A 226,492-nucleotide genomic window follows, 5' to 3' on the forward strand; every position below is an offset into this window, starting at 1 on the left:
ATTGCCCAGCTGATGCGCAACCAGAACGAGCTGCTGAATGCCGTAGCCCATGAACTGCGCACGCCGCTGGCACGTACCCGCTTTGCCATCACCATGCAGGAAGAAGCAGCAGCCGAACGGCAGCCGCTGCTGCGCCAGAGCGCACTGGATGATCTGGATGAAATGGAAACACTCATCCGCGAGCTGCTGGGCTATGGCCGGCTGGATGCCCGCAGCGGCCCGCCGCAATGCAGCGCCATCCCCGCCGCGGTGTGGCTGACCGAACTGAGCAGCAGCCCGGATGACCGCCTGCCGGTCACGCTGGCACTGGCGGATGCACCGGCCACGCTCTTTGCCGACGCGGCACTGCTGGAGCATGCGCTGGTGAATATCCTGCGCAATGCCCAGCGCTATGCCTGCAGCCAGATTGTGCTGTCCTGCCGGAGACTGGCGAACGGACACTGCGAAATCGTGATCGAGGATGATGGCCCCGGCATCGCCGAAGCCGACCGCGAACGGGTCTTCGAACCCTTTGTGCGGCTGGATGACAGCCGCAGCCGCGACACCGGGGGCATCGGCCTGGGGTTGGCCATCGTGCGCCGCATCATCCAGCGGCACGGCGGCAGTGTGGCCGTCGCCGCCGCACTGGCTTTCCCCAGTGGTGCTCGCTTTGTCGTGCAGCTGCCGCCCTCGCCCTGATGCCATTGTTGCCGATAGACCACAGCCGGCATTCACACTTTTTCACAGTTCCACACGCTTTTACGATTATTCCACCCGCGCTTGCACCTAGAGTCAGCGACGTTGCCCACCAGGGCCAACGTACAACGACACACAGGGAGCATCATGCGCATGATCCGCAACGCCGGCCTGCTGCTGGCCATCAGCCTGCCGCTGGCACATGCCGCCGGCGACGATTCACAGAACAAGGACCAATGGCAGTACCGCGTCTGGAACAGCGCCATGGGCGCCTGGGATGATGCCACCGATGGCAAGAACTGGCTGGTGGTTGCCTCCGGCGGGGTGCTGGTCGTACCGGCCTACTCGGGCAGCCGCGAAAGCAAGGCCACTCCTCTGGCTGATGTGACCGTATCGCACCGTAGCGGCGTATTTTTCAGCAGCAGCCAGGGGTTGGGCTATCGCTACGATGGCCAGGGCTGGTATGCGAACGGCAGCATCAACTACAGCGCCGGACGTGAAGAAGACGACGCCAAGGATGAGCACCCCAACCCGCTCGCAGGCATGGGCAACATCAAGGGCGGCGCACAATGGGTTTCCGGAGCAGGCTATCAGCTTGGCGATCTGGGACTCTCGGTACTGTGGCAAAGCGGGCTGGCCGAACGCAATCGCGGCAACACCCTGAATCTTGGCGCCAGTTATCCGCTTTATAGCAGCGAGCAGCTGAGTGTGAATGTCTCGGGCAATCTGCTGCTGGCAGACAGCCAGTACCAGCAACGCTGGTATGGTGTCAGCCGAAGCCAGTCCGCCAGCAGTGGCCACCCGCAGTATGACGCCCGCGGCGGACTATCCGAATCCAGCCTTGGCTTGACTCTGAGCGTGCCACTGAGCGAGAACCTGAGCTGGCTGAGCAGCGTGCAATACACACGTCTGCTGGGCGATGCTGCCGATAGCCCGCTGACGCAGCGATCCGGCTATGTCAGCGGTGGCACCGGGCTGCAGTACAGCTGGTAGGCAGCGCTGATGAATACTGCCGCAAGCACATGGCCACTGGCCGGTATCACCCGCGAGCGCTTTGGCCGACGAATCGCCTGCGTATTGCGCAGGCTGTTCGATGAGCCCGAGCCCTGGCAGGTCGCAGCAGAACTGGCCAGCTTGCTGGAATTGCACCGGTGCCGAAGGGTGCTGCTGCTGTCTCCGCAAGCTGCGAGCCTGCACGGGCAATTACTGGCGTATTTCCGGCTGCGCGGTAGCGGTCCGGAACTCACCGCCGTCGGAGACATACCGGCTGCCCTCGCGCAGGGGCTGGCGGATTTCGACGGCATCATCCTGCACGATCTGGGGGAATTACCCGCGCTGGATTGCCTGCGGCCCTTGCTGGTCCCCAATGCGCTGCTGGGCTGGAGCCAGCAGCGGGCCGGCGGGCCGGACTACCTGCGCAGCTTGCTGCACTGGCTGGATCCGTACTGCCAGTCCCGCGAGCCGCGGCTACCCGAAACAGCAAGCGAGATCCGCTGGCACCCTACCCGCTGCGGCCATGGCCAGTTGCTGGCATGTCGTATATAGATTATTGGGTATATCAACCCAATCCATATAATTCATTAACTTGATTGCTATACCCCTGGCTTTTCACCCCAGAGGATCTTGTGCAGCTGCACCTGCATGCGCACCGGCAGGCGGTCTTCCAGCACCCAGGCGGCCAGATCCTGCGGCGGCAGCGTTTCCCACACTGGCGAGAACAGCACTGGCGCTTTTTCGTGCAGGCGTTTTTCCTGCAGCAACTCGCGTGCCCACTCGTAATCGGCCCGGTTGACCAGCACGAATTTGATCTCGTCCCGCTCGTTCAGATCATCAAGCGCCGGCCAGTGCATGTTCTGCATCTCGTTGGAAGCCGGCGTTTTGATATCGAAAATGCGCGAGACGCGCGGATCAACCCCGGCAATCGGTTCGCCACCACCGGTTTCGACACTGACCGAATAACCGGCATCGCACAGCCGCTTGAACAGCAGATGCACACCCTTCTGCACCAGCGGTTCGCCACCGGTCACACAGACGGTCTTGCAGTCGTAGCTGGCAATCTGCGCCATGATGTCGTCCAGATGGCGGGTTTCACCACCGGTAAAGGCATAGGCACTGTCGCAGTAGGTGCAGCGCATCGGACAGCCGGTGAGGCGCACGAACACCGTCGGCAGGCCCATGCGGCTGGTTTCGCCCTGCAGCGAATGGAAAATCTCGGTAATGCGCAAGGTTTCACGCATGGCAGACTCCTTGCCGGAAAACAGTCCGGGGGATGAAAAGAAAACGGCGCCGCACAGGCAGCGCCGTCACAAATTTTAAGCGAATCAGCAGCTTGCGTCGAGGCGCTAGCCATTGAAGCCTGTCAGTTGACCGCCGTCAGCGCCTTCTTGGCGGTGGCAGCGGCATTGCTGCTGGGGAAACGCTCGAGAATCTCGACCAGATATTTGCGCGAGGTTTTCTTGTCGCCCGTGGCCGCCGCAACCGACGCCAGCCCCAGCAGGGCATCCGGCGCATTGGGCGCATCGGCAGTATTGGCCACCACACCGAAGGCCGAGTTGGCGGCCTTGTAGTTCTTGGTTGCCGCATAGCTCACGCCCTGCCAGTACTGTGCGGTGCTCAGCTGCTTGCTTTCGGGGTAGTCCGCCAGAAATTTGTCGAACGTCGCCAGCGCTTCCTTGTGCTTGCCGGCCTTGACCTGCGCGACGCCATTATCGAACAGCTGCTGTTCGCTCAGCGGCGCAGCATCGCCGGTACCGGCAGCGGGCTTGGCGGTTTCGACGGTGCGCAGGCGGTTATCCAGATCGATGTAGAGGTCTTTCTGGCGCTTGGCGCTCTCATCCTGATTGAATTGCAGCACTTCCAGCTGACCGCGCAATTGCGCGATTTCTTCCTTCTGCTGGTCAAGCTGGCGCACCAGATCCAGCACCCGCTTGTTACCGGCTTCAAGCATCTGCAGCCGCTGCACGTTTTCCTGCTGCAGCTGGTTCACCTTCGCCGTCAGGTCGGCAACCTGCTGACGGGCAACATCATCATCGAACAGGCCGGCTTGCACCAGGCCGCTGGCAGCCAGCAAGGCAACGGAACACAACAGTTTGCGCATGGATTTCCCCGAATCGGACAAGCACAACGGGCCTCACGGCCCGTTGGCAACAGCAATGCACGATACCGAACTCGCCTGCCGGCAGGCAAGTTCGTCCCGGCTTATTTCGGCATTTCGCCCTGATAGACGATTTCGGCACGACGGTTGCGTGCCCAGGCTTCGTCGGTATCACCCAGTTCGATCGGCTTTTCTTCACCGAAGCTCACCGATTCGATCTGGGCATCCTGCACGCCCAGCGCGTTCATCATTTTCTTCACTGCGTCGGCGCGCTTCTGGCCCAGTGCCAGGTTGTATTCCGCGGTACCGCGGTTATCGGTATTGCCCTGCAGGATCACCTTGGCATCCTTGTTGCCCATCAGGTACTTGGCGTGGGCCTGGATGACTTCGTTGTACTCGGCGCTGACCACGTAGGAGTCGTAGTCGAAGTACACCCGACGGGTCGACAGAATGTTGTTCGGGTCGGTCAGCGGGCTGTAGCCCTTGCCGCTGGTGCCGGAGACATCGACCGGTTTCACGGTAGCACCGTCGGTCTGGCTGCCGCCATTGGCACCGGCATTCTTGTCGGTAACCGGGGCAGTGTTGCTGGCACACGCCGCGAGCAGCGCAGTAAGGATCAGGCTCAGGCCAATCTTTTTCATCGATTTCTCCTTGCAGAGTCGGATTACGGAAATACGGATTTCAAACCGGAGGTGAGCATGGCAGGGGCCGGAAAGTTCCCCTGACGGCAATAGTTACGGCAGCATCGGCCCCCAGGCTGGCTGGCGAACGTCGCCATTCTGCGCCTTCAGCCGCTGCTTCACGCGGCCGTCAACCGACACCACCGCCAGCGAACCACGAGCGCCGGTTTCGTACAGAATCATCTGGCCATTCGGAGCAAAGGTCGGCGAATCGTCCAGACCGGAATCGGTCAGCGTCATGCTCTGGCGGGTAGCCAGCTCCATGATCGCGACACGATAGCCCCCCTCGCGGCTAATGTAGGTCATCGTCTTGCCGTCCGGCGAGAATTTGGCGCCGGCATTGTAGGCGCCACCAAAGGTGACGCGCTCGACACCGCTGCCATCCCGGTTCATGCGGTAGATCTGCGGGCTGCCACCACGGTCAGAGGTGAAATAGATGCGGCCATCCGGGCCGAAAGCCGGTTCGGTGTTGATGTCACCGGTGGTGGTCAAGCGGCGCAGATTGCTGCCGTCCAGATCTACCAGATACACATGGCTGCCACCATCCTTGGTCAGTACCACGGCCAGCTGACGGCCATCGGGTGACCAGGCCGGAGCCGAATTGCTGCCCTTGAAATTGGCAGCCGCCCAGCGCTTGCCGGTTGCCAGCTCGTGCACATACACCGCTGGCTTCTGCGTTTCAAACGACACATATGCCAGGCGCCCGCCATCGGGCGACCATTTCGGCGACATGATCGGCAATTTGGAGCTCAGCACGCTTTGCGCGCCATAGCCATCGGCATCAGCCACCTGCAGCTCGTAGCGGTTCGGCGCCGTTTTCAGTACATAGGCAATCCGCGAGGCAAAAGCGCCCTTCTTGCCGGTGATCTTCTCGTAAATCATGTCGGCAATCTGGTGTGCCATGCGACGAGCCAGCGCCGGCGAACCGCGCTTCTCGAAGCTGATCAGTTCCTTCTTGCTGGCCAGATCGATCAGCCAGAAGCGGATCACCAGTTCGTTGCCCTGCATTTCGGTGCGGCCAACCAGCATGGTCTGCGCGCCGCGCTGCAGCAGTGCTGCCGCATTGATCTCGGCAGGCGAAAACGGCACTGGCGACACATCGCCGGCACCGATCACCTTGAACAGGCCTGAAAGCGTCAGGTCATTGCTGATGACCGGCGTCACAGGCTGCTTGAGACCGGCTTCGTTCTGGAACGGCGCAATCGCAATCGGGTATTGCTGGCTGCCGACACCAACCACTTCGACCACCATATCGGCGTGGGCACCACCTGCCAGCAGCAAGCTGGTCGTTAGCGACACCAGAAGCTGTTTCATCCAACGCATGAATCGGTTTCTCCTGTCAGGTTCTTATTTCGGACGGAATTTCCATTCCACCGAGCTGAAGTCGTTGTACGTGGCCCCGTTTTCCGGCTTGGGGAAAGGAGCCGAACGGCGGATTGCGGATTCGACCGCCTTGTCCCATTCCGGATCACCACTGGGCTTGAGCAGCTCGACATCACGCAGCTCGCCACTGGGCAGCAGCCGGATGCGGAATACCGCCTCCGGATTGCCCTTCTCGCTGCTGTAGTTGATTTTCGACTTGATCAGCGCACCGACCCGATCGGCATAACCCCGGCCCAGCCCAGCCCCGGAACCATTACCCGGCCCGGTATTGCCGGTAGCCTTGGGATTGGTGCCGGTTCCACCGGGTTTACCCCCAGAAGTGCTTTTCGGCGCATCTGCATTTTTAGCGACATCAGCCATCGCTCCAGCAAGAATATCCGCCGAAGATTCACTAGGCTTCTTGGCCGGTGTTGGCTTCGGCGCAGGCGTTGCCTTGACCACTGCTGTCGGCTTGACCGGCTTCGGAGTCGGTGCCGCCGTCGGTTTGGGTGTCGGCGTGGGAGCAGGAGTCGGCTTGGGCGTCGGTGTAGCCCTGGGCAGCGGGGTCGGCTTCACCTTTTCGGCAATATCCGCCGGTTTCTGGTCTTCCGGCTGCGGTTTTTCCACCGGCTTGATTTTGACCTTCTCCGGCTCGACCGGCTTGGGGGCGACCGGTGCCGGTGGCGGGCCACCCCACAGCTCGACTTCGACCGGCTTGGGATGCTGGGTTTTCCATTGCACCGACAGCAGCAGCCCCAGCGCCAGCAGCAGATGCATGGCCAGGGTCAGCGCAAAGGCCAGGCCCTTGCGCTCGTTGCGGTCGATCTGATCCTGCCAGCGCATTTACTTGGCCTGTACCTGCAGGGCAACACGCTCGATGTCGGCGGCTTTCAGCCCGTCCATCACGTTCATCACCTGTTCGTAGCGCACATTCTTGTCCGCTGAAATCACCACCGGCCGGGCATTATCGCCCTGGCCAGCCAGACTTTTCGCTGCAGCAACCAGCTGGGCGATGTCGGCATAGCCTTCACCCGGCTGTTCCGCCTTTTCTTTCAACTGCAGCGCGCCGTCCTTGTCGATCATGACGAACAGCGGCGGTTGCGGGTTTTGCTGCTTGCTGGTCTTGCCAACGCTGGGCAGCTCGATGGTGCCCTGCTGCATCATCGGTGCGGCAACCATGAAGATCACCAGCAGCACCAGCATCACGTCGATGTAGGGAACGACGTTGATTTCGCTCTTGGCGCGACGGGGTCGGCGGGTACGCATGCCAGCGGCTCCTTAGCGAACGCTCTGGCGTTGCAGGATGTTGCTGAATTCCTCGATGAACGTATCGAAGCGGTTGGCCAGACGGTCGGCGTCCGCGGCAAAGCGGTTGTAGGCCACCACGGCCGGAATCGCGGCAAACAGGCCGATGGCGGTTGCCACCAGCGCTTCGGCAATGTGCGGCGCAACCGTGGCCAGCGTGGCCGCCCCGACATTCCCCAGCCCCTTGAAGGCATACATGATGCCCCACACGGTACCGAACAGGCCGATATACGGCGAGACGGAACCAACCGATGCAAGGAAGGACGTGTGCTTGTCCAGATAATCGAGTTCACGCTGGCAGGCTGCCCGCATCGCGCGGCGGGTACCCTCCATCACGTCGGACAATTCCATGCCGGCTTTCTGGCGCAGCTTGAGGAATTCGGCAAAACCGGCCTGAAAGATGTTTTCCATGCCCACGCCGTGTTCGCGGCGCACCTGCTCATACAGGGCATTGATGTCCGAACCGCTCCAGAAGCGTTCTTCGAACTGGTCGGTTTTCTTTTTCGCGGTGGAAATCGTGAAATGCTTGCTGAAGATGTACCACCACGACAGGAAGGACAGGATCAGCAGAATGGCCATCACGGCCTGCACGACAAAGCTGGCCTGCAGTACCAGGGAAATGATGGACATGTCTTCAACGGGAGCGTTCATGACGCGCTGATCTCCTGAAAAACGGGTAAATGGCCGGCAAGCAGGCTGGCCAGAGATTATTCAGCCCGCATTTTGGCTGGTTTTCGGGACAATTGTCATTGTTTACATGTCACAAAACGTCAGCGGTTGCCATCGCTTGCCGGTGGCTGCAAACCGAAATGCTGGTAGGCCGACAGCGTCGCGATGCGTCCCCGTGGCGTGCGCTGCAACAGACCCTGCTGAATCAGGTAAGGTTCCAGCACATCTTCGATGGTGTCCGGCGATTCGCCGATGGCTGCGGCGACGTTATCCAGCCCGACCGGGCCTCCGCCAAATTTCTCGATCACGGCAGCAAGCAGCTTGCGGTCCATCACATCCAGCCCGGCATGATCGACATCCAGCATCTGCAAGGCCGCATCGGCCACGTCGCGTGTCACCAGCCCGTCGTGTTTTACTTCGGCAAAATCACGTACCCGCCGCAGCAGGCGGTTGGCAATCCGCGGGGTACCGCGAGAACGGCGAGCGACTTCATACGCCCCCTGGGTATCCATCTGAACATTCAGCAAATTCGCTGATCGCACGACGATACGTGACAGTTCTTCCGCAGTATAAAACTCCAGTCGTGCAACAATGCCAAAACGGTCGCGCAGCGGATTGGTCAGCATACCCGCGCGAGTGGTCGCCCCAACCAGGGTGAAGGGGGGCAGATCCAGCTTGACCGACCGTGCGGCCGGCCCCTCGCCAATCATGATGTCGAGCTGGAAATCTTCCAGCGCCGGGTAGAGGATTTCCTCGACGACCGGGCTAAGCCGGTGGATTTCATCGATGAACAACACATCGTGCGGCTCGAGATTGGTAAGAATGGCCGCCAGATCACCGGCCCGTTCCAGCACCGGGCCGGATGTCTGGCGCAGATTCACACCCAGTTCACGGGCAATGATGTGCGCCAGCGTGGTCTTGCCCAAGCCGGGAGGCCCAAACAACAGTACGTGGTCGAGTGCTTCGCCGCGTTTTTTCGCAGCCTCGATGAAAATTTCCAGCTGACCGCGTGCCTTCAGCTGTCCGACGTATTCGTCCAGCAGCTTGGGACGCAGCGCGCGTTCGAGCTGCTCTTCCTGCTGCGAGAGCGTTTTGGCTGTCACCATGCGCTCGGCAGGCAGGGCAGATAGGGAATCGGTTTCGATCATGCTCAGCCGATCTCAAGCGGAAAAAGAACGATCGTACACCATTTTGCCAGCCTAGCTCTGCGTGCAGCAGCCAGATGGCGTGGTTCTGCCCGAATACCAGCGCACTAGCAGACAGCACCAAACGCCAGCGAGCAGATAGGCCGCCAGAATATCGGTCAGATAATGCACTCCGAGAACCAGCCGCGCCATTCCCGACAGCAGCACCCAGATTGTCGCCAAAGTCAGCCAGAGTAGTTGCTGCCTTGGGTAATGCCGGATCAGTACGTTGGCGAGCAACACAGCCAGTGTCAGTGCTGCCATGGCATGCCCACTGGGAAACGAGCTGCTGTCGACCTGCATCAGGTGTTCCCAGTGTGGCCTCGGACGTGCAATCAGGCTCTTGGCCAGATAGTTCAGGCCCCAGCTGCCAAGCAATCCCGCGGGTATCAGCAAGGCAGCAAAGTAGTCCTGTCGGGTACGGGCGAACCAGCAGGCAAGCACCATGGCCAGCAAGAGCGTCACCGGGCCACTACCGATCAGGCCAATCTGCTGGCTGAGCGATACCAGCCAGTCATTGCGCGCATACCACCAGCTGCCTACAGACGTATCCAGACTAGCCAATGCAGGAAAAGCCAACAGCAACACCACGAATGCCAGCAGCAGGGTAAAGCTCAGAAACAGGCGCATGGATGTTCGGATTTGCGTTTTCGATACGCTCAAGACCGCGAAAGCGTAGCCAGGTTCAGGCCACTTGCTGGCAGTTTTGCAGTTGGCAAGATCCTGAATCAATGCCATCTGCCATGAAAATACCGTGCCCAGCTGTCTTCACAGCCGGTTCTTAGTTCTTTCAAGAAAGAAAGATAGGAATAATGGATAAGCTTGGCTGAAGGCTGTGGATAAGCCGGTTTTTCCCTTGTCAATCAATCTGCTGGCACACTTCTCAAGCTGGGTACAAACGAGCCTTTTGGCTGTTGGCAAACTGGCGAGAAAAAACGTCGGCCGGTGTTCTGGCGCCACTTATTCAAGCCAGCACGCCGTTTATCCCCAGCCGGGCTGTGAACAAACCCGCTTATCTGGCCAGTGCCTTGAGTGCCTGCCGGATACCACTGCTGACATCGCAATCGGCTGGCAAGGTTTTCATTGCTGCGGTGGCTTCTTTCTCGTTGTAACCCAGCGCCTGCAAGGCTTGCAGGATATCGTCACGGATCGGCTCGCCACCTTTGCTACCTTCGCTGGCAGCAAACAGCGGGCCGGCAGATACCAGTTTTCCGAGCTTGCCACGCAATTCCAGGATCAGACGCTCGGCGGTTTTCTTGCCGATGCCGGGGATTTTCGACAGGCGTATCGCGTCTTCACTGGCCAGCGCCTGTGCAAATTCGTCGCTATTCATGCCGGAAAGGATGGCCAGCCCGATTTTGGGTCCGATACCGGATACCTTGATCAGCTCCCGAAAGGTGTCGCGTTCCTGGCGAGTGGCAAATCCGTAGAGCTGATGCGCATCTTCACGGATTGCAAGGTGCGTATACAGCACGCAGCTTTCACCCAGATGCGGCAGCACATAGAAGGTACTCATCGGCACATCGAGCTCGTAGGCTACGCCAGCGACATCAAGCAGAACATGTGGCGGCTGTTTTTCAACGAGGTGTCCGGTAAGGCGGCCAATCATGAGTGAAGAGTCTCTTGCAGTCAGCTAAGCCGCGAGTATACGTCCAAGCTGGCAATGCTGGCCGAACAGCTGTCACTGATTCCTGGTCGCTGCCGATGGCGCAACATCTTCCCCTGCAAGCCGGCAGTGCGGGACGAGCCACAGGTACTTATTAGTACCTATGCGGGTATTTACTTATAAGCCTTATATTTCAATAGCTACAGAAAAATACCTGCCTAGTTTAAGTACGTAATGCCGCCTCGATTTTGGCTTTTAGCTCATTCATGTCCGGCGTACCGACGTACTTCTGCAAAATGGCGCCATCCTTGCCAATGAGAAACGTGGTCGGCGTCAGATTTACGCCACCGAATGCGGTAGCTGCCGTGTTTTCCGTGTCGTGACTGATCAGAAACGGCAGCTGCATCTTTTGCTGGTAGGTATCGATGTAGTTGCGCTGGTCATACTGCATGGCAATCGCGACAGTCTGGTAGCCCTGCTGACCGTATTGCTGCTGGATTTTCACCAGATCAGGCATTTCCGCCATGCAACCAGAGCAGCTGGTAGCCCAGAAATTGACCAGAACGACTTTACCGCGTAGCTCCGTCAAAGACAGGCTCTTCTGATCCAGTGTCTTGAATTGCAGTTCAGGAGCCATGTCCTTGCGGGGGATCAGCAGGAACGCTGCTGCAATCAGGATAACGACAATGATGGCTACAGGAATCAGACGTTGCTTCATGGATTGTTCAGTCGTTGAGCGTGGTTTGGTTCGCAGTTTACATCGACTGCGCAGCTAGAGACTGTGGTGGCTGATGAATGTTCCGTTTATCTACATAGTTTGATAAGAACAGGTAGGAAAAGATAATAGTGTTGGCTGTTTGCTGTGGATAAGTCATTTTTTCCTTTTTCATCAGCAACTTGGCTTCACATAAGGTGTGGGAGGAAATCGCATTGTGCCTGTGGATAGTTTGGCGATGAATTTTCAGCGCTGTTTTGCACCCCGGTTTCCCACAGGCAACATCCGTTTTTTCCACAAGCCAAGTGCTTGATTTGATTTGCGCTTTGTGAACAGCATGTATAATCCGCCGTTTTGATGGGGAAGCACGATGGCAATTCAGTGGTTTCCGGGGCATATGCATGCGGCCCGGAAGAAAGTGGCGGAAACCATGGCCAAGGTCGACATGGTGATCGAGGTGGTTGACGCCCGTTTGCCGGTCTCCAGCTGCAACCCCATGATCAATCAGCTGCGCCGATTCCGGCAGCGTCCTTCGCTGGTGATCATCAATAAAACCGACATGGCCGATCCGCAGCTCAATCAGGCCTGGCTGAACTGGTTCCGTCAGCAGCCTGATACCTTTGCCATGCTGCAGGGCGAAGATAACCGGGCACAGGCCGGCAGCCGCATCGGCGAGATGTGCCGCCAGATCGTGCCGCACCGCACCGGGCAGGAAAAGCCGGTTCGCGCGATGATTCTGGGTATCCCCAACGTCGGCAAATCGACGCTGATGAACGCGCTGATGAAACGCAAGATAGCCAATGTGGCCGACACACCGGGGGTGACCAAAAGCCAGCAGCGCGTCGAATTGCCCAATGGCACGATCCTGTATGACACCCCGGGTTTGCTCTGGCCAAAACTGGAAAGCGAGCTTACCGGCTACCGTCTGGCACTGGGTGGTTCGATCGGCCGTAATGCCTACGACGAAGTTGACGTGGCCTGGTTTGCCATCGAGACGCTGCGCGAGCGTTTCCCTGATGCATTGATCACGCGCTACAAGCTGAAGACACTCGAAGGTGAAGTCGAAACCATTTTCAACGCGATTGCCCGGCAGCGTGGCGCTGTGATGAGTGGTGGCCGCATCGACGAGCAGAAAGCCGCCGAGCTGATCATCACCGATTTCCGCAGTGGCAATCTGGGACGCCTGACACTGGAACGGCCGGAGGAATTTACCGGTCTGCCGACGTTCAACGCCAAGCTTGATGATCTGCCAGCTGACGAGGAAACCGATGAAGCGTGAGTGCGGCAGGTGATACAGCCTGCCTTGCAGAGATTGTCATGCCACGAAATGGGCATACAATCGTGAGTGGTGCCTAGCAAACGGAATACGTCATGGAAGCAGAACTCGCCGCTCTCGAGGACAAGGTTGTTCAGCTGGTGCGTCTGGCCAGCAGCCTGCGCAACGAAAACCGCAATCTGCGCCAGCAGGTGCTGTCCCTGCGCGAGGATAATGCGCGGCTGGCCGAAAAGGTCGAGGGCAGCAAGCACCGTGTTGCCGCCATTCTTGCCAAACTGCCGGAGCAAGGCGATGAGTGAACAGACGATCAAGCAGCTGGATGTGAGCATCATGGGCCGCGAATTCCGGGTAGCTTGTCCGGTAGAGGAAGAAGCCACCTTGCTGCAGGCTGTCCAATTGCTGGATCAGCGCATGCACGATATTCGTAATGCTGGAAAGGTAATCGGCATCGAGAAAATCGCGATCATGGCGGCACTGAATCTGACCCATGAATACCTGCATACCCGGGTCGGTGACGGTTTTGACATTGGCACGATTCAGCGTAGAATTGGTGACATGAATTCGACGATTGATGCAGTCCTAGCCGAACAGCAGCAGCTGTTCTGACTGCCGCGATCGCAGGGTTTGCTTTCCTGCGGTGTTTGAAAAGGCTCATATTCTTAGAACCGATTCACATACCCCGGTTGCCAGCCACTCAATGCCTGTTGTGAGCGTTCCCTAGCTGAACGCACCTGATGGCACAGGCCGGCGACCCCTTGAACCTCAGGGTTCAAGATGCGAGCCAGATCGGCACTTGCGGGAAAGCCCTCCTCATCTTCTCCCCGATCCCCCCATAGAGTGATGACCGCTGTCGCCGAGAAAGCCGAGCTGCGTCGTGAAGCGCGTCTGCGCAGGCAATCCTATGGTGCTGCCGAGCGGCATGCGGCCAGTCTCGCCATGCTGCGGCAGGCAAGACAGCTGCGTTTGTTCCGGCGGGGAGAGAAAATCGCCGCCTATGTCCCCCATGGCAGCGAGTTTCCGGTCTGGCCCCTTGTCCTGGCGGCATTACGTGCAGGATGCGAGCTGTACCTCCCGGTTGTGCCGCGCCGCGGCAGGCAACTGGCCTTCGTGCGGCTTGATCATGACACTTCCTGGCGTACCGGAGCATTCGGTATTGCCGAGCCGGTGCACTGGCAACACTGTGCGGTGAAACAGCTCGATCAGGTCTGGCTTCCGCTGCTGGCATTCGATGATCAGCTGTTCCGGCTTGGTCAGGGCGGTGGTTTCTACGATGCCACGCTGGCGTTCCGCCGCCAGCGTCGCTGGTGGCGGCGTCCCCTGCTCACCGGTATCGCGTTCTCGAAGCAGCAGTTGCCAAGGGTTCCTGCGGAGCGCTGGGATTTGCAGCTGGATCAGGTGCTTACCGAATCCGGGCTGATCCGAAAAATTAGTATTTGCTGATTATCCGCAAAATCAGCAGGCTATTACGCGGGCATACTTGCCCTAGCGTTAGGTAAAGGCCTGACTGACGCCGGCTGGTGCTTGCTGCACCATCACGGAAAATAGCACACTGAATTTCGAGGATATCGCCATGACCGCACTTTCTTCTCCGGTAGCCATCGTGAATGCAACCGGCCTGCATGCCCGTCCGGCAGCCAATCTGGTCAATGTGGCCAAGCAATACCAGTCCGATGTGAAGCTGGTATACAAGGGTACCGAAGCGAATGCGAAATCGGTGGTCGGCGTGATGGGTCTGGATGTCTCCAAGGGGGACCAGATTCAGGTCAAGGCCAGCGGCAGTGACGAAGATGCCGCGATGAAAGCGGTCGTCGCCTGCATTGCCAGCGGATGTGGCGAAAAATAAACCAGCAGCAAAATCGATATGCAAAGGGGTGACCATCTGGTCGCCCCTTTTTACTAGGACTGCCGAAATGTTGCGAAATCTTGCGTCCAGTTGGCGCCATAGCCTGATCCGCTGGCAGAACATGGTTGTCCGTTAACTATTACCATGACAAGGCAATAAAAAATTACTGCGTAGTAAGACCAGCCCCAACTACACTACTACACATACAAAAAACCAGATTCGCGCAGGGCATGCCACTGCGAGATCTTTTGATCAGATAGTCGATCCAGAAACGAATTCCAGAGCACGTTACGAGGTTAACCATGACCAGTTCATCTTCCCAGCTTCAGTTATTGGCCCCGATTTCCGGTGTGATGTTCCCCATCGAGCAAGTACCCGATCCGGTATTTGCCCAGAAAATGGTTGGTGACGGAATCTCCATCGATCCGACCAGCAATGTACTGTGCGCACCGCTGACCGGTAAGGTCACCCAGCTGCATTCTTCCAAGCACGCTGTCACCGTGACGGCTGCCAATGGTGTCGAAGTCCTGATGCACATCGGTCTGGATACCGTGATGATGAAGGGCAATGGGTTTACCGCCCTGGTGAAGGAAGGCGATATTGTCGATGCTGGCCAGCCCCTGATCGAATTCGAGATGGACAAGGTCGCCATGAAAGCGGTCAGCTTGCTGACCCAGATCGTCATTACCAATGGTGAACTGGTCAGCAGTTATCAGCCGGCGACTGGCCTGGTCATTGCCGGCAAGGATGTCGCCCTGACACTCACACTGGCTGAAGGGGTCGAGACTGTTGCAGCGGCCAGTATTGGTGGTGAAGCCTGGTCCGACCCGGTACGTATTCCGAACCCGACCGGTCTGCATGCCAGACCGGCGGCCGTGCTGTCCAATGCAGCAAAAACCTACAAATCCGATGTAAAACTGGTTCGCCAGGGCGAAGAAGCCAACGCCAAATCAGTGGTCGCCATCATGGGGCTGGAAGTAAAGAATGGCGATGAAATCCGGGTCCGTGCCCATGGCCCGGACGCCCAGGATGCCGTGAAGGCACTGGTTGATCTGCTGAATTCCGGTTGTGGGGAGGATGTTGGTGCCATTCCGGTACCGAAACACAAGCCCGCTCCGCTGGACACCATCAAGCCGGCCAAGGCCAAGCCGAAATCGGATAACCCGAACGTGCTGACCGGTGTGTCCGCTTCACCGGGTCTGGCTGTCGGCAATGTCTTCCAGATCAAACTGGAAGAAATCCAGGTCGCTGAACAGGGTGAAAACCAGCAGGTCGAGCGCCGTCGTCTGGATGAAGCACTCAAGGAAGCACACGTTGAACTTGAAGCCCTGAAAAGCGAAATTTCCGATGCTTCCAAGGCCGAGATCTTCGCTGCACACCAGGAATTGCTGCAGGATCCCGATTTGCTCGACATCGCGATTGCCGCAATCAGCAACGGCAAGAGTGCCGGATTTGCCTGGCGCGAAGCGTATACCAAACACGCCGAGCTGTTGTCCAAGCTGAAGAACGAAGTGTTGGCGGGTCGTGCCAATGACCTGCGCGATGTTGGCCGCCGTGTACTGCGCCTGATTACCGGTACCAAGGAAGCCGAACTCCAGGTGCCGAACAATGCCATCCTGATTGCCGAAGAACTCACACCGTCCGATACTGCCAGCATGGATCGCACCAAGGTGCTGGGCTTCTGCACGACCGGTGGCGGCGCCACCAGTCACGTTGCTATTTTGGCGCGCTCGCTGGGCATCCCGGCCATCTGCGGCATTGATGAGGATGTGCTGGCGCTGGCCAATGGCACCCCGGTGATTCTGGATGGCAGCAAGGGTACGCTGCGCAAGAACCCCAGCGATGCCGAAATTGCCGATATTGTTGAACGTCAGGCCAAGCTGGCCAGCAAGCGTGCACAGGAAATGGCGGCTGCTTTCGAAGATGCAGTGACCAAGGATGGCCATCAGGTGGAAGTTGTTGCCAATATCGGCGGTCTGGAAGACGCTCAGGAATCGGTCAAGCTCGGTGGCGAGGGGGTCGGTCTGCTGCGCAGCGAATTCCTCTACCTCGAGCGCACCGATGCGCCGACTGAAGACGAGCAGACCCAGATCTACGGCGATATTGCCCGTGCACTGGGTAACGACCGCACGCTGGTGGTGCGCACACTGGATGTCGGTGGTGACAAGCCGCTGCCCTATCTGCCGATGCCGGTTGAAGAAAACCCCTTCCTCGGGGTTCGCGGTGTGCGTCTGTGTCTGGAAGAACCGGAAATCCTGCATACCCAGGTTCGCGCCATCCTGCGTGCTGCCGGTGATGTGAAGCTGGCAATCATGTTCCCGATGATCACCAGTCTGGAAGAAGTCCGCGAAGTGAAGCGCATCGTCGCCGAAGAAAAGGCGGCTTTGGGTATCAGCAATGATGTGCAGGTCGGCATCATGGTCGAAGTGCCGGCTACGGCCGTTATGGCCGAGCAGTTTGCCCGCGAAGTCGACTTCTTCTCGATTGGTACCAATGATCTGACCCAGTACACGCTGGCCATGGATCGCGGCCATCCGAAACTGGCCAAGCAGGCCGATGCCATGCATCCCGGGGTGCTGAATCTGATCAACATGACCGTCAAGGGTGCGCATGCCCATGGCAAGTGGGTTGGTGTGTGCGGTGGCATTGCCTCCGATCCGATGGCTGTACCGCTGTTGCTGGGTATCGGTGTCGACGAGCTGTCGGTGTCCGTACCGACCATTCCGGCCATCAAGGCGCTGGTGCGCACCCTGTCGAAGGCCGAGTGTGAAAAGCTGGCTGCCGAAGTACTGCAACTGGGTACTGCAGCCGAAGTCCGCGAGCGACTGTCGCGGCTGATCGACTAAAGCCAGGGGCCGGCTCAGGCTGGCCCATGCTGATGCAAGTGCCCATGGCGTCAGCCACGGGCTGTACATCACCTGCCGTTGCAGGTGGCAAGGGAGTAGTCATAAATGTTTTCCTCATTATTCAAGAAACTCGGTGGTGGTGATGACACCGCTGCTGCCAGTTCTGCCCCGGTGGCGGCGCCTGCTGCAGTGCGCAGCGAGTTGCCGCTGGTCAAGGCCTTGGGCGGCAAGAGCAATATCCGCAGTGCCACCCACATTGCCTATACGCGTGTGCGTATCGAGCTGATTAACCCGGCTTTGCTGGATGTGATTGCGCTGCGCCAGACCGGTGTGAGCGGCTTCTGCACCATCGCACCGGGGGTGTATCACCTGATCATCGGTGTCGATGCCGGGTTACTGGCCAAGGAACTCGAATAAGCCAGACTGCCAAAAAACCCGTTGCTAGCAACGGGTTTTTTTCTGGTGAAGTCGATTCCCCTGTAGTGATTGATGAGCTTGGCTTGGGGAAATGCTTTAGGGGAAATGCCTTGGGGTGATTTCCGAATCGTTTTTTTTATTCAGAAGTGCAGAATGGGTTACACATAAATTCATAAATGGCCGTATGCAGCTGCAGTAATGGCATCGCACGGCATTCAGGAGTCGATAACCATGTTCAAACAGGCATTTGCAGTTCTGCAGAAGATCGGCAAGGCACTGATGCTGCCAGTGGCCGTATTGCCGGTAGCCGGGCTATTGCTCGGTATTGGTGCTTCCAATTTTTCCTTTATCCCGGCCGTGGTCTCGCAGATCATGGCCCAGGGCGGCGGGGCGATTTTCGGCCACCTGCCGCTGATTTTCGCCATCGGCGTGGCGCTGGGTCTGACTGAAAACGACGGCGTTGCGGGGATTGCCGCAACTGTCGGCTTTGTGGTGATGGTTGCCACCATGGGCGTGATGGCGGGGGCGCTGGGCGTCGAGCCTGCCACCGTCATGGGCATGAAGTCGATGGAAACTGGCGTGTTCGGCGGGATCATCATCGGTGCCGTGGCCGCGACGCTGTTCAACAAGTACTACCGCATCGAGCTGCCGCCGTATCTGGGCTTCTTTGCCGGCAAGCGCTTCGTGCCGATCGTGACCGGTATTGCGGCGATCTTTGTCGGCATCATCCTGTCCTTCATCTGGCCGCCGGTGCAAAACGTGATCAACAGTTTCTCGCACTGGGCGGCTGTTTCCGATCCGCGCACTGCCGCAACGGTTTATGGCTTTGTCGAGCGGATGCTGATTCCGTTTGGTCTGCACCACATCTGGAACGTACCGTTCTTCTTTGAAATGGGCAGCTTTACCGATGCTGCCGGCAAGGTCGTGCATGGCGACATTAACCGCTTCTTTGCTGGCGACGCGACTGCGGGCATTCTCTCGGGGGCCTTCCTGTTCAAGATGTTCGGTTTGCCGGCCGCTGCGATTGCTATCTGGCATTCGGCCAAGCCGGAAAACCGTGTGAAGGTCGGCGGCATGATGGTCTCGGCCGCGCTGACTTCCTTCCTGACCGGGATTACCGAGCCAATCGAATTTGCCTTCCTGTTTGTGGCCCCGGTGCTCTATGTCATCCACGCCGTGCTGGCAGCATCGACCCAGTTCATCGCCAACACGCTCGACATGCACATGGGCTTCACTTTCTCGCAAGGTGGCATCGACTTCCTGCTGTTCAATGCCTTCGGCGTGCATGCCAAGAACTGGATGTACGTACTTATTTTGGGTCCGATCTACGCTGCGATCTACTATTTCACCTTCCGTTTTGCGATTGCCAAGCTCAACCTGAAAACCCCGGGTCGTGAAGACGACGAGGTTGCTGCCAGCGGTACCGCCGTTGCCGGCAATGACAAGATGGGCAAGGCGCGCGAGCTGGTGATTGCATTCGGTGGCGCGGCCAACATCAAGAGCCTGGATGCCTGCATCACCCGTCTGCGCATCAGTGTGGCCGACATCAGCAAGGTAGATCAGCCGCGCCTGAAGGCTCTGGGCGCCGCCGGGGTCATGGTGGTTGGCAATAACGCGCAGGCGATTTTCGGGACACTTTCGGAAAACCTGAAAACCGATATGCAGGAATACCTGAAATCCGGTGGTGCAGGTACTGCCGCCGCACCGGTCAGCGCTACCGGCTTCGACAAGCTGGCGCTGCAGGCGGCACTGGGCGGCAAGGCCAATATCGTCAATGCCGAAACCGTTGCAGCAACCCGCGTTCGCGTCGAGCTGGCCGATGGTGGTGGTCTGGATGAGGCCGGGCTGCAGCAGCAGGGTGTTTCCGCTGTCGTGGCACAGGGCAATAATGTGTTCCACCTGCTGGTTGGTGCACAGGCCGAACGACTCACCCAGGCTTTGCATTAATACATTGCCATGTATATGCCATAATTCAGCACGATAATTGGTCTGCGGACTGATACCCATTCAGCAACGCCACTGCCCAGCAGTGGCGTTGCTTTTTCCAGCCCGGTTCCTGCCTGATCTGGCAAAAATACCAATGGCAAGTCGTAAAAGATCACAGGCTGTTGCGTGATGAGCAGCGATAATTCACGTCAATTCAACAACTTGACCCGACTGCCAGTCTGACTGCCATGCATGCAGCTGGATGGCTGCAGGTCGCAAGGCATGCTGATCCGATCCATTCTGACCCTGTTGCTGCTGGCCACCCTGATCGTGCTGATGACGGTGGCGAGTGCAGCCTACTCGCCCTCTCTCGCCATTAGCCTGCCCACGGCTAGCCAGATGGTTGCCCGCAGCGTGGCATCTGCTCCCTCTCCCGCGCCTGCCAGTGCGGTGGCCCAGCCCGAGGCCGACCCGCCGATCAGCAAGGCGGATCGCGATCTGCTGGTGCTCAATGTATTCAACGAGGCGCGTGGCGATACGCCAGAGGGCATGCGGGCCATTCTGGCCGTGACCATGGCGCGTACCGAATCACAGTGCTTTCCGGATACTATCCGCGAGGTGATCTACCAGCCCAGGCAGTTTTCGTGGACTCACCAGCGCGGCACTGCCCGCACGCTGGCAGCGGCCAAGGCCCGCGAACCCCTGGCACTGGCCAAAGTCTGTGCGGTTGTCGATGAGTTCATCGGCGATGGGGCACCGGCGGGTGATGAATTGCTGTATCACGCGCATAGCGTACGGCCGGTCTGGGCCGGCTCCAGCCAGCTCAAGCGCAGCCGGGTTCTGCGCCACCACGTGTTCTACCAGCACAAGAACTGCTGAGATCTGCCGGGTAACACCGTCGGCTTGCCCTTTTGCTTGCCGGCTGGCTTGGCTATAACCAAGGGGCATGATTGCGACGGAGCCCCCGATGTCCCCCGAACTGCAGCGCCTGATCCTGATCGCCCGGCGGCATCCGCGCCTGGCACTGCGCTGCTATCAGCGGTTGCAGCAGCAGGCCAGTGCGGCCGGCAATACCGCCTGCGCGCTGGATGTGCTGTACCAGCGTTACTTCACGCTGGAGCGGCTGGGCGAAGCCGGACAACTGCAGGAAGAACTCGAGCACGGCCTGCAACTGGCCCGGCAGCAATGCCTGGCCGTGCAGGCCGGCAAACTGCTCGAAGCGCTCGGGCGTGTCCACTTCACCCACAGCGAATATCGCGAGGCGATCGATTGCTGGACGCAATGCATCGACAACAGTCTGCTCAGCGGTGATCTGGCCAGTGGAGTCGAGGCACGCATTGGCCTGAGCCAGATCAGCAACGAGTTGGGCGACCCGGGGCAGGGGGCGCGGTATTTCATGGATGCTGCCGGCCTGATCGATCAACTCGATGATCACTATCTGGCAGCCAAGCTGGCGCTGAACCGCGGGGTCAATTACTTTCATTTCAACCGCATCGATGATGCCGAGCAGCAGTTCCGCCTTGGGCTGCAGCACGCTCAAGAGGGTGGCATCGGCGAATACGTTGCCGAGGCTTACTGGCATATCGGGCATGTGCTGTATGACCGGTGCGATTATGCCGCAGCCAGGCAGCATACCGAGCTGGCGTTGCAACTGGCACAAAAGCATGGCTATCTGTGGCTGCGCAGCGTGGCGTATGACACCTTGGCCAGTGTGTTGCAGGCACAGGGCGATGTGCCGGCAGCGATGGTGCTGTGCGAGCAGGCGCTGGAATTCGCCGAACTGACCGGTTCGCTGTATCAGCAGGCACGTCATCTGGGCACGCTTTCGGCCTTGGCCGAACAGCAACAGGATATTCCCCGAGCACTGGCCTGGGCGCGCCGTCAGCATGCGGTCGAGGCGGAAATGAACCGCCTGAGCGCACCGGAGCGCATGCAGGCCTTGCGGGATTACGATCTGCTGCAGAAACCGGTGGATGAGCAGCTGCTCGACCTGTCTGCCGATCCGCTGATCAACCATGGCACCCAGTCGGCCCTGCAGCTGCTGGCCGAACGGGCCGCTGGCATTTTGCGCATCGACTGGCTGGGGGTCTGGGTCTTCGAGAGGCCGGCACGGCAATGCCGCTGTGTTGCACAAAGCCCGCAGGGGCAATTGGCGCAGATCGTGCTGGGAGCATCACAGCAGCCGCAGCTGTGCCGGCATCTGCTGGCTACCGCAAGCCCGGTGGTTGCCCCCGATGCACGTCTGCATCCGGCGGCTGGCGATCTGCTGGCACTGTTCCCCGGGCTGACGGTGCAGTCGGCGCTGGAAATGCCCCTGCGTGTGCTCAATGCCACGGTCGGTGTCGTTTCCTTCGTGCAGACTGGATCCCCGCGCAAATGGAGCCGCGAAGATCAGCAGCGGGCAGCCCATGTCTGCCACCTGTTCGAACGTGTCTTCGTCAATCAGGAGCGCGAACGCCTGCAGGAAGAAATGCAGCTCAGTGAAAAAATGGCGTCCCTTGGCCGGCTGGTGGCGGGCGTTGCGCATGAAATCAACACCCCGGTCGGGATCAGCATCACGGCAATCAGCCATCTGCAGGGCGAGTTGAAGAGCCTTGGCCTGCAGCTTGCGGAAGGCCGGCTGGCCAAATCGGCACTGCAGGCCTTCATGCACACGGCCAATGACAGCGTTGGTCTTACCTTGCGCAATCTGGAGCGAGCCGCCGGGCTGATTACCAGCTTCAAGGAAGTCGCGGTTGATCAGGGCAGCGATGTCTTTCGGGCCATCAGCCTGCGGCATTATCTGGAAGAAATCTTTTCCAACCTCGGGCCGGTACTGCGCCGCAGCGGGCATGCCTGGGAGCTGGCATTTCCGGATGGCGACATCGAGTGCCAGACCTACCCCGGCGCCCTGGCGCAGATCATCACCAACCTGGTCAATAACAGCCTGCTGCATGGTTTCGAACAGCAGCAGCATGGGCGGATGACCGTGACCGTACGGCGGAGCGAGGGGCTGGATGTGCTGCTGGAATACCGCGATGACGGTGCCGGCATGGCGCCCGACATTCTGCGGCGGATGTTCGATCCTTTCTTTACCACCAAGCTGGGCCAGGGTGGTAGCGGGCTGGGGATGAACATTGTCTACAACCTGGTGACGGGGCGGCTGAAGGGCCGCATCAGCGCCGAAAGCCAGCCTGGCCAGGGTGTGCGTTTCCTGATCGGCTTGCCACAGCTTGAGCCCACTGCCGAGTGAGGACGCCCTGTCTGCTTGCCGGCAATTGATACAATGCCGGGTATGTAAATCAGCGTGCTGATTTTATTCAGTTACGGGCTTATACCCAAGATCATAATGAACAAAGCCCCGGCGATTAGCCGGGGCTTCTGAATTGGTGCAAGGCATTTCGGACTCAGCCCTGCTCAAGTCATCCGCGAGGGATGCGCGCACTATAAGGTCCAAGTGTTACAGGAACATGGCGGACATCCGCCATGGAAAGCGGGTGTTCTCTGACTATACTGGACAGAAATTCCATCGGGATGACCCACCATGTTCCGGCGTTACTGCATTGCGCTGCTGCTCACTCTGCTGACCGCCTGCTCACCGCCGCAAGAGCCGCTGCGCATCGGGCTGAATGCCTGGCCGGGCTATGAATTCCTGCATCTGGCCGAACAGCTTGGCTATTTCCGCGACGAGGGCGTCGCTGTCAGAATTGTCACGTTCAGTTCTTTGGCGGATAGCCTGCGTGCCTTTGAACGCGGTCAGCTCGACATGATGGGCTCGACGCTGATCGAGCCCTTGCTGGCACGTGATACGCCCGGCGTGCAGCCGGTATTCATTTACGTGGTGGATTACTCCAACGGTGGCGACATGCTGCTGGCCCGGCAGGATATTCCCGATATCGGCGGGCTGCGCGGCAAGACACTGGCGCTGGAGGGCCGTACGGTCGATGTGCTGACTGCCCACTATGCGCTGGCCAGCGCCGGCTTGCGTTTTGCCGATGTGCAGGTGCACAACTACCCGCAGGCCAATGGCGTGCAGGCCTTTCTCGATGGCAAGGTCGATGCCATCCAGACCTATCCGCCCTTTGCCTATCAGTTGCTCAATAGTGGCCGGGCACACCGGCTGTTCGATACCCGCCAGGTGCCGGGGAAGGTCATCGATGTGCTGGTGGCCAGCCATGCTGCCGTCGACGGGCGCAGCGCCGAACTGGCGGCGGTACTGCGCGCATTCAACCGGGCGCGCGAGTATTGGCGCCAGCATCCCGAGCAGGCCGATGCCATCATGGCAGAGCGTGAAGGTCTCAGTGTGGCCGATTTCCGCGCCGCAATGGCTGGCATCAAGCTGCTGGGGCTGAATGATCAGGAGATCTATCTGGAGCAGGGCGGCCTGCAGCAGGCATTGAACGAGACGCATCAGGTGCTGCAGCAGCTGGGGCAGGTGAAAAGCCCCCCCTGCATGACGGGGTGCATCAGCGCCGTGCCATTGCAAGGAGCGCGCCGATGAAGGCCTGGCGCGACAGCCTGCACTGGCGCCTGCTCGCGCCCACCTTGCTGCTGGCGGGGCTGTTGGGGCTGATCGTGGTGATCTTTGCCTGGTGGCATTCGACGCAACAGATGGAACGCAGCCTCGAGGAGCGTGCCCGCTTGCTGGCGAACGCCGTGCTGTTTGCCGCAGAGAGCAGCAGCCAGCAGGCCGATCTGCAACGTTTCGTCACGGCCATCGGCGCCGGCAATGATATCGAAAGCATTGTGCTGGCCGGTAGCGAGCCGCTAAAGGTGATTGCCGGAACCCAGCAGGAGTGGCTGAACCGGCCGCTGGACAAGCTGGATAATCCTGATCTGCGGGCAGACATGCAGCGCACGGTACAGGCCAGCCAATCACACTATGGCTATAGCGAACATGAAAGTGTGTATGAATACCTGTCACCAGTGGCTCTGACCGTTGATGATCCGGCCAGTGGCCTGCCGGTGATCCAGCGTGGCGCGCTGGTCATCCACCTGAGCGCGTCTTCCCTGCAGCAGCAGATTCTGCTCAATACACTCAAACTGTCGCTGATGCTGAGTCTGCTGGGCAGTCTGCTGCTTTTGGGCATTTATCTGTTGCTGCGCCGGCTGGTGCTGCAGCCGGCAGGCCGGATTGTGTCAGTGATCGAACGTCAGCAGCGCGGTGATCAGACCGCGCAGTGCGCCTTGCCGTTGCGGGACGAAATGGGGCGCATCGGGCTGGCGCTGGATACCCTGATGGCGTATCGCCTGTTGCGTGAGGAGGCCTTGGCACAGGCGCGTGACGAAGCCACGGCGGCCAATACGGCCAAGAGCGCGTTTCTGGCCAATATGAGCCATGAAATCCGTACCCCGATGAATGCCGTACTGGGTTACGCCAATCTGCTGCAGGATAGCGCGCTGGATGACAGCCAGCGCGAGTATGTCGATGCCATCAATGTGGCCGGCGAATCGCTGCTGGGGCTGATCAACGACATTCTCGACTATTCCAAGATCGAGGCCGGCAAGCTCGAACTGGAGCAGATCGTTTTCGATGCGCGGCTGCCCTTCGAGGATGCCGTGGAGCTACTGGCCGGCAAGGCCGCGGAAAAACAGCTGGAGCTGGCCGCCCTGATCGAGCCGGGTTTGCCACCCAGGCTGATCGGCGATCCCGGCCGGCTGCGCCAGATTGTGCTCAATCTGCTGAGCAACGCGGTCAAGTTCACAAGCGCCGGACAAGTGGTATTGCGGGTGAAGTCCCGGCAGAGCGATCCGGCGCAGGTGCAGTTGCAGTTCAGCATCAGCGATACCGGTATCGGCATGGATGAGGCAACGCTGGCCGGCTTGTTTGCACCTTTTACCCAAGCGGATAGCTCCACCACACGCCGCTTTGGCGGTACCGGGCTGGGGTTGTCGATCTGCAAGCGTCTGTGCGAGGCCATGGGCGGGCAGATCGGCGTCAGCAGCGAGCCCGGCAAGGGGACGACCTTTACCGTCGATCTGATTCTGCCGGTCGATCAGGAATCGGCGGTGCCGGAGCCGGCGGCTGTGGCCGTCACGTTGCGCGATGTCGAGGTGCTGGTTGTCGATGATCATCCGCTCAATGTCGAATTGCTGCGGCTGTATCTGGAAAGCTGGGGCATGCGCGTCACGGCAGTCGCCTCAGCCGCGGCCGCGCTGCAGCTCTGGCAGGAGCGGGCCACGCCGTTTCCGCTGCTGCTGCTGGACGAGCATCTGCCTGACATGGACGGACTGGCTCTGGCACAGCAGCTGCGCGAGGCGGCACCGGCCAGCCGCATGGTGCTGCTGACGTCGTTTGCCATGCGTGGTCAGGCGCAGCAATGTCGCGCGGCCGGTTTCAGCGCGTATCTGGCCAAACCCTATCGGGCCCGCCAGCTGCACGAACTGCTGCATGCGGTACTGGGCGAGCCGCAGCACCCGGTCCAGCTGATTACCCGCCATTCGGTGCGCGAGCAGCAGCAGCAACAGAAGCCGCATCTGCTGGTGGCCGAGGATAATCCGGTCAACCAGCGGGTCATCACGCTGCTGCTGGAAAAGCTGGGCTACCGCATCGACGTGGTCGACGATGGGGCCAAGGCCGTGGCCGCAGTGCAGATGGGCAGCTATCCGCTGGTGCTGATGGATTGCCAGATGCCGGAGATGGATGGGCTGACCGCAACGCGGACCTTGCGCGATCTGGGATCGGAAGTGGTGATCGTTGCCCTGACGGCCAATGCGTTTGACAGTGACCGCGAGGCCTGTCTGGCGGCGGGGATGAATGACTTCCTGGCCAAGCCGGTGAAAGCCGACGAGCTGGCAGGCATTCTGGGCAAATGGCTGAATACCGGCACGACGCTTTGATACCGGGACGATTAGTCCTGGATCCTGAGCTGTTCAACCCTTAGCTTGAGCAGAGGCCAGTATGGCGCGGTATAGCCGCGCAGCCAGGGGCGTCGCAGGCGGATGAGGATACGAAACCAAGGCGACTGGCGGCGTGCAGCGCAATGCTGGCAGCGCGCACAGAGCCAGTCGCGGTCAAATCCGGCCCATTCGCCCGCGATGCAGGCAAGATTGGCCGAGACAGCGGGGGCGACTTCGAAATCATGAATGGCCAGGATTTCAGGCCAGCTGTACGGCGAGGCGGCGAGAACCCGGGCGATGTGTGCCAGCCGAAAATCAGCCAGCTCGGTATCCAGCCAGAATTCGGCCAGAGCTTCCCAGACTGGCAACCTGGTTTGCAGATCTTCGCTGGATAAGGTCAAGGTGCACGCCTCTGCCTCACTGTTCTTCCGGCAGCTCCGGCAGCGCTTTCAGCAGTTCGGTATAACGCGCCAGATCAAACCCGCGATCCTCTTCCAGCATTGCATCCATTTCATTGACCAGCACCACGGCGATCAGCTCGATGGCATCGTCGCGTTCCAGCATACCCAGCAGCAGGCGGTTGAGTGTCTGGCGCACGATGGGCGGGTTGCTTGCCGCGATCTGGTTTTCCACCACGGCAAGGATTTCTTCGGGGGCGACTTCGTAGGCTTTCATAAGGGTATGTCTCTGTATGCTTTTATTTGAATGGCTTACATTGAAATAGATAGTCAGGTATTGGCCTGGTCCAGCCGCATCACCTTGTCTTTCAGCCGCCACAGCAGCAGCAAGCCGGGCAGGCCGACCAGCATGGAAATCTCGAAGAAATGCACCCAGCCCACTTGCTCGACCAGATAGCCGGAGCTGGGGCCGACGTAGATTCGTCCGACTGCCGCCAGCGCCGAGAGCATGGCGTAATGCGTGGCGCTGGCCTCGCCGCGCTTGCACAGCGCCATCAGGAAGGCGACCAGCGCCGCCGTGCCCATGCCGCCGGCGAAGTTGTCGATGCTCATCGCACCGGCCAGCAGAATATCGAAGCCACCATCCCAGGCGGTGATGGTCTTGCCATTCATGAAAACGCGCAACGTTTCCGGTGACAGCGGCAGATGCAGGCTGCCCAGCGCCCCCTTGCCAAATACCGCCAGCGCCCAGAAGCCGAGGTTGGAAATGACCTGCAGGATGCCGAAGAGCAAGAGTGACTTGTACAGTCGCAAGCGCAGCATCAGCACGCCACCGACAATGCCGCCCAGGATGGTCGCGATCATGCCGACCACTTTGTTCACCACGCCGATCTCGGCCATGCTGAACCCGATGCCTTTTTGCAGGAAGGTCACCGACAGCACCCCGGCAAACGCGTCGCACAGTTTGTAGAGAATGATGAGCAGCAGAAAGGCCCAGGCATTTTCCATGCGGAAATACTGCTGCATCGGGGCGAGCAGCAGCTCGAAACGTGCCAGCCGCGCGGCTTTCAGCGCGCAGGGGATGGCCAGTGCCAGCTCGCACATCACAAAGAGCAGCCCGACCCAGTTGTTCTTGCTGTCGGGGCTAAAGTCGCTCCAGCCAGCCAGATACCCCAGCAGCAGCAATGCCTGTTGCGCCAGCAGATAGCCCAGCCAGGCACCGGCCAGCATCGCGATAAAGCCGGCGAGCTGGCGCCATTCGCCAAACACACGTGCGGCGACCAGCCAGGTGCAAGCCACTGCGGCAAGCAGCGCCAGCGGAATCGCCCAGGCCTGGCCGAGCAGCGGCAGCAGCAGCCACAGGGTCAGCCCGACCGAACCGGCGATCAGCAGCAAGGCCAGCGCAAAGCGCAGGAATTCGCCGCTGCTGTGGCGCTCGTGAAAGGGCAGCTTCGGTGCGATCAGCTGGGTGAGTACGGCCACGCCGGCCATCAGGCCTCCCAGCAGTGCACAGGTCTGACCCCAGCCGATGATTTCGGCCAGTAGAAACGCCAGTCCGCCCGAAGTGAGCATCGCGATGCGGTAGCCCAGCACTCCGAGTGCCGCGGCAACACCCCGTTCGGCATCTTCGGTCACGTCGACCCGGTAGGCATCGACGACGACATCCTGCGACGCGGAGAAAAACGCCACACCAACCGCACAGAGCGCGAACAGGGCGATATTGCCGGCCGGGGAAACGCCGGCCATGAAGAACAGCAGCAGCGCCAGTGCACTCTGGGTAATCAGCAGCCAGCCCTTGCGCCGTCCCAGAAGTGGCGGCTCGAAACGGTCCATCAATGGGGCCCAGAGGAATTTGTAGGTGTAGGGCAGCCCGACCAGAGCCAGCAAGCCGATGGTCTTGATATCGATGTTGTCGGCAGTCAGCCACGATTGCATTGCCTGGCCAGTGAGAGCCAGCGGCAGGCCGGAAGCAAAGCCCAGCAGCAGGATGGCGGCCATGCGGCGGCTGGTGAACACGGACAGGTAGGTCTTGAAGCGGTCGGAAAAGCTCACTGCGGCAGTCCGGTAAGGGGAGGGGGCTGGCCGCGCCGAGGCGGCCGGGTAGTCAGATCGGGTAGTCGTAATCGGCAATCAACGGTGCGTGATCGGAGAATTTCACGTCCTTGTAGATGCTGGCGCTGACCGCGGTACTGGCCAGTGCCGGTGTGGCAATCTGGTAATCAATGCGCCAGCCCACGTCCTTGGCATACGCCTGCCCGCGATTGCTCCACCAGGTGTAGCCGGGGGCCTGCGGATAGAGCGAGCGCCAGACATCACGGAAACCCAGTTCGCCGAAGACGCGGCCGATCCAGGCGCGTTCTTCCGGCAGGAAGCCGGAATTTTTCAGATTGCCCTTCCAGTTTTTCAGGTCGATTTCGTTGTGGGCGATGTTCCAGTCGCCCATCAGCAGAATGTCACGGCCGGATTGTTCCAGCTGGGCCAGGTGTGGCGCGAAGACGTCGAGAAAGCGGAACTTGGCCTGCTGGCGCTCCTCCGAGCTGGAGCCGGAAGGGAGGTAGACCGAGATCACGCTCAGCTTGCCAAAGTGCAGTTCGATATACCGGCCTTCCAGATCGAATTCCTCGACACCCAGACCGATGATTACCTCGTCGGGCTGGCGGCGGCAGTACAGGCCGACGCCGCTGTAGCCTTTCTTTTCGGCATAGTGGAAGTAGCCGGTGTAGCCGTGCGGCGTGCGCATCAGTTCGCTCAGGTCCGCTTCCTGCGCTTTCAGTTCCTGCAGTGCGATTACATCGGCGTTCGTCGTCGCCAGCCAGTCGAAAAAGCCCTTGTTGGCGGCTGAACGGATACCGTTCAGGTTGGCGCTGATTGCCCGCACGCTAAAACCCCTTCCAGATAAATGCTATCCTGTAGCGCTTGAACCCGTTTTTGCTACAGGATTGTTTGCGATGTCCGATTTCCGCCGCGACTTTATCGAATTTGCCGTCGAGCAGAATGTGCTGTGTTTTGGCGAGTTTATCACCAAAGCCGGCCGCCCCTCGCCGTACTTCTTCAACGCGGGGCTGTTCAGCGATGGTGCCTCGGTGGGCGAACTGGCCCGCTTCTACGCGCAGGCGGCGCTGGCCTCACACGTACAGTTCGATGTGCTGTTCGGACCGGCCTACAAGGGCATCGTGCTGGCCGCGGCGACAGCTGTAAAGCTGGCCGAAGCGGGTACCAATGTTCCCTTTGTGTACAACCGCAAGGAAGCCAAGGATCACGGTGAAGGTGGTGTCCTAGTCGGTGCTCCGCTGAAGGGCCGTGTGCTGATCATCGACGATGTGATTTCTGCCGGCACCAGTGTGCGCGAATCGGTGAACCTGATCCGCAACGCCGGTGCCGAGCCGGCTGGCGTGCTGATCGCACTGGATCGCATGGAGCGCGGGCAGGGCGACTTGTCGGCGGTACAGGAAGTCGAGCAGCAATTTGGCATTCCGGTCATTCCGATTGCTACACTGAATGACTTGCTGGCTTATCTTGCAGCCAAAGACGGCATGGCTGAAAATCTGGCGAAAGTGGCGGCCTACCGCGCGCAATACGGTATCCGCTAGCCCTTGAATCGATTGGAGTGGCGCTGAATGTCCAGGCTTCTGCTTTCCCTGCTGTTGTGTTTCGTGGCCGGATCGGCCTTTGCCAAGATGTACCGCTGGGTCGACGAGAAAGGCCAGGTGCAGTACAGCGACAAGCCGCCCAGTGGTGTGCAGAAAGTCTCGGAAGTCGACCGGAACGGGCGGGTGCGCACCGGGCCGGACGGACAGATCATGACCGATGACGAGCGAGCCAAGGTTGATGCCGAGAAGCGCAAGCAGCTGGAGCTGGAGCGTCGCGACAAGGCGCTCCTGCAAACTTACAATAGCCTGGAAGAATTCGATGCCCGCCGCGATCTGCAGCTGGATGCGGTGAAGGCCGGGATCACCAGTAATGAAATGCGCCGCAAGACCGTCGCCGAGCGACTGCAGAAGCAGCAGGCGCAGGCCGATGGCTACCAGAAGCGCAAACGTGCCGTGCCGGATGATCTGAACAGCGAAATCGAGCTGACTCGCAAGGAAATCGCCGATATCGACCGCAATATCGCCAAGCAGAAGGAAGAAATGGATTTGGTGCAGCAGCGCACCGAAGCTGACAAGAAGCGCTGGAGCGAACTCAAGGCCAAGCAGAACCAGCCCCGCTGATGCGGACTTGATGCACCTTAAAGTGACTGTCACGGCTGGCGTGGCATGATCACCACATCAGGGAAAGACCCCTGTTGCCCAATCTGGACGCTCACGGCAGATTGGCTGTTTCGCAAATCTGTGCAGGGTAGGGAAAGGGATGAACAAGCAAGTCAGGGCGGTGCTGGGTATTGATATCGGTGGTACGGGCATCAAGGGTGCGCCGGTCAACATCGAAACCGGCGAGCTGCTGGCCGAACGCCATCGCATCGAAACGCCGCAGCCTGCCACACCCGAGGCGGTTGGCAAGGTGGTGAGCGAGCTGGTCGAGCATTTCGCATGGACCGGGCCGGTGGGCTGTACTTTCCCGGCCATTGTGCATAACGGCCAGACGCTGTCGGCCGCTAATGTCGACAAAAGCTGGATCAACGCCCAAGCCGAGCAGATCCTGGGCAAGGCCTGTGGCCTGCCGCTCAAGCTGGTCAATGATGCCGATGCCGCCGGCCTGGCCGAGGTAACTTTCGGTGCAGCGCATGGCAAGAAAGGCAAGATTCTGGTGCTGACGCTGGGTACCGGCATTGGCAGTGCACTGATTGTCGATGGCAAGCTCATCACCAATACCGAATTCGGCCACCTGATTTTCCCCAAGGATGGCATCGCCGAGCACTACTGCTCGGCCAGGGTCAAGGAAGAAGGCGGTTTGAAATGGAAGGAATTCAATCCGCGCCTGAATGCCTATCTGCTGCATCTGCAGCTGCTGTTCTCTCCCGATCTCTTCATCATCGGTGGCGGGATCAGCAAAAAGGCCGACAAATTCATCCCTGAAATGCAGGGTTTGCGCTGTGCGGTGGTGCCTGCCGAATTGAAGAATGAAGCAGGTATTGTGGGCGCTGCACTCGAGGCTGCTGCCTGCTTTGCGGCGTAAGCCAGCCCCCAGTCAAGGCATTCGTCAGGCCCGGCATTGCCGGGCCTGCGTTTTCTAGGTGGTTTTAAAGACGCTGACTGACTCGGAGAGATGTTCGGCGGCGTTCTGCATTGCCAGTGCATGTTGCGACATGGTTTCGCACAGCTGCAGATTTTTCTGTCCAGTACTATCCAGACTGCGCATGGCCGCGCTGATCTCGCCGACGCTGTTGCGCTGTTGCTCGGAAGATTGGGCAATCTCGGCCAGTGAGCTGGCCAGTTCGCCGATCTGGTGGTCAACCCGCTTGCTCTGTCCTGCTGCTGTTCCGACCAGTTGATCGCCTGCATGAATCTGGCTGACCGAGCCCTGCACCAGTTCCCGGATTTCGTGTGATGCGGACGCGCTTTTCTGGGCCAGCGAGCGAACCTCTGCGGCAACTACGGCAAAGCCCCGCCCGGCCTCACCGGCTCTGGCTGCTTCCACGGCAGCGTTGAGCGCCAGAATATTGGTCTGGAATGCAATGCCATCGATCAGACTGGTAATTTCGCTGATTTTCCCGGCACTTTGCGTGAGCGCTTTCATCGCTTGCTGTACTTCGCTCATTGCCTGCAGCCCAGCCACGGCCTCCTGGCGGGCTGCGTTGGCGCTGCCAGCTGCCAGCCTGGCCTGCTTGCTGTTCATGGCGACCATCTCGTTCAGGTTATTGCTGGTGGCGGCGGTTTCCTCGGTGGCGGCCGCCTGCTGGCTGGCCAGTGATTGTAGTCCTTGGGCGCCTTGCTTGAGCGCGGCGGATGTCGCCGCAACGGACTCGGCTGCCTCGCGGATGCTGCCGATAATGTGTTGCAACTGGCCGGCAGTGGTATTGGTGCTGCCAGCCAGTTCGGCAAAGGTGCCTTGATAGTGCCCGCGCATCCGGACAGTCAGATCACCCTCGGCAAGCAGTGCCAGTGCCTTGGTGAAGTCATCCAGGCTGAGCTGTACTGCATCGAGCAGCTGATTGACCTGTCCTGACATCTCGGCAAAGAACCCGCTTTTGTTATCCAGTGCTATCCGGTGTTGGAAATCGCCCCGCGCTGCAGCCGAGATGGCGCGACTGATTTCGCTGGCGGTCTGGGTGGCTTCGGTGTGATCGGTGAATTCCGCGACATGGCCGATCAGCTTGCCCTGCTCATCCTGAACCGGGGTCAGCACGATGCTGTAGAGCAAAGCGCCCAGCTGGGCTTCGCCACGTTGTAGCGTCTGGCCGGGATGGATGGTCGCGTTACTGCTGGCGAGCAGTCCGGTCAGGCGCTGCTGATTGCGCTGCAATTCTGCGGTAAAGCGCGAGGTTCCTGCGTGATTGCTGTAAATGACGATCCCGTCATCATTGGTGATCAGGATGGGGGTCGTCACCTGGTCAAGTGCTTCCTTGATGCGCCGGGTGAAGCTGGCCATTTCGGCCGCTTCGGCCATCCGCTCGCGGACTTTCTCGACCTCGCTGGAAATCAGTGCTTTCAGGCCCTGCATCGAATCAATCTGCAGCTCGAATTCGCCCTGGGTATACATGCTGGTCAGTGCGGCCATTTTCATCTCGATGGCTGTGTGTGAGCGCACCAGATCATTCACCTGATCGGCCATTTCCCGGTAGCCACCCACAAAACAGTCCAGCGGCATGGTGGCATGGATGTTGCCGTTTTCATGCTCTTTGGCCATGGAGAGCTGCTCGCGCATGAAGCGCTGCAGCATTTCGGACATCTGCTGCAGATCGGGCTGCACGGCAGCCAGTTCATCCATGCCATTCAACTGTTGGCTAAGACGGAATTGCCCCGCACTGATTTCACCAAGGCTGCTGCGCAGCACCGCCAGATTGCGGCGAGTACCGAAATAGAAGCCAGCCAGCAGCCAGGCGGCGAGCAGTACGGCTGCCATACTGATGGCCAGCACCAAGCCCAGTCGTTCCCAGCGCTGCTGGATACGTTTGGCCAGCAAGTCATCAAGGGTGCTCAGTCCCGGCGAAATCAGTTCGGCTGCACTTCGCATGGCAGCTTCTCTGGCGCTATTGAGTGCCGGGTCAGCCGGATTGGCTGCTGCACCCTGCTCCAGCGGTGTGCTGATCTGCTGTCGATAGTGTTCAAGCAGGGTTTTACTGGCGGACTGGAGCTGCGCGAGTTCCTTGCCAAGCGCGGCTACGCTGGCGTGTTCGGCACTGGCCTTGTCGAGCGCAAGCTGCATGCCAGCCAGTTGGGCAGTCAATCCATCGGGCAGACTCAAGCGCTCGGTCAGGCTGGCCTCCTTCCTGTTGCTGGCAGCCAGGAGAGCCAGCACGGCTGGCAAGCGCCCTACGATCATGTCCCCGGTGTAATAGCTGGCAATTTCCGGATCAAGAATGAGGTTGGAATGATCGTTTGCCACGCTGATCAGATTTTGCAGCGCGGCAAATTGCCCCTCGGGAGTACGCGCCTGCTGAACGGCCGCCATGACCTCTGTCGTGCCAAGCTCGTGATGAAGTTCGCCGGCTTTCTCCAGTGCATCGCTACTGGCCAGCCGTCCCTGAGCAGACTCGGCCAGAACGTCCATTGCCAGCCGGATTAGGCTCACACCAGCGCGTTCACGCTCGGCAAACTGGATATCGCTCATCGCCGCCTGCCAGACAAAGCTCAAACAGAGCAATAACGGCACCAGAAAAACGCCACTGACCAGCAGGAATTTTCGCGGATAGCTCAAGCGGTCTAAGAGACGGGTAGCTGGGTTAAACAGGGACATGCAATGTCTCCGGGGCGTGTATCAATCTCTTAAAAATAGACGAAATAGGTGAGTAAACCAGTCAACTAATCCCTGTTGCCATTCGGTGCTGTTCGGGGGTGTGAGGGCAAGTGGGCATTGAGCGACCAAAAAGGATAGAGAAATGGATCGGATTGCCTGTTCGCGCCGGACTGGTGTGTGGAGGTATACGCAAGCCCTTGTTTTAGCGTAGAATATCGCCCCTTTTGCTTCACATTCATTCAGGGCAGCGATTTCCATGCTTTATCCCACCCGATATGACGTCATTGTGGTCGGTGGCGGCCACGCCGGCACCGAGGCCGCGCTCGCCAGCGCGCGCATGGGGCGCAAGACGCTGCTACTGACGCACAACATTGAAACGCTGGGCCAGATGAGCTGCAACCCGTCGATTGGCGGCATCGGCAAGGGGCATCTGGTGCGCGAAGTCGATGCGCTTGGCGGCGCGATGGCGCTGGCGACCGACATGAGCGGCATCCAGTTCAAGACGCTGAACGCCAGCAAGGGCCCGGCGGTTCGCGCCACGCGGGCGCAGGCCGACCGCGTACGCTACAAGGCGGCGATCCGGCACATGCTGGAAAACCAGCCCAATCTCGACATTTTCCAGCAGGAAGTCAGCGATTTGCTGCTGATTGGTGACAAAGTGGCGGGTGCGGTCACGCAGATCGGAATTCGTTTTGAAGCGAGCGCCGTAGTGCTGACCGCTGGCACCTTCCTGGGTGGCAAGATTCACGTGGGCCTCGAAAACCACGTTGGCGGGCGCGCTGGCGACCCAGCCTCGCTGACCTTGTCGCAGAAACTGCGCGAGTTGCAGCTGCCGGTTGGGCGCCTGAAAACCGGTACCCCGCCGCGCATCGACGGCCGCACCATCAATTTTGAAGTACTGGAGCGTCAGCCCGGCGATACGCCCGAGCCGGTATTCTCCGCTCGTGGCACCCGCAGCATGCACCCGCAGCAGTTGCCATGCTGGATTGCGCACACCAACACGCAGACGCACGACATCCTGCGCAGCGGCTTTGACCGCAGCCCGATGTTCACCGGCAAGATCGAAGGCGTCGGCCCGCGCTACTGCCCGTCGGTCGAGGACAAGATCAACCGCTTTGCCGACAAGGACAGCCATCAGGTCTTCCTCGAACCGGAAGGGCTGGATACGCATGAATATTATCCGGGCGGCTTTTCCACCAGCTTGCCGTTCGATATCCAGCTCGCCGCGCTCCGCTCGATCCACGGGCTGGAGAATGCGCGCATCCTGCGCCCTGGCTACGCCATCGAATACGATTACTTCGATCCGCGTGCACTGAAAGCCAGCTTCGAAACCAAATCGATTGCCGGCCTGTTTTTTGCCGGTCAAATCAACGGCACCACGGGCTATGAAGAAGCCGCCGCACAGGGGCTGTTCGCCGGCATGAACGCCGCGCTGTTCGCGCGTGATGAAGCGTCATGGTGTCCGGGGCGTGACGAGGCGTATCTGGGGGTATTGGTCGATGACCTAACCACACTGGGGGTTACCGAGCCATACCGCATGTTCACCAGCCGTGCCGAGTTCCGCCTGCAACTGCGCGAGGACAATGCCGACCTGCGCCTGACTGAACACGGCCGGCGTTTGGGTCTGGTGGGAGACGAGCAATGGGAACTGTTCTGCCGCAAGCGCGATGCGGTGGAAAAAGAATTGCAGCGCCTGAAATCCACCTGGGTGAATCCGCGCATTTTGGAGGCTGCGGAAGCCGAGCGCGTGCTGGGCAAGGCGATCGAACGCGAGTACAACCTGGCTGATCTGCTGCGTCGGCCCGAAGTCAGCTACACCAGCCTGATGACGCTAGCCTGCGCGCAGCCCGGCGACGGCGATGCCGTGACTGACGAGCAGGTCGTCGAGCAGGTGGAAATCCAGGTCAAATACCAAGGCTATATTGACCGCCAGCAGAACGAAGTCGCCCAGCGCGAACAGCTCGACCAGTTCCGCCTGCCGGCTGATCTGGATTACACGCAGGTGGTGGGTTTGTCCAAGGAGGTGCAGCAGAAGCTCAACGCTCACCGTCCGGAAACCATCGGCCAGGCCGGGCGCATCTCGGGGATTACTCCGGCGGCAATTGCGCTGCTGGTGGTGCACCTGAAAAAGCGCCAGCTGGGGGCAGTGGCACAGCAATAATTTCTGCATGGGGTATATTCATGCAGTCATGAATTTTATTGGATTGCGCCTTGATACCAAGTTAAGTATTCAGGCGTTTTCCCTGCTAATTAGGCACCACACATGAGTAATCTTGCATCGCAACTGTCCTCCGGACTCGCCGACCTGTCCCTGCCGCTGACAGACGCCCAGCAGCAGAAGCTGCTTGACTACGTCGCCCTGCTGGGCAAATGGAACAAAACCTACAGCCTGACCGCCATCCGCGAGCCCGAGCGCATGGTCACCCATCATCTGCTCGATTCACTGGCGCCGCTGACGGTGCTGGGCGAGACGCCGCTGCGAATTCTCGATGTGGGCTCTGGCTTCGGCACGCCGGGGATCCCGTGGGCCATTGCGCGGCCGGATTGGCAGCTGACCCTGCTGGATTCGAACCACAAGAAAACGACCTTCCTGCGCCAGGCTGTCATGGAATTGCAATTGGACAATGTCACGGTGGTGACGGACCGGGTGGAGCAGTATCATCCGGAAGCGCCATTTGTCTGCATCACCTCGCGGGCCTTTGCCGAGCTGAAGGATTTCGTGCAGTGGACCGGCCATCTGCTGGCTGCAGGCGGGCAGTGGGCGGCGTTGAAAGGGGTCTACCCGCATGAGGAAATCGCGCATCTGCCAGCGGGGGTTACCGTTGCCAGGGTGGATGCGCTGGCGGTGCCCGGGCTGGATGCCGAGCGTCATCTGGTGAAACTGCAGCAACAGTAAGTACTACATACGGATTCAAGCAATGAAAATTCTGGCTATTGCCAATCAGAAGGGCGGGGTGGGCAAGACCACTACCACGGTCAATCTGGCCGCCAGCCTTGCCCATCTCGGCAAGCGGGTGCTGCTGGTCGACCTCGACCCGCAGGGCAATGCCACGATGGGCAGCGGCATCGACAAGAGCAAGCTCAAACACACCGTGTACACCTTGCTGATCGGTGAATCGAGCGTTGCAGAGGCCATTCAGAACTCGGAAACGGGCGGCTTCGATGTGCTACCGACCAATCGGGAACTGGCGGGGGCCGAGGTTGAGTTGGTCGATGCCGACGCACGTGAGTCGCGGTTGAAATCGGCGCTGGAAGCGCTGGCAGGGCAGTATGATTTCGTGATTCTGGATTGCCCGCCCGCGTTGAACCTGCTGACCCTGAACGCACTGGTGGCTGCTGATTCGGTGATGATTCCGATGCAGTGCGAATACTATGCGCTGGAAGGCCTGTCCGATCTGGTCGGGACCCTCAAGCGCATCAAGCAGAATTTGAATCGCAAGATTGAAATCGAAGGGTTGCTGCGCACCATGTTCGACCCGCGCTCGACGCTGGCGCAGCAAGTGTCCGATCAGCTGGTCAAGCATTTCACCAGCAAGCTCTATCACACTGTTATTCCGCGCAACATCCGCCTGGCCGAAGCACCCAGCTACGGTCGCCCGATTCTGGCCTACGACAAATCGTCCAAGGGGGCGCAGGCCTACCTGCAATTGGCCGAAGAGCTGCTGGCAAGGCATAATCCGCAGCATTCGGCACAAGCGGTTTAAGCAAAATGGTCAGCAAGAAATTCAAGGGTCTCGGGCGCGGTCTGGATGCGCTGATGGGCGATAGTGCGCCGGTAGAAACGCTGCAGACGCTATCGGTGATGGCGCTGACAGCCGGTAAGTATCAGCCGCGCAGCCAGTTTGACCCCGAAGCCTTGCAGGAGCTGGCCGATTCGATCCGGGCGCAGGGACTGATGCAGCCGGTGCTGGTGCGCCCGCTGGGTGACGAGCGCTATGAAATCATCGCGGGTGAGCGCCGCTGGCGCGCGGCCCAGTTGGCCGGGCTAACCGAAATCAGCGCCCTGGTGCGTGATATCCCGGATGAAGCCGCGCTGGCGATGGCCCTGATCGAAAATATCCAGCGCGAGAACCTTAATGCCCTGGAAGAGGCCACCGGCCTGCAGCGCCTGATCGACGAATTCGGCATGACCCACGAATCGGCCGCCGAGGCGGTGGGCAAGTCACGCGCCACGGTGACCAATCTGCTGCGTCTGTTGTCCTTGTCCGAGCCGGTGCGTGACATGCTGATGGACGGTCAACTCGATATGGGCCATGCCCGCGCCTTGCTGCCGCTGGATACCCTGCGCCAGCTTGAAGCGGCGCGGCTGGTTGCCGTGAAAGGCCTGTCGGTGCGCGAAACCGAGGCACTGGTCAAGCGTCTGCTGGATGGTCCGCAGCAGAAGCAGCAGAAAAAGCCGGATCCGGATGTGCTGCGCCTGTGCGAATCGCTTTCGGAGAAAATCGGCGCCAAAGTCACACTGACGCCGGGGCGCAAGGGCTGCGGCCGGCTCACCATCGAATATGGCAGCCTTGATCAGCTGGATGCGCTGATTTCCAAATTCTGACACTGGATCAATTGGTGTTTTACCTTACGCTTGCGTGTAATTTTCCGTAACGGGTGTGTTGCGCACTGTTTCAGTGCAATGGCATGGGGCAGCAAAAAAAAACCTGTTCCGTCAATGTGCAAAATTGACGGAACTCAAGCTAGCTCCGTATAATCGCCGGGTTTTGCTGATGGTGGCACATGGTCAAGAAGGCGCAAATTTTCGGCGTGATCCGCATGCAGGTCGGGATCACTGTGGCGCTGGTTCTTCTCCTTGCGCTGCTGGCAGGCAAGAGCGCGGCGCTGTCCGGGCTCTGTGGTGGCGCAATTTCGCTGCTGGGTAGCCTGCTGTATGCCCGCATTGCCTTTCGCACTGCGTATGCCCCACCAGCCGCGTTATTACGAATGCATTTTGCAGCAGAGATGGCCAAGCTGGCTTTGACCTTTGTCGCCTTTGCTGCATTGTTTGTTTTTTATCGGCAGGTTGCTGCGCTGTGGGTGTTTGTCGGATACCTGGCAGCTGCGAGCGCCTACTGGTTCGGGCTTTTGTTTAAATTCGACGGTAAGAAATAACATGTCAGCATCTTCGAACGGACCTACCGCAACCGAGTATATCCAGCACCACTTGACACACGCTGGTGCTCATTCGGGTTTCCACCTGGATACTTTCTGGGTTGCCCTGATTCTCGGTTTTGTTTTCCTCGCCATCTTCGGTTATGCCGCCCGCAAGGCAACTTCCGGTGTTCCGGGCAAACTGCAGAATTTCGTCGAGCTGATCGTCGAAATGGTCGACAGTCAGATCAAGGATGCCTTCCACGCCAAGAGCAAGGTTATCGGCCCGCTGTCGCTGACCATCTTCGTCTGGATTTTCCTGATGAACTCGATGGACTTCTTGCCGGTGGATCTGCTGCCCCTGATCGCTCAGCACATTGGCGGCGCGCTGGGTTATGACCCGCATCATGTCTATCTGCGCGTTGTTCCGACTGCGGATGCCAACCAGACGTTCGCCATGTCGCTGACCGTAGTGCTGTTCATCATCGGTTTCTCCATCAAGGCCAAGGGTCTGGGTGGCTGGATCAAGGAACTGTTCACTGCCCCGTTCCATGCTGACGGTTTTATGAAGATCATCCTGGCTCCGGTGAACTTTGCCTTCCAGTTGATCGAGCTGGCGGCCAAGCCGATTTCCCTGGCACTGCGTCTGTTCGGCAACATGTATGCCGGTGAGCTGATCTTCATCCTGATCGCGCTGCTGCCGTTCTGGATCCAGTGGGTGCTGGGTGCGCCGTGGGCCATCTTCCACATTCTGGTTGTTACCCTGCAGGCCTTCGTATTCATGATGCTGACCATCGTGTATCTGAGCCTGGCGGTAGAAGATCACTAAGCTGTACCGAATTCTGTAAAGAATCGAGCCGGGGCGGTACTGCCGGTCTGGCGCGTGTAATCCCAACCTTTGTTTTACTCAACCTCAACTATCCTCTTTAGGAGATTTTTAAATGGCTGTTGCTGAAATCGCTTCCGTACAAAGCTTCACCGTTATCGCTGCTGCGATCATCATCGGTCTGGCTGCTATCGGTACCGCTCTGGGCTTTGCTATCCTGGGTGGCAAGTTCCTCGAGTCCTCCGCTCGCCAGCCGGAAATGATCCCGGTTCTGCAAACCAAGCTGTTCATTATCGCTGGTCTGCTGGACGCGATCTCCATGATCGGTGTTGGTGTTGCCATGCTGTACACCTTCAACAACCCGTTCCTGAACGCTGTTGTAGCTGCTGCTGCTAACTAATCATCCGATCAGCCTTTAAAGGAGGATTTTCAGCGTGAATATCAATTTGTCTCTGCTTGGTCAGATGATCACCTTCGGGATCCTGATCTGGTTCACGATGAAATTTGTCTGGCCTCCGCTGACTCAGATGATGGAAGAGCGTGCCAAGCGCATCGCTGACGGTCTGGCTGCTGCCGACCGCGCCAAGCAGGATCTGGCCAATGCCGAAAAGGCGTCGGCCGACAAGCTGCGCGAAGCGAAGCAACAGGCCGCCGAGATTATTGCTTCGGCAGAAAAACGCGCTGCCCAGCTGGTTGAAGAAGCCAAGGTTGCGGCCAAGTCCGAGGGCGAACGCCTTCTGGCTGGTGCTCAATCCGAGGTTGACCAGCAGGTTCACCAGGCCAAGGAAGCCCTGCGTCAGCAGGTAGCCGAACTGGCTCTGGCCGGTGCTGAAAAGATTCTGCGTAGCGAAATCGACGCGAACAAGCACAGCCAATTGTTGGCATCTATCAAAGCGGAACTGTAAGAACAGTCATGGCAGAAAACATCACCGTCGCAAGACCCTATGCCGAGGCTGTCTTTCGTCTGGCGAAAGAAACCGGCACGCTGACCCAATGGTCCGACGTGCTGGGCTCGCTCGCGCTGGTAGCCCAGAACGAGCAAGCGCTGGACGTGGTGGCCAATCCCAAGTTTTCCGCTGCTCAGGCGCAGGCCCTGCTGACGGATATTCTGGGTGGCGCGGCAACTGACGAAGTGAAGAACTTCATTGCCGTACTGCTGGAAAACCGTCGCTTCGCCCTTTTGCCGGCGATCGCCGAGTTGTTTGAAACCTACAAGGCAGCCAATGCCGGCGAGGTGGAAGCCGATATCGAAACGGCTTACGCCCTGTCCGATAGCGAGCTCGGTGAGCTGACCGCTGCCCTGAAGCAACAACTCAATCGCTCGGTGACTGCACGCGTGAGCGTTAATCCGGAACTGATCGGCGGCGTAAAAGTCACGGTCGGCGATCTGGTGATTGACGCCTCGGTACGCGGCAAGCTGGCAGAATTGGCCACAAGCCTGAAGAGCTAGGAGATTTTTTAATGCAACTCAATCCGTCCGAAATCAGTGAACTGATTAAAGCTCGGATCCAGAATCTGTCGGAAGGCGCGCAGTCCAGCACCACTGGTACCGTTGTCTCCGTAACCGACGGTATCGTCCGCGTACACGGCCTGTCCGATGTAATGCAGGGCGAAATGCTGGAATTCCCGGGCAACACCTTTGGTCTGGCGCTCAACCTCGAGCGTGATTCCGTGGGTGCCGTAGTACTGGGTGAGTACAAGCACATCGTCGAAGGCGACGAAGTGAAGTGTACCGGCCGCATTCTGGAAGTTCCGGTTGGTCGTGAACTGGTTGGCCGCGTGGTGAACGCACTGGGTCAGCCGATCGACGGCAAGGGCCCGCTGGGTACCTCCAAGACCAGCCCGATCGAAAAGATCGCTCCGGGTGTAATTGCCCGTCAATCCGTATCCCAGCCGCTGCAAACCGGTATCAAGTCCATCGACACCATGGTGCCGATCGGTCGTGGCCAGCGTGAGCTGATCATTGGTGACCGTCAGACCGGCAAGACCGCCGTTGCGCTGGACGCGATCATCAACCAGAAGGGTACTGGTGTTACGTGTATCTACGTTGCGATCGGCCAGAAGGCTTCGTCGATTGCCAACGTCGTACGCAAGCTGGAAGAGCACGGCGCCATGGGTCACACCATCGTTGTTGCCGCTTCCGCGTCCGAATCTGCTGCACTGCAATACATCGCGGCTTACTCCGGTTGCACCATGGGCGAATTCTTCCGTGACAACGGTGAAGATGCCCTGATCGTGTACGATGACCTGTCCAAGCAAGCCGTTGCTTACCGCCAGATCTCCCTGCTGCTGCGCCGCCCGCCGGGCCGTGAAGCATTCCCGGGCGACGTATTCTATCTCCACTCCCGTCTGCTGGAACGCGCTGCGCGTATCAACGACGTGGAAGTCGAGAAGCTGACCAACGGTGCCGTGAAGGGCAAGACTGGCTCGCTGACCGCGCTGCCGATCATCGAAACCCAGGCTGGTGACGTTTCCGCCTTCGTTCCGACCAACGTAATCTCGATTACTGACGGTCAGATCTTCCTGGAAACCGACCTGTTCAATGCCGGTATCCGTCCGGCCATGAATGCCGGTATCTCGGTATCCCGTGTGGGCGGCGCCGCTCAGACCAAGGTGATCAAGAAGCTGGGTGGTGGTGTACGTCTGGCTCTGGCTCAGTATCGTGAACTGGCTGCGTTCGCGCAGTTTGCTTCCGATCTGGACGAGGCTACCCGCAAGCAGCTGGAACGCGGCAAGCTGGTTACCGAGCTGATGAAGCAAGCTCAGTACAGCCCGCTGAAGGTTTCCGAACTCGGCGTTACCCTGCTGCTGATCAACAAGGGTTCCTACGACGACGTATCGGTTGAGAAGGCTTTGGCTTTCGAAGCTGCCTTCCTGTCGCACCTCAAGGCTAACCATGCAGATCTGCTGGCTCGCGTTGATGCGAAGGGTGAACTGTCTGGTGAAGACGAAGCTGCCATCATGAAGGCAGTGGAAAGCTTCAAGTCCAGCGCTGCCTACTGATCGATATTGAGACGAGGATCAGAACATGGCAAGCGGTAAGGAAATTCGCACCAAGATCAAAAGCGTAAAAAATACGCAGAAGATCACCCGCGCCATGGAAATGGTTGCCACGTCGAAGATGCGCAAGGCTCAGGATCGCATGCGGGCGGCCCGCCCTTACGGTGAAAAAATCCGTAATGTGGCTGCCCACCTGAGCGCTGCGCTGGTCGACTATGCGCACCCCTTCCTTAGCAAGCGCGATACCGTCAAGAAAGTCGGTGTCATTGTGGTGTCGTCTGACAAAGGCCTGTGTGGTGGCTTGAACACCAACATGCTGCGTCTGGCGGTCAATCGCCTCAAGGACTATGAGCAAAAGGGCATCAGCTTCGCCGTCACTGCGATTGGTAGCAAGGGTCTGGGTTTCATGAACCGTAGCCGCGCGAATGTCATTTCGCGTGTGGTCGGTCTGGGCGATACCCCGCACCTCGAGCAACTGATCGGGCCGATCAAGGTCATGATTGATGCTTACATCGCCGGTGAAGTGGACGAAGTACATATCGTCTACACCAAGTTCATCAACACGATGAAACAGGAACCGGTATTCGAGCAGTTGCTGCCGCTGTCAGGCGAGTCATTTGGCCAGCCTGAGCACGGTTACAACTGGGAATACCTGTACGAGCCGGATGCCAAGACCGTTATTGACGACCTGATGAACCGCTATCTGGAAGCGCTGGTGTACCAGGCTGTAGCGGAAAATATGGCGTCGGAAATGGCTGCCCGTATGGTGGCGATGAAGGCTGCGACCGACAACGCTGACAAGGTGATCGGCAACCTGCAACTGCTGTACAACAAGACCCGTCAAGCTGCGATTACGAAGGAACTGTCCGAAATCGTCGCCGGTGCTGCAGCGGTTTAATGGTTAGCCAACCCGAATTGATGAGAATTTAGGAAACGACGATGAGCCAAGGTAAAATCGTGCAAATCATCGGCCCGGTAGTCGACGTGGAATTTCCGCGTGACTCCCTGCCCAAGGTGTATGACGCACTCAAGCTCGTTGACCAGGATCTGACGCTGGAAGTCCAGCAGCAGCTTGGCGACGGTGTTGTGCGCTCCATTGCCATGGGTACCACCGATGGTCTGAAGCGCGGCATGAGCGTAGGCAATACCGGTAACCCGATTTCGGTACCGGTTGGTAACGCTACACTCGGCCGTATTATGGACGTACTGGGTAACCCGATCGACGAAGCCGGTCCGGTTAACGCAGAAACTGTTCGTGCCATTCACCAACCCGCCCCGAAGTTCGACGAGCTGAACCAGACCGTTGATCTGCTGGAAACCGGCATCAAGGTAATTGACCTGATTTGTCCGTTTGCCAAGGGTGGTAAGGTTGGTTTGTTCGGTGGTGCCGGTGTAGGCAAGACCGTAAACATGATGGAGCTGATCAACAACATCGCGAAGGCACACTCCGGTCTGTCCGTATTCGCAGGTGTTGGTGAGCGTACCCGTGAAGGTAACGACTTCTACCACGAAATGAAGGACTCCAACGTTCTTGATAAAGTGGCGATGGTCTATGGCCAAATGAACGAGCCGCCGGGTAACCGTCTGCGCGTGGCCCTGACCGGTCTGTCGATCGCGGAACACTTCCGTGACGAAGGTCGTGACATCCTGTTCTTCGTGGACAACATCTACCGTTACACCCTGGCCGGTACCGAAGTATCCGCGCTGCTGGGTCGTATGCCGTCTGCCGTAGGCTATCAGCCGACGCTGGCGGAAGAAATGGGTGCCCTGCAAGAGCGTATTACTTCCACCAAGACTGGTTCGATTACGTCCATTCAGGCCGTATACGTACCGGCGGATGACTTGACTGACCCGTCCCCGGCGACCACCTTCGCCCACTTGGACGCGACCGTGGTACTGTCCCGTGACATCGCCGCGCTGGGTATCTACCCGGCCGTTGATCCGCTGGATTCCACTTCCCGTCAGCTGGATCCGCAAGTCGTTGGTGACGAGCACTACTACGTTGCCCGTGGCGTGCAGTCCACCCTGCAGAAGTACAAGGAACTCCAGGACATCATCGCGATTCTGGGTATGGACGAACTGTCGGCTGAAGACAAGCTGACCGTAGCCCGCGCTCGTAAGATTCAGCGTTTCCTGTCCCAGCCGTTCCACGTTGCTGAAGTTTTCACTGGTTCCCCGGGCAAGTATGTACCGCTCAAGGAAACCCTGAAGGGCTTCAAGGGCATTCTCAACGGCGATTACGACCACCTCCCCGAACAGGCCTTCTACATGGTTGGCTCGATCGAGGAAGCAATCGAAAAAGCCAAGACCTTGCAATAAGGGGGTAGGCCATGGCGATGACCATGCATGTGGACGTCGTGAGCGCCGAGGAACTGATCTTTTCCGGTACCGCCGAGTTTATCTCGGCGCCTGCCGACAAAGGCGAAATCGGTATCCTGCCGCGTCACGCGCCGTTGCTCACCCGCATCCGCCCCGGTGCACTGCGCATCAAGCGAGCCGACAACACCGGCGAAGAGGATGTGATCCTCTTCGTTTCCGGCGGCCTGCTGGAAGTGCAGCCGCACGTAGTGACCGTACTGGCCGACACCGCGATCCGCGGTGCCGACATTGACGAAGCCAAGGCGATCGAGGCCAAGAAGAAGGCCGAAGAAGCGCTGAAGAACCACTCCGGTTCGATGGAGTTCGCGATGGCTCAGGCCGAGCTGATCGAAGCAGTCGCCAAGCTGGGTGTACTGTCCAAGATGAAGCATCGCGGCGGTCGCTAAGCGGAACGCACGCAGTCTTAGCAGTAACAATAAAGGGCAGCCTCAGGGCTGCCCTTTATTGTTTATGGGTATTGCCTCGCTGTCATGGAGTTTTCTGAGTTTCAGGTGTATACCAAGGCAAGTATGTGAACTGGCTCGCGTCAGGAAGCCACCGCTTGCAGATAAGGAGATAAATTGGCAATGTTACCGGACCTGTCTCCTGTCACTTCCCTGCCCGTACAGGGGCAAATCAGGATATGATTCACCTTTTACATAGCATCGCCGGCCTGCGCCCTGTGTGAGCCGGAGCAAAGCAGACAGCTGAATGAAGTGTGTTGATGATTTTCGTCTGAAGTTTGGCGACAAGGAATACGTGCCGATCATGATCGGCGGCATGGGTGTCGATATCTCGACGGCCGATCTGGCGCTTGAGGCTGCACGCCTTGGCGGTATCGGTCATATCTCCGATGCGATGATCAAGACGGTGACCGACCGCCGCTACCAGACGAAGTACGTCAAGGAAAAGCTGGCCAAGTACAAGTTCAACGTAAATAACGCCGACAAGTCCGTCGTGCAGTTTGACCTTGACCAACTGGCTGAAGCTCAGCGCATGCACGTGACCAAGACCATGGAACGCAAGCAGGGCGCTGGCATGGTGTTCATCAACGTCATGGAAAAACTGACGATGAACGCGCCGAAGGACACGCTGCGCGTGCGTCTGCATGCGGCACTGGATGCCGGCATTGACGGCATTACCCTCGCCGCCGGCCTGCATCTTGGCTCGTTTGCATTGATGGAAGATCACCCGCGTTTCCGCGATGCCAAGCTGGGTATCATCGTTTCATCGGTGCGTGCGCTGCAGTTGTTCCTGAAAAAGTCGGCGCGTACCGGTCGTTTGCCTGATTATGTCGTGGTCGAAGGCCCGCTGGCAGGCGGGCACCTCGGCTTCGGGCTGGACTGGGCCGAGTACGATCTGGAATCCATCGTGAAGGATGTGCTTGCCTGGCTGCAGGCGGAAAATCTTGCAATTCCGGTGATTCCGGCCGGTGGCATTTTCACCGGCAGTGATGCGGTCAAGTATCTGGAAATGGGCTGTGGTGCCGTGCAGGTGGCGACCCGCTTTACCGTAACCCGCGAATGTGGCCTGCCCGACAAGGTCAAGCAGGAATACTTCAAGGCCACCGAAGACCAGATCGAGGTCAACGAGCTGTCTCCGACCGGTTATCCGATGCGGATGATCAAGAGCTGTCCGGCAATTGGTTCTGGCATCAAGCCGAATTGTGAAGCCTATGGCTATCTGCTGGATGCCAGCGGCAACTGCGCCTATGTGACTGCCTACAACAAGGTGCTCGAAGCCAATCCGACCGCGAAGAAAATCTCCGAGATTCATGTCTACGAGAAGACCTGTCTGTGTACGCACATGCGTAATTTCGACTGCTGGACCTGTGGGCATTACACGTATCGCCTGAAGGACACCACGAATGTGCTGGCTGATGGCAGCTATCAGCTGTTGAGCGCCGAGCATGTGTTCAAGGACTATCAGTTCAGCAAGGGCAACACAGTCGCTTTGCCCCCGCTCGAAGCTTGATCGCCCTTCCCGCCATGAACAACGCCCGCGTTTGCGGGCGTTGTGGTTTCTGCTGTTATGCGTGAATGGGTACGGGCGCTGCGTCAGATTCCCGCAGGCAGATTGCCTGGCCGCGCGTGATCCTGCAGCGCAGCGGGCAGGCTCCAGCGCACAACCCCAGTAACACCCAGCGCATAGAGATAGCGCCCGTCCGGTGAAAATGCCAGATCGCGCAAATCACTGGCTTCAAAGCCGGTCGGCAGCTGCAGAGCAAGCGGGCTGCGCGCCACAGGCACATCCCACAGGGCAATCCGGTTGCTGGCTTTGCCGTCCCGTTCCTGCGCAAGCGCCAGCAGGCGGCCATTGGCTGAGCGCGCCATCGCCGACATGGCACTGCCCGGCTGATCGATGCTGGCTGAAAACAGCACCTTGCCCTGCCGGATATCCACGACGTAGGCGCCGTTCAGCCGCCGCGTTTCTCCCGAGGCATCGGTGAAGGTGCGCAGCCAGGGGCGGGCAACCCAGCCCGCCATCGACGCTGCCAGGGCTTGAGGTCCGGGATTATAGTTTTTGCTGTCCGCAGGCAAGGCAATACTGCTTAGGGTTTTGCCGCTCTCCGGATCAATCGCCACCAGTCCCCAATCGTCAGCGGCCCATTCCACACCGGCAGATTGCCCATGCACGGCTTGCAGATTGCCTGCCACTCCGGATTTCGCGCGCGCCGTTGCCGCTAGGGTCGTCGTGAACGTCGCATCGGCTTGCATCTGGCGAATCGTGTAATCCGGAATGGGATCATAAAAACGCGGCAGCTGATTGCTGCCCAGCTGCCAGTTTTGCCAGTCCCCTGCATGGCCAGGCAGCGCCTGGCTGCTGGTTTCGCCGCTGCGCAGATCATGGCGCTGCAGATACATGGTCTTGATGGTGCGCAGGCTGGACCACAGTGTTTGCCCATCGTTCGCCAGCGCCAGCGTGATGCCATTACTATTCAGCGGACTTTGCCACAGCGTTTGCCGTTGCGGAACGGCGGATGTCCAGCGATAGCGGTGCACGGTGGTGAGATAGGGATTGGCGTCGTCACGGGTGTAATGCGTTTCGCCCAGCAGCAGATCGCCGTTCGGCAACACCAGCAAGGTTTTGGGATCTGGTCTGAGGCGGGGCAAGGTGTCGATGGCGAGCGCCTGCCAGTTGTATCCCTCGCCCGGCAAAGCAGGCTCGGAAGCTGCCCGAATCTCGTGAAACTCGGGCAGGGGTGCGGCAGGGGGGGGCGGTTCCCAGAACTGCGGGGTATCGGCAATCGCAGTTTTGGCGGGCAAAGCAGCCAGCACCCTGCTGAGCAGGGCCTGCGGAACAATGTCGTAGGAATTCCAGGCCGATTGGCCGCAGCTGCCCATGATGCAGATTTTGAATTCGAACGGTTTATAGTCCGGGTTGGGATAGCGGTCTTTGCGACTGAGGATTACCGCCGTAAAGGGGGCATCGAGAAATGCGCTGACATCGTACATCCGGATGGTATCGGTCTGGATGAATCCGCCGGTTCTGGAACGATTTTCGCGGCTTGCCAGCCACTGCGGCTGCTCTGTTCGCTGCGCTTCGTTCGCCATGGAAATGTCTTGCACTTCGAAGATGTCGTGAGTGCGATTGCGCCCCATGGCCCAGGCATTTAGCTGCTTGAGATCGGCGGGAACAATGGCGCCAGCGGCAATCAGTTTCTGCCAGTCTGGGGCATGATTCTGGTCGATATACGCCTGTCGGACTTCCGGATGGCGTGATAGATAGAGCTGCCACCAGAGTTCGCCTTCTTCGTAGCGGTTCGCACCAGACATCTGCGTTCTACTGTAAAGAAGCGTGCCCTTTGTTTCCTCCAGCCGGAAACCTTCGCGCTTGAGCAGTGCTCTGACGGGTTCCTGCACTTCCGCCATGCTTGAAGGAATCAGCAGCACCACTTGCCTGGCCACCGTCGCCGTCGACGACAAGCGCGAATTGGGCGGCTTGGTCCAGTGCACCAGCGACTCACTGGTCTGTCCGGCGACCGGATACCAGTCCGGTTCAGCATTCTGGCTTTCGAACGGTTTGCTGGCGAGTTGCTCAGCCAATGTCTGGCCGCTCAGGCCGAGCAATGCAATCAGGAGAAGGCTGGAGGCGCGCATGGCTGTATATCGTCTGACACGAGGCATACATGGTGGCATGCGCTAGTGACGCTGTCGCAGAAATTGTGCGCAGTGCAAATTCTGTGCGTTCTTGCGCCAGCGCGTGAGCTGTCTGCCTGAATCGCCTATTGCACGCCATTTCTTACTCTCTGAGCTGCTTCTTCGAGAAGGCAAGCTATGTAACTAGCTGTGCAATTCGATTGCTGGCACTGTGCGTCTTATCCCTCTCGGCTAATGGACTACTGTCCTTGTCGCGAGGATGGCAGGAGAGGGGCGATCAATCACTGCAGCAAAGGTAATTAGGATTACCTCGGCTCAACGTGCAACAGACACGTGAACCCCTAGGAAGCAAAGTACGGCGCACGCACCCACAGGCATTTTAGTTTACGGCATCGGGGCGTTAGCCGTCGTGCTGACATATAATCAAACTCTGTTCCAGTTTCCCTGTGCCACCCACCAGTGGCTTGCCCAAGCCCTGTGCCCATGTCCGAGCAAGACCATTCCCCTGAACTGCGCCACCTGCAGCCCCTGTATCAGCGTTACGCCGCCAAGCCCGAGTTGTTGTTCCAGCTTGAACAGCAATTCGGCCTGCGCCGTGTTGCTGCGAATGACCCGGCCAAGCTGCCGGCACAGGCCGCATTGCAACTGAGCGAATATCTCTACCAGCAGGGGGATCCGCATGCGATGGCCTGGATCGCCAGCCAGCTGGATATGGCCGCTGGCGACGGAATTGTCTATTACCTGCGCAGCGCCATGACCTTGCGTCAGGCGCTCGGCGAATTGCATCGTCTTGGCCCAACCCTGTTTCCAGATGGCAACCTGGCGCTGGAAATCGGGCGTGACCGTTTCCAGATCCGGGTGCAGGCTGGCGACGGTGATAGCGCGGGGCCTGTACGCTTGGGGCGTGCGTTGCGCTACGAGGCGGTATTGGTTTGGCTGCGGCGGGTGATCGGCTATATAACAGGCCAGCCGCAGGTGCCTCTATCGGCTGCGTTGCAGCAGCCCTTGCAGGCCGCTGGCAGTGAACTGGTTGAATGGCTTGGAGTTGTTCCCGAAACGGGCTCGCCGCACTTTGCCCTTGCCTACCCGCTGGCCTTGCTCGACAGTGCCCTGCCGGGGAGCAGTACGGCCTTGCACCTCGGGCTGCGCGCGGCACTGGATCAGCGACTGAGTGTGTTGCGCCGTTCCGCCAGCGTGATCAGTGAAGTACTGGGCTGGCTGGACAGTCTGCCAAACCTGCAAGAGGCCAGTCTGGCTGCTGCGGCGGCAGCCCAGCATGTGGCAAGCAGTACCTTGCGCCGGCAGCTTGCGCAGGAAGGCACCCATTTTACCCAGTTGCTGAACGCATACCGTAAGGCCTATGCAGTTCGGGCTATTGTTAATACTGACGAAAAACCGGATACCCTTGCATTTTATCTCGGATATGCTGAGCGTAGCGTATTCGAGCGGGCATTCCGCCAATGGTGCGGGCTGAGCCCGATGCGATGCCGGCGCATGGCTCGCGAGCTGGGTACAGCGGGTAGCTGGGATACGCTGAGTGCAGTCGCGACACTGGGAGGAACCTGGCAACAGTCGTCATTGCAAACGCTGCTGCAGGGGCAAGAACGTCCCGATCCCTCGTTATTGCTGGCGTTGCTGCGGCAGGATCCGGTTTTGCATCCTTACCTGCTGGGCATGCTGTGCCTGCCCCGTTTTGGCGGCCAGGAACCGGATGTGCTGGATGATGTCGCCATGACCCGGCTGGGGTTGCCCCTGCTGCGTGATGTGGTTCATGGTCGGCCATCGGTGCCTTCTTCTCCGCGGATGCTGGCCTTGCAGCAGGCTGGCCGTACCCTCGCGAGCTGGTATGGCACAGCACGTGATCGTGACGGTATGCTACTGGCTGCCGAATGGCAATGGCTTGGGCTGGCTCTGTGTGACGCCGGTGACATCGTCGCGCTACGCCGTGCCAGCCTGCTGCTGCTGGTGTATTGGGGCTTGCCTGCCGGTTTGCTGCAGCCGCTCAATGACGAGGGACGTTCGAGCGATGAGGCCCGTTTCTTGCGGGATTGTGGTGCTGCTCTGCTGCAATTGCAGCGCGAACCGGGGCAGCTTGCTGCAATCAGCCGCGCGCTGGCGATTCATTTTCCCGGGCTGGCGCAGCGGGTGCTGGAAGAGCGGCTGGCGCTGTTGCTGGACGAACTCGCCCCCTGAGTCTCGGCCTGCCGGTTCCGGTCTTTTCCCTGGCGTTGCAACGGTAGATTGATGCCTAGCGGGGGCCGAAGCGAGGCGAGTCCGGTCCGGGCTGCGCCTGAATGGAACAAGGCCCGGATCAGACCGGGCCTTGTTGTGTGGCACTATCGCCAGTTTCTAGAACGGGTAGGCAGGCGTGGTTGCTGACAGATCAAGCCACTGGCCTGTCGAAACCTGATTGAACTTGCTGCGTTCCAGGGCATAGAACTGCTCTGGGAGTACCGGTAGATTCAGGTCCGCCACGGAATCCAGCGCCGTCTGCGACAGGGTGATGCCGTACATGGCGAAGATATTGCGCAGATCCTTGCCGATGATCTTCGAGCTCAGCACAAACAGCAGATCCGGATTGCTGATCTTGTTGTCGGCAAAGCGCCCCATGCCGTACTGATTCCGGTTGTTCGCATCCCAGGCTTTGGCTACCAGCCGGTCGCCCTTGGTCAGCAGCGTGAAGTAATCCATGCTGGCTTCCATGCTGGGGACCGCCTCATTGGCACGATAGCGGCTGAACAGGAAGGCGAGCTGGAAGTGCACGGCACGCATCGGATCCTGGGCATTCATGGTCCACAGCCGGCGCTGCATATCCAGCACCTTGTCGTTGCCATTAAGGCCGCTGGCACGATTGGCCACGATGTACTGGAACAGCTTGGGATGATCGGTTACGTGCCCGTTATCCACACCAATCAGCTTGTATTGCCGCATCATGTGGGCACTGGCCAGAATGTTGTTGTCGCATTCAACGACACAGCCCTGGCCGTTGAATTCGATGTGCATGACGCGCTGGACAGTGTTGTGACCCAGTTCGTGCGACCAGCCCCAGCCGGTACCCCCGACGCCTGCCGAGCCATCCGATGGGTTGCCCGAGCAGAGGAAGCCGCAAGCGGCCAGCCAGCCGACAAAGTGCTGCACATTCGGCGCCCGATGCAGCGGGCCGTCACAAGTCCAGCCGAATGCGGAACAGACTGCGGCCACATTCGCGCTCATCGGCATATTGCTGTAGCCATTGGCAATGTGGTTCGAGTCGAACAGCATGCCTTTCAGCTCGGTCTGCACATACCGTTCAGGATCAGCATTGGCATTGATGAACTTGGCAACTTGCTGGACCTCGCCACCGACCAGTTTGATGGTTTGCCAGCCGAAGTCCTTGCGCTGTGCCGCCGCGCGCGCTTCGCTGATTTCCGTGGCGCTCATTGTTCGGGTGAAGTCAAAGTGGCTGTACTTGACCACGCCCTTGACGCGCAGTTTCACGACTGAACCGGCTTGCGCACCGTTGTAGTTCAGAAAGAGCGGGCCACCGAACGGCGTAGTAAAGATGCGGGTTCCGCTAGTAGGCAGCGGCACGACGCCGGAAGTCGGATAGCGGGGGCGCTCGTAGTTATCGCTCAGCGGATTGCCCTGCGTACGCAGATAATTGGTGCGAACGCCGAGTGAGCTCGCGCCGGCGGCATCGACAATTTCAATTTCCACCGGCTTGCCCGGAATCGCTCCGCGACCGATTGCCGTATTGCCCGATCCCTGTGCGATGGTGACTTCGATGATTTCAGCCGTGGTGCTGGGTGCCAGGGTTTGCGCGATTGCCGGCATGTAATCACCCTGATCCGCCGAGGTCTTGGTGTAACGGCGGGCAAAAGCAACCCATGAATCGGACGCCATTGCGCGCAGGAAATCGATCGCGGGGCCGGTTTTGTTCAGTGGGCCATAGCGTACATTCGGACGCCAGACGTCGGCCCACAGCAAGAGCAGGCGGTGCAATTCGGTGTTGGGCTGGCTAAAGATATCCAGACCGCGGCTATCGAAAATCCGCATTTCTGCGCGCAGATCATCGATCGGGCCAATCGGTGCGGTATTGCTCCAGTCATGCACCAGTTGATCGTTCTGCAGCATGGCCAGGGTGTCGGCAAGCGCACCCATCTGGTCGATGCGTTTCAGGTGATCGGCGAGGGTCAGCCCGGCGGCGATATTGACCCGATTACCTGCAAAATAGTTGCCAGGGTAGCCTCCAATAATCATGCCCATGCTGGTGAGCACATGTTGCCCGTTGCCCGCACTCCAACTGTTGTGGACATATAGTACCGGCTTGCCTGCAGAGAGATAGCGGCTGGTTAGTGTGCCTACTATCGGATTGTCGGGAACCCCACGGCCAAACACGATGAGATCGCTGTTTTGCCAGCAGGTATTTTCCTCGGCCACATTGCAACTGACTGCTTCGGCATTCCAACCCATGGCCTTAAGTGTGGTAACTACTGGGGTGGCTGAGTAACCTGATGCTGCAACCCGGATCGTAGACCCTATTGCTGTATTGGCTTTACCAGTCAATTGCCAGGCAAGAACTCGCTTTAGGATAGGCAAGTGCTGTTTAAGATAGGTGGCCGGCGCAGGGGCTGCGAGTGCCGAGAAAATATCATTTCCATAGGCTACAGCCCTCCCAGACCCTTGCTGCGACCAAGCAGCAAGCACCTCGCCGCCATCGCTGACAAGTAATGGCGAGGCTGATGTGCTGATAAAGGGTGTGACGGTCACACTGTGCTGGCCCGGCGCATAACTGAAATCCTGAATGCCATTAAAGATATCAGCGGTAATAGCTTGTTGTTGTTGCTTGTACTGCTGAGCCAGTAACTGAGCGCGTTGCAAAATTGACTTGTGATCAGTTAGTGCTGCCGGATTTCCGCTTTTAAGAGCTGAATCAAGCAGAGCGTTCCCTGTCAACGTAGGTGTTGGGGTGGGGACAGGGGTAGGGCTCGGCTTTGGGGGGGGGGTAACTACTGGTGTGGTCGAGGGGCGCGGAGTTGGGGTCGCTGTGGGTACCAAGCTAGGTTTAGGCGTAGTGGTACTAACCGGTGTAGGAGTAGGCCGCAGCGTAGGCGTTGCAGTGGGTGCCGAACTGGGCTTGGGCGTAGCAGTACTAACCGGTGTAGGAGTGGGCCGCAGCGTAGGCGTTGCAGTGGGTGCCGAGCTGGGCTTGGGCGTAGCGGTACTAACAGGTGTGGGGGTGGGCCGCAGCGTTGGGGTGACAGTTGGGGCCGAGCTTGGCTTGGGTGTAGCAGTAGTAACTGGCGTAGGAGTAGGCCGCAGCGTGGGAGTAACGGCTGGGGCCAAACTCGGCTTGGGCGTAGCGGTAATAATTGGTGTGGGAGTAGGCCGCGGCGTTGGGGTGACAGTTGGGGCCGAGCTTGGCTTGGGTGTAGCAGTAGTAACTGGCGTAGGAGTAGGCCGCAGCGTGGGAGTAACGGCTGGGGCCAAACTCGGCTTGGGCGTAGCGGTACTAACTGGCGTAGCAGTCGGCCGCAACGTTGGTGTTGCTGCGGGGGCGATACTTGGCTTGGGTGTCGGAGAGAGTGTCGCCGTAGTTGGCGTGTTGTCCTCTGCCCATACCATTACCGTATGAGGGCTATCCGGGGCATCCCCTTGGCTGTACCAGCGGTTAACGTAGATTTTGCCTTTATACAGGACGCGAGTACCCGCCCGATCGTAGACAGTATCTGGGGCCCATGCAGCGGGCAATGTAGTGTTCGCACTGGCATCTGCCAAATGGAGAAAGCCAATGGCAAGTAGTGTGAATGAGGCTAGAAAAGGAGGGCGGTGCATTGCGCGTGATTCCTCTAACGGGACTATCGAGCTGCCGAGGATATTGAATATAAGATTTTGTTGATACTGCGGATGAGCTCATGTTTATGACGTTCGGGTTCGCCCCGACGAGAGGGCTGCTTCCGATCTATGGGCAGTGAAAGTGCAGCCGCTTCTCACGCGGTATTCACTGAACTTTAGGTAGAATCTAATGCACTTCGTGGCGCGACGGATCGTTGAATAGCAGTACGGTCTTCTTTTAATACCGAGGATGGCAACATGCAATACTGGCTGATGAAGTCTGAACCCGACGATGTCAGCATTGACGATCTTGCCCACCGGGGCGAGGTCGGTTGGTATGGGGTGCGCAATTATCAGGCTCGCAATTTCATGCGGGATGCCATGCAGCTCGGTGATGGCGTGCTCTTCTATCACTCCAGCTGCTCAGAACCGGGCATCGCCGGTCTGGCTGCGGTGTCCCGGCTGGCCTATCCCGACCCGACCCAGTTCGATCCCGCCAGTCCGTATTTCGATGCCAAGTCCAGTCCCGGGCAACCCCGCTGGTTGCAGGTTGACGTGCGCTTTGTCGCCCGAACCCGTTTGCTGGGGCTGGACGAGCTGCGACGCTATTCCGAGTTGGCCGGCATGCAGGTGCTGCGGCGGGGCAACCGGCTTTCCATCACCCCCGTTACCGAATCGGAGTGGACGTTCATCACGTCCTTGCTGGCATGCTGAGCCTGATTCTTGCCTGTCTGCTGGTCGGTGCCATTGCTGGTTTGCTTGCAGGCATGTTCGGCGTTGGAGGTGGCACGGTGATCGTGCCGGGTCTGCTCCTGGTTTTGCCGCTGGTGGGGGTCGGGCCGGCGGATATCCAGCATGTGGCGCTGGGGACCTCGCTGGCCAGCATTGTGTTTACCGGCCTTTCCAGTGCCCGGGCACATCAGGCTCGCGGTGGTGTGCACTGGTCTGCCGTGCAGCGCCTGCTGCCGGGGATTGCTCTGGGTACGCTGGCTGGGGCACTGCTGGCCGGGCGGATGTCCGGCCTGGTGCTGCAATGGATATTTGTCATTTTCGTCTATGGCATGTCGTTGCAGATACTGCTGGATATGAAGCCGGCTCCCGGAGCTTCGTTGCCCGGCTATGCTGGTAATGGTGCGGTCGGGGCGGTAATCGGCTGCCTCTCGAGCTGGATCGGGATTGGTGGCGGGGCGCTGACTGTGCCCTGGTTATTGCGCTGCAATCTGCCGATGAAGGTGGCTGTTGGTACTTCCTCGGCCGTCGGGGTGCCACTGGCACTGGCCGGAACGCTTGGTTATGCCCTGTCCGGCTGGCAGCAGAGCGGGCTGCCCTCAGGCAGCACGGGGTATGTGTATTGGCCTGCCGTCCTGGCAATTGTCCTGGCCAGTTTCCCGCTCACCCGATATGGCGCGGCACTGGCGCACCGTTTGCCGGCAGCCAAGCTGAAGAAGGCCTTTGCGGTATTGCTGATCATCGTTGCCAGCCGGATGCTGTATGGTTTGCTCTAGGCTGAGCTTGGTGTCCATGCTACTGCTGGCCAGCCATGGACTGACGCTGGCAGCTCCTGTTGTCGAGCCTACTGAGGAATGTGCAGCTGCCATGCGGGAATACCACCGCTTCGTGCTGGCGCAGCAGGGTTATGTCACACGTGCCGTCATGGAGTCCTCTTCTGCGGCAGATCAGCTGAGGCTGGCCTGTGATGGTTCACCGCAGGCCTATGAGCGTTCACTGGCAAGTATTCTGGCGCAGTACCGTCCAGCCGAACAGGCCGATTCTGAATCGGCGAGGCAGGTACTTGGCGAAGATACGCTTGGCGCCCTGCTGTTTCTGCTCAGTATTGGCGCGGCAGTGTCGGGTCACCCTCTGGACTGGTCCGGCACGATTTCATTTCACTGAGCATGTGGTTCAGGGTATTGCTGTGTGGCTCTTTATTGGAAATGGATGTGCGGTTATACATTGCAGCGTATCGTGGCTGGTCGCGCCGCCTTTCCAATTATTGCTGCGCTGCAAGCTGACAAATTGCTCAAGACCTTACAAAATCTGCCGATACTAAGGTAAATACCTGATATCGAACGATTTTTACCATGAGGCTGACCAAACTATTTCGCCAGTATCGCGCTCCGGTAGCGAATGAGGTAAGAAATGTCGCTGCCAGCGACGATGGCGTATTTTCCATTGCCGAGCTGCTGCCAGAATTTCCCCGCGCCACGGCGGATCAGCCGGGCTGGAATGGTGTCGAGCGGCGCAGTGGCGAGGATCGCCGACAACTGCATCGTCGGCAGGATGATGTACCGGCGATGCTGAATACGCGTGCCGGCCGTGACCGGCGACAGCATGGGCGACGTGTAGATGATCGTCCGGCTCTCAGCGGCTTTGTACTCAAGGCCTGAGCGCACATCATTCCGGCTTGTCATGCGGATGTCACCATTGCTGCTCTAGCATGGCGTGATCCCGGAGTATTGCCATGCCACGCTTGCTATTCCTGTTGGTTCTTCTGTACTGCGGTGCCAATGCCGCTTCTTTGTCTCCGGTATCGGTGGATGTCCGCGAGGAAAGCGGGCGCTTGCTGATCGAGGGTCTGTATCAGCCCCCGGTAAGCGCCGAACTGGCGCATGCCGTGCTGACCGATTACGAAGCCATGCCTGCATTTGTGCCCGGGCTGTCAAGCAGTCGCATTCTCCAGCGCGAAGGCCCGGTGCTGAAAATCAGCCAGCACGGGCGTTACCGCTTCGGGCCGTTTACCGTTTCTGGCGACAGTGTGGCGCGGATCGAATTGCGCGGGCGTGAAGAAATCCTTTGCCAGTCGCTGTCGGGATCGCAAGGGGAATTTTCCAGTATCACGGTGTTGCAGCCGCTTAATGGCAGTACCCAGATCCGTTTTCGTGCCCTCTGGCAACCTGGTAATGCCCTGGTCGCCACGCTGGGAACTGGCACGGTACGCGAGCATGTACGCGAGCAGCTTGCCAGTCTGCAGCAGGAAATGTTGCGCCGCGCCGCATTGGCCGGTAAATAAGTCACGCGGGCTGCCTCGCACGGAACCGGCCACCGGATTGGCGGGTCAGTCAGGTTTTACCCCGGAGAGCTGGCCATGGCTGCATGCCTGAAATTGCGTCCGCTGGAGCGCGAAGACCTACGCTTTGTCCATGAACTCGACAATAACGAATCGGTGATGCATTACTGGTTCGAGGAGCCCTACGAGGCATTCGTCGAACTGTGCGATCTCTATGACAAGCACATCCATGATCAGAGCGAGCGCCGCTTCATCGTCGAGGATGCATCCGGTGAGCGTGTAGGCCTGGTCGAGCTGGTTGAGATCAACCATATCCACCGCCGCGCCGAATTCCAGATCATCATCGCACCAGCGCACCAGGGGCGCGGCTATGCGTCCGCCGCGACACGGCTGGCACAGCACTATGCCTTCACGACGCTGAACCTCTACAAGCTGTCGCTCATTGTCGATTGTGCCAATGCGCCGGCCATTCACGTCTACAGCAAGCTGGGTTTTCGCGAAGAGGGCATTTTGCGACACGAATTCTTCGTGAACGGCGAATATCGTGACGTGATCCGCATGGCAATTTTCCAGCCTGACTATCTGGCCGGATTGCCCGGGCGCTGATTGCTCGTCACGACGGCACGTTTCCTGTTGAGCTGTGAATCATTGTGCCGCCGTGTCAGGATCGCTGGCTCAGTGAAAGCCCATCGCCTCCCCCGGAGTTGCCGGTGGAATCTTGTTGGCCGCGACCATGTTGTAGTTCAGCATGAAGTTGGTTGAACGATCAGTGCTTACCGTATCGTTCATCCACCACATCGGGTTGATGAACAGGGAGTCGTCCTGCGGCAGTACGCCGATGGCATCGTTGTCTGCATCGCCATCCCAGACAACTCGTGCCCAGCGCCAGGCAAAGCCGCGCACATACTGCTGGCCCAGTAGAATGCCCAGTCCCAGAACATCATCTTCTTGCGGAACGTCACCACGGGTTTTCAGCTCGCGGACATATTCAGTGATGCTGCGGACAATCTGTTCGGGGGGCGAGTTTTCATCCACCCCGATAAGTTGCAGTCCATGGTGGGTGTAATGGGCGAGGTCGTCGAGAATGTCCTGGTCCAGGTTGCTTGTTTCGGCCATTGCAATTCCTGATGTGGGTTAAGAGTGCTGATTACGCCAGCAATGTGCCAATATCATGCGCGCGCCGCAAGAATGAAGTTTGATTTGGGAAAGCAATGCAACGGCTGCCTGGCTGAACCCCGCCGCAGACTGGAGAAATGATGGCTGAATACGATGATCTCGAGCGATTTGTGGTGGCGCAGGAGGCTTACTATGCCACGGCCCTGGCCGAATTGCGGGCAGGGAAAAAGCGCAGCCACTGGATGTGGTTTGTCTTCCCGCAACTGGCCGGGTTGGGGCGTAGCGAAACGGCGCGCTTTTATGCGCTTTCGGGGCGGGAGGAGGCGCAGGCCTTTCTGGCGCATCCCCTGCTTGGTACGCGCTTGCTGGAATGTACTGCCGCAGTGCTGGCGCTGCCCGCGCCGGATCTGCTGCAGCTGTTCGGCAGGCCGGACGACCTGAAATTCGTCTCTTCGATGACGCTGTTTGCAGCGCTCAGCCCGCCCGGCTCGGTGTTTGGGCAGGCTCTGCAGCATTGCCGAGCCTGCCCCGATGCGCGCACGCTGGCGCTGCTGGCTTAGGCGCGGAACTGGCTGATCAGCGCCTGCAGGCGGTCAGTCTGGCCGCGCAGCTGCTGGCTGAGTTGTTTGGCATTGGCTGCCGCTGCCGCATTGCTTTCCGAGGCCGCCGAGATACGGTCTACCTGCTCGGTGACCATCTGATTGGCCTGTGATTGCTCGTGCAGTGCCGAGGCAATGCTTTCGATCATGGCCATGGATTGTTGTGCCGACTGTTCGATGCCTTCAACAGCCTGACCACCATCGCGGGTAAGAGTAACCCCTTGCCCGACGCGGCTGACGGCTGTCTGCATGTGGTTCATCGACGCATCGGACTCCTGCTGAATCTGGCCAATCATGCCAGCGATTTCTGCCGTAGCCCGTGTCGTGCGTTCGGCCAGCTTGCGCACCTCGTCGGCCACTACGGCAAAGCCGCGCCCCTGTTCGCCGGCACGTGCCGCTTCAATCGCGGCATTCAATGCCAGCAGATTGGTCTGGTCTGCCACATCCTTGATGGTCTGCATGATGCTGGAAATGCTGGCGGTTTTGTTCACCAGGCTGTTGATGACGGTAGATGTATCTGCAACCGAGACGTTGATTTCTTCCATTTCCAGAACGGCTTTGCCCAGCAGGGTCCGCCCTGCCCGTGATTGCTCGGCAGACTGGCGTGAGTGCACATTGGCCGATTCGGCACTTGCGGCTATCTGATGCACGCTTTCGGTCAGCTCGGTGATGGCGGCAGCCATGGCCGCAGCGGCCTCATGCTGGCGGAAGGAGCCGGATTCAACCTGTTCGGCATCGCTGGCCAGCTGCTGGCTCATGCGGTTGACCCCGCCGGATACGGATCCCAGTTCGCTGACCAGTGTGCGCAATGAGGACTGCATCCGCGCCAGATCGTGCATCAGACTGCCATCGTAGTGGCGCGCAACCGGAATGGGGTTTTGCAGGTCACCATTGGCAATCGCGCGCATGGCGCCAGCGGCGGTCGCGGGTTCCCCGCCCAGCTGCCGGTAAAGCGAGCGGGTAATCTGCAGCGCGATGGCCAGCAGGATGGCGGTGATGACCGCGATCAGGAGCAATTCCTGCAGCAGGGTTTGCCAGAACTGGGCCTGAATGTCCTCGACATAGACCCCGGTACCAATAATCCAGCCCCAGGCGGCGAAGCCCTGGACATATGACAGCTTGGGCTGGGGTTTGTCGCTGCCCGGCTTGGGCCATTGATAGCTCACGAAGCCCTTGCTCTGCTGCGTGACGGTGGCAACCATCTCCATGAACAGCAGTTTGCCATCCGGATCCTTGATGCTGCTGAGGTCCTTGCCATCCAGTTCCGGTTTTGCCGCGTGCATCACCATGCGCGGCTGCATGTCGTTGATCCAGAAATATTCGCTGCCGTTGTAGCGTAGGGCCTTGATGGCGGCCTTGACCTCGGCCTGTGCCGCTTCGCGGCTCAATTGCCCGGCCAGTTCGCGGGCATGGGCCTGAGCAGCCAGCTGGACCGCGATTTCAACCAGATTGCGCAGCTTGTCCTCGCGGTCCGTCTGCATCTGGCTGCGCAGCATCAGACTGCCAACGAGGGCGACGATGCTCACGCCGATGAGCGCCAGGGCAATCAACCCGAGCAAACGATTGCGTACCGACATGCTGTTCTCCCTTTGTAGGTCTGTTTATTAGGGGGATCTTATATTGATATGGCGCAAATTCTGAATATCAGTTTAAGTTTGTGTCAGTTTTATGTTGCCAAGCCCCGGCTGGCTACGGGGCTTCGGCGGCTAGGTGTGGCCAGAGCGGCAGTGTGTGAGGGGTGGCGGCACAGGAGGGTGAGCTTGCCGTCGCGGCGTCGGTAAATCGAACCCCGACGCCCAGCAGCCGTACGGGCCGAGCGCCACGCTGCCAGGCTTGTGTGAGTAGCCGCTTGAATAGCTCGGGGTCGGGATTGCGGGCACTGCACTCCATCGTGGTCTGCGTGAAATCGTGGAATTTGATTTTGACAAATGCTTTGCTTGGGGTATCACCCTGATGTCTATGTAATCTATTGCTTAGGTCGATATACAGGGAGGGGGTTTTCTCCAGGCAGGCTGCGAGATCGGGCAAATCCTGCGCGTAGGTGTGTTCGACCGACAATGACTTGCGTTGCCATTCGGTTTCCACCGGGCGATCGTCGATGCCACGGCACTGGCGGTAGAGCGAACTGCCCAGCCTGCCGAAATGGTGTTCGAGCGAGGCGAGTGGCCAGCGCTGGGCATCGCCGCACAGAATCAGTCCATGTCTGGCCAGTCGTGCGGCGGTCACCTTGCCGATGCCCCACAGTTTGGCAATCGGCAGCGACGGCATGAAGGCATCGATGCCATCCGGCGTGATGACGAACTGGCCATCGGGTTTGTTCCAGTCGCTGGCGATTTTGGCCAGCAGCTTGTTGGGCGCGATTCCGGCGCTGGCGGTAATACCGACCTCGCTGGCGATGCGGGCGCGGATTTCCTGTGCCATCAGCGTGGCACTGCCCTGACAGTGGCTCAGCCCGCTTACATCCAGATAGGCTTCATCCAGTGACAGTGGCTCGATGCGCTCGGTGTAGTCGCGGAAGATCGCCTGCACGCGCTGCGAGGCATCCTTGTAGCGGGCAAAATCATGGGGCAGCAGCACCAGTTGCGGGCATTGCCGCAAGGCCCAGCTGGTAGGCATGGCCGAATGGATGCCGAATTGCCGTGCGACATAGTTGCAGGTGGAAATGACGCCGCGCTGGCCGGGGGCGCCGCCGATGGCAATCGGGCGCGTGCGCAGCTCGGGCTGGTCGCGCATTTCCACGGCGGCGTAGAAGCAATCGCAATCGATATGGATGATCTTGCGCTGGGTGGTCATGGCGGCAGCGAACGACGGGATACTTTATTGTACGATCGTTCTATATTGGCTGCCAGTATTCGTCGGCGAAGTTTTAGTAGCCCCCACCGCCTCCGCTGCTATTGAGGCCATTGGCAAAAGGCGGTCTGCGGTATTGCAGCGCTTCCAGCATGGTCAGTTCGGCATCGGTGTGGTTGATGACTTCACTGGCCGCTTTGATCTGCTTGCCCTCCACCCAGTAAGGATGCTCGTGGTGCTTGGTCTGGTACGTCATTCTGGCAGCTGGATCCGCTGTCGGCGTCAGCTCCACGCTGCCATAGCACAGACAGACATAACTGCGAGCGCCATGGCTTTCGACATACAGACCGGTTCCGCGGATGCCCAGCGTCACGGCCTGGGTGCGGATGGTCTTTTCGCCGGGGCCGAAGACTGCCAGCATTTTTCCGCTCTGCACCTTCACCACGTGCTCTGCTGCCGCGAGGCCCAGGGTGACTTCGGTATTGGCGCGCAGCAGGTAGGCGTCGCCATCGACGGTAAAGACCGCTTCGCTATTGCTGCCGGTGACAACTTCATCGCCCCAGCTGACGGGTTGGCCGACCACGGCTGGTTTGCCGTTGATCAGCACCTGTCCCTTGATGCTTTTCAAGCCCGGCTTGGGCAGGAAAAAGGCGCCGGCAATCGCTCGGCCACCCAGGAGCAGGGTGCTTCCGGCAAGCCATTGCAGGATCTGGCGGCGGGTGTATGGCTTAGACATGATCAGCTCCGGTGGGGGCGGGTAGCCAGCTGCTCACGGTAGATGTGGTAGAGCTGGCGTTGTGGTGCCTGCCGGGCGAGGTCGTCCAGCAGGGCATGGGCACGTTCGGTGTCGTTTTGCTGCAGAGCCTGCTGCAGCTCATCCCAGCGTAGCACTTCGCCGGCAGACAGCCAGGGCGCACGCTCGTCCAGCGGCAGGGTCAGCGCGACAGTCTGCTGGCGGCCCTTGACTGTCGTGGTGGCGATGGGCAAGCAAGGTATGTTGCTGGTGACACGAGAAGCTACCTCGCCGCTGACCAGCAAGGGCACGTCATAAACCCGGGTCAGTTTTTCCAGCCGGGCTGCGACATTCACCGCGTCACCCATAACTGTGTAGGCGCGGCGGAATTCCGAGCCCATATTCCCTACCCGTACCTTGCCGCAGTGCACGCCGATCCCCAGATTCAGGACCGGCCAGCCGCGGCTGGCAAAGTCGGCATTCAGCTGGGTAACGCGTCGCTGCATGGCCAGCGCGGCGTCCACGGCGTGCCGGCAATGCTCGGTGTCGGCCAGCGGCGCCCCCCAGAAGGCCATGACGGCATCGCCGATGTACTTGTCGATGGTGCCCTGGCGTTGATGAATTTCTTCGGTCATTGCACTCAGATAGCCGTTGACCAGCTCGGCCAGTGCCTCCGGCGGCAAGGCTTCGGCCACGGCGGTGAAATCGCGCAGATCGGCAAACAGGATGGTCAGTTCGCGGGTTTCCGGCTGCATGGCGAAGTGCTGTGCGTCATCCTGCATGCGCCGCACCAGCTCCGGCGGCACATACTCCCCGAACAGGCGCAGCAGCTGGCGGCGCTGACGTGCTTCCCAGAGCCTTGCGGCCAGCACGAAGCCGAAATAGGGCAGCAGCATCGCCGCCAGCGGCTCGACCAGTGGCAGCAGCAGACGCTGGTTCTGCCACGCCCAGCCGACGATCCCCAGCAGACTGCTCACGCCCAGCAGCAGCCACAGGTGGCTTTCCAGCAATCCGGCGCGCGGCAAGCGCCACAGTAGCAGTCCGCCCGCCAGTACGATCCAGCCCACGGCAAACAGCGCACCCCATTGGGGCGCTTGCGGCAGGGTGCCGGTACGCAAGCCCAGTACGGTCGCCGCCTGTGCTTCGACTCCGGGAAACAGCGGGCTCACCGGCGTGGCGCGGATGTCCTGCAGCCCGGTTGCGGTGGCCCCCACGATGATGATTTTACCCTTCAGGGTATTGGTCGGCAGGCTCCTGTTAATGATGGCTGCCGCCGAATACGTAGGGATGGTTCCCGGTGGGCCATAGAAAGGGATACGGACTCGCCCGTGCCGGTCGGTGTGCACCAGCCGGCCATCCAGCAGTACACCATCGGGCCAGGGCTGGCCGCTCTGCCAGTCGGGAATGACCGGCTGCTGGCTGGCCAGCCGCGCCGAGAGCGCGGCATACAGGCTGTGGCGGTAGGCAATCAGCAGCGGGATGCGCCGCACGATGCCATCGTCGTCGATTTCGGGGTTGAGGTAACCGGTGTGCGGCAAAGCACCAGCCAGTCCGGCATGCGTGGCGCCATAGCCGCCGGCAGTGACAAAGGGCGCCAGCCTTGCCGCATCACCTTGCCAGTCCGGCGCAGGTAGCACCCCCTGCTGCTGCGGATCCGGTGTGAAGTAGTAGCCGGCGACCAGTTGCAGCCTTCCGGCGCGACTGCGGAACAGCGCGTCGGGATCTTTCTCGGCGGCCCAGTCCTTTTCGGCTTCGCTGCACTGGCGTGGACCCAGCCGTTCGCACAGCAGCGGCCACAGGCGGGCCAGCTGGCTTTCCTCGGCCTCGGCCAGCACGATGTCCAGCCCGATGCGCTGCGTGCCGTAATGGGTCTGCAGGGTTTCCAGCAGCTCGAGCAGGCGGGTGCGCGGCCAGGGCCAGCGGCCCAGGCTGGCCAGGCTGGCGTCGTCGATGGCCACGATGGCCACATCCTGCGCCGGCAGCTGCCCGGTCGCCGAGGCGCGCTGGCGGGCATCTTCGCTGTAGCGGTCGAGCTGCCCGAGCAAGGGGAGCGACAACCAGCCCAGTGCATGCAGGAGCAGCAGCGCCAGAACGGCGCCGAGCAGCAGGCGGCTGAGCAGCAGGCGGGGCAGGGGCATGGACACTCCGGCAGAATGTGTCTGCAGTCAAGAACATCAATCGGACTGGGGCAAGCCCCGGCAGTACCGATGGCGAGCCACAACGTGGCTCACGGGCGGATGAGTGTCTGAATTGCGTGTTGCAGCTGCTGTTGCCGCATGTCGAGTTCCTCCTGGGCTGTCTGCAGCAGGTGCAGCTGGCCGGTATGTTTCAGCGCAATCAGGCGCTGGCCGAGCAGGTGCAGCTGCTCGTGCCGCGAGGCGAGCTCCAAGAAGGCCGGTTTGCTGCCGTGCCGCTGCAGGCCGTCGCCATTCAGCCAATGCCCGAGTTTGCAGTCGTGGCTGGCTGCGGCGGGGGGCAGCGCCGATTCGCCCCGTAGCCAGCCCTGCAGCTGTGCCATCCAGGCGCGATGGTCAACCGCGGCAAACAGCAGCGGGAGATCATCTCGCCGGACTTCCGCACAATGAGCCCATTCCGGCGGTGGTTGCCAGCGAGCCAGCCATTCGGGTATTGCGGCAGCAGGCATCGGGCGCGCGATGGCATACCCCTGCGCCCATTCGCAGCCCATCTGCAGCAGCAGCTCGCCATGAGCCAGTGTTTCTACCCCTTCGGCAATCGCATTGCGCTGGAACGCGGTAGCCAGCCCCAGCACCCCTTCCAGAATGGCGAGGTCTTCCGGATCGTCAAGCATGTCGCGCACGAAGCTCTGGTCGATTTTCAGCACCTGCGCGGGTAGCTGTTTCAGATAAGTCAGCGAGGAATAGCCGGTACCGAAATCATCCAGTGCGAAGCCCACCCCCAGATCGCGACAGGCCAGCATGATGTCCGAGAGCTGGCGGATATCCTCCAGTGCACTGGTTTCCAGTACTTCCAGCTCCAGATCGCCGCTCTGGAGGGCTGGATGTGCGGCCAGCGTCGCGCGCAGTTTGTCCAGAAAAGTGGATTGTCCGAACTGGATGGCGTCGATATTGACGCTGACCGGCACGTGCAGGCCCAGGCTGCGCCACTGGCTGATCTGCGCCAGCGCGGTATCCAGTACCCATTCGCCCAGCTGGATGCCGAGGGCATGATTATCGATCGCCGGGAGAAATTCAGCCGGTGGCAGCAGGCCTTTTTGCGGATGCTGCCAGCGCAGCAAGGCTTCTGCCCCCAGCACCTGCCCGGTGCGCATATTCACCTTGGGCTGGTAGTGCAGCACGAACTCATTGCCGGCCAGTCCCTGCCGGATGCGTTCCTGGGTTTCGTGATGCCCGCGCACCATCCGATCCTGTTCGGCATCGAAAAGGTGATAGCGGTTCTTGCCGGCCTGCTTGGCCACATACATTGCCTGATCTGCCTGGCGCAGCAGCTGGTCGGCATCAACCTTGTCCGCTTGCGGGAAAAACGTCACCCCGGCACTGGCTGAGACATGCAGCAGCTTGCCATCGACATGCACCGGCTCGGCAGCAGCGGCCAGCAGCCGTTTCAGAATCGGTGTACTGCTCTCCTGATCGTGCAGATCCTGCAGCACGGCCACGAATTCATCGCCACCCAGCCGCGCCAGGGTATCTTCATCACGCAGGGCATCCTTCATCCGGGCGGCCAGTCTGGCCAGCAGGCGATCCCCCGTCTTGTGGCCAGAACTGTCGTTGATTTCCTTGAAGCCATCCAGATCCAGATACACCACGGCCAGGCTGGCTGCATGCCGCTGGGCATGGGCCATCGCCTGGTGCAGCCGGTCGCCCAGCAGTACCCGGTTGGGCAGATCGGTGAGGATGTCGAAATGGGCAATCCGTTCCAGCTGGGATTGGTGCTGCTTCAGTTCGGTAATGTCGATGGCGACCCCCAGGACATGGGTGGCATCGGCAACCTGATAGGGGATTTTGCTCGTCTGCAGATCCCGGCGACAGCCGGTGTGATCGATGAAGGTATCGTCAGGAATGCAGATGGCCTTGCCGGACTGGATGACTTCCTGATCGGCCGCCTGTATGCCGGCAACCAGCTCCGCATCCCGGTTGAAGTCCGCATCGCGGTGGCCCAGCAGTTGTTCCGGTGTGGTGCCATAGGCGCTGGCGAGAGCCTGGTTGGCCAGTGTGTACTGGCCCTGATTATTCCGCGCAAAAATGAAATGCGGTACCAGGTCAATGATGGTGCGCAGATGGCGCTCGCGCTCGCTGATTTCTGCTTCGGCGTGCTGGCGCTGCCTGATTTCGTGACTGAGTGCCGCGTTGCTTTCGCTGAGCTGCCGGGTGCGTTCGGCCACCCGCTGTTCCAGCGAGGCCTGCAGCTCGCCCAGACTATCCGCCATCTGATTGAAGGAGCGCGCCAGTTCCCCGATTTCATCCTGATTGTGCACGGCGGCCCGTTCATCGAGGTGGCCGGCCGTAATGGCCTGGGTGGTGCCCAGCAGGTGGCGCACCGGCTCAAGGATACCCCGGCCAAGCTGACGGGCCAGCAGCATCGCCGCAATGATCGTCAGCACAAAGCAGCTGCCGGCCAGAATCAGAGCCAGCAGGATGCTGTGCCGGATTTGCGCACGGGTATCGTTTTCCAGTTGCTGCGCGGCCGACTGAATCTGCTCCGACAGGCTTTGCAGTGTCTGTTCGGTCTGGCGATTGCGGCTCTGGTATTGCAGTGCGCTGGCGAAACTGTTCAGGTAACTGCCGGCATCGCGCAGGATGCGATAGATCTGCCGCTGCTGCTCGGATTGTCTGATCTGCACCCTGCTTTCCCCTTGCAGACGGGCCAGCTCGAGTGTCAGCCGCTCGATCTGTGCGGTGGCCGCCGTGGGGGGCTGGTTGCGGATTGCCTGGGTCTGCCAGAGCAGGCTGCTCACTTGGTCTGAGAGCGTATCGACCGCTGAATGAGTATGAGGGTGTGATTCGGAAAGCCGGATGGCGACGATGTCGTTCATCACCCGCGCGCTCAGGGCGCTGGCCTGGCTTTCCAGTGCGGCCTTCTGGTCCAGCTCGATAACGAACTTCTGGAAGGTGGCGCGGTACTCGTCCAGCACCGGGGGCAGTTTGCCAAGCAGGCGGGTGCGATCCTGCAGTCCGCTGATTGCACCCCTGACCTGATCGAGCTGGTGAAAGGTTTCCGCGGCATCTTCTCGGGCACGGGTTTGCACGAAATGCGTGACTCCGTCGTGCATGCGGTCAAGCTTGCTGGTCAGTTGCTCCGAATCGTTCTGCAGATCCAGCTGGCGGGTGATGGCCAGCCCGGTCACTACCCCGACCAGTGCGTTCAGTGCCAGCAATGCAATCAGCACGCCAAAGCTCAGGCTGATTTTCTGCTGGAAACGGAGTCGGGACAGCAGTTTCATGGCGCGGGTTTCACGGCCCTAGTGGCGGAAAACCGGGCGGCCGCTTCATCGGCCAGCCGCCGGGTGATTTCCGGATAGGCATCAGGAAAAGCGAGAAATTCGGCAAAGGCATCCAGCCCGAGCTCGGCGACTGGTGGGGGGGTGGCAAGGTCAAAGGCAAAATCGAAGACCGGACTGCGCTCGAGTTCTTTGCGTACCCGGCGCTGGATATCGCTGTAGGCGGAATCAGGAACCTGCAGATTCGGTGCCAGTGCGCCGGAGTAACGGCTGAAGGTGCGCTGGGCCTCGGCGCTGGCCAGATAGCGCAGCGCAGTACCGGCACCGGCCTTGTCGTGTGCCCGTTTCGGCATCACGATCCCGTCAATGGGGCCGAGTGCCACCGTCGGAATGGCCGGGTCAATTTGCGGGAAGGGAAAGAAGTCGAAATCCTTGCCGGCCTGCCACTGGTGCGTGTTGTTGCTGAAATAGGCCAGATTCCAGGTGCCCATCAGGGTCATGGCGGCTTCACCACGGAAGACCATGTCGTTGGCACCGCTGTCCCAGGCCAGCTCATTGGGATGCGGTCTGCTGTTGAAATACCCCTTGTCGATCAGGCTTTTCCAGCGCGCAAACACGGCCCTGACCTGCGGGTCGTCAAAGCGGGCCTCACCGGACATCAGCTGCTGCCGGAACGAGTAGGGCGCGGTGCGCAGCAGCAGATAATCGAACCAGAACTGTGCCGGCCACTTGTCGCGGGCACCCAGTGCAATCGGCGTGATGCCCCGCGCCTTGAGCGCGGCACATACCGCCAGAAACTCCTCCCAGGTCTTGGGGGGCTGCAGCTGCAGCTGATCGAACAGTTTTTTGTTGTAGAAGAACGCAATGTAGTGCTGGGTTAGCGGCAGGAAGTATTTCTTGCCCCGGTATTCGCTGGCTGCCTTGATCACGGAGGGGGCGAATGCCTTGTCCCAGCCGGCTTGCTGCCACAGCTCGTCCAGCGGCTCCAGCTCATCAACAATCGAAGCCGTGCGTGCACCGGCCCAGTAGGAATACAACTCGGGCGGATTGTCGGTTTTCAGCGTGTCCTGGATGCTGGTCTTGAATGCTTCGTGGTCGAGGGAAATTGCTTTCAGCTCCAGTGCCGGATGCTGGTTATTGAAGCCCTGCGACATTTCATCGATGCCGCCACTGAGCGAATCGGTGAAGTAATGCAGAAACGTGATCGAGGATCGTGGCGGCGGTACTGCCGTGTCATCGTTGCGGGAGCAGGCCGCCAGTGCCAGCAGGATGGCGCTCAGCAGTGCGGCGAGCAGCAGGGTTCCGGCACGCATCTCGGGATCCATGGTGTGTGGATGAGCCTGAAGTATAGGATGCCCTGCAGGGAGCGCAGGCGGAGGGAGGAACCCCGTCGCCGTCGCAGGCATGCAGGCCTTAACGTGCCCCTTTCCGGAAAATGGCTCGCGGGGCTGGTCAAATGCGGGTCAAGCGCGCAAGCTAGCGGGCGTCATGCCCCTGACAGCACCATCATGAATGCCCCCGACCCCCTGCGTTACCAAAAGCGTCTGCAGCGTGTACTGCAGCACATCGAAGCGCGGCTGACCGAGCCGCTGGAGCTGGCCGACCTGGCCGGGGTTGCCAATTTTTCTCCGTTTCATTTCCAGCGCATTTTTTCGGCACTGATCGGCGAAACACCGCAGGATTACATCCGCCGCCTGCGGCTGGAGCGGGCGGCCAACCAGTTGCTGGTGCACAAACGGCGCAGCGTGCTGGATATTGCGCTCTCGAACGGTTTTGAAACGCAGCATGGTTTTGCCAAGGCCTTCCGCAAGCATTTCGGCATGAACGCGACCCAGTGGCGCAGCGATCGCAGTTTCTGGCAGTGGAACGGCTATCGCTGGGAATGGCGCAAGGATCGCAATCCCGGACCCATACCGGGCAATTTCCGACACCTGTACCAGACCGACGCCGCGTACTCTGAGGACCGGATTGCCGCACTGAATGCTGCGCATCGGGGTGAGCGTCCGGAATGCATCCGGGGGGTGCGGATCGACATCTTGCCGGCCTATCACGCAGCAGTCTTCCGGCGGCTGGGTCATCAGCTGGAGCAGCCCCTGGCGCACTGGCGCGAGGTGCTGGCGTGGGCCGAGCTGCAAGGCGTGCCGCTGGAAGGCGGCACCGGGCTGTGCGTGTGTCACGACAACATCAATATCACGCCGGAGCGCATGCTGCGGCTGGATACCGGATTGGTGGTGCCGGCAGACTATGCGCCCGACGGCGTGACAACACTGATCGACACCCTGCCTGGCCGCTATCTGGTGGTGCAGTTCGAAGGCGCGATTCATGAGGAAGTCGTGGCCAATGCCTGGCTGTGGGGGCACTGGTTCAACGACAACCCCTACGAGCCCGACGACCGGCCGACCATCTATCGCGCACCGTATCAGCCGCTGGATGTGTCGCCTGATGCCCGATACCGCTTCGACATCTGCATTCCGGTACGCCTGATCTGACGCAGCAATCCGCTTGAGCCGGCAGCCGTTTAACGGAGGCAGGGGCATGCTTAATGGTTTGGTATCGGGGTGGGCCGCTTGGGGCGGATTGCTGGTGTTGTCCTGCCTGCTGATCGGGTTCATTCCCGATACAACGCCACGACCTCCGGCGGGTGTCCATCCCGCTAGCGCCACAGCCAGCGGCCCTCCGGCGCCAGATCCTGCCTGCAGTGCCGTGCTGCAGTACCGCAGCGGCAAGGCAAACTGCCGTTTGTGGTCGCTTTGAGCGCCACCCATCGCGGTTGCCCCGCTTGCCACCGCGTGCCGGGCTGCCGATATACTGGCATCATGCTTCTTTTCCCTTAGCGCAGGTGAATCTGAATGTTGCGCCATCTGCTTGCACTGTTGCTGCTATGGTCCGGTGGCTACGCGTACGCCAGTGACCTGACCATGCTGATCGGCGAAAACCCGCCGTTCAACTCCTTTCGCGAGAGCCGTCCCGAGGGATTGGCGGTGCAGATTGTCGATGTGATGCTGCAGCGCTCCGGCTTGTCGGTCAGGTATGCCGAATACCCGTGGAGCCGCGCACAGAAGCTGGCACAAACCGAGCCAGGGCATTGCGTGTATACGCTCAGCCGTTTACCCGAGCGGGAGAACGCCTACGAATGGATCGGCCCGATTGCCGTCAATCCCTGGGCGTTTTTTGCGCTGCGCGAACGCCGGATCAAGCTGAAGGGGCTGGATGATGCGCGACAGTACACGATTGCCGGGCAGCGTAACGACGGCAAGGCGATCTGGCTGGAGTCACAGGGCTTCGTACTCGATTACGCGGCCAAGGAAAGCCAGGGCTTGAAAAAGGTGGCCAGCGGCCGGCTCGATCTCTTCCCCGGCGGGCTTTACAGCCTGCCGGAGCTGGCGGTACAGGCGGAGGTCGACCCGGCCCGCTTCGAGCCGCTGCTGGTGTTTCACCGCATCGAGTATTACGTGGCCTGCAACAAGAACACCGACCCCGGCAAGCTGCGACGCTTGCGCGCGGCTCTCGCCGGCATGAAGGTGGATCAGTCCTTTGAACGCATCACCCAGCGCGCGGTGGCTTCATTCCGCAATCCCTTGCAGCAGCGCTGACGTCGGGTTTTGCTAGCGCAGAGGCCCCAGCAGCACATTGTTCGCGTGCCGTGTCTGGCCCAGCAGAAAATCCGCGGTGCCTACCTGCTGATAGCCATGGGTCTGATAGAAGCGGATTGCCTTGCTGTTGCGGGAATTGACCGTTAGCCACTAGCGGCTGCCTGCGGTCTGTCGTGCGTGATGTTCTGCTGCATTCAGTAGTGCACTTCCCAAACCCTGGCCGTGACAATGTTCCTGCACATACAGCGTTTCCAGCTCGGAGCGCGCAGCGTCGTCGTCCGGGCAGGGCTGGCCGAAGGCGACGGCGGCGAAACCGAGCAGATTGCCGCCCCGCTCAGCGACGAGGACGCTCTTGTCGGGATCAGTGAGCAGTGCCGTGTAGCGGGTCAGCGTGAAAGCGTCGAGTACGTGATCGGCGATCGTCACCGAGATGCCTGCATCGGCATAGGTGTGCAGCCAGACTTGGGCTGCGAGCACGGCTAGTTGGGGTGCATCACCGGCCCGGCCCTTCCTGATCAGGGCTTGCTGAGCGGCGGGTTGATCAGCCGTTGCCATACACCTGCCACAGCACCAGCGCCCACATCAGCGCCAGATTGCTCAGGCACACCAGCTGTGCGGCACTGCCGAGATCCTTGGCGCGTTTGGCCAGCTCGTGGCGCTCCAGCGAGGTGTGGTCGACCGCCGCTTCGATGGCGGAGTTGAGCAGCTCGACGATCACACTGGCGACATGGCTGCCAATCAGCACGGCCCGGCCCCAGCCCGGCAGCGGCAGCAGCAGGGCGGCAGCGATGCCGGCAATGGCCAGCAGCGAGACCTGGCGGAATGCCGCTTCATTGACCCAGCCGGCCTTCAGACCGTCCAGTGAATAGCCAAGCGCATTCATAACCCGACGTATGCCGGTCTTGCCTTTGAAGGGACTTTCTTTCACGCCAATACTCCATGGGGTTTATGCGGAAACACACGGGCAAAGATTGCGGTATTGCACAGCAGCAGCAAGGGGGTGACCAGAATCACGCCGAATAGCCACAGCATGCTGGCCAGCAGCAGTACGACAAACTGGCACAGCACCAGCAGCACCAGTGCCGGCAGGTTGCACCACAGGGCACTGAAACCCAGCCGGATGCTTTCCACTGCCCGCAGTTGCTGGCAAGCCATCAGCGGGGCGGCAAAGGTACAGCAGACCAGCCAGTTCACAATCATCAGGGCAAAGCTCGCCAGCACAAAGGGCATGAAGGCGGCCAGCTGTTTGAGCGCCTGTTCGCTTTGTTCGGGGCTCGTTGCCAGCGGTGCCGTGCCGAATTCGGCAAACATCCGGTTCAGTTGTTCCAGTTGCACGTCGCTGACCAGCACGGCCAGCAGCAGCTGGGACAGTAGCAGGGTAAACAGGGTGGTCAGCAGGCCGAGTCGCAGAAAGCGGCCCTGGAATACCAGGCTGAACAGCTGGGCGATCTGTGGCTTCTGCCCGCTTTCCTGCTGCCGCAGTCCCATCAGCACATACGCGGCCAGCACACCCGGCGCCAGCGCATAGGCCGCCAGCCCGATCACCGGAATGATCGACAGGCTCAGCAGCACCATGACGATCAGCGAGCAGCCCAGCCAGGCCAGCGGTGCGCCGCGGTAAAGCGCAAAGGCGTCGCGCAGCCAGACGAAGCCGCTGAGCGCGGGGACCCGGCGCGGTTCAATCAGGTTGTCGATGATGAGATCCTGGTCGTGCATGATTGGCAGTCGCAAACGTGGGCAAGGCCGCCATCGTAGCAGCACTGACGGACGGCGGGTGCATTCTGCGGGGCTTGTATGAAGGCGGGATGAAGCGGTATCGTAAAAAGCACTGTGAACTTTTCATGCCCGTGACGCTCTGTTTCCCCATGCTGCGCCGCTACCTGCTCCTTCTGCTGATCGCCCTGCTGCCCCTGCAGGCGCTGGCGGCTGCGCGCATGATGCACTGCACCCCGCCTGCGGCGGCTGGCGCGGCTGAAAGCGCGGCCGCAGGGCCGCATGCCCATGCTGCAGGGACCGCTGCGCACGAGCATGGCGCTGCCGCTGCGCCGGAATCCGATTTCGCCGCCGGCACCACGCAGGATGCCCCGGCCTTCAAGGGTCGGCTGGCCGGCTGCAGCGATTGCGGCCATTGTGCCGTGTGCTACCCCGCCTTGCCTCCGGCGCTGCCGCATGCCCCGCCTGCGGCGGATTCCGCCTATCTGCCCGCGCCGGTCGCGCTCGCGCCCGACGCCGAATATCAGCCTCTTTTGCGCCCTCCGCGCGCCGCCTGATCCCTGCCTGAAGCCGTCACCTGCCCGCTGCCGCTGAGCCGCGCGGCCGGTGCCGAGCTGCGGAGCAAGCCGTGACCATCCGGTTGCGGCGTGCATTTCTCGCCCGTTTTTCCGCCGCTGGCGGAGAACAGGGGCGCAGCCGGCAGGCTTGGTCCCGCCTGCTCGCCCCGCTGGAGATCAGAACATGACAAGAAAAATACCGTTATACGGTGGCATGGCTGCGGCCATGTTGCTGCTGGCCGGCCTGGCGCCGGCTGCCGCCCCGCCTTCAGAGCCGGTTCCCGCGCTCTGGCTGGGGCAGGCGCCGCTGCGCGCCACCGAGCTGGCATCGATGCCGCTGGATGCCGATCGCGTGGCGCGGATTGCCATCCTGAATGCCCCCGCGCTGCGGCCGGCGCTGCGCGAACATGGCATCAGCCCGGCACAGCTGGCCGTTTTACCGCTGTGGCAGCAGACAGCCGCGGTCGACATTGGCCGTGATGTACTGGGGCTGGCGCAGGCCCCGCAGGGACGCACGGCGCTGGCGCAAGCCGTGCTGGATAGCGTGCGCGAGGCGCGGCTGGCCTGGTTACAGCTGGCGCTGGCCAGCCAGACGCTGCAAGTGTGCGAACAGCAGGCGCGCGCGGCCGATGCCGCGCTGACCCTGATGGAGGCGCAGGTACAGGCCGGCAACGCGGCCGAGGAAAAGCGCCTGCCGCTCAGACAGGCGGCACGCGCCGCCGCTCGCGAACGTCTGCACTGTGCCGCCGCGCTGGCCAAGGCGCAGCGTCGGCTGGCCAGTGTGCTCGATTTGCCGGATGCCACGACTCTGCGCACCGCCCCCTTGCCCGCACTGCCGGCCAGCCTGCCGCAGGCCGAGCTGCCGCAATGGCTGGCAGCCAGCCCGACAGGCCGGCAACTGCAGCAGCAGCAGGCCATCGAGGCGGCGGCACTGCTGCCGCGTGCGGCCAGCCGCAGCCTCCGTCTGCCGCTGACTGGCGCACTGGATCCCGAAGGCATGCCGGCCGTGTCGGCCGCCCAACTGGAGCTGGGCCTGCAGCAAGCCGGGCTGCGTGCGCAGCTGGCGGACGACTGGGCGGCGCTTGAGCTGACCTTTCAGGAGTATCGCTCGCTAAGCGAGCAGTTACCTGATGCCCAGAGCTATACCCGGGTAATGCTCACCCATTACAACGGCATGCTCGGCAGTGTGTACGAGCTGATCGACGCCCGCGCCGCCGAATTCGCCCTGCAGCGCGAGTTGCTGGAAAAACAGGCCGCCTTCTGGGAACACGCCTTCACGCTGGAAGCGCGCCTGGGCGCGCCGGTCATCATCAACAAGGAGGTGCGTCATGCAGCGCCGTGATTTTCTGGGAGCCAGTGCGGGTGCGCTGGCCGGGCTGGGCTTGCTGGGTATTGGTCGTGAGGCCAGCGCTGCGGCTGCCAGTGTGGCAAACCCCCTTGGTGTATCTGGCGGTCGCACCCCGGTGACGACGCTGAACACCCGCACGCTGGGTTTTCGCATGAACAATGGCGTGAAGGAATACCACCTGATCGCCGAACCCGTCGAACAGGAAGTCGCCCCCGGCATGACGGCGCTGTTCTGGGGCTATAACGGCAGCAGCCCGGGCCCGACCATCGAGGCCGTCGAGGGCGACCGCGTGCGCATTTTCGTCACCAACAAGCTGCCCGAGCACACCACCATCCACTGGCACGGCATTCTGCTGCCGGCCGGTATGGATGGTGTGGGCGGGCTGACGCAGCCGCAGATCAAGCCGGGCGAAACCTATGTCTACGAGTTCACCCTCGGCAAATCCGGCACTTTCATGTACCACCCGCATGCCGACGAAATGGTGCAGATGGCGCAGGGCATGATGGGCATGTTCATCGTGCATCCGAAAAACCCTGCCGAGCGCCGTGTCGACCGCGATTACGCCTTCATGCTGGCCAGCTACAAGATCGATCCCGGCACGCGCCGGCCCGATCCTTCGGAAATGCTCGATTTCAACCTGTGGACCTTCAACAGCCGTACCTTCCCGGCGATTGCCCCGCTGGTGGCGCGCACCGGTGAACGGGTGCGCATCCGCGTGGCCAACCTGACGATGACCAATCATCCGGTGCATGTGCATGGGGTGGATTTCCGCGTCACCGGCACCGACGGCGGCTGGGTTCCGGAGGCCGGGCAATGGCCGGAAGTGACGACCGACGTCGCCGTCGGGCAGATCCGCGTGATCGAGTTTGTCGCCAAGGCGCCGGGCGACTGGGCGCTGCACTGCCACAAATCGCACCACACCATGGGGCCGATGGGGCATGGCGTGCCGAATATGCTGGGGGTCGACCAGGCCGCCGCCACCGCGAAAATCGAAGCATTGCTGCCCGGCCAGCACTATATGGAAATGGGCAGCAACGGCATGGCCGAAATGCAGGACATGGCGGCCATGGCGGCGATGATGCCGCTGCCGCCCAACACCCTGCCGATGATGACCGGTGAAGGGCCGTTCGGGCCGATTGAAATGGGCGGCATGTTCACGCTGCTGAAGGTGCGCGACGCGCAGAAGCCGGGTGATTACAGCGACCCGGGCTGGTACGAACACCCGCCGGGTACCGTCGCCAGGCCAGCAGACAGCAAGGCCTTCAGTGGCATACCCACCTGATACGCCAGCAGTTCCACAAGTTCACAACGCATTGAAAGGATTCACCCATGAAAACCACCCTGATCATCACCTCCTTCCTGCTGGCACTGGCTGCGCCCGCGAGCTTTGCCGCCGGTAGCGGCGAGCACGACCACGGCAGCATGCACGGCGAGGGCTACAGCTTTGGCGAACCGGGCAAGGCTACTGAAGTGACCCGCACCATCAAGGTCAGCGCCGGCGATGACATGAAATTCGTCTTCGACCCGCCGATCGGCAGCATCAAGCGCGGCGAAACCATCCGCTTCGACATCACCAATACCGGCAAAACCGTGCACGAATTCTCGGTGGGCGATGCCGCCAGCCAGCGCGCGCATGCCCTGATGATGAAAAAGATGCCCGACATGAAGCACGATGCCGATCCGAGTGCGGTGACGCTGGAGCCGGGCCAGAGTGGCAGCGTGATCTGGAAATTCAACAAGACCCCGCAGGGCGACATCGTGTTTGCCTGCCAGAAGCCCGGCCACTACGACGCCGGCATGCAATTCAAGACCAGACTGAAATAAGCGCCAGGCCGGAGCATCATGCTCCGGTCTGCCATACCTGCCAATCCATAGCGATGCAGGCCAAGCTTGCCAAAGCCCACAATCACATACCCATAGGAATTCTCATGAAAACCCGCTTATTGGCCGTACTGACGGCCCTGGTTTCCGCCTCAGCACTCGCCGCCCCGGCCGGCACGCTCTACAAGGACCCGCACTGCGGCTGCTGTGGCGCGCATGCCAGCTACCTGCGCAGCGCCGGCTACAGCATCAAGGAAGAGCCACGCAGCGACATGCCGGCGATCAAGCAGCAATACGGCACCGACAAGGCGCCAAGCTGCCACACGCTGGTGATCGGCGGCTACGCCGTCGAAGGCCATGTGCCGGCCGCCGCCATCGCCAAACTGCTGAAGGAGAAGCCCGCCGCCAAAGGCATCGCCGTACCCGGCATGCCGGCCAATTCGCCGGGCATGGGCGAGTACAAGCCCGGCACCATCGAGGTGGTCCTGCTGACTAAAGACGGCAGCGTGAAGCCCTATGGCAAGTTCTAGTGGCCCTTAAGCGTCGATCTGCCGGTCAAACAGCCAGTTACCGGCCAGATCGATGTAGCCATTGCGCCCGTCACGGCTGGCTTCCAGCACGTCCGGATAGAGGTCTAACTCGATGTTATCAAAGGTGCAGGGGATGACCAGTTCGCCGCTGCGGTCGATGCAGCCTTGCCTGCCTGTGGCATCGTAGACCACCGCCAGCCCGCAGGGCATGAAGCTGCTGGCGTCCGCAAAGCGGGCGGCAATCACCAGTTCGCCCGTGCGGTTGATGAAGCCGTAGCGGCCGTCGATCTCGACGCGTGCCAGCCCCTGCCGCAGGTCGGCCAGATCATCGTATTGCGGAGTAACAACCTCCGCGCCCTGGCTGTCGATCAGCCCGTAGCGCCCGTCCTGCACCACCAGCGCCAGCCCTTCCGGACCAAAGTGGAAAACGCTGTCGAAGTCCGGCGTCAGCACGGTGTCGCCATTGCGGTTGATGAACAGTACCCGTTCATCCTCGTCGCGCGCGCGCGCCAGCCCGTTGGCCGCGAAATCACTCAGCTTCTCGTAGCGCGGCGGAATCCGCCAGGCGCCGCTGGTGTCGATATAGCCCAGCTGACCTTTATCCACCCTGGCCATGCCGTGCTCGTCAAAATCGTAGGCATTGTCGAACTGTGCGGGGATGACCAGCTCGCCGCTGCGGTCGCAGTAGCCGCTGAGGTAACTGCCATCCGTGACCGCTGCCAGCCCGCAGGCGGCAAAGTCGCGGGCACTATAGAAGCGCGGCGAGATCTGCCACTGGCCGTCCATTCCCAGATACCCCAGCGAGTCGTCGCGGTGGGGAACGATGATGGCGGCTGCCAGCCCGAAGCAGAACCGGCCGATGTCGTAATAGCGCGGCGCAATCAGGATGCTGCCGTCACGGTCGGCATAGCCCTGCTGGCCGCCGGCGTTTTCGATGGGCAGCCAGTGATAAGGATCGGTGATGATGGGCATGGGTGATTTTCCGGTTAATTGAACGGGGTGTTGCTTATACCTGACAGCCTATGGCTATTAGATCATTTGTTGCTGGGAAGTTCAGGGTCATACCCTGCCTGGCAGATGGTTGAAAAAGCCGGTTTTTCCAACCACAGCAAGCACCGGGCCAGGCCCGGCGCAAATCGGCTTCTGAAAAAATCAACGACGTATATTTTGCTTTTCATCCGTTTTTCCCGGCTTTGCCGGAAAAAACGGATCGCAGGCCGTTTTTCAACAACCTGCTAGGCGAAGGGTAATTCCTCCGGGGAAATCTCCGCGCGGGTGCTGGCAAGCCGCGCGCGCGCATCCGCATCACATTCGAAGACGGCAGCGAGTACGGTGGCATATTCCGGCGTGTTGCACAGTTCTTCATCGCAGGCTTCCGCCGCCAGTAGCCAACGTACGCCAGCACGGTAGTCATGCAGACTGCCAGAGCGGGCATTCCCTCGAATAGTGGCTATCGCCAGCATAGCGGGCGCGCAGTCCTCGCTTTCTGCCTCCAGTTCGCCCAGCATCTCCTCTAGCAGTGTTTCATCGTCCAGCCAGGGCAGTAGCGGCAGAAGGTGGCGCAGAGTTTTGCCGCGGCGGTCGACCAGATCGGCATTTTCGATCAGCACGCGCACGAGTTCAGCCACGCTGGCCAGCAGGGTGGCGCGTTGCGATGCATCGTCCGTGCTGGCAAAGGCTTCGCTATAACACGGCAGCAGCTCGCGAGCATTGCCCGCCCGATCACATTCCAGCCAGCGGATTACCTGTTCGCGGCTGCCGCTGCTGCGCCCTTCCAGCACGCTGCGAGCTAAAAAACTGGCGCAGTGCGGGTTGCCCAAACCCGCACCGATGCGGCAAAAGGTGTCGGCATCTTCATCTGCAAGGCAATTCGCGATCCCGACCCAGTCGTTCGTGTGCGGCGCAAGCCGGGCGACTTCGGCGTACCAGTGCTCGGCAACCACGGCATCGGCGCAAAAGCCGCCGCGACCGGTTTGCGCCAGCCATGCATACAGCAGCATGGCGGTGGTATTGGCGCGTTCACGCACGGCCAGCTCCAGCGAGGCCGGTAGCCAGTCGCACTCGTGCGCCAGCGCGAACTGGTACAGCCACCGTTGTGCCCCCGCGATCCAGCTATCGCTCAGGCCATGGCGGATCGGGCCTGTGCTAAGGAGTTCTTCGGCAAAGGGGCTGTCCGCGTCATTCGGGCACATCTCATCAATCACCTGCAGCAGCAAAAATTGCCGCTGCCCCGAGCGCAGGGGCTTGCCCAGCTCGTGATTCAGCCGCTCGAACAACGTCTCTGCGTCGACTTGGGATTCTGGATCGTAGCTGATGCCGGTGTTGTCATATATAAAGCGGCAACCGAGCGGGTAGGCGACGACATTGCGCCGTTCCGGAGTGAGCCACGCGAGTTCCCGGCTATCCAGCCAGGACTGCAGAGCCGCGTCGTTCAGATGCCAGGCGCGAACAGGCAACACGCAGAAAATTCGCGGATGCATGGACTGTGCGACGCGCAGCCAGTAATCCAGCAGCCATTGATTGCTGCCATCAAGATGCACTTGCAACACGCTCGGGCTTTTAGCGCCCAGGCTTTGCCGCAGTTTCTGCCACAGACCTTGTGGCTCAGGCGCCGTGACTGGCGCAGCGCGCTGCTGATGAGCATCGTCAGCAACGTCGTCGTAGACACTGCTGGCAATTTCAACCGCAGGTAGCGCAGCTGGCCGCAGACGTGGGAAAGCGAGTTCCGCATCAGCGGGCAGGCCGATCTGTGCCAGCAAGCGTGCAACCCCGGCACGCTCGGCTTCATCTTCGTCGACGCGATAGTTATATGGGCTACTATTTTGTTGTTCTGCTGCGCGTCCAGCCAGCAGCTCGGCCAGCCACAGGTCGAAATACGGCTCGGCGTGGTGGTATTCGCCGATGTGAAAGAGCGCCAGCGCCGGTGCGGTCCACAATCGTTCATCGCGCTCCAGCGCAGCAAGGACGGCTACCAGCAGCAGATCGCTGCAAAAATTGGCAACACTCGCCGCTGCCTGGCGCGATGCCAGTTGTGCCTGGGGTGAGCCTTGGTCGGGTGTGACAGTGAGGCGGTGGTAGCAGAACTGCCAGTAGGCCGCTTCCAGCAGGCAGGCCTGCGCAGATTGGGGAAAGGCGTCGCGCCAGGCACGCAAGCGCTGGTAACTGGCCGCGCCATCGGCAAACAGCGTGTCCCCATCGCGCACCAGCAGATGAAAGAACGCCTCTTCATCCTGCGCATGCCTGCGGCCCGCGCTCGTTGCCGCGGCGAGCAGCTTTTCGATTTGAGGGTATTGCCCTGCATGCAGCAGTTCATGAATGCTGCTGGCTAATGCGGGGGCGGGGTATGGCAGTGCCGCGGGCAGTTTGGGCGTGTACGGCAGGCACACTTTTGGCAGCTCGGTTGCGGCTGGTGCGTAGAGTTTCCAGTTGCGTTGCTGTTTGTCGATCCACATGGGCTTGCTCGTTCAAATCAGATATTGGGGGAAACGTTGGGCACGCCATTTGCCGCTTGCATGGGCAGATGTTCCAGCGCCAGTGCGCCGCCTGTGCTGGAGCTAGTTGTCGTTACCGAAATGGCAGTTGGCGGCGCTGATGCGATAACGCCGCACCGTATTGTGCTCGCCGTCGACGATCTGGATGTCGTTGATCATGCCCTGGCGCAGCAGCTTCTGCATTTTCGGGTCCTGGCAGATCTGGTTGTGGTTTGCATCCAGAAAGCCGTTGATGGCCTCGTCAGCCAGTGCTTCGTCCTGCATTTCGATGGTATCGGTCAGCACATTGCCGCTGGCGCTGACGGCAATCAGACGGGTGTTCGCATCGATGCGGTAGGGCAGACCGTTTTTCGCATCCTCGTGCGCAATGTCTGCCACCAGCTGGCTAACTGTGACGGTGCTATCGAACAGTGGACCCAGCGCAAAGCCATAAGCCAGCGTGGCGAGTGTTCCGAGCAGCATGGCCAGCCCCATCGGGCGGCGCGGATAGTGCCACGGCAGCATCGTTTGTGCCTGCCTGCGTCCTGCGCAGAAATACCAGAGCACCAGCACCGGAAAGGACAGCAGCATGAAGATGCCCATGCCACCGTGCAGATCGCGGGCAATCCACAGCAGATAGGCGCTGATGCCCAGTACGCCGCTCAGCGTTGCCAGCAGCCAGATCAGGCTGCGGCGGCGGGCAGCATGGTCGCCGATGCGGCACCAGTTCTGGTAATGCAGCAGCATCGGAAACAGCGGCCCGAGAATCATGCCGATCGCGGCGGCCCAGTCCGGGTGCCACAGCGCGGGCATCGGGTCGGGTGCGGCCGGGCTGGCGGCAGGTGCCGCTTCGTCCTCATCGTCCAGTGCCAGCGTGCCGGCGCGGTATTCGGCCAGCAGTGCGTTGGCTTCCGGCAAATCGCGCTCCTGCACCAGCAGGCGGATTCCGCCCAGCGCATTGCCCAGCACGCCATAGGCATTGACCGTATTCAGATCGGCCAGCTGCGCCGGTATGCCGGCGCTGGCGAGCAGGCTTCTGACCATTTCGGCATCGATGGCTTGCTCGAAACGCGTGAGGGTAACCAGCTCGGCCGGATCGGCCGGCGGCAAGGCGGATGGCGCAGATGGAGTGTCGCTCATTACGGGATCTTGGCTACAAAGTTCGGAATGATACGCGGGAGCGCAAAACAATGACTGCTTCTGTCAGAAACAGGGTTTCATCGTCTGATTTCAGCCGGGCCGGACTGGCGACCCTGCCTCAGCGTATCGTGCCATTCATTGTTAATTTGGTGGGTATATTGATGTAGCCATTCATAATAAATGGTTTCGTCGATATACCCTTGTATTTACCAGCGCAGCGGTGTGGCTTCCTGCTGCCAGAACAGCCAGCGTTCACGCTCGCGATGTGGGCCGGTGCCGATCTGCCAGGCATCGCGTTCACCGCTGTTCAGCGCGATCAGGCTGATTGCGCCGCCATAGCTGCCGACTGCCAGCGTTTTGCCGTCGCCGGACAGTGCCATGCTGCTGATGGTTGAGCCGACGAAGTGCGTCCAGTGCGGCGTGCCATCATGGCCGAAGGCGCGCAGATAACCGTGGGCATCGCCGACGATGTATTCGCCGGCGCGGCTGATGGCGGCATAGACGCGTGCGCCCTCCTGCAGCGTGGTGATGGCCGGATGGGCGTCGTCGTAGTAATCGGTATCCAGTCCGATCCAGTGTTCGCGATTCACGCCGATGCTGCAGCCGCTGTAGAAATGGCAGGCATTCAGCAGAACCTGGCGGCTGTCAGCCGCAAACAGGGCGTAGTCCGGATATTCGCTGTGCGGGCCGATGTGGCCAACGGGCTTGAGTGCGGCATCAAACAGGACGTGCACGCTGCACTGGTCGCCGGCGGCAATCCATTGTCCGTCCGGTGACAGTGCGGCATGCACCATGTCGAGGTCGATTTCCAGTGGCATGCCACTGCGCTTGCTGCCACTGCGCTTGCTGCCACTGTCGCGCGCCAGCTCGTGCAAGCGTCCGGCATCGGGATGCAGCCGGGTCGCTCCGCCTGCAGCCAGTACATACACGCCGCTGCGGCAGGCCAGCAGCACGCGCTGGCCGTCGGGGAAGGGCTGCAGCGCCTCGATTTCAAAATTGCGCGGGTTCTCTGCCAGCGCCAGCCCGTAGGGCAGGCCCTCGGCGCCAGTGGGCCACGCCAGCATGGCTAGCCGTTCACCCTGCCAGCCGGCGTGAATGGCAATGCCCTCGACGCTTGCCAGGGCCAGCAGCCGGCCGTCGCCGGATAGGCCGAAGCCGAGCAGGGCGGAATCCAGCTGCTCGCACTGGCCTTGCCGGAGTCGCACGCAGCGGGGTGTTTCATAGCTGGCACCGATGCGTGCCAGTACGCTGCCATCGGCCAGTACGGCCAGTTGGGAAATGGCCTGGGCATTGCCCTCAAGCAGGCCGGCATACAGATCGGGACTGGGTGGCCAGTCCTCGCGCAACTGGCGGATCGCCGCGTCACCGGCGGCATTGGCGGCACGCAGTGCTTCCAGCAGCGCAGGGTAGAGGGGCTGCATCCCGGGCAACTCCGGCTGCTCACCGGCCACATCCCAGCCGTAGTCGTTGCCGATGCGGACATAGTCATTGATGGCGGCGCCCCAGGCTTGCGCGAGGCGTTGCCAGTTTTGCCGGGCGCTGTCGTTCAATTGCAGGGTCATCGCCTGGCGGTGGCGGGCCATGGCAAGTTTCTGTTCGGGATGGGCGATGGGCATGGCAAGGGTGTCCGGGTGATGAAGATGCAAAGCCGAGGGGATTTTGTCAGATTGATGAAATGAATGGCGGAAATTGTGTGTGACGGTGGTGACAGCACTGCTGTTCGCACATCCCGTTGCACTCACGCGCTTGCCGCATTCGCTCCGCTCCGGTTTAATAACTGACCAGTCAGTCATTAAGTGTGTGTCATCATGGACGAACACCGCGATCAGCCTTCCCGCCGGCAACGGCGCAAGGACGCCAGACCCTCGGAAATCACCGCCGCCGCCTTGCGTTTGTTTCACGAACGCGGCTTTGCCGCAACCAAGCTGGACGATGTCGCCGCGGCGGCCGGCGTGACCAAGGGCACGCTCTACCTCTATTTCCCGAGCAAGGAAGCCTTGTTCAAGGCCGTGGTGCAGGAAAGCGTCATTCCGAACATCGACCGGCTGGCGCAGGCTGCGGCCTCATCCACCGAGCCGCCGCTGGGCAAGCTGGCGCTTGTGCTGCGCCTGCTGGCGCAGGGGCTGAACGAGAGCGACGGCTGCATTTCCAAACTGATGCTGGCCGAGGCCGGCAATTTCCCCGAGCTGGCGCAGTTCTATGTCGACGAGGTGGTGCACCGGCTGCACGACGTGGTGCGCGGAATACTCTCCGAGGGTATTGCCACGCAGAGCTTCAGAAATATCGATCTTGTGCATACACCCCGCCTGATCATGGCCCCGTTGCTGCTGGCCAATATGTGGCGCAATACCTATGGCAGCTTCGACCGCTATCCGGTCGACCCCGCCCATTACGCCGAACTCCAGATTGCCATGCTGCAGCACGGCTTGCTGCCATCACCCCAGGAACCCCGTCATGACTGAAACCGCAAACGCCGCTCCGCCGCGGCAGAACAAGGCCCGCAAGATACTGGGCGGCATCCTGCTGCTGGTCGCCGCCCTGATCGGCTGGCGCATCTGGTGGTCCAGCGGCCATATCGGCACGGATAACGCGCAGGTCGAAGGGCACATCGTGCCGGTGTCGGCACGGGTCGGCGGCTATGTGCTGCGGGTGCCCAACGAGGACAACAGCCAGGTGGCACGCGGCCAGTTGCTGGTCGAGATCGACCCGCGCGACTACATCGCCAGGGTGGCGCAGGCCGAGGCCGACTGGCGCAATGCGCTGTCGGCATCCGGCCAGTCCGGTCAGCCGGGCGAGGCGCTGGCCAAGATCGGTGCGGCCAATGCCGCGGCGGCTGCCGCCGCCGCACAGGGACAGGCTGCCGAGACAGCAATTGCCGAAGCCCGCGCAACGGCCACCAAGGCACGCAATGACCTGCAACGCGCCCGCGAGCTGGCGGCGCAGAAGATGTACAGCCAGGCGCAGCTCGATACTGCGCAGACGGCACTGGCGGTCGCCGAAGCGCGCGTACAGAGCCTGATCGCGCAGAAAAATGCCGCGCAGGAGCAGGCCGCCGCCGCACGCCAGCAGGTGGTGGTGTCCGGAGCCGGGCTGAAGTCGGCCGAAGCCAAGACCATGGCCGCCGAGGCCGCGCTGGCACTGGCCAGGCATCAGCTGGCCGATACGCAGGTGACCGCGCCGGCCAGCGGCGTGGTGAGCAAACGCGCGGTCGAGCCGGGGCAGATGATCCAGGCCGGGCAGACGCTGATGTATCTGGTCGATACCTCGCGTCTGTGGGTGACGGCCAACCTCAAGGAAACCGAGATTGCCGAGGTGAAACCGGGCCAGCGGGCCGAGATCAGGGTCGATGCCCTGTCCGGGGTGAAGCTGACCGGCAAGGTTAAATCGTTCAGCCCGGCAACCGGCGCGCGCTTTACCCTGCTGCCACCGGACAATGCCACCGGCAATTTCACCAAGGTGGTGCAGCGCGTGCCGGTGCGCATCGCGCTGGATCCCTTGCCCGAAGGTGTGACCTTGCGCCCCGGGCTGTCGGTGGATGTGACCATCCTGACGCGCTGAGCAGACATTTGAAGGGCAATGCCATGCTTCAGAGGCCACTGTGAACCCGCAACGATGAAACCCATCCTTCCCACCCTGTCCCGTTCGGTCGACGACGCCAGCATCCATGCCAACCGCTACATCATCGCGATGACGGTAACGCTGGCCTGCGTGCTGGAATTGCTCGACACCAGCATCGTCAATGTCGCCATCCCGCACATGATGGGCACGCTGGGCGCGACGCTGGACGAAATCACCTGGGTGTCGATCGGCTATGTGGTTGCCAATGTCATCGTACTGCCGATCTCGGGTTTTCTGGGCAATCTGTTTGGCCGGCGCAACTACCTGCTGCTGTCGATTACGCTGTTCATCGTGGCGTCGATTGCCTGCGGCAACGCCAGCACCCTGCCGGAAATGGTGTTCTGGCGCATCGTGCAGGGCCTGGGCGGCGGCGGGCTGATCGCGACCGCGCAATCGACGATGTTCGAGGTGTTCCCGCGCAAGGAAATGGGCGCGGCGATGGCGATCTTCGGCATGGGTATCATGCTCGGGCCGATGCTGGGACCGACTGTCGGTGGCTGGCTCACCGACCAGTACAGCTGGCCGTGGATTTTCTACATCAACCTGCCGCTGGGCCTGCTGGCGCTGCTGCTGGTGCTGCTGTACGTGCCGGAATCAAAGCTCAGGCAGAAGGTCGAGCATATCGATTTCACGGGCTTGCTGCTGATGGCCGCCGGCATCGGCGCGCTGCAGCTGATGCTGGAGCGCGGCGAGCGGCTGGACTGGTTCGATGCCTGGGAAGTGGTGGCCTATGCGGTGATCAGCATCGCCGCGCTGGGGGCCTTCATCATCCGCCAGCTGGAACACCTGCACCCGCTGGTCGACCTGCGCGTGTGCCGCGACCCGCAGTTTGCCGCCGGGCTGGTGATGACCTTCTTCCTCGGCGCCTCGCTGTTTGCCACCGTGTTCATCTTCCCCGTGTATCTGCAGACACTGATGGGCTATTCGGCCTGGCAGACGGGCTTGCTGATCCTGCCTTCTGCCCTGGCATCCGGGCTGATCATGCCGGTATCGGCACGGCTGGTGAGCAAGGGGTTTCCGGCGCGCGGGCTGATTATCTGCGGTGCTGGCCTGTTCATGTATTCGATGTGGCTGCATTACCACTTCACCACGCAGTCGGGCACCTGGGATTTCATGCTGCCGCTGGTGATCCGTGGCGTAGGCCTTGGCATGATTTTCATGCCCTTGAACAATCTGAGCATGGCCAATCTGCAGCCGCTGCAGATCGGCAGTGCCACGGGCTTGTACAACCTGACCCGCCAGCTTGGCGGCAGTGTCGGCATTGCGCTGTCGGCGACGTTTTCGACCAAGCTCTCGCACATGAAAAACGATGTGCTGCTGGAACACCTGAGCGGGCCGTTTGCCAGCGAGCGCCTGGCAATGCTCAAGTCCCGCCTGCTGGCGAGCGGCATGCCGGTCACCAGCGCGGATGGTGCGGCGCATGCACTGCTGGCGCAGCAAGTGCAGAAACAGGCACTGATGCTGGCCTACGACCATCTGTTCATGCTGTTCGGCCTGGCCATGCTGCTGACCCTGCCCTTGCTGGTGGTGATGAAAAAGCAGCAGGTTGCGGCATCGGCAGAAGTGGCACACTAAGGGTATATCCCCAAAAGTCATTTGAATAAATGGCTGCATGGTAATACCCATGCAACTGGCTGGCCAAACATGGTGCGCGGCTGATCCCGCTGCGGGCAGGATCAGTGCCGCGGCTCTTGCTGCCGCAACCGGAAAACCGCTCAGCATTCCGGAAAATTGCTGATCCGGCGGGTTTATCCCGCCAACCCTTCCAGAAAACTTGAAAGTGCTTCAAGAAAGCTCTGTGACAGGCCTGCGGGTCATGCGCCTAAGATGAGCTTGTCTTCCCGAGAGGAAGCGGCGCGAGCCACCTGCCAGTTCTTGGGCAGACTGGCCGCACCCCTGACAAGCATATCAAGAGGGTTCGGAGATGAATGATCTGTTGCAGCCACTGTTCGACCACGCCGGCATGCTGGCTATCGGCGCGGTGTTGATTGTTTTGCTGGTGAATTCCATCGTCATTGTTGGCGGTGAAGAAATGGCGCTGCTGGAACGCCGCTGGCTGGGGCGCAAGATGCCGCAGGGGCGGGTGGTGGCGCAGCCCGGTGAGGTGGGGATCCAGGCGCGCACACTCGGGCCGGGACTGCACCTGCTGATTCCCTTCCTGTTCAAGGCGACCAAGATTCCCTTCGTTACGATTGCCGATGCCGAAATCGGCCTGGTTGAATCCATCGACGGGCATGCGGTATTGCCGGGCAAGATCTTTGCCGAGCCGGTCGACGGGCACAACTCCTTCCAGGATGCCGAAGCCTTCCTGCGCAATGGCGGCCAGAAAGGCCCGCAGGTAGCGGTGCTGCCACCGGGGAAATACCGTATCAACCCGTATCTGTTCCGTGTGGACAAGGCCGCGATGATCACCATCCGCGACCATGAAATCGGTATTGTCGAGGCGACCGATGGCGACCCGATTCCGGCCGGCCGAATCTTTGCCCGCACGGTGGCCGGCCATCAGGCATTCCAGGACGGCGCCGGGTTTCTGCGCAACGGCGGGCAGAAAGGTCCGCAGATCGACGTGATCCCGCCGGGGAATTACCGGATCAACCCGCTGCTGTTCAAGGTAAGCAAGAGCGCGGCGGTCAGCATTCCCGAAGACAGCATCGGCCTGATCGAAGCCACGGATGGCGAGCCGATTCCGGCCGGGCGCATCTTTGCGCGGGTGGTGAAAGGCCATGATGCCTATCAGTCCGGGCAGGCCTTTATCGACAATGGTGGGCAGAAGGGCCCGCAGATCGATGTGCTGCCTCCGGGGCTGTACCGGATTCACCCGAATCTGTTCAAGCTGCAGATTGTGCCGGCCATCGTGATCGAGAAGGGCGCGGTCGGGGTGGTGCTGGCACAGGATGGTCTGCCGATTCCGACCGGGCGTCTGCTCGCGCACCGCGTCAGCGGCCATGACAACTTCGAGAATGGCGAGGCCTTCCTCAACCAGGGCGGGCAGAAAGGGCCGCAGATCGATGTGCTGCTGCCGGGTACTTACCGGATCAATACCGCACTCTTTGCCGTTCGCACCGCGCCGGCCACGGTGGTCGAGGCCAATCACGTCGGGCTGGTGACCGCGCTGGACGGTATCCCGCTGCCGGAAAACGAATACGTGGCACGGCAGGTGGGCGGCCATGACGACTACCAGAACGGCTCGGCCTTCCTGACCCAGGAAGGCCAGCGTGGCCCGCAGCTGGACGTGCTGCGCCCCGGGACGTATTACATCAACCCGCTGCTGTTTACCGTCGAACTGGACAAGGTGGCCGTCATCGAGCGCGGTCAGGTCGGTGTAGTCGTGTCCAACGTCGGGGAGGCCCCGCCCGAGGAAATGATCCGCCGTCTGTCCGCCACGCAGGGCTCGACACAGGAAGCCGGGCAGGAACGCTATGTGGTGCCCAAGGGCTTCCGCGGGATTCAGGAGGAAGTCGCCGGCCCCGGCAGCTATTACCTGAATCGTCGCGCCTTCATGGCCTACATCATCGATACGACCAACATCACCATCGACTGGGACGAGCAGGCCGATACCCGCTTTGACGAACTGACGGTGATTTCCAAGGATGGCTTCCCCATCCAGGTCTCGGTCAAGGTGGTCATTCGCGTGCGGCCCGATCAGGCGCCCTATATGGTCGCCAAGGTCGGCTCGGTCGATAACCTGATCCAGCACGTCATCCATCCGATGATCGACTCTTCCTTCCGCAACCAGGCCTCCACGGCCTCGGCGATGGATTTCCTGCAAAGCCGCTCGGAAGAACAGGCCAAGGCCGAAGCGCGCGTGCGCGCCGATCTGGAGAAATACCACGTCGAATGCGTCTCGGTGCTGATCTGCCAGATCAAGCTGCCTGCCGAACTGATGGAAACGCAGACCAAGCGCATCATCGCCGAGCAGCAGCTGGAGATGTACAAGATGGAGCAGCGCTCGCAGGTGGAACGCACGCAGATGGAAAAAATGCGCGCCACCGCCGACCAGCAGCCTGTGCTGGTGGCTTCGGAAATTGCCGTGCAGGTGGCCCAGCAGAAAAAGAGCGAGATGGTGACGCTGGCCGAAGGCGAGGCCCGTTCCAAGGCGCTCGACGGCGAGGGGGAAGGCAACCGGCTGCGGCTGATCGGTGACGGCGAGGCGGCCAAGATCTCCGCCATCGGTGAAGCCACCGCGCTGGCCTACCAGAAGCAGACCGAAGCGCTGGGCGAGGATGCCATCCGCTCGATCAAGCTGGTCGAACTGATTTCGGGGGCCATCGAACGCGGCCAGCTCAAGATTGTTCCCGATGTCATGGTCTCGGGCAGCGGAGCCAGCGAAGGCTTCATGGCCCAGCTGGCCCGCCTGCTCCCCGGCATGGACCTGGGCCAGCTGCTGGCGCGCGGCAAACCCGATGTGCTGCCGCCACCGCAATAAGGGAGTGATCAATAAGCCAGCAAAGCAAACGCGCCAGGATAGCCATGGCGCGTTTGCCTTCATCTGAAAGCGAAAATGTCGATGCCTCCGCTTTAGGCCTTGCATCCACATGAAGCATGACAAGGAATCCGGATTCCGCCCGCCAAGGGCAGCGGGCGGAGTTGGAATCAATCGCTCCAGCCGCCTTCGCAGCGGAAGCTTTCAGCGGGCAGGGTACGCAGCTTGCCGCTGCGTGCATCCAGCTCCCAGAGGCGGCCTTGGGTCTGTTTGGCATCCCAGCGGTGCTTGTGCCAGCCACTCATGTCATCGCTCTTGCCCTGCTTGAATTTCGGCGAAGGCAAAAAGCCGATCTGGACCAGTTGTTTGCTATCACCGATGAGCTGAGGCAGCTTCTGGGTCCCGGTAATGCACGACTGGCCACCTGCTTCGCCCTGATAGGAATGCTCAACCGTCAGTTTATTCATGTCGTAGGGGCCAACCGGCTGTGCATCGGCAACCACGAAGCTGCGCTTGTCGACAACCAGTAGCCACTGCTGCTCCGGTCGCGAAGCCAGAATCAGCTGCCAGTGTCTGGCTGCGTTGTCGTACTCTTCCCGTCCTCCGCCACGAACATCGAACTGAGTGAACGATTTGGCTGCCTTGCTACCGGGGGGCGTTTCTATCCAGCCAGCGCTTTTGAGCAGCGGGTATTTGCCACTGTCGTCGATCCCGCCGGGCAGGGTCTTGCCGATCAGCAAACGCGGGTCGCTGCCGAGATTGCTGCTGGCTACCACCTCTTCGGTGCTGGTATTGCGCGCTTTATAGCGACCACTGGCAGGATCAAGGCCCCATACCCTGACGAGCGGTTTGGCGAGTTGCACCAGCTTGCCCTGAGCATCGCTGATGGTTCCGGTGGTGGTGGTTCGCAACTGCAGTGGCTGGTTGGCACTCGCCAGTACTTCCAGCTTGGTATCGCTTTCCTGACAACGGGCGTTCGGTTTGCACGCTCCGGCATTGCTGACGGAACCATCAATACTGCCCAGCTCGGCGATCTGACCGTCCTTGTAGCCACCAATCAGCCAGCGTTCAGACGAGTACCCCTGCCGGAAAGTCCATGCGCTGATAAGCCAGCCAGCATGCCCAGTGCCCAGATCGAGCCAGCGGATGCTCTCCGCTGCCGGAGGGTTGCCGAATCCAAGGCTGGATTCTGTTCTTTGTACGGCTTGCCAGCCTTTGCTCGTATTTAAAAAACGCCCAATTAGGATAGAACCGCTTGCGGTATTGCCATCCCGTTCTGCGGCGGCAATCGCGTAAAGAGCCTGAGTGCCGTCGGACTCCCGAATCAGTCGCGCATCGAGCACGTACGCTGTTGCCACGCTGCCATCCTTGAGGCGGATGCGGGCTTGCCCCTGAGCGTTGCTGCTCCCAAACCATGTGTGAGCTAGTCCTACCGTATCTAGTTTGGAAATGCTGGAAATCTGGACAGGCTTTCCGGCACTGACTGGTGGTTTGGTTGGCTGAGTGGGCGAAGTGGCAGGCTGGACGGTCACACACCCAGCCATTAGTGCTGCCAGTGGGAGCAGGGCTAGCAGTGGCTTATTCATTATTACATTTCCAGTTTAAAAACTGACGCTGAGTGTATAGTTTTCGGGCGGTAGCGCTTGTAACGCCTCTCACACCTAACGGAATGAGTCTGTCTTGTGTAGCAAACCGCTTTCGCGAAAAGGCGTACATTCTTCAGTAGAAATCCTGCTTCCCTGGAGCATGAGCGATTTCTCGTCGGATCAAACCGGTTTATCCCCACAGACTCAATGCCGGCTCGGTACTGACGGCGCGCAGGATGTCGGTTTTGGAGATGAAGCCGGCGATGCCCTGATCCGCAGCCAGTACCGGTACGCCGTCCAGCGCGTGGTCAAGCATCAGTGCGGTGACGTGGCGCAGGTCAGTGTCGGGGCTAACCACCAATACCGGCGTGCGCATGACGTCGGCGACCTGCCGTTGCAGGACCTCGTGCGCGATGCCGTCGGCGATGACCAGCGAAGTGAGCAGATCGCGGTCGCTGACCAGCCCGACCAGCTGGCCGTCCTGCAGCACCGGACACTGATGGATGCCGTGCGCGTGCAGCAGTTGCCAGGCATCCTGCACGCTGAGTGCGGCATCGGCGGTGATGACCGGGCTGTGCATGATGCGCCCGCAGCTGAAGACCGGCCCGCGCTCATGATCGAGCTGCTGGGTGCGCAGGTATTCGTTGCGCGCAAGCTTGCCCGGCAGGGGCAGCTGGAAGCCGCTGGTGGATTCTTCGTTATTGCGGGCGACGGCGGCGATGCGCCGCGCCGGGTAGAGGCCCGGGGTGGTGTCAAGCTCGCTGCGCGTGCCATGAAACACGCGGCCGGTGATGCCATAGACCGAAAACATGCACGGCTCCTGCCGGATACAGTTGGTGGTATAAGCTTGTAGGCCTTAACTCATAGCGTTTTATTGGACATACCCAAGTAATTCCAGGCTCAGGCACGTGGCAGTAGCAGCCGGCACAGCAGTTTGCGGGCTTCTTCCAGCAGCAGTGTTGTGGATGCCAGCCCGATGGCCAGCAGCCAGTCGCGTGCAGCGAGATCGGTGGCGTCGAACACGGCCTGCGCCGGTGCCCAGTGCACGGCCACCACCTGCATCAGCAGCACGCCGGCCAGAGCCAGCCACAATTTGCCATTGCTGAAGAACTGCTCATTGAAGGCCGAGCCGGATTCGCTGCGGGCATTGAAGATATTGAAAAACTGGAACAGCACGAAGGTGGTGAAGGCCAGTGTGCCGGCATAGCGCTCGCCATGCGCCGCGCCGAACTGCCAGGCTGCCAGCGTGCCGCAGGCCATGGTGATGCCATACAGGGCGATGCGCAGCAGGCGCGGGCCGGTGAGGATGTGCGCGGTGGTGGCTCGCGGCGGCTTGTGCATGATGCCCGGCTGTGCCGGTTCAACGCCCAGTGTCATCGCCGGCGGCCCATCCATGATGATGTTTACCCACAGGATCTGGATGGCGGTGAACGGCGCCGGCCAGCCCAGCAGCATTGCACCCAGCATGGTCAGTAGCGCGCCAATATTGGTCGAGAGCTGGAAGCGCACGAATTTGACGATGTTGTCGTAGATGGTGCGCCCTTCCTGCACGGCATGCACGATGCTGGCGAAATTGTCGTCGGTGAGCACCATTGCCGCAGCCTCGCGGCTGACTGCGGTGCCGGTCTGCCCCATGGCCACACCGATGTCGGCCGTTTTCAGTGCCGGTGCGTCGTTCACGCCGTCGCCGGTCATGGCGACGACCTGCCCGCTGGCCTGCAACGCTTCGACAATGCGCATCTTGTGTTCGGGAGCAACGCGGGCAAATACGCCGGTGTCGCGCACCAGCGCGGCGGTGGCGGCGGCGTCCAGCCCATCGAGTTCCCGTCCTTCGCGGACCTGGCCGGGCAGGCCAAGCTCGCCGGCGATGGCGGCCGCGGTGAGGCGGTGGTCGCCGGTAATCATCTTCACGCCAATGCCGGCGCGGTGACAGGCGGCAATCGCCGCGGCGGCTTCGCTGCGCGGCGGGTCGACCATGCCGGCGAGCCCCAGCAGGGTCAGTCCCTTGCTCCACTGCGCCAGATCCTGGCTGGACGCAAACTCGCTGGCGGGGATAAGGCGGGTTGCCAGCGCCAGTACCCGCATCGACTGATCAGCCATTGCGCGGGTATGGGCTTGTATACTTTTTATCGCATCGCTTGTGATTGGTATGGAGTGGTGGGTATTGCTGCTGTGGTGCGTGCTGCGTGCAAGCAGCACATCCGGAGCCCCTTTGACCCAGAGGCGCACCTGCTCGCCTTCGCGATGAAAGGTCGCCATGAATTTGTTTGCCGAGTCGAAGGGGATTTCGGCCAGCCGCGGGCTGGCGGTACGCAGCGTCCCGGCGTCAAGGCCGGCCTGGGCGGCCAGCTGCAGCAGCGCGCCTTCGGTGGGATCACCGATGATGTGTTCGCCATCAAGCTGTGCATCCGCGCACAGTACCGCGGCAAGCAGCAATTGCAGCAGCGTGTCATCGGCCTGCAAGCTCAGCTGCGCCGGTGTCAGGGTGCTGGCATCGTAGCGCTTATCCGCAGCGTACAACTGCCGCACAGCCATGCGGTTCAGCGTCAGCGTGCCGGTCTTGTCCGAGCAGATGACGGTGGTACAGCCCAGTGTTTCCACTGCGGCGAGTTTTTTCACGATGGCATTCTTGCGCGCCATGCGGTGCATGCCCAGCGCCAGTGTCACGGTGACTACCGCGGGCAGTCCTTCCGGAATGGCGGCAACGGCGAGCGCAATCGCGGTCATGGCGGTTTGTGCCAGCGGATCTCCGCGCAGAATGCCCAGCAGAAAAAACAGCAACACGACAAAACCGGCAATCAGTGCCAGCCGCTGGCCGAGCCGGTCGAGCTGGCGCTGCAGTGGGGTAGCCGATTCGGCCGTGGCCGCCAGCAGGTGCGCCAGCCGGCCGGTTTCGGTGCGCATGCCGGTGGCGGTGACGATGGCTTCCAGCCGGCCACGGGTCACGACGGTGTTCATGTACAGCATGTTGCTGCGCTCGGCCAGTGGCGTATCGGCTGGCAGTGGGCTGCTGCCCTTCTCCAGCGGATGGGCCTCACCGGTCAGGCTGGCCTCGCTGACTTCGGCGCCGTGGGCGGCCAGCACCCTGGCATCTGCCGGCACACGGTCGCCGGCCTCCAGCAGGATCAGGTCTCCGGGTACCAGCTCGCTGGCCGGGATATCGCAGACTTCGCCATCGCGCCGCACGCGCGCCGTGTGGGCCAGCATGGCTTTCAGGGCGGCGAGTGCGGCTTCGGCACGGTTTTCCTGGATAAAACCCAGCGTGGCGTTCAGGAGCACTACCAGCACGATGACCACGGCATCGGTGAGATCCCCGATCAGCGCGGCGACAGCGGCAGCGGCCAGCAGAATCAGGATCAGCAGATTGCGGAACTGGTCGGCAAAGCGCAGCCAGCCTGGCCGGCGTGCCGCTTCCTGCAGGCGGTTGAGCCCGCATTCAGCCAACCTGCTCCGTGCAAGTGCGGCAGCAAGCCCCTGCTGCGTGCTGTGCAGCGCCGCCACAACCTGCTCGCTGGACAGGGAATGCCAGTGCATCGAGGCATCGGGGGGATGGTGTGATGGATCCATGCGTCCTCCTGCTCTCATAGTAGTCGCTCCACCGTGCGCAGGTCGGCAGGTCTGCAGCGGGGTATGGCGATGGCCGGTACTGCAAAGTCGGCGGCTTTGCGACAAAATCGGGATATTCAAGCATGTTCCGGAATTCAAAATTCAAATGGCAGACAGTCACCGTAAATTGAAAGTTCTTTGTGTATTTGGCACCCGTCCGGAAGCCATCAAGATGGCGCCGGTGATCAGGGCCTTGCAGGCGGATGAGCAAATGGATTGCCTGGTCTGTGTGACCGCGCAGCACCGGGAGATGCTTGATCAGGTGATGCGGCTGTTCGGTTTGCAGGCTGATTTTGATCTCGATCTGATGCGCCCGGGACAAACACTGGCCAGTCTGACCTCACGTGTTCTGGAAGGGGTGACCGATGTGCTGGAGCGCTGCCGGCCCGATATCGTGCTGGTGCATGGTGATACGTCCACTACCCTGGCGGCAGGACTGGCTTCGTTTTACCAGCGCATTCCGGTCGCGCATGTCGAGGCTGGCCTGCGCACCGGGGATATGGAGGCACCGTGGCCGGAGGAGCTGAATCGTTCGGTGGTCGGGCTGTTTGCCCGTCTGCATTTTGCGCCCACCGGGCAGGCTGCCCAGAACCTTCGTGCGGAGGGGCGCCGTGAGGAGGATATTTTCATCACCGGGAATACCGTGATTGATGCACTGCTTGGCATCAGCAAACAGCTGGACGAGAACCCGGCACTGGCGCAAGAGCAGGCCACGCGTTTCCCCTTTCTGGCTGCGGACAAGAAGCTGGTGCTGGTGACCGGCCATCGCCGCGAGAATTTTGGCGATGGTTTTCTGAATATCTGCAAGGGACTGGCCAGGCTGGCCAGCCGTGACGACATCCAGATTGTCTATCCGGTGCACCTGAACCCGAATGTGCAGGAGCCAGTCAATGCGCTACTGCGCGGCTTGCCGAACATTCATCTGATCGAGCCCCAGGATTACCTGCCCTTCGTGTATCTGCTTAAGCGTGCCGAGCTGATTCTGACCGACAGCGGGGGGATTCAGGAGGAGGCACCGGCACTGGGCAAGCCGGTGCTGGTCATGCGTGACACCACTGAGCGTCCCGAAGCCGTGGCTGCCGGCACAGCCAGACTGGTGGGGACGGACTGTGAGCGCATCGTCGCGGCGGTCAGCAATTTGCTGGATGACCGTCAGGCCTATCTTGGCATGACCGAGGCGCCCAATCCCTACGGCAATGGCCAGGCTGCCGCACAGATCCGCGCCGCCATGCTCGATTGGTGGGCGCGAACCCGAGCGGAATGAAAAGCAGGTTTCTAAGTCTGTGGCGCATCCTGCCCTGAGCGTGCAGAAGGGATTTCCTGGGCCTGTTGCAGTTTTTGCAGCTGTTCGAAGTCTTCCCGGCTGATGGCACCCTTGCTGATCAGATAGTTGATCAGGTGCTGATGCTCATCCAGATCAAAGCCCCTGATGGCCTCATCCAGCTCGCGAGCCGTGAGCAGATTGTGGATGACCATCAGGTCGATCAGGGCGGGTTTCCCATCAGGCAGGAAGTCCGAGCTGAGCCCCGAGAGCAGGCGCAGCGCGGCATTGATCTCGCTCTCGCGAGCGATGAACTGGCGGATGGGTTTGCCCAGTTGTTGCTCCAGAGCATCCTTGTCCGTATCGGTCAGCGGGGTGGCAACCGCCACATGGATGAGTTGCTCGTGCTGCAGAAACGGGATCGCCCGCAGGCGGAAGCAATGTTCGAAAGCCAGCCGCCGATGCAGCTGCAGGATGCCGTCCTTATCCAGCCTGGCGCGGCGCAGGTCATATTGCGCGGAGATGGCCTCCGCCAGCGTTTCATCATCCAGTGCGCCTTGCACCACCAGCAAGCGCCCGACAGGCAACTGGAACTGGCTTTGCTGGCGCAGCGCGGTTTCGAGTTGCTCGGGCTCGATGGCTTGCCAGCTGACCAGCAGCTCGCCCAGCCGTTTGCGCTGTTTGGCCAGCCTTTCTGCCGAAGGAAAGTGGTGCATGGTCTTGTCCCAGACCAGGCGCTTGCCAGTAAACAGAAAGTTGAGAAACATCCGCCAGGCGCGCATCGTCGCCAGAAAGTTGATCAGATTGCTGACCGCCATGCGAGGGATCGACATCAGTCCCTGTTCCCAACCGTATAGCCGGTTCACGAAATAGAAGCGCTGCACGACGCGACTGATCATGATGGAGCCGGTGAAGGTGGCGATGTACAGCGGCCAGCTACCGGGGGCGAAAATCGGCGGAAAATGCAGTGTCCACCAGCCCGCCTTGCTGGCAATGTAGAAAGCGAGAAACTGGAAGAAGACCAGATAAGCCAGCACATTGAGCAGCGAGGTAACGATGCCTTTGCGGTCACGGAACAGCAGGTATCGATCTGCCAGCGAGCCGTGCCAGCCCAGATGCATCCAGCCCTGCAGGCTGATGCCGAGTACCCAGCGTGCGCGCTGGCGGTAGGAGGTGTACAGGGTATCGGGGAAATATTCGCGCACGCAAAGCGGCATGTCGATCACGGTTTCCCGGTCTGCCGCCAGGCCGAACCAGCTCTTGCGCCGCACCTGGAATTGCACCGGGAAGCGGGCAAAGATGGTCTTCATATCGGTGGCCGCCAGCCGGGTGCCGATGTCGTAGTCTTCGGTCAGGCTGTCGGTGTTGAAGGGCTGGTTATTGCTGTCTGCACACAGGTGCAGGAGGGCCCGCCGGGAAAAGCAGGTGCCCACTCCGGCGGAGGGCACCATCCCCGAGAGGCTCTCGCGTACGACCAGATCCTTGCCATGCCATTCGGCAAATTCATCCATGTAGGTGCCGGCCACCAGCTCGAACCAGTCGCGCTCGAGCGAGGTAACTGGCAGCTGGATCATGTCCTTGCGCGGCAGCAAGTAATTGAAAAACTTGAGTTCCAGCGGGTGCAGCACATCTTCGGCATCGTGCATGACAATCCCGGCAAATTCGATGCCGTTATCCTGCTCGTACTTGAAAATGGCCTGGATGATCCAGTTCAGGCAATCTGCCTTGCAGGTCGGCCCGGGATTGGGCACTTCCACCCGCAGCAAATGGCGGAAATGGCGGCGAACACGTTCGACTTCGTCGATGGTGGCCTGATCATTGCAATAGGTGCCCACGAACACGACATAGCGGCGATAGTCGAGCACACTCATCATGTTCTCGACCATCTGCGCGATGACATCGTATTCCTGCCAGGCCGGCACCATGATCGCCAGATATTGCTCGTTTTTTTCCTTGAGCTGGGCCGCACTGAGTGGCCGGTAATCCGCACGGCGCTTGATCGTGAGCTTGCGCCAGAGCTCGCGCGCCCAGTACCAGATGTCGATGAAGACATCATCCACGCTGGAGATGAGGATCAGGATGGTCAGAACAACCGCCACGACCTCCAGTGCCGCATAGTACTGGGCAAAATAGACTGACGTTCCAAGCGAGAGACTCACAGCGCAACATCACCCTTGCGACGGCGGCGGATCTGCGTGAGACGTGCAAGCAGCAGCACGAAACCGACCAGGCCGATCAGACCGGTCCATAGCCACCAGTAGCGATCCCAGACGGTATCCGGATCAGCGGCTTCTGCCAGCGCGCTACCGTCCGGATCGTGCTGATCCAGCTGGATTACTTTGCCATCCCCAGTGATGATGGCCAGGTTTCCGCGATCAAGTGATGGGGTATTGTCTTGAATCTCTGGTATTTCAGCGCCTGTGGATGTATACAATACACCGTATTGGCCGCCGGCCTTGACGATTTCGGCGAGCCCGAGCTTGTGAAGCTGGTTGGCCCCCAGATTCTGCACGGCCTTGCCGTTAACGAGCACCTGACCATTGCGCAGAGAGGTCACGGGGCTGACACCCGGTAGCGTTACACCCACGGCAAAGAAGGTACTTTCGGGTACGGGGGCGGCCTGCTTCTGGGCGATGAAGCGTGCCGGTGCCATATCGGCACTGGCACCCAGTGCGCTGGCCATGTCGATCAGGCCAGGCAGGTTCTTCTGTGCCTGATCAAGCAGTGAATCGGCAAGTAGCACAGTGCCGGTGCTGCCAAAACGCGTACTGATGCCCATGAAGTTGCTGCTGCCAAGCGATTTGCCAAGCTGCAGGTGGCTTCCGGGGAGCAAGGACACCGGATAGGCAACCGGGGTGTCATGGCAGCGCGGGGTGCTGGGCTGGCGGTTGAAGCGCACTGTGAGCGTGTTCTTGCTGCGCAGGATATAGTCAGGAATTGCAACTTCGATGCGTTGAACCTTGCCATTGCTGCGCACGTGCTGCGCACCGAGCAGCAGATCATTCAGGAAGACCGATACCACCGGCTTTTCCTGCTGCTGATTAGGGGCGGCAGAGACATCCAGCACCACGGCCGTCGGCTGTTTGCCGCTTGTGCTCAAATCAGCCAGTGAAAACGACACACTGCGCTGTCCCTGGCTGAGTATGTCGAGGCTGCCGGAGAAGGCGGCCAATTTGTCCAGCAGGATGGCGTCCCTTCTGAGCGAAAAATCACCAGACTGGCTTTCCGGCTGGGCGCGCAGATCATTACGCAGCTGTTGCCACGCCGGCTGGAATGTATTTCCCAGATGGCGAGCCTGCGCACCAACGATAATCAGCGGCTGCCCAGCAAATTGCCCCAGCGCGATTGAATCGTTGGCCTGTGGCAGCGCGAAGCGCTTGCTGCGCCAGGCCGCGAAGCTGGCGGCACTGTCAGCCGATACTTCGGCCATCTGTGCCTGCAACGCATCCAGCGCTTTCTGGATGGCTCCGCGCAGGGCCGGGCTGTCGACCAGCAGATCGGCGGACAGCGGCCCCTGTCGCCCCAGTACCAGCAGTGCGCCCAACTGGGCTTCGTCGGCAATGAGATGGCTGGGTGATGCCTTGCTCAAGGCAGCAAAGGCCGGGATGCCCTGCAGACTGGCCGGCACCTGGATGCTGCGCAGGTCAATCTGGCTGCCAACGGTTGGCAGGCTGCGCAATTGCAGCCGTTTGTTGTGCTCTTTCAGCAGCACGCCGATGCGCCATGCCTGATCAAAGCTCTGTGGGTCGCTACGTCCCGCAGGAAGAAGGAGGATCGGCTCGGGGGGCAGCGATTGCCATGCTGCCGTGGCGCTCATGACGTCATCGGCATCAAAGCTGAATTCCAGTCGTGTGGCCGGATTGATGTTCAGAATGTTGCCATCGCTGGATTCGCTGCTGCAGACCTGCTCCGCAAGCGCGGAGGACCAGCCTACGGAAAATTGCAGGAACCCATTGCGGATTTGCGTGTTGCCCAGAGCCAGCGGCAGCTGGAGTGGGGCGCTATCAGCGGTGATGTTCTGGCTGAGTACCGGGACGCCATTGGCCGTCACCTGCAAGGTCGAGCGGCCACCGCTGCCGCGCAGATAGTTGCCATTCAACTGGAGGCTGGCTTGCTGCAGGGCGATGCCAGCTGGTACCGGAAAGTAAAAGTCACGTGAGCTGTTGCGGCCGCGCAGGGTAACCGGCTCGGGGATGCCGATCTGGGTCAGCGGGATCGAGCGCGTGACCAGAGACCTGCTTTGCCAGCTGGCAAACTGATCACCAGCAGGACCGGCATGAGTCGTGGCGCCAAGCGAGGCAAGAACAGGAATAAGTACTGCCGCCAGAAAGCGGCTGGGGTAGAAAAGAGCTGGCATGGCGTCACGGGGCTTCGGCTGTGGGTGCTTGAACTATAAGCACAAAAGGGAAAATTCGGCGCGTATATTACCAAGCACCAAATCAACCCGAACAAGCCCTGTGTAACGCTATGCACATGACATAGCGCAGTGCGTGAGCACCGCGCCATGTCTTGCTGCCTAGGGTTATGCCACGCAGGTATTTGCCTGGCGGGCGATCATCAGCTCTTCGTTGGTCGGGATGACATACACGGCGACCTTGCTGTCTTCCGCCGAGATGCGACGCGGTTCGCCCGAACGCACGGCGTTGGCCGCCGGGTCGACGATGACGCCCAGCCAGCCCAGTTGCGCGCAGACAGCCGCACGGGTCAACGCGTCGTTTTCGCCGATACCGGCGGTGAACACCAGCGCGTCGATACCTTGCAGTGCGGCGGCCAGTGAGCCGGTTTCACGCACGATGCGTGACACGAAGTAATCGATGGCCAGTTTGGCGCGCGGCGAATCGGAGGCTTCCAGATCGCGCATGTCGCTGGAAATGCCGGACATGCCGAGCAGGCCGGATTTCTTGTACAGCAGGTCTTCGATCTGTTTGGCATCCATTTTCAGGTGGTTCAGCAAGTGCAGCACTACACCGGCGTCGATCGAGCCGGTGCGGGTGCCCATCGGCAGGCCTTCCAGTGCGGTAAAGCCCATGGTTGAGGCGATACCCTTGCAGGCTTGCAGCGCGGCCATCGACGAACCGTTGCCCAGGTGGCAGACCACGGTGCGGCCTTCGGCTGCGCGGGCGTCGATCTGCGGCAGGACGCTGGCGATGTATTCGTAAGAGAGACCGTGGAAGCCGTAGCGGCGAATGCCTTCCTGCTGGCTGAATTCATACGGCAGGCCATAGAGCTGGTTCAGCTCCGGCTGGTTGGCGTGGAAGGCGGTGTCAAAGCAGGCCACCTGCGGTACGTCGGGCAGCAGGCCTTGCAGGATCTTGATCGGGGTGATGTTGTGCGGCTCGTGCAGGGGGGCCAGCGGGATCAGTTTTTCCAGCTCGCTGACTACCTCGGCGGTGACTACGACCGGCTGCGAGAATTTGGTCCCACCATGCACCACGCGGTGGCCGATGACGGCAATCTTGCGGCCGTTGATGACGCCGTTGATCCACGCCAGCATGTGGCGCAGCGCTTCATCGTGATTCTTGGCACTGCCCGGAATTGCCTCCGCAGAAACGAGTTTCGCGTCGCTGGCATCCTTGGCGGTGAATTTCGGATCGACATAGATGCCCTCGGCCAGCCCCTTGTACAGCAGGACCGGATCGGCGGCGCTGTTTTCGAACAGGGAAAACTTGATGCTGCTCGAACCGGCATTGATGACAAGAATCAGCTCGTTCTGCTTGGTGGTCATGATGATTTAACTCCGTTGGTGATGGGCCACCAGCGCCATGACAGCGCAGGAGGCCAGACGAACCTTGGCGTCGTCTGCGCGCGAGGTCAGCACGATGGGCACACGTGCACCCAGTACGATCCCCGCCGAGTCGGCGCCGGCGAAATAGGACATCTGCTTGGCCAGCATGTTGCCGGCTTCGATGTCGGGAACAACCAGAATGTCGGCCTGCCCGGCGACCGGCGACACGATTTTCTTGGTCTTGGCTGCGGTCATCGAGATGGCATTGTCAAAGGCCAGCGGGCCGTCGAGCACCCCGCCGCTGATCTGGCCGCGATCGGCCATCTTGCACAGCAGCGCCGCGTCCAGCGTCGAGGGCATTTTTGACGACACGGTCTCCATCGCCGAGAGGATGGCAACCTTGGGGTTGGTATTACCCAGTACATGCGAAAGATTGATCGCGTTCTGGGTAATGTCGATCTTGTCTTCCAGTGTCGGTGCGATATTGATTGCGGCATCGGTCACCAGCAGCGGGCGCTCGTACGCCGGCACATCCATGACGAACACGTGCGACACACGCCGGCCAGCGCGCAGGCCGGTTCCCGACGCCATCACCGCGCGCATCATTTCGTCGGTGTGCAGCGAGCCTTTCATCAGCGCCTCGGCTTCACCGGTGCGCGCCAGCTCGACAGCCTTCTCGGCGGCAGCCACGCTATGCTCGGTATTGACGATGCGGTAGGGTCCGATGGCAATGCCTTCTTTCTCGGCTACCGCGCGGATCTTGGCCTCCGGTCCGACCAGAATCGGCGTGATCAGCCCGGCCTCGGCCGCATCGACGGCACCCAGCAGCGATTCGCGGTCGCAGGGGTGGATGACGGCGGTGGGGATTGGCGAGAGCTGTGCCGCTTTGGCTTGCAGTTCGGCAAACACGCGGTGCTGGCGCAATGTGAGCTGCGGTGGCTCGGTCTGCACCGATACACGTTTTTCGATTGGTGCGATCACCACCAGCGGGCCGCTCATCAACACTTCGCCGCGCTGGTTGCTGCACTGGCCGTGCAGCACCACTTCGCGGGTGGCCGGGCGCTTTTCCTGCACGCTCAGCTCGATGTTCAGCACATCGCCTTCCTCGATCCAGCCATGTGATTTCAGGCCATGGCTGGAAAGGATCGAGCCGTTGCCGGGAAAGAAATTGACCGTTGACGAGGTCAGCGCGATGAAGGCGCCAATGGCCGGAACGCGCTCGCGGCCTTCCTCTTCCTGCTGCCCGCCCAGCATGGCGAACAGCGCAAAATCATTGGGGGTCACGGCGTGCGTGCGCTGATAGCGCATCCCGGGTGCGATATCGTCAAACAGCACGTTCTCAATATTCTCGATAGCCATGACCGCTCCTGTTGGCCCGCATGCACGGTCGCCTGCGGCAAATGATGGATGATGTTCCATCATAGCAGTGCCATGTTGCACTGCAATATCACTGCCGCGGCCGCACGGGTGCCAGTCCGGTATGATAAAGGCGTACGCCCGGGCCGCCTTGGGCAATATCAAAGCTTGCCGAGTGAATATTCACAGATGGATGCCTATACCACTCACCTGATCTGCGCCCCCGAGCTGACCGAGCCGGCACTGGTGCTGCGCATCAACGCCAGCAGCGGCGAAGCGGTTGCCGCCGATACGCCCCTGGTGCACCTGCTGTGTGCGGGGGAGGAGCTGCGCGTGGCGGCGCCGGACGACGGCGTACTCGGCCAGGTAATGGTGCGCGTCGGCGACGCGGTGCACGGGGGAGATCTGCTGCTGATGATGGAAATCATCGAGGAATCGACCCAGCTGTATCCGCTGCAGGAGGAAGAAGCCGTGTTCGCGCCGGCCTGCCAGCTGCCGCCGCGCAGTAGCGTGCCCGGTGCCCTGGCCACTGACGAGCTGCGCGTGACGCGCGCCGCCGCCACGCTGGCAGCGCGCATGGGCGTCGATTTGGGGCTGGTCGCCGCTCCCGGTGTGCTGATCGATGAAGCGGCCGTGTTTGCCTTTGTGCGACAGCAGCTACAGGGCTGACGGGTATTGCTGCAAAATCATCAAGAATAAAGGCTTTACAGTAAATACATATGCAGGTATCCGGTGGGCCTGTCGCTGCCTGCGGTTTCGTCTATTTCCACATATAGCCGGCGCCCAACAGGAACGTCATTTCGCCGCCGTGTTGCACCAGCGGGCTATCGGCGATGGCGCGGTCATAGCGTTCGTAAAAGACCCCGGCCATGCTCACCCAGTCCCGGTTGATTCGCCAGGACGTCAGCAGCGACGCGCCGTAACCCAGCGTGCTGCCGGTGTCATAGGCCGCGTAGCCTGATTGTGCCGCTTCCGCCGCCGATACGCCGCCGAAGTAGTAATTGCTCAGCTTGCTGCTGCGCCAGAACACGCCGGTGCCGGGCATGATCAGCCAGTTGTCGCGCACGATGGGGAAATCTGCCCACAATAGCGCGTCACCGCCCTTGCTGGTGCCGGTGACGTCGTGCGAAACCCGTGCGGTCAGCAGTGCATAGGGAGTGAGCAGATTGGCGCCGATGCCGGCTTCCAATTCGGCCTTGCGCTTGTTCAGCCCGCTGAAGGCTGTCGGGTCTTCCGGATCCAGGTTGCCAAAGCGCACACGGCCATAGCCGTAGACGCCCAGACCGTTTTCCTGATAGACGTAGTAGCGCAGGCGGTCGCCCAGAAACATGAACTGCTGCCCCATATAAATGAAACCCGGGATGGGCAGTACCTTCTGCTGCTGTTCCTGGTAACGCGGCGTGTAGGTCAGTCCGATGCCGCCGACTACCAGCCCTTCCGGCACGGGCGAAAGCGCGCCCTCCGGGGTGAGCTGGCCGAGCGAGCCCAGATCCATTTCAAAATCGGCATAGGCCGGCAAGCTGCTGCACAGCAGCAGGCCGGCGAGTAGCCGGCGTAAGGGTTGCAACATAGAAAGCATCCTGTTCTGGCATGGCCGGCAGTGTACGCTGGCCCTTGATGCGGCGCGACCTTGCCCGAGGAGGCTGTGGAAAACAGTCTGCAATCCGTCTGCGAAGCGGGAGGCGCGCCGTGCGGCGTGTGCTGCGGGGAGGCGGAGTTCTGCGGCTAGCCGTAGCGTTGCTGTGCCGTCACCGCCAGCCCGCTGCCGACACTGCCGTAGGCATCGCCCTCGACGGCCTGTGCTGCCGGGAAGGCACCAGCCAGGGCCAGCCGCAGTGCCGGAACGGCCGAAGCGCCACCGGTGAAGAACAGCGTATCGAGCTGCTCCGGTCGTACGCCGGCACTGGCCAGTGTGGCCAGTGCCGCCTGGACCACGCGCTGGATGTCGCCGCCAATCGCGTCTTCAAGGATTTCGCGGGGTATATCGATGCAGAAACCGTCTTCCAGTGCGTCCAGTTCAATACGGGTGCTGGTATTAGCGGAAAGCGCAATCTTGGCTGCTTCGATGGCGATGGCGATTTCGTGTGCGCGCTGCTGGCGCACCACGCGCGCCAGCCGGTCATAACGCGGACGGTCGGCCACATCGCGGGCCATGTTCTGCAGATCGCTCCAGGTCTTGCGCGTGTAGGCCAGATGGATGGTGTGCCAGGTGGCCAGCTGGAAGAACACACTGCTGGGAAAGGGCTTGCCGTCTTTCAGCGCCAGCCCCAGCCCTAGCTCGGGCATCACAGCGGCCAGCGACAGCTGCCGGTCGAAATCGGTGCCGCCGATATGCACGCCGCCATGCGCCAGCAGGTCGCTGCTGCGGTCACTTTTGCCGCGGCGTTCGGGTGACAGGCGCACCAGTGAAAAGTCCGACGTACCGCCACCGATGTCGATGACCAGCACCAGCTCCTCGCGGGTGATGTCCTGCTCGTAATCGTGCGCGGCGGCCAGCGGTTCGTACTGGAAGCTGATTTCGCGAAAGCCGCAGTCTCGGGCGATTTCGCCCAGCGTGCGCTCGGCCAGCGCGTCGGCGGCATCGTCGTCGTCGACAAAGCGGACCGGGCGGCCCAGCACCACCTGAGTGAATCCGGTCTGCGCCTGCGCTTCGGCGCGGCGTTTCACCTCGCCGATGAACTGCCCCAGCAGATCGCGAAATCGCAGATGCCGTCCGGCCACTTCGGTACCGGCGTCCATCAGTGAACTGCCCAGCAGGCTCTTCATCGACCGCATCAGCCGGCCTTCGTAGCCATCGAGGTATTCCGCCAGCGCGGCGCGGCCGTAGCTGTGCGAGTCTTCGTCGACATTGAAGAAGATCGCCGACGGCAGCGTGACCTTGCCGTCTTCCAGCGCCAGCAGCCGTGCGCGCTGGCCGTCATGGATCGCGGCAGTGGAATTGGACGTGCCGAAGTCGATGCCGCAGGCGGGCAGAAGGGGGCGGGTCATGGCAGGCGGGGAAAAGCGGGAAGGGGCGAGACCATACGCCCCGCCCGAGCTGCCGTCAAATCGGCGGGCTGGATGGCAGGCTTAGGCCTCTGCTACTCCGGCAACACATGCCTACAGCGCGTGCGCGAGCGGTTTGGTAATGAATGTGGCTAGCGGCTGGCTGAAGCGGAGTAACGCCACCCCGAACAGGAGGTAAAACGGTGAGGATACCGTCGATTGCGCTGCATAAAACAATAGCGTGGGATCCAGAATGCCGTCAGCCCCCAGAAAAAAGAGGGCATATATCGTGAGCGCATACAGGCCGCCAAGAATGGCTAAGCCAGCGAGAAAAAGTCCGAGGATTCTGATCAGTACTGTGGCAAGTTGGTAGGCGTTCATGCGCAGTTTCCTTGATGCAGCAGGATGGATGCTAGCATGCAAGCCAAGCTTGTTGAATGTTACGGGTAAGTTGATGGTGGCTCAGCTTGGGTCTGGTTGGTACATTGCGGTGTATTGTGCTCGATGATCTGTAATTTAAGGCTCTGGAGGGTTATACCCCATGATTAAATGGTTTGGCTGTACCTTGTTGTTGATCAGCGCACAGGCGCTGGCGAATGATTCGACAGCCACGCTGACGGCGGGTGGATTGCGCCTCAAACAGACTGACGCCATCGCAATGGCGGAAGAAATCCTGCAGATCCGCAGCTTGCCCGAGGGGAAGGCCGACGCGGATTTCGAAATCGTGGTCGACTATCTCTTCCGCAATGTCACCGCGCAGCCGGTGCAGGAAACGATCGCTTTTCCGATGCCGGAGCAGCCCGGCGAGTGCACGCAGAATCAGGGGGACCAGGCGCACTTTGATCGCCGCAGTTTCCGGCTCACGGTGGATGGTCAGCCCGTTGCGACCCGTCAGCAGCTGCAGGCACGACTGGAAGGGCGGGGTGACATTACCGCCGCCCTGTTCAAGCTGGGACTGACCCCGGCGCAGCTTGAGTCAGCCTACGCCAGCCTGCCCGGTTCCTTGCAGCGCAAGCTGGTCAAGGCCGGTTTTGCCAGTGCCGAAGACGAATGCAACCGCTGGAGTACGCAATGGGTGTATGTCTGGGAGCAGACCTTTCCGCCCGGGCGTGATCTGCGTGTGCACCATCGCTATGTACCGGCCGCAGGCGGGGCGGCGAACGCCAATTACGTGCCGCCCGACGAGCGCGGCAGCGGCAAGGCACTTCCACCGCTCGCCTACCCGGAGGGCTGGCAGCATAACGTGGCCAGTTACTGCATGGGCAGTACCGAGCAGCAGCGTTTCCGCCGTGTACCGGCATACCGCAATGTCGGCTATGTGCTGAAAACCGGGGCCAACTGGGCGGGGCCGATCCGCCAGTTCACGCTGCGCATCCAGACGGCGCAGCCAGAGGAAAAGATCTCGCTGTGCTGGCAGGGAATCAGCAAGGTCTCGCCCACCGTGTATGAATCCGTGAAACGCGACTTCATGCCGCAGCAGGATCTGGACATCCTGTTTTACACCCCGGATTAACGGGCGGTAGTCCGTTTAGCGCGGCATGATGGATTGCACGGGGGCATGTGTAAATACATTGCCATGTATGGCTTGAATTGCTTTTGATTATATAGGTTGCGGCGGTATACCCCGCATCGCCGTGGGCAGATCCAGCGTATGGCGCAAGCGCCCGCACAACTCGTCCGGGCTTTGGGCGATGACTTCCTCGGGAACGCCCCACTTGCCGGTGAGACGCTGGAAGTCCTCGAAGCCATAGGACACGATCAGCGGGTGAAAGCCGGCGGCGAGACAGGCCAGATAATCCTTGTGCTCGTCGCCGCAGGCCAAGGCGCGTGCCGGGTTGATGCCCAGCCGTTCGCGCGCCTGCTTGAAGTGCCAGGTTTTTTCCATTTTCAGCGGGATGCAGGCGAAGAAATCCAGTGCGGCCAGATCGAGATCGTGGCGGGCAAACAGCTGGCGCAGGGTTTCCTGCGGCTCGTGCGTGATATTGCGCGTAACCATGCCGACACGGATGCCCGGTGTGGCCTGCAGGGTACGGATCAGCCCGGCCACGCCCGGGTAGAGGCGCGCGGTTTCGCGGTAGACGCTGGTCAGTGTGGTGATCAGGCCCTTGCGCTGCTGTGCCGTACTCTGGCGGAGGATGTTCTTGGGAAATTCCTTCAGCCCGCCGAAATACTTGAACAGGTTGCGGCGCTTCTGGAAACGGTCGAGGTCGCCGATGTCCATGCCGTGCAGGCCGAAGGTGGTGGCGATGGCGTCAAAGGCGTCGATGATGGTGCCGTCGGCATCGAACATCACCAGTCTGTCACTGCTCGGGTACAATGAGTTGCCTCCTGTAGCGTAGTCGCAAGGGGCGCGACTATTCCCGCATTCTGGCGTGCGAATGCTGCATGACGATGATGTGGCGGTTTTGTTGCGCCGAACAAACACTGCCGCAGCGGCACGCTGCCGCGCCAATCGAGTGCCGCTGCCTGTCAGCTATTCATGTTTGGGTGCTGGGGCTTACCAGTTCGGGCGCAGCGTCTTCAGGGTGTCCTTGGGCAAGAAGCGGCCTTCGGTGCGCAGTTCGCATTCCAGTTCGGATTTTTTCTTGTCGGTGGCTTCTTCCGACAGCATCAGCACCAGATAGGGCTTGTTGCCATCGATCCTGTCGCGTGCGACGACAGTCCAGCCCGCATTCTGCTGCTGGCGGAATACCGTGCAGATGCCGTCTTCGCATTCCCACGGCAGCTTGCCGGCTTTGTCCAGTGTGCTGCGCACCTGCTTGGGCGAAGCCAGCAGGTTCAGCTTCCAGCGATAGAGTTCTTCCTTGCCATTGTCATGCGCCGTGAAACTGCGCGTGCTGCGGAAATGGCGTTCGCTGTAATAGTAGGCTCCGATACCTTCAGGAAAGAGTACTGGGGGCTGGAATTCGACATCGCGTGCGAATTCTTCCATGCCCTTGGTCAGCTCTTTCATTCCCGCGGTCTGGTCTTCCATCGGGCCCAGTTTGAAATTCGCCATCCCGTCCTTGCTGACGAGATTCGCGTTTTTCAGCAGTTCGGGATTGCTGCCGAGCAGGCGGTAGAAACTGGCATCACATTTGGCAAATTCAGCCAGAGGCGAGAGCGCCGGCGCGGCAAATGCGGGCAAAGAGAGGGTGGCAAGCAGGGCAAGGCTGGTTAGTTTCATGACAGGACTGGCACGGTTAGAAATGGGGCGCACAGTATATTGTCATTACAAGTGGAGTCAATTTATGCCGCCTGATGGATTTGCTCCGGTGTGAGGCGTTCCACAGTGTGGCGGCGAGGTGGACTCGGCTGAGGATCAGGCTGCCGGTTTGCGCGCCAGAATGCGGTCGAGCGCGGCGGCGAAATTGCGGCTGTCAGCGGCCGAGAAGCCAGCCGGGCCGCCGGTTTCCACGCCGGCATCACGCAGGCCCTGCATGAAATCGCGCATCGACAGTCGTTCGCGCACATTGGCGAGCGTCAACAGCTCGCCGCGCGGGTCGAGCACGCGCCCGCCCTTTTCGATCACCAGTGCCGCCAGCGGAATATCCGCGCTGATGACCAGATCGCCGGCCGCCACGCGGCGCACGATTTCCGCATCGGCGACGTCGAAGCCTTTCTCGACTTGCAGCGCCCGGATGTGCGGTGACGGTGGCACGCTCAGCAGCTGGTTGGCGACCAGCGTCATCGGTGTTGCGGTGCGGTCCGCGGCGCGGAACAGAATGTCCTTGATGACGCGCGGGCAGGCGTCGGCATCGACCCAGATGTGCATGAGCTCAGTAGTGCGGAGAAAACCGCAGTATCGCAGGGATTGCTGTCGGAAGCGATGACGGTGCCCGGTATTCCTGATTGTTACATTTTGGTTTCGATATACTGACGGTCACCACGACGGGATAAGCACATAACCGCCACCTGTCCGGTATCGCGCCGGATCATGTCGAACCGGCCAGCAAGGGAGAAAATCATGCCGAGAACGATTTCCGGCCGGCTGGTAGCCGGCTTTAGCTTGTTATTGCTGTTTCTGGTTGGTGTGGTGGTGTTGGGGGTGCTGAGTACGCGCGACATCCACCAGCAGAGCCGCGCCATTCTCGCCACCGAGGTGGCGATCGGGGATGCCGCACAGGAGATCCGTTACGCGCTGACCCGCACGCGCCAGAAGGAAAAGAGCCTGTTCATCTCGATCGGCAATCCCGGCGAGGATAATCCGGCAGCCAACAAGCAGGAGCTCGATCAAGTGCTGGCAGAGCTGGACAAGAGCATTGCCGCGTTCAGGCAGCTACCGCTTGATCCGGAGCTGGCGCGATTGGCAGGCGGCATGCCGGACAAGCTGGCCATCTACCGCAAGGCGCTGGACGGGATCTATCGCGAGATCACGGCAGGTACGATCACCACCGCCTATCAGGCTGATGAGGCGCTCAAGCCGTTCAAGAAACCGATCTACGAGCTCAATCAGGCCGTCAAGGATGTGGCGAGCCAAGCGGCTGAGCGCACCAGAGCACGCAGTCAGGTCATCGAGGAGGAAGCCGGGCAGATCCAGCTCAAGCTGCTGGGGCTGGGCGGGATTGCGGTGCTGGTGGCGGCGGTGCTGGCCTGGCTGATCGCCCGCTCGATCATTCTGCCGATCCGCAGTCTGTGCAGCGATCTGCAACGCATCGAGCGTGAGCGCGACCTTAGTCACGGGATCAGCTATCAGGGGCGCGATGAGCTGGGAGACATGGCGGCGGCGACCAGCGGGTTGATTGCGGCACTGGCGGGGACCATGCAGCAGCTGCAGGCGCAGTCGCGTCAGCTCAAGGAGGCGGCGCGACAGCTGGCCGCCGCGTCGGCACAGGTTCGCACCGGCTCCGAACGGCAGGCCGACGAGAGCACCTCGATGGCGGCGGCACTGGAGCAGATTTCAACCAGTATCAGCCATATTTCCGGCTTGAGCGACGACGCTCGCGAGCGCTCGCGCGCTTCCGGCGATGCTGCCAGTGAAGGTGCCCGGCAGATCGACAGCATGGTTCAGGATATTCGCGCGATTGCCGAAGCCATCCAGCATGCTGCGCACTCGGCCGAAGCGCTGGATGCCTCGTCTGACCGGATTTCCGGTATCACGCTGGTGATCAAGGATGTGGCCGACCAGACCAATCTGCTGGCGCTGAATGCGGCCATCGAGGCCGCGCGGGCGGGTGAGCAGGGGCGCGGTTTTGCGGTGGTGGCCGATGAAGTGCGCAAGCTGGCGGAAAAAACCGCGCAGTCGGCACAGGAAATCGCGACCATGATTTCCTCCATCCAGCAGGGCGCGAAAAGCATGGCTGGCCAGATGCGCCGTTCGGTCGAGAGTGTGAATGCCGGGATGGAGGTGTCGCAGCAGGCTGGCTGCGCGATTGGCACCATCAGCAGCAGCGCGGGGGCGGTGGTCGAGCTGATCGCGGAACTCAATACTGCCTTGCGCGAACAGTCTGCCGCCAGCCAGATGCTGGCCAGCCGGGTCGAGCACATTGTGCAGATGGTCGACGAGAATTCCCGCAGCACCGGGATGGTGGCGCAGACGGCCGGCGAGTTGGATAGCCTGGCCGACCGTCTCAGCAGCGATATTGCCCGCTACAAGGTGTCCTGAGCTGGCTAAGCTGCTGCAGCAGGCCACAGCGGCCTGCTGCGCGCTGGGCTTATTGCACCAGCACCGGGCCGGCCAGCGGGTCGGCCTCGACCAGCCAGCGCTTGTCGCCGGCGGCCTTCACGGCCAGCTTCTTGCTGCCCTGCTGCAGCACCGGTGCCGAAGCGGCGGTGATTGCCAGTGTTACCGGAATCGCGTAGCGCTTGCAGTCGGTGGCGGAGGTATCGAACTGGATGCCTTTGCTATCAAGCTTTACCGAGCAATACCTGCGGGTTTCGCGGTAGCGGATCACTTCGGTCGGTGTCGCGATCCACAGCTTGCCGGCATCCGCCTGCTGCTTCAGATAATCGGCGTAAGCGGTGTATTCGGCCAGCGGCACCGCCTCCCAGCTGCCATCGGCAACCCCGTGCATGGTGCGGAAGGTCCAGCTGCCGCTGTTGATGGCGGCTTCGGCATGCTGGATCAGGATGCTGCCGGCGGCGCCCGGTTTGTACAGTGACCACTTGCCATCGGTCCAGTACACATCCCATTTCACAAAATAGGGATCACCCTCATCCGTGTTCAGCCCGGCCATGCTGCCGTCGTACAGGTGCTTGGCTGCGCGTGCGCCGAGATAATCGGGCTGCTGTTTCACCATTGCCCGGGTTTCCGGGCTGGCGAGGTCAAACGGGTAGCCGATAAAGCTGAAGCGATAGCCGGTTTTTTCCAGCATCAGTGCATGCGCGTCGAGGATTTCGCGTTTGGCATCCCAGCCTTTTACCGCGGCCAAGGTGCCGGCTTCCAGTTCGCCGCTGTGACTGAGGGTATGGTTGAAGGGCTCGTAGCCTTTGGCGATCAGCTCTTTCAGGCGCGCCCAGTCGGCAGGCTTGCATTCCTTGCCAATCACGCCAACCGCCGCCTTCAGCCCGCGTGCTTCGAGGATGGGGAGCGCGTTTTTCTCGATCCCGCTTACCCCGGGGCTGCAGTAGTCATCATGCGCAATGGTGTGCGCGCCCCTGGCATCACCACGCCACGGGGTGATGCTGACGCTGGTGAGGGGCGCCGCCTGGGCGGCACTGGCCAGCACTGGCAGCAGGCCTGCCAGCAAAGCAATGGTTCTCATGAGGTGATTTCCTGTGTGCAACACGCAGGCCGGGCAGCCTGTAGCTGCAGACGGTATCCTTGTCATGGAAGAGACAACAAGTTTTCTGGAGTAGTGTGTATGGAAGATCGCATCACCGAGCTGGAAATCCGCCTGGCGCTGCAGGATGAGCTGCTGGATACGCTGAATGCAACGGTCGCGCAGCAGCAGTTGCAGCTGACGCGCCTGCAGCATCTGCTGGCCGAGATGCAGGGACATATCCGCCTGCTCGAACTCGGCCCGCGCAACCTGCCGCAGCAGGAAATTCCGCCGCATTACTAGGACCGCACACCAAATGCGCGACGGTATTTTTGCGGGCAAATAGCGGCACAATTACCTGTATGCCAAATGGGTGCGGGCATACCATCGTTTCACCCATCACACCGTGCAGCCTTCTTTGGCGGGATACGCCTGCGGGTTTCGGTCGGAGTCCGCCGGCGCGAGTGTGGAAAAATGGGAGCAGAGTTGGCGGGTATAGTTTGTCTGACTGTCCAAGCCAAATTGATTCAGCTATGCTTACTTCGTTGCTTTAATCGGGCGTGGTTGGTCAATTGGCTTGCCGTAGGAAACTGGCAAGCCAAGCTTTCAGTTAAACCCTGCCGATTTGTAAATTGAAAATCATTATCAAGGAGTTTAGTCATGAAAAAACTGAGTATGCTGCTTGCCGCCATGTTCGCGATGGCTTCTGTTTCTGTTTTTGCGGCCAATGCATCGGCCGTCAAGGGCGAAGGTGGTAACGACAAGGCAACCGCACCGCTGAAGGGCGAAGCCCACAGTGATCAGGACAAGGCCAAGAAGCCGCTGAAGGGTGAAGGTCATAGCGATCAGGACAAAGCCAAGAAGCCGATGAAGGGCGAGGGCGGCAATGACAAGGCCACCGCTCCGATGAAGGGTGAAGGCGGCAACGACAAGGCCACCAAGCCGATGAAGGGTGAAGGCGGCAATGACAAGGCCACCGCTCCGATGAAGGGTGAAGGCGGCAATGACAAGGCCACAGCTCCGATGAAGGGTGAAGGTGGCAATGACAAGGCTGCCAAGCCAATGAAGGGTGAAGGTGGCAATGACAAGGCTGCCAAGCCGATGAAGGGCGAAGGTGGCAACGACAAGGCTGTCAAGCCGGTGAAGGGCGAAGGCGGCAATGACAAGGCCACCGCTCCGCTGAAGGGTGAAGGCGGCAACGACAAGGCCACCAAGCCGCTGAAGGGCGAAGCCCACAGCGACCAGGACAAGGCCAAGAAGCCGCTGAAAGGTGAAGGCGGCAACGACAAGGCTGTCGCACCGGTCAAGTAAACCGGTGTGCCGCAGCGATGAATGATCACTGTGGCAGCCTGTGGCAATGCAAAAGCGGGGAGCGTGGCTTCCCGCTTTTTTTCCGTTTCCAGCCATAATTTATAAATCTGGTAATGCCAGAGACACTTTCAGGTCAAGGAGAGTCGCGTCATGAAGATCAAACACTGGCTGCTCGGCGCCATGCTGCTGCCTTCGCTGAGTTTTGCCGCCAATGTGATTACCAAGTACACGCCACCGCAAAGCGAAGAGCTCAAGCCCTATTACGAGCTGCTGAAATCGCGCAATGCCCTGGATCAGGTCAAGCCCACCGTGAAATTGCTGAAATGGCCGGGAGACTTCACCCTGGAGACCATGGAATGCGGTGAAGTGAATGCAATGTACTATCCCGGGCAGAGCCGGATTGTCATGTGCTACGAGATTTTCAAGGATCTGCATGACAAGTCCGAAGAGCAGCTGACGGACTATTCCGCCGAGTATCGCCGCGATGTGGCGGTTCACGCGGCGATCTTCCTGTTCCGTCACGAACTGACGCACGCCATCATCGATGTGTTCAAGGTGCCGATTTTCACCGACGAGGAGAACGCTGCCGATGCGGTAGCGCTGTATTACTCGCTGAACAACAGCGAACCGGAAGAGCTGAAAAAGCTGCTGAAGGGGGCCAAGTTCTACTTCATGCGCAAGAACCCGAAATTCGGTGAAACCAATGACTACCAGTTCGGAACGTTCTCGGATGTGCATCCGCTGCATGAACAGCGCTATTTCAACATGCTGTGCTACACCTACGCGAAATACCCCAAGGAAGCCGATTTCCTGGTCAAGGATGGCTATCTGCCGCAAAGCCGCGCCGATTATTGCCCGCGCCAGTGGGAACAACTGGATAACGCGATGAAAAAGCTGATCTGGCCGCACACCTACAAGAAGGTCGGCAAGTAAGCCATGCATTGGCTAGCATGATCGGGCTGCGAAATAAAAAGCCAGGGTATTGTGCCCTGGCTTTTTATTTATAAGATTTCCGGCCTTATCCCTTGTTGGGTATGGGCCTACTCTTCGAGGCCTGCCAGCAGGTCGGGAGCAACCATGGCCTTGAGCAGGAAGTCGATTTCCCCGTCACGCTCCCGGCGCTGGAACCACCAGATGCCGCCTTTTTTCACGCTGGTTTCCTGTTCGACGCCGCCCAGCAGCAGGCTGGCGGTGCGCCCCAGCATCGGCTGGTGCCCGACAATGATGACCACCTTGTCGCCGCCCTGCGGCCACTGGCTGGTTTCCAGCACCCGCGCCGCGCTGGCGCTGTCCGGATTGAGCCGTGCATCAATGCTGACCGGCCAGCCCAGCGCGTTGGCGGTTTCCTGGCTGCGCCGCGCCTGGCTGGCGTAGAGCACGACATCGGCGTCGCGGCCGGCCAGCTGCGTGCGTAGCCATTTGGCCATCCGGCTTGCCTGCTTCCTGCCCTTGCCGGTCAGGGCTCGGGCCAGATCGGTGCTGGCCGTCTCTTCAGCTTCGGCGTGCCGCCACAGGATCAGGTCCATGTCGCCCCCTTAAACGGTCAGTTGCGAGCCCAACTCGGCCAGCATCATTTGCTGGGCGCTGCGCGCCTTGCTGCCGCGGGTGACCTTGCGGCGATAGCGGCCATCGGATTGCATTTCCCAGGCCTGAGTGTTGTCGACCAGGAAGGGGCGCAGCGATTCGCGGATCACGCGGCGTTTGATCTTCGGGTTTTTCACCGGGAAGGCGATCTCGATGCGGCGGAACAGGTTGCGGCCCATCCAGTCCGCGCTGGAGAGATACACATCCTCGGCGCCGTCGTTGAAGAAGTAGAACACGCGATGATGCTCGAGGAAGCGGCCGATGATCGAGCGCACCTTGATGTTCTCCGAGATGCCCGGCAGACCCGGCCGCAGCGCGCAGACGCCACGCACGATCAGGTGAATCGTGACGCCGGCACTGGATGCCTCGTACAGCCGATCAATGATCGACGGCTCCAGCAAGGCATTCATCTTGGCGATGATGATGGCTTTCTTGCCCGCCTTGGCGTGGGTGATCTCGCGCTCGATGGCGCGCACCAGGCTGGGCTGCAGCGTGAACGGCGACTGCCACAGCGCCTGGTGGTCGCCGGCCTGCCCCAGACCGGTCAGCTGCATGAAGACATCGTTGACATCGCCGGTGATGTCCTCATCGACCGTCATCAGGCCGAAATCGGTGTAGAGCTTGGCGGTGCGCGGGTGATAGTTGCCGGTGCCGACGTGGGCGTAGCGGCGCAGCCGCCCTTCCTCGCGGCGGACGATCAGCAGCATCTTGGCGTGGGTCTTGTAGCCATAGACACCATACACGACGTGCGCGCCGGCGCGCTCGAGCTTCGCGGCCCAGTTGATGTTGGCTTCTTCGTCGAAGCGTGCCATCAGTTCGACCACGACGGTGACTTCCTTGCCGCGCACGGCCGCTTCCAGCAGGGCATCCATCAGCGCTGATTCGCTGCCGGTGCGGTACACCGTCATCTTGATGGCCACCACATGCGGATCGCGGGCAGCCTGCAGCAGCAGGTCAACCACCGGGGTGAAGCTCTGGTAGGGGTGATGCAGCAGCACGTCACCGTGACGGATGGCGGCAAACAGGTCGGTCTGCTTTTTCAGCTCGGGCGGCAGGCCGGGGAAGAAGGGGGCGAATTTCAGATCCGGGCGGTCGACCTGATCGGGTACCTGCATCAGCCGCACCAGATTCACCGGGCCGTTGACGCGGAAGATGTCCATTTCTTCCAGCCCGAACTGCTCGCGCAGGAAATCCTGCAGGTGTTTCGGGCAGTTGTCGGCGACTTCCAGGCGCACCGCATCGCCGAAGGGACGCTGCGACAGTTCGCCTTCCAGCGCAGCGCGCAGATCCTTCACCTCGTCATCATCCACGGACAGGTCGGAATCGCGGGTCAGGCGGAACTGGTAGCAGCCCAGCGCATTCATGCCCATGAACAGTTCATCGACGTGCGCGTGCAGGATGGACGACAGGAAGACGAAGCCATGGTCGACGCCGCTGATTTCCTTGGGCATCTTCACGAAGCGCGGCAGCACGCGTGGCGCCTGCACGATGGCAATGCCGGAGTTGCGGCCGAAGGCATCGCGGCCTTCCAGCTCGACGATGAAGTTCAGCGACTTGTTCAGCAGGCGCGGGAAAGGATGCGAAGGATCGAGCCCGATCGGGGTCAGGATGGGCATCAGCTCGCGGAAGAAGAAATCCCGCACCCACTCGCGCTGGGTGTCATTCCACACGCTGCGGCGGAAGAAATGGATGCCTTCCTGTGCCAGCGCCGGGAACATCACTTCGCGCAACAGGCGATACTGCCGCTCGACCAGATCATGCGCCTCGCGGGCCACCAGCTCACTGACCTGCTGGGCGGTCAGGCCTTCAGGCAGCAGGCGCGTGGGATTGTGACGCATGCTCTCCTTCAGCCAGGCGATGCGGACTTCGAAGAACTCGTCGAGGTTGCTCGATACGATGCAGATGAATTTCAGGCGCTCCAGCAGCGGGTTGCTGTCGTCTTCGGCCTGTGCCAGCACGCGGCGGTTGAATTCCAGCAGGCCCAGCTCGCGGTTGAGCAGCAACTGGTTGTCGGCGGGTTTGTAAGTCATGGGCATCGTTTTCTCGTTCTTGTCGGTTCAGGCAGTCTGCAGACGCGGCAGGCACAGACGAATCAGGCCGCATGATGCGGCCTGATGATGACAGTTCTTAGTTGCTCGGTGGCACAAAGCCGGCGATGGCGTCGGCACCGGCACCGAAGAAGTAGTTTTCCAGCTGTTGCTGCAGATACTGGCGGGCACGCGGATCAGCCAGATTCAGGCGGTTTTCGTTGATCAGCATGGTCTGGTGCTTCACCCAGGCCTGCCAGGCTTCCTTGGACACGCTGTCGAAGAGTTTCTTGCCCAGCTCGCCCGGCAGCGGCGGGAAATCCAGACCTTCGGCGTCGCGACCCAGCTTGATACAGTGGACAGTACGGCTCATGCAGATGCTCCCTTTTGAAACGGTGATGCGGTCATGGACAACCGCGCAAACGGCCATTGTAAACCGAGCCGCCGTGCTGTGGCAGCGGAGCACAGGGTTTTCTGTCTTGCCGTTCGTCGGGATGTGGCAAAATAAACCTTTGTACTTTGTGGTTTTCCGGTATGCTGCGCGGTTGGTTTCTGCTGGTGTTGCCGGCGAGCCAATGCCTGATCGCAGTTCCACAAGCCCCTCCGCCGCTTCGGCCCGCCTTTCGACCTCACGCGAAAGCGCTTCCCTTGATGCTCCCGAGCTTGTTTGACCGGCTTCCTCATCCGGCGTGCTGTCATACCAGGCCCATTGCCGCGTGCTTCTGCCTTGCCGTTTGCCGGCTTGTGCGGATCATGTGTTGTTCAAAACCGTGCCGCCGAAGGGCTGGCACCAGCGGAGCGCCGACATGGCCAAAGAAGAAGGTATCGAATTTGAAGGGGTGGTCAAGGAAGTACTGCCCGAATCGCGCTTTCGCGTAATGCTGGATAACGGCGTGGAAATCCTCGCCTACGCATCCGGCAAGATGAAAACCAACCGCATCCGTGTACTGGAAGGTGACAAGGTCAAGGTCGAAATGTCGCCCTATGATCTGAGCAAAGGGCGGATTACATTCCGCTATGCCACCGGGCCGATACCGGGCGGGTTCACACCGCGCCGCTGATCGTTGTTTAAGGTAAAAAATTGATTATTCGTGATTTACAGCCGGGCGACTGCTTCGCCCAGGAACTGAACGGCCAGACCGTTCGTTTTGAAGTACTGGCGATTGACGCCACAGGCCGTCAGGTGCAGGTCACCTTCCGCAGCCCGCAGGGTGTCAGCTCCGCCGCGTATCACCGTAACGCCTACATTTCGGCACATCCTCACTGATGCCGCCGGCACCATCGAATGGTGCAAAGCCAAAGGGTATTGCTCTGTAGCCTCTATGAAAAAAGGCCTGCAGACCAATACCCTTATTTATTTCAGAAGTTCGCCGTGCGTTCCCACGCCAGCCGTTCACCCGAGACCGGATGCGGCAGCGCCAGATATTCGGCATGCAGGCACAGCCGGGGCGACTTTGCCAGTCCGGCGGGGCTTGCATACAGCGTGTCGCCCAGAATCGGGTGGCCGATGGCCAGCAGGTGCACGCGCAGCTGGTGCGAGCGGCCGGTGACCGGCTCCAGCGCCACACGGGTGGCGTCCAGTGCGGCGTCGTACGCCAGCACCTCGAAGCGGGTGAGCGAGGGCTTGCCCTCCTCGAAATCGACCCGGTGTTTCGGGCGATTCGGCCAGTCGACGTTCAGCGGCAGGTCGATGCTGCCCGAATCCTGCGGCAGCCGGCCTTCGGCCAGCGCGACGTAGCGCTTGTCGACATGGCGATCCATGAACAGGATCGACAGTGCGCGCTGCATTGCAGCGCCGCGGCCGTAAACCAGCAGGCCCGAGGTATCCATGTCCAGCCGGTGTACCGTCAGCGCGTCGGGAAACTCGGCCTGCACGCGCGCCACCATGCAATCCAGCTTGTGCTCGCCGCGACCGGGAACGGAGAGCAGGCCGGCCGGCTTGTTGACCACCACCAGATGGTCGTCGGCATACACCAGATCAAGGCCGGTATCGGCGGGCGGAGCGTAATTCATGGCAGGACTCGGTAAAACGGCGGCCGAAGTCTACCATGCCGCTGCCTGCCACTGATCGCCTCGGCGGCTGGCAGGTCTGCAACGCCTGTGCAATGCTGAAACGGAATGGCTGACGGAGGACTCATCATGCAGCATTTACTGGCAGGCCTGGGGATGACACTGCTGTTGGTCGGGAGCGCCAGTGCCGCGGCCGCCGCCGATCTGCGCGCCTACACCGAGAATTTCCCCCCGTTCAATTACCTGCAGGAACAGCAGGAATCGGGGATTTCCGTCGAGTTGCTGCGCATGGTTGCCCAGCGCGCCAATCTCGATATCCAGATGTCCTTTCTGCCCTGGCAACGGGCCGTCAATGAAAATGCCATGGATGCCAACAGCATCCTGTTCACGACCGTGCGCACCCCGCAGCGCGAGAATACCTATCGCTGGGTGGGGCCGATCGATGCCTGCGATATTGCGCTGATCAAACTGAAGAAGCGCCAGGACATCCAGATTGGCAAGCTGGAAGACGCGTTCCGCTATACCGTGGGGATTCCAACCGCGGGTGCCGATTTCGAAACGCTGAGCCGGCTGGGGTTCCCGGCCGGCCAGTTGCGCCGCGCCCCGCCTTCGGCCAGTGTCATCCGCATGCTCTATGCCGAACGCTTCGATCTGGCCTCGGGTATTCTGCTCAGCTACGCCTATCAGGCGCGCCAGGTGGGCTTGCCCGCCGGCGAGCTGGTCAGCGTTTACCCGTTGCAGAAAGGCAGCGGCTGCTATTTTGCCTTCAATAGCCGTGTTGATCCGGAGCTGTTCCGCCGGTTTGAAACCGCCTTCAAGGAACTGGAGCGTGATGGTGCGATCCTGCAGCTGCGCCGGCATTACCTGAATGACTAGCCGCGTATGGCCGCAAAGCCATTGATTGGCATGGCTTTGCGGCATATGGGGCTGCTTGTATTTACCAGCCGAGATTGGTCTGTTTCACTACGTCACCCAGTTGATCGGCAATGCGCTGATGGTCGGCCAGCGAGGGATGCCACTGGCAGCCCATGAAATCCAGCCCGCCATACACCAACGCCACGACCTTGCTGTCGCCCGCTGCGCGACGTTCGGCGGCGATCTCTTGCACCGCCGGGATGAAGTCATCGGCCTGCCACAGGCTGGTCGCGCTCAGCACCAGCTGCGCGTCCTTGCCGTACTGCTGGCGCAGCTGATCGAGGAAGGCGTGGTAGGACTCCTTGTAGCCTGCCTTGCGGCTGGCCGTGGTCCACGGCTCGCCCGGCTTCACCGGAGTATTGAAATCATTGGCTCCCAGCCCGATCACCACCAGCTGCGGTTTCCAGCTGCCGTCGTTCTGCCACACGCTGGCGCTGTCATTCAGCAGTGTGCGCGGGTAATAACTGCGGTAATTGGTCGGGTAGAGATTGCCATCGTAGTTGCGGATCATGCCCAGCCCGGAATAGGCATTCAGCTGATAATCCGCCCCGAATTTTGCTGCGGCCAGCGCGCCGAAGCTCAGGTTGGCATTGGTGGTGGCGCTGATTTCCGCCTCGGTGCATTCGCGCTTGCCGCTGCTGTTGCCATAGCCGACGGTCAGCGAATCGCCGATATATTCGATCTGGCGTTTGGCCGCCGGTGGAGGTGTGAGCAGCTTGCTGCCCGTACCGGCGACAAAGCCCAGGAACCGGCCACTGCTTTGCGTGGATTCGGTGCGCTTGGCGACCCGGATGCGGTGTTCCCCGGCCAGAAGGCCATTGATCCATACCGTGCTCTTGCCCGGATTGACCACTTCCTGCACCACCTTGCCGTCGATCAGTACGTCGAAGCGGTTCTGCGCATCATCGAACTGCAGGCCGATGCTGCCGCCACGGAAGCGCCCGTCGAAATAGACGCCCGGCCAGCTGTAGGCGAGCTGCTCGCCGTCGCGCAGCACCCGCCCCGCGCTGCGAACCGCGGCCAGCCCGGTGATGACCGGCTCGGCATCACCCAGCAGCAGCCATACCTCGCGCTGGCCGGGCTCCTCACCCTGCGTCCACCAGCGGGCGCGGTAGCGTTTGCCGGCGTAGTCGACTTCGGCGCCGCTGGTGTAGGCTCGCGTGCTCAGCCAGGCGAGCTGGCCTTCGGGCAGGATTTCCGCCCAGGCACCGGCAGCCTTGCCCGGCACTTCATTGCGGTTCCACCACTGTGCCTGCCAGTTGCGTCCCTGATGGCTGACCGTGTCGTCCTTCTGATACGTGCGGTTGGCATCCCAGTCCGCGGCACCGGCCAACCCGGCCAGTAAACTCAGGCCGGCCGTCACTGCCAGCCCCTGCCAGAATCGATTCATTGTCCATCCTCCAGAATTGCGTGCGCTCATGGGCGCAGTTTGTCGTTGCGGCGGGTCGATGCCCGTGCATGGACTGTAGCGACGGCCTGCGGGGATGAGAATGGCATAATCAGGCGTTGCATCTTGACCGAATCGCGCAGCAGACAGGATGGATAGCTGGCAAATAAACCACGTACAGGCGTAAGCTTTGAGCCCATCATGATGCCGGGCTGGGGAGTGGCCAAGCTGCATGAGTGCCATCTATCTGGAGCAATTCGACGTCGACCCGGCCAATCGCCAGCGCAGTGTGGGCGGCCGCGTGTATTTCCACCCCTGCCTGCCGGCCTTGCAGGGTTTTGGCATCCTGCTGCTCGGGGTGTCCGACATCACGCATCATTACCGGGTTGAACGCGATGGCGCGCCATTCCATGTGCTGGTGTGCTGCGATTCGGGTAGCGGCTGGGTGCTGGCGGGCGAGGAACGCCTGCGGCTGCAAGCCGGCCAGATGGCAATTCTGCCCGCCGGCAGCCGCAGTGGTCTCGAGCGCGACCCGAGCATCGCCAGCTGGCGCTTCAGCTGGTATCTGCTGCAACCGGACGAACGCTGGCCCCAGCTTGATCAGCCCCAGCCCGGCGTGAGCCCCTGTCCGGACAGCAGCGAGCTGTATATGGCCGCGGCGCTGCTGGCGGGCGAAGCACGCCGGCCGCTGCATGCCCGCCCGCAATCCAGCGCCGCACTGGCGCTGCTTACCGGCCTGCTGCAGCGCTGCCTTGAGCCCGATGCCACGCATCCGCAGCGCAGCCGGCTGGATACCTTGTTCGCCCGTATCGACGGCGACCCGGCACGGGACTGGCGGGTGGACGAGCTGGCGGCCGAATGGGGGGTGAGCAGTTCGCAGTTCCACCGGCTCTGCGTCGCGGTTCTCGGGCATTCCCCGCGTGATGAAATCGTCGCCCGGCGCATGCGCCGCGCGCGTGACCTGCTGCTCCAGCGGCGCGGTAACGTCGGCGAGGTTGCCGCGCTGGTTGGCTATGCCGAAATATCCAGCTTCTCGCGGCGTTTCACCCGGCACTTTGGCGAAGCACCGGGCGCGATTGTGCGCTATCTGGAAACGCAGCCGCTGCAGCTGCCCTGAGTGCCTCGCCAGATACCGCCTCAGGCATCAGCGCACGCTGCGCAGTTTGCCGGATTCGAACATCGCCACCGGCGAAATCACCGTTTCATCCAGCGGCATCGCCTGGCCATAGCGCTCGCGCAGCTTGGCGGCGACCACCGGATCATCGAGCCGGAAATCGCGCAGGCGCTGTGTTTCGCCGATGCGGATGCCCAGCGCACGCTCGTAGCTTTTCCACACCAGCTCGGAGCAATAGATGCGCTGATCCGACCATTCGAAGGTCAAGTCGTAGGGCTTGCCGAGATAGCGCTCGGCCTCGGTACGCAGCCGCGTGGCCTGTGCCGGGCTTAGCCCGTCAGCCAGTCGCTTCACCTCCAGATGGCCATTGCTGCCGCGCGCCGCCCACTGCGCCAGCGGCGTATAGCGCACCGTGCTTACCGCCTCCAGCACATAGGGCTGGCCGTGCTTCAGAAACACCATGCCCATGTGGCTGTACTTCGAGCCCGTCCCCCGCTGCACCGCCAGGCTCTGCGTCGAGCGCGAAGTATGAAACACCAGATCGCCATCCTGCACATCCGGCAGAACCGCGAAGGCGGGCGCAGCCAGTGCGAACAGGAAGAGGGGCAGGCAGCGCATCGTGCATTTCCTTGCTGTAGATACAAGCCACTGTATAAGGCGGAAGCCATTTGTCTGCAATGGCCGGGTTCACATACCCGTCAATATTCTCTGGGCGGCCGCCATGAAAAAGCCCCGCACAGCGGGGCTTTTGTGGGTATTTGGCTGTAGCCAAACTGGCAAAAAGGCTACAGGCAGATACCCTGGCTTAGACGTTGAACAGGAAGTTCAGCACGTCACCGTCCTTCACTACGTATTCCTTGCCTTCAGCGCGCATCTTGCCGGCTTCCTTGGCACCCTGTTCGCCCTTGTACTGGATGAAGTCGTCGAAGGAAATGGTCTGCGCGCGGATGAAGCCGCGCTCGAAATCGGTGTGGATCACGCCGGCGGCCTGCGGGGCGGTGTCGCCCTTGTGGATGGTCCAGGCGCGCACTTCCTTCACGCCGGCGGTGAAGTAGGTCTGCAGGCCCAGCAGATCAAAGCCGGCGCGGATCAGGCGGTTCAGACCCGGTTCTTCCAGACCCAGTTCGGCGAGGAATTCGGTCTTGTCGGCGTCATCCAGTTCGGCGATTTCCGACTCGATGGCGGCGCACACGGCAACCACCGGCGCGCCTTCCTTGGCGGCGAATTCCTTGACGCGATCCAGCAGCGGATTGTTGCTGAAGCCGTCTTCGGCGACGTTGGCGACGTACATCGCCGGCTTGATGGTCAACAGGCACAGCGATTTGATCGCCAGCTTGTCGTCGTCCGACAGGCCGGCCGAGCGTGCGGGCTGGCCTTCGTTCAGGTGCGGCAGCAGTTTTTCCAGCACCTTGATCTGCGCGATCGCTTCCTTGTCGCCGGATTTGGCCTTCTTGCCTTCGCGCTGGATGGCTTTTTCCACGGTCGCGAGGTCGGCCAGCGCCAGTTCGGTGCCGATCACGACGATGTCGTCCAGCGGGTCGATGCGGCCGGCGACGTGCACGATGTTGTCGTTTTCAAAGCAGCGCACGACGTTAACAATCGCATCCGTTTCGCGGATATTGGCCAGGAACTGGTTGCCCAGCCCTTCTCCCTTCGACGCACCCGCCACCAGACCGGCGATGTCGACGAATTCGACGATGGCCGGCACGATCTTCTGCGGGTTGATGATTTCGGCGAGCTGTGCCAGACGGTGATCCGGCACTTCCACCACGCCGACGTTCGGCTCGATGGTGCAGAACGGATAGTTGGCGGCTTCGATGCCGGCCTTGGTCAAGGCGTTGAAGAGGGTGGACTTGCCGACGTTGGGCAGGCCGACGATACCGCATTTCAGACTCATGGAATTCCCCGTGCAGCGCCGCGTGCGAGCGCCAGAAAAAGCAAAGCGCTGATTTTACCCGATTTCTGCGCCGCCCCGCATGTCCGTGGCGGGTGAGCGGCGGGGCGGGTTGCTGTGACTTTTCTCTCTTCTGACTGGCGCGAATGATTCAGGGGTCGAGCAATTTATGTAAATATCTGGTCAGTTTTGTGACTTGATACCAGAGATGACCCTGCCGCATGCCAAGGGCGTGTCAGCCGCCGTGCCGGCTGAAGCCTACCAGCCCCGTGATGTCGTCAATGCCCCGGCCGTCAAGGCTGCCATCGCCGCGCGCAGTGCCGCGCGGGGGGACGATGCCGAAATCACGGCCTGGTTGCTCAACCATTTCTACCGCTGGTCGATTGGCTGCTTTGACGGCGTGCTGGCCTTGGCCGATGCCGGGCAATACCGGCAGCTGTGCGGCGACGCGGACTGCCCGCCCTGGCTGCTGAAAAAGTGGCAGCAGGGCGAAGCGGTGTATTTCCTCGACCCCGAGCACATCCTGCTGGTGGAGCGCGAGCGGCAATTATGCGAATTCCTGCTGGCACGGCGCGGCACGCGGCTGGAGCACAAGCTGCAGCGCATCAGCTGCATGCAGGCGCTGGCGCTGTGGGAAGAAGAACACCTGCGCATGCAAAAGCGCCGCAACAAGGGCTGGGTGCCCAGCAGCGGGCTGGCTTTGCGCCAGGTGTGGCGGGGTGAAACCGGCACCTTTTTCGAATTTGACGCGCAAAGCCCGCACCTGCGCGAGGAAATGGCCTACGAATCCTTCCACATGCAGCATTGCCTCGGGCAATTCCAGGATCGCAAGCGCCTGCGCGGCGGCTATGGCGAGCAGTACGCCAGCGCCGCGGCGGCGGGCAAGCTGCGACTGTTTACCCTGCGCAGCGCCGGCAATACGCCGCATGTGACGATCAGTGTCGATTGCAGCAAGGGAACGCTGACGCTCGATCAGCTCAAGGGCAAGCAGAATCGACCGCCGATCCACAGGTATCAGGCGGATGTCCTTGCCCTGCTTGGGCTGCTGGGCATTACCCCCCAGATGCATCATGACTGCGAGGCCATGGGCATTGTGCCGGCCGGCCCGGCGGACGCGCGCAGCGGCTGGGAAACCGTGTTCGCCTCCGCGGATGAAACGCTGCGCTTCAATGTGCTCAGCCGGCATCCCGGCCTGCTGGCCCAGCAGGCACAGGCGCCGCTGGCCTTGCAGTGGCTGGCGCTGACCGCGCGCCCCTTTGATCCGCCGGAACAGGCGGCATTGGCGGCCACGCCGCAGCTGGCGGCGGCCTTGCTGGATGCCGAAGCGGGCACGGCCGGGCTGCCGGCCGAGTGGCAGGACTGGCTGCACGGTCGCGGCCAGCCCTTGCAGATCGACGGCATTGTCCTGCCCGCGCTGGCTGGCTGGCGGGAGGTGTGAGATGAAAGCCCTGTTCAAGCTGCTGGCCGCCGTGCTGGTGCTGGCCCTGTTCCCGCTGTTTCTGATCTGGCGTTTGCTGCGTGCCTTGCTGCCGGGGCGTCCGGCAACGGCGGCGCAGCCGGCGGTGGCGGATGACGGTTTGCCCGCGCAGTACCGGCGCCGCTGGGCCCTGGCGCTGGCCGACATCCTGCTGCGCCGCAACCAGCTTCCCACCGACAGCGCCGACTTGCTGCTGCCTTTGGCGCCCGCTGCCCGTGCGTCGCTGCGGGCCGCCGTCTTGCAGGAATGCGGGCTGGCCGTGCAGTCTGCCGAGGCGCAGCCGGCGGCAGCCCGGCGTCTGCTGCGGCTGTGGCTGGCCGGTTTCAGCGACGAGCATCATTTCTTCTATGCGCACTGCGCCGAGCATGAATCGGTGCGCGATGCGCTGGCCTTTGACTGTGCGCGGGTCGCCTTTCTGGTGCGCTGTCTGGCCTTGCTGGAGCTGATTCCGCAGGACGAAGCCTGGCTGGTGCTGTTCCTGAACGCACAGCGGGCACAGGATGTGTTCCGCGGCTGGGACGATTTCGGCATGGCCTACGCCCGGGCGCGCGCCGTCTGGGTGCGGCATGCCGGGCAGGGCGGCCCGGCCTCGCAGCGCGCCCGCCTCGAAGTCGAGGACTACCTGAATCTGGCCGGCAGCAACTGGCGCACCCTGCCGTGGGCCGCTGCCGCCATCTTTGCCCCCGAGCCGCTGCCAGCCGAAGCGGACCCCGATCTTCCCTGCCGCGCCGAGCCGGCGCTGGCCACTGCGAACTGAGCCGAGCATGACCACCGAATCCCCCGTCCTGGCCACTGTGTCGACCGCGACCGCCACGCTGCATCAGCCGGTTTATCCGGAATACACCCCTCCTGTATCCATTGCAGACCCGCTGCAATTATTGCGTTCGGGCGAATACCTTGAGCTTGATCGCCGCCTGCGTGCGGCCAATGCGGCAGCTCTGGCCGACCGTGATGCCGAGGCACGCTATACCGACTGGCTGTACGAAGAATGCGAGCCGCTGCTGGCGCTGGGGCATGAAGGGCTGGCACTGCTGCATGCCTGGCAACACGCACTGCCGGAGTCGGGGCATGCCTGGCTGCTGGAGTGCTGGTACTGGTATCACTGGGCGTATGAATATCGCGGCTCCGGCTGGGCCAGCTCGGTCACGCCGCTGATGTGGCGGGCCGCGCATGCCTGCAGCGAACGCATGTTTGTCGCCGGACTGCGGGCGCTGGAGCGCGACCCCAGCCTGTGGATGGTGCCGGCGCTGATTCTGCAGGGAGTCTCCTCGTTCGAGGAAAGCGACTGGCTGCGCACCCTGTTGCACACCGGCCGGCAGGGCGAGGCGACCCTGACGCTATCGGCACCGGACGAGGCCGACGCCCGTGCCGAGCTGACAGACATGCTGGCCCGCTCCGGCATTCCCATCGAGAGCCGCCTGCTGCTGCCGCAGCAGCGCCCGGTGGCCCTGCCTGAAGCCTATCAGGGCAAAAAGGCGCTGCGCGGCAAGGATTACTGGCTGCATGCCACGCTGAGCATTCATCCCCGCGCCTTCTTCATCCTGCGCCGCTATGTGTGGTTCCTGCAGCCGCGCTGGGGCGGCAGCCACGAGCGCATTGCCGCCTTTGTCGCCTCCCCGCAATGTGCCCACCTCACTGACGTCGAGCGCGACCGCCTGCTGCACGAGATCTGGCGCGATGATTTCTACGAGGACTTCCTGCAGGAAGACACCGACGACGACGATGCCGAATCCTGGCTGGCCTACACCCGCGAGCGCCTGGACGCCGCCCTGTACTCGCATCACCGCCAGGAACTATGCCTGTGGCTGATGCGCAGCCTCACCCATCGCAAGCGCTACGACGAAGCGGTGGCCTATGCGCGGCAAGCCGCCGAACTTCACCCGCTGGAAGACGAATGGGCCATCGAATACGCCTTCTGGCTCACGCTGCGGTGCGATCTTGATCCGCAATGGATCGCCGGCGTGATTGCCGCCAGCGCCCACGCGCGCAAGACCGTGGGCGCGTGCATCCTCTACGGACATTTTGCCAGCACCGGCCGCTATGGCGTTGCCCGCGATCTGGCGATCGGCGAGCGCTGGTTTGCCGAAGTCTTTGCCCGGGCGCCACGGCATGACATGTGGCGCACCCTGGCGCAGGATCTGGCGCAGTTCGAACGCCACGAGGAAGTCGTGCAGCTATGCCTGATGGGCGACCGCGAACACAATCCGCACTGTGCAGTTACGCTGGGCTACCACTACAACAACGGCCTGGGCGTTGCCGCCGACCAGGATCGCGCCTGCGACTACTATCGCCGTGCCATCGAGGCCGGCTACGCGCATGCCGCCTACAACCTGCAGCTGATCTACGCCGAGCGCGCCCGGCAGGCGGCAGGCCCGAGCGAGCGCGCAATCTGGGAAAAGGGTGCCATCGAAACCATGCTGCGCGGCATCGAACTTAACGAACCCGATCTGCCCGCCATCTACTACGGCTACATGGCGCGGCTGGAATCGGCCGGTCTGCTCGACGACTACCTGCCGGGGCTGCAGCGCGATGCCGACAGCGGCAACCCGCAGGCGATGGTGGCGCTGGCCGGCATTTACGGCAACAAGCGCAATCGCCGCCACCACAACTACCGCGAAGGCGTGCGCTGGCTGATGGGTGCCGAAGCCATCGACCCCGAGCTGCCGCTGCTGAAGGAAATCGACGACGAAGTCTTCAGCTACGGCTGGTTGGCATCCATCCGTCTGGGCTGGACGCGCAGCCGCATCGCCCCGCACGAGTTGCCGGGGGTGGATAACCGGATGGTGTGAGGGCGAATGGGGAGTCAGCTTGGCCGATGTTGCTGGTGTGCCGATTCTCGTTGGGTGGCGGGTATGTGCCTACAGCCTTTTTATTTCATGGCCTGCAGGTTTATACCCGTGTGAGGTGTTAAGGGGCTGTGGGCCAGTTTGCTGATGCGAGTGACGATGCAGGATTGATGTCGCACTTGCGCGAAATTGCCGCTGACGTGTTGGGTTTCGCTAGCGCTTAACCCAACCTACCGCGCTGAGCCCGCTGATCCAGCATGTGAGTGAAAGTGTGCGGGAACGATAAATGTTCAATGCAATGCTCCCTTTTATTATTTCCTTATGATTGAAAATTTTCCATGGTGACTTATGAGCCGAAAGATTAGTTTTTCTTATGACAATGTGGCGTACCATGGTGTGGTGGCGGCAAAATTTGCTGCTGTTGTATCTTTACTTATTGTTAGCAGTAATTTGTCTGCTCGGACAGAGCAAGTACCCCCTCAGTCGTTCATCGAGCAATTATCAAAAGTCAATATGATCGTGCTTGCGTCTGTAAGCTCCATCGCCATAGATAAAGTCGATCCGCTTTATTTCAAATTAAATCGATATGGGGGAAGTCTTGAAGAATATTGCGCATCAAGGCGAAATGGCAGTGTTGAGCATGTGGTTTTGCATATTTCTGATGCGGACGTTATTTATTCAAGAGACGGTAAATTGAATGGAAAAATCAAAGGGGCGCAGATAACTGTTGCAGTTGGAAATGCCTGCAGAGCAAAGAATTTTTTGGTTAGCATCACCGGAAAGAAGCAAGGGTTTCTTCTGGGCTCCGAGAAGTTTTCTGAGGATGGCGCCCGTGATTTTTCTGGGGTTTATTTTGCAATAGACCCTTCCGACCATGATTTACAGGTGGACTGGAGAACAAGTGGAATTAATGAGTTTGATTTCATTCAGCTCCCTTCCGTGGTAAAAAATATCAGATCGAAAATTCAGCGCGGTAGGTTGGGTTGAGCGTCAGCGAAACCCAGCACAGCCACGGCGATTTTGTTCATGTGCAGGCATGGGAAAACCGAGGCTTGGTTCCTCTCGCTTTCTCAACGCAATGGCGGGGCTGTTGAATTAGATTTTCCCGCGTATGCATTTCATGACAATCTCGCGATACCAGTCCAGCTCCCAGAAACCAGGCAATCCATCCCCGGTTTCCAATAAAGGCAGTGCCATTTCGGCATTAAAGCGTTCAATCGCGATGGCTTCATTGGGCGCGTAGATCATATAGCCAGCAACGTCGAAGCCTTGGGCCAGCAGTTGCTCCCGGCGGGCAATAAAGTGCTCCTGCTCGACGCACAGATGCTGAATCTCATCCTGGCCATCCACCGTCCGCTTGAAAAACTGATACTTTGCCATTGGCTTTCCCCACGCATTGCAAATTTGGGTTTGTCGCACCATGCGACTTGCGGTGTGCTGGCGCTGCCATCCCGCAAGCAGCCTGTAAAAGGGCTTTTTGTTGCGCGATTCTGAACCTGCGGATCATCTTGGCGCAAAAGTTGGGTGTAAGCAATGGCACGGCAACAGGGGCGGGTAAAGCGCCGAACGTGATCGTTCGCCCGCGAGGTTCAGCGGCCGCCCGGTCGGATTTGCCCCCAGACGCCCGCCCATGCCCCGTAGTGGTCGTCGATAACCCCGACTGACTTGCCGCCAGCCTTGCGTTAGGCTCTCCGGCTTAACCCATTTACCGGAGGACCAGCCCATGCACTGGATCGACCTGCGCAGCGACACCGTTACCCCGCCCACTCCCGCAATGCGCCGCGCCATGGCCGAGGCCGAGGTGGGCGATGACGTGTACGGTGACGACCCGACGGTGCAGCGCCTCGAAGAACTGGCCTGCGAGCTGCTGGGGAAGGACGCGGCGCTGTTCGTGCCGTCCGGCACGTTCGGCAACCAGCTGGCGCTGTTCACCCACTGCCAGCCCGGTGATGAGGTGATCTGTGGCGAGGATTCCCATCTGGTCTGGCACGAGGTCGGCGCCGCGGCGGTGATTGCCGGCGCCAATCTTCGCCCCGTGCCCACGCAGGCCGGCGAGCTGGGTGCGGAGGCCATCCGCCCGCGCATCCGTCCGCCGGGCGACATCCATCTGCCGAAAACTGCGCTGATCGCGCTGGAAAACGCGCATTCCAACGGTCGCGCGCTGCCACTGGCCGGCATGCAGGCAGTGCGGCGACTGGCCGATGAAAAAGGCATTGCCGTGCATCTGGATGGCGCGCGCCTGTTCAATGCGGCGGTGGCGCTGAATGAAGACCCGGCCGCGCTGGCGGCCTGCGCCGATTCGGTGATGGTGTGTCTGTCGAAAGGCCTGGCCGCGCCGGTAGGGTCGCTGCTGCTGGGCTCGCGTGACTTTATCGAGCTTGCGCGCAAGAAGCGGAAATTGCTGGGCGGTGGCCTGCGCCAAGTTGGCATTCTCGCCGCCGCCGGCCTGCTGGGCCTCACCGACATGCGCGAGCGCCTGCAGGAGGATCACGCCAATGCGAGACTGCTGGCCGGGCTATTCGACGGGCAGTGCGGGATCACGGTGCTGCACGATCAGCTCGACATCAATCTGGTCTGGTGCCGTGTTCCTGATGCGCTGGATGGCGCACGGCTGGCGGCGGATTTGCTCCGCGACGGCATCAAGATCAACCCGCCGGAAGACGGCCTCTTGCGGCTGGTGACGCACTGGGCGGTGAGCGCCGAACAGGCTCGCCACAGCGCACAGCGACTGCTGGATTGCATACATGCACAGGGTATTGCTGCGTAGGCAGCAATATTCATGCGCTGCAGGTTTATACATGGGTGGCAGGTAAATTTTACCGAAAGCCTGTGGGAAATAGTGCCGGGCCAGAGCCGGTTTGCCCGGGGATAATGGTTTCCAACGCAAGCGCTGCTTGCAACTCTCCTAGACACAGATTCAGGCCACCCTCGCGGTGGCCTTTTTTTTGGCCGGCACATCCGGCCAAGCGGTGCGCTTGTCCGGCATTCGGGGCGGCCGGCGGGGGGGGGGGCGCCGTTTACCGCACGATTTTCCCGTTTTCGGTCAGCACGCCATTCCTGAATAGAAAGACATGCTTCTCCCTGGCGGCCTTTCGCTGTTCTGCCCTGGGGGCAAACTCGCCCATGAAGCCGGGCATCGTGACCGTAACCGCATCGCCAGCCTGTTTCACTTGAACCAGATCGGAGCAGGTGCCAAAGGAGGACGTGGCGCTCGCGCCCTTGCTGCTCAGGCTGATGAAGTAATACTGGGCCGGGCAGGCGGTGCCACCGTTATCCTGAATAAGCACCACATCGCGGTTGCCGCTCGGGTAGATCCCCAGTACATCCAGGCTGTTATTGCCCTGGATCTCGGGGTTGAAGGGCCGCTTCTTGTACAGCAGCTGGTGCTCGTCATCGATCTGCAGCGACCCGAAACGGGTCGGAATGTCTTGTGCCAGTACCAGCGGGGATGACAGCGCGAGGGCGGCAAACAGGGTATGGGTCCTGAACATGTTCAAACTCCGGGCTGTGTGACATCAAGACATTGGCCGTGGCCGATTCCGGTCGCAAGGGCACTGCGCTGATCGTGGCGCATCAGTCGCACTGCAGTCCGTACTGTTTCTGGAACTGCGCGGCCTCTTCGGCCGGCTCACGCGTCAGCAGTGCGCAGGCCGTGAAATTGCCGAACATGCGGTGCTGCTTGTCATCCATGTAGGTCCAGTCGACGATCTGTTCGCGCTTGAAGCTGAGCGTCTGGCCGCTGCGCAGCCCCTTGATCAGTCGCGGCTCGTTATTGAGGATGCCGCTGAACTGCTTGCCCTTGCCCGTGAAATCGCCAAACCAGAAATATTCGGTATTGCGCCCATCGCTGATCGCCACCTTCAGCGCGTAGCTGTGGGTGCCGCTGGCCGGTTGGGCGGCCCGCAGCAGAAAGTCATCCAGCGTGGCTTTCGCTTTGGCCATGGCCCGGCGCATGGCCGGATCATCATGCGACATGTGCGTCACCTCATCATCGGCCGCGCGCTGCGAAATCGATTTGGCGTTCGCGGTGGCGCAGCCGAGCGTCAGGCCAAGCGTCAGTGCCAGCAGGGCTTGTCCGATCGCGCCGGCAAGATGGATGCGGTTCAGCGAAATGGTGCAAGGGCGGCTTGAAACGGGCATGGTGGTTTCCTTCAGGGACCGGATGCTTGCGATTTTATCCGGAACAAAAGAAAGCAACTGGTAAGTTTGTGGCGGTGTGTGCGCACAGCCACAGCATCAAGCGGCTGAAGCCGCCCGAGGTGGCCGCGTTAACCGCCGCAGGCTTGAGCAAGCGTGGATCAGCAGGTGTAGCCATCAGCCCAGCCCGCGGGATGATCGTTGCTGAGCCTGAGCGATCGATTGCCCCGGCTTGCGCAGCGCTGGCGCAAAGCGCAAGATCGGTTAAACGCTGTATTTTCCGTCCCGGCAAACTGCGCGAGTGTCCCCCAATGTCGGCCTGCCACAGCATGGAACCTCTTGATCACCGCATGGCGCGCATTCTGCGCCTGACGCATTACCTCGATCACAATCTGGGTGACGAGGTAACCGTTAACGCACTGGCGGCGCAGGCCTGCTATTCCCCCTACCATTTCGAGCGCGTGTTTGGCGATGCCGTCGGCACCACGCCGATGGATTATGTCCGCCAGCGCCGGCTGCAGCGGGTGGCGTTGCGGGTGCGCTACGAGAACAGAACCAGCCTGCTGCAGCTGGCGCAGGAGTGCGGCTTTGCCAGCAACGCCAGCTTCTCGCGCAGCTTCCGCAATTATTTCGGGTGCTCGCCGACCGATTGGCGGCATGGGGCGTGGCGCGATGTCATGGCGCAGAATCTGCAGCATGTGCGGGCACTGGAGGCTGCCGATCCCAGCCCGGAGATGCAGGCGTACGTTGATTTCTGGATGGGGCTGCGTGCACAGCATTGGGATGTCGGCCCGCGCGTGCGCGTGGCGCATCTGGCGGCGCAGTCGATCTGGAGCTGCCGGACTTTCGGGCTGTGGGGGCCGGCGCAGGAGCGGTTCTGCGACACGCTGCTTGGTAATGTTTTCCGCAGCGGTGCGGTGCCCGAGGACAGCTGGTGTTGTGGTGTTTTCAGCGAGGACAATGCCTTTATCGCGCCGGAGAATGCTGTCGGGGATATCGGCGTGCTGGCGCAGGGGCTGCCGCCACCTAGCCTGGTGGCGCAGACGCTGCCCGGCGGCATGTACGCAGTGCTGGAAACGCACAACGAGCCGGTCACGATGCAGTGGATGCACGAGGACTGGCTGGAAAAGCAGCAGTACTGGACTGCCGATATGTCCCGTCCCTACATCGCGCTGTGGCGTTTCACGCTGGCCGGGATCGAGAGCCGCATGCTCTTGCCGGTGCGCCCGGCCTGAGCTTGCCCCCGTCTGCCTGACAAAAAGCCGGCCCCAGTGGGGCCGGAGGTAAAACAGAAGCTGATGAGGAGCTCCTGTCTAGCGCAGAGGGTGGGTATGCCCATGCAGGCTTTTTTATACATGACCTGCATGGCATTACCATTACATGTATTTATTTGCCGCTGTTTTTGAGCCCGCTGATCAGGCTATCAAACAGGGTGTGTTGTGCATCGTCCTGGGTGATTTCCCAGATCATTAGCCCGCCCAGTTGCTGGGCCTTCACGAATTTCACCTTCTCGGCCAGTGATTCCGGGTCATCGTAGGTCAGCAATTCCTTGCGGCCGGCGTGGTACAGGTAGGGGGCGTTGCCAGCTTCCTTGCTGCGGTAGAGTGTCCAGCCATCTTTGCCCAGATACTTGCCCAGCTCGAAGTAATTGAACGAGCCATCGCCGCCGGCATCCTTCAGCCCCGGGCCGGACATTGGCTGGGCCAGCCCGTCACCCTTGGGCCCCGGAGCGACATTGCCGAGCGCACGGCCATAGAAGGGCACGCCCAGCACCAGTTGTTGCGGCTTGGCGCCCTGCGATTTGTAGTAGTCGATGGCCTTGCTGATCGCCAGCACCTGGCCATCCGGATCGCCCGGTACCGGGTGCAGCGCGGCCTGCAGCGTGGTGGTCTTGCTCCAGCCGCCAGCGTAGTCGTAGGCCATCAGGTTCACCCAGTCGAGGCTGGGCAGCGCGCCCTTCAGATCGTAACCCTGCAGTACCCAGCCACCGTTGAGCGCCGGCACCGCCGCGGTCAGCGCGTACTGCTTCTTGTCGGCCTTGCCGGCGGCATCCAGCGCCACCCGGAATTCGCGCAGCAGGCTGACCCAGTTCTGCAGATCGGCCGCGCTGGCGTCGGCCGCGTAATCCCCCCCCGTCACCGGGTGTTCCCAGTCCAGATCCAGCCCGCCGCACTGCCAGTCACGCATGATGGCAATCGACGAGGCGATCAGCTTCGCGCGGCCAGCCTCGGAACGCGCGGTCTTGGCGATGTTCTTCGAGCCGGTCCAGCCGCCGATGGCCCACATGCAGGTGAAGTCGGGGTTGGTTTTGCGCGCCTTGGCAAACTGCTCCTTCCACGACTCGGCGCCGGCCTTGGTTGCGGCGGGGATGAAGGCCTCGCCAGACTCCTTCACCTCGATAAACGACAGAATGCCGTGGCTGAGTTGCGGCAGGCGCTCACCGGCGGCTTTGACCGCGGCGGCGTCTTTCCAGGTGGGCAGGTAGGAGACGAGTTTTTCGCCGGCAAGTGCCGGGCCGGACAGGGCCAGCAGGCCCGCAAGCAGGGTAGTGCGCATGGGTGTGGTACTCCGGTCAGTATGCGGATGTCCTGTACTCTAAGCCGGCAGCGTCCGCGACGGAATGGCCGGATCGGGCTGGCAATTTGACCGAATCGCGCATGCACCGCCTGGCGGACGCTGCGCGGCACCGGGATGGGCAAAGCCTAGCCAGGATGGGGGCTGGCGCCCCGTAGCCCGGATTGTGGGCGTTGCGCGATGTGTGGCTGGCATGGCCGAATCCAGCATTCGCGAGCCATCGTCAGGGCTGACGGTGTACCTGCCGGTGGCTTAACGGGTATGTGCCTGCAGGCCATATTTATAAAGGCATATGCGGCAATAGATAAATGGGTATCAGCGCGTCGTGCCGATCCGGAACACATCGCACAGGTAGTTGAGGAAATTCACGTCCTCGCACATGCCCTTGCCCGGTGTGTCGCTCACCTTCGCCACCGGCTGGCCGTTGCACGCCACCAGCTTCATCACGATCTGCAGCGGCTCGTGCCCGCAATCGTTGGAGAGATCGGTGCCGATGCCAAAGCCCAGTTTCGCCCGGTCCGCGAAATGGCGATACAGCGCAAACGCGCGCGGCAGGTTCAGCCCGTCGCTGAACACCAGCTGCTTGGTGGCCGGATCGATGCGCATCGCCTCGTAATGCGCGATCACCTTCTCGCCCCAGGCAAACGGATCGCCTGAATCGTGGCGCAGCCCGTCGAAGAGCTTGCAGAAATACAGGTCGAAATCGCGCAGGAAGGCATCGGTGCCCACCACATCGGTCAGCGCGATGCCCAGATCGCCGCGGTATTCGTGCACCCAGTGCTCCAGCGCGTTTTTCTGGAAATCGCGCAGCCGCGAACCGAAGCTCTGGAAAGCCTGCAGGTACTCGTGCGCCATCGTGCCGATGGGCGTGAGGCCGTAGCGCATCGCCAGCAGCACATTGCTGGTGCCGCGAAACGCCGGCTGCGCCTCGGCAGCCAGCGTCGCCACCACCTCGGCATGCCAGTCGCGCGAAAAGCGCCGCCGCGTGCCGAAATCGAAAAACACGAAGGGATGGCGGCGCGGCGCCTCTGCGCCAAAGTCACGCAACTGCGCGAGTTTCTCCGCCAGCTTCGCGCGCCCGGTGGCCAGCGCGGCTTCTTGCGGGAACTGCCGGAAATACACCTCGTTGACGATGGCCAGCACATAAATCTCGAACAGCATGCAATGCAGCATCGGCCCGCGCACGCGGATCGTCAGCTCGCCGTTCTCCGCCACATCCACATGGATAAAGCGCCGCTGCAACTGGAACAGCCGCAGGAAATCGACGAAATCTGACTTGATGAAGCGCAGCCCGCCGAGATACGCCAGCTCCGGTTCGGCAAAGCGCAGGCTGCACAAATGATCAAGCTGCGCGTCGATCTCGTCGCGGCACTGGCTGAGCGGATACTGCGACACATTGCGGCACTTGAACGCGTACTCCGCCTGCGCCTGCGGCTGCTTGTGCAGGATCTCCTGCATCATGGTGAACTTGTACAGATCGGTGTCGAGCAGCGACTCGATGACGGGGATGAAGGCGGGCATGGGCGGACGGGCGTGGTGGGGTTAGGAGAGTATGCGCCAGCGGGGAGGAGGCTGGAGGAGGTCGCGCATGCGTCCGATTACGCTGCGCTAATCGTACCTACACTTGCTTTAAAGCCAGCGGTTGCACGCTGAGTCGTGCAAGAAATTCTTGAGGGCTTCCGGCAGAACAAGTCCTTTTTGTACGAGCCGTTCGGATAATTTTTCGACGATCTCAATATCTTCCACACAGCCGGTATTTTCTAGAATCAATGCAGTCAGGTCGGCAATTTCCCTGGAGTCATTTGATAAAATTGCCGCTTCCAATTGCTCGAATATCATTTCTTTAATTCGAAGGTTTTCGGCCTGTTCTTCGTCTTCAGCCTGGAAATCTCGCGAGTAGAATTTGCTCAGCGCACTTACTATTTTTAGGGCGTTCATGGTGTCAGTCTTATACATAAATATAGAAAATCTGCCGCGCGGGTGGTAGCGATTTAAAGCGCGATGGCAGCAGCCCGCGTAGGTACGATTAGCGCAGCGTAATCGTACGCATGTCAATCGCCGCCACCGACCACTGCCGTCACATCGCCACACCAGTCAGCCGGATAAATCCCGGCCGCCACGGCACGGTGAAAGGTCGAATACGGCCAATCCGCGACGCGGGTGACGAGGCCGTGCTTGAGTGGATTGACGTGCACTAATCCACATGCCGTTGGTAATCCGCTTCATCACGGATCAGGTGTTCCCAGAAATGCCGCTGCCAGATGCCGCGTTCGCCGTAGCGCTGGCGTGCCGCCGAGCGGCGCTCGGTGCGCGGCTGCGCTTTGGCAAAGCCGCGTTTGCTCAACCGCCAGCTCCGGCTGAAGTCGGCATCACCGGGCGGCGGCGTCAGCACCGCGTGCAGGTGTTGAGGCAGCACGACCCAGGCATCAATGTGAAAGGGATGCCGTTGGCGTACCTGCCGGATAATCCGCTGCAGCGTGTCGATGCCATGCACCAGCCGGTCAATGTGATCGCGCTGCAGCGGATTGACGGTGAAAACCCATGCGCCACCGGGAACAAGGGCACGGCGCTAATCAGGCATGGTTTGCCTTGCTGCCCGGTGTTGGTTTGGCATCCGTCAGATTATGCTGCGCTAATCGTACCTACGCGGACTAATTGTCTAGTACTGGCATGTTTCGAAAGATGCCATGTTTTTACGCGTATCGGCTGTTACTGACCTTGGCACTCTGCGACTACAATTCTGCAGCTATTAGAGCCACACATGCTTAGTGCATCGGCGCTGGCTTTGGCCTTGGTGGCACCATAGCCGTAGCCGTAATGGCGACTTGAATTAGCATATGCGCCGCAGGTTTCGAACCAGACAATTGCCTTGCAATTGCTCCCATATTGGCGGCAATAATCTACGGCTACTTGCTGTGCAATTTGGCGCGAGGGTTGATTGATCGAAAAGCCGTAAGCCGGGGCGTTGGATGAATCGTTTTGATCGATCGCAATCGCCCCGAAGGCGGCTGAGTAACTCGAGATACTGCACAGAACGGCGACAAGTGGCAAAGTCAGATATTTCATGGTGCCTCCAGTTGTTTGATTCATGTCAAAAAAGTGTAGGCATGCCGTCATCGATTTGCAAATGTGTATCTGCGTGTGGAGAAAGACGACGGCAGTCTCTCGCGGACAACTATGACCAGCCCGCGCAGCTAGGGCTAGCGTAGCGCAATCGTTCACATGACCATCGCCTTACCAGTATGCCGGTACATTCCGGCCGCAACCGCAGGGTGAAACGTCGAATACGCTCAATCGACGACATGAGTGACGAGGTCGTCCTTGAGCGGATTGACGTGCACATAATCCCCATGCCACTGGTAATCCGCTGCATGACGGATCAGGTGTTCCCGGAAGTGCCGTTGCCAGATGTCAGCGTCAGCACGGCGTGCCGGTGCTCTGGCAGCACGCCCCAGGAGTCGATGTGAAAGGGATGCCGTTGGCGTACCAGCCGGACAGTCCGCCGCAGCGTGTCGATGTCATGCACCAGCAGGTCACGGTGATCGCGCTGCAAGCAGATTGACGGTGAAAACCCATGCGGCACCGGGAACAAGGGCACGGCACTAATCAGCCATGCTTTCCCTTTGTGATTTGCGCTGGTGCGGCATGCGTACGATTACGCTGCGTTAATCGTCCCTATGCGGGCTGCTCTGCTTCGATTGTTGCAATTTGTCCGGCAAAGCAGGAAAGCGGGCCGGTGCATAAGGCTGATGGTGTCGGGCTATTGCTGGAACAGATAGTCACCGAGGCTGGTCTGTCCATTTACGGTACCGATTAGTGCGAGCTCGTGGCTTTCCACCATGGCGTCCGAATCCGTGGAGCGGAACAGGTAGACATTGGTTTGCGTGCCATTATCCACCGCAAAAATGCGCTGATCGCGGAAGGCAAATGCTTCGCTGGCGCTGCCTATGGTTGCCGCAGCCGACTGACTGGTGATCTCGCCACTGATGTTGCGGCTGAAGACCACCAGTTCGGCGCTGGCATGAAAGCCACCCGACGCATTGCGCAGCAAGCCGCCGTCCAGCAGTCCATCACCATCGCCAATTCCGCGAAGCGCGGAGTCGTCGAAGACCAGCTTGTCACTACCACTGAGAAAGTCGGCGATCCGGTCGGTACCGAAATTGCAATCGAAGACAAAGCGGTCGGCGCCACTACCGCCGTACAAGGTGTCATTGCCCATGCCGCCAATCAGCTCATCATTGCCAGCCCCGCCTTCCAGCCGATCATCACCATACCAGCCAAAGAGCCGGTCGTTCCCGGCAAATCCGGCCAGCCGGTCGTTGTTCATTGAGCCGGTCAGATTGTCATTGCCACTGAGCCAGTAGGCCTGTTGTGCAAGGGCGCCATACACGGTTTTGCCATCCACGACATAGCCCAATTTGGCGGCATTGAAGACTTGCTTATTGATCCCAGTGAAGGCAAAGAGCTGCTGGCTGCCGGTATAGGCAATGGCATGCCCCAGAAGGCCGCTGTCGAGTACCTTGTCACCATTACTGTCGCGCAGGCCGCAGCCGCTGACCTGCATCGTCTGGGTGCTCCCGGCGGTACCCAGGGTGAAGGACGAGCAACCAGTCTGCGTGCGGATGGGCTGCGACGTCGGAAACGTGTACTTGGTGTAGTCGAATGCGGTATTGAGTGCGTAGAAGTTTGCCATTGCTCAGAACTGTGAATTGGGTCACAGCCATGATATTAGCATTTACTTACGTTTCGGATAAATCACCGCCTGTCTTCTTGTCGCTGGGGGGCTGCGATGGGCAGTGACACGCGCTTTGAGCATGCCTTGGATTACACCAGTGGAGGCTTTGTTGCCATCATCTCCAGCATGAAGGCTTCACGATATAAACCAGTATTCCGCTAAAAATTCGCTGTGCTGGACAGGCGCATACCCTGTGCTGTCAGCTCAGTCACAAACGCCTCGCCCAGTGCTTCAAAACCCGGCACCGGGCTGCTGCAGTCCGTCAGCAGCACGAAGCGCTCAATGCGATCCGGCAGTTGCGCGGCAAGGTCGCGCACGGTGCTGGCGACGCAGTGCGACAGCGCTTCGCCGGCGATCAGCAGCGTGTCGGCCTGCGCCAGCTGGGCCAGCCAGCCGGCGTCGGGCCGCGTAGTGGCGTCCTGCGGGTCGGGCACTTCGGCCTGGATGGCCGAGTAATGCTCGGTACGCGGATTCATGCCCTTGCTGACGAAATTCACCGTCTTGAGCTGGCTGCGGCTCCAGTTGTGCAGCGCGGCGAGCACGTCCGGCTGCACGGCGTGGCCGGGGCTGCCGGCGAGACAGTGCTCGGGCCAGATGACGAGCTGGTATTTGCCGCTGGTGGCCAGCGCGTCGACATAGGCCATGCTCGCCGCCCGCTGCGCCGGATCGCGCGCCTGCCAGATGCCGGCGTGCACCTCATTCGCGGTGATGACGGTGAATGGCGCAGGTGCGTTGCCCGCCGCATCACGCCACCAGACCGGGTGGGCGATGTCGAGCGGTTGGTGGGTGTCGAGCGTGACGTGAATCGCGTCGAGCCGGTCGCCCAGCCGGGCTATTAGTTGTGCTACCCGCTGCAGGTCGGCATTGGCGCCGGCCACCGGCAGCGCCGCGCCGGGCAAATCGCAGAAGTCGTATTGCGGGTCGATCAGCAACAGCTGCGTGCGCATGGTGTTTCCTTTCAGCGAGTGAAGGGCTAGCTTAACATGATGACGACGGCTGAGCGCCCGGAAGGAGGGCTGGATCATGACACTGCTATTGCTGCTGATCATGGCGGTACTGGGGCTGGCGTATGCCGAGCTGTTCCATCGTGCGCGCCAGTTGGTGCATCACTATTACCCGGATTTCGAGCTGGAAAACGAGCGGGTCCTGCGCGAGCAGCATTTCAACGATCCGCGCTTGCTGGTTGCCCGGTTCAACAGCGATGCCAACGGGGTGACCGATCTGATTTTCTCGCTGGCTTGCCGCCATGCCATTCCGCCGGAGCAGCACTGGGTATTCAATGCGCTGTATCTGGTGTTGCTGGCCATGCTGCTCGATCTGGGGGTCATGTTCATCTACGCCTTTGCCTTCTGAGCGCGCCACAAGCGCAAGGCAGGACAACGCAGCAGGGATTCCCCGTGGATAATGCGGTGCAGGAGGAGTGCCGCATGCGCCACTGTTGTTTGGGGTTTGCCCTGTTGTTATTTGCCATGCTGGGGGTGGCGGCACCCTTGCCGGTTGCCACGCCGGAAAGCGAGGGCATCAGCTCCGAGAAGCTGGCCGATGCCCTGCAGGCCATCGAGCGTGCGGGCTGGCCGGTGGATAGCGTACTGCTGATGCGCCGTGGCCGGGTGGTGCTGGATGCGTATGTGTATCCGTTTGCCCCGGGGATGCTGCATGACCTGCGTTCGGTGACCAAGAGTCACACGACTACCCTGCTGGGTATGGCGCTACAGGCTAATAAAATAAAGGCGCTTGGCGATAAACTCCTCGGGTTCTTTCCGGGAAAGCCGCTAGGTCAGCCCGATCCCCGCAAGCAGGCAATCACACTGGGGCAGTTGGCCGATATGCGCTCGGGGCTGGAATGGGATGAAGCCGGCTACCGGCCGGATTCCAGCCTGGCGCGCATGCTGGCCAGCAGCGATCCCACGGGTTTTGTGCTGGCCCTGCCGATGGAGGCCGCGCCCGGTGAGGCATTCAGCTACAACGGCGGGAATATGAATCTGCTGGCTGATCTTCTCGCGCAGCGCTGGGGGGAGCCACTGGATGCGGTCGCTGGACGCCTGCTGTTTGCGCCGCTGGGTATTGCCGATTACTACTGGTGGCGCAATCCGCAGGGGCAGGCCCAGGGTGAAGCGGGGCTATTTCTGGCCCCGCAGGATATGGCACGCATGGGGCAATTCTGGCTGAGTGATGGCGTGCTGAATGGTGAGCGGGTGCTGCCGGAAGGCTGGACAGGCCGCCTGCTGCAGGAGGTGTTGCCGGCGTATGGCGGCCTAGGCTACCGCCGCGGTTTCTGGATTAACCGCGAACGAACGCAGTTTTTGGCCAATGGCCGGCACGGGCAGTTCATTGTTGTCGAGCCGGGCAGGCAAGTCGTGGCCGTGATTACCGCCAAATTCCCCGAAGACCAGATCATGCCGGATGTCGCCAGCCTGCTGTTTGCCGCCATCGAGCGCGAGCAGGCGCTGCCGGAGAATCTGCCGGCACAGGCCCGCCTGGGCGCGCTGATGCGCCGGCTGGCCTCGGAGCCGGCAAGCCAGCTGCCCGAGCCTGCACGGGGGGCGAAATGGCGGGATCGCCTTTACCGCTTGCCCGCAGAGCCGGCCGGCATCCGGGCATTCCGCCTGAAGCAGAACCCGGCCGATCCCGGCAGCCTGCTTTGGGAAGTCGACTGGGCGGGCGGGACTCGCAGCTGGCAGGTCGGCATGGATGGGCGGTTCCGCCTGCAGGACGATCACTACTTCGGCCGGGCAACCCGGCTGGCGCTGCGGGGGCGCTGGGTGGACGAACAGACTCTGGAACTGGAAACCCAGTATCCGGAAGGCAGCATGCGCTGGTTGTATCGGCTGGCTTTTGCCGGCAGCAAGGTGGCGCTCACGGTGCGCGATAACCAGAATTGGTCGCTTAGCGCGCAGGGCGAGCTGGCGCGTTAGCGGCCCAGTCCTGCAGCCCGTATTTCTGCAGAATACGTGCGAGCTGGCCAGTCTGGCGCAGCCGGACAATGCCGGCTTCCAGTTGCTGAGCCAGTTGCGCACCATCGTGGCGTTTGGGCGAGAAGGCCAGATACAGCTCGTCGGCCTGCTGGCTGCAACCGGCATTGCGCAAGGGCGTGCGGTTAAGATGCTGCTGGTATTGCACGACCAGCTCGTATTCGACGATGGCATCAATCCGGTGGCCAGCCAGCTTGCGCAGATTGCGTTCCAGCCCGTCGACCCCGGATAGCGCATCTGCCTTGCTGTCCGCCAGTTTGGCATCGATTTCCTGGCCGTAGCTGTAGTCCTTGATCGAGCCGACGCTGGGCAGCTCGCTGCTGGACATGCTGTTGCGGTAGCTCCAGCGGCTGTCCGGGCGGGTATAGAAGCACACGCGCGAGATGGCTTGCGGTGTGGCGGGGAAAGCCCAGCTGCTGCGTTTGGGCAGGCGCAGTACGCCGATGAAACCGTCAGCTTCACCCCGGTTGATCATCAGTTCGGCGCGCGCGAAGGGTACTTCCTGATAGTCGACCCGGTAGCCCGCCGGCTCGAATACGGCTCGGGCCAGTTCGACCAGATAGCCCGGCTTGTCACTGCCGGCGCGGCAGGCGACCGGGCACCAGGGATCGGAGACCAGTCGCAGGGTGGGGGCTGCGTGGGCGAGCAGTGGCAGCAGGCAGACGGCAAGCAGCAAACGGGCATGCATCATGGATGACTCGCGGCTGGCGATGCGCTAACTATAGATAATCCGCAGCCATTTATCGCGATGCGGGTTGAAGTCTGTGTAAGGTTTGCCATAACGGAAGCACCACCATGGTCTGTTCCTCCCGGTAACTGGCCGTGTCTGCCCTTGCCGGAGTCCGCCATGCAGTTCGATGAAGTCCTTCCCCAGCATTTCACTACCTTGTCTCGTACGCCATGGCCGCATGTGCAGATCGACCATGCCTTGCTGCAGTTGCCCGGCGAGAGCAAGGACCACAACAAATTCCGTACCACTGCACTGAAGGCGGCGGGCTGGCAGCACCACAATCTGGTGCCACTGGGGAAGTATCCGGATGAGGCGGCGGCGGCGTACAACCGGCTGCGCGCCGCACTGGGGCAGTGCCACACCCAGCAGGAGTTGCTGCAAGCATTACAGGGCTAGGTATAACCCAACAGCCTTTTTCTGACATGGTCTGCATTGATATACCCAGCTGGCAACTAGGTGGCATCCGCAGCAAGATGTTGTACGGTGGCAAACAGCTGCAGCAACAATGCCGGAATGGCCTCGCGCCCCTTGATCTCGGCGGCCTCGGCGATTTCCAGTGCCATGCCGGGCTTGCTGTGATAGCGCAGTGCCCGGTTGATCACTTCCTCATCCGGTGGCGGCTCCTGTCGCGCCAGCGCCGCATCGTGCCAGGGGTTGCCGTTGGTTTTCGGGGTGATTGCCGCGCGGAACACGTCGGCGTAACCTTCATCCCACAAGAAATGCTCAATATCGCGGCTGGGTAGCGCGGTGATGTGACGTGCCTGCTCGCGTCCGCGCAGCTGGGCCTGACTGCGCTGCAGGTATTTCTGGCCGGCGTCGTCACCATCGCAGAGCACATGCCAGCGGATGCCGAGGTGATCGGCGAATTTGATTAGCGGAGCCAGCCCGGTCTGGGCGAATTCGACGCAGCGGATGCCCTCGGTGGCAAAGTTGACGCCGGCGATGCGCGCCAGCTCCGGCAGCAGCCAGAATTCGGTTTCGCCCTCGACCAGCAGCCAGACCCGGGCAAACATGCTGCTGGCGCGGTTGCTGCGGATGTGGAACGCAACCTTGCGCGCGTCGGCCAGCGACAGGGCGGTGGCGGCCAACTGGTAGACCTCGATATGCGCCGGCTGACGAACCAGCCGGCGCAGGGCCTGCTGCGGAAAACTGGCCAGCAGTTCGCCACTGTTGGTGGTGACCAGCTTTTGCAGCGGCAGCTGTTCGATCAAGCCCCACATCAGTGCCAGCTGGATCGGATGCAGGTGGGTTTCGGGGTCTTCCATCACCAGAATGGGCTCGGCATCGTCCGCCAGCGGGTGTTCGCCACGCGCAGCCAGCAGCCCGCCCAGCAGCATCAGCAGTGCGACCCGACGCAAGCCGGAACCCGAGCGCTGCGCCAGCTCGATCAGGCTGTCTTCGCTGCGAAAGGACAGCGGTGCTGCCGCGATATCTTCCGCGGTGCGCTGGTCGGGTGGGCGCTCGCCCAGCAGCTGGCGGTGTTCGCCAAGCAGCCGCTGCATGGCCGCCAGCCCCTGGCCGAGTTCCTGCGGGTGCAGCTGGTGCGGCAGATTGAGAATGCGCTCGAACACGGCACGCACCGCGTCATTGGCGGGCAGCTCGGGCGCGGCGACCGGCGGGTTGGTCGCCAGTCGTGGGTGCTCCAGCCAATCGGTCAGCATCATGTCCTTGAAGCGCAAGGCCGGATGCAGGCGGATGACGGCGTCGATGAGGGTGTTGCCGTCAGCCGGCAGAATTTCGCTGCCATCCTCGCCGACAAAGCTGCGGCGGCTGCGGCATTCGCCGTGACCAAAGCGCTCGGCGGCAAAGCGCAGCCCCAGCAGCGCATTTCCCTCGGCATCCTGCCAGCCCAGCGCGGCCAGCCGCGGGTCGAGCCAGGATTCGGTGGCGCGCAGGCGGAACCACAGCGTGACATGCAGGCGCTTGGCGATGCTGGCGCGGTTGTTGGCCACCCGGTGAAAATCGTCCAGCCCGAATAGCCCGTGTTCGCGCACTTCGCTACCCAGACAGCGTGACAGTGCAACCACCAGGCTGGTCTTGCCCCAGTTGTTCTCGCCGAACAGCGCCGTGGCATCCTCATCCAGCGTCAGATCGATCTGGCTGATACCGCGGAAATTGGCGATCTGGATGCGATGCAGTTGCATGGGGCGCCCCGGGATGGATACCTCAGTGTTACGCAGATTCGGCAGTCTGACAATCGGCGGGCACTTGCATTTCCGGAGCGGGTGGCACACAGTCACTGGATCATGCTGCTGAAGAGGTCGGACGGATGAAACTCTACTATTTCCCCGGAGCCAGCTCGCTGTCGGTGCACATTGCCCTGGCTGAAACCGGACTCGAGTACACGCTGGAGCGGGTCGATTTCGTCAGCCATCGTACCGAAGACGGGCGCGACTTCTACACGGTGAATCCCCTGGGTTGCGTGCCGGCACTGGAATTGCCGACCGGCGAAATCCTCACTGAAGGTGCGGCCATCGTGCAGTATCTGGCCGATCTGGTGCCGGAAAAACATCTGGCGCCACCCAATGGCACGCTGGCGCGCTATCGCCTGCAGGCGTGGCTGAATTTCCTCGCCAGCGAAATCCACCAGTCACTCGGGCCGTTTTTCAGTGCTGAAGTCCCGGACAAGAGCAAGACGCTGCTGCTGCAACGGCTGGCACAGCGTTTTGGCATTCTGGAGCAGGAGCTCGGGCGGCACGACTATCTGCTGCGCGAGTTTACGGTAGCGGACGGCTATCTGTTTACCCTGCTGGGCTGGTGCGATTACCTGAAAATCGACCTGTCGCCATATCCGGTGCTGCAGGCCTTCCAGGCGCGCATTGCCCTGCGGCCGGCAGTGCAGCGTGCGCTGCAGGAAGAAGGGCTGCTCTGAAAGACCACAGCCCGCGCTTGCGGGCTGTTCGGGTATTGCCTTGCAGGCAATATGCATAAATGGATGCGGAGGCATCCATGCCTGGGTATCAGGGCTGCTTTCCCGCCTGGCGTTCAGCTTCGATGGCCTGGATGCGCTGCTGCAGTTCGACCACGAAAATCGCCAGCTCGGCGGCAATGGCTTCGTGCACATTCACTTCTGCCGGCATCTGCTTTTGCAGTTCAGCGGTCGATTCCGGGCCGGCCAGTGCCATCATCAGGCTCAGCAGCGTGGCGGTGTCTTCGCGCTCGAAGTACGGCAGCCACACATCCTGGGCGAACAGGTGCATGCCGATCACGAAGCCGAGGCTCCAGCCGCTGCAATCGGGCTTGCCGTCATCATCGAAATACAGCACCGGATCGAAGGCATCGACGGGTTCAGCGGAACGCAGGGCGCTGGCGATCTCGTTGTAGTACGCCATGATCAGCGCGGTGATCTGTTCGGATTCGGCCTGCGATTCGAATTTCGGAGCGGCATCCGGACCGCTGATGCGCGGCATCCAGTCACGCGGGTGCAGCTGCACCGGCGAGAGCTGGATGGCGGTCAGATAGCCATGCAGCATCGATACATCCAGGCCGTCCTGATCGGCATGGCGGGCAAGGAACTGGTCGAGACGATCGATATCGGCCTCGGATAGGGCGGGAGCAACTGGCTGGTTCATGCGGGCATCCTTGAGCGGTGTGGCGGGATGCCACGTCAGCTGCAAGCATACCTCAAGCCGGTGCTAGGGATGGGCTTGGCGTTGCAGCTGGCTCTGCAGTGTGGTCATCGCGCCGCCATCAAGGATCTGCCGGTAGCCGGCGGCATTGAGTCGCAAGGCCGCTTCGGCCGAGCGGCGCCCACTGCGGCAGTACAACAGGATGCGGCTGTCCTTGCCAAGGCCTCTGAGCTCGGTAACGCCACTGACAATGCGGTCCAGCGGGATGTTGATCGCGTCATCGATGTGTCCGGCGGCAAATTCTTCGGGAGTGCGCACATCAATCAGCACCGCTACGGCTTCGCCACGGTATTGCCACGGGGCGGCGCCAGCCAGACTGGCCGCGCCGAACAGTATCAGAGCCAGCAACCACTGTTTCATCGTTTTCTCCGCTTGGCAAAATGACAGCCCCGCAATGCGGGGCTGATGCTGAGGCTATTTTTCCTGCTTTACCGGCCGCTGCCAGCCGGGCAGGGTCGTCTGTCTGGCCCTCGCGACGGTGAGTTGGCCCGCCGGGGCGTCCTTGCTGATCACCGAGCCGGCGCCCGTGGTTGCGCCGTCGCCAAGGGTGACCGGGGCAACCAGCGAGTTGTTCGAGCCGACAAAGACCTGGTCGCCAATGATCGTGCGGAATTTGTTCACGCCATCATAGTTGCAGGTGATGGTGCCGGCACCGATATTGCAGTCGCTGCCGATCTGCGCGTCGCCGATGTAGCTGAGATGATTGACCTTGCTGCCTACACCGATCTGCGCCTTTTTCACCTCGACAAAGTTGCCGATGTGCACACCTTCGGCCAGCTCGGCGCCAGGCCGCAGACGGGCATAAGGGCCGATCAGGCTGCCAGCACCGACACTGGCGTCTTCGAGGTGGCTGAAGGCATGGATGGCCGCGTGGTCGGCGATGCGCACGTTTTTCAGTACGCAGTTGGCTCCGATGCTCACGTTGTGCCCCAGTTCGACCTGTCCTTCGAACACGCAATTGACGTCGATGCTCACATCCTTGCCATGGGTCAGCGAACCTCGCAGGTCAAAGCGTGCAGGGTCGAGCAGCGTCACGCCGGCTTTCAGCAGCGCCTCGGCCTGATTGCGTTGATGAATGCGTTCCAGCGCGGCGAGCTGCAGCTTGTTGTTGATCCCTTCGGCTTCCCAGTGATCCTGCGGGTGCACGGTGGCAATCTCGATGCCGTCCCGCACGGCCAGCGCGATCAGGTCGGTGGCGTAATACTCGCCCTGTGCGTTGTCGTTTTTCAGTTCTGACAGCCAGCCGGCGAGCCTTGCGGTGGGCAGCGCCAGAATGCCGGTATTCATTTCGCGGATGGCCGCTTCTTCCGGTGTCGCATCCTTCTGCTCGACGATGTGTGTCACAAAACCTTGTGCGTTGCGCACAATGCGGCCGTAACCGGTGGCGTCGTCCAGAATGTCAGTCAGGATGCCGAGTTTGCCGCCGGCACTGGCTGCCAGCAGTTGCTGCAACGTGGCCAGCCGGGTGAGTGGCACATCGCCGTAGAGCATCAGCGTGGTTTCGCCGGCAAGATGCGGCAGTGCCTGCGCCAGCGCGTGGCCGGTGCCGAGCTGCTCGGCCTGCAGCGCCCAGGCCAGATCATGCTGGCCGGCGAAGCATTCCAGTACGGTTTCGCCACCAAAGCCGTAAACGACGGTGAGCTGGCGCGGTGCCAGCTGGCGTGCGGTGTCGATGACGTGACCCAGCAGCGGCTTGCCGGCGATGCGGTGCAGCACTTTTGGCAGTGCGGAATACATCCGGGTGCCTTTCCCGGCCGCCAGAATTACAACATCCAGTGCGCTCATGTAATCAGTTCCGAACAGAATGGCGCTATTCTAACTAAAAAAACCGCAGCAGCCGTGGGGCATCAACCCTGATTGTGGCTCGTGCAAGGGCGGCAAATTCGGAAACTGCCGCCTACAATTCAAGCGATTGCTGATTCTTCCTTGTGCTCAAACCGAGGGTTCCCTCATGTCCGTACTTGCCAAAACCGTTGTTTCGACCATCCTGATTGCCACTGCCGGTCTGCTTGGCGTGCTGTTTACCGCCTCAGGCGGGATGGTGGTTCCTGCGCTAGTAATTGTCGTGACCCTCGTGTTGCTGGCTGGTGTGCTGGCGCTGCTGTTGCGAGGAGCTCTGGCGCCGTATGCCGCGCTGGAAAAGGCACTGGCGGATCTGGCTGGTGGCAGCGGCAACCTTGACGCCCGCTTGCCGGTTAGCGGGGATGGTGACGGAGCCAGACTGGCAAGAGACTTCAATGCATTTCTTGCGGAGATCCAGCGGATTTTTCGCGACGTGCAACGCGAAATGGAAGGCTTGGCTCTCGGTCTGCACGAACTGACCGCGGTTACGGGCCAGATGGCCAAGGATACCCGCTCTCAGTCCGATCACTCGGCTTCGGCTGCGGCCACCATCGAAGAGATTACGGTCAGCATCACGCACATTGCCAGCAATGCCGGCGATATGGATGCGGTTGTCGAAGAAACCGAGCAGCTTTCCGAGAGCAGCGCCGGAACGGTTGGCCGGGTGGCCGAGGAAGTGGAGCGCGTAGCCAGTTCCATGCAGGTGCTGGGCAAGACCATGGACGAACTGTCGCGCAGCTCGGAAGAAATCAGTGGCATTGTCGGCGTGATCAAGGATATTGCCGATCAGACTAATCTGCTGGCACTGAATGCCGCGATCGAGGCGGCTCGCGCAGGTGAACAGGGGCGCGGTTTTGCGGTGGTGGCCGACGAAGTACGCAAGCTGGCCGAGCGTACCAGCCAGGCGACCGTCGAGATTGCACGCCGAATCCAGACTGTCGGCAGCGAGACGGGTCAGGCGGTGACCAGCATGAAAAAGACGGCCGAGCAGGTCAGTGCCGGGGTCGAGCGAGCCAATGAGGCGCGCGAGGCCATTCTGGGCATTCGTGACCGCATGGGGCAGGTGGTGCATCTGGTGCGCGAGATTGCCGAGGCAACCCGTGAACAGTCGGAGGCGACGACGTCGATTGCGTCCACCGCCGAGCAGATCAATACCATGACGCAGGCGACTGATGCGGCACTGAATCATGCCAGCAAGGGGCTCAAGAGCATCGACGAGCGAGCCGGCAAATTGCTGGAAATCGTGGGCCGCTACAAGCTGGCCGATATCGAGGTCCTGCATTGGTGGCTATCGTCCAGTGAAGCCCGTGCCGTTTCCGAACTCAAAACCCGGCTCAATGCCATGGGGCACCACTGGATGGATGTGCATGGCGTCGGCGATCCACTGGCGTCGTTGAAGGCACGGGTTGAAAGTGGCAATGCCCCGACTGCTGCGGCCATTGGCGGTGTGAAAATCCAGAACTGGGCCAAGATGGGGGTCTGTGCCGATCTGACCGCACTGGCCAATGAACAGCAATGGTCGCGCTTGCTGCCTGCCGTACTGGACAAGATGATGCAGGCCGATGGCCGCTATGTGGCTGTGCCGCTGGGGGTCGCCCGCACCAACATGATGTGGGTGAATGCCGGATTGGTGAATCGGGTGGGCGTGCGCCAGGCACCTTCGGACTGGAACAGCTTCTTCGCACTGTGCGAGAAGCTCAAGCAAGCCGGTCTTCCGGCCATCGCCCACAGTGAGCAGAGCTGGCAGGTTGCAACCGTGTTCGAGGCACTGGCGCTGGGGCTGGGAGGGGCGCAATTCTATGTGTCGGCCTTCAGCAAGCTGGATCAGGCCGCTCTGACCGGTCAGACCATGATCCGTGCACTGGAAGCCCTCAAGCAGCTCAAGCCGTACTGCACGGTGGATACGGCAGGCCGTGACTGGAATCTGGCAACAGCTGATGTGATTACCGGCCGTGCTGCATTCCAGATCATGGGCGACTGGTCCAAGGGTGAATTTGTGCAGGCCGGCAAGGTACAGGGGCAGGATTACTATTGCTGGCCGACACCGACCCAGAATGGGGATTACAGCTTTGCAGCCGACACCCTGACCTTCTTCCGCCAAAAGGATGCCCGACTGGATACCGCGCAGCGTGATTTTGCCTCCTTGCTGATGAGCAAGGATGGTCAGGAAGCCTTCAACCTCTACAAGGGCAATATTCCGGCGCGTACCGATGTGGATCTGTCGCGCTTCGATGATTACGCCCGTCAGTCAGCCCGCGATTTTGCCCAGGCTGCAGACCGTCAGGTGCTGGTGCCGTCATGGGCGCACAATATGGCCGTCCAGGATTCGGTACGTGGTGGCTTCTTCGATGTGATCGGTGAATACTGGGGCAGCAATATGAGTGCCAGTGATGCCGCCCGCAAGCTAGCCGCAGTGGCCAGCCGCGGATAAAGCCGGCTCAACGGTGACCAACAGAATGCCCCGCATCCTGCGGGGCATTCTGCTGTTATGGTGCCGTTTACTCGACGCGTCGGGTGCTGATGCTGAAGGTCCTGCCCAGCAGTGGGGTCGCACTGTTCAGGCCAAACCAGCGCTCGAAAATCGCGCTGGCTTCACCGGTTTTTTCCATATCCGCGAGCGCCTCGTTTACGGCTTTCTGCAAATCCTTTTCCCCTTTGCGCAGGCCGATCGCAAAAATATTCATTCCCAGGCTGAATTCCGAGACCTCAAACTGGCTGCGCAGATTGGCGGGCAGCGAATTGCGCAACGCGGCCAGTACCGGGCCGTCACCAGCGGCACCATCGATCATGCCGCCCTGCAGTGCCTTGCTGATGTCCGGGTTATCTTCGAACTGCACCAGTCTGGCAGCCGGAAAATCTTTGCGGAGCACTTTGGCGGTGCTGGATGAGGCTAGTACTCCCAGTGTGGCACCATTAAGGGCAGCTTCGGAGCGGAAGCGCCCTTTTTTGGCCAGAATGCGGTCTTCGGTGACGAAATAGCCGACGCTGAAATCGACTTCCTTGTCGCGTTCGATGGTGCGGGTCAGGTCTGCAACAACCAGATCCACTTTGTTTTGCTTCAATGTGTTGAGACGTTCTTCGGAGTCGATGGGAATGAATACGGGTTTGACCTTGAGTCGTTTGGCGACCCCTTGGGCGAATTCGATGTCATAGCCGCGCAAGACCCGGGTTTTGGGATCCATCTGCGAAAAGGGGGGCGAGTTTTCCTTCACGCCGATACGGATTTCTCCTTTGCTCTGCAATTCTGCCAATGTGGTTGCCGGGGTGTTCTGCGCGAGCAGCAGTGCCGCTGCAATCAACCATGCTTTCATTGCGATCTCCGGAGGTGTGAGATGGTCTTGAGCTGAAATCGTCCGCATGCAGCTACATGCGGACGATATGTTGGCAGCATGGTAATGCCTTGGCTGGAAAGGGAAAATTCGGGTAATTGTGTATTCGGTGCTACTGCTTAAGCCAGCAGGCGTATCGGCGGTGCGCTAGCTTGGGGGGGGAAGAGTTGCGATTCCAGATCCGCTGTCAGGGGCACGGGATTGTTGTTGCCAGCCTCCATTGCTGTTGCTTGCCAAGCCCTGAAGGCTCAACGCGCGACCATCCAACGGGCGCTCTTGCACATCGGCTCAGATTGGCGCTTGTAGGCAAACTAGGCATTTCCGAATCGCGTCGGCATGCTTGCAGGGAACAGTCATCCCTGAATCATTGGGCTGTGACCCGCTCGATTTTCCGCATGCTTGATTTGGCGCGTCAAGCCGCAATCTGGATTGACCGCGGCCGTTAAGGTGGCCTGCCTTCTTAGTTTGCGATCACAACCATATTGTCGCGATGTATCAGCTCGGGCTCGTCAATGTAACCGAGGACGGCCTCGATCTGCCCGGTGGGCAGACGCAGGATGCGCCGGGTTTCGGCTGCACTGTAGTTGATCAATCCGCGGGCAATTTCGCATCCCTCACCATCCACGCAACTGACGACTTCGCCGCGCAGGAAGTCCCCCTCCACCGCGGTGACGCCGATGGGCAGCAGGCTGGAGCCGGCTTGCTTGACCGCGCGGATGGCGCCGGTGTCGAGGACCACCTTGCCGGCCAGTTGCAGGTGATCGGCAATCCATTGCTTTTTGGCGTGCAGTGGCGTGGTGTTGGCCACCAGCTGGGTGCCGATGGCTTCGCCTGCGGCCAGCCTGGTCAGGACATTGGCTTCACGGCCGCAGGCAATGATGGTTGCTGCGCCACTGCGCGCAGCGCGCTTGGCGGCGATGATCTTGGTGTACATTCCGCCGGTGCCGACGCTCGACCCGGCACCGCCTGCCATGATCTCCAGCTGCGGATCGCCGGCTGTGGCATCCCGTACCAGCGTGGCGGCGGGATCCTTGCGCGGGTCGGCGGTAAAGAGGCCGATCTGGTCGGTCAGGATGATCAGTGCGTCACCTTCGATCAGATTGGTAACCAGTGCCCCCAGTGTGTCGTTGTCGCCGAATTTGATTTCAGCGGTCACGACGGTGTCGTTTTCGTTGATGATGGGGATCACGCCCAGATTCAGCAGCGTCAGCAGGGTCGAGCGCGCGTTCAGGTACCGGGTCCGGTCGCTGAGGTCTTCATGCGTAAGCAAGACTTGCGCAGTGTTCAGCCCATGCTGGCGGAAGGCCTTTTCATAGGCTTCGCACAAGCCCATCTGGCCGACGGCTGCGGCCGCCTGTTTTTCGTGGATCGCGGTCGGTTTCTGTGACCAGCCCAGCCGTGCCACCCCTTCGGCGACAGCGCCAGAGCTGACCAGCACCACCTGCTTGCCCTGTTTCATCAACTCGGCAATTTCACTGGCCCAGCGGGCCAGTGCCACGGCATCCAGCCCCTTGCCATCGTTGGTCACAAGACTGGAACCCACTTTGACGACAATACGGTGGGCGGTCTGGATCAGGCTGCTGGACATGAAGGGGCTCCCGGAAAATGAGCGGCTATTATAGCCTTACGCCGTTTGGCGTGATGCTTTGCCATACATTAATGGGTATTTGGGTGGATAGCTTGTTATTATGAGTCTTGGTGGCTATACCACTGTTTAGTCTGGGTTTTTGCCCCGCAGCGGATTTGATTCGTCACAAGCTGCCCTGCTGCAATTGTATATATCATTGAGGCCATGCAAGCAATCAAACTTCTTCCCGAACTGCCTCTGGCGCAAGTGCTTGATCTGGCACTGCATGCCGGGCTGCTGGTTCATCTCTCCGGCGGCGACACCGAGCGTGCCGCCGCCACCATGCGCCGTGTCGCCCTGGCACTGGGGGCCGCACGGGCTGACACGGTGGTGTCGTCGCTGAATATTGGCCTCACCATCGAGCGTGGCAACGAACGTGACACAGCTTTCCGGCGGGCCCCGCATGTTGGCGCCAATTTTGCCAATCTCACCGAACTGGAGCGCCTGCTGGAGGATCTGGAAGCCGGGCATATCAGTGCCGAACAATTGCAGGATGGGCTGGACGACGTGGCGCGGCGCAAGCCCATTCATTCCCGTCCGCTGATGGCGGCGCTGATCGGGCTTTCCTGTGGCGCGTTTGCCGCGCTGTTCGGTGGTGATTTGGCCGCCGTGCTGATCACGACCCTCGGCAGTGCGCTGGGAGTGGCCGTGCGTTTCCTGTTGCTGTCACGCGGCTTCAAGCCGGTGATGTTCGCGATTGCAGCCAGTTTCACCGCCTTGCTGGTGGTGGGGCTGCTGCGCGGGCTGACCGCGACGCCCGATGCGGCGCTGGCGGCATCAGTACTGTTCCTGATCCCCGGGGTGCCATTGATCAACGGGGCGTCCGATATGCTGGCGGCCAATTATCTCAACGGGATGGTGCGGCTGACCATGAGCGCGATGATCGTGCTCGGCATCGCCATCGGGGTCAGCGTGGCCCTGCGTTTCGTAAGCTAGGAGAGCGCCGATGCATGCATGGTTGCTGGAATTGTGGGCTGCGCCGGCGGCGCTGGGTTTTGCCCTGCTGTTCAATGTGCCGACCCGTGCGCTGACCGCGTGTGGCGTGCTGGCCATTCTGGGGCATGCCAGCCGCAAGCTGGTGATGGATCTGACGGGGGCGGATATCGTGTTCGGCACACTGATCGCCGCCCTGCTGATCGGTTTTGCATCCGAATGGTGGGGCCGCCGTCAGCGCGATGTGCCGCTGATGTATGCGATTACTGCGGCCATTCCGATGGTGCCGGGCACGTATATGTACAAGGCGGTGCAGGGGCTGCTCGGAATTGCCAAGCTGCAGGCCAATGCGGCCGGCGAACTGATTCTGATCAGTGCCGGGGTCAACATCGTCAAGGCCAGCATGATTGTGCTGGCGCTGGCCTTCGGCATTGCCGCGCCGCATCTGCTGTGGCCAAAGCCGCAGCATCACTGAGGGTATGTGCCTGTAGCCCTCATTTCGATAGGTATTTAGGTGTATACCCTAGAAGGAGCAGGCCAGCCCCACCGAAAAGCCTTCGACCCCATTCCCGAAAACATAACGTCCTACCAGCCGGGTGCGGGTGACCAGAATCGGGTAGGCGCTTGAATCCAGTTCGATACCGGCACCGAGGGTGGTGAGGTAGTCAAAGCCCAGTACTCCAGCCTGATCGCCGTAGTAGCGCGAGTGCGACGTTTCCAGCACGTAGCGGAACGGTTTGCCAAGCAGGGTCCAGTCGGCAATCGGAGCACGCCAGCGGGCGTAGATGTTGGCTGTCATCGAATCGGCTTTGCTTTGCAGATCCTTGCTGCCCCCCATGCCCTCAAGGTGGATGTACGAATAGCGCAACTCCAGATCGATGTCGTGTTCGGGGCTGACATGCTCGTAGTCCAGCATCAGTGCGCCGCCCAGGCCGCCAGCGGTCATTTGCCCGCCATCACCGAAATTGAAATCGACATTGGCCTTGTTTTCGAGCCACCACTCCCCCAGCTTGACATCACTTGCTATCGCCCCGAGTGCAATGTTGGCGATAGGGCGGATAACCCACTCGCCGTTTTCGCCGACTGGAAAATCCCAGCCTATACCGCCTTGCAGCATCCCGGAGTTCCATTTCAACGGGATGGGGCGGGTTTCCTGACCGTTGCTGATCAGAAAAACGGGGTCATAGCGACTGTAGCCGATGGCACCCTCCAGATAGAGGGGCACTTCCTTGCTCAGCGTGGCGCCGCCGCCCATTTGTGCCATTGTCAGGCTCGGGTTGTCGCTCTGGGCGTTTTCGAATGAAAGCGAGCTGGCCGTGAGATCCAGAATCGCCGAATACGACAGCAGCGCCAGCACCGCATCGCCCTGCTTGCGGATCGCAACCTTGTCGGCATGAAAGCCTTTATCGGCGGCCTGCGCCGGGAAAGCCAGCATCGGCAGGGCTGGCAGCAGCATGGAAACGACGAGGGCGCGGGTTCGCATGACACACCTTTAGGACGAGAGTCCTTGCTACTCTAGCACGGGTGACTGTCGCTCCTCTTACTCCGGGAGCATGCTGCTGCGCCCCAGACACACCCGGTTACGGCCGGTCTGCTTGGCCTCATACAGGCCATGGTCCGCGCGGGTCAGGGTGTCGCTGAGCGACTCATCCGGTAGTCGCATGGCAACGCCCTGGCTGACCGTGAAATGGAACACGGTGTCGCCGTTGTAGCGATAGCGCTGCTGGCTGACGGCTTGCCGCAGCCGCTCGGCAATGCGCACCGCGCCGACCTGATCCGTGTCAGGCAATAGAATGGCAAATTCTTCACCGCCCAGGCGTGCCAGCACGTCAATGCTGCGCAATTGCTCGCGCAGCAACTCGGCCAGCCCTTTCAGGGCGAGATCGCCGGCATCGTGCCCGTAGCGGTCATTGATCTGTTTGAAGTGATCGATATCCAGCATGATCAGTGCAATCGGCGCGCCGTGGCGGCTGCTGCGCTCCTGTTCCTGGGCGGCGCGTTCGAAAAACGCCCGCCGGTTCAACAAGCCGGTCAGCGGGTCGGTGCGGGCGGTGACTTCCAGCTGGGCGATCAGTTCGGTGTTGTCCTGCAGCACCCGCATCAATTGTTCGTTGGCCGTTCCCAGGGCCGCAGAGACCGCCTTTTCATTGCTGAGGTCAGTCAGCATTTCAAAAAAAACCTGCTCCTGCTCACTGGCCCGGTTCAGTGCAATGATCAGTGAGCGCAGATGCACGGTGTGCCCGTGCGGATGCGGGCAGGCAAATTCGAAACTGACCGGCGTACCTTGTTCCGCCAGCGCCAGGTAATAGCGCAGATCCAGCTCCTGCGGCAGCCACGCAGTAGGGCGGCGCTGGCCGAGCAGCATGTCGGGCAGCTGGCCGACCAGCCGGCAGAGCGAGGCACTCAGGTAGGTGAAGCGCCCCTGGCGATCCATCGTCGTGATTAGTGCATGGTCCTGCAAGGCTTTCAGCCAGGTATTCTGCCGTTGCCCCTGGGTTTTGAGTTCAGCGGCCAGTTGCTTTTCACGGGTGACATCCAGCATGAAGCCCTGCAGGCCGGCAGGGCAGCCTTCGGCATCCAGCAGCAACTGCCGGTAGCTGCGGATCTCGCGGCGTTCACCATTTTTCAGGTACAGCGTCACATCACAGCTGCCGGCTTCGCGGCCGGCCAGTGCGGCCAGGTCGGCCCGCAACAGATTCTGGGCTACCCAGGGCGGAAAGAAGGACGAATCAGTCAGGCCGAGCATGGCCTGTTGGCCGGACAGGCCAAGTTGCCGACACCAGGAGCGGCTGACTCCGGTATAACGCAGCTGCAGGTCTTTTTGCCAGGCCGCCAGCGGCAGCCCGGCGATCCAGCCGGCGCTGCGCAGCTCATCAACGGGAGGAGGGGGCAGATTCATCGCAAGCCCCCTAGTCATTCAGTTCGACCACATAGTGGTAGTAATCGCTGCGGAAGAAGGAATAGCTCAGCTCGATCAGCTGGCCGTTCTGCAAGGCGCTAACCCGGGTCAGCTTCAGCAGTGGCAGCCCTTCCCTGAGCCCGCTGCGCGCCGCCATCTCGCTGTCGCACACTACCGCTTCGATTTCCTCCACGGCGCGGGCGATATGCAGCTGGTTGTCGCCCAGATATTGATACAGCGAATTGCCCACCTGCAGCGGGTCGGGCAGGATGGAAACCGGCAGGGTCGAGCGTTCGTAGCCGATGATTTCCTCGTTGGCGAGCCGCAGTCGTTCCAGGCGGGACACGCGTGCGCCAGCCAGCAGATCCAGCCGCCATTGCTCGTTGAGGTCGGGTTCGGTGACCGAGCGTGCAATCCAGCGTGAGCCCGGGGTGAAGCCGCGCGCACGCAGCATGTCGGACAAGTTGCTGAGACGCGATACCGGCTGGTCAATCTTCGGCGTGATGCGGAAATGACCATCGTCGGTGCGGGCAATCCAGTTTTCTTCGCACAGCAGCGACAGGGCGGTATCGATGTCCAGCAGCGGCAGGTTTGTGGCACTGGCCATGGTCGCCGCGTCGGGCAGAGTTTCGCTGGGCAGCCAGTAGCCGGCGCACACGGCAATACGCAGTTTCTGGAAGAACTGCAGTGCCGGAGGCTGCGGCAGTGCCGAGTCGGGGGCGAGTGCCAGCAGTTTGCGGCTGGCTTGCAGGGTAGCGGTCATCGGGATGTCAGCGGAGGGCAGAGGATTCCAGCATAGTCAACGCAGGGGGATTGCCGCAAACCGGCATGCAGTTTAGCCTTTCGCCACCCCTCGTTGTCTTGTCCCGCCGCTGTCATCTGCGGGGCGGATAATGAAGTCATCCGATTGTGAGGATCCTGCCATGCCCCGTCAGCTGCAAGCCTATTCGGTCCGTCTCGAGTTCACCGGTGAAGCACTGGTGCACGCCAATCTGTCCGGTGCGGCCTTCGTCAACCATGATCTGTGGGTGGCCGGCGACGAAGCGGCGGGGCTGATGCGACTGTCCCGGCTGGAGCCGGTGGCTGGTGAAACGCTGCGCTTTGGTGAGGCCCGGTTTTTCCGGCTGGCCGATTATCTGGATCTACCCGCGGCCGCCGAGATCGAGGCTGATCTGGAAGGGCTGGCCTACTTCGATGGCTATCTCTGGTTGCTGGGCTCGCATGGCCTGAAGCGCAAGGCGCCGAAGGCCGGGCGCAGTATCAGCGACAATCTCAAGCGCCTGGCGACCCTCAGTCAGGATGGCAACCGCTGCCTGCTGGCCCGGATTCCGGTGCTGGCGGGCACGGCCGGCAGCGAGCTGGTGCGCAAGACCGCCGATGGCCGCACGGCGGCCATTCTCAGCGGCAATGAGCGCGAAAATGAGCTGACGGCACGGTTGGCGGATGACCCGCACTGGGGCGCGTATCTGGCGATTCCCGGCAAGGACAACGGGTTTGATCTGGAAGGGTTGGCCGCCCGGGATGGGCACTTGCTGCTGGGGCTGCGTGGACCGGTGCTGCGTGGCTGGAGCGGCCTCTTGGAGGTCCGGCCGCGCGAGCGTGACGGTGCATTGCGGCTGGGCAAGCTGGGCGAGAAGCTGCGTTATCGCAAGCATTTCGTGAAGCTGGCAGGCCTGGGTGTGCGCGACCTGCTCTGGGATGGTGACGATCTGTTCATTCTGGCCGGGCCGACCATGGTGCTGGATGGTGCGATCCGCGTGTTCCGCTGGGATAATGCGGCCGCAGCGTTTGATAGCCTTCCGGAAGACTGCCCCGCGATGCTGTGGGAGCAGGGGCCGCAGGAAGTATTCAGCCTGCCGCATGGGCTTGGTCAGGATCGGGCCGAGGCGATTACCCGCTTGCCGCAGACCTTGCTGCCGGGGGCTGCCAAGTGGCTGGTGCTCTACGATGCCCCCAGTGCCGCCCGCAGCCCCGAGCTGCATGTCGTGCTGGGCGACTTGTTGCTGCGCGACCCACTGAGCAAGCAACCTGCGCGGCGCAAAAATGATTAGGCGCAGGGTATTGCCATGAATAAATCGAAATCAAATGCTTTTAGAAGCATACTGGCGGCAGTATCTGCGCTTTGCGCCGTGTCTGCGACGGCAGCACCTGCCGCCTGGTGGCTCTGGCGCAGCAAGCTGGACGGTCAGACGCATTGCGCACAGACCAGTCCCGGTTCTGGCTGGCACAAGGCGTCCGGCCCCTTTGCCAGTGCCCGTTGCGAACCGGAACGCGATCCTGCGTCGCCACGTTCGAGCTTGCCGCGTTCGTGAGCCCCGAGGTGAGGCTGGCACATCAGCAGTCCGGGTAAGCCGCATCACTTGCCAGCGTGACATTTACATTGCACAGTCTGCATTCTTGCAATGAAATGACAGGAAACAGGCATGAGTACGCCAATCTTGCTGCTGCACGCCACCGCCGGTGCCGGTCACACCCGTGCCGCGCAGGCAGTGGCCGCCGCACTGGCACTGGAAGGTAGTCCCGGCCATACCCTGGTCGATACGCTGGACTGCACCACGGCCTTTTTCCGCCGCATGTACGCCAAGGCCTACATCGATCTGGTGCAGGCGGCACCGAATCTCTGGGGGCAGCTGTACGAGCGCTATGACGTGGTCAAACCGCCGCGCAGCAAGACGGCGCGCACCCGGCTGGCCTTCGACAAGGTCAACAGCCGTGCCTTTCGCAAGCTGCTGGACGAGCAATCGCCGCAGGCCATACTGTGCACACACTTCCTGCCGCTGGAGCTGCTGTCCGACCTGAAGGGGCGCGGCAAGCTGGCCACGCCGGTGCATGCCGTGGTGACGGATATCAGCCCACATGCTTTCTGGGTTTATCCGCACATCGACGTTTACCATGTTGCCACGGCGGCCGGTGCGCGCGAGCTGGAGCGCAAGGGCATCCCGGCGGAGCGCATCCGCATCAGCGGTATTCCGGTTGATCCGGTCTTCGCCGCACAGACGCCGGCTGGGCTGGCGCGTGCCGGGCTGGGGCTGCCCGAGCGCCCGACCGTATTGCTGCTCTCGGGCGGTTTCGGGGTCGGGCCGCTGCTGGCCATGCTGGATTCCTTTGCCGGTGCTGATCCGGGGCTGAGCCTCGTGGTGGTGGCTGGCCGCAATGCCGAGCTGGAGGCCGCCTGCCGCGAGCGTGCCGCAACCCTTCCGCTGCCGGTGACCGTACACGGATTTGTCAGCAATATTCACGCACTGATGGACGCTGCGGATCTGGTGGTGACCAAGCCCGGCGGGCTGACCACCAACGAGATTCTGGCCAAGGGCAAACCGATGGCGCTGGTTGCGCCGATTCCCGGGCAGGAGCAGCGCAACTGCGAATACCTGCTGGAGGAAGGTGCCGCCGTGCGGCTCTATGATGCGGGTGATGCCGCGTGGTTTTTCTCGCAATTACTTGGCAATACGGCAAAAATCGCCAGCATGCAGGCGAGCGCCCGACGCATCGCGCGGGCTGATTCGGCGCGGGTGATTGCCCGCAGCCTGCTGGGTGAACTGCTGGTCTTGCCCGCATGAAGAAACTGGCATTCATGCTCTGCGGGCTATGCCTGCCAGTGCTGGCGCTGGCAGGCCAGAATCTCGTCGACGATGGCTGGAGCACAGCGAGCGGTTATCGCTTCTCGGGGAGGCTGACCGAGGATGAACACCAGCCGGCAAGCGCCCATAGCAGCAAGGCGGTTACCCTGTATCGTTCGACTCGGCTGCTGTTTTCCAGCGGCGCCGAAGGGGCTGTGGACTGGCAGGTCGGCAAGCTGCAATGGCAGAGTCGCTCGGATGATCATGGCTACTGGAGCTTGGCTGGCAACCAGCCGCTGCCGCTTGCCGCCGGCTGGCACGAGATCCGCAGCAGCCTGCCGGGCACCCAGCCTGGAAAATTGCTGGTGCATGATCAGGCCAATCGCTTCGGCATTATTTCCGACATTGACGACACGATTCTGGTGAGCAATGTGCCGGACAAGGCTCGGTTGCTGAAAAACAGCCTGGCCATTCCACCCGAGCAGCGGCAGGCCGTCGCGGGCATGGCGGCGCTGTATTCCCGCCTGCAGCAACGCAACGCCAATCAGGCTGCTTCGCCGCAGTTCTACCTGTCCGCCTCGCCGCGCCAGCTCACCCCGGGCATCCGCCGTTTCCTTGCGGCCAACCAGTTTCCGCAAGGCGTGCTGCTGCTCAAGGAGGTCGGTCATGAAAGCCGTGATCCGCTGCTGGATCAGCAGCAGTACAAGCTGGACCGTATCAGCGAGATCATGACGGCGTTTCCACAGGTGAAATTCATGCTGGTTGGTGACGACGGCGAGCGCGACCCGGAGGTCTACGCCGAAATCCGCCAGCGCTATCCGCAGCAGGTCGACAGCATCTGGATCCGTAAAGTCAGCCCCGATGCCGGCCGTGCAACCTATCCCGGTCAGCGCGATCTGGCCGAACTCTTGAAAAACTGAATCAGGACCGAGTGATGATGAACAAGCGCATGATGGCGGCTCTGCTGCTGGCGCTGCTGGCAACCGCTTGCAGCAAGACCCGCGAGGAAGAACTGCAGGAGCAGCACAGCAAGGGCGCCGAGCTGGTTGAAGACAAGGCAGCCATGGCCAAGGGGGTCGGTGATGCCCTGCAGAAAGATGGCAAGGCGGCGGCAGAGAGTGTGACCGCCGGCGTGGGCAATCTGGTCAAGGGAGTGGCCAAGGGCGTCGATCAGGTCGAAGCCTCCTACAAGATCGAACTGCACGACAGCGCCAAGGGCAAGCAGCTCAAGGCCGAGCGTGCAGTGATGATCGACAAGGACGTTGACGGTCAGAAAGGCATCAAGGCCTACATCATCAGTCCGCAGGCGCTCAATGGCCAGCTGCAACTGCGCGCCCTGGACGAGAAAGGGCAAGAGATCGGTCGCAGCAGCAAGGTTGCGAAAACCTTCGAAGCCGACGATGCGGCTTATGTCGAATTCCGCTTTGACCCGGCAACCCCATTCAGCCGGATCGACCGGCTGGTAGTGTATCTGAGCAATTGAGGCAGGTATTGCAGCGCAGCGTCTGCTGCGCTGCAATACCTGCAAATACCTATTAGGGTATAATTGTGATTCGTTTGTCGGTAAGTTGTTGACGATAAAAGAAATAACGATAATATGCCGCTGGCTTATTAATGAATGGCTGTCATTCATTTCGAGGCTGACGGACACGACAACTCCTCGCCGTCGACGTATTCCCCTATCAGGTAGAGAAACAAAAAATATGCGCAAACCCCTGCTTTCGGCCTCGCTGACTACGCTGGCCGCTTCACTGCTGCTTGCCGGTCAGGCCGCTGCCACCGAAGTTGCACCCTATTTCTACACCTGGGGCTATGGTAACCCGGTTTATCCGGTGACCAGCCTGCAGGATGCCAAGGCCAAGGGCATCGATTCGGTCACCCTGGCCTTCATCATCAATGGCAGCAGCGGCTGCCAGGCCACCACCGATGGCAGCAGCAACGCCATCACCGGCGTGATGAAGAACGACATCGCGGCTTATCGCCAGGCTGGCGGCAAGCTCATCCTGTCCTTTGGCGGTGCCAATGGCACCTATCTGGAAGCGGCCTGTACCGTTGACCAGATGGTTGCGCAGATCGATGCGCTGATCCAGAGCTCGGGCATCAAGACGCTGGACTTCGACGTCGAAGGTGGCGCGGTCGGTAATACCTCGCTCAATAGTGTGCGTTCGGCGGCACTGAAGAAGCTGCAAAGCAAGTACAGCGACCTGAAGGTTTCCTTTACCCTCGCGGTGGCCCCGCCGGTCACCTATTCTTGGGGAACCGACGCAGGTGGTTTGAGTGCAGCATCGCTCGCGGTGGTTGATTCGGCGGTAAAGGCTGGTGTGAAGGTCAGCCGCGTCAACCTGATGGCCATGGATTACGGCAATTACTACACCAATGGCCGTACCGATCTGGGCCAGCTGGCCATCGATGCTGCAACACGCGTGCGTGAGCAGATCCGTCCGGTTTTTGCAGGTTACAGCGAAGCCCAGTTGTGGGATCTGATCGGGATTACCCCGATGATCGGCATTAATGACGTCGCCAGTGAAATCTTCACCGTTGCGCATGCGCAGAAGGTTGCTGATTTCGCGAAGAAAAATGGCGTGGGTCTCCTGTCCTACTGGGCGTTGCAGCGTGACCAGGCAGGAAAGGGGGAGCTGGCAATCTACAGCGGCGTGAACAGCAGTGACTTCCAGTTTTGGAACATCTTCAAGGCTGTGCGCAGTGGTGTGGTGGTTACCCCGACTGTGACTCCTAAGCCCTCGGCTACCCCGACCGTGGCACCAACCCCGAAACCGAGTGCTACACCAACAGCAACTCCGACTATTAAGCCCACAATTGCCCCATCTGTCACCCCCACGGCGGTTAATAACTGCAAACCATGGGATGCGACCGCCACGTATTTAGGGGGTGAGTGTGTGAGCCATAATGGACAGACATTTAAGGCTCAGTGGTGGACGCGCGGTGAAAGCCCGGCGACCAACTCGGGAGCTGCAGGATCTGGAAAAGTCTGGTTGCCGTTGGGAAGCATTACAACGCCGAAGCCGAGCGTGACCCCGACCGTTACTGTTACGCCGAAGCCGAGCGTGACTCCGACCGTTACTGTTACACCGAAGCCGAGCGTGACCCCGACCGTGACTGTTACGCCGAAGCCGAGCGTGACCCCGACCGTTACTGTTACGCCGAAGCCGAGCGTGACCCCGACCGTGACTGTTACACCGAAGCCAAGCGTGACCCCGACCGTGACTGTTACGCCGAAGCCGAGCGTGACCCCGGCCGTGACTGCAACGCCGAAGCCAAGCGTTACACCGACTGTCATTGTGACACCGATACCCGGAAGCACTGGCAAGCAGGTTGGTTCCTACTTTGCCCAGTGGGGCGTGTATGGCCGCGGTTATGAAGTGGCGGATGTCATCAGCAGCGGCACCGCCAGCCAGTTGACCTTCATCAACTACGCGTTCGGCAATCTCTACCCGAAAAATGGCGGTTACGAGTGCGACATTGTCAACCGGATGGAAAGCGGTAATGCTGATGGCGGCGATGCTTGGGCTGACTTTGGTCGTACCCCGAGCCGCCGTGTTGATCCGGCCGACACGATCAAGTGGGATGACAAGCTGGCCGGCAATTTCCGCGAACTCAAGGCGTTGAAGGCCAAGTACCCGAACATCAGGAACTACATCTCCCTCGGTGGTTGGACGTGGTCCAAGTGGTTCTCGAATGCCGCGGCAACCGACGCGCTGCGCAAGCAGCTGGTGGCGTCCTGCATTAATGTCTACATCAAGGGCAATCTGCCGGTCATCGATGGCCGTGGTGGCGCCGGGGCGGCAGCCGGCGTATTCGACGGCATCGATATCGACTGGGAATTCCCCGGCGTACAGGGTGTCGGTTACAACACGGTATCTGTACAGGATGGCGAGAATTACCGCCTGCTGCTGGCCGAATTCCGCCGCCAGCTGGATGCACTGGGCGCCCAGACCGGCAAACGCTACGGCCTGACCATCGCTCTGGGTGTGGGCAAGGACAAGCTGGACAAGATCAATGTCGGTTCCTATGCCCCCTATCTGGACTGGGTCAATATGATGACCTACGACTTTAACGGTGCCTGGGATCTGAGCATGACCGACTTCCAGTCGCATCTGTATGCGGATCCGGCCAGTCCCAAGTATGCATGCAGCGGCAAGGCCGGCGATGTGTGCTATGGCAACCGCAGTCTGGTGTCCTTCTACAACATCCATGATGCAGTCACTCAGCTGCTGGCTCAGGGGACCCCTGCCAGCAAGCTGGTGCTGGGCGTGCCCTTCTACGGTCGTGGCTGGACCGGCGTCACCAATGCCAATAATGGCCTGTACCAGAAGCCGGCCAAGGCCGCTACGGGTACCTATGAGGCCGGTATCGAGGACTACAAGAAGCTGAAAAATGCGCCGGGTACGGTGTATGTCCATCCGACAACCAAGCAATCGTGGAAGTTCGATGGCAGCACCTTCTGGTCGTATGACACGCCGGCTGTAATCCAGACCAAGGTGGATTACATCAAGGCCAAGGGTCTGGCGGGCATCATGAGCTGGGAACTGGATGGCGATACGGCCGACGGTGAACTGGCCAAGGCCATGGGCAAGGTTCGCCAGTAAGCGTTCTTCCCTCTGCGCAACCCCGGCCGAGGCCGGGGTTTTTTGTTGCCTTTTGCCCCGCTTTCATCCCCGAGGCAGCTTTTTTTGTTGCAATGCGGTAAAACTGGCCTTGAATTCACATTTCAGCAGCAGGATTTTCGCGACCGGCTACTGCGGGCCGGGAAGCAGGAGTAGGCATGGACGAGCAATGGGATGTGGTGGTGATTGGCGCCGGGATGGCCGGGGTGACCTATGCCCGTACCGTACACGATGCCGGAATGCGTGTGCTGTTGCTGGAGCGTGCACGCGGTGTGGGCGGGCGCATGGCGACGCGCCGCAGCGGTACGGCAGCGTGGGATCACGGGGCGCAGTATTTCACCGTGACGCACCCGGATTTCCACACGCTGGTGACCGACTGGGTGGACGACGGGCTGGCAGCGATCTGGCCGGGACGCATCTGTAGTTGGGATGGCGAGGCGCTGCGCAGCAGCAGTCCGGCGATTCGCTATGTGGGAGTCCCGGGAATGACCGCTCTGTGCAAGGCCATGTGCGCGCCTTTGCCGCACCTGCTGCACTGCGAAGTCGGGTCGCTTGAGCATGACCAGGCCGGCTGGCGCATCCGGGGTGAGACGCGTTCGTGGCGGGCGCAGCGCGTGGTGCTGGCAATGCCCCCGCAGCAGGCTGCCGCCTTGCTGCCGCAAGCCCATGCATTGCAGCGTGCCGTTCAGTTGGCGGAGATGCTGCCGACCTGGTCTGTCCTGTTGCGCTTTGCTGCTGCCTTGCCTTTGCCTGCCGAGGGGATGTTCGTCAATCACGAGCCACTTAGCTGGGTGGCCAACAACAGCAGCAAGCCTGGTCGGCCTGAAGGGCACGACTGGGTGGTGCATGCCTCGTCGGTATGGTCGGCAGCACACCGCGATCTGCCTCCGGGCGAGGTCTGCGAGGTGCTGGAGCTGGCCTTGCTTGATCTGTGCCGGCAACTGGCCCCTGCGGCGGAGATGCCGGCGCTGCTGGAGCGCCATGCACATCTGTGGCGTCATGCTCGGCCAGCGCAAGCAAGCCAGCGCGCTTATCTGGAAGGTGAAGACGGGCTGGCGGTCATCGGCGACTGGCTGCAAGGCGGCCGGGTCGAAGGTGCGTTCCGCTCCGGGGTGGCGCTGGCGCGCCACCACTGCGGCCTGATCGAGGATCTGATCGAGCCGGCAGATTCGCTCAATATCGGAAAATGAACGGGTATACGCCTGCGGCCGTTGTATTTTTTTAGGCTGTAGGCATATACCTTGCTCATTACAGCGGTAGCGTGCAGCCAAAGGCCTGCTGATACTGCATGGCCAGGCTCTCACGGCTGAAGTGGTGATTCTGGCAGCCACGCTGGGCAATTTTCAGACTGCCGATCAGCGAGGCCAGCCTGCCGGTGGTTGGCCAGTCCCAGCCTTGCGTGATGCCATACAGCAGGCCGGCGCGGAACGCATCGCCGCAGCCAGTGGGGTCGACAACGGCCGCTGCCGGAACGGCCGGAATGTCATGGCAGACGCCGTCGGCGTAAATCTTCGCCCCCTCGCCGCCCAGCGTCACGATCAGCGCCCGTACCTTGCTGGCGAGCTGTTCGAGTGTCAGGCCGGTTTTCTGCTGCAGCATGGCGGACTCGTAATCATTCAGCGCGAGATAGTCGGCCTGCTCAATGAAAGTCAGCAGTTCTGCGCCGTTGAACATCGGCATACCCTGGCCCGGGTCGAAAATGAAAGGAATCCCTGCGGCAGCCAGCTGTGCTGCGTGCTGGATCATGCCATCGCGGCCGTCCGGGGTAACGATGGCCAATTCGACCTTTTCCCTGACCTGATCGACGGTATTGAGGTGGCTGAAGCCCATAGCACCGGGGTGGAAGGCCGTGATCTGGCAATCGTCCAGATCGGTGGTAATGAAGCACTGCCCGGTGAACTGGTCAGCCAGCTCGCGGATCTGGTCGCGGCGGATGCCGAGCTGATCCAGTCGTTGCGCATAGGGTGCAAAATCGCTGCCGGCTGTCGCCATGATCAGCGGTTCTCCGCCAAGCAGCTGCAAACTGTAGGCAATGTTGCCCGCGCAGCCGCCGAATTCGCGTCGCATTTCCGGTACGAGGAAAGAGACCGAAAGTACGTGCAGCTGGTCAGGCAGGATATGATTACGGAATTGGTCGGGGTAGACCATGATGGTGTCGTAGGCCAGCGAGCCGCAGATCAGCGTGGACATCGGAATCTCCAGTTTTGAATCCGCCGATTATAGCTGTGCCGCTCTGTTCCTGTTCCGCCATTATGTTCATGCAACCCTGAGCCCCGTAATCCGTTTACCCTGATATTCCCGTACGCGATGTTCCACCTCGATTCCTACACTGTTGCGCTGCTGGCGGTACTGGCGAGCCTCCTTGGCTGGCTGGCGCTGAGTCTGCATGCCGGCGAGAGCCGGCACGAGCGCGATGGTGCGGTCAGCAATCTTGCCTGGGGCATGGGTTTCCAGTTTGCTGGTACAGCGCTGCTGTGCCTGCAGGGCGTCGGGCTGTGGCGCTGGTGTTCCGTACTGGCTGCCCCGGCGTTTGTGACGGCCTTGCTGTTGTGTCTGGCTGGCGTGCGCCGGCTGGCTCGCCATGCGCCAAAGCTGGACTGGTTGGCGCTGATGGTTCCGGCCGCCTTGCTGCTGGCTCTGGTGCAGCAGCAACTTTTTCCTCAGCCCGTGTTTGCGCGCATGGTGCCGGTGCTGACCCAGCTGCCCCTGCTGGTGCTGCTGGTGCGCGAAATCGCCCGCCTGCTGGCCGTCGGCGAAATCAGCGGCGTGCGGCGTGTCGTGGTCTCGGTGCTGATCGCGCATTTGCTGGCCCAGGTCGCACTGGTCATGGTCGAGCAGTGGTATGTGGCACCGCAGAGCGCAATCGGCCTGCCATGGCCATGGCTTGATCTGCTGGTGTTCAATATGGGCCTCCCGCTGGGCTTGCTGCTGCTGAATGCGCATCTGCTGCGGGCGCGGCTGGGCAGCCTGGTCCGCTATGATGCACTGACGGGGCTGCTGAACCGCCGCGGCATGGAAGAACAGGCGCAACGTGAATTGCGCAAGGCGCGCAAGCGCAGCGAGAAACTCGGACTGATCATCTTCGATCTTGATCAGTTCCGTCTGGTCAATGAGCGTTACGGTTTTGCCGTGGGCGATGCGGCGCTGAAGACCTTCGGCCAGCAGCTGCGCGATGCCGCTCCCGAAGGGGGCGTGCTCGGACGGATTGGCGGAAATGAATTCTGCCTGCTGCTCTGCCTGAGTGCCGGCGGCAGCCTGGCGCCGCTGCGTGCCAAGCTGGGGCTGCAGCTTGGTTCGGTGGAAATCGAAAGCGGAGATGTAGCTGTGCGGCAACCCTGTTCGCTGGGCTGGGCCGTCCATGGCCTGGACGGCCATGATATCGAAAGCCTTCTGCAATCAGCGCGCCAGCGGTTGCGGCAGGGGCGGCAAGGCAGGGATACCCCGCAGCCGGCTACTACACCGCAGGCTGAAATGCCGCCGGCCCCTTCCTACAAGGTGAGCGCGGCAACCATCTCCCGCCTGCAGGTCGAACACCGGCAGTCGCCGGCCACCTGAGCCTGCGCGGAGCACCGCTCAGGGGCGCAGCCCGTTGAGCTTCAGCGTCAACTGGACCCGATCAGCAACCTCCAGCTTGGTGAAGGCGGCACTCAGATGAGCTTTGACCGTGCGTTCGGTGATATCGAGTTCGCGGGCAATTTCCTTGTTGGCGGCGCCGCGTGCGGCAAGTTGGGCGACTTGCTGTTCGCGCTCGGAAAGCAGCTCGATACCCTTGCCGGTGGCGGCGGCCTGCTGGCCGGGCAGCTGCTGCAAGGCGCCCAGCAGGCGTTGCACCAGCGTACGGCCAGCCCAGATTTCGCCTGCAGCAACGACCTGCAGCACCTGCACAAGCAGACCGGCTGGCGCCAGCGCGTGGCAATAGCCACGCACCCCCCAGCCCAGCAGGCGCAGGCCTTCATGATCATCGGGCAGTGTATTGCAGGCGATCAGCAGTCCTTCCCGTGCACGCGTCTGCCACCAGTCTGGTGCGCGGCCAGCCAGCTCAGGGTGGGCGAGGTCCAGAAGCACCAGTGCATCGGGGCCGGCTGCCCAGTCTGGCGAGGCGGTTTCGCAGCGGAATTGCCCGCTTGCTGCCTGCTGCCAATGCTGCAACAGGCCGGAATCATGGCTGACAAGATAGAGTGTCTGCATCGCTGACTGCCCGCTCAACGTTCGGTGAGCGCACTGGATTTTGCGCGCAGAACCGGTTTGAGGATGTAGGCCAAAATGCTCTTCTTGCCGGTAAGGATATCGACTTCGGCAATCATGCCGGGCTTGATCGGCAGTTCCTTGCCATCGCGCTCGAGGTGGCTTTCGGTGGTTTTGACCTGTACTAGATAGAAGGCGTTGCCTTTGTCATCGGTGATGGTGTCCGCGCCGACCTGAATGACTTCGGCCTCCAGGCCGCCATACACGGCAAAATCGTAGGCTGTGAATTTGACCAGCGCCTTCTGCCCGGGTCGCAGGAAGGCGATGTCCTTGGGCAGTACCTTGGCTTCCAGCAGCAGGCTGTCATCGGCCGGGACGATTTCCACGATGTCTTTGCCAGGCTGGATGACGCCGCCAACGGTATTGGCGTGCAGGCGCTTGATGATGCCCTTCATTGGCGAGCGGATTTCCGATTGCTTGACGCGATCGGCCAGCGCGACGCTGCCTTCCGACAGGCTATTGAGCTTGCCCATGGTTTCGGCCAGCTCGGAGCGAGCCTGGTTGCGGAACGTCAGTTCGACTTCCTGTACCTTGCGGGTAAATTCGCCGATGGCCGCCTGGATGCGCGGCAGCTGGGCGGCAGCCGAATCGCGTTCACCACGGTAGCGCGCCAGATCGCGTTCCAGCCGCAGGATGTCCACTTCGGAAACCGCGCCGCTCTTGAGCAGCGGCCGGGTAGCGTCCAGCTCGCGCTGGGTCAGTTCGTAGCTTTGGGCTGCCTGATCACGGCGGGCGCGCACTTCGTTCATTTCCTGGCTGCGTTGTGCTGCCTGCTGGCGTGCGACGCCGACCGTGGCATCCAGCTCGGCCATCTTGGACTGGTAGAGGCTTTCCTCCTGCAGTGCGATATCCGGGGCATCCCGGCGCACATCGTCAGGGATGGCCAGCGGCGAGCCTGAGGAAATGGCCTCCAGCCGCGCGGCCTTGGCTTTCAGCGAATAGTACTGGGCGCGATTTTCCTTCAACGAAGACTCAAAGCGCGTCGGGTCGATCTTCAGCAGCAACTGTCCCTTCTCGACGGGCTGGCCTTCGCGTGCCTTGATTTCCTGCACGATCCCCCCGTCCAGGCTCTGCACGACCTGCAGCTGGCGTGACGGGATAACCTTGCCTTCTCCCTTGGTCACCTCATCAATGCGTGCAAGTGCGGCCCATACCAGCAGGATGAATACGGCCAGCAGCGAACAGCGCACCAGAATCCGCGCTCCACGCGGATTCTGCTCGGCGATCACCCAGTCGGCGTCCGTGATGAAACCGTCTTCGTGCGCAGGATTTTTCTCGTTACGCAACAGCAGGTAGCGATCGAACCAGTAACTGCTTTTCTCGACCAGCCGGTTCCACATGCGGGCAAAACGGCCGTTGTTTTTGAGCTTGATGTCCATCAGCCGGCCCGTCCCACGCGTCCTTGTTGCAGTGCTTCGACGACCTGTGCCTTTGGTCCGTCGGCGACGACCTGCCCATTGTCAATGACGATCAGGCGGTCCACCAGTTCCAGCAGCGACGTGCGGTGCGTCACCAGCAGCACCGTCTTGCCCGCGATGTACTGCCGTAGGCGGCCTTTGAGTTTTTCTTCGCTCTGGTGATCCATGGCACTGGAGGGCTCATCCAGAATCAGCATGGGCGGGTCGTTCAGAACGGCCCGGGCTATGGTGACGGACTGACGCTGGCCGCCGGACAGCGATTCCCCGCGTTCGCTCACCGGCATGTCATAGCCGCGCGGATGCTGGTTGGCGAAGTCGTCGACGCCTGCCAGTTCGGCTGCGGCAATCACCATGGCATCACTGGCAAAGGGGGCGCCCATGGCGATGTTCTGCTTCAGGCTGCCAAAAAAGAGAATCGGCTCCTGCGGTACGAAACCAATGGCGCGGCGCAGCTCGGCCGGATCGATCTGGCGGGTATCGATGCCGTCGACCAGTACGGCTCCCTGGCTGGGCTGATACAGGCCGAGCACCAGTTTTTCGATGGTGGTCTTGCCCGAACCAATACGGCCAATCAGTGCAACCTTTTCGCCGGCGCGGATCTTGAACGAGATGCCGCGCAAGGCCGGATCGTCGCGTCCCGGGTAATTGAAATGCACGTCGCGGAATTCGATGTCGCCACGGAAGCTCGCCCGGTGCAGAAAATTGCTGTCGGCCGGACGTTCGACCGGAATCTGCATGTGCGATTCGATGGCCGTCAGTGACGAGCGTGCATTGTGGTATTGCATCAGCAGCCCGGCGATCTGCCCCAGTGGTGCCATCGCCCGGCCGGAAATCATCGACGCGGCGATGATGCCGCCCATCGAAATCTCGCCCAGCGTCATCAGGTAAACCCCGACGATGATCATCACCACATAGATCAGCTGGCTGACCAGCTGGGCAAAGTTGACGGTGGTGCTCGACAGCAGCTTGAGTTGGCCACCCATCTGCGCCAGAAACAGCGTGGCGCGCTCCCAGCGGCGCTGGAATTCACCTTCGGCCGTTGCCGTCTTGATGGTTTCAATGCCGGTGAGGCTCTCGACCAGCGTTGCGTTACGCTGAGCGGTCGCGCGCTGGGTTTCCTCGACCATTGCCTGCATCTTGGCCTGAGCCAGCAGTGAAGAGATCACGATGAGCAGCATGCCGATGACGGGCGGAATGACCAGCCAGGGCGATATCCAGATCAACACCAGCAGGAAGATCAGCACGAAGGGTAGATCAACCAGTGTGGAAATCGTGGCGGAGGCAATGAAATCGCGGATCGACTCGAATGCACGCAAATTCGCCGAGAAGGAACCGACCGAGGCTGGGCGGGCTTCCATGCGCAAGCCCAGTACCCGCTCCATGATCAGGGCCGAAAGGGTGATGTCGATGCGCTTGGAGGCCACATCCAGAATGTAGGCGCGTGCCGTACGCAGCACGAAATCGAAGCCGAGCAGGATCAGTGCTCCGATGGCCAGCACCCACAGTGTTTCCAGGGCATGGTTGGGAACCACGCGGTCGTACACATTCATCGAGAACAGTGGGACAGCCAGCGCAAACAGATTGATCATCAGCGCGGCCAGCAGCGAATCGCGATACAGGCGCCAGTTGTCGAACACTACGCTCCAGAACCAGTGCCGCGAGCGTACCTTGCCCAGCTCCGGTGTCCGCAGGTCAAAGCGGAAACGCGGCCGGACATAGGCGACGATGCCGCTGTAGCGTGCTTCGAGCTCTTCGGCTTCCACCTCGACGACGGATTCACCTGCCTCGGTAAAACGCAATTGGTAGCGGCCGTCGCTGGTTCGCCCCAGCAAGACACAGGCTTCCTGATTATCCAGCATCAGGATGGCGGGCAGCAGCCGCTCGTCCAGGCGTGCCAGTTCACGGCGCAGGATGCGTGCGGTGAGCCCGGCGCGCGCTGCTGCGCGCGGCAGCAGCGAAGGAGTAAGACGGTTGTTTTCCAGTGGCAGGCCGGCGGCCAGCGCTTCGCGGGTCGAGGGCTCACCGTTCAGTCGCGTGATTTCGACCAGACAGTCGAGCAACGGATCAAAGTGGGCCTGGTGCTCGCCGACATGCCAGTCAAACTGCGGCTTGGGTGTGGAGTGGATGGTCATTCGCTTGCCTGTTTGCAACTGACACCAAGCCTACCGCGCTGGCATGACAACCGCAATCGCTGTAAGGCCTCAGTCGGGCAGAAATTTGCCCGGATTCATCAGATTATGCGGATCCAGCGCCTGTTTGATCTGCCGCATCAGTGCCAGCTCGACCGGGCTGCGGTAGTGCTGCATCAGTCCGCGCTTGAGCTGGCCGATGCCGTGCTCGGCACTGAAGCTGCCGCGTCGCTCTGCGACTTCACGGTAGATGATTGCATTGATGTGTTCTTCTTCGGCATAGACCCCGGCACTGTGATCCGGCAAGAAGATGTTGTAATGCAGATTGCCATCACCCAGATGGCCAAAGGCGATGATCTGCGCGGTCGGATAGGCGGCCAGCAATGCGCGGCCGCATTGCTCGATGAAATCGGGAATGGCCGACAGCGGCACGCTGATGTCGTGCTTGATGCTTACCCCTTCCAGCCGCTGGGCCTCGGGGATCGACTCGCGCAGCTCCCAGAATGCGCGTGACTGGCTGGCATGCTGGGCCAGCAGTGCCTCATCCAGCCCCTGCGCAAACAGCACTTCGGCCAGCTTGTCCTGCAGCGCGCTGTCTTCACCGGCATCCGCCAGCTCGATCAGCACCAGCCAGTCCGGGATGGGGGCAAAAGGTTGTGGCAGCGCCGGGAAATGCTGAGCCAGCAGCGCCATGCATGGTGCCGAAATCAGCTCGAAGGAGGTAATGCGGTCACCCGCCGCAGCCTGCAGTTCATGCAGCAGCTCCAGCGCAGCCTGTGGACCGGCTACCGGCACCAGCGCGGTGGCATGTGCAGTCGGCGCAGGATAGAGGCGCAGCACCGCACGGGTAATGATGCCCAGTGTTCCCTCCGAGCCGACAAACAACTGCTTCAGATCGTAGCCGGTATTGTCCTTTCTCAGGCCGCGCAGGCCGTTCCAGATGGTGCCGTCGGCCAGAACGACTTCCAGGCCGAGCACCAGATTGCGCATATTGCCGTAGCGCAGCACATTGATGCCACCGGCATTGGTCGCCAGCGCGCCGCCGATCTGGCAGCTGGCCGCAGCGGCCCAGTCGGCGGGAAACAGCCGTCCCGCGCTGCGGGCGGCTGCCTGCACGCTGGCCAGTGTGGCTCCGGCTGCGACGGTGATGGTGTTGTTGTCCGCATCAATGTCATCAATGCCGTGAAAGCGTTCCAGGCTCAATAGCAGTGCCTGTCCGCTGCTGTCCGGGGTGGCCCCCCCGCACAGGCTGGTATTGCCGCCCTGGGGAACGACCGCGACCCGGTGGCGATGACACAGCGCCAGCATTGCGGCGACTTCGGCCGTATCGCGCGGTCGGGCGACGGCCAGCGCGCGGCCGGCAAAGCGGCGGCGCTGATCCAGCAGATAGCCATCGGTAGCCGCACCGGTCAGGATGCCGGCGGGGTCGGTCAGGGTGGCCAGCTCGGCCAGAAATTCGGCAGACATCACAGTGCTCGGAGGTGTCAAAGGACATGCCGATATCGGTATGTCCCTGCAATCAATATTTTAATTGGACTGCAACGATATACGGTTATAACCAGAAGTCGGTGCGCTCGCGGTGGCGCAGCAGCACGCGCTGGAAATGTCCCGGGTCTTTGGCGAAGGTCATTTCTCCGCTGGCAGGTTTGTGGAAATCATACAGTCGCGACACCCAGAAGCGCAGCGCTCCGGCGCGCAGCATCGCGGGCCAGGATTGCTTTTCGGCTTCGGTGAACGGCCTTACCGACTGGTAGGCCGCGAGGAAGGCGCGAGCACGTTCCGCATCGATATCACCGTCGCCAGTAACACACCAGTCATTCAGCGTGATTGCCACGTCGTAGAGCAGGGTGTCGTTGCAGGCGTAGTAAAAATCGATGAACCCGCCGACATGGTCGCCATTGAGCAGGACATTGTCGCGGAACAGATCGGCGTGGATGACCCCGCGCGGCAATTCATTGCGCGACCACTCGGCCTGATAGAGCACCTCGTCGTGCAACTGCTGCGCCGCCTTGGGGGGCATGAAGCCGTAGACCTGTGCCGCGGTGTGCGTCCACCAGTGCGGGCCACGCGGGTTGTCCATGTGGCCGGGATAGCTTCGCGCCGCCTGGTGCATCTGGGCGAGCATTTCACCGACTTCAGCGCATTGGTTGACGTTCGGATTCTCGATGACCATGCCCGGCAGGCAGTTGACCAGCAGCGTCGGCTTGCCGTTGAGTTCGTCGACGTAGTCATCGTCGAAATTGGCGATTGGTGCCGCCACCGCAATGCCGTGATGTGCCAGATGGGCCATCAGCTTGACGTAGTAATCCAGTTCGTCGGCCAGCAGCGTTTCGAACAGGGTCAGTACATAGCGGCCGTGGGTGGTGGTGACAAAGTAATTGGTATTGGTGACCCCGGCGGCAATGCCTTTGAGTTCGACCAGCGTACCCAGCGCGTAGCGCTTCAGAAAGGGCTGCAGATCGGCTTCGGTCACGGTGGTGAATACGGACATGCGACTTCCAGTGGAATGGCCTGAGGGATCGGTGGCTCGGGTCGGCCGGGCCAAGCAAGCTGCAGGCTGCGGCGGATGATCCGCTTCAGCGTGGCAAGCCTGGCGCATTTTCGCCGAAACGGCGCTGAAAAACAAAACGCAGGCGTAACCACGCCTGCGTTTGCCGCTGAGCGGGTGCCCGGCTTACCACTCGAACAGGGTCCAGCGCGGCACGCTCAGGGTTGCGCCCTCGCGGCGGGTGAAGTTGCCGCTGCCTTCCTCGTCGATCAGGTAGTAGGGTTTGCCATTCTTGGGGGTGACCTTGACCATGTAGAGCTTGCCATGGCTGCGGTACTCGGCAATGGTGCGAGTGTCCTCGTTGATGATGCGCACTTCGACTTCGCTATCGCCGGCTTCGGCGGCAGGAGCGGGGGTGTCGACAGGAGGTGGCGGGGCGTCGCTGGCGGCGAAGGCGCTGCTGGCGAACGTGGCCAGCAACAGGCTGAGAAGTCGGGAGTTCATGGCTGGAATCCTTGGTGGACGCGGTCGGCGCGCGGGTTGACACTAGTCCGGGCAGGACGGTCTGCCAAGGAGCCGGTAAGATGGCGCCACTGGTCCGCTGGCCGGTGCAGTCTTTCATTTCCTTACACCGAAGTATAGAGGTTTTCGCGCATGGCCACCCTGTTGCTGATTGATGGTTCGTCCTATCTGTATCGCGCCTTCCACGCGATCCGCGAACTGTCGGCGCCTGATGGTACGCCGACCAATGCCATCTACGGCTTTGTGAACATGCTGAAAAAGCTGCGCGAAACCACGCCGGCGGATTACATCGCCTGTGTGTTCGATGCCAAGGGCAAGACCTTCCGCGACGACATCTATCCGGACTACAAGGCGCATCGTCCACCGATGCCGGACGAATTGCGGGTGCAGATTGATCCCATCCATCAGGCGGTGGCGGCGTTTGGCCTGAAGATTCTGATGGTCGACGGTGTCGAGGCCGACGACGTGATCGGAACGCTGGCGCGCGTGGCCAGCGAGCAGGGCATCGAAACCATCCTCTCGACCGGCGACAAGGACATGGCGCAGCTGGTGAACCAGCACGTACGCATCGAGAATTCCATGAGTGGCGAAGTGCTGGACGAAGCCGGCGTGTTCGAGAAATTCGGTGTGCGTCCCGATCAAATCGTGGATTACCTGACGCTGGTAGGGGATACGGTGGACAATGTGCCCGGTGTGCCCAAGTGCGGACCGAAAACGGCAGCGAAATGGCTGGGCGAGTTCGATACGCTGGATGCGCTGGTGGCGCAGGCCGATGGCGTGAAGGGCGTGGTAGGCCAGAATCTGCGCGATAGCCTGGCCTGGCTGCCTACCGCCAAGACCCTGGTGACGATCAAGTGCGATGTCGATCTGGCCCGCGAGCTGCCCGACGGTATTCCTGATCTCGCGCCGCACAGCGAAGACTGGCCGACGCTGCTCAATCTGTTCAGGCGTTTCAATTTCAAGACCTGGACCCGCGAGGCCGAAGCCCGCGTGGCGACACCGATGGTCAGCGGTGACCTGTTCGGTGACGTGGCAGAGCCGGAGATCGCGAGCGCCGCAGCGCCCACACCGGCTCAGCAGCCAGCCAAGGTCGAGCGTCATTACGTCACGATCCAGGACGAGGCCACCTTGGAAAGCTGGCTGGCGAAGCTCGCCTCCTGCGAGCTGGTGGCGCTGGATACCGAAACCACCAGCCTGGATGCCATGCAGGCACAGCTGGTGGGCATGTCTTTCGCGGTGGCGGATGGCGAAGCCGCCTATTTGCCGCTGGCCCATCGCGGCCCGGACATGCCGGTGCAATTGCCCTTCGATGAGACGCTGGCAAGGCTCAAACCCTGGCTGGAATCCGCTGCGCACAAAAAGGTCGGGCAGAACCTGAAATACGATCAGCACATTTTCGCCAACCACGGCATTGCGCTCGCCGGCATTCAGGATGACACGTTGCTGATGTCCTACGTGCTGGCCAGCCATCTGAAGCACAATATGGATGATCAGGCCGAACGCGAACTCGGCGAGACGACCATCAAGTACGAGGAAGTCTGCGGCAAGGGGGCGAAGGCCATCGGCTTCGATGAGGTCGAAGTGACAAAGGCGGCGGAGTATGCGGCTGAAGACGCCGATATTACTCGCCGTCTGGCCTATACCCTGCTGCCACGCATTACTGACAAACTGGCTTATGTCTATCGCGACATCGAGTTGCGCAGCCGCGATGTGCTGTACGCCATGGAGCGCCAAGGCGTGCTATTGGATACAGCACTGCTGGCGCGCCAGAGCCACGAAATCGGCCTGCGTCTGGTCGAGCTGGAGCAGGAGGCCTACACGCTGGCCGGCCAGCCTTTCAATCTGGCCAGCCCCAAGCAGATCGGCGAGATTTTCTTCGAGCAGCTCAAGCTGCCGGTGATCAAGAAAACCCCCAAGGGTGCGCCGTCGACCGACGAAGAGGTGCTGGAAGAACTGGCGAAAGACTATCCGCTGCCCAAAGTGCTGCTGGAACACCGCGCCCTGTCCAAGCTGAAATCGACCTACACCGACAAGCTGCCGCAGATGGTCAATTCGGCCACCGGCCGCGTGCACACCAGCTACAACCAGACTGTCGCCGTGACGGGGCGGCTGAGCTCCAGCGACCCGAACCTGCAGAACATCCCGGTACGTACCGCGGAAGGTCGACGCATCCGCGAGGCCTTTATCGCGCCGCCAGGACACGTGATCGTTTCGGCGGATTATTCGCAGATCGAGCTGCGCATCATGGCGCATCTTTCCGGTGACACCAATCTGCTGCGCGCATTTTCGGACGGCATGGATGTGCATCGCGCCACGGCCGCCGAAGTCTTCGGCTGCAGTGTCGATGAAGTGACCAGCGAGCAGCGTCGCTACGCCAAGACCATCAATTTCGGCCTGATCTACGGCATGAGCCAGTTTGGGCTGGCCAGCCAATTGGGTATCACGCGCGACGCGGCGAAGATCTTTATCGAGCGTTATTTCCATCGCTTCCCCGGTGTGGCCGAATACATGGAAAACACCCGCAGTGCCGCGCGCGAGCAGGGCTATGTGGAAACCGTGTTCGGGCGACGACTGTGGCTGCCCGAAATCAAGTCGCCCAACCCGATGCGCCGAGCCGGCGCCGAGCGTGCGGCGATCAATGCGCCGATGCAGGGCACGGCAGCTGATCTGATCAAGCTGGCGATGATTGCCGTGCAGGACTGGCTGATGCGCGAGAAGCTGGCCAGCCGGCTGATCATGCAGGTGCATGATGAACTGGTGCTTGAAGTCCCGCAGGACGAGCTGGACTTGATCCGCACGCAGCTGCCGCAGCTGATGGCATCAGCAGCCTGCCTGGATGTGCCGCTGGTCGCTGAAGTGGGGAGTGGCCCCAACTGGGAGTCCGCACACTAGCCACGACTTCCATGTTGCGCCGCAAAACGGCTTGTATGCTGACAAAGCTGTTCTAAAGTTTAAACCTGACGCAGAACGAAAATTACCGGTCTTGCCGGGCAAGGAGTCAGGAATGCAGCGCAAAGTGTATCCGGGGAGTTGCAAGCTGCTGGTGGCAGCACTCGCCAGCTGCGGAATCATTCAAGCCAGTCACGCCGTATCGGTCGGTGATCTGCGGGTGACGTCGTATATCGGGCAACCCTTCAGCGGCCGCATTTCGGTCGACCTGAGCGAGGGCGAACAGATCAGCGATGCGCGCTGCGTGAAGGTCATCCCCGATGGCGGGGACCTGCCCAGTATCGGCGCGACCGAGGTGAGTGTGCGCCCGGGGCGCACGATGACCACCTTGCATCTGCGCTCCTATGCGCCGGTCAACGAGCCCACCGTGGCGTTTACGGTGCAGATGATCTGCGGACAGATCAACTGGAGCCGTCAGTTCACCGTCTTTCTGGATCCGGCGCCATTGGTGCAGGATGACCGCAGTAGTAGCCCGGCCGTGAGCCTGCCGGCCAGCGCCCGCAAGAGTGCCGGCACGCCGCTGCGGCGAGATGCCTCGCTGGCCCAGCTGGCCAGTCGCTACTATTCGCCGGACAGCAAGGCCTATGACCGCTATCTGCAGCGCCTGCAGGCTGCGAATCCCGAGGTGGTCGACCCCAATGCCCCGCTGCCAGCGGGAACATCGGTCGTCTTCCCGGCACGTCCGAAAGTCGCTGCCCCCAAACCTGCCCCGGCTCCGGCGGCCTCCGCCCCCGATGCCAAGCCGACACTCTCGCTGAGCGAGCCGGGCAAGGCGCCCGCGGCAACCGCCGCAAAGCCGCTGAGCGCGGAAGCCAGGCAGGCGAGCTATGTGGCGGAACTGGAGCGCAAGGTCGCGCTGATGGAAGAGTTGCACGGCAAGCTGCAGAACGAAGTTGTCCAGTTGCAGGCACGGCTGGATGCACTCAACGCCAGCGGGGTGCAGCAGGCAGCCCCTGCGTCTGCCGCAGCGGCTCCGGCAGTGCTCGCCAGCGAACCTGCCGTGCCGCGCCGCTATCAGCCGGATCAGCGCGGGATGGCTTGGGCTGGCATCGCCGTGGCCGGTATTCTGCTGGGCGCCGGCGTCGGTTTCTGGGTGTGGTGGATGCGCCGCCGCCGCCGCAATGACTGGGAAGACGAGCAGATGGGTAGCGGTTTTGCCGCAGCACGAACTGCCGTGATGACCCAGCTGGCAATGCGTCAGGCCAAAGCCAATGAGGCACCGGCAGCAACCCAGCAGTCGATGTTCCGTCATACCGTGATGATTGGCGGCATCGAGGTGCAGGATGACGAAGTGCCGCTGATGGATCGTGCCACGTTGCTGATTTCGCAGGGCGAAATCAGCGAGGCGATCGAAGTGTTGCAGGAGGCGATTGGCGAAAATCCTGCTGACGTCGAGCGTTGGTTGATGCTGTTCCGCCTGTTCCGCCAGCAAGGCATGAAATCCGATTATGCCGATCTGGCTCGGCGCTTCCAGGAGCGCAAGCCGGAGCCGGATGATTGGGAGCTGGTGCGCAATATCGGCGCACGGCTTGATCCGGAAAACCCCATGTATCAGCGCAAGACTGCACCGGCGCCGGTCGCGGCCCCGGCTGTTGCGGCCGCACCGATCGAGCCTGATCTGGCGTTTTCTGCCGCAATGGCTGGCGCAGCCGGGGTCGCCGCAGCGGCTCCTGCGGCGACCGAAGTACGCGAAGCAGCCGAGGAGCTGATGGATTTCCTCGGTCAGAATGACCCTTCGCCCATTCCGCAGGCGCCGTATGGCCATGTCACACCACCCGAGTCGATTACGCTCGATCTGCCGCCGCTGGAGCTGGGTGAGCCAGACAAGCCGGAAGAAGAAATCGCACCGATCGAGCGGCTGGACGACAAGCAATAAGTCCGGATCGCAGGGCGAGCAGGCGGCCGTGATAAACTGGCCGCCTTTTCTTTTGTTTGCCGGAGCCTGCCGTGAGCCAGCCCATGCCCTCCCGAGTCGTGATTGCCACCCGTGAAAGCCCGCTGGCATTGTGGCAGGCCAACCACGTGAAGGCTTGGCTGGAACACCGCTATCCGCAACTGCAGGTCGAGTTGCTGGGGATGACCACCCAGGGCGACCGCATCCTCGATGTCACGCTGAACAAGATCGGTGGCAAGGGACTCTTTGTGAAGGAGCTGGAAACCGCGCTGGCCGAGGGGCGTGCCGATCTGGCCGTGCATTCGATGAAGGATGTGCCGATGCTGCTGCCCGAAGGCTTCATGCTGGCGGCCATCGGCGAGCGTGAAGACCCGCGTGATGCCTTTGTTTCCAGTAAATACCGCCATGTCGACGAACTGCCTGAAGGCAGCGTGGTCGGCACCTCCAGCCTGCGTCGCGAAGCCCAGCTGCGCGCCCGCCGCCCCGACCTGATCATCAAGCCGCTGCGCGGCAATGTCGGTACGCGGCTGCGCAAGCTCGACGATGGCGAATTCGACGCCATCATTCTGGCTGCTGCCGGGCTCAAGCGCCTTGGGCTGGGTGAGCGCATTGCCAGTCTGATCGATGTGAACGATAGCCTCCCGGCGCCAGGGCAGGGTGCGCTGGGGCTGGAAATCCGCAGTGATCGGCTTGACCTGCTGGCGCTGCTGGCCCCCTTCAACGATGAATACAGCGCCGCCTGCGTGACGGCCGAACGCACGCTGTCACAGCGGCTTAATGGATCCTGCCAGGTGCCGCTGGCAGCGTACTGCACGGTCGAGGATGAGCATTTCCTGCGCCTGCGCGGGCTGGTGGCCTATCCGGATGGCAGCCACAGTGTGTATGCCGAATCGAACGGCACGCTGAAATCCGCTGCCGCCCTGGGCGGGCAGGTTGCCGATCTGCTGCGCACCGAAGGCGCGACCAGCATCCTGCAAGCACTGGCCCACGGCGCATGAATCTTGCCGGACGGCGCATCTGGGTGACCCGGCCGGCCGGACAGGCCGCCGGACTGGTTGGCCTGCTCACGGCCCGCGGTGCGAATGTGTTTGCATTGCCGCTGCTGGAAATCGGCCCGCCAGACGATCCCTTGCCCTTGCAGACCGCGCTGGCCGACCTAGCCGCTTATGATCTGGCCATTGCCGTCAGCCCTTCGGCAGTCGCAGCCATGCTTGCGGCGCTGCCGGGCGCATGGCCGGCCACGCTAGCGCTGGCCGTGGTTGGCCCCGGCAGCCTGCGTGCCGCGCACGCTGCCGATATACGTAACTTGGTATATCCGCAAGATCAGTTTGATAGTGAAGGTTTGCTGGCTATACCCAGGATGCAGTCCGTGGCCGGGCAGCGCATCCTGTTGCTGCGCGGTAACGGCGGGCGCGAGCTGCTGCCCGATACGCTGCGCGCACGCGGCGCATGGGTTGACGTGGTACAGGCCTATTCGCGCGCCGCACCGGCGCTGGCCGCCAGCGAACTGCTGGCCGAACTGGAGCGCGGCTGTGCCGCAATGATCGTAACCAGTTCGGAAGCCGCGCAACACCTGTTCCGGCTGGGTGGAGAGGCGGCCCGGCAATCGTTACAATCAGTACTGTATTGCGTACCCCATCCGCGCATTGCCGAGGCGCTGGCGGCCGAGGGTGCCCGGCATATCCTGCAATCCGCTACCGGCGACGCCGCGATGACGGACAGGCTGTGCCACCATTTCAGCGGTGCTGCAGCGGAACATCCGCTGCCCGGCACCTCACCGTGAGGAATTGCAAGGAATGACCGAACAAGCAAGCGATACTCTGGCCGATGCACTCAAGCCGCCAGTGCGGCGCGCACGCCTGCAACCCTCGCTGCTGCTTGGTGGCGTGGCGCTGCTGGCCTGCGGTGCCCTGTGGCTGAACCAGCAGCAGGAGCTTTCCCGCCTGCGCGAAATCGTCGGTACCCAGGTGGCCAGCGGTACCGCACAGCAGAGCGAACAGCAGCAGTTGCTGCGCCAGCTGCAGCAACAGCAGTTGCAGGTGCAGCAGCAGCTGGCACTGCTGCAGTCGCAGCAGAACGCGGCAGCCAGCCAGCAGGCCAATCTGTCGGCCATGTACGATGCCCTGACCCGTGGCGAAACGCAGCGCGGTCTCGCCGAGGTGGAGCAGACCCTGCATTTCGCCAGCCAGCAGCTGCAGCTTGCGGGCAACGTCAATGCCGCACTGACCGCGCTGACGGCTGTTGACCAGAAGCTGGCGCAGCTTAATCGCCCCGAGCTCATCGCCCTGCGTCAGGCCATTGCCAAGGACACTGCGGCGCTGAAAAGCCTGCCGTACCTCGATGTGGTGGGGATCAGTGCCCGCATCGACACCCTGACCAGCCTGCTGGACACGCTGCCGCTGGCGCTGAACGAACGCCGCAGCACACCGGCTGGCGCCACGGTTGCCCCGGGGGCCTCGGGGCTGGAGCGTTTCGGTGCCGAGGTCTGGCATGAATTCAGCCAGCTGATCCGCATCCGTCGCATCGATAATCCGGAAAGCGTGCTGCTGTCGCCCGAGCAGGCTTTTTTCCTGCGCGAAAACATCAAGTTGCGCCTGCTGGATGCCCGCACTGCATTGTTGCTGCGCAATGAGGCCGCTTTCCGTGCCGATCTGGCCGCCACCAAGCGTTATCTCGACAGCTATTTCGACGCCAAGGCGCCGGAAAGTCGCCAGTTCGCCCAGGCGCTGCAGGCGCTGCAGCAGCAGGAGCTGGTGATCGAGCTGCCCACGCTGTCGGCCAGTCTTTCGGCGGTGCAGTCAGCACGCCTCACCAGTGAAAAGGTGAAACCGTGAAAGCGCTATTCTGGTTGATTGCCCTGTTTGCGCTGGCGGTGGCTGCCACCCAGTTTGCCGAGCTGAATACCGGCTATGCGCTGCTGGTGGTGCCGCCATGGCGGATCGAGCTGTCGCTCAATCTGCTGGTGGTGTTGCTGCTGGCGACCGTCGGCGTGCTGTATGCGCTGCTGCGCATGCTGGTGGAAATCACCGGCCTGCCCGAGCGCGTGCGCCGCTACCGGCTGCGCCAGCGCGCTGAAGAAGCGCAGACGCTTGAGCGCAGTGCCCGTCTGGCCTTTTTCGAAGGGCGGTACCAGCGTGCCGAACGCCTCTCCAGCGATGCACTGAAGCTGACGGAGAACGATGAGGCCTTCGCGGTCAATGCGCTGCTGGCAGCACGGGCCGCCCACGTGGTCCGCGATTACGAGCGTCGTGATGTGCTGTTTGCCGAGCTGCAGCAGCGGCTGGGCAGTGAGCATCTGGCGACCGCGATGACCATGGCCGAGCTCTACCTCGACAAACGCCGTTATGCCGATGCGGATGCCGCACTGGCGCGTGCGCGCGCCGTGTCGCCGAAGCTGACTGCCGCGCTCAAGCTGGAATTGCGCTTGCGCCAGCGCGAAGAGAAACACGATCAGGTGCTCAGGCTGATCGATCAGCTGCAGCGCAGCGAAGCACTGGACGAAGAGCAGGCACTGCGCCTGAAGCGCCAGACCCATCTGCTGCAACTGCGTCAGCAGCAGCTGACCCTGCCGCAACTCAAGGACTGGTGGAAGAAATTGCCGGAAGGCGAGCGTCAGGATCCGCTGCTGGTGGCTGATCTGGCGCAGGCCTATGCCGCGCAGGGTGCGCAGCACGAGGCTCGCCTGGTGATCGAGCACGCGCTCAATGCCGGCGACTGGTCGAGCGAGCTGGCGCTGGTGTACGGGCAACTGCAGCTGAACGACGACGAACAGATCGGCCAGCTGCAGCAGGCCGAAGCCTGGTTGAAACAGCATCCGGATGATGCCGACCTGCTGCTGACGCTGGGGCGCCTGTGCCGCCGCCACAGTCTGTGGGGCAAGGCGCAGAATTACCTTGAGGCCAGCCTCGCGGTGGCACCTTCGGCGATTGCACATGCCGAGCTGGCCGGCCTGCTCGAGCAGCTCGAGCGTGACGAGGCGGCAAACAAGCACTACCGTGCCAGCCTCGATCTGGCGCTGCAGCGCGGCGCCCTGGCAAACTAGTTAGGGTATGCCTCTGTAGCCCTATGAAAAATTAGGCTACAGGGGTATCCATTCGCGGGTATCAGCATTGCCACCGGCTGTCGCCGGTGGCACATTCCCTGCATGCAACGGAACTCCTTTCCCGCAACGACAGGAGTTCATCATGCACATCATCGCCAGCGAATTCGCCCTCCAGGCGGAGCATCAGCATACCGAACTGCAATGGCAGACCAGCCGGCTGGTCAATGCCGGCGGCTTTGCCGCCCTGCTGGACCCGCTGGTGCAGCAGGGGGCCTCCGTGTCTGGCTGGCCAGCGCCTCCCGGCCGTGGCGGGCAGGATGAATCGCTGCCTGTACGGCAGCGCTGTTTCCGATCCCTGATCGAGCTCTTGTTTCACGACCGCTGCCAGCAGCTGGCGCACGACAGCCCGGCCACCGCCGACCCGGCGGCGTCCGCAGCTCCGCCCGATCTCTCCGCCCTGCAGGTTGAAACGGCGACGGTGCACTATGAATCCGAACAGTGCAGCTTCAGTGCCAGTGGCTCGGTCTGTCTGGCCGACGGCAGCCGGCGGCAGCTGGCGGTGGATTTCCGGCAGGAGCGTGAGCAATTCAGCGCGCAATTCAGCCGGCGCGGCCTGCTCACCGACCCGCTGTTTCTGGACCGTGCTGATCCGGCGACGCCCGCCGGCGCGCATCCATGCCGTTTCGATCTGGATGCCGACGGGCAGGCCGAATCAGTCAGTCTGCCCTCCCGGGCTGACGTGCTGTTTCTGGATCGTAACGGCAATGGCCGTGCCGATGATGGGCGCGAGCTGTTTGGCGTGCAAAGTGGTGATGGCTTTGCCGACCTGGCGCAGCTGGATCAGGATCACAATGGCTGGATCGATGAAGCCGACCCGGATTTTGCCCGGCTGCGGCTGTGGCAGCCGGCGGATGAGCGGGTTCAGTCACTGGCGGCCGCCGGCATCGGCGCACTGGGAACGCGCAGCGTCGCTACGCCCTATCGCTTGGTGCAGGACGGCGACACCTACGGCCAGCAGCGTGCCAGCGGGGTTTGGCTGGGCGAGCAGGGCGGTATCGGTACGCTGCGGCAAATTGACGTGCGCAGCACCGATACCTGAGTTTGTATATCTCGATAGGCCTTATTAAATAGGCTCTGCAGGCTTATATCTTGGCTGGAATGAAAAAGCGTTCGGCGAGCTCTTCCAGCCCCAGCTCGGCGAGCAGCGCGGTTAGCCGCTCGCTGGGCTGCGCTTTCGGTGCGCCCTTGTATTCGGCGATGATCAGCTCGTTCTTCATCGAATGTTCCCAGCCGACCAGCTCGGTCACGGTGACCTGATAACCGTGTGCTTCCAGCTGCAGGCAGCGCAGCACATTGGTGATCTGGCTGCCGAATTCGCGCGTGTGCAGCGGATGGCGCCAGACTTCCGAGAGCGGCGAACTGCTGGTGCGCGGCTTGTTGCGCTTGAGCACGCTGGCGACCTCGGCCTGGCAGCACGGCACCAGCACCATGTAGCGCGCCTGCTTTTCCAGCGCAAAACGGATGGCATCGTCGGTGGCGGTATTGCAGGCGTGCAGCGCGGTCACCATGTCGATCCGTGCGGGCAGCTTGTCCGAGGTGATCGAATCCGCCACGCTCAGATTGTAAAAGCGCATGCCCTGCTGGAACTGCAGCTTCTGCGCCAGCTTCATCGACGACTGCACCAGTTCGTCGCGGGTCTCGATGCCGAAAATCTTGCCGGCGGGCGCACGATCCTTGAAGAACAGGTCGTAGATGATGAAGCCGAGATACGACTTCCCCGCGCCGTGGTCAACCAGCGTGATGTCCTGCTTGGCGGCAGTCAGCTCGGTCAGCAGCGGCTCGATGAAATTGAACAGGTGATACACCTGCTTGAGCTTGCGGCGGCTGTCCTGGTTCATCTTGCCCTCGCGGGTCAGGATGTGCAGGGCTTTCAGCAGTTCGGTCGATTGACCGGGACGGATTTCGGGGTGCTCGCTCATGGCTAGGTGCTGGCAGGGAGAAAGAGCGCGATTATCCGCCAAAACTGTCCCGCGCTACAGCGGCTAGACCATTGGCTTGTACATCACATGAGCATCGACGTAGCCGAGCCGGGCGTGGCGGAAGGCGTCGGGCAAGGTACCGACGATGCTAAAGCCCAGATGCTGCCAGAGTCGCACTGCGCGGGTATTGGTGGCAACGACCAGATTGAACTGCATCGCGCGAAAGCCGTGCTGGCGAGCCAGCGCCTGCGAATGTTCGCACAGGCGTGTCGCCACCCCCTGTCCTTGCGCCGCCGGGCTGACGACGTAGCCGCAATTGCAGACATGCCCTCCAAGCCCGGTCTGGTTCGGTTTCAGGTAGTAGGTGCCCAGCAGCTGGCCATCCGGCGCGCGTGCGACCAGCGTGGCTTGCGGCAGGGTGATCCAGGCGTGGCGAACTGCTTCTTCGCTGCTGGCGGGGTCAAAGGCATACGTATCACCATCGGCAAATGTATCGCGCAACAGCGGCCACAGTTCGACCCAGTCGGATTCGGAGAAGGGACGGATCAGGATCTCGCGGGACATGGCAGCTTCTCTGGTGGCTTGGGGTGATCTTACACGCCGGGGCGGCGCACTGCCGTGGCCGGGGACAGTGCGATATCGGGATGTTCGGGTTGATAGAGGGCGGCGCGCAGGCGCGGGAGTAGTTCATCAATGAAGACGCGGTATTTGCGCGGCAAGGGCTGGCGGAAGGGGTGTACCAGATAGATCGGCGAGAAATGGCCGTGCCAGTCGGGCAGCACCGGCTGCAGCAGCCCCAGCTGGCGGTAGCGTTCGCCGACGAAATGCGGCAGCTGGCAGATGCCGTGTCCGGCAATCGCCGCCATCGCCAGTGTCGGGTTATTGTCACTGCACAGCTGGGCGGTCAGCGGCACGGTGATTTCCTCTTCGCCGCGATACAGCGTCCACAGCCGGTTGTACTGGAAGTCGTCATTGATCAGCACGTGGTGCTGTGCCAGATCCTGTGGCCGGGTCAGTGGCGGATGCTGCGCCAGATAGCTGACCGAGGCATAGAGGCGCTCCATCGAAAAGCCGGCCGGGTGCGCGACCAGCCGGTCATCACCGACCGTGCGGGCGCGCAGGCAGAAATCCAGCCCTTCGAGCAGCGGGTCCTGCAGACGGTTGAGGGCATCCAGGCGCAACTGCAGTCCGGGGTGTTGCTGCAGAAATTCGGCCAGCAGCGACGAGAGTACGTATTGCGCCAGCGACGGCGTGGTGCTGATGCGCAGGCTGCCTTCCAGTGATTCCTGTGCTTCTTCGGCATCCAGCCGCACCTGCTCCAGCAGTTCGCGCATGGCCACGGCGTGCGGCAGCAGGCGATGGCCGGCTTCGGTCAGTGTCATCCGCCGCGTGGTGCGCAAGAGCAGCACGGTGCCCAGTTGTTGCTCCAGCAGGCGTAGCTGCTGGCTCACGTGGCTCTTGGCACAGCCACGTTCCTGCGCGGCGGCCGTGAAACTGCCCAGTCGCACCAGTGCTTCAAATGCCAGTAGCGCCTCGGGAGGGGTGTTTGTTCTCATATGTGAACAGTTTATTCGGAAAATCAGCCTTATCGCCAGATTGATCGGGATATAGCATTCAATCATTGTCATATTCCGAACAGTAGACGACCATGTTGAACTGGCTTAGTGAACTTACCGCCTTTCTGATTCCCGAGGCGGCCTGGCGCGATGAACCGCAGGCCGATCTTTTCTCGCACGGCTGGCAATTCCAGGACACGCAGTGGTGGAACGAGCAGCAGCACGAGGCGGCCGAGGATGAGACTGCTGTGCATTGAATCGACCTTGTGGCCCAGTGTTAACGACCATTAATCGTCTTGAGACTGATTTTCAATTGATTCTGGTCAAGCTCTGGCGCTACCATCCGGTTATAGTGAGAATCACTCTTGATCACAGAGCCGGATATCCATGCAATTGGCAGAACTCGCCGCTGGCCAGCGCGGCATCATTTCAGGTCTATCCCAGGGAAACCGCAGTTACCGCCAGCGCCTGCTGGCGATGGGCGTGACTCCGGGTACCCCGTTTACCGTCGTGCGGGTTGCGCCGCTGGGTGATCCCTACGAAATCACCGTCCGTGGCTATACGCTGACGCTGCGCAAGCACGAGGCTGCGCTGCTGGAAGTCGCCCTGCATGAGGGTGATGCAGCATGAGCGGCTTTACCATTGCCCTGCTGGGCAACCCCAATTGTGGCAAGACGACGCTGTTCAATGCCCTGACCGGCAGCCGCCAGCAGGTTGGCAACTGGCCGGGCGTCACAGTTGAACGCAAGAGCGGCTTTCTGCGTGAAGGTACCCTGCAAGTCGAAGTCGTCGATCTGCCCGGTGTGTATTCGCTGAATGCCGCGCCGGACAGTTCGGCCGACGAACAGGTGACGCGCGATTACATTCTGTCCGGCAGCGCCAAATTCATCGTCAACATCGTCGATGCCAGCAACCTGGAGCGCAATCTCTACCTGACCACGCAACTGCTGGAGCTGGGCGTGCCCTGCCTGGTGGTGCTGAATATGGTCGACGTGGCAGAGCGGCAGGGGGTCAGCATTGATGCCGGCCTGCTCGCCGAGCAGCTGGGCTGCCCGGTACTGGCGATTTCCGCCAGCAAGAAGCGCGGGCTGGATCAGCTGAAGAAGGCCATTTTCGCCCAGCAGGCCAGCGCGCCCGGCCTGCAACTCGATTTGCCCGAGAAGGTCGGGTATGCAGTTGCAGCCATTGCTGATGCTTTGTCTGGTGTACATACAGCACAGAGTTTGTCGAAAGACTGGCTGGCACTGAAGCTGCTCGAAGGTGATCATCTGGCCGAATCGCTGTGCCCGGCGCACAAGCATCTGGTGGCCGATCACCAGGCGGCGCTGCTTGCCGAATACGATCTGGATGCCGACATTCTGATTGCTGATGCGCGCTACCGCTTTGCCAACCGCCTATGCGCGGCGGTGCGCCGTGACCATGGGCTGGTATCGCGCCATGTGACCGAGAAAATCGATCGCGTGGTGCTGAACCGCTGGCTGGGCCTGCCAGTGTTTCTGCTGATCATGTATCTGATGTTCCTCGCCACCATTCACGTGGGCTCGGCCTTTATCGACGTGTTTGACCAGTCGTTTGCCGCCTTGCTGGTCGATGAAGTCGGTGCCTTGCTTACCGCGTGGCATGCTCCGCAGTGGCTGGTGGTACTGCTGGCCAACGGCATGGGCGGGGGCATCCAGACCATTGCCACCTTCATTCCGGTGGTCGGCTGCCTGTATCTGATCCTTTCCGCGCTGGAGGATTCGGGCTACATGGCGCGTGCCGCCTTCGTGATGGATCGCGCCATGCGTGCGCTGGGCTTGCCGGGCAAATCCTTTGTGCCGCTCTTGATCGGTTTTGGCTGCAATGTGCCGGCGATCATGGCCACCCGCACGCTGGAAACCCGCCGTGACCGCATTCTTACCGCGATGATGGCGCCGTTCATGTCCTGCGGGGCGCGCCTGCCGGTGTATGCGCTGTTTGCTGCGGCCTTTTTCCCGCACAACGGCCAAACCATCGTGTTTGCGCTCTACCTGATCGGCATCGCGTTTGCCGTGCTGACTGCCTATCTCTTGCGCCGTAGCCTGCTGCCGGGTGATGGCGCACCGCTGGTGATGGAATTGCCGCTGTACCATCGCCCGACACTGGGCACGGTGCTGCGCCGCAGCTGGGATCGTCTGCGTGATTTCGTCATCAACGCCGGCCGCGTGATTGTGCCGATGGTGATGGTGCTGTCCATGCTCAACGCCATCGGCACCGATGGTTCCTTCGGCCATGAAAACAGCGAAAAGTCGGTACTGGCCAGTGTGGGCAAGGCCGTTGTGCCGGTGTTCGAGCCGCTGGGGCTGGATGAGAACAACTGGCAGGCTGCAGTCGGTCTGGTAACCGGTGTGCTGGCCAAGGAAGCCGTTGTCGGCACGCTCAATGCGCTGTACAGCCAGAGTGCGGGGGCTGCCGCCGAGGCCCCGAAAACGCTGACCGAGAAGCTGGCCGATGCCCTGGCGACGGTACCGGCCAATCTTGGCGCCATCGTCGACAAGCTGGCCGACCCGCTGGGGATGAGCATTGGCGACGTGAGCAATGCCGATGAAGCGGCCAAAACCCTGGATGCCAGCACCGGTACCTTCGGCGCGATGCAACAGCACTTCCACGGAGCCAGCGGCGCATTTGCCTTCCTGCTACTGATCCTGCTGTATACCCCGTGCATGGCCGCACTGGGTGCCATGAAGACCGAGCTGGGCACCGGCTGGGCGGCCTTTGCGGCTGGCTGGACTTTGTTCGTTGGCTATAGTGCGGCAACTGTGTTCTACCAGCTCAGCCACTGGTCGGCGCAGGCGCTGATGGTGCTGGCGGTACTGGTGGCGGCCTGGATTGTTCTGCTGATGACTGGCCGCTATCTGGGGCGTCAGCCGCAATGGCAGGAGGTGTGAAATGGGTTTGATCGAATTGCGCGATTACCTGCGAGACAAGGGTGAAGTCGCCGCTGCCGACATCGCCCGTCACTTCGGTGTGCAGATGTCTGCGGTTGATCAGCTGGCGGGTGAATGGGTAAAGCGCGGCAAGCTGGCCCAGTCACTGCCGGGTGGCAGCTGCAGCAAGAATGGCAGCGGCTGCTCCGGCTGCTGCAGCTCGCCCACGGGTTCCTTCTACCGCTGGCTGGGCTGATCGGCGAAAGCGCCGGGCTTTTACCTGCATCAGAACAGGGCTGTGTGCTTGCGGCACAATGGCAGGCTGACCTCTTCTTCGCAGGCTACGCATGGATCTCGCCACGGCACACCGGGTGCTCGCCAGCTGGGATAGACCGCTGCCCCGTTATTTCTTCTGGTATCTGCTGATTCCCGCTGCACTGACCGTGCAGCGCGCGGATCCGGCGCATTTCAATTACCTTGGCGCAGGGGGAGTCCGCCTACGCTGGTGGTATTTGCTGCGGCTGCTACTGGCCGCCCTGCTGCTGATCGGTCTGGCGCAGCCGGCCGTTGCCGTGGCGCTGCCGGAATCGCTGCTGCTGCTGGTGCGACTGGTCGTGCTGCACGAGCTGGCGCTCAGCCTGGTATCAGCGCTGGCTTACTGGGCGATGCGCGAGCCCTCGGCCTGAGTCGTCGAATATCCGGCCAACTCCTCGCCGCCTGCTGGCAACAGCGGGCGGTTTTGTTTTGCCTGATGCTAGCAGCAAGATTACTATCTTGGTCAAACTAACCAGGAGTCCACATGCGCAGCTACGCCCAAGCCCCCGACCGTGAATCGCTGATCGAACAGGCCAAGGAAATGATGCTGGCCGGCCAGAAACGCTGGGAAGTTCGCGAGTACATTCTCAGCCAGGTGCGGGACGAGGCGCTTGCCGAACAGATCATGAAAGCCGCCAAGAAACAGGAAGGGCGCGAATCGCGCTCGATCGGCCGTGGCGAGGCCATCACGGGCGGCGTCCTGCTGGCGGCCGGCGCGCTGTTGGCGTTTTTGTCCTATTCGGCGGCAGAAGCTTCTGGCAGCCATTCCTTCATGATGCCGACCGGGCTGATCCTCGGCGGCATTGTCGTGCTGGTGCGCGGCTTTCTGCGTTCGCTGACCGGCTGAACCTCTGGACAAGCATATGCGACAGAAGCTGCGGAAAGTCCTCTTTGTCTTGCTGGCGCTGTTTGCGCTGGCAGGTACCGTGATGCTGGATTATTTCCTGCCGGAAAAGACCATCGCCAAGGTCACCGGGGTGGAAGTCAAGCTGAGCGACAAGGATGGGCCGGTGAGCAAGAGCAACCCGCTCGATGGTCCGGCGACCGATGTGTATTACATCTACACCGAGCAGGATGTGGCCGATGTGCGCGTGTACCGCAACGAGGATACGCGCTGGGGCTGGCCCTTTTATTTCAAATTTGATTCCTCCGATGTGCAGGCACGGGCCAAGGCACTGGAATTCGAGAAGCAACCGGCCTTGATTACGTCCTACGGCTGGCGCATAGCCATGTTCTCGGTGTATCCCAATGCGATCTCGGTCAGTCCGGCTGCGCCTGACACTACGACCTGGAGTTTCTTCCGCTGGTTCTGGTTTGCCCTGTGGGGTGTGCTGCTGCTGGTTCTGGGCTGGAGTACGCACCGCCTGACACGCGTTCGGCCGGCGCCGCTGCCCGAGAACTGATCGTCCCGGCGACCGTAACAGGCATCCCCGCTCGGCGTGCCGGCGGTCAACCCTGATTCAGCCGGCGATTTGCTGCCAGAGCAGCCTGCCCAGCAGGACGAGCGCCAGCGTCAGAAACAGGCGCCGCAGCCAGTGATTGCCACCCCGCAGGGCCAGCCGGGTGCCGACCTGAGCCCCGGCGATATTGGCCAGTGCCATTGGTATCGCCAACTGCCAGAGCAGCAATTTGGCCGGAATGAAGAAAACCAGTGCGGCCGCATTGGTCGCCAGATTCACCACCTTGGAGCAGGCCGACGCGCGCAGGAAATCGAAATGGAAGCTGCGCACGAACAGGAAAATCAGAAAGGTGCCGGTTCCTGGGCCGAAAATGCCGTCGTAAAAACCAATGCCGCAGCCCAGTGCCGCACCCAGCAGTGCATCGCGGCGAGTGAGTGGGCGGCCGGCATCTATGCTGCCCAGAGCAGGTCGGCGCCAGAGGTAAACCAGCATGACCGCAAGTAGGACGATAACGATCGGGCGGAACCAGCTGGCCGGCAAGGTATGCGCCAGTTGTGCCCCCGCAAAGCTTCCCGCAAACGCCATGACTGCGCTTGGCAGGATGATCTGCCAGGGTATCGCGATGCGTCTGGCGTAATTGAAGGCCGCCGAGGCGGTACCCCAGATCGAGGCGAATTTGTTGGTTCCTAGCAGTGCCGCCGGCAGTTCACGCGGCAGGATGCCGAACAGCCCGGGCAGCTGGATCAGTCCCCCGCCGCCAATCGCTGCATCGATCAAGCCGGCGATAAAGGCGATGGGCAGCAGGAAGTACAGGGCATCCAATGGGCTTTCCCGGATGAGGCAGAGCCAGCACTATGCCGGCACAGGCTGCAGCCGGCCATTGCGGATAACCTTCAGGAACCTGCCGGCTGCGAGGCGGATGGCATTGACGCGGCGGCGGGCGAGGATGCCGTGGCGTATTCGGCCAGGGCGGTAGCCCCACTGACACCTGCTGCCCCCACATCCCAGACCAGCCCCGCCGCCGTGGTCGTGACACTGACGGCTGTTCCGGCCAGGCTGATCGCCGCCCCGCCGACCACGGCGGTGGTGGTGACCACGGCGCAGCCGGTCAGCAAGGGGACGATGATGAGCAGCAGGGTATACAGACGTTTCATGGGGCGAGCTTGCGGGTATATGGCTGAATGCTTTATGAATTGCCGGCTTGACGGGTATCGCTGGCAAGGTATTGCAGCAGGCCCCGTGCGGCAGCGCGGCCGGTGGCAAAGCAGGCCGTGAGCAGATAGCCTCCCGTCGGCGCTTCCCAGTCCAGCATTTCGCCGGCGCAGAACACGCCGGGTAGGGCCTGCAGCATGTAGTTGTCATCAAGCGCGGCAAAGCGCACGCCGCCCGCCGAACTGATGGCCTCGTCGAGCGGGCGCGCCGCCACGACCGGCAGTGGCAGCGCCTTGATTGCCGAGGCCAGAGCGGCCGGGTTCTGCATGGCCTCCTTGCCCAGCAGTTCGTAGAGCAGGCCAAGCTTGGCCCCGCCCAAATTGAGCTTGCTCTGCAGGAAGCTTGATAGCGATTTGGCACCGCGTGACGTGCTGACTTCGCGCAGCACCTTGTCGTGGCTGAAGGCCGGCAGCAGATCAAGCAGCAGCGTGGCATGGCCGTCGCATTCCAGCTGTTCGCGCAAGGCTCGCGCATGTGCGTAGACCAGATTGCCCTCGATGCCGCTGGCCGTGAGCACACATTCGCCAACACGGAAGGGCGAACCAGCGACACTGGCGGCGATGTTTTTCAGCGCACTGCCGGCGTATTTGTCGGCGAAGAATTCGCCCCAGCCACAATCAAAGCCACAGTTGGCCGGCGCCAGTGGCGTAATGGCTACGCCGCGCGCGGCCAGCAGGTCTTGCCAGGCCCCGTCCGAGCCCAGCTTTTTCCAGCTGCCGCCACCCAGCGCCAGCAGCGTCGCATCGGCGTGCAGGCTGATTTCGCCCTCCGGTGTGGCAAAGTGCAAGCCGCCTGCCGCGTCCCAGCCCAGCCAGCGATGCCGCACATGCAGCGTGACACCCGCCTGTTTCAATCGCGCCAGCCAGGCGCGCAGCAGTGGTGCGGCCTTCATTTCGCGCGGGAACACTTTACCCGAGCTGCCGACGAAGGTTTCGATGCCCAGCCCGTGTATCCAGGCGCGCAGCGCATCGGGATCAAAGGCCCGGATGGCGGGCTCCAGTGCGGCGCGCCCGTCGCTGCCGTAGCGATCAAGCAGGGATTCCAGTGCTTCGGAGTGCGTGATGTTCATCCCGCCGACACCGGCAAGCAGGAATTTGCGCCCCGGCGAGGGCATGGCGTCAAAGAGCTCGACCCGGATGCCGGCGGCAGCCAGAACTTCGGCCGCCATCAGCCCGGCCGGGCCGGCACCGATGATGGCAACGTGGGATGGGGCGCGAGCAGAAGGCATGAGGTAACCGGTGGATAAAGTAGCGATTCTACCCGCAAGCCACTGGCGGCGGGCGCCTTGCCGCCGGTCGGGTGCGGCTCCGCCGTGCGGTGGATTTGCCACCGCCCATCCGTTGCCCGGCGTTTTCTTACGGCGATGAGCTAGCACGGAGATATTGGTAAGCGATAAAGGAGACGACCATGGTGCGAGTACGTTTGCTGGCCGTGTTGCTGGCCAGTCTGTCCATGCTGGCCTCTGCCGCCGGCACCGATGATCCTGCTGGCCATGATGCCGGCGATGACAAGGGCGGAGTGAAGCCGGCGAGCCAGAGCGACGATCCTGCTGGCCATGATGCCAGGGATGACAAGGGCGGGGACCGTGACCGCGCCGCCAGTGATGACCCGGCTGGGCACGATGCCGGCGATGACCGCGGCGGAGCGCGTTCGGGACGCAGCGAGAGTAGCGGGCGTAGCTCCGATGATGGCGGCAGTCGAGGCCGTGGCGGGGACGATGGAAGCGGCTCGGGCAGCGGTTCGGGTAGCGGTTCGGGAAGTGGCTCGGGAAGTGGCTCGGGTAGCGGTTCCGGCAGTGGTGGTCGCGGCGGTGGCGATGATGGCGGAGGTGGCGGACATCGCTAATCGTCGGAGTGAATGGGGCGGGTAAAATGGCAGGTTTCTGTTCCGGAGCCTGCCATGACCGCATCCTTGCTGACCCGCGCCGTGAATTTCGGCCAGCCTGCCGACGCTGCTGCCTTTATTGCGTTGCTGGATCACTATGCCAGCGATCCGATGGGGGGCGGCAGCGGACTTTCCGCGTTTGCCACGGCCAATCTGGTGCCGCGGCTGGCGGCGCGCAGTGACTTCTTTGCCTTCATTGTCTGGGCGGGCGACCAGCCGGTGGGGCTGATCAACCTCATCGAGGGGTTTTCGACCTTCGCGGCGCGCCCCTTGCTGAATGTGCACGATGTAGTGGTGCACGCCGACTGGCGCGGTCGCGGCGTGGTGGATGCGCTGTTTGCCGCGGCCGAGGCGCTGGCGGTGCAGCGCGATTGCTGCAAGCTGACGCTGGAAGTGCTCGAAGGCAATCCGCGCGCGGCAGCCGCTTACGCCCGCTGCGGTTTCAAGCCCTACGAGCTCGACCCGGAGTTCGGGCGGGCGGTGTTCATGGAAAAGAAGCTGCCATAATTTGAGGGGTATGCCTCTCTACGCTAATCAAATCAATATCTGCATGGCTATACATAAGAAACCGCCCTGGCGGGCGGTTTCGGTTTAGCGGCTCACCTGGCTTACCAGGCCATGGTGCCCATGCGGGTGTGCCACAGCAGGGTGCTGGGGCGGCAGGCATCACCATTGCAGGCCCAGGTGCTCAGGTACTGATCCGGACTCTGCGGATTCCAGTACGTACCATTGCCCTTGGGAATCATGACGGTGACGCCAGTGCCGGCACCATTGAAGCCATCCCAGGTGAATAGCGTGGTGCCAGGCGCATACTGGCAGACGCCATTGCTGTCGCGCATGACAAAGCGGGAGCTGTCCGGTGGCAGGGTGGCAACCGGGCGCGGCAGGAATTGCAGGAACTGGCTGGCGCTGACAGTTGTCACGACCTTGCCATCCATGCGGATTTCCCAGCGCTCCGGTGGTGTGCCACTGCCATTGCCGATATAGCTTTCGCTGGTGGCAACCGTGCAATCGTTGCTGGCGTAATAGCGGATTTGCCGGTGCGGCAGATAACTGCTGTGGCTGACATGCAGGACCACTTCACCGCTGGGACGCGTTTCCTGCTGCACGAATACGCTATACGGTGCCGGGCGCCCCGTTGCCGGAGCGACAGGGGCGGGTCCGAGGCTTTCCCAGGGGCCCCACTGGTCACCCGGGGTATTCCCCTGGGTCCACCACTTCGCACGGTACAGTCCGGCCTGAAACACCGCCTGATCGCCGGCATTGTAGATCCGGTCCTTGTCCCACGGTTGCGGGCCGCTGCCGCTGGCCTGCAACTCCCACGCTCCGTAGGCGTTCCCCGGTGCCTCGTTCTGTGTCCACCATTTGGCCTTGTAAACCTGACCGTTGTAGCTGGCCAGTTCGCCACCGTTGTAGATCTTGGCACTATCCCATGCCGGGGCCGAGAGGCCGCTGCCCCCTGGTATGCCCAGTTTGTCGCTTTCGGCGTCGCTGAGCGAAGGCATGCTTGCGGTATAGCCATAGCTCTTGACTGGGCAGGGGATCGGGCTGGGCGTCGGTGTGGCACTGATTTCCGGATAAGTTACTGGCAGTTTGCCATCAAGGCCGACAGGACGTGGCGGAGGGGAGATTGGCGGAGGGGAGCAGGCTTGGGCGGCCGCGCTGGCCAGCAGTAGCCCGCCACATAGCCAGAAGGCTTTCAGCGAGTGGTTCATCAATTTTCCTCATCTTCCTGGTTTTGTCGTGGTTATCCTGTCCAGCTTCGATGCGAGCCTTGCGGATAAGGGATAACCCGTACAGAGTGGCACAGAAAATGCAGGCGTCAAGCCGCGGCAGTATCTGCTGATACAGTTTGCGGCGTGCAGGCAACAAGGGGGATGGAGTGCAAAAGCGTGGAGTATGCTAGACGCGACATACATGACCGCCTATGCGCTTGCTGCCATTTCAAATCATGGCCTTGAGAGATATACGTGCGCTCTTTGCGCTGGTCAGTGCGCGGCGTGCCAAGGCCCGGTCAGTTGGAGAGCCAGCTCACGCTTGGCGTGAGCAGTCAGCTGCTTGATCCGGTATTCCAGCTGTGAGGCCGCGCTGCGATTCGCAGCACACAGCACGGCCAGCAACTTTTCTGGCGGGTGCGAACGCGTGTAGCGGGCGCCGCGCCCGCTGGCGTGTTCGGCGTAGCGCCGCCACACCGAGGTGGTGATACCGGTGTAGATGCTGCCGTCAGTGCATTCGATCAGGTAAACAAACCAGGTCATGCCCGAACTATGCCACAGGAAGCGACATGGTCTGTTGTCCGGTCTGCACTACTCTGAAGCATGCTGATTGCGGCTGAGGCACACGGCACACTAGAATCCATTAAAAATTACTAATATAAGTCACCACGATGCGCATACTCAGAAACCTCTCCCTGCCGCGCAAGCTGCAGTTGGCCTTCCTGCTTGTCTCCTTGCTGACAGTCGGGATTTTTACCGCCCAGTCCGTGTCATCGGCACGCCAGTCGGCCTTGCGTGCCATCGATGCCCAGCTGATGTCTGCAACCCGCAGCTATGTGCTGCTGCTGGGGGCGGATTATCACGACAAGCTGCCCCCGCGGGAGCAGGCAGATCTGCCTCGCAAGCATGCCGAGGCACTGAAACTCACCGAAGCGACCAAATTCCTGGGATTGAATTACCTCTACAGTTACGTCGTGCGCGATGGCAAGGTGCTGTACACCCAGGCCTCGCTGTCGGATGAGCAGGCCAGAGACCCGAGTTTCGAGTTTTATCTCAAGCCCAGCGATACGCCGGAAACCGATGCCGATGTGATCCGGGCCGTGCAGACGGGCCAGCCGGTCTTTCTGGAAAGCAATAATCCGCAGTATGGTGCCCTGCGCTCGCTGTTCCTGCCGCTCAAGAACGCACAGGGTGAATTCTACGTTGCCTGTGCCGACATCAGTGCCGAGTTGGTCGCGACACAGGTGCGCGCAGCGGGCCTGACCGCACTGGTGACCGGTGTGCTGCTGCTGCTGCTGGCCATCGTGGTGTCACTGCTGCTGGGGCGTGCACTGGCGCGCCCCCTGCTGCGTCTGCGCGACATGATGCAGGCACTGACCAGCGGACATGGTGATCTGACTATCCGGCTTGAAGTCGATTCCCGTGACGAAATCGGTGACATCGCCCGGCATTTCAATACCTTCATGGAACAATTGCGGCAGATGTTCCTGCTGTTGCGGGATGATACGGTCAAGCTGACCAGCGGGGTGCAGCAGCTCGGGCGAATGACCGAGCAGCTCTCCGAAGGTGCCCGCGAGCAGGCGGATACCGCCAGCGCCACGGCGGCTACCATCGAACAGATCACGGTCAGCATCAATCACATCGCGGATTTCACCCGGGATGCCAATGCCAATGCACAGGAAACCGGCAGGTTATCCGAGCGTAGCGCACAGAGCGTCACCGAGGTGGCGGGTGAGGTGGATGGTGCGGCGACCGCAGTGAACAATCTGGCCGGTGTGATGGCCGGGCTGGATCAGAGTTCTCAGCAGATCAGCGCAATCGCCGGGGTGATCAAGGACATTGCCGACCAGACCAATCTGCTGGCACTGAATGCCGCAATCGAGGCTGCCCGTGCTGGCGAGCAGGGGCGCGGCTTTGCCGTGGTGGCCGATGAAGTGCGCAAACTGGCCGAGCGCACCGGTACGGCCACCGTGGAAATCGACCGCATGATCGGCAGCATCCGCAGCCAGACCGATGAGGCGCTGGCCAGCATGCAGCAGACCCACTGCGCGGTACAGGATAGTGTCGGCAAGGCTGCCAGTGCGGCCGACCAGATCCGTGACATCCGTGAGCGCATGGCGCGTCTGGTTGAAGGCGTGGGCGAAATTTCCACGGCGGCCTCCGAGCAATCGGCGGCGACGACCATCATGGCGCAATCGGCCGAGCGCATCAGCCAGATGGCCCAGCAGGGCGAGCAGTCGATCAGCCTGGCCCGCCGGGTTTCGGATGATATGGCTGAACTTGCCAGCCAGTTGCAGGCCATGGTCGGGCGCTTCAGGCTGTAACTGCCGCCGTTTCAGGCGCCCGCAGGGCGGCTGGAAATAACCTAGACTGAAATCGTCTTTTGCCCGGAGCGGTTTCAATGAATATGCCTGCAGCGGTTGCCCAGACAGTTACCCCGCGAGCACTGGCCCAGGCCATTCTGGATGGTTTCAACCATCACTACCATGTGTTCCGGGCCAGTTGCCACCATGCCCAGGCCAATTTCGAGGCGGGTGATGCGGCCGCGCAGCGCGCTGCTGTGCGCGAGCGTATTGCCTACTACGATATCCGGGTGCGCGAGGCGACCGAACGCCTGAAGCGCGAATTTGCTGCCGACAGCCTGCCGGTAACGGACTGGGCGCGCATCAAGACCGAATACATCGGACTGCTCAACCAGCACAAGCAGCCTGAGCTGGCCGAGACCTTTTTCAACTCGGTGTGCTGCCGGCTGCTGCATCGCAGCTATTTCCACAACGATTACATTTTCTACCGGCCGGCCGTCTCCACCGAATACCTCGAGGCCGAGCCGCCAAGCTGGCGCAGCTATTATCCGACCCACGCCGACCTGTACCAGACCCTGGCGCGGGCCCTGGCCGATTTCGGCTTTCGCCTGCCCTTTGAAAATCTGCAGCGGGATCTGTGCCATGTGGTGCGGGCGCTGTACCGGCATCTGGGCAAGCTGCCGCGACTGGGCTACGGTGCGCACTTGCAGGTGCTGGTCGCACCATTTTACCGCAGCAATGCGGCCTATGTGATCGGCCGGCTGCGCTGCAATGGGCAGGACCAGCCTTTTGCCTTGGCACTCTATCGCAGTAGTGCTCGCGAGCTTTACATTGACGCGGCGCTGTTTGATCCGCTGATGGTGCGGCAGCTGTTTTCCATGTCGCGCGCGTATTTCCTGGTCGATATGGAGGTGCCTTCGGCCGTGGTCGGCTTCCTGCACGAGCTGCTGCCGGACAAGTCGCGCGCCGAGCTCTATACCATGGTCGGGCTCGGCAAGCAGGGCAAGACCATGTTCTACCGCGAGCTGATGCATCACATGCGTCATTCCAGCGATCTGTTCCAGTTCGCTCCAGGCATCAAGGGCATGGTGATGATCGTGTTTGCGCTGCCCTCGTTTCCCTTCGTGTTCAAGGTGATCAAGGACGTGATCGCGCCGCCCAAGGAAGTCAGCCGGCAGCTGGTGCGCGAAAAATACCAGCTGGTGAAACAGCATGACCGGGTTGGCCGCATGGCGGATTCACTGGAGTTTTCCGATGTGGCATTGCCGCGTGCGCGTTTTGCTCCGGAGCTGCTGGATGAGCTCAAGCGGCTGGCGCCGAGCATGGTCGAAGAAGACGGCAACACGGTGGTGATCCGCCATCTCTACATCGAATGCCGCATGCAGCCGCTGAACATCTGGCTGGATACGCACAGCGGGCAGGACATCGAGGACAAGGTGCGCGATTACGGTAATGCGCTGCGCGAGCTGGCGATTGCCAACATCTTCCCCGGTGACATGCTGTTCAAGAATTTCGGCATTACCCGGCTCGGGCGCGTGGTGTTCTACGACTACGACGAGATCGAATACATGACCGATTGCGATTTCCGCCGCATTCCGCCGCCACCGTCACCCGAATTCGAAATGAGCGGGGAGGCCTGGTATACCGGCAACAAGGGCGAGGTGTACCCCGAGGAATTCGGTACCTTCCTGTTGACCCATCTGCCGGTACGCAAGGCCTTCATGAAATACCATCGCGATTTGCTGACCCCCGAGTTCTGGCAGCAGGCCAAGGCGCGCATCCAGGCCGGCCAGCATCAGGACTATTACCCGTACCCGCAAAGCCTGCGTTTTCCGCGGCAGAGCTGCGCGGAGCCGCCAGCAGGCGGCCGCATCTGTGGCTAAGATGAAACACGATAGTCATCTGGACGGGATGTGGCCATGACAGGATGGAAGGCACTGACTGCACTGCTGCTTGCGCTGCTGCTTGTCCCAGCCCAGGGCATCGAGGTGCTCAGGGTGCTGGCATGGCCGGGCTACGCGGAAAAGGAACAGGTCCGCCTGTTCGAGAAGAAATACAACGTCAGTGTTGTGGTGTCGTATGTGTCTTCCGATGACGAGCTGTGGCGGCGGGTCAGCAAGAATAACGGTGGCAATTTCGATGTGGTGGCGATCAATACCGCCGAATTGCAGCGCCTGATCGACCAGAAACTGGTACAGCCCATCGATGCTGGCCGCGTGCCCAATCTGGCCCGACAGCTGCCGCGCTATCGCACCATTCCCGCGCTCAGCCGCAATGGCCAGCGTTTCGCCGTGCCGTATGCCCACAGCGAGATGGGGCTGATCTACAACCGCCAGCTGGTCAGTGTGGCCCCGCAATCACTGGCGGAATTGTGGAATCCGAAATACCGCAATCAGGTGCTGGCTTACGATGGCAGTGCGCACAATTTCAGCATTGCGGCGCAGCTGCTCGGGTTTTCCGATCCGTTCCATCTCAGTGCCGAGCAGATGCAGCAAGCCATGGTCAAGCTGATCGAGCAGCGGCCGAATGTTCTGGCCTACTACAAAACGCCGGAAGAAGTGGTCGACCTGTTCAACGAAAACAAGGTCGCGCTGGTCTATGCCAACTATGGCGAGCAGCAGGTGCAGCTGCTGCGCAAGGCAGGCGCGGATATCGGCTATGTGATTCCGAAGGAAGGTGCGCTGGCCTGGCTTGATTGCTGGGCCATCCTGCGTGGCGCGCGCAATCGCGAGCTGGCACATGCCTGGCTCAATTTCAGCCTGGATGCCGAAATGAGCCGGCAGCTGGTTGTCGAGCAGGGCCTGGGCAATACCCTGCAGGATAGTGATGCCCTGTCATCCGGGGACAAGATCATCTGGCTGGAGCCAGTCGAAAATCCCGCCGAGCGAGCCAATCTGTGGGCTCGCATTCTCGGCGGGCATCGTTCCTCTCGACCCTAGCAGGCTGTTTTCAACAAGCTGCTGGGTGCTCGCTCAGCCTGCCTGTGCCGCCAGCGCCGGCATCGGCTTCAGTTTCAGCAGCCACAGACCCAGCACCACACCCTGGCCGGCCAGTGCCATCACATAGTGCGCGGGAGCCAGCGGGTTGTCTTTCATCCACAGCGAAACCATTACCGGGGTCAGGCCACCCAGCACGGCATAGGCGACGTTGTAGGAGAAGGACAGACCGGTAAAGCGCACCTCGGCCGGGAAGGCACAGATCATCACAAAGGGCACTGCACCGACAATGCCGACACTGAAGCCGGCCAGTGTGTACAGCGCATACAGATTGGCCGCACCCGCCGCGACATCGCTGTAGAACAGATGGGTACACACGCCCAGCAGCAGCGAACCGGCGATAAAGGTGATACCTGCGCCGACACGGTCGATGACCCAGCCTGCCAGAACGCAGCCCAGCGTCAGCGCGACAATCGCCAGGCTGTTGGCCTGCAGCGTCACGGCTGGCGCAATGCCGAACTGCTTTTGCAGCAGCGGCGGAGTCATCAGGATCATCACCACGATGGCCGCAGACAGCAGCCAGGTCATCAGCATCGACAACAGTACGCTCTGGCCGTGTTCACGCAGCACCTTCTTCAGCGGCAACTCCTCCGCCAGTGCCTTGCGCGCCTGCAGTTCGGCAAACACCGGCGTTTCCTCCAGCCAGCGGCGCAGGTACATCGCCAGCAGGCCAAAGGCGCCGCCCAGCAGGAAGGGAATCCGCCATGCCCAGGCGCCGATTTCCGCCGGGGTGTAGTAGCGGTTGATGAAGGTGGCAATCAGCGATCCCAGCAGAATGCCGAAGGTCAGCCCGGCGGTCAGTGTGCCGCAGGCAAAGCCGACATGGCGGCCAGGAACGTGTTCGGACACGAACACCCAGGCGCCGGGCACTTCTCCGCCAATCGCCGCACCCTGCAGGATGCGCAGCAGCAGCAGCAGGATCGGCGCCCAGATGCCGAGCTGGGCATAGGTGGGCAGCAGCCCCATCAACAGTGTCGGCACCGCCATCAGGAAGATGCTCAGCGTGAACATGCGCTTGCGCCCGAGCAGATCGCCAAAGTGCGCCATCACGATGCCCCCGAGCGGCCGTGCCAGATAGCCGGCGGCAAAGATGCCGAAGGTCTGCACCTGGCGCAGCCAGTCGGGCATGTCCGGCGGGAAAAACAGCTTGCCGATCACGACCGTGAAGAAGACAAAAATCACGAAGTCGTAGAATTCCAGCGCGCCGCCCAGCGCCGCCAGCCCCAGTGTGCGGTAATCGTTGCGATTCAGTGGCCGGTGTGCGCCGGCGAGTGGAGTGCTCATCCCGATGATCCCTGTATTGGTGTAGGTGTTATCCCGGGGATTGAAGCACAAAGCCCCGCGCCTTGTCCTTGCCGACGGGCGCGGGGTGTGGCGGCTGGGGCTCAGTTGCCGCTTTGCGGAGCCGCCTCGGCTGAGGCCGGTGTCAGCGAAGCCTGCTGGCGTACCCGTGGCGGGCGCGGCGTGTCGTTGCCCCCCAGGCTGCTCCAGTCGAGTTTGCGGGTCAGGATCATCACGGCAGCCAGCAGGCCGAACAATGTCAGGCTACCCATCAGCAGGGCCATGTCCTCGGATTGCAGGATGCCGTAGAGCAGGCCGTACAGCGTGGCCAGTACCGCCGCGAAGCCACTGCCGCGACGCCAGCCGGCAAGCATGAAGCTGACGTAGTAGCCCAGCAGAGCCACCGAGGCGCTCGCGGCAATCCAGTAGGCGTAGGCAAAGCGCAGATGCTCGGACAGGGACAGAGTCAGCAGGAAGAACATCGCCAGCGACAGGCCGACCAGGGCGTACTGCACCGGATGTACCGACAGGCGCTTCATCACTTCCATCAGAAACACCGCGCCGAAGATCAGCAGGATGAACAGCTCGGCATATTTCTGCGTGCGCTCGTTCAGGACATAGCGGTCAACCGGATCGATCAGCCGCAGGCCGAGCTGGGATTCGCTGCCGCAGTGTGCGACGGCGGCGGCTTCATTGTTTTCGGCGGTGCAGGACTTGCTGGCACTGGCGCCGCCGGTAGCCAGCTCGCTGGTCTGCCAGCGAGCACTGAAGCCCTGCTGGTTGACCTGGCGGGATACGGGCGCATAGCTGCCGGAAAAGCTCGGGTGCGGCCAGTTGCCGGCCAGCTGCACGCTGCTTTCCTTGCCAACCGGTTGCAGCAGCAGTTGTGAGGTGCCGGCGAGCTGCAGCTTGAGCTCGAAGGCCAGCTCTTGCGCTGCACCGTTCCAGTCCAGCGGCGCGTGCACGCCGCTGCCGAGGCGATCGATGCCGCTGCCGGGCTCGAAGGTAATGTCACTGCCGGCAGAACCCTTGAGCTGGCGGATGCCGCGCACGTCGCTGATTCCCATCGCGATAAAGGGCTGGCCAACGCGGGTGCTGACCCGTTCGCGGTTGGACGCAGGCGCGCGCTGCAGGGTGCTGCGATCCGGCAGGGTGAAGCTGCCGCTCAGTTGCAGTGCGCTATCGTAGACCGGCGCTTCGAAAATGCCCCGGCGCAGGGCTTCGACACTGAGCTTGCCGTCGGCGGCAAAGCGCTCGGGAGCGATGATCAGCTGCATGTCGTTGCTGCTTTCTTCCCAGCGCGTGGCCGTCACCGCCCCCTTGCTGTCGGTGATGTCCTTCAGCGTGGCGACGGTTTCGGTATAGGGGATGACCAGGAAAGGCCCGTTGATGATCTGCTCGCCCGCGCTGAATTGCGCGATTTCCTGGCGTACTTCGGCAGCGCGCTGCTGCCGTTCGTTCAAGAGCGAGCGCACAGCGCCCATGATGACCAGTAGCCCGACAATCAGCGCCAGGCAGGTGAGAATTTTCCAGACAAGTTTCATCGCAATCTCCAAGACGGGCCTGCAGCAGCCCGGACAAGGCCAGCATGACAGCGGCACATGGAGGTGCGATGGAGCGAATGTGGAGATTGTGTGGAGATGCGGCGAACCGGGGGGCGGAGCCGGTTTGCCGCAGCAGTATTTGGCCGCGGGCATGTCCGGGGGGCGCTGGCCGGAGGGAAAACACCGGCCTGGCCTTGCCGGCGTTTTTAGCCGGGCCTGCGGGAAAAGGGCGCGCAGGCGCGGATTCAGCCGGCGCTGGCCTGCTTACTGCGGGGTCGCGGGCTTGCTGCTCTCGCTGTCGGCAGTTTGCCAGTGCTGACGGACGACTCGCAGCCAGCGGCGGCGGGATCGGGCAAGACTGCGGGTGCGGCGCATGGGGCTCTCCAGTTGGGCGGCGGGGGGAAAGTGCGCGCATTGTAAGCCTGTGCCGGCGCGCCACCCTGTAAGGAAAATGTTACAGAATGCGCGTAGTCGCCCTGCGGGAATGACGCTTATGCCAGTGGCAAACGCAGCCTTGCCGTCACCCCGCCCGGCGAGTTCGCCAGTGTGATGCTGCCGCCGTGCAATGTGGCGATGGCCTGGGTAAGCGCCAGCCCGAGGCCGGTACTTTTCTGTCCGGTGGCCGGGCGCGGCAGCGAGTAAAAGCGCTCGAACAGGCGCGGCAAGGCATAGTCGGGTATGGCCTCGCCTTCATTGAAGATACTGAGCTCCAAGCCATTACCCGCTTGGGTAATTGCAATGTGGAGCCGGCCGCCGGCCGGGGTGAAATCCAGCGCGTTCTGCAGCAGATTGCGGATCGCCTGCTCCAGCAGGAAGCGCTCGCCCATTACGTGATCATCCGGCCACGGCGCGTGCTCGATCACGCAATGGCCGCTTTGCGGTGCCAGTGCCTGCAGCACACCATCGACCAGCTCGCCCAAAGCGAGGGCTTGCGGTTCGTGCAGGCTGCGCCGCGCCTCCAGCGTGGCCAGCTGCAGCAGGTAATCGACAATCTGCTGCATCCGCGCGGTTTCCGTGCAGATATGCCCGACAAAGCGTGCGTGATCAGTGGCATCCAGATCCTCATCGAGTAGCTCGGCTGACGCGCGGATGCCGGCCAGTGGCGACTTCAGCTCGTGCGTCAGCGCGTGCACGTAGTTCTCCACATAGGCCTTGCCTTCCAGCTTCTCGCGCATTTCCCCGAGCGCCTGCGCCAGCGTCGTCAGCTCGCGGTTGGCGACAAAGTGCGGCACCGCCACCGGCTTGCCCGCGCCAACGTCATGCGCGAAATCGGTCAGTTTGGTGATGCCACGGCTCAGCCACCACGAGAAGCCCGCGCCCAGCAGCAGGCCGACCGCCAGCAGCAGTGCGCCGGCCCGCCACAACTTGCCTTCGCTGCGCTCGATGTAGGGCTGCATTGCCCAGTTCGGCCGCGCCACGGTCAGCACACCGACGATCTTATTGCCATCGCGAATGGGGGCGGCGACGTGCATCACGGTGGACAATTCATCGTTCGGATCGGCGCGGGTACTGCGCGCCCCGTACTGGCCGCGCAGCGTGCGATACACATCGCGCCACTGGCTGTAATCCTGCCCGACCGCCTGACCTGCTGAATCGAGCAGAACCAGTCCTTTTGCATCGGTAATGGTCACGCGCAGAAAGGTGCGGTCGCGTTTCACCCCCCAGACATTGGCTTCCGGGTCGCGCGCAGCAAAGGCCTGCAGCGCGGCGGCGAAGCGGCTGTCGCTGAGCTGCCCGGCGACAAAATCGGCCTGTACCGCTTCGGCGAGCAGATTGGCTGTGTCGATCAGCACTTCCTCGGTCGACTGGCGCACCGCCGGCTTGATCTCGTCACCGACGAGCCTGAGCAGCAGCACCGCCAGCAGGGCGACGAGCAGGAAGTAACCGAGGAAAATTCGCAGGGAGAAGCGCATTGTTACTTAAAACGACCTCTTCTTTCTTAACCCGAATTTTTCGTAGATTGGGCTAGGCGTGCTATTTCAGGTGGAGGGGTACGATAAAAAACGACCGTTTGATTGTCGGGTAATTTTCTTCTGTCCAGTTCAAACAAACTAGTCGCTGTGATGAGCTGGTCCCAGCGCTTGAAGCGGTAGCGATTTGGGAAATGTTCAGGGTGATGCTTGCGGATGTAGTTGATAGCGTCGTTGAGCTTGGTCCAGCCCTCAATCGCTAGTTTCTGCTCGGCCTCACGCAATGCGGCCACTACGGGTGTCCACTGCCACGTATGCTCACGCCCCCCCGAGGGGTCAATGCCATACACTAAATAGTTCTTATACTCTGGGGACTGGAAAAACTTAGCCATCTCCGTTTGCGCCTCACCCAGTGTATCGAGGTGAGCTTTTATCTCTTCACATTGCACGCGAACTTGCGCATAACAATCATCCAAATAATCGGATGCACTGGTCAGCGAAGCTTCATCTTGGAAGTCAAACCGCTCAAAAAAGTGATGCACCAACCCATTGCGCATTTCAACTAAGGTGCTGAGCTGCCCCCTGACTCTTTCAAATTCTTCGGGACTAACTTCGGTTGTAAAGCTGAATCTGACCCTGCTTTTTCCATCACCTGGCTCGTCTTCGCCTATGCAATCAGGCTCGCCGTCTTGTCCATCGGCTTTAGGCAAAAACACATCCCCACCTGTGAATTGCTTTACCAACTGGCCGAGTGTTTTGGCGCGAACCGCTTCCTTGTTGTCTTCCAAGGTGTTGCGAAAGCCATCATCGGTTTGCACCGTTTCGTAATTTGAATGTGCCAAAAGGACCTTCAGGCTACGCTCATACCATTGGAGCAAGAGAACCACCCGACCCAGCTTGCGCTGTACGTCGCGTATTAAATTGTGAAGGGGTTTAATGGGGCCAAATGGCATGGCTTGTTCTCTTTATCCGCGTGAATAATATTGGGCAGGCCACGGGTTTTTAAGTATTTCCAACAACTATTGCCCTTTGCCCAATTCCAGCGCATACCCAAACCCCCGATGCGTGGCAATCGGGTCGGCATCCGGCGTGATTGCGCGCAGCTTGGCGCGCAGGCTCTTGATGTGGCTGTCGATGGTGCGCTCGAAGCTGTCTTCCGCCGCTTCGCCCAGCGCGTCGAGCAGTTGCGCGCGGCTGTAAACGCGCCCCGGGTGGGCTAGCAGTGTGCTCAGCAGGCGGTATTCCGACGGTGTCAGCGCCAGCGGCTGGCCACGGTACAGGATGCGCAACCCTTGGGTATCGTGCTGAAAGCCTTGTTGAATATTGTCTACGGCTGAATGGGTGGCTGGGTTTGCTGCGCTGCGCTTGAGGATGGCCTTTACCCGGGCGGCGACTTCGCGCGGGCTGAAGGGTTTGACGACGTAGTCGTCGGCGCCCAGCTCCAGCCCCAGAATGCGGTCGAATTCCTCGGCGCGCGCGGTCAGCAGCAGCACCGGCAGCGTTTCATTGTGCCGGCGCAGGCGCTTGAGCACCTCGAAGCCGCTGTCATCCGGCAGGCCAACGTCGAGGATCAGCAAATCAATGCCACCTGCCGCCAGCGTCGCCTCGCCATCGCGCGCCAGCGCTGCCCACTGCACTGCATGGCCGTCGCGCTGCAGCGCGAATTGCAGCGTGTCGGCAATAGCGGGTTCGTCTTCGATGAGGAGGATGCGGGCAGGCTGATTCATGTGCGGTAGCAATGCAGACGATGGCATGAGTGTGCACTAGCGCGGCTTGCTATTCCAGCAAGGCCGCACGTGGGGCGGATGCGGCGTGTGCTTGCCATCACTGCGGCCGGATTTCCCGGAAATGGCGCAGGATGAAATAGAGCTTCACCCCGTCGCACTGATCGATGAACACGCCTGCGGCATCCAGAACGCGGGCGGCCAGTGCGAGGCATTCCAGCGCCTGGGCGTGGCCACCGGGGATGAGGAAATCGGTCAGCAGCGACAGATCATGGGTATCGCCGAAGTCGTACACGCCCTTGAGGGGCGCGGTGGCCGCAGCAGGCAGCGTGTCATTGGCCCAGCCCCAGAGGAATTCGTCATACTCAACCAGCGTGCCAGCGACGCACAACTCGGCCATGACCTGCCGTTGCGGGGTGGTGAAGGTGAGTGTGGCGGTGTCCAGATCCCACTGGTAAGCCGCGCCCTTGAGTTGCCAGTGTTCCTGCCAGCGCGCATTGCGCGCCTGCATTTGCTTGACCGCATCACGACTCCATGCGGACCAGTCGATGGGCTGCATGGGCTTAGTCAAAACCATTGATCGGGTTCTGCTCAAGGCGCTTGTCGATCAGCTCGAAGGGATCGCGGAGGCTGGACGTCGACCAGCGCGCAACGACGGCTTTCTTGCGGCTGCTGGCGGTGAGGTCAAGCAGTTGCAGTTTGGGGGACCAGCCCTTGTTCTTGCTCGGGACGACCTCCCAGCGCCATTCGCCGTAATACTCGTGATGCTGGCGCGTGCCGTCCTTGTTCCAGCTGCCGGCAAGCGACTGGCTGTACCACGCCGGGGCGCAGGCGCGGTCGTACAGCGCTGTTTCGCCGCCGACCGTGTATTGCGGTTCGCGGTAGCGGATCGGCGCGCTCAGCAGTGCGGGTTTTTCCAGCTCGATCAGGCGTTGCTCGACAAAGCGGCCGCCACCACCGGCGTAGCCTTCCATCCAGCCGGTTTCCAGATTCAGAAAGACGCGGTCGGGCAAGGCGGCAAAGCGCTGGACGGTCAGGCGCTCCGGCATGGGGTTGCCGCCGGTGGCCGGCAGGCCACCCAGCGCGCAGCCGGTGTCGCTGGGGATGGAGGTATAGGCCAGCACCTGCGGCTTGCCCTGCTCCGGCCAGCGGCCATCGGGCAGTGCAATGATGAACACCAGCATCTGCGGTGTCTCGGGCAGGAAGGTGATATAGGGCAGGAGCCCTTGCCCATCTTTTTCACGCAGGCTGATCGAGTAGGGCAGTACCAGGGCAAAACGGTCGGGCTTGTCGAGCGCAAAGAGGGCGACGCGACTTTCCGAATAGCCGGGGTCATCGAAACTCACATAGGCGGGCGGCGTGCCAAGCAACTGGGTGAAGACTTCGACGGGCGGAGGCAACGCCATGTCGAGCGGCTGGCCGGCTTCGCGCGGCAGGTCGCGGCCTTCCATCTGCGCCTGCCAGTTGCGCTTGGCCTTGGCGTGTTTGGCGTTGCATTGCGCGGCCTCGGCCAGATTCTGCGCGTGGCAGACGACTGCGGCGTGCGCGGGGAGGGCAAGGGGGCAGCCGAGCAGGGCGGCCAGCAGGGCAAGGGTTCGCATCGCTATTTTCCGAGGTGGCTGAAACTGGCGCGCCAGCGGGCGTCGCTGTGCTGCATCAGCGCGTGCCAGTGCTGCAGTGCGACCTGCTTGAGGGCGGCGGGCGCCTGCGCAAAATCGGCATCGCTTTCATAGCAGCCGGGCAAGGCCCAGTCGGCTTCACTCCAGCTGCTGTCTTTCATGCGCTCGCGGGTGCTTTTTTGTGCCGCTGTACTGCAGTCCTTCAGCAGCGGCGGGCCGACAAACTCGCCGGTTTCCTCGTCGCGGTAGAGCACGCCATAGCGATCCAGTCCGCGCAGCGCGTATTTCTGCGCGCCCGCATGCGTGATCAGCTTGTAGGTGTAGGGGCTGACATCACTGGTGCAGGTCATGCTGTAGCCCAGCAGGGTTTCCGCTCGGCCATCGCCATCGGCATCGACCACACGGGTGGCTGACAGATCGAAGGCCGCAGCCACGTCGAAACCGCAATCCTGCACGCTGTCATTCAGCAGCCACAGCCGGCGCGGTTTGGCGCCGCCCAGCTGGTAGTGGGCGGCGGCAAGGTAGGCCGAGCGACTGCCGTCAGGCGCTTCCTCGGTGACCTTGCCTTCCTCATTCCATTCACTGAGCAACAGCAGGTTGTCACCGTCTGCATCTTGCCAGCGCAAGGCATCAACCAGCTTGCCGCGCAGCTCGACGCCGGCGGGCAGCTCCGTCTGTTTCAGGTGACGGATGGCCGGCCCGCTGGTTGCCGGGGCACTGGCCGTCGCGGCGGGGCTGGCGCTGGCCGGCGGGGTCGGGTCGGTTTTGCTGCAGGCGGTCAGCAGCGCCAGCAGCAGGGCGATAAACAGGGGACGCATGGGGCGGAAGAATCGGGCAAAGGCCGATCTTGCCTTGCATCAGCCTTGCCGGCAAGTTACCACGATCACGCCGGCAGAATGGCGAGCACCGCCTCCGGCGGACGACCGAGGGCGGCCTTCTGGCCATCGACGACGACAATTGGCCGCTCGATCAGGCGCGGGTGGGTGTGCATGGCGGCAAGTATGGCGGCGTCATCCAGCGCGGGGTTGGCCAGCTTTAGCTCGCTGTATTCCGCTTCCTTCGTGCGCAGCAGTTCGCGCGGGGTGAGGCCGAGCAAGGTCACCAGCTCAGCCAGTTGCCGTGTATCAGGCGGGGTCTTCAGGTATTCGATGACCTGCGGGGTGATACCCCGCTGTTCCAGCAGGGCGAGGGTTTCGCGCGATTTGCTGCAGCGCGGGTTGTGGTAAATGGTGACGGACATGCTGTTTCCGGAGAAAGTGTTGCCGCCATTCTACCCAAGCCAGAGCAGAACTAAGCAGTGCCGCACAGGTCTGTTAGTATTCCTTGAGCCTTTGCTGACCCCGAGCTGTCCATGCGCCAACGCCTTGCCCGCACACTGCGCTTTGCCCTGCTGAAGGCGACCGGCCGGCTGCCGCAGCGTCCGCAGGACGTGCATGGTGTCGAGGAAGGGGTGCCGGGGCTGTTTGCCCGCCTGCTGGCCGAGCGGGTCGGCGCGCACCCCGGCCAGAGTGGCCTGACCCCGCTGGAAGACGGCGAGGAAGCGCTGCTGGCACGGCTGGTGCTGATCCATAACGCTGAATCCACCCTCGATCTGCAGTACTACATCTGGCGCAACGATCTGACCGGCACGCTGCTGCTGCTGTTTTGCCTGCAGGCTGCCGACCGGGGGGTAAAGGTGCGCCTGCTGCTTGATGATCTGGGCTCGCAGCCTGGTGATGCCTTGCTGCGCGCACTCGACAGCCACCCGAATATCGAAATCCGGCTGTACAACCCGGTGGCATGGCGTCGCTGGCGCTGGGTGGGGCTGCTGCTGGGGGCGCTGCGGCTGAACCGGCGCATGCACAACAAATCGCTGACCGTCGATCGTACGGCGACCATCATCGGCGGGCGCAATATCGGCGACGAATATTTCGGAGCCAATGCCCAGGTCGATTTCCATGATCTGGATGTGCTCGGTGCGGGTGAAGTGGTGGGCGATGTTGCCGATGCCTTCGAGCTGTACTGGGAACATCGGCTGTCGCTGCCGGTCGAGGTGTTCTACCGCCGGCCTCTGCCGGAATCCGCGCTGGCCGCGGCCCGTGTGCAACTGCAGCAGCGTCTGGAGGCGCAGCATGGTTCGGGTTATCTGCAGGCGCTGGGCGAGCGGCTGGCCGATGCCAGCCAGCGGCAGCAGGTGGCGGGATTGTACTGGGGCAAGGCCGACGTGCTGTTTGATCATCCCGACAAGACGCTGGCTGCTGCCCCGACCCTGACGCTGACCGAGCAGTTGCAGCCCCTGATGGATGACTCGCGCCACCAGCTCGATATTGTTTCCCCCTATTTCGTGCCCGGCCTGAAAGGCGTGCTGTGGCTGCGCAAACAGGCGCAGCGTGGTGTTGGCGTGCGCATTCTCACCAATTCGCTGGCCGCCACCGATGTGACGGCCGTGCATGCCGGCTACGCCCGCTATCGCCGCCTGCTGCTGAGTGCCGGTGTGCAGCTTTACGAATTGCGCCCCGACCCCAGCCAGCACATCGTGCGGCGCAAGTGGCTGGGGCGCTCGCGTTCCAGTCTGCACGCCAAGACCTTCGTGCTTGACCAGCGGTATGTGTTTATCGGCTCGCTGAATTTTGATCCGCGCTCGATGGCCATCAACACCGAAATCGGCGTGATCTTCGACAGCCCCGCGCTGGCCGCCCGGCTGGGCGAGCGCTTCGAACGGCTGCTCAAGCAGGAAAGCTACGCGCTGGAGGTGCGCCGCACAGGCTTGCGCTGGCGTGACGTATCGGGCGTGCGCAACTGGAAGCACGAGCCACATACCGGCCCGCTGCAGCGCCTGTGGGTGGGGCTGCTGCAGTTGCTACCCATCGAATCCCAGTTGTGATGTTGGGTATATTGCTGTAGCCATTAGAATTAGCTGGTTATGTGGCTATAGATTGGTTGGTATTGCGCTGCCGGTGTACGGTGAGCGCGCTGTGCCAGCAGGTGAGCAACACCGCAATCCAGATCGGCCCGTAGGTGCCCAGATCGGTGCTGTGGAAAGCTTCGCCCAGCAGTCCGATCGACAATACGAACAGCAGCGCTGGCTCCAGATAACCCAGAATCCCCAGCACCCCCAGCGGCAGCAGCCGGCTGGAGGCCAGGTAGCTGGCAAAGGCAATTGCAGTCAGGATGCCCAGCCCCGGCAGCAGCAGCCACAGACCGGGGCGATGTGCGAATTGCTGCACGATGCCACCATTGGCCAGCGCCCAGATGGCCCACGGCAGGATGAACAGGATTTCCAGCAGGAAGCCACCCACCGGCTCGAGCTTCACTGCGCGGCGGATCATCAGGTAGGGCGGGTAGCCCAGCGCGGTCAGCAGGGTCACCCACGAAAAGGCCTGATGCCGCCAGAATTCATGCAGCACGCCCAGCGCGGCGATGCCGACCGCCAGCCATTGCAGCGGCACCAGCCGTTCGCCGTAGAAAACCCGGCCGATCACCACCATCACCAGCGGCAGCAGGAAATAGCCGAGGGTGACCTCCAGCAGCCGCCCTTCCAGTGGCGCCCACATGAACAGCCACTGCTGGATGCCCAGCAGGACGGCATTGGCCAGCAGCGCCAGCCACAGCAGGGGCTCGGATTTCAGGCGTGCCAACGTCTGTCCGAACCGTGGCCAGTGCCGCAGCAGTGTCAGCAGCAGCAGCATCGCCGGGATGGTCCAGACAATCCGCCAGGCAAACACCTGCTCGCCTGATAGGGGCGCCAGCCAGGCGCTGTAGCCACCCAGTGCGGCGAACACGACAGAGGCGGTGACGGAGAGGGCCAGGCCACGGGCAGGCAGCATGCGTACTCGCAACAAAAACAAAACCGGCCATCATGGCAGTACTGCTGCCTGGCCGGCAATCCATGCTTTCCGCAATGCCGCTGCGCGGCTTGCGGACTGGTGATTCAGTGATGAACGAGCGGGCTGACTTCCTTCGGGCGCGATTGCTGCAGGTCGTGATGCAGGGCTTCGTCCTGCATGCCGTGCCAGAAGACATGCGCTGCCAGTGCGCCGCTGTGGTCGTTGATCTGCTGCCAGGCGCGTACGGCATCGGCCGGTCGCTCATACATGATGATCGATTTGTGGGCTTCAATCGCCTGCGATTCGGTCACCATGCCGATATCGCTGAGGTAGTCGATCAGCTGCGAGCGCCCCTTGGTGGTGCGCTCATCGGCGTGGTCATACATCAGAAACAGGAAGGCTTGGGGCAGTTCGCGCGAGGCCATGCGCAGAAAGTCGACACGGGAAAGAATACTGACCTGGCCGCGGGTGGAGGTGCTGTTCGGCATGATGGAACTCCTGACTGGAAAGGGCAGGGAAGACAGCACGGGTTGCATGCTGTCCCATGATTCTTTCTAGCAGGCGTGCTGCGGGGATGCCGGAAAAGATCAGTCGCTGTCGCTGGCCGTCGTGCTGACGCTGAATGCCGCGCGCCATTGGTCCATGTCCTGGCGCATGCCATCCAGCCGGCGGGCATTGCTGCTGCCAGGCGTGATGCCGGGGTTGGCAGGCTGCTGCAGCGCCCAGACATACAAGCCATTTTCACCCAGCCATTGCGCCTGCAGCTCCGGATTACTGGACAGTTGTTCCTCCCAGGCCGCGCGCGGGTAGACCACCAGTCGTGCCAGTACGGCCGGATGCCCGCCGGTATCGGCCCAGTTGAACTGGGTGAAGGCGGTTGCGCCCGGTGCCAGCAGCGCAGCGGTTTCATCGCGCACGAAGCCCAGCTTGATCTGTTCCATTGGCCAGCTGGCCGGCAGCTGCAGGCGGATGCCTTTTTCCGCATTTTCCCAGAGGGGCCCGTTCTGCCGCGTGCATGGCTGCTGCTGTTTCTGGCGAACCACGACCGGGGTGGTGGCCAGCGTGATCTGCAGGTTCCGGTTGCCGTAGCGCGGCGCCCCATGGTTGCGTTGTGCAGGCAGGATGGTGGTCTGCCCGCCCTGCGTGATGGCCAGCTGCTTGCCCTGTCGCTGATAGCTGTAACTGAGCACACCGGCATCGCCGCAATCCAGCGTTTGCCAGAGCGCCGGTGCGGCAAAGGCCGGCAGCGGGAGGAGCAGCAGGGTAAGGCAGAGTCGTTTCAGCATGATGGGGCTTGTTCCTGTGTGACGCAGAAGGCTACTGCGTTAACGGCCTGATCCGCAGTAATTTATTACCGCTTCACCACGGCACGTGCCGCCGGATCATGCGCACCTGTGGCCGTTTCGCCGCCGTAATCCAGCACCTTGCCGGACTGCATGTCCAGTTTCAGGGTCAGTGTGTGCCAGCCCTGATTCTTCCAGCGAATTCGAGTCGCTGTTTCAGGGATGTGCAGCAGCCATACCGCGACGACCCCTTCTTCTTTCGAGTCGGCACAATCCGCTGGCGCAGGAGCTTTGCTGCCGGTTTCGAGGGCGCGATTTGCCGCTGCCGTCCAGCGCACCATGCAGCTGTTCTCGGGCACGTAGATATCGCTTTGCACCCTGGTTCCGGCTGGCAGGGTGATGTCCGGCAAAACGGTGAGGCTGGCCAGTGTGCAGTAAGCCAGACGCAGCGGCATGTCAGACAGGCTGTGTGTTGCCAGCGATTCACCGGCGGCGCAGTGCCAGCCATCCACCTGTCCGGGGGCGGCGAGGCTCAGCCTGTCGTAGCGCCAGTCAATGTGCGTGAGTTGCAGTCCTTGCCAGCTCACAGGACTGGAAAATTCCGCGCTGCTGGCCTCGTTCCAGTCTTCGCTGTAGCCCAGATCGATTTTGCTTCCCGCTGGCGCCAGAATGCCGCGCACCATACTGGCCTGTGCCAGCACCGGATGGCGGCGAATGTCTGCCTGCGCGCGCTCGATTGCGCCTTCACGGGCAGACTGTCTGAAATCAAAAACCACCAGGCCGATCAAGGCGTAGCCCAACAGCAGCAGCATCTGTATGCCGCGCAGCACGACGCGGTGTCGCCGCAGCCACTGTGCCAGCCGCCAGTCACGCTGGAAGGCGACGAGCAGCAGGATGCTGAGGGGTGGCAGCAGATAAATCAGAAGATAAGCCAGCAATGCGATGCCGAGCTCACCGACGGGGGCAAACATCATGGCAAGCGCTGTTTGTTTTGTGTAAGTAGATCGCGACTCTACCATGCGCTTATTGCCGGGGCTGTGAGTGCTGGCACAGTAGGCAGGCTGCGCGATTGCGCCGATAATGGCGGGCTTCACCGTCCTCCAGCCCGTTGCGCCATGACCAGCACCGTCCATCACGCCCACATGTTCAAATCCCATGTCTACGCCGGTTTCGAGCACGGCCCGCGCGTCATCATTCTCGGTGCGGTGCACGGCAACGAAATCTGCGGCACGCTGGCCATCGAGCGCCTGATGCGTGAACTGGATTCCGGCGAGTTGACCATCCTGCGTGGCCGCCTGACTTTGGTGCCGGTGACCAATCCGCTGGCGCATGCCAGGGTGCAGCGCAATGGCGATCGCAACCTGAACCGCAATCTGGCGCCGACCAATATCCCGCACGATTTCGAAGACCGCATCGCCAATGTGCTGTGTCCGTTGCTGGCCGATCAGGATGTCCTGCTCGACCTGCATTCGACCACCAATCCGCCGGGACAGCCCTTCATCATGCTCGGGCCGCAGAACAACAACGGCGAGCTGCTGCCGTTTGCCCGCGCTGCCGAGGAAGAGGCGCTGGCGTTGCGCCTTGGCCCCACGCGCATTGTCGAAGGCTGGCTCGACACCTACGCCGAAGGCGTGAAGACCCGGCTGGCCTATGCCGATGCCAGCCCGAGCCTGCGCGCGCGCATGCTCAGCACCGATCCCTGCTACGGCGTGGGCACCACCGAATACACCCGCATGCACGGCGGCTATGCCCTGACGCTGGAATGCGGCCAGCATGCCGATCCGGATGCACCGGAAGTCGCTTACCGTGCCATTCGCAACACGCTGGCGCATCTTGGCCTGATTGACGCGCCTGCACCCCAGCAACAACAGCAATTCGAGCTGCTCAAGCTCAGCCAGGTGGTCGACCGGCTCGATGAGGGAGACCGTTTCGTGCGCGAATGGGCCAGTTTCGATCGCCTGCAGGCTGGGGAAGTCATTGGTCACCGCGGCGACGGCACCCCGGTGGCCGCTCCGGACGACGGCTACATCGTTTTTCCCAGCCCGATCGCCGTGCCGGGCAATGAGTGGTTCTACTTTGCCCGGATCAGTGAGCGCAAGGTTGACGGCTTGCAGGGAAAAAGCAAACTCTGATCGGGTATTGGGCTGCAGGGCTTATAAATAAGAGGCTTTATGCATATACCCAATAAAAAACCGGGCTGAGCCCGGTTTTTTATTGGGTAATCCCGCCTAGAGGATTTCCAGCTTGATCAGCAACGACAGCAGCATGAGCAGGACATAGGTACCGCTGACCGCAATCAGGATCTTGCTGGCGGTCTTCGGGTTCTTGAAGAAGCTATCGGCAAAAGAGTTGGCAACAAACAGGGCGCCCAGGCAGATCAGCCAGCCATAGGACAAAAACCATTCGACGAGATCTTTCATGTTCCGGATATCCAGGAGTGCGAAGGGCACAGCGGTGCGGCATGTAATATGCAATTGTATGCGCTGATGTGACAATTTTCGTCATTTCTGGCGAAAAAAAACGCCATGACTGCGGCGAGCCTGCAACAACTGTTCCAGTTAGACGCCCCTCAACCTCGCCGCCATCGTGACAAGGCAAGGGGCGCGGGGTATATTTTCAGCTGCTGCCGCAATAGCTCAGTCGGTAGAGCAACTGATTCGTAATCAGTAGGTCGGGTGTTCGATTCACCTTTGCGGCACCAATAAAATCAAGGGGTTGGCGTTTCTGTGCTGACCCCTTCGTCTTTGGGTAGGCCGAGCCTTCTAGTGTGCTGCAGGCGCGGACGGCCGATTTGCTCCGGACGGAAACTGAATTAGTGCAGGTTCGCGTCGAGGGCGCCGGTCCGGCTGGTCAGTTTGCTGCTGCGACGCAGCATTTCCTTTTGCATCGCGCTGAATTGCTGCGAGATCTGATCCCGTATCACGCGCGTACCGACTTCGGCCAGCAGGCTTTGATTGGGCTCCCAGTCGCTGCGAAAGACGACCCGGGTAACATCCCCTCTCGTCATCAACTGCGTGCTGCTGCTGTATTTGCCCTGGGACTGGTCGAGCGAATGCGACAGGATCTCGTCCATGCCATGCAGTTCGATCGCGCGTTGCGAATCAAAATCCAGACTGAATAGCCCCAGATTTACGGCGCCTTTCTGTTCGACTCGCAGTTCGTGTGTTCCGGTGCTCAGAATCCTGCTGTGCTTGAGGCTGGGGACATACTCGCTCATGTGATCGAAATCGGTCAGTACGGCAAAGACGAGTGCTTGCGGAACCGGGGTCGTGAATTCTGCCGTCACCAGGATGTGCCCCTGCTTCGATTCGGCCTGCACCATGACTGCATCGTCTGCCCACAGCGGCGTGGCAAGCAAGAAGATGGCAATGCAGCAAAAGTAGCGAAACATGGCGGCAAGCCCGTTGTACGAATCGATACGCATGGTAACCGATGATTGCGATTGCGTGGAATGAGCGCACGCCGAAAGGTGGCCTTACCCGCCGAAGCAATCATGGCGATACGGCTGCCTGCGTATCTAGCTGCGCAGCAACTGCCAGCCGGCTGCAGTTACAGGTATGTCCGGCAGAACACTGGCGAGGTGCCGGTCGCCAAGTCGCAAATGCTGTGTCAGGACTGCCGCGAGAATCGCGCGATAGTCATTCAGTACCGGAACGTCCCGGCTCTGGTAGCGCTCGGACAGCCCCCGCCACTCACCGTGGATGCGTCCGCCTGCGATGTTGCCACCCAGTAGCCACATGACATTGCCGTGACCATGATCGGTGCCCCCGGTGCCGTTCTCGCGAATCGTGCGGCCAAATTCGGACATCACCAGCACCACGGTCTTGTCCCAATCTTGCCCCAGTTCGCGAGCCAGAGTGACCAGCCCCTTGCCCAGCGGCTCCAGCCGGTTGGCCAGCTGGCCTTCGCCGCTGCCCTGGTTGATGTGCGTGTCCCAGCCGCCGAGGTCGGCAAAGGCGATCTGCAAGGCCGGATTGCCGCGCAACAGCCGTCCCAGTCGTTGTGCGTCTCCGGCAAAGCCGTCGGGAAGTGGCGCCCCGCGGCTGGCTTCATCCATCTCGCTTTCCAGCGTCATGCGCAACTGCTCACGGCTATTGCGGGCGATCCGGTACTGCTGGCTGAGGCGGTCATTTCCCCGGTACAGCGCATCGAAAGCCGATGCGATGCGGGGGCGGTCGAGGGCACTCTGCCGGCTGGCTGCCTTGCCGCTGCCCAGTATGGTGACGGGCTGGGTGCCCGTGAGAATACGCGGTTGCGTTGCTCCCAGAGACAGCGCCCGGTCGCCGCTGCCCTGCGGGGGCAAGGTAGCGAGCAGCCGGTTCAGCCAGCCGGTGCCAGTGCTTTTAGTGCCGGGGGTGGCTGTTTCAAGATAATCCTGAGCGTCGAAGTGCGAACGCGTCGGGTCGGGTGAGCCGCTGGCGGGAATGAAAGCAAGCTGGCCAGCCTGCCATAGTGGTACTAGCGAGGCCAGTGCCGGATGCAAGCCGAAGCGCGCATCCAGCCGGATAGCGCCCCCTTCTTCGCCGGGGCGGGCGATTGCGATACGCCTGCGCTCCTGGTAGTAATCCGGATCGCTCCAAGGGGGCAGCACGCTTAGCCCGTCGACGGCCCCTCGCAAGAGAATTACGACCAGTTTGCGGTCAGTGGCCTGCCCGTTTGTACCGGCAGCCCAGGCGCTGCGTCCTACTGGTACGGTCAGTGCTGCCGACGCAGCCAGCAGGGCAAGAAAATCGCGGCGATTCATGGCAGCGCTCCTAGTAGTGCATGAATTCGGGACTGGCCAGCAGCAGCACTGGCTGCAGGGCGGGCGGGCTGCTGCGGATGACTTGCAAGGTATTAACCCCAAGTAGCGGGGTGATTTCGGCTTGCATGCGTTCGGGGTTGGCGAGCTCAGCCTCCCGGTCCAGTCGCCCCAGTCCGGCCTGCGTGGCAAAATCCAGCCGCTGTTGCATCGCCAGCGGATTCAGCCAGGCGGACTCGCTGACCTTGTAGCCATCCGGTGTCGGCCAACCATAGATGCCTTGTCCCATTTGCAGCAGTGCTGCCTGGACTGGCCGAGCCGGTGGCTGCGTTATGCCTTGCAGGCGCAGTGCTGAAATGACATAGCGGTAGGGTGTTTTGAAGCGCGGAGTCCGTGCCGATTGCCAGAATTCGGGGCTGGCAAAGAGGGTCTGGAGTACCTCGCGGATGTTGCCATCGCTATTTTGAAAGCGTCGTGCCAGCCGCGAGACCAGTGCCGGTGGTGGCGTATCGCTGACGAAAAATTGCGCCAATTCCCGGCTGATGTGCTGCGCCGTCGCCGGTGAGCGTGCCAGCACATCAAGCGCATGCTCGCCTTCGAGCAGCCCCTGATTGCTGATGGTCTCGCCCAGCCAGCGCTTGCTGCCGGTGTCATGCCAGCGCGGATTGAAGCGGAAAGCGGACTCAGGTGAAACCAGTGCACGGCGATCATAGGTCCAGCCGGTCAGCATGCGCGCCAGCTCGGTCACATCCTGCTGGGTATAGCCGCCATCCACCCCCAGCGTGTGCAGCTCCATCAGTTCCCGGGCGTAGTTTTCATTCAGGCCGCTGTCTTCACTACGTCGACTGCCGCTGGCCGCCGATTGCCAGTTATCCAGATAGAACAGCATGGCGGGGTGTTTCGCGGTGGCGCCCAGCAGATCGCGAAAGCGCCCCAGTACATGCGGGCGGATGGCTTCGCGCTCGTAGGCACCGGCCAGTGCCCGTACTTCGGCCTTGCCGCTATAGACATTGAAATGATTGAACCAGAACTCGGTCATGAGCTCTTCGAGCTGGCGAGGGCTGCGCAGCGCATGCTGCAGACGGCAGTCCAGATCGGCTTCGGCGATTTCGCGGAAGATCTCGCGCCGCAGCGCCTGCCGGCGTTCTTTTTCAGCCGTATCCGGCCGCCCGGCGCTGGCCAGCTCGCTTAACCTGGACAGGGCCTGCCGCTGGCGCTGCGCCAGTGCCGCAAAATCCCTTGCCGTTTCCGCCGGCAAGGCAATCCCTTCCGGCTGCAACTGTGCGGCGATCCAGTCGCGTGCGCCCAATTCCGTTACGCGGGTGACATCGCCGGCGGCCGGACCATAGCCCAGCCGGTTCAGTACGAACAGCGCGGTTTGCTGGTTGTGATCCTCGCTGGCCGCGTGAGCCAGTGGCAACAGGGCAAGCAGTACGAGCAGGGCAGACCAGTGGCGCAGCATGGCGGGCTCCGGCGTGGAAGGTGCTTGTCTTAACTGCTGCGGACGTATTCCGTTGACATCCCGGAACGGCCTGCTCAAGAAGGCGGAAGGCCGCTGCCGATTAGCCGCGCGTTTCGGCCAGCAGCTGGGCCAGCATGCTGCGTGCCTGGCTGGTGTAGCCGCCACCGAACAGGTTCACGTGATTGACGATGTGGT

General features: G+C 61.4%; 210 protein-coding genes, 1 tRNA gene, 1 other RNA gene and 1 pseudogene (2 of these 213 only partly in view). 104 read left to right on the forward strand and 109 right to left on the reverse strand.

Translation table 11 applies throughout. The annotated features are described in order from the left end of the window. From INR99_RS02350 to INR99_RS02360, 3 genes are all read left to right on the forward strand, one after another. On the forward strand, positions 1–678 hold the 3' portion of the coding sequence (locus INR99_RS02350) for an ATP-binding protein (protein WP_194114677.1). The gene continues 612 nt to the left of window position 1, outside the view; 678 of the gene's 1,290 nt are visible here — the last part of the coding sequence; the start codon falls outside the window, past its left edge; it ends in the stop codon at positions 676–678. Positions 679–822: 144 nt separating this feature from the next. Further along, entirely contained in the window at positions 823–1,668 is an 846-nt protein-coding gene (locus INR99_RS02355) for a MipA/OmpV family protein (protein ID WP_194114678.1), read from the forward strand. A gap of 9 nt (positions 1,669–1,677) precedes the next feature. Next, positions 1,678–2,220 (forward strand): hypothetical protein, encoded by a 543-nt coding sequence (locus INR99_RS02360; RefSeq protein WP_194114679.1) that lies wholly within the window; start codon positions 1,678–1,680, stop codon positions 2,218–2,220. A gap of 47 nt (positions 2,221–2,267) precedes the next feature. Here the strand turns inward: INR99_RS02360 and queE are convergent, their stop codons facing one another. The 11 genes from queE to INR99_RS02415 all read right to left on the reverse strand — a co-directional run bounded on the left by queE (position 2,268) and on the right by INR99_RS02415 (position 11,293). Beyond that, positions 2,268–2,912 carry a 7-carboxy-7-deazaguanine synthase QueE gene (queE, locus tag INR99_RS02365; protein WP_194114680.1) on the reverse strand — a complete coding sequence of 215 codons (645 nt, stop codon included), beginning with the start codon at positions 2,910–2,912 and terminating at the stop codon, positions 2,268–2,270. A gap of 122 nt (positions 2,913–3,034) precedes the next feature. After that, positions 3,035–3,772 (reverse strand): tol-pal system protein YbgF, encoded by a 738-nt coding sequence (gene ybgF, locus INR99_RS02370; RefSeq protein WP_194114681.1) that lies wholly within the window; start codon positions 3,770–3,772, stop codon positions 3,035–3,037. A 101-nt stretch (positions 3,773–3,873) separates the two neighbouring features. Then, positions 3,874–4,410 carry a peptidoglycan-associated lipoprotein Pal gene (gene pal, locus INR99_RS02375; protein ID WP_194114682.1) on the reverse strand — a complete coding sequence of 179 codons (537 nt, stop codon included), beginning with the start codon at positions 4,408–4,410 and terminating at the stop codon, positions 3,874–3,876. Between the two features lie 93 nt (positions 4,411–4,503). Continuing rightward, positions 4,504–5,772 carry a Tol-Pal system beta propeller repeat protein TolB gene (gene tolB, locus INR99_RS02380; RefSeq protein ID WP_194114683.1) on the reverse strand — a complete coding sequence of 423 codons (1,269 nt, stop codon included), beginning with the start codon at positions 5,770–5,772 and terminating at the stop codon, positions 4,504–4,506. A gap of 24 nt (positions 5,773–5,796) precedes the next feature. Then, positions 5,797–6,654, reverse strand: coding sequence for a cell envelope integrity protein TolA (gene tolA, locus INR99_RS02385; RefSeq protein WP_194114684.1), 858 nt, complete (start codon positions 6,652–6,654; stop codon positions 5,797–5,799). Continuing rightward, positions 6,655–7,077: a protein TolR gene (gene tolR / locus INR99_RS02390; RefSeq protein ID WP_194114685.1), complete on the reverse strand. Its 423-nt coding sequence runs from the start codon at positions 7,075–7,077 to the stop codon at positions 6,655–6,657. A 12-nt stretch (positions 7,078–7,089) separates the two neighbouring features. After that, positions 7,090–7,767: a protein TolQ gene (tolQ, locus tag INR99_RS02395; RefSeq protein ID WP_194114686.1), complete on the reverse strand. Its 678-nt coding sequence runs from the start codon at positions 7,765–7,767 to the stop codon at positions 7,090–7,092. A gap of 119 nt (positions 7,768–7,886) precedes the next feature. Next, positions 7,887–8,933, reverse strand: a complete 1,047-nt coding sequence (gene ruvB / locus INR99_RS02400; RefSeq protein ID WP_194114687.1) for a Holliday junction branch migration DNA helicase RuvB — start codon at positions 8,931–8,933, stop codon at positions 7,887–7,889. A 51-nt stretch (positions 8,934–8,984) separates the two neighbouring features. Next, the gene (locus tag INR99_RS02405) at positions 8,985–9,599 is read right to left on the reverse strand and encodes a phosphatase PAP2 family protein (protein WP_194114688.1); all 615 of its coding nucleotides are present in this window, start codon (positions 9,597–9,599) and stop codon (positions 8,985–8,987) included. Positions 9,600–9,981: 382 nt separating this feature from the next. Beyond that, positions 9,982–10,578: a Holliday junction branch migration protein RuvA gene (ruvA, locus tag INR99_RS02410; protein ID WP_194114689.1), complete on the reverse strand. Its 597-nt coding sequence runs from the start codon at positions 10,576–10,578 to the stop codon at positions 9,982–9,984. Positions 10,579–10,798: 220 nt separating this feature from the next. Beyond that, positions 10,799–11,293 (reverse strand): peroxiredoxin family protein, encoded by a 495-nt coding sequence (locus tag INR99_RS02415; protein WP_194114690.1) that lies wholly within the window; start codon positions 11,291–11,293, stop codon positions 10,799–10,801. A 367-nt stretch (positions 11,294–11,660) separates the two neighbouring features. On the opposite strand from INR99_RS02415, the gene ylqF reads away from it, so the two are divergent. From ylqF to INR99_RS02485, 13 genes are all read left to right on the forward strand, one after another. Beyond that, positions 11,661–12,569, forward strand: a complete 909-nt coding sequence (gene ylqF, locus INR99_RS02425) for a ribosome biogenesis GTPase YlqF (protein ID WP_194114692.1) — start codon at positions 11,661–11,663, stop codon at positions 12,567–12,569. A 92-nt stretch (positions 12,570–12,661) separates the two neighbouring features. Next, entirely contained in the window at positions 12,662–12,865 is a 204-nt protein-coding gene (locus tag INR99_RS02430) for a hypothetical protein (protein ID WP_194114693.1), read from the forward strand. Next, positions 12,858–13,172, forward strand: coding sequence for a cell division protein ZapA (locus INR99_RS02435; RefSeq protein ID WP_194114694.1), 315 nt, complete (start codon positions 12,858–12,860; stop codon positions 13,170–13,172). Before INR99_RS02430 ends, INR99_RS02435 begins: the two co-directional genes overlap by 8 nt. A 20-nt stretch (positions 13,173–13,192) precedes the next feature. Then, positions 13,193–13,372: non-coding RNA, 6S RNA (gene ssrS, locus INR99_RS02440), on the forward strand. A 34-nt stretch (positions 13,373–13,406) separates the two neighbouring features. After that, positions 13,407–14,006 carry a 5-formyltetrahydrofolate cyclo-ligase gene (locus INR99_RS02445; protein WP_194114695.1) on the forward strand — a complete coding sequence of 200 codons (600 nt, stop codon included), beginning with the start codon at positions 13,407–13,409 and terminating at the stop codon, positions 14,004–14,006. Between the two features lie 130 nt (positions 14,007–14,136). Next, the gene (locus INR99_RS02450) at positions 14,137–14,409 is read left to right on the forward strand and encodes an HPr family phosphocarrier protein (protein ID WP_194114696.1); all 273 of its coding nucleotides are present in this window, start codon (positions 14,137–14,139) and stop codon (positions 14,407–14,409) included. Between the two features lie 302 nt (positions 14,410–14,711). Next, on the forward strand, positions 14,712–17,255 hold the full coding sequence (ptsP, locus tag INR99_RS02455; RefSeq protein ID WP_194114697.1) for a phosphoenolpyruvate--protein phosphotransferase: 2,544 nt from the start codon (positions 14,712–14,714) through the stop codon (positions 17,253–17,255). Between the two features lie 105 nt (positions 17,256–17,360). Then, the gene (locus INR99_RS02460; protein ID WP_194114698.1) at positions 17,361–17,672 is read left to right on the forward strand and encodes a PTS sugar transporter subunit IIB; all 312 of its coding nucleotides are present in this window, start codon (positions 17,361–17,363) and stop codon (positions 17,670–17,672) included. 231 nt (positions 17,673–17,903) lie between these two features. After that, on the forward strand, positions 17,904–19,619 hold the full coding sequence (gene ptsG, locus INR99_RS02465; RefSeq protein ID WP_194114699.1) for a PTS glucose transporter subunit IIBC: 1,716 nt from the start codon (positions 17,904–17,906) through the stop codon (positions 19,617–19,619). 261 nt (positions 19,620–19,880) lie between these two features. Then, positions 19,881–20,477, forward strand: coding sequence for a cell wall hydrolase (locus INR99_RS02470; RefSeq protein WP_194114700.1), 597 nt, complete (start codon positions 19,881–19,883; stop codon positions 20,475–20,477). A gap of 88 nt (positions 20,478–20,565) precedes the next feature. After that, positions 20,566–22,830, forward strand: a complete 2,265-nt coding sequence (locus INR99_RS02475) for an ATP-binding protein (protein ID WP_194114701.1) — start codon at positions 20,566–20,568, stop codon at positions 22,828–22,830. Positions 22,831–23,121: 291 nt separating this feature from the next. Next, positions 23,122–24,078 (forward strand): ABC transporter substrate-binding protein, encoded by a 957-nt coding sequence (locus tag INR99_RS02480; RefSeq protein ID WP_194114702.1) that lies wholly within the window; start codon positions 23,122–23,124, stop codon positions 24,076–24,078. Beyond that, on the forward strand, positions 24,075–26,417 hold the full coding sequence (locus tag INR99_RS02485; protein ID WP_194114703.1) for a hybrid sensor histidine kinase/response regulator: 2,343 nt from the start codon (positions 24,075–24,077) through the stop codon (positions 26,415–26,417). The genes INR99_RS02480 and INR99_RS02485 overlap by 4 nt, the downstream gene beginning before the upstream one ends. An 11-nt stretch (positions 26,418–26,428) precedes the next feature. On the opposite strand, the gene INR99_RS02490 is transcribed toward INR99_RS02485, so the two are convergent. From INR99_RS02490 to INR99_RS02505, 4 genes are read right to left on the reverse strand one after another with little or no spacing between them, the layout of a single operon-like run. Then, positions 26,429–26,818 (reverse strand): DUF7079 family protein, encoded by a 390-nt coding sequence (locus tag INR99_RS02490; protein ID WP_194114704.1) that lies wholly within the window; start codon positions 26,816–26,818, stop codon positions 26,429–26,431. Between the two features lie 16 nt (positions 26,819–26,834). Then, positions 26,835–27,092, reverse strand: coding sequence for a hypothetical protein (locus tag INR99_RS02495; RefSeq protein WP_194114705.1), 258 nt, complete (start codon positions 27,090–27,092; stop codon positions 26,835–26,837). 53 nt (positions 27,093–27,145) lie between these two features. Further along, entirely contained in the window at positions 27,146–28,867 is a 1,722-nt protein-coding gene (locus INR99_RS02500) for an AmpG family muropeptide MFS transporter (RefSeq protein ID WP_308431428.1), read from the reverse strand. A 52-nt stretch (positions 28,868–28,919) separates the two neighbouring features. After that, a complete protein-coding gene (locus tag INR99_RS02505) occupies positions 28,920–29,693 on the reverse strand; it encodes an exodeoxyribonuclease III (RefSeq protein ID WP_194114706.1) in 774 nt (257 codons plus the stop codon). A 70-nt stretch (positions 29,694–29,763) separates the two neighbouring features. Between INR99_RS02505 and pyrE the strand changes: the two genes are divergently transcribed. The 3 genes from pyrE to ppgK all read left to right on the forward strand — a co-directional run bounded on the left by pyrE (position 29,764) and on the right by ppgK (position 31,930). After that, positions 29,764–30,405: an orotate phosphoribosyltransferase gene (gene pyrE, locus INR99_RS02510; protein WP_194114707.1), complete on the forward strand. Its 642-nt coding sequence runs from the start codon at positions 29,764–29,766 to the stop codon at positions 30,403–30,405. A 27-nt stretch (positions 30,406–30,432) separates the two neighbouring features. Continuing rightward, positions 30,433–31,026: a DUF4124 domain-containing protein gene (locus INR99_RS02515; protein ID WP_194114708.1), complete on the forward strand. Its 594-nt coding sequence runs from the start codon at positions 30,433–30,435 to the stop codon at positions 31,024–31,026. A gap of 139 nt (positions 31,027–31,165) precedes the next feature. Beyond that, positions 31,166–31,930 carry a polyphosphate--glucose phosphotransferase gene (gene ppgK / locus INR99_RS02520; RefSeq protein WP_194114709.1) on the forward strand — a complete coding sequence of 255 codons (765 nt, stop codon included), beginning with the start codon at positions 31,166–31,168 and terminating at the stop codon, positions 31,928–31,930. A gap of 54 nt (positions 31,931–31,984) precedes the next feature. On the opposite strand, the gene INR99_RS02525 is transcribed toward ppgK, so the two are convergent. After that, on the reverse strand, positions 31,985–34,651 hold the full coding sequence (locus tag INR99_RS02525; protein WP_194114710.1) for a methyl-accepting chemotaxis protein: 2,667 nt from the start codon (positions 34,649–34,651) through the stop codon (positions 31,985–31,987). Between the two features lie 256 nt (positions 34,652–34,907). Between INR99_RS02525 and mnmG the strand changes: the two genes are divergently transcribed. The 14 genes from mnmG (at position 34,908) to INR99_RS02595 (ending at position 47,885) form a co-directional block, all read left to right on the forward strand. Further along, a complete protein-coding gene (gene mnmG, locus INR99_RS02530; RefSeq protein ID WP_194114711.1) occupies positions 34,908–36,812 on the forward strand; it encodes a tRNA uridine-5-carboxymethylaminomethyl(34) synthesis enzyme MnmG in 1,905 nt (634 codons plus the stop codon). A 102-nt stretch (positions 36,813–36,914) separates the two neighbouring features. Beyond that, the gene (rsmG, locus tag INR99_RS02535; RefSeq protein WP_194114712.1) at positions 36,915–37,547 is read left to right on the forward strand and encodes a 16S rRNA (guanine(527)-N(7))-methyltransferase RsmG; all 633 of its coding nucleotides are present in this window, start codon (positions 36,915–36,917) and stop codon (positions 37,545–37,547) included. 22 nt (positions 37,548–37,569) lie between these two features. Further along, positions 37,570–38,355 (forward strand): ParA family protein, encoded by a 786-nt coding sequence (locus tag INR99_RS02540; RefSeq protein ID WP_194114713.1) that lies wholly within the window; start codon positions 37,570–37,572, stop codon positions 38,353–38,355. 5 nt (positions 38,356–38,360) lie between these two features. After that, positions 38,361–39,197, forward strand: a complete 837-nt coding sequence (locus INR99_RS02545) for a ParB/RepB/Spo0J family partition protein (RefSeq protein ID WP_194114714.1) — start codon at positions 38,361–38,363, stop codon at positions 39,195–39,197. A 179-nt stretch (positions 39,198–39,376) separates the two neighbouring features. Beyond that, entirely contained in the window at positions 39,377–39,748 is a 372-nt protein-coding gene (locus INR99_RS02550; RefSeq protein ID WP_194114715.1) for an ATP synthase subunit I, read from the forward strand. A gap of 1 nt (position 39,749) precedes the next feature. Further along, positions 39,750–40,556, forward strand: a complete 807-nt coding sequence (gene atpB, locus INR99_RS02555; RefSeq protein ID WP_194114716.1) for a F0F1 ATP synthase subunit A — start codon at positions 39,750–39,752, stop codon at positions 40,554–40,556. A 112-nt stretch (positions 40,557–40,668) separates the two neighbouring features. After that, the gene (atpE, locus tag INR99_RS02560; protein WP_028453977.1) at positions 40,669–40,953 is read left to right on the forward strand and encodes a F0F1 ATP synthase subunit C; all 285 of its coding nucleotides are present in this window, start codon (positions 40,669–40,671) and stop codon (positions 40,951–40,953) included. A gap of 34 nt (positions 40,954–40,987) precedes the next feature. Next, positions 40,988–41,458: a F0F1 ATP synthase subunit B gene (locus INR99_RS02565; protein ID WP_194114717.1), complete on the forward strand. Its 471-nt coding sequence runs from the start codon at positions 40,988–40,990 to the stop codon at positions 41,456–41,458. An 8-nt stretch (positions 41,459–41,466) separates the two neighbouring features. Continuing rightward, a complete protein-coding gene (locus INR99_RS02570; RefSeq protein WP_194114718.1) occupies positions 41,467–42,003 on the forward strand; it encodes a F0F1 ATP synthase subunit delta in 537 nt (178 codons plus the stop codon). 11 nt (positions 42,004–42,014) lie between these two features. Further along, positions 42,015–43,556, forward strand: coding sequence for a F0F1 ATP synthase subunit alpha (gene atpA, locus INR99_RS02575; protein WP_194114719.1), 1,542 nt, complete (start codon positions 42,015–42,017; stop codon positions 43,554–43,556). A 25-nt stretch (positions 43,557–43,581) separates the two neighbouring features. Beyond that, entirely contained in the window at positions 43,582–44,451 is an 870-nt protein-coding gene (gene atpG / locus INR99_RS02580) for a F0F1 ATP synthase subunit gamma (protein WP_194114720.1), read from the forward strand. 41 nt (positions 44,452–44,492) lie between these two features. Further along, a complete protein-coding gene (atpD, locus tag INR99_RS02585) occupies positions 44,493–45,872 on the forward strand; it encodes a F0F1 ATP synthase subunit beta (RefSeq protein ID WP_194114721.1) in 1,380 nt (459 codons plus the stop codon). A gap of 11 nt (positions 45,873–45,883) precedes the next feature. Then, positions 45,884–46,318, forward strand: coding sequence for a F0F1 ATP synthase subunit epsilon (locus INR99_RS02590; protein WP_194114722.1), 435 nt, complete (start codon positions 45,884–45,886; stop codon positions 46,316–46,318). 304 nt (positions 46,319–46,622) lie between these two features. After that, positions 46,623–47,885, forward strand: a complete 1,263-nt coding sequence (locus INR99_RS02595) for a nitronate monooxygenase (RefSeq protein ID WP_194114723.1) — start codon at positions 46,623–46,625, stop codon at positions 47,883–47,885. Between the two features lie 83 nt (positions 47,886–47,968). On the opposite strand, the gene INR99_RS02600 is transcribed toward INR99_RS02595, so the two are convergent. Further along, complete coding sequence (locus INR99_RS02600) at positions 47,969–50,011, reverse strand: YncE family protein (protein ID WP_194114724.1); 2,043 nt, start codon at positions 50,009–50,011, stop codon at positions 47,969–47,971. Between the two features lie 483 nt (positions 50,012–50,494). On the opposite strand from INR99_RS02600, the gene INR99_RS02605 reads away from it, so the two are divergent. Beyond that, positions 50,495–52,204, forward strand: coding sequence for an AraC family transcriptional regulator (locus INR99_RS02605; protein ID WP_194114725.1), 1,710 nt, complete (start codon positions 50,495–50,497; stop codon positions 52,202–52,204). Positions 52,205–52,360: 156 nt separating this feature from the next. Here INR99_RS02605 and INR99_RS02610 read toward each other — a convergent pair whose 3' ends face one another. Next, on the reverse strand, positions 52,361–55,825 hold the full coding sequence (locus INR99_RS02610; protein WP_308431429.1) for an ImpA family metalloprotease: 3,465 nt from the start codon (positions 55,823–55,825) through the stop codon (positions 52,361–52,363). A gap of 258 nt (positions 55,826–56,083) precedes the next feature. Here INR99_RS02610 and INR99_RS02615 point away from each other — a divergent pair, with 258 nt between their 5' ends. The 3 genes from INR99_RS02615 to INR99_RS02625 are packed head-to-tail and all read left to right on the forward strand — an operon-like array spanning position 56,084 to position 57,718. Further along, positions 56,084–56,539 (forward strand): EVE domain-containing protein, encoded by a 456-nt coding sequence (locus tag INR99_RS02615; protein ID WP_194114727.1) that lies wholly within the window; start codon positions 56,084–56,086, stop codon positions 56,537–56,539. Continuing rightward, on the forward strand, positions 56,533–57,330 hold the full coding sequence (locus INR99_RS02620; RefSeq protein WP_194114728.1) for a sulfite exporter TauE/SafE family protein: 798 nt from the start codon (positions 56,533–56,535) through the stop codon (positions 57,328–57,330). Before INR99_RS02615 ends, INR99_RS02620 begins: the two co-directional genes overlap by 7 nt. A gap of 10 nt (positions 57,331–57,340) precedes the next feature. Further along, entirely contained in the window at positions 57,341–57,718 is a 378-nt protein-coding gene (locus tag INR99_RS02625) for a hypothetical protein (protein WP_194114729.1), read from the forward strand. A 203-nt stretch (positions 57,719–57,921) separates the two neighbouring features. On the opposite strand, the gene INR99_RS02630 is transcribed toward INR99_RS02625, so the two are convergent. After that, a complete protein-coding gene (locus INR99_RS02630; RefSeq protein WP_194114730.1) occupies positions 57,922–58,158 on the reverse strand; it encodes a hypothetical protein in 237 nt (78 codons plus the stop codon). A 128-nt stretch (positions 58,159–58,286) separates the two neighbouring features. Here INR99_RS02630 and INR99_RS02635 point away from each other — a divergent pair, with 128 nt between their 5' ends. Next, on the forward strand, positions 58,287–58,835 hold the full coding sequence (locus INR99_RS02635) for an SRPBCC family protein (RefSeq protein WP_194114731.1): 549 nt from the start codon (positions 58,287–58,289) through the stop codon (positions 58,833–58,835). Positions 58,836–58,910: 75 nt separating this feature from the next. After that, entirely contained in the window at positions 58,911–59,438 is a 528-nt protein-coding gene (speG, locus tag INR99_RS02640; protein ID WP_228098033.1) for a spermidine N1-acetyltransferase, read from the forward strand. 69 nt (positions 59,439–59,507) lie between these two features. Here the strand turns inward: speG and INR99_RS02645 are convergent, their stop codons facing one another. Next, complete coding sequence (locus tag INR99_RS02645) at positions 59,508–59,948, reverse strand: hypothetical protein (protein ID WP_194114732.1); 441 nt, start codon at positions 59,946–59,948, stop codon at positions 59,508–59,510. Positions 59,949–60,088: 140 nt separating this feature from the next. Between INR99_RS02645 and INR99_RS02650 the strand changes: the two genes are divergently transcribed. Then, on the forward strand, positions 60,089–60,508 hold the full coding sequence (locus INR99_RS02650; protein ID WP_194114733.1) for a DUF1810 domain-containing protein: 420 nt from the start codon (positions 60,089–60,091) through the stop codon (positions 60,506–60,508). Here INR99_RS02650 and INR99_RS02655 read toward each other — a convergent pair. The 6 genes from INR99_RS02655 to INR99_RS02680 form a co-directional block, all read right to left on the reverse strand. Continuing rightward, positions 60,505–62,124: a methyl-accepting chemotaxis protein gene (locus INR99_RS02655; protein WP_194114734.1), complete on the reverse strand. Its 1,620-nt coding sequence runs from the start codon at positions 62,122–62,124 to the stop codon at positions 60,505–60,507. The two genes, INR99_RS02650 and INR99_RS02655, sit on opposite strands and share 4 nt — an antisense overlap. Before the next feature lie 112 nt (positions 62,125–62,236). Beyond that, entirely contained in the window at positions 62,237–63,340 is a 1,104-nt protein-coding gene (gene dinB, locus INR99_RS02660; protein WP_194114735.1) for a DNA polymerase IV, read from the reverse strand. Positions 63,341–63,413: 73 nt separating this feature from the next. Further along, positions 63,414–64,073 carry a FecR domain-containing protein gene (locus INR99_RS02665; RefSeq protein WP_194114736.1) on the reverse strand — a complete coding sequence of 220 codons (660 nt, stop codon included), beginning with the start codon at positions 64,071–64,073 and terminating at the stop codon, positions 63,414–63,416. A 2-nt stretch (positions 64,074–64,075) separates the two neighbouring features. After that, positions 64,076–66,208 carry an adenylate/guanylate cyclase domain-containing protein gene (locus INR99_RS02670; RefSeq protein ID WP_194114737.1) on the reverse strand — a complete coding sequence of 711 codons (2,133 nt, stop codon included), beginning with the start codon at positions 66,206–66,208 and terminating at the stop codon, positions 64,076–64,078. Between the two features lie 89 nt (positions 66,209–66,297). Continuing rightward, positions 66,298–69,489: an EAL domain-containing protein gene (locus tag INR99_RS02675; protein ID WP_194114738.1), complete on the reverse strand. Its 3,192-nt coding sequence runs from the start codon at positions 69,487–69,489 to the stop codon at positions 66,298–66,300. Beyond that, a complete protein-coding gene (locus INR99_RS02680; RefSeq protein WP_194114739.1) occupies positions 69,486–70,811 on the reverse strand; it encodes an ABC transporter substrate-binding protein in 1,326 nt (441 codons plus the stop codon). The genes INR99_RS02675 and INR99_RS02680 overlap by 4 nt, the downstream gene beginning before the upstream one ends. 183 nt (positions 70,812–70,994) lie before the next feature. Here INR99_RS02680 and INR99_RS02685 point away from each other — a divergent pair, with 183 nt between their 5' ends. Continuing rightward, a complete protein-coding gene (locus tag INR99_RS02685) occupies positions 70,995–71,975 on the forward strand; it encodes an AraC family transcriptional regulator (protein WP_194114740.1) in 981 nt (326 codons plus the stop codon). Between the two features lie 360 nt (positions 71,976–72,335). Beyond that, the gene (locus INR99_RS02690) at positions 72,336–73,079 is read left to right on the forward strand and encodes a substrate-binding periplasmic protein (protein ID WP_194114741.1); all 744 of its coding nucleotides are present in this window, start codon (positions 72,336–72,338) and stop codon (positions 73,077–73,079) included. 150 nt (positions 73,080–73,229) lie between these two features. Here INR99_RS02690 and INR99_RS02695 read toward each other — a convergent pair whose 3' ends face one another. The 3 genes from INR99_RS02695 to INR99_RS02705 are packed head-to-tail and all read right to left on the reverse strand — an operon-like array spanning position 73,230 to position 74,795. Continuing rightward, positions 73,230–73,634 (reverse strand): GNAT family N-acetyltransferase, encoded by a 405-nt coding sequence (locus INR99_RS02695; protein WP_194114742.1) that lies wholly within the window; start codon positions 73,632–73,634, stop codon positions 73,230–73,232. Further along, the gene (locus tag INR99_RS02700; RefSeq protein WP_194114977.1) at positions 73,621–73,962 is read right to left on the reverse strand and encodes a diacylglycerol kinase; all 342 of its coding nucleotides are present in this window, start codon (positions 73,960–73,962) and stop codon (positions 73,621–73,623) included. The genes INR99_RS02695 and INR99_RS02700 overlap by 14 nt, the downstream gene beginning before the upstream one ends. Before the next feature lie 41 nt (positions 73,963–74,003). Further along, on the reverse strand, positions 74,004–74,795 hold the full coding sequence (locus INR99_RS02705) for a DUF2189 domain-containing protein (RefSeq protein ID WP_194114743.1): 792 nt from the start codon (positions 74,793–74,795) through the stop codon (positions 74,004–74,006). A 125-nt stretch (positions 74,796–74,920) separates the two neighbouring features. Between INR99_RS02705 and INR99_RS02710 the strand changes: the two genes are divergently transcribed. From INR99_RS02710 to INR99_RS02730, 5 genes are all read left to right on the forward strand, one after another. Further along, on the forward strand, positions 74,921–75,349 hold the full coding sequence (locus tag INR99_RS02710) for a hypothetical protein (RefSeq protein WP_194114744.1): 429 nt from the start codon (positions 74,921–74,923) through the stop codon (positions 75,347–75,349). Between the two features lie 184 nt (positions 75,350–75,533). Next, entirely contained in the window at positions 75,534–76,691 is a 1,158-nt protein-coding gene (locus tag INR99_RS02715) for a TolC family protein (RefSeq protein WP_194114745.1), read from the forward strand. Further along, complete coding sequence (locus INR99_RS02720; protein ID WP_194114746.1) at positions 76,678–77,979, forward strand: multicopper oxidase family protein; 1,302 nt, start codon at positions 76,678–76,680, stop codon at positions 77,977–77,979. Before INR99_RS02715 ends, INR99_RS02720 begins: the two co-directional genes overlap by 14 nt. A 47-nt stretch (positions 77,980–78,026) precedes the next feature. Next, positions 78,027–78,521, forward strand: a complete 495-nt coding sequence (locus INR99_RS02725; RefSeq protein ID WP_194114747.1) for a cupredoxin domain-containing protein — start codon at positions 78,027–78,029, stop codon at positions 78,519–78,521. Positions 78,522–78,625: 104 nt separating this feature from the next. Further along, positions 78,626–79,048, forward strand: coding sequence for a DUF411 domain-containing protein (locus INR99_RS02730; protein ID WP_228098034.1), 423 nt, complete (start codon positions 78,626–78,628; stop codon positions 79,046–79,048). 6 nt (positions 79,049–79,054) lie between these two features. Here the strand turns inward: INR99_RS02730 and INR99_RS02735 are convergent, their stop codons facing one another. The 4 genes from INR99_RS02735 to INR99_RS02750 form a co-directional block, all read right to left on the reverse strand. Continuing rightward, entirely contained in the window at positions 79,055–80,020 is a 966-nt protein-coding gene (locus INR99_RS02735) for a WG repeat-containing protein (RefSeq protein WP_194114749.1), read from the reverse strand. Between the two features lie 263 nt (positions 80,021–80,283). Beyond that, positions 80,284–82,500 carry a DUF4034 domain-containing protein gene (locus INR99_RS02740; RefSeq protein WP_194114750.1) on the reverse strand — a complete coding sequence of 739 codons (2,217 nt, stop codon included), beginning with the start codon at positions 82,498–82,500 and terminating at the stop codon, positions 80,284–80,286. 102 nt (positions 82,501–82,602) lie between these two features. Next, the gene (locus tag INR99_RS02745; RefSeq protein ID WP_194114751.1) at positions 82,603–83,658 is read right to left on the reverse strand and encodes a putative signal transducing protein; all 1,056 of its coding nucleotides are present in this window, start codon (positions 83,656–83,658) and stop codon (positions 82,603–82,605) included. Positions 83,659–83,864: 206 nt separating this feature from the next. After that, on the reverse strand, positions 83,865–85,274 hold the full coding sequence (locus INR99_RS02750; protein ID WP_194114752.1) for a WD40 repeat domain-containing protein: 1,410 nt from the start codon (positions 85,272–85,274) through the stop codon (positions 83,865–83,867). 192 nt (positions 85,275–85,466) lie between these two features. On the opposite strand from INR99_RS02750, the gene INR99_RS02755 reads away from it, so the two are divergent. The 4 genes from INR99_RS02755 (at position 85,467) to INR99_RS02770 (ending at position 91,702) form a co-directional block, all read left to right on the forward strand. Beyond that, positions 85,467–86,120: a TetR/AcrR family transcriptional regulator gene (locus INR99_RS02755; RefSeq protein ID WP_194114753.1), complete on the forward strand. Its 654-nt coding sequence runs from the start codon at positions 85,467–85,469 to the stop codon at positions 86,118–86,120. Next, on the forward strand, positions 86,113–87,216 hold the full coding sequence (locus INR99_RS02760; protein WP_194114754.1) for an HlyD family secretion protein: 1,104 nt from the start codon (positions 86,113–86,115) through the stop codon (positions 87,214–87,216). The genes INR99_RS02755 and INR99_RS02760 overlap by 8 nt, the downstream gene beginning before the upstream one ends. A 54-nt stretch (positions 87,217–87,270) precedes the next feature. Continuing rightward, positions 87,271–88,851 (forward strand): DHA2 family efflux MFS transporter permease subunit, encoded by a 1,581-nt coding sequence (locus tag INR99_RS02765; RefSeq protein ID WP_194114755.1) that lies wholly within the window; start codon positions 87,271–87,273, stop codon positions 88,849–88,851. 349 nt (positions 88,852–89,200) lie between these two features. Then, positions 89,201–91,702, forward strand: coding sequence for an SPFH domain-containing protein (locus tag INR99_RS02770; RefSeq protein WP_228098035.1), 2,502 nt, complete (start codon positions 89,201–89,203; stop codon positions 91,700–91,702). Positions 91,703–91,869: 167 nt separating this feature from the next. Here INR99_RS02770 and INR99_RS02775 read toward each other — a convergent pair whose 3' ends face one another. From INR99_RS02775 to INR99_RS02785, 3 genes are all read right to left on the reverse strand, one after another. After that, complete coding sequence (locus tag INR99_RS02775) at positions 91,870–93,057, reverse strand: hypothetical protein (protein ID WP_194114756.1); 1,188 nt, start codon at positions 93,055–93,057, stop codon at positions 91,870–91,872. 418 nt (positions 93,058–93,475) lie between these two features. Further along, entirely contained in the window at positions 93,476–94,096 is a 621-nt protein-coding gene (locus INR99_RS02780) for a CBS domain-containing protein (RefSeq protein ID WP_194114757.1), read from the reverse strand. 89 nt (positions 94,097–94,185) lie between these two features. Further along, positions 94,186–96,852: a cation-translocating P-type ATPase gene (locus INR99_RS02785; protein ID WP_228098036.1), complete on the reverse strand. Its 2,667-nt coding sequence runs from the start codon at positions 96,850–96,852 to the stop codon at positions 94,186–94,188. Between the two features lie 166 nt (positions 96,853–97,018). Between INR99_RS02785 and wecB the strand changes: the two genes are divergently transcribed. Next, positions 97,019–98,155 (forward strand): non-hydrolyzing UDP-N-acetylglucosamine 2-epimerase, encoded by a 1,137-nt coding sequence (gene wecB, locus INR99_RS02790; RefSeq protein WP_308431430.1) that lies wholly within the window; start codon positions 97,019–97,021, stop codon positions 98,153–98,155. 11 nt (positions 98,156–98,166) lie between these two features. Here the strand turns inward: wecB and INR99_RS02795 are convergent, their stop codons facing one another. The 4 genes from INR99_RS02795 to INR99_RS02810 form a co-directional block, all read right to left on the reverse strand. Then, on the reverse strand, positions 98,167–100,311 hold the full coding sequence (locus INR99_RS02795; RefSeq protein WP_194114759.1) for a glycosyl transferase family protein: 2,145 nt from the start codon (positions 100,309–100,311) through the stop codon (positions 98,167–98,169). Next, complete coding sequence (locus tag INR99_RS02800) at positions 100,308–102,509, reverse strand: cellulose biosynthesis cyclic di-GMP-binding regulatory protein BcsB (protein WP_194114760.1); 2,202 nt, start codon at positions 102,507–102,509, stop codon at positions 100,308–100,310. Before INR99_RS02800 ends, INR99_RS02795 begins: the two co-directional genes overlap by 4 nt. 165 nt (positions 102,510–102,674) lie before the next feature. Further along, the gene (locus INR99_RS02805) at positions 102,675–103,877 is read right to left on the reverse strand and encodes an acetate/propionate family kinase (RefSeq protein ID WP_194114761.1); all 1,203 of its coding nucleotides are present in this window, start codon (positions 103,875–103,877) and stop codon (positions 102,675–102,677) included. Positions 103,878–103,883: 6 nt separating this feature from the next. Next, positions 103,884–105,236, reverse strand: a complete 1,353-nt coding sequence (locus INR99_RS02810; RefSeq protein ID WP_194114762.1) for a bifunctional enoyl-CoA hydratase/phosphate acetyltransferase — start codon at positions 105,234–105,236, stop codon at positions 103,884–103,886. Positions 105,237–105,422: 186 nt separating this feature from the next. On the opposite strand from INR99_RS02810, the gene INR99_RS02815 reads away from it, so the two are divergent. Then, positions 105,423–105,902, forward strand: a complete 480-nt coding sequence (locus INR99_RS02815; RefSeq protein ID WP_194114763.1) for a biotin/lipoyl-containing protein — start codon at positions 105,423–105,425, stop codon at positions 105,900–105,902. A gap of 91 nt (positions 105,903–105,993) precedes the next feature. Here the strand turns inward: INR99_RS02815 and INR99_RS02820 are convergent, their stop codons facing one another. The 3 genes from INR99_RS02820 to INR99_RS02830 form a co-directional block, all read right to left on the reverse strand. After that, positions 105,994–106,803, reverse strand: coding sequence for a MipA/OmpV family protein (locus tag INR99_RS02820; protein WP_228098037.1), 810 nt, complete (start codon positions 106,801–106,803; stop codon positions 105,994–105,996). Positions 106,804–106,958: 155 nt separating this feature from the next. Then, complete coding sequence (locus INR99_RS02825) at positions 106,959–108,221, reverse strand: Hsp70 family protein (RefSeq protein WP_194114765.1); 1,263 nt, start codon at positions 108,219–108,221, stop codon at positions 106,959–106,961. A 111-nt stretch (positions 108,222–108,332) separates the two neighbouring features. Further along, positions 108,333–108,599 carry a hypothetical protein gene (locus tag INR99_RS02830; protein ID WP_194114766.1) on the reverse strand — a complete coding sequence of 89 codons (267 nt, stop codon included), beginning with the start codon at positions 108,597–108,599 and terminating at the stop codon, positions 108,333–108,335. A 160-nt stretch (positions 108,600–108,759) separates the two neighbouring features. Between INR99_RS02830 and INR99_RS02835 the strand changes: the two genes are divergently transcribed. Next, positions 108,760–109,731 (forward strand): DUF4424 family protein, encoded by a 972-nt coding sequence (locus tag INR99_RS02835; protein ID WP_194114767.1) that lies wholly within the window; start codon positions 108,760–108,762, stop codon positions 109,729–109,731. A gap of 87 nt (positions 109,732–109,818) precedes the next feature. Here the strand turns inward: INR99_RS02835 and INR99_RS02840 are convergent, their stop codons facing one another. From INR99_RS02840 to INR99_RS02850, 3 genes are all read right to left on the reverse strand, one after another. Continuing rightward, positions 109,819–110,508 (reverse strand): HAD family hydrolase, encoded by a 690-nt coding sequence (locus tag INR99_RS02840; RefSeq protein WP_194114768.1) that lies wholly within the window; start codon positions 110,506–110,508, stop codon positions 109,819–109,821. A gap of 207 nt (positions 110,509–110,715) precedes the next feature. Continuing rightward, positions 110,716–111,384, reverse strand: a complete 669-nt coding sequence (locus INR99_RS02845; protein ID WP_194114769.1) for a hypothetical protein — start codon at positions 111,382–111,384, stop codon at positions 110,716–110,718. A gap of 135 nt (positions 111,385–111,519) precedes the next feature. Next, positions 111,520–111,972 (reverse strand): YaiI/YqxD family protein, encoded by a 453-nt coding sequence (locus tag INR99_RS02850; RefSeq protein WP_194114770.1) that lies wholly within the window; start codon positions 111,970–111,972, stop codon positions 111,520–111,522. A 192-nt stretch (positions 111,973–112,164) separates the two neighbouring features. On the opposite strand from INR99_RS02850, the gene INR99_RS02855 reads away from it, so the two are divergent. Beyond that, positions 112,165–113,802 carry a methyl-accepting chemotaxis protein gene (locus INR99_RS02855; RefSeq protein ID WP_194114771.1) on the forward strand — a complete coding sequence of 546 codons (1,638 nt, stop codon included), beginning with the start codon at positions 112,165–112,167 and terminating at the stop codon, positions 113,800–113,802. A gap of 49 nt (positions 113,803–113,851) precedes the next feature. Here INR99_RS02855 and INR99_RS02860 read toward each other — a convergent pair whose 3' ends face one another. Then, positions 113,852–114,901: a polysaccharide deacetylase family protein gene (locus tag INR99_RS02860; protein WP_194114772.1), complete on the reverse strand. Its 1,050-nt coding sequence runs from the start codon at positions 114,899–114,901 to the stop codon at positions 113,852–113,854. A gap of 99 nt (positions 114,902–115,000) precedes the next feature. On the opposite strand from INR99_RS02860, the gene INR99_RS02865 reads away from it, so the two are divergent. From INR99_RS02865 to INR99_RS02875, 3 genes are all read left to right on the forward strand, one after another. Then, the gene (locus INR99_RS02865) at positions 115,001–115,201 is read left to right on the forward strand and encodes a SlyX family protein (RefSeq protein ID WP_194114773.1); all 201 of its coding nucleotides are present in this window, start codon (positions 115,001–115,003) and stop codon (positions 115,199–115,201) included. 357 nt (positions 115,202–115,558) lie between these two features. Continuing rightward, positions 115,559–116,209, forward strand: coding sequence for a hypothetical protein (locus tag INR99_RS02870; protein WP_194114774.1), 651 nt, complete (start codon positions 115,559–115,561; stop codon positions 116,207–116,209). A 150-nt stretch (positions 116,210–116,359) separates the two neighbouring features. Next, complete coding sequence (locus tag INR99_RS02875; protein WP_194114775.1) at positions 116,360–117,142, forward strand: DUF4344 domain-containing metallopeptidase; 783 nt, start codon at positions 116,360–116,362, stop codon at positions 117,140–117,142. Between the two features lie 107 nt (positions 117,143–117,249). Here INR99_RS02875 and INR99_RS02880 read toward each other — a convergent pair whose 3' ends face one another. The 3 genes and pseudogenes from INR99_RS02880 to INR99_RS02890 form a co-directional block, all read right to left on the reverse strand. After that, positions 117,250–117,735, reverse strand: coding sequence for a SixA phosphatase family protein (locus INR99_RS02880; protein WP_194114776.1), 486 nt, complete (start codon positions 117,733–117,735; stop codon positions 117,250–117,252). 9 nt (positions 117,736–117,744) lie between these two features. Continuing rightward, positions 117,745–119,832 (reverse strand): annotated as a pseudogene (gene ppk1 / locus INR99_RS02885) (polyphosphate kinase 1); the annotation flags it as partial. Positions 119,833–119,920: 88 nt separating this feature from the next. Beyond that, positions 119,921–120,193 carry an oxidative damage protection protein gene (locus INR99_RS02890; protein ID WP_194114777.1) on the reverse strand — a complete coding sequence of 91 codons (273 nt, stop codon included), beginning with the start codon at positions 120,191–120,193 and terminating at the stop codon, positions 119,921–119,923. Positions 120,194–120,626: 433 nt separating this feature from the next. On the opposite strand from INR99_RS02890, the gene infA reads away from it, so the two are divergent. Next, positions 120,627–120,881 (forward strand): translation initiation factor IF-1, encoded by a 255-nt coding sequence (gene infA / locus INR99_RS02895; RefSeq protein ID WP_194114778.1) that lies wholly within the window; start codon positions 120,627–120,629, stop codon positions 120,879–120,881. A gap of 20 nt (positions 120,882–120,901) precedes the next feature. Then, on the forward strand, positions 120,902–121,087 hold the full coding sequence (locus INR99_RS02900) for a hypothetical protein (protein WP_194114779.1): 186 nt from the start codon (positions 120,902–120,904) through the stop codon (positions 121,085–121,087). Between the two features lie 92 nt (positions 121,088–121,179). Here INR99_RS02900 and INR99_RS02905 read toward each other — a convergent pair whose 3' ends face one another. Further along, positions 121,180–121,833 (reverse strand): pseudouridine synthase, encoded by a 654-nt coding sequence (locus tag INR99_RS02905; protein WP_194114780.1) that lies wholly within the window; start codon positions 121,831–121,833, stop codon positions 121,180–121,182. Positions 121,834–121,959: 126 nt separating this feature from the next. On the opposite strand from INR99_RS02905, the gene INR99_RS02910 reads away from it, so the two are divergent. Beyond that, positions 121,960–122,706 (forward strand): substrate-binding periplasmic protein, encoded by a 747-nt coding sequence (locus INR99_RS02910; protein ID WP_194114781.1) that lies wholly within the window; start codon positions 121,960–121,962, stop codon positions 122,704–122,706. A 61-nt stretch (positions 122,707–122,767) separates the two neighbouring features. On the opposite strand, the gene INR99_RS02915 is transcribed toward INR99_RS02910, so the two are convergent. Further along, on the reverse strand, positions 122,768–124,135 hold the full coding sequence (locus INR99_RS02915) for a carbohydrate-binding protein (RefSeq protein ID WP_194114782.1): 1,368 nt from the start codon (positions 124,133–124,135) through the stop codon (positions 122,768–122,770). Between the two features lie 229 nt (positions 124,136–124,364). On the opposite strand from INR99_RS02915, the gene INR99_RS02920 reads away from it, so the two are divergent. Beyond that, the gene (locus tag INR99_RS02920; RefSeq protein ID WP_194114783.1) at positions 124,365–125,249 is read left to right on the forward strand and encodes a helix-turn-helix transcriptional regulator; all 885 of its coding nucleotides are present in this window, start codon (positions 124,365–124,367) and stop codon (positions 125,247–125,249) included. Between the two features lie 27 nt (positions 125,250–125,276). On the opposite strand, the gene INR99_RS02925 is transcribed toward INR99_RS02920, so the two are convergent. After that, positions 125,277–125,864 carry a YiiX family permuted papain-like enzyme gene (locus INR99_RS02925; RefSeq protein WP_194114784.1) on the reverse strand — a complete coding sequence of 196 codons (588 nt, stop codon included), beginning with the start codon at positions 125,862–125,864 and terminating at the stop codon, positions 125,277–125,279. A 187-nt stretch (positions 125,865–126,051) separates the two neighbouring features. Next, entirely contained in the window at positions 126,052–127,143 is a 1,092-nt protein-coding gene (gene ychF / locus INR99_RS02930; RefSeq protein ID WP_194114785.1) for a redox-regulated ATPase YchF, read from the reverse strand. Between the two features lie 205 nt (positions 127,144–127,348). On the opposite strand from ychF, the gene INR99_RS02935 reads away from it, so the two are divergent. The 4 genes from INR99_RS02935 (at position 127,349) to INR99_RS02950 (ending at position 132,390) form a co-directional block, all read left to right on the forward strand. Continuing rightward, the gene (locus tag INR99_RS02935) at positions 127,349–128,578 is read left to right on the forward strand and encodes a hypothetical protein (protein ID WP_194114786.1); all 1,230 of its coding nucleotides are present in this window, start codon (positions 127,349–127,351) and stop codon (positions 128,576–128,578) included. A gap of 1 nt (position 128,579) precedes the next feature. After that, positions 128,580–129,374: a DUF1266 domain-containing protein gene (locus INR99_RS02940; protein WP_194114787.1), complete on the forward strand. Its 795-nt coding sequence runs from the start codon at positions 128,580–128,582 to the stop codon at positions 129,372–129,374. A gap of 7 nt (positions 129,375–129,381) precedes the next feature. After that, positions 129,382–131,406, forward strand: coding sequence for a DUF4034 domain-containing protein (locus tag INR99_RS02945; protein ID WP_194114788.1), 2,025 nt, complete (start codon positions 129,382–129,384; stop codon positions 131,404–131,406). 345 nt (positions 131,407–131,751) lie between these two features. Further along, the gene (locus tag INR99_RS02950) at positions 131,752–132,390 is read left to right on the forward strand and encodes a hypothetical protein (protein ID WP_194114789.1); all 639 of its coding nucleotides are present in this window, start codon (positions 131,752–131,754) and stop codon (positions 132,388–132,390) included. A 108-nt stretch (positions 132,391–132,498) separates the two neighbouring features. On the opposite strand, the gene INR99_RS02955 is transcribed toward INR99_RS02950, so the two are convergent. Beyond that, positions 132,499–132,783 (reverse strand): hypothetical protein, encoded by a 285-nt coding sequence (locus INR99_RS02955; RefSeq protein ID WP_194114790.1) that lies wholly within the window; start codon positions 132,781–132,783, stop codon positions 132,499–132,501. A gap of 343 nt (positions 132,784–133,126) precedes the next feature. Here INR99_RS02955 and INR99_RS02960 point away from each other — a divergent pair, with 343 nt between their 5' ends. Further along, positions 133,127–134,170 (forward strand): threonine aldolase family protein, encoded by a 1,044-nt coding sequence (locus tag INR99_RS02960; protein WP_194114791.1) that lies wholly within the window; start codon positions 133,127–133,129, stop codon positions 134,168–134,170. Between the two features lie 250 nt (positions 134,171–134,420). Here INR99_RS02960 and INR99_RS02965 read toward each other — a convergent pair whose 3' ends face one another. Then, entirely contained in the window at positions 134,421–134,894 is a 474-nt protein-coding gene (locus INR99_RS02965) for a hypothetical protein (protein ID WP_194114792.1), read from the reverse strand. Positions 134,895–134,976: 82 nt separating this feature from the next. Next, positions 134,977–135,543 carry a YegJ family protein gene (locus tag INR99_RS02970; protein ID WP_194114793.1) on the reverse strand — a complete coding sequence of 189 codons (567 nt, stop codon included), beginning with the start codon at positions 135,541–135,543 and terminating at the stop codon, positions 134,977–134,979. A gap of 326 nt (positions 135,544–135,869) precedes the next feature. Between INR99_RS02970 and INR99_RS02975 the strand changes: the two genes are divergently transcribed. Next, a complete protein-coding gene (locus tag INR99_RS02975) occupies positions 135,870–136,775 on the forward strand; it encodes a helix-turn-helix domain-containing protein (RefSeq protein ID WP_228098038.1) in 906 nt (301 codons plus the stop codon). 151 nt (positions 136,776–136,926) lie between these two features. Here INR99_RS02975 and INR99_RS02980 read toward each other — a convergent pair whose 3' ends face one another. The 9 genes from INR99_RS02980 to INR99_RS03015 all read right to left on the reverse strand — a co-directional run bounded on the left by INR99_RS02980 (position 136,927) and on the right by INR99_RS03015 (position 143,796). Beyond that, positions 136,927–138,096 carry a glycoside hydrolase family 18 protein gene (locus INR99_RS02980; protein WP_194114795.1) on the reverse strand — a complete coding sequence of 390 codons (1,170 nt, stop codon included), beginning with the start codon at positions 138,094–138,096 and terminating at the stop codon, positions 136,927–136,929. A 333-nt stretch (positions 138,097–138,429) separates the two neighbouring features. Beyond that, a complete protein-coding gene (gene pncB, locus INR99_RS02985; RefSeq protein ID WP_194114796.1) occupies positions 138,430–139,635 on the reverse strand; it encodes a nicotinate phosphoribosyltransferase in 1,206 nt (401 codons plus the stop codon). Between the two features lie 108 nt (positions 139,636–139,743). Further along, positions 139,744–140,052, reverse strand: a complete 309-nt coding sequence (locus tag INR99_RS02990) for a hypothetical protein (RefSeq protein ID WP_194114797.1) — start codon at positions 140,050–140,052, stop codon at positions 139,744–139,746. Between the two features lie 113 nt (positions 140,053–140,165). Further along, positions 140,166–140,309, reverse strand: a complete 144-nt coding sequence (locus INR99_RS17285) for a hypothetical protein (protein ID WP_228098039.1) — start codon at positions 140,307–140,309, stop codon at positions 140,166–140,168. Further along, entirely contained in the window at positions 140,309–140,635 is a 327-nt protein-coding gene (locus tag INR99_RS17290; protein WP_444542132.1) for an REP-associated tyrosine transposase, read from the reverse strand. The genes INR99_RS17285 and INR99_RS17290 overlap by 1 nt, the downstream gene beginning before the upstream one ends. Positions 140,636–140,823: 188 nt before the next feature. After that, positions 140,824–141,180, reverse strand: coding sequence for a DUF4189 domain-containing protein (locus tag INR99_RS03000; protein WP_194114798.1), 357 nt, complete (start codon positions 141,178–141,180; stop codon positions 140,824–140,826). A gap of 313 nt (positions 141,181–141,493) precedes the next feature. Further along, positions 141,494–141,712: a hypothetical protein gene (locus INR99_RS17295; RefSeq protein WP_228098041.1), complete on the reverse strand. Its 219-nt coding sequence runs from the start codon at positions 141,710–141,712 to the stop codon at positions 141,494–141,496. A 162-nt stretch (positions 141,713–141,874) separates the two neighbouring features. After that, entirely contained in the window at positions 141,875–142,807 is a 933-nt protein-coding gene (locus INR99_RS03010; RefSeq protein WP_194114799.1) for a calcium-binding protein, read from the reverse strand. A gap of 200 nt (positions 142,808–143,007) precedes the next feature. Beyond that, positions 143,008–143,796 carry a cysteine hydrolase family protein gene (locus tag INR99_RS03015; RefSeq protein WP_194114800.1) on the reverse strand — a complete coding sequence of 263 codons (789 nt, stop codon included), beginning with the start codon at positions 143,794–143,796 and terminating at the stop codon, positions 143,008–143,010. A 76-nt stretch (positions 143,797–143,872) separates the two neighbouring features. Here INR99_RS03015 and INR99_RS03020 point away from each other — a divergent pair, with 76 nt between their 5' ends. Together INR99_RS03020 and INR99_RS03025 are read left to right on the forward strand one after the other, a co-directional pair. Further along, positions 143,873–144,202, forward strand: a complete 330-nt coding sequence (locus INR99_RS03020; protein ID WP_194114801.1) for a hypothetical protein — start codon at positions 143,873–143,875, stop codon at positions 144,200–144,202. 74 nt (positions 144,203–144,276) lie between these two features. Next, on the forward strand, positions 144,277–145,764 hold the full coding sequence (locus tag INR99_RS03025; RefSeq protein ID WP_194114802.1) for a serine hydrolase domain-containing protein: 1,488 nt from the start codon (positions 144,277–144,279) through the stop codon (positions 145,762–145,764). On the opposite strand, the gene INR99_RS03030 is transcribed toward INR99_RS03025, so the two are convergent. Further along, positions 145,736–146,512, reverse strand: coding sequence for a substrate-binding periplasmic protein (locus INR99_RS03030; RefSeq protein WP_194114803.1), 777 nt, complete (start codon positions 146,510–146,512; stop codon positions 145,736–145,738). The two genes, INR99_RS03025 and INR99_RS03030, sit on opposite strands and share 29 nt — an antisense overlap. 156 nt (positions 146,513–146,668) lie before the next feature. Here INR99_RS03030 and INR99_RS03035 point away from each other — a divergent pair, with 156 nt between their 5' ends. Next, positions 146,669–146,947 (forward strand): hypothetical protein, encoded by a 279-nt coding sequence (locus tag INR99_RS03035; protein ID WP_194114804.1) that lies wholly within the window; start codon positions 146,669–146,671, stop codon positions 146,945–146,947. A gap of 56 nt (positions 146,948–147,003) precedes the next feature. Here the strand turns inward: INR99_RS03035 and INR99_RS03040 are convergent, their stop codons facing one another. Next, positions 147,004–148,695 (reverse strand): DUF2813 domain-containing protein, encoded by a 1,692-nt coding sequence (locus INR99_RS03040; protein WP_194114805.1) that lies wholly within the window; start codon positions 148,693–148,695, stop codon positions 147,004–147,006. A gap of 125 nt (positions 148,696–148,820) precedes the next feature. On the opposite strand from INR99_RS03040, the gene gstA reads away from it, so the two are divergent. After that, a complete protein-coding gene (gstA, locus tag INR99_RS03045) occupies positions 148,821–149,423 on the forward strand; it encodes a glutathione transferase GstA (RefSeq protein ID WP_194114806.1) in 603 nt (200 codons plus the stop codon). A gap of 88 nt (positions 149,424–149,511) precedes the next feature. On the opposite strand, the gene INR99_RS03050 is transcribed toward gstA, so the two are convergent. The 3 genes from INR99_RS03050 to glmU all read right to left on the reverse strand — a co-directional run bounded on the left by INR99_RS03050 (position 149,512) and on the right by glmU (position 151,965). Continuing rightward, positions 149,512–150,123, reverse strand: coding sequence for a UPF0149 family protein (locus INR99_RS03050; RefSeq protein WP_194114807.1), 612 nt, complete (start codon positions 150,121–150,123; stop codon positions 149,512–149,514). A 63-nt stretch (positions 150,124–150,186) separates the two neighbouring features. Further along, entirely contained in the window at positions 150,187–150,540 is a 354-nt protein-coding gene (locus INR99_RS03055) for a rhodanese-like domain-containing protein (protein ID WP_194114808.1), read from the reverse strand. Between the two features lie 54 nt (positions 150,541–150,594). Next, positions 150,595–151,965 carry a bifunctional UDP-N-acetylglucosamine diphosphorylase/glucosamine-1-phosphate N-acetyltransferase GlmU gene (gene glmU / locus INR99_RS03060; protein ID WP_194114809.1) on the reverse strand — a complete coding sequence of 457 codons (1,371 nt, stop codon included), beginning with the start codon at positions 151,963–151,965 and terminating at the stop codon, positions 150,595–150,597. Positions 151,966–152,131: 166 nt separating this feature from the next. On the opposite strand from glmU, the gene INR99_RS03065 reads away from it, so the two are divergent. After that, positions 152,132–154,453, forward strand: coding sequence for an extracellular solute-binding protein (locus INR99_RS03065; protein ID WP_194114810.1), 2,322 nt, complete (start codon positions 152,132–152,134; stop codon positions 154,451–154,453). A 67-nt stretch (positions 154,454–154,520) separates the two neighbouring features. Here INR99_RS03065 and INR99_RS03070 read toward each other — a convergent pair whose 3' ends face one another. Together INR99_RS03070 and proB are read right to left on the reverse strand one after the other, a co-directional pair. Next, positions 154,521–155,333 (reverse strand): transporter substrate-binding domain-containing protein, encoded by an 813-nt coding sequence (locus tag INR99_RS03070; RefSeq protein WP_194114811.1) that lies wholly within the window; start codon positions 155,331–155,333, stop codon positions 154,521–154,523. 478 nt (positions 155,334–155,811) lie between these two features. Further along, entirely contained in the window at positions 155,812–156,939 is a 1,128-nt protein-coding gene (gene proB / locus INR99_RS03075; RefSeq protein WP_194114812.1) for a glutamate 5-kinase, read from the reverse strand. A gap of 204 nt (positions 156,940–157,143) precedes the next feature. Between proB and INR99_RS03080 the strand changes: the two genes are divergently transcribed. Further along, the gene (locus INR99_RS03080) at positions 157,144–157,914 is read left to right on the forward strand and encodes a threonine/serine exporter family protein (RefSeq protein ID WP_194114813.1); all 771 of its coding nucleotides are present in this window, start codon (positions 157,144–157,146) and stop codon (positions 157,912–157,914) included. 10 nt (positions 157,915–157,924) lie between these two features. Then, the gene (locus tag INR99_RS03085) at positions 157,925–158,386 is read left to right on the forward strand and encodes a threonine/serine exporter family protein (protein ID WP_194114814.1); all 462 of its coding nucleotides are present in this window, start codon (positions 157,925–157,927) and stop codon (positions 158,384–158,386) included. Positions 158,387–158,434: 48 nt separating this feature from the next. Here INR99_RS03085 and INR99_RS03090 read toward each other — a convergent pair whose 3' ends face one another. From INR99_RS03090 to INR99_RS03100, 3 genes are read right to left on the reverse strand one after another with little or no spacing between them, the layout of a single operon-like run. Then, complete coding sequence (locus INR99_RS03090; RefSeq protein ID WP_228098042.1) at positions 158,435–159,394, reverse strand: hypothetical protein; 960 nt, start codon at positions 159,392–159,394, stop codon at positions 158,435–158,437. 57 nt (positions 159,395–159,451) lie between these two features. After that, positions 159,452–160,810: a sensor domain-containing diguanylate cyclase gene (locus INR99_RS03095; RefSeq protein ID WP_194114815.1), complete on the reverse strand. Its 1,359-nt coding sequence runs from the start codon at positions 160,808–160,810 to the stop codon at positions 159,452–159,454. 10 nt (positions 160,811–160,820) lie between these two features. Beyond that, on the reverse strand, positions 160,821–161,573 hold the full coding sequence (locus INR99_RS03100) for a GntR family transcriptional regulator (RefSeq protein WP_194114816.1): 753 nt from the start codon (positions 161,571–161,573) through the stop codon (positions 160,821–160,823). A gap of 160 nt (positions 161,574–161,733) precedes the next feature. On the opposite strand from INR99_RS03100, the gene INR99_RS03105 reads away from it, so the two are divergent. From INR99_RS03105 to INR99_RS03130, 6 genes are all read left to right on the forward strand, one after another. Next, entirely contained in the window at positions 161,734–162,861 is a 1,128-nt protein-coding gene (locus INR99_RS03105; protein WP_194114817.1) for a DUF3616 domain-containing protein, read from the forward strand. A gap of 372 nt (positions 162,862–163,233) precedes the next feature. Next, positions 163,234–164,370, forward strand: coding sequence for an MGDG synthase family glycosyltransferase (locus INR99_RS03110; protein WP_194114818.1), 1,137 nt, complete (start codon positions 163,234–163,236; stop codon positions 164,368–164,370). Further along, positions 164,367–165,290 (forward strand): phosphatase domain-containing protein, encoded by a 924-nt coding sequence (locus tag INR99_RS03115; protein ID WP_194114819.1) that lies wholly within the window; start codon positions 164,367–164,369, stop codon positions 165,288–165,290. Before INR99_RS03110 ends, INR99_RS03115 begins: the two co-directional genes overlap by 4 nt. A gap of 17 nt (positions 165,291–165,307) precedes the next feature. Next, the gene (locus INR99_RS03120; RefSeq protein ID WP_194114820.1) at positions 165,308–165,853 is read left to right on the forward strand and encodes a hypothetical protein; all 546 of its coding nucleotides are present in this window, start codon (positions 165,308–165,310) and stop codon (positions 165,851–165,853) included. A gap of 220 nt (positions 165,854–166,073) precedes the next feature. Continuing rightward, positions 166,074–168,977, forward strand: coding sequence for a glycosyl hydrolase family 18 protein (locus INR99_RS03125; protein WP_194114821.1), 2,904 nt, complete (start codon positions 166,074–166,076; stop codon positions 168,975–168,977). Between the two features lie 176 nt (positions 168,978–169,153). Next, positions 169,154–170,185 carry an NAD(P)/FAD-dependent oxidoreductase gene (locus tag INR99_RS03130; RefSeq protein ID WP_194114822.1) on the forward strand — a complete coding sequence of 344 codons (1,032 nt, stop codon included), beginning with the start codon at positions 169,154–169,156 and terminating at the stop codon, positions 170,183–170,185. Between the two features lie 58 nt (positions 170,186–170,243). On the opposite strand, the gene INR99_RS03135 is transcribed toward INR99_RS03130, so the two are convergent. Beyond that, entirely contained in the window at positions 170,244–171,185 is a 942-nt protein-coding gene (locus tag INR99_RS03135) for a carbohydrate kinase family protein (RefSeq protein WP_194114823.1), read from the reverse strand. A 117-nt stretch (positions 171,186–171,302) separates the two neighbouring features. On the opposite strand from INR99_RS03135, the gene INR99_RS03140 reads away from it, so the two are divergent. Next, positions 171,303–172,550 (forward strand): GGDEF domain-containing protein, encoded by a 1,248-nt coding sequence (locus INR99_RS03140; protein WP_194114824.1) that lies wholly within the window; start codon positions 171,303–171,305, stop codon positions 172,548–172,550. A gap of 18 nt (positions 172,551–172,568) precedes the next feature. On the opposite strand, the gene INR99_RS03145 is transcribed toward INR99_RS03140, so the two are convergent. The 6 genes from INR99_RS03145 to INR99_RS03170 all read right to left on the reverse strand — a co-directional run bounded on the left by INR99_RS03145 (position 172,569) and on the right by INR99_RS03170 (position 179,779). Then, complete coding sequence (locus tag INR99_RS03145) at positions 172,569–173,183, reverse strand: helix-turn-helix transcriptional regulator (protein ID WP_194114825.1); 615 nt, start codon at positions 173,181–173,183, stop codon at positions 172,569–172,571. Positions 173,184–173,197: 14 nt separating this feature from the next. Continuing rightward, positions 173,198–174,619 (reverse strand): HlyD family type I secretion periplasmic adaptor subunit, encoded by a 1,422-nt coding sequence (locus INR99_RS03150; RefSeq protein WP_194114826.1) that lies wholly within the window; start codon positions 174,617–174,619, stop codon positions 173,198–173,200. Beyond that, positions 174,619–176,790 (reverse strand): type I secretion system permease/ATPase, encoded by a 2,172-nt coding sequence (locus INR99_RS03155; RefSeq protein WP_194114827.1) that lies wholly within the window; start codon positions 176,788–176,790, stop codon positions 174,619–174,621. The genes INR99_RS03150 and INR99_RS03155 overlap by 1 nt, the downstream gene beginning before the upstream one ends. Before the next feature lie 69 nt (positions 176,791–176,859). After that, positions 176,860–178,254: an FAD-binding oxidoreductase gene (locus tag INR99_RS03160; protein WP_194114828.1), complete on the reverse strand. Its 1,395-nt coding sequence runs from the start codon at positions 178,252–178,254 to the stop codon at positions 176,860–176,862. A gap of 85 nt (positions 178,255–178,339) precedes the next feature. Then, entirely contained in the window at positions 178,340–179,278 is a 939-nt protein-coding gene (locus tag INR99_RS03165) for a homoserine kinase (RefSeq protein ID WP_194114829.1), read from the reverse strand. Between the two features lie 183 nt (positions 179,279–179,461). Beyond that, positions 179,462–179,779, reverse strand: coding sequence for a DUF2782 domain-containing protein (locus INR99_RS03170; RefSeq protein ID WP_194114830.1), 318 nt, complete (start codon positions 179,777–179,779; stop codon positions 179,462–179,464). A gap of 150 nt (positions 179,780–179,929) precedes the next feature. Between INR99_RS03170 and polA the strand changes: the two genes are divergently transcribed. From polA to INR99_RS03205, 7 genes are all read left to right on the forward strand, one after another. Continuing rightward, a complete protein-coding gene (gene polA / locus INR99_RS03175; protein WP_194114831.1) occupies positions 179,930–182,689 on the forward strand; it encodes a DNA polymerase I in 2,760 nt (919 codons plus the stop codon). Between the two features lie 112 nt (positions 182,690–182,801). Further along, positions 182,802–184,622: a type IV pilus assembly protein FimV gene (locus INR99_RS03180; RefSeq protein ID WP_194114832.1), complete on the forward strand. Its 1,821-nt coding sequence runs from the start codon at positions 182,802–182,804 to the stop codon at positions 184,620–184,622. Positions 184,623–184,705: 83 nt separating this feature from the next. After that, positions 184,706–185,638 carry a hydroxymethylbilane synthase gene (gene hemC / locus INR99_RS03185; protein WP_194114982.1) on the forward strand — a complete coding sequence of 311 codons (933 nt, stop codon included), beginning with the start codon at positions 184,706–184,708 and terminating at the stop codon, positions 185,636–185,638. Then, a complete protein-coding gene (locus INR99_RS03190; protein WP_194114833.1) occupies positions 185,635–186,423 on the forward strand; it encodes a uroporphyrinogen-III synthase in 789 nt (262 codons plus the stop codon). The genes hemC and INR99_RS03190 overlap by 4 nt, the downstream gene beginning before the upstream one ends. Before the next feature lie 13 nt (positions 186,424–186,436). Beyond that, the gene (locus tag INR99_RS03195) at positions 186,437–187,474 is read left to right on the forward strand and encodes a uroporphyrinogen-III C-methyltransferase (RefSeq protein ID WP_194114834.1); all 1,038 of its coding nucleotides are present in this window, start codon (positions 186,437–186,439) and stop codon (positions 187,472–187,474) included. Next, positions 187,471–188,682: a heme biosynthesis HemY N-terminal domain-containing protein gene (locus INR99_RS03200; RefSeq protein ID WP_194114835.1), complete on the forward strand. Its 1,212-nt coding sequence runs from the start codon at positions 187,471–187,473 to the stop codon at positions 188,680–188,682. Before INR99_RS03195 ends, INR99_RS03200 begins: the two co-directional genes overlap by 4 nt. 142 nt (positions 188,683–188,824) lie before the next feature. Further along, a complete protein-coding gene (locus tag INR99_RS03205) occupies positions 188,825–189,781 on the forward strand; it encodes an SPM autocatalytic domain-containing protein (protein ID WP_194114836.1) in 957 nt (318 codons plus the stop codon). A 43-nt stretch (positions 189,782–189,824) separates the two neighbouring features. Here the strand turns inward: INR99_RS03205 and INR99_RS03210 are convergent, their stop codons facing one another. From INR99_RS03210 to INR99_RS03220, 3 genes are all read right to left on the reverse strand, one after another. Then, complete coding sequence (locus INR99_RS03210; protein WP_194114837.1) at positions 189,825–190,661, reverse strand: class I SAM-dependent methyltransferase; 837 nt, start codon at positions 190,659–190,661, stop codon at positions 189,825–189,827. Positions 190,662–190,724: 63 nt separating this feature from the next. Continuing rightward, positions 190,725–191,225: a GNAT family N-acetyltransferase gene (locus tag INR99_RS03215; RefSeq protein WP_194114838.1), complete on the reverse strand. Its 501-nt coding sequence runs from the start codon at positions 191,223–191,225 to the stop codon at positions 190,725–190,727. 29 nt (positions 191,226–191,254) lie between these two features. Then, positions 191,255–192,217, reverse strand: a complete 963-nt coding sequence (locus INR99_RS03220; protein WP_194114839.1) for a LysR family transcriptional regulator — start codon at positions 192,215–192,217, stop codon at positions 191,255–191,257. 92 nt (positions 192,218–192,309) lie between these two features. Here INR99_RS03220 and INR99_RS03225 point away from each other — a divergent pair, with 92 nt between their 5' ends. From INR99_RS03225 to INR99_RS03255, 7 genes are all read left to right on the forward strand, one after another. Beyond that, positions 192,310–192,474 (forward strand): hypothetical protein, encoded by a 165-nt coding sequence (locus INR99_RS03225; RefSeq protein ID WP_194114840.1) that lies wholly within the window; start codon positions 192,310–192,312, stop codon positions 192,472–192,474. A 130-nt stretch (positions 192,475–192,604) separates the two neighbouring features. Beyond that, entirely contained in the window at positions 192,605–192,847 is a 243-nt protein-coding gene (locus tag INR99_RS03230; protein WP_194114841.1) for a FeoA family protein, read from the forward strand. Beyond that, complete coding sequence (gene feoB, locus INR99_RS03235; protein WP_194114842.1) at positions 192,844–195,123, forward strand: Fe(2+) transporter permease subunit FeoB; 2,280 nt, start codon at positions 192,844–192,846, stop codon at positions 195,121–195,123. Before INR99_RS03230 ends, feoB begins: the two co-directional genes overlap by 4 nt. 1 nt (position 195,124) lies before the next feature. Continuing rightward, the gene (locus tag INR99_RS03240; RefSeq protein ID WP_194114843.1) at positions 195,125–195,358 is read left to right on the forward strand and encodes a FeoC-like transcriptional regulator; all 234 of its coding nucleotides are present in this window, start codon (positions 195,125–195,127) and stop codon (positions 195,356–195,358) included. Between the two features lie 91 nt (positions 195,359–195,449). After that, a complete protein-coding gene (locus INR99_RS03245) occupies positions 195,450–195,788 on the forward strand; it encodes a hypothetical protein (RefSeq protein WP_194114844.1) in 339 nt (112 codons plus the stop codon). A gap of 113 nt (positions 195,789–195,901) precedes the next feature. Next, the gene (locus INR99_RS03250; protein ID WP_194114845.1) at positions 195,902–196,264 is read left to right on the forward strand and encodes a hypothetical protein; all 363 of its coding nucleotides are present in this window, start codon (positions 195,902–195,904) and stop codon (positions 196,262–196,264) included. A 16-nt stretch (positions 196,265–196,280) separates the two neighbouring features. After that, positions 196,281–196,820: a DUF1523 family protein gene (locus tag INR99_RS03255; protein WP_194114846.1), complete on the forward strand. Its 540-nt coding sequence runs from the start codon at positions 196,281–196,283 to the stop codon at positions 196,818–196,820. A 57-nt stretch (positions 196,821–196,877) separates the two neighbouring features. On the opposite strand, the gene INR99_RS03260 is transcribed toward INR99_RS03255, so the two are convergent. The 3 genes from INR99_RS03260 to INR99_RS03270 all read right to left on the reverse strand — a co-directional run bounded on the left by INR99_RS03260 (position 196,878) and on the right by INR99_RS03270 (position 199,257). After that, positions 196,878–197,639, reverse strand: coding sequence for a sulfite exporter TauE/SafE family protein (locus tag INR99_RS03260; protein ID WP_228098043.1), 762 nt, complete (start codon positions 197,637–197,639; stop codon positions 196,878–196,880). Between the two features lie 71 nt (positions 197,640–197,710). After that, positions 197,711–197,971 carry a hypothetical protein gene (locus tag INR99_RS03265; RefSeq protein WP_194114847.1) on the reverse strand — a complete coding sequence of 87 codons (261 nt, stop codon included), beginning with the start codon at positions 197,969–197,971 and terminating at the stop codon, positions 197,711–197,713. A 32-nt stretch (positions 197,972–198,003) separates the two neighbouring features. Beyond that, complete coding sequence (locus INR99_RS03270) at positions 198,004–199,257, reverse strand: TIGR03862 family flavoprotein (RefSeq protein ID WP_194114848.1); 1,254 nt, start codon at positions 199,255–199,257, stop codon at positions 198,004–198,006. Positions 199,258–199,436: 179 nt separating this feature from the next. On the opposite strand from INR99_RS03270, the gene INR99_RS03275 reads away from it, so the two are divergent. Further along, on the forward strand, positions 199,437–199,874 hold the full coding sequence (locus INR99_RS03275) for a hypothetical protein (RefSeq protein WP_194114849.1): 438 nt from the start codon (positions 199,437–199,439) through the stop codon (positions 199,872–199,874). A 54-nt stretch (positions 199,875–199,928) separates the two neighbouring features. Further along, complete coding sequence (locus INR99_RS03280; protein ID WP_194114850.1) at positions 199,929–200,420, forward strand: GNAT family N-acetyltransferase; 492 nt, start codon at positions 199,929–199,931, stop codon at positions 200,418–200,420. Between the two features lie 101 nt (positions 200,421–200,521). Here INR99_RS03280 and INR99_RS03285 read toward each other — a convergent pair whose 3' ends face one another. Further along, positions 200,522–201,628: a carbohydrate-binding protein gene (locus tag INR99_RS03285; protein ID WP_194114851.1), complete on the reverse strand. Its 1,107-nt coding sequence runs from the start codon at positions 201,626–201,628 to the stop codon at positions 200,522–200,524. Positions 201,629–201,901: 273 nt separating this feature from the next. Beyond that, positions 201,902–202,171, reverse strand: a complete 270-nt coding sequence (locus INR99_RS03290) for a GIY-YIG nuclease family protein (protein WP_194114852.1) — start codon at positions 202,169–202,171, stop codon at positions 201,902–201,904. Positions 202,172–202,299: 128 nt separating this feature from the next. On the opposite strand from INR99_RS03290, the gene INR99_RS03295 reads away from it, so the two are divergent. The 3 genes from INR99_RS03295 to INR99_RS03305 all read left to right on the forward strand — a co-directional run bounded on the left by INR99_RS03295 (position 202,300) and on the right by INR99_RS03305 (position 206,870). Further along, a complete protein-coding gene (locus INR99_RS03295) occupies positions 202,300–203,952 on the forward strand; it encodes a methyl-accepting chemotaxis protein (protein WP_194114853.1) in 1,653 nt (550 codons plus the stop codon). 77 nt (positions 203,953–204,029) lie between these two features. After that, complete coding sequence (gene aceK, locus INR99_RS03300) at positions 204,030–205,814, forward strand: bifunctional isocitrate dehydrogenase kinase/phosphatase (protein WP_194114854.1); 1,785 nt, start codon at positions 204,030–204,032, stop codon at positions 205,812–205,814. A gap of 36 nt (positions 205,815–205,850) precedes the next feature. Next, entirely contained in the window at positions 205,851–206,870 is a 1,020-nt protein-coding gene (locus INR99_RS03305; protein WP_194114855.1) for an extracellular solute-binding protein, read from the forward strand. A 33-nt stretch (positions 206,871–206,903) separates the two neighbouring features. On the opposite strand, the gene INR99_RS03310 is transcribed toward INR99_RS03305, so the two are convergent. The 9 genes from INR99_RS03310 to arsC form a co-directional block, all read right to left on the reverse strand. Beyond that, a complete protein-coding gene (locus INR99_RS03310; RefSeq protein ID WP_194114856.1) occupies positions 206,904–208,211 on the reverse strand; it encodes an MFS transporter in 1,308 nt (435 codons plus the stop codon). A gap of 101 nt (positions 208,212–208,312) precedes the next feature. After that, complete coding sequence (creD, locus tag INR99_RS03315) at positions 208,313–209,752, reverse strand: cell envelope integrity protein CreD (protein ID WP_194114857.1); 1,440 nt, start codon at positions 209,750–209,752, stop codon at positions 208,313–208,315. A 491-nt stretch (positions 209,753–210,243) separates the two neighbouring features. Then, on the reverse strand, positions 210,244–211,665 hold the full coding sequence (gene creC / locus INR99_RS03320; protein ID WP_194114858.1) for a two-component system sensor histidine kinase CreC: 1,422 nt from the start codon (positions 211,663–211,665) through the stop codon (positions 210,244–210,246). Between the two features lie 26 nt (positions 211,666–211,691). Further along, a complete protein-coding gene (locus INR99_RS03325; RefSeq protein WP_194114859.1) occupies positions 211,692–212,615 on the reverse strand; it encodes an OST-HTH/LOTUS domain-containing protein in 924 nt (307 codons plus the stop codon). A 66-nt stretch (positions 212,616–212,681) separates the two neighbouring features. Then, the gene (gene creB, locus INR99_RS03330; protein WP_194114860.1) at positions 212,682–213,389 is read right to left on the reverse strand and encodes a two-component system response regulator CreB; all 708 of its coding nucleotides are present in this window, start codon (positions 213,387–213,389) and stop codon (positions 212,682–212,684) included. Positions 213,390–213,486: 97 nt separating this feature from the next. Beyond that, positions 213,487–213,945 carry a DUF6882 domain-containing protein gene (locus tag INR99_RS03335; RefSeq protein WP_194114861.1) on the reverse strand — a complete coding sequence of 153 codons (459 nt, stop codon included), beginning with the start codon at positions 213,943–213,945 and terminating at the stop codon, positions 213,487–213,489. A 4-nt stretch (positions 213,946–213,949) separates the two neighbouring features. Further along, positions 213,950–214,987, reverse strand: coding sequence for a hypothetical protein (locus tag INR99_RS03340; RefSeq protein ID WP_194114862.1), 1,038 nt, complete (start codon positions 214,985–214,987; stop codon positions 213,950–213,952). A gap of 2 nt (positions 214,988–214,989) precedes the next feature. Continuing rightward, the gene (locus INR99_RS03345) at positions 214,990–215,823 is read right to left on the reverse strand and encodes a M949_RS01915 family surface polysaccharide biosynthesis protein (RefSeq protein ID WP_194114863.1); all 834 of its coding nucleotides are present in this window, start codon (positions 215,821–215,823) and stop codon (positions 214,990–214,992) included. Positions 215,824–215,888: 65 nt separating this feature from the next. Next, complete coding sequence (gene arsC / locus INR99_RS03350) at positions 215,889–216,245, reverse strand: arsenate reductase (glutaredoxin) (RefSeq protein WP_194114864.1); 357 nt, start codon at positions 216,243–216,245, stop codon at positions 215,889–215,891. A gap of 111 nt (positions 216,246–216,356) precedes the next feature. Between arsC and INR99_RS03355 the strand changes: the two genes are divergently transcribed. Next, positions 216,357–217,868: a phospholipase D family protein gene (locus INR99_RS03355; RefSeq protein ID WP_194114865.1), complete on the forward strand. Its 1,512-nt coding sequence runs from the start codon at positions 216,357–216,359 to the stop codon at positions 217,866–217,868. A 37-nt stretch (positions 217,869–217,905) separates the two neighbouring features. On the opposite strand, the gene rarD is transcribed toward INR99_RS03355, so the two are convergent. The 4 genes from rarD to INR99_RS03375 form a co-directional block, all read right to left on the reverse strand. Further along, a complete protein-coding gene (rarD, locus tag INR99_RS03360; protein WP_194114866.1) occupies positions 217,906–218,811 on the reverse strand; it encodes an EamA family transporter RarD in 906 nt (301 codons plus the stop codon). A 104-nt stretch (positions 218,812–218,915) separates the two neighbouring features. Further along, positions 218,916–219,299 (reverse strand): hypothetical protein, encoded by a 384-nt coding sequence (locus tag INR99_RS03365; protein ID WP_194114867.1) that lies wholly within the window; start codon positions 219,297–219,299, stop codon positions 218,916–218,918. Positions 219,300–219,398: 99 nt separating this feature from the next. Further along, positions 219,399–220,097 carry a hypothetical protein gene (locus INR99_RS03370; protein ID WP_194114868.1) on the reverse strand — a complete coding sequence of 233 codons (699 nt, stop codon included), beginning with the start codon at positions 220,095–220,097 and terminating at the stop codon, positions 219,399–219,401. A 65-nt stretch (positions 220,098–220,162) separates the two neighbouring features. Beyond that, a complete protein-coding gene (locus INR99_RS03375) occupies positions 220,163–221,068 on the reverse strand; it encodes a hypothetical protein (protein WP_194114869.1) in 906 nt (301 codons plus the stop codon). Between the two features lie 141 nt (positions 221,069–221,209). On the opposite strand from INR99_RS03375, the gene INR99_RS03380 reads away from it, so the two are divergent. Beyond that, the gene (locus INR99_RS03380; RefSeq protein ID WP_194114870.1) at positions 221,210–222,226 is read left to right on the forward strand and encodes a succinylglutamate desuccinylase/aspartoacylase family protein; all 1,017 of its coding nucleotides are present in this window, start codon (positions 221,210–221,212) and stop codon (positions 222,224–222,226) included. 96 nt (positions 222,227–222,322) lie between these two features. Here the strand turns inward: INR99_RS03380 and INR99_RS03385 are convergent, their stop codons facing one another. Continuing rightward, positions 222,323–222,514 (reverse strand): hypothetical protein, encoded by a 192-nt coding sequence (locus tag INR99_RS03385; protein ID WP_194114871.1) that lies wholly within the window; start codon positions 222,512–222,514, stop codon positions 222,323–222,325. Positions 222,515–222,719: 205 nt separating this feature from the next. Between INR99_RS03385 and INR99_RS03390 the strand changes: the two genes are divergently transcribed. Next, positions 222,720–222,795 (forward strand) — tRNA-Thr (locus INR99_RS03390). A 111-nt stretch (positions 222,796–222,906) separates the two neighbouring features. Here INR99_RS03390 and INR99_RS03395 read toward each other — a convergent pair. The 4 genes from INR99_RS03395 to INR99_RS03410 form a co-directional block, all read right to left on the reverse strand. Next, positions 222,907–223,485, reverse strand: coding sequence for an SRPBCC family protein (locus tag INR99_RS03395; RefSeq protein WP_194114872.1), 579 nt, complete (start codon positions 223,483–223,485; stop codon positions 222,907–222,909). Positions 223,486–223,611: 126 nt separating this feature from the next. Next, the gene (locus INR99_RS03400; protein WP_194114873.1) at positions 223,612–224,838 is read right to left on the reverse strand and encodes a DUF1501 domain-containing protein; all 1,227 of its coding nucleotides are present in this window, start codon (positions 224,836–224,838) and stop codon (positions 223,612–223,614) included. A 10-nt stretch (positions 224,839–224,848) separates the two neighbouring features. Further along, positions 224,849–226,297, reverse strand: coding sequence for a DUF1800 domain-containing protein (locus INR99_RS03405; protein WP_194114874.1), 1,449 nt, complete (start codon positions 226,295–226,297; stop codon positions 224,849–224,851). Positions 226,298–226,397: 100 nt separating this feature from the next. Then, positions 226,398–226,492: the final stretch of a fructosamine kinase family protein gene (locus INR99_RS03410; protein WP_194114875.1), read on the reverse strand. It continues 778 nt past the right edge of the window; only the last 95 of its 873 coding nucleotides appear in the window; the start codon falls outside the window, past its right edge; its stop codon occupies positions 226,398–226,400.

This window comes from Chitinilyticum piscinae, from assembly GCF_015223195.1.
GTDB lineage: Bacteria > Pseudomonadota > Gammaproteobacteria > Burkholderiales > Chitinibacteraceae > Chitinilyticum > Chitinilyticum piscinae.

Bases quoted from the DNA above. Each gene is read 5' to 3' on its own strand.
- INR99_RS02915 (WP_194114782.1), bottom strand. From the start codon at position 124,135: ATGAATCGATTCTGGCAGGGGCTGGCAGTGACGGCCGGCCTGAGTTTA.
- INR99_RS02810 (WP_194114762.1), bottom strand. From the start codon at position 105,236: ATGGCTATCGAGAATATTGAGAACGTGCTGTTTGACGATATCGCACCC.
- INR99_RS02935 (WP_194114786.1), top strand. From the start codon at position 127,349: ATGACCCTGCCGCATGCCAAGGGCGTGTCAGCCGCCGTGCCGGCTGAA.
- INR99_RS03265 (WP_194114847.1), bottom strand. From the start codon at position 197,971: ATGAAACGTCTGTATACCCTGCTGCTCATCATCGTCCCCTTGCTGACC.
- INR99_RS02480 (WP_194114702.1), top strand. From the start codon at position 23,122: ATGTTCCGGCGTTACTGCATTGCGCTGCTGCTCACTCTGCTGACCGCC.
- INR99_RS02800 (WP_194114760.1), bottom strand. From the start codon at position 102,509: ATGCCAGCTCTTTTCTACCCCAGCCGCTTTCTGGCGGCAGTACTTATT.
- INR99_RS03400 (WP_194114873.1), bottom strand. From the start codon at position 224,838: ATGAATCGCCGCGATTTTCTTGCCCTGCTGGCTGCGTCGGCAGCACTG.
- INR99_RS02880 (WP_194114776.1), bottom strand. From the start codon at position 117,735: ATGGACCTGATCCTGTGGCGGCACGCCGAAGCTGAAGAGACGGCCAGC.
- INR99_RS03255 (WP_194114846.1), top strand. From the start codon at position 196,281: ATGCGACAGAAGCTGCGGAAAGTCCTCTTTGTCTTGCTGGCGCTGTTT.
- INR99_RS02710 (WP_194114744.1), top strand. From the start codon at position 74,921: ATGCCCGTGACGCTCTGTTTCCCCATGCTGCGCCGCTACCTGCTCCTT.
- INR99_RS03355 (WP_194114865.1), top strand. From the start codon at position 216,357: ATGCGCCAACGCCTTGCCCGCACACTGCGCTTTGCCCTGCTGAAGGCG.
- INR99_RS03155 (WP_194114827.1), bottom strand. From the start codon at position 176,790: ATGACCATCCACTCCACACCCAAGCCGCAGTTTGACTGGCATGTCGGC.
- creC (WP_194114858.1), bottom strand. From the start codon at position 211,665: ATGCGCTTCTCCCTGCGAATTTTCCTCGGTTACTTCCTGCTCGTCGCC.
- INR99_RS03030 (WP_194114803.1), bottom strand. From the start codon at position 146,512: ATGATGCATGCCCGTTTGCTGCTTGCCGTCTGCCTGCTGCCACTGCTC.
- proB (WP_194114812.1), bottom strand. From the start codon at position 156,939: ATGTCCAGCAGCCTGATCCAGACCGCCCACCGTATTGTCGTCAAAGTG.
- INR99_RS03125 (WP_194114821.1), top strand. From the start codon at position 166,074: ATGCGCAAACCCCTGCTTTCGGCCTCGCTGACTACGCTGGCCGCTTCA.
- INR99_RS03385 (WP_194114871.1), bottom strand. From the start codon at position 222,514: ATGAAAGATCTCGTCGAATGGTTTTTGTCCTATGGCTGGCTGATCTGC.
- INR99_RS03170 (WP_194114830.1), bottom strand. From the start codon at position 179,779: ATGAACTCCCGACTTCTCAGCCTGTTGCTGGCCACGTTCGCCAGCAGC.
- INR99_RS02470 (WP_194114700.1), top strand. From the start codon at position 19,881: ATGCTGATCCGATCCATTCTGACCCTGTTGCTGCTGGCCACCCTGATC.
- INR99_RS02940 (WP_194114787.1), top strand. From the start codon at position 128,580: ATGAAAGCCCTGTTCAAGCTGCTGGCCGCCGTGCTGGTGCTGGCCCTG.
- ruvA (WP_194114689.1), bottom strand. From the start codon at position 10,578: ATGATTGGCCGCCTTACCGGACACCTCGTTGAAAAACAGCCGCCACAT.
- queE (WP_194114680.1), bottom strand. From the start codon at position 2,912: ATGCGTGAAACCTTGCGCATTACCGAGATTTTCCATTCGCTGCAGGGC.
- INR99_RS02460 (WP_194114698.1), top strand. From the start codon at position 17,361: ATGTTTTCCTCATTATTCAAGAAACTCGGTGGTGGTGATGACACCGCT.
- INR99_RS02635 (WP_194114731.1), top strand. From the start codon at position 58,287: ATGCCACGCTTGCTATTCCTGTTGGTTCTTCTGTACTGCGGTGCCAAT.
- INR99_RS02360 (WP_194114679.1), top strand. From the start codon at position 1,678: ATGAATACTGCCGCAAGCACATGGCCACTGGCCGGTATCACCCGCGAG.
- pal (WP_194114682.1), bottom strand. From the start codon at position 4,410: ATGAAAAAGATTGGCCTGAGCCTGATCCTTACTGCGCTGCTCGCGGCG.
- pyrE (WP_194114707.1), top strand. From the start codon at position 29,764: ATGTCCGATTTCCGCCGCGACTTTATCGAATTTGCCGTCGAGCAGAAT.
- INR99_RS03220 (WP_194114839.1), bottom strand. From the start codon at position 192,217: ATGAGAACAAACACCCCTCCCGAGGCGCTACTGGCATTTGAAGCACTG.
- INR99_RS03130 (WP_194114822.1), top strand. From the start codon at position 169,154: ATGGACGAGCAATGGGATGTGGTGGTGATTGGCGCCGGGATGGCCGGG.
- ychF (WP_194114785.1), bottom strand. From the start codon at position 127,143: ATGAGTCTGAAATGCGGTATCGTCGGCCTGCCCAACGTCGGCAAGTCC.
- INR99_RS02945 (WP_194114788.1), top strand. From the start codon at position 129,382: ATGACCACCGAATCCCCCGTCCTGGCCACTGTGTCGACCGCGACCGCC.
- INR99_RS02690 (WP_194114741.1), top strand. From the start codon at position 72,336: ATGTTGCGCCATCTGCTTGCACTGTTGCTGCTATGGTCCGGTGGCTAC.
- INR99_RS03180 (WP_194114832.1), top strand. From the start codon at position 182,802: ATGCAGCGCAAAGTGTATCCGGGGAGTTGCAAGCTGCTGGTGGCAGCA.
- INR99_RS02865 (WP_194114773.1), top strand. From the start codon at position 115,001: ATGGAAGATCGCATCACCGAGCTGGAAATCCGCCTGGCGCTGCAGGAT.
- INR99_RS03100 (WP_194114816.1), bottom strand. From the start codon at position 161,573: ATGACCGCTACCCTGCAAGCCAGCCGCAAACTGCTGGCACTCGCCCCC.
- INR99_RS02910 (WP_194114781.1), top strand. From the start codon at position 121,960: ATGCAGCATTTACTGGCAGGCCTGGGGATGACACTGCTGTTGGTCGGG.
- ruvB (WP_194114687.1), bottom strand. From the start codon at position 8,933: ATGATCGAAACCGATTCCCTATCTGCCCTGCCTGCCGAGCGCATGGTG.
- INR99_RS03135 (WP_194114823.1), bottom strand. From the start codon at position 171,185: ATGTCCACGCTGATCTGCGGCTCGCTGGCCTACGACACCATCATGGTC.
- INR99_RS03195 (WP_194114834.1), top strand. From the start codon at position 186,437: ATGACCGAACAAGCAAGCGATACTCTGGCCGATGCACTCAAGCCGCCA.
- INR99_RS02405 (WP_194114688.1), bottom strand. From the start codon at position 9,599: ATGCGCCTGTTTCTGAGCTTTACCCTGCTGCTGGCATTCGTGGTGTTG.
- tolB (WP_194114683.1), bottom strand. From the start codon at position 5,772: ATGCGTTGGATGAAACAGCTTCTGGTGTCGCTAACGACCAGCTTGCTG.
- INR99_RS03025 (WP_194114802.1), top strand. From the start codon at position 144,277: ATGCGCCACTGTTGTTTGGGGTTTGCCCTGTTGTTATTTGCCATGCTG.
- INR99_RS03015 (WP_194114800.1), bottom strand. From the start codon at position 143,796: ATGCGCACGCAGCTGTTGCTGATCGACCCGCAATACGACTTCTGCGAT.
- INR99_RS03010 (WP_194114799.1), bottom strand. From the start codon at position 142,807: ATGGCAAACTTCTACGCACTCAATACCGCATTCGACTACACCAAGTAC.
- atpE (WP_028453977.1), top strand. From the start codon at position 40,669: ATGGCTGTTGCTGAAATCGCTTCCGTACAAAGCTTCACCGTTATCGCT.
- INR99_RS02615 (WP_194114727.1), top strand. From the start codon at position 56,084: ATGCAATACTGGCTGATGAAGTCTGAACCCGACGATGTCAGCATTGAC.
- INR99_RS03065 (WP_194114810.1), top strand. From the start codon at position 152,132: ATGTCCGTACTTGCCAAAACCGTTGTTTCGACCATCCTGATTGCCACT.
- INR99_RS03225 (WP_194114840.1), top strand. From the start codon at position 192,310: ATGTTGAACTGGCTTAGTGAACTTACCGCCTTTCTGATTCCCGAGGCG.
- INR99_RS02980 (WP_194114795.1), bottom strand. From the start codon at position 138,096: ATGCGCACTACCCTGCTTGCGGGCCTGCTGGCCCTGTCCGGCCCGGCA.
- creD (WP_194114857.1), bottom strand. From the start codon at position 209,752: ATGAAACTTGTCTGGAAAATTCTCACCTGCCTGGCGCTGATTGTCGGG.
- tolA (WP_194114684.1), bottom strand. From the start codon at position 6,654: ATGCGCTGGCAGGATCAGATCGACCGCAACGAGCGCAAGGGCCTGGCC.
- tolQ (WP_194114686.1), bottom strand. From the start codon at position 7,767: ATGAACGCTCCCGTTGAAGACATGTCCATCATTTCCCTGGTACTGCAG.
- hemC (WP_194114982.1), top strand. From the start codon at position 184,706: ATGCCCTCCCGAGTCGTGATTGCCACCCGTGAAAGCCCGCTGGCATTG.
- pncB (WP_194114796.1), bottom strand. From the start codon at position 139,635: ATGCCCGCCTTCATCCCCGTCATCGAGTCGCTGCTCGACACCGATCTG.
- INR99_RS03120 (WP_194114820.1), top strand. From the start codon at position 165,308: ATGAACAAGCGCATGATGGCGGCTCTGCTGCTGGCGCTGCTGGCAACC.
- INR99_RS03035 (WP_194114804.1), top strand. From the start codon at position 146,669: ATGCAGTTCGATGAAGTCCTTCCCCAGCATTTCACTACCTTGTCTCGT.
- INR99_RS03245 (WP_194114844.1), top strand. From the start codon at position 195,450: ATGGATCTCGCCACGGCACACCGGGTGCTCGCCAGCTGGGATAGACCG.
- tolR (WP_194114685.1), bottom strand. From the start codon at position 7,077: ATGCGTACCCGCCGACCCCGTCGCGCCAAGAGCGAAATCAACGTCGTT.
- INR99_RS02605 (WP_194114725.1), top strand. From the start codon at position 50,495: ATGTCCGAGCAAGACCATTCCCCTGAACTGCGCCACCTGCAGCCCCTG.
- INR99_RS02815 (WP_194114763.1), top strand. From the start codon at position 105,423: ATGGATGCCTATACCACTCACCTGATCTGCGCCCCCGAGCTGACCGAG.
- INR99_RS03250 (WP_194114845.1), top strand. From the start codon at position 195,902: ATGCGCAGCTACGCCCAAGCCCCCGACCGTGAATCGCTGATCGAACAG.
- ptsG (WP_194114699.1), top strand. From the start codon at position 17,904: ATGTTCAAACAGGCATTTGCAGTTCTGCAGAAGATCGGCAAGGCACTG.
- INR99_RS03085 (WP_194114814.1), top strand. From the start codon at position 157,925: ATGCATGCATGGTTGCTGGAATTGTGGGCTGCGCCGGCGGCGCTGGGT.
- INR99_RS03370 (WP_194114868.1), bottom strand. From the start codon at position 220,097: ATGCTGAAACGACTCTGCCTTACCCTGCTGCTCCTCCCGCTGCCGGCC.
- INR99_RS02960 (WP_194114791.1), top strand. From the start codon at position 133,127: ATGCACTGGATCGACCTGCGCAGCGACACCGTTACCCCGCCCACTCCC.
- INR99_RS02445 (WP_194114695.1), top strand. From the start codon at position 13,407: ATGACCGCTGTCGCCGAGAAAGCCGAGCTGCGTCGTGAAGCGCGTCTG.
- INR99_RS02630 (WP_194114730.1), bottom strand. From the start codon at position 58,158: ATGCTGTCGCCGGTCACGGCCGGCACGCGTATTCAGCATCGCCGGTAC.
- INR99_RS02740 (WP_194114750.1), bottom strand. From the start codon at position 82,500: ATGTGGATCGACAAACAGCAACGCAACTGGAAACTCTACGCACCAGCC.
- INR99_RS02990 (WP_194114797.1), bottom strand. From the start codon at position 140,052: ATGAACGCCCTAAAAATAGTAAGTGCGCTGAGCAAATTCTACTCGCGA.
- INR99_RS02600 (WP_194114724.1), bottom strand. From the start codon at position 50,011: ATGCGCGCCTCCAGCCTTCTCCTGATTGCATTGCTCGGCCTGAGCGGC.
- atpG (WP_194114720.1), top strand. From the start codon at position 43,582: ATGGCAAGCGGTAAGGAAATTCGCACCAAGATCAAAAGCGTAAAAAAT.
- INR99_RS02670 (WP_194114737.1), bottom strand. From the start codon at position 66,208: ATGCCCCTGCCCCGCCTGCTGCTCAGCCGCCTGCTGCTCGGCGCCGTT.
- INR99_RS02570 (WP_194114718.1), top strand. From the start codon at position 41,467: ATGGCAGAAAACATCACCGTCGCAAGACCCTATGCCGAGGCTGTCTTT.
- INR99_RS03210 (WP_194114837.1), bottom strand. From the start codon at position 190,661: ATGAGCGAGCACCCCGAAATCCGTCCCGGTCAATCGACCGAACTGCTG.
- INR99_RS02785 (WP_228098036.1), bottom strand. From the start codon at position 96,852: ATGGATCCATCACACCATCCCCCCGATGCCTCGATGCACTGGCATTCC.
- INR99_RS02680 (WP_194114739.1), bottom strand. From the start codon at position 70,811: ATGGATCCCGAGATGCGTGCCGGAACCCTGCTGCTCGCCGCACTGCTG.
- INR99_RS02730 (WP_228098034.1), top strand. From the start codon at position 78,626: ATGAAAACCCGCTTATTGGCCGTACTGACGGCCCTGGTTTCCGCCTCA.
- INR99_RS03055 (WP_194114808.1), bottom strand. From the start codon at position 150,540: ATGAAACAGTGGTTGCTGGCTCTGATACTGTTCGGCGCGGCCAGTCTG.
- dinB (WP_194114735.1), bottom strand. From the start codon at position 63,340: ATGACCACCCAGCGCAAGATCATCCATATCGATTGCGATTGCTTCTAC.
- INR99_RS03050 (WP_194114807.1), bottom strand. From the start codon at position 150,123: ATGAACCAGCCAGTTGCTCCCGCCCTATCCGAGGCCGATATCGATCGT.
- INR99_RS02965 (WP_194114792.1), bottom strand. From the start codon at position 134,894: ATGTTCAGGACCCATACCCTGTTTGCCGCCCTCGCGCTGTCATCCCCG.
- INR99_RS02875 (WP_194114775.1), top strand. From the start codon at position 116,360: ATGAAGATCAAACACTGGCTGCTCGGCGCCATGCTGCTGCCTTCGCTG.
- INR99_RS03345 (WP_194114863.1), bottom strand. From the start codon at position 215,823: ATGCGTCCCCTGTTTATCGCCCTGCTGCTGGCGCTGCTGACCGCCTGC.
- INR99_RS03080 (WP_194114813.1), top strand. From the start codon at position 157,144: ATGCAAGCAATCAAACTTCTTCCCGAACTGCCTCTGGCGCAAGTGCTT.
- INR99_RS02725 (WP_194114747.1), top strand. From the start codon at position 78,027: ATGAAAACCACCCTGATCATCACCTCCTTCCTGCTGGCACTGGCTGCG.
- infA (WP_194114778.1), top strand. From the start codon at position 120,627: ATGGCCAAAGAAGAAGGTATCGAATTTGAAGGGGTGGTCAAGGAAGTA.
- INR99_RS02355 (WP_194114678.1), top strand. From the start codon at position 823: ATGCGCATGATCCGCAACGCCGGCCTGCTGCTGGCCATCAGCCTGCCG.
- INR99_RS02890 (WP_194114777.1), bottom strand. From the start codon at position 120,193: ATGAGCCGTACTGTCCACTGTATCAAGCTGGGTCGCGACGCCGAAGGT.
- ptsP (WP_194114697.1), top strand. From the start codon at position 14,712: ATGACCAGTTCATCTTCCCAGCTTCAGTTATTGGCCCCGATTTCCGGT.
- ylqF (WP_194114692.1), top strand. From the start codon at position 11,661: ATGGCAATTCAGTGGTTTCCGGGGCATATGCATGCGGCCCGGAAGAAA.
- INR99_RS02695 (WP_194114742.1), bottom strand. From the start codon at position 73,634: ATGGCAACGGCTGATCAACCCGCCGCTCAGCAAGCCCTGATCAGGAAG.
- INR99_RS02830 (WP_194114766.1), bottom strand. From the start codon at position 108,599: ATGAACGCCTACCAACTTGCCACAGTACTGATCAGAATCCTCGGACTT.
- INR99_RS02780 (WP_194114757.1), bottom strand. From the start codon at position 94,096: ATGTTTTCGGTCTATGGCATCACCGGCCGCGTGTTTCATGGCACGCGC.
- atpD (WP_194114721.1), top strand. From the start codon at position 44,493: ATGAGCCAAGGTAAAATCGTGCAAATCATCGGCCCGGTAGTCGACGTG.
- INR99_RS02950 (WP_194114789.1), top strand. From the start codon at position 131,752: ATGAGCCGAAAGATTAGTTTTTCTTATGACAATGTGGCGTACCATGGT.
- INR99_RS03215 (WP_194114838.1), bottom strand. From the start codon at position 191,225: ATGTCCCGCGAGATCCTGATCCGTCCCTTCTCCGAATCCGACTGGGTC.
- INR99_RS02820 (WP_228098037.1), bottom strand. From the start codon at position 106,803: ATGTTGCAACCCTTACGCCGGCTACTCGCCGGCCTGCTGCTGTGCAGC.
- INR99_RS03240 (WP_194114843.1), top strand. From the start codon at position 195,125: ATGGGTTTGATCGAATTGCGCGATTACCTGCGAGACAAGGGTGAAGTC.
- INR99_RS02550 (WP_194114715.1), top strand. From the start codon at position 39,377: ATGGTCAAGAAGGCGCAAATTTTCGGCGTGATCCGCATGCAGGTCGGG.
- INR99_RS03230 (WP_194114841.1), top strand. From the start codon at position 192,605: ATGCAATTGGCAGAACTCGCCGCTGGCCAGCGCGGCATCATTTCAGGT.
- INR99_RS03145 (WP_194114825.1), bottom strand. From the start codon at position 173,183: ATGCAGACACTCTATCTTGTCAGCCATGATTCCGGCCTGTTGCAGCAT.
- INR99_RS02475 (WP_194114701.1), top strand. From the start codon at position 20,566: ATGTCCCCCGAACTGCAGCGCCTGATCCTGATCGCCCGGCGGCATCCG.
- INR99_RS02485 (WP_194114703.1), top strand. From the start codon at position 24,075: ATGAAGGCCTGGCGCGACAGCCTGCACTGGCGCCTGCTCGCGCCCACC.
- INR99_RS03110 (WP_194114818.1), top strand. From the start codon at position 163,234: ATGAGTACGCCAATCTTGCTGCTGCACGCCACCGCCGGTGCCGGTCAC.
- INR99_RS02540 (WP_194114713.1), top strand. From the start codon at position 37,570: ATGAAAATTCTGGCTATTGCCAATCAGAAGGGCGGGGTGGGCAAGACC.
- INR99_RS03395 (WP_194114872.1), bottom strand. From the start codon at position 223,485: ATGTTTCGCTACTTTTGCTGCATTGCCATCTTCTTGCTTGCCACGCCG.
- INR99_RS02545 (WP_194114714.1), top strand. From the start codon at position 38,361: ATGGTCAGCAAGAAATTCAAGGGTCTCGGGCGCGGTCTGGATGCGCTG.
- INR99_RS03310 (WP_194114856.1), bottom strand. From the start codon at position 208,211: ATGAGCACTCCACTCGCCGGCGCACACCGGCCACTGAATCGCAACGAT.
- INR99_RS03375 (WP_194114869.1), bottom strand. From the start codon at position 221,068: ATGATGTTTGCCCCCGTCGGTGAGCTCGGCATCGCATTGCTGGCTTAT.
- INR99_RS03335 (WP_194114861.1), bottom strand. From the start codon at position 213,945: ATGCAGCCCATCGACTGGTCCGCATGGAGTCGTGATGCGGTCAAGCAA.
- INR99_RS03290 (WP_194114852.1), bottom strand. From the start codon at position 202,171: ATGACCTGGTTTGTTTACCTGATCGAATGCACTGACGGCAGCATCTAC.
- INR99_RS03040 (WP_194114805.1), bottom strand. From the start codon at position 148,695: ATGCAACTGCATCGCATCCAGATCGCCAATTTCCGCGGTATCAGCCAG.
- INR99_RS02675 (WP_194114738.1), bottom strand. From the start codon at position 69,489: ATGAAACTGCTGTCCCGACTCCGTTTCCAGCAGAAAATCAGCCTGAGC.
- arsC (WP_194114864.1), bottom strand. From the start codon at position 216,245: ATGTCCGTCACCATTTACCACAACCCGCGCTGCAGCAAATCGCGCGAA.
- INR99_RS02515 (WP_194114708.1), top strand. From the start codon at position 30,433: ATGTCCAGGCTTCTGCTTTCCCTGCTGTTGTGTTTCGTGGCCGGATCG.
- INR99_RS02700 (WP_194114977.1), bottom strand. From the start codon at position 73,962: ATGAATGCGCTTGGCTATTCACTGGACGGTCTGAAGGCCGGCTGGGTC.
- INR99_RS02665 (WP_194114736.1), bottom strand. From the start codon at position 64,073: ATGTCTAAGCCATACACCCGCCGCCAGATCCTGCAATGGCTTGCCGGA.
- INR99_RS02855 (WP_194114771.1), top strand. From the start codon at position 112,165: ATGCCGAGAACGATTTCCGGCCGGCTGGTAGCCGGCTTTAGCTTGTTA.
- INR99_RS03150 (WP_194114826.1), bottom strand. From the start codon at position 174,619: ATGGACATCAAGCTCAAAAACAACGGCCGTTTTGCCCGCATGTGGAAC.
- INR99_RS02430 (WP_194114693.1), top strand. From the start codon at position 12,662: ATGGAAGCAGAACTCGCCGCTCTCGAGGACAAGGTTGTTCAGCTGGTG.
- INR99_RS03305 (WP_194114855.1), top strand. From the start codon at position 205,851: ATGACAGGATGGAAGGCACTGACTGCACTGCTGCTTGCGCTGCTGCTT.
- speG (WP_228098033.1), top strand. From the start codon at position 58,911: ATGGCTGCATGCCTGAAATTGCGTCCGCTGGAGCGCGAAGACCTACGC.
- feoB (WP_194114842.1), top strand. From the start codon at position 192,844: ATGAGCGGCTTTACCATTGCCCTGCTGGGCAACCCCAATTGTGGCAAG.
- INR99_RS02750 (WP_194114752.1), bottom strand. From the start codon at position 85,274: ATGCCCATCGCCCATCCCGAACAGAAACTTGCCATGGCCCGCCACCGC.
- INR99_RS02735 (WP_194114749.1), bottom strand. From the start codon at position 80,020: ATGCCCATCATCACCGATCCTTATCACTGGCTGCCCATCGAAAACGCC.
- INR99_RS02755 (WP_194114753.1), top strand. From the start codon at position 85,467: ATGGACGAACACCGCGATCAGCCTTCCCGCCGGCAACGGCGCAAGGAC.
- INR99_RS02525 (WP_194114710.1), bottom strand. From the start codon at position 34,651: ATGTCCCTGTTTAACCCAGCTACCCGTCTCTTAGACCGCTTGAGCTAT.
- INR99_RS03070 (WP_194114811.1), bottom strand. From the start codon at position 155,333: ATGAAAGCATGGTTGATTGCAGCGGCACTGCTGCTCGCGCAGAACACC.
- INR99_RS02765 (WP_194114755.1), top strand. From the start codon at position 87,271: ATGAAACCCATCCTTCCCACCCTGTCCCGTTCGGTCGACGACGCCAGC.
- INR99_RS02905 (WP_194114780.1), bottom strand. From the start codon at position 121,833: ATGAATTACGCTCCGCCCGCCGATACCGGCCTTGATCTGGTGTATGCC.
- INR99_RS02845 (WP_194114769.1), bottom strand. From the start codon at position 111,384: ATGAAACTAACCAGCCTTGCCCTGCTTGCCACCCTCTCTTTGCCCGCA.
- INR99_RS03295 (WP_194114853.1), top strand. From the start codon at position 202,300: ATGCGCATACTCAGAAACCTCTCCCTGCCGCGCAAGCTGCAGTTGGCC.
- INR99_RS02610 (WP_308431429.1), bottom strand. From the start codon at position 55,825: ATGCACCGCCCTCCTTTTCTAGCCTCATTCACACTACTTGCCATTGGC.
- atpA (WP_194114719.1), top strand. From the start codon at position 42,015: ATGCAACTCAATCCGTCCGAAATCAGTGAACTGATTAAAGCTCGGATC.
- INR99_RS02650 (WP_194114733.1), top strand. From the start codon at position 60,089: ATGGCTGAATACGATGATCTCGAGCGATTTGTGGTGGCGCAGGAGGCT.
- INR99_RS02595 (WP_194114723.1), top strand. From the start codon at position 46,623: ATGAAGTGTGTTGATGATTTTCGTCTGAAGTTTGGCGACAAGGAATAC.
- INR99_RS02715 (WP_194114745.1), top strand. From the start codon at position 75,534: ATGACAAGAAAAATACCGTTATACGGTGGCATGGCTGCGGCCATGTTG.
- INR99_RS02860 (WP_194114772.1), bottom strand. From the start codon at position 114,901: ATGAGAACCATTGCTTTGCTGGCAGGCCTGCTGCCAGTGCTGGCCAGT.
- aceK (WP_194114854.1), top strand. From the start codon at position 204,030: ATGAATATGCCTGCAGCGGTTGCCCAGACAGTTACCCCGCGAGCACTG.
- INR99_RS03365 (WP_194114867.1), bottom strand. From the start codon at position 219,299: ATGCCGAACAGCACCTCCACCCGCGGCCAGGTCAGTATTCTTTCCCGT.
- INR99_RS02655 (WP_194114734.1), bottom strand. From the start codon at position 62,124: ATGTCGGTACGCAATCGTTTGCTCGGGTTGATTGCCCTGGCGCTCATC.
- INR99_RS02760 (WP_194114754.1), top strand. From the start codon at position 86,113: ATGACTGAAACCGCAAACGCCGCTCCGCCGCGGCAGAACAAGGCCCGC.
- INR99_RS02920 (WP_194114783.1), top strand. From the start codon at position 124,365: ATGAGTGCCATCTATCTGGAGCAATTCGACGTCGACCCGGCCAATCGC.
- INR99_RS02835 (WP_194114767.1), top strand. From the start codon at position 108,760: ATGATTAAATGGTTTGGCTGTACCTTGTTGTTGATCAGCGCACAGGCG.
- INR99_RS02805 (WP_194114761.1), bottom strand. From the start codon at position 103,877: ATGACCACCAAGCAGAACGAGCTGATTCTTGTCATCAATGCCGGTTCG.
- INR99_RS03205 (WP_194114836.1), top strand. From the start codon at position 188,825: ATGCACATCATCGCCAGCGAATTCGCCCTCCAGGCGGAGCATCAGCAT.
- INR99_RS02415 (WP_194114690.1), bottom strand. From the start codon at position 11,293: ATGAAGCAACGTCTGATTCCTGTAGCCATCATTGTCGTTATCCTGATT.
- INR99_RS03285 (WP_194114851.1), bottom strand. From the start codon at position 201,628: ATGAACCACTCGCTGAAAGCCTTCTGGCTATGTGGCGGGCTACTGCTG.
- INR99_RS02850 (WP_194114770.1), bottom strand. From the start codon at position 111,972: ATGCACATCTGGGTCGATGCCGACGCCTGCCCGCGCGTCATCAAGGAC.
- INR99_RS02450 (WP_194114696.1), top strand. From the start codon at position 14,137: ATGACCGCACTTTCTTCTCCGGTAGCCATCGTGAATGCAACCGGCCTG.
- INR99_RS03270 (WP_194114848.1), bottom strand. From the start codon at position 199,257: ATGCCTTCTGCTCGCGCCCCATCCCACGTTGCCATCATCGGTGCCGGC.
- INR99_RS03275 (WP_194114849.1), top strand. From the start codon at position 199,437: ATGGTGCGAGTACGTTTGCTGGCCGTGTTGCTGGCCAGTCTGTCCATG.
- INR99_RS03090 (WP_228098042.1), bottom strand. From the start codon at position 159,394: ATGCGAACCCGCGCCCTCGTCGTTTCCATGCTGCTGCCAGCCCTGCCG.
- INR99_RS02925 (WP_194114784.1), bottom strand. From the start codon at position 125,864: ATGCGCTGCCTGCCCCTCTTCCTGTTCGCACTGGCTGCGCCCGCCTTC.
- INR99_RS03165 (WP_194114829.1), bottom strand. From the start codon at position 179,278: ATGTCCGTATTCACCACCGTGACCGAAGCCGATCTGCAGCCCTTTCTG.
- INR99_RS02975 (WP_228098038.1), top strand. From the start codon at position 135,870: ATGGAACCTCTTGATCACCGCATGGCGCGCATTCTGCGCCTGACGCAT.
- INR99_RS02870 (WP_194114774.1), top strand. From the start codon at position 115,559: ATGAAAAAACTGAGTATGCTGCTTGCCGCCATGTTCGCGATGGCTTCT.
- INR99_RS03000 (WP_194114798.1), bottom strand. From the start codon at position 141,180: ATGAAATATCTGACTTTGCCACTTGTCGCCGTTCTGTGCAGTATCTCG.
- rarD (WP_194114866.1), bottom strand. From the start codon at position 218,811: ATGCTGCCTGCCCGTGGCCTGGCCCTCTCCGTCACCGCCTCTGTCGTG.
- INR99_RS02970 (WP_194114793.1), bottom strand. From the start codon at position 135,543: ATGCCCGTTTCAAGCCGCCCTTGCACCATTTCGCTGAACCGCATCCAT.
- INR99_RS03325 (WP_194114859.1), bottom strand. From the start codon at position 212,615: ATGCCATTTGGCCCCATTAAACCCCTTCACAATTTAATACGCGACGTA.
- INR99_RS03405 (WP_194114874.1), bottom strand. From the start codon at position 226,297: ATGCTGCGCCACTGGTCTGCCCTGCTCGTACTGCTTGCCCTGTTGCCA.
- INR99_RS02685 (WP_194114740.1), top strand. From the start codon at position 70,995: ATGAATGCCCCCGACCCCCTGCGTTACCAAAAGCGTCTGCAGCGTGTA.
- INR99_RS03340 (WP_194114862.1), bottom strand. From the start codon at position 214,987: ATGCGAACCCTTGCCCTGCTGGCCGCCCTGCTCGGCTGCCCCCTTGCC.
- INR99_RS03095 (WP_194114815.1), bottom strand. From the start codon at position 160,810: ATGAATCTGCCCCCTCCTCCCGTTGATGAGCTGCGCAGCGCCGGCTGG.
- INR99_RS03160 (WP_194114828.1), bottom strand. From the start codon at position 178,254: ATGTCTGCCGAATTTCTGGCCGAGCTGGCCACCCTGACCGACCCCGCC.
- INR99_RS02435 (WP_194114694.1), top strand. From the start codon at position 12,858: ATGAGTGAACAGACGATCAAGCAGCTGGATGTGAGCATCATGGGCCGC.
- INR99_RS02705 (WP_194114743.1), bottom strand. From the start codon at position 74,795: ATGCACGACCAGGATCTCATCATCGACAACCTGATTGAACCGCGCCGG.
- INR99_RS03140 (WP_194114824.1), top strand. From the start codon at position 171,303: ATGTTCCACCTCGATTCCTACACTGTTGCGCTGCTGGCGGTACTGGCG.
- INR99_RS03105 (WP_194114817.1), top strand. From the start codon at position 161,734: ATGCCCCGTCAGCTGCAAGCCTATTCGGTCCGTCTCGAGTTCACCGGT.
- INR99_RS02825 (WP_194114765.1), bottom strand. From the start codon at position 108,221: ATGACCCGCCCCCTTCTGCCCGCCTGCGGCATCGACTTCGGCACGTCC.
- INR99_RS03280 (WP_194114850.1), top strand. From the start codon at position 199,929: ATGACCGCATCCTTGCTGACCCGCGCCGTGAATTTCGGCCAGCCTGCC.
- INR99_RS02620 (WP_194114728.1), top strand. From the start codon at position 56,533: ATGCTGAGCCTGATTCTTGCCTGTCTGCTGGTCGGTGCCATTGCTGGT.
- gstA (WP_194114806.1), top strand. From the start codon at position 148,821: ATGAAACTCTACTATTTCCCCGGAGCCAGCTCGCTGTCGGTGCACATT.
- INR99_RS02745 (WP_194114751.1), bottom strand. From the start codon at position 83,658: ATGAGCGACACTCCATCTGCGCCATCCGCCTTGCCGCCGGCCGATCCG.
- INR99_RS02955 (WP_194114790.1), bottom strand. From the start codon at position 132,783: ATGGCAAAGTATCAGTTTTTCAAGCGGACGGTGGATGGCCAGGATGAG.
- ybgF (WP_194114681.1), bottom strand. From the start codon at position 3,772: ATGCGCAAACTGTTGTGTTCCGTTGCCTTGCTGGCTGCCAGCGGCCTG.
- mnmG (WP_194114711.1), top strand. From the start codon at position 34,908: ATGCTTTATCCCACCCGATATGACGTCATTGTGGTCGGTGGCGGCCAC.
- INR99_RS03115 (WP_194114819.1), top strand. From the start codon at position 164,367: ATGAAGAAACTGGCATTCATGCTCTGCGGGCTATGCCTGCCAGTGCTG.
- INR99_RS02645 (WP_194114732.1), bottom strand. From the start codon at position 59,948: ATGGCCGAAACAAGCAACCTGGACCAGGACATTCTCGACGACCTCGCC.
- INR99_RS03190 (WP_194114833.1), top strand. From the start codon at position 185,635: ATGAATCTTGCCGGACGGCGCATCTGGGTGACCCGGCCGGCCGGACAG.
- INR99_RS02720 (WP_194114746.1), top strand. From the start codon at position 76,678: ATGCAGCGCCGTGATTTTCTGGGAGCCAGTGCGGGTGCGCTGGCCGGG.
- glmU (WP_194114809.1), bottom strand. From the start codon at position 151,965: ATGAGCGCACTGGATGTTGTAATTCTGGCGGCCGGGAAAGGCACCCGG.
- INR99_RS02770 (WP_228098035.1), top strand. From the start codon at position 89,201: ATGAATGATCTGTTGCAGCCACTGTTCGACCACGCCGGCATGCTGGCT.
- creB (WP_194114860.1), bottom strand. From the start codon at position 213,389: ATGAATCAGCCTGCCCGCATCCTCCTCATCGAAGACGAACCCGCTATT.
- INR99_RS02840 (WP_194114768.1), bottom strand. From the start codon at position 110,508: ATGTTCGATGCCGACGGCACCATCATCGACGCCTTTGACGCCATCGCC.
- polA (WP_194114831.1), top strand. From the start codon at position 179,930: ATGGCCACCCTGTTGCTGATTGATGGTTCGTCCTATCTGTATCGCGCC.
- rsmG (WP_194114712.1), top strand. From the start codon at position 36,915: ATGAGTAATCTTGCATCGCAACTGTCCTCCGGACTCGCCGACCTGTCC.
- INR99_RS03020 (WP_194114801.1), top strand. From the start codon at position 143,873: ATGACACTGCTATTGCTGCTGATCATGGCGGTACTGGGGCTGGCGTAT.
- INR99_RS02590 (WP_194114722.1), top strand. From the start codon at position 45,884: ATGGCGATGACCATGCATGTGGACGTCGTGAGCGCCGAGGAACTGATC.
- ppgK (WP_194114709.1), top strand. From the start codon at position 31,166: ATGAACAAGCAAGTCAGGGCGGTGCTGGGTATTGATATCGGTGGTACG.
- atpB (WP_194114716.1), top strand. From the start codon at position 39,750: ATGTCAGCATCTTCGAACGGACCTACCGCAACCGAGTATATCCAGCAC.
- INR99_RS02495 (WP_194114705.1), bottom strand. From the start codon at position 27,092: ATGAAAGCCTACGAAGTCGCCCCCGAAGAAATCCTTGCCGTGGTGGAA.
- INR99_RS03380 (WP_194114870.1), top strand. From the start codon at position 221,210: ATGACCAGCACCGTCCATCACGCCCACATGTTCAAATCCCATGTCTAC.